Annotated in this window: 227 protein-coding genes, 3 tRNA genes, 2 pseudogenes and 1 riboswitch (2 of these 233 running past the window's edge); of the genes and pseudogenes, 156 read left to right on the top strand and 76 right to left on the bottom strand. The window is 45.5% G+C overall.

Annotation, left to right across the window (positions count from 1 at the left end; all coding sequences use genetic code 11):
• From rseP to hisE, 12 genes are all read left to right on the top strand, one after another.
• Nucleotides 1-360: the final stretch of an RIP metalloprotease RseP gene (rseP, locus tag AB1I50_RS02220; protein ID WP_407724581.1), read on the top strand. It extends 1044 nt beyond the left edge of the window; the window shows 360 of its 1404 coding nt (coding positions 1045-1404); its start codon lies beyond the left edge, outside the window; the stop codon is at nucleotides 358-360.
• A gap of 9 nt (nucleotides 361-369) precedes the next feature.
• Nucleotides 370-1413, top strand: a complete 1044-nt coding sequence (gene ispG / locus AB1I50_RS02215; protein ID WP_407724580.1) for a flavodoxin-dependent (E)-4-hydroxy-3-methylbut-2-enyl-diphosphate synthase — start codon at nucleotides 370-372, stop codon at nucleotides 1411-1413.
• A 190-nt stretch (nucleotides 1414-1603) separates the two neighbouring features.
• Complete coding sequence (locus AB1I50_RS02210) at nucleotides 1604-5959, top strand: PolC-type DNA polymerase III (protein ID WP_407724579.1); 4356 nt, start codon at nucleotides 1604-1606, stop codon at nucleotides 5957-5959.
• A 66-nt stretch (nucleotides 5960-6025) separates the two neighbouring features.
• Nucleotides 6026-7372, top strand: a complete 1347-nt coding sequence (locus AB1I50_RS02205; RefSeq protein ID WP_407724578.1) for an AI-2E family transporter — start codon at nucleotides 6026-6028, stop codon at nucleotides 7370-7372.
• A 153-nt stretch (nucleotides 7373-7525) separates the two neighbouring features.
• Entirely contained in the window at nucleotides 7526-8692 is a 1167-nt protein-coding gene (gene hisZ, locus AB1I50_RS02200; protein WP_407724577.1) for an ATP phosphoribosyltransferase regulatory subunit, read from the top strand.
• Between the two features lie 18 nt (nucleotides 8693-8710).
• Nucleotides 8711-9340 carry an ATP phosphoribosyltransferase gene (hisG, locus tag AB1I50_RS02195; RefSeq protein ID WP_407724576.1) on the top strand — a complete coding sequence of 210 codons (630 nt, stop codon included), beginning with the start codon at nucleotides 8711-8713 and terminating at the stop codon, nucleotides 9338-9340.
• The gene (hisD, locus tag AB1I50_RS02190; protein ID WP_407724575.1) at nucleotides 9337-10629 is read left to right on the top strand and encodes a histidinol dehydrogenase; all 1293 of its coding nucleotides are present in this window, start codon (nucleotides 9337-9339) and stop codon (nucleotides 10627-10629) included. Before hisG ends, hisD begins: the two co-directional genes overlap by 4 nt.
• Nucleotides 10630-10640: 11 nt before the next feature.
• The gene (locus AB1I50_RS02185) at nucleotides 10641-11696 is read left to right on the top strand and encodes a pyridoxal phosphate-dependent aminotransferase (RefSeq protein WP_407724574.1); all 1056 of its coding nucleotides are present in this window, start codon (nucleotides 10641-10643) and stop codon (nucleotides 11694-11696) included.
• A 1-nt stretch (nucleotide 11697) separates the two neighbouring features.
• Nucleotides 11698-12276, top strand: a complete 579-nt coding sequence (gene hisB, locus AB1I50_RS02180) for an imidazoleglycerol-phosphate dehydratase HisB (protein ID WP_407724573.1) — start codon at nucleotides 11698-11700, stop codon at nucleotides 12274-12276.
• Entirely contained in the window at nucleotides 12276-13001 is a 726-nt protein-coding gene (hisA, locus tag AB1I50_RS02175) for a 1-(5-phosphoribosyl)-5-[(5-phosphoribosylamino)methylideneamino]imidazole-4-carboxamide isomerase (protein WP_407724572.1), read from the top strand. Before hisB ends, hisA begins: the two co-directional genes overlap by 1 nt.
• 2 nt (nucleotides 13002-13003) lie before the next feature.
• Nucleotides 13004-13333: a phosphoribosyl-AMP cyclohydrolase gene (gene hisI / locus AB1I50_RS02170; RefSeq protein ID WP_407724571.1), complete on the top strand. Its 330-nt coding sequence runs from the start codon at nucleotides 13004-13006 to the stop codon at nucleotides 13331-13333.
• Complete coding sequence (gene hisE, locus AB1I50_RS02165) at nucleotides 13330-13662, top strand: phosphoribosyl-ATP diphosphatase (protein WP_407724570.1); 333 nt, start codon at nucleotides 13330-13332, stop codon at nucleotides 13660-13662. Before hisI ends, hisE begins: the two co-directional genes overlap by 4 nt.
• A 144-nt stretch (nucleotides 13663-13806) precedes the next feature.
• Here hisE and AB1I50_RS02160 read toward each other — a convergent pair whose 3' ends face one another.
• Nucleotides 13807-14040, bottom strand: a complete 234-nt coding sequence (locus tag AB1I50_RS02160; RefSeq protein ID WP_407724569.1) for a hypothetical protein — start codon at nucleotides 14038-14040, stop codon at nucleotides 13807-13809.
• Nucleotides 14041-14157: 117 nt separating this feature from the next.
• Between AB1I50_RS02160 and mtaB the strand changes: the two genes are divergently transcribed.
• Entirely contained in the window at nucleotides 14158-15456 is a 1299-nt protein-coding gene (gene mtaB / locus AB1I50_RS02155) for a tRNA (N(6)-L-threonylcarbamoyladenosine(37)-C(2))-methylthiotransferase MtaB (RefSeq protein WP_407724568.1), read from the top strand.
• Here the strand turns inward: mtaB and AB1I50_RS02150 are convergent.
• Nucleotides 15445-16647 carry a glycoside hydrolase family 10-like protein gene (locus tag AB1I50_RS02150; protein ID WP_407724567.1) on the bottom strand — a complete coding sequence of 401 codons (1203 nt, stop codon included), beginning with the start codon at nucleotides 16645-16647 and terminating at the stop codon, nucleotides 15445-15447. The two genes, mtaB and AB1I50_RS02150, sit on opposite strands and share 12 nt — an antisense overlap.
• A gap of 12 nt (nucleotides 16648-16659) precedes the next feature.
• On the opposite strand from AB1I50_RS02150, the gene AB1I50_RS02145 reads away from it, so the two are divergent.
• Nucleotides 16660-16932 carry a DUF1294 domain-containing protein gene (locus tag AB1I50_RS02145; protein ID WP_407724566.1) on the top strand — a complete coding sequence of 91 codons (273 nt, stop codon included), beginning with the start codon at nucleotides 16660-16662 and terminating at the stop codon, nucleotides 16930-16932.
• The gene (locus tag AB1I50_RS02140; RefSeq protein WP_407724565.1) at nucleotides 16925-17803 is read left to right on the top strand and encodes an RluA family pseudouridine synthase; all 879 of its coding nucleotides are present in this window, start codon (nucleotides 16925-16927) and stop codon (nucleotides 17801-17803) included. Before AB1I50_RS02145 ends, AB1I50_RS02140 begins: the two co-directional genes overlap by 8 nt.
• 53 nt (nucleotides 17804-17856) lie before the next feature.
• On the opposite strand, the gene AB1I50_RS02135 is transcribed toward AB1I50_RS02140, so the two are convergent.
• The 3 genes from AB1I50_RS02135 to AB1I50_RS02125 form a co-directional block, all read right to left on the bottom strand.
• Nucleotides 17857-18855: a GGGtGRT protein gene (locus AB1I50_RS02135; RefSeq protein ID WP_407724564.1), complete on the bottom strand. Its 999-nt coding sequence runs from the start codon at nucleotides 18853-18855 to the stop codon at nucleotides 17857-17859.
• A gap of 13 nt (nucleotides 18856-18868) precedes the next feature.
• The gene (locus AB1I50_RS02130; protein ID WP_407724563.1) at nucleotides 18869-19561 is read right to left on the bottom strand and encodes an iron-sulfur cluster assembly scaffold protein; all 693 of its coding nucleotides are present in this window, start codon (nucleotides 19559-19561) and stop codon (nucleotides 18869-18871) included.
• 433 nt (nucleotides 19562-19994) lie between these two features.
• Nucleotides 19995-20435, bottom strand: coding sequence for a C-GCAxxG-C-C family protein (locus AB1I50_RS02125; protein ID WP_407724562.1), 441 nt, complete (start codon nucleotides 20433-20435; stop codon nucleotides 19995-19997).
• Between the two features lie 115 nt (nucleotides 20436-20550).
• On the opposite strand from AB1I50_RS02125, the gene AB1I50_RS02120 reads away from it, so the two are divergent.
• Complete coding sequence (locus tag AB1I50_RS02120; protein WP_407724561.1) at nucleotides 20551-22014, top strand: glycosyl hydrolase 53 family protein; 1464 nt, start codon at nucleotides 20551-20553, stop codon at nucleotides 22012-22014.
• Between the two features lie 45 nt (nucleotides 22015-22059).
• Here the strand turns inward: AB1I50_RS02120 and AB1I50_RS02115 are convergent, their stop codons facing one another.
• Nucleotides 22060-22353 carry a sigma factor-like helix-turn-helix DNA-binding protein gene (locus AB1I50_RS02115; protein ID WP_407724560.1) on the bottom strand — a complete coding sequence of 98 codons (294 nt, stop codon included), beginning with the start codon at nucleotides 22351-22353 and terminating at the stop codon, nucleotides 22060-22062.
• Nucleotides 22353-22559: a hypothetical protein gene (locus AB1I50_RS02110; protein ID WP_407724559.1), complete on the bottom strand. Its 207-nt coding sequence runs from the start codon at nucleotides 22557-22559 to the stop codon at nucleotides 22353-22355. The genes AB1I50_RS02115 and AB1I50_RS02110 overlap by 1 nt, the downstream gene beginning before the upstream one ends.
• Nucleotides 22560-23296: 737 nt before the next feature.
• Between AB1I50_RS02110 and AB1I50_RS02105 the strand changes: the two genes are divergently transcribed.
• Entirely contained in the window at nucleotides 23297-24148 is an 852-nt protein-coding gene (locus AB1I50_RS02105) for a DegV family protein (RefSeq protein ID WP_407724558.1), read from the top strand.
• A 99-nt stretch (nucleotides 24149-24247) separates the two neighbouring features.
• Here the strand turns inward: AB1I50_RS02105 and AB1I50_RS02100 are convergent, their stop codons facing one another.
• Together AB1I50_RS02100 and AB1I50_RS02095 are read right to left on the bottom strand one after the other, a co-directional pair.
• Nucleotides 24248-24979 carry a YebC/PmpR family DNA-binding transcriptional regulator gene (locus tag AB1I50_RS02100; RefSeq protein WP_407724557.1) on the bottom strand — a complete coding sequence of 244 codons (732 nt, stop codon included), beginning with the start codon at nucleotides 24977-24979 and terminating at the stop codon, nucleotides 24248-24250.
• A gap of 119 nt (nucleotides 24980-25098) precedes the next feature.
• Nucleotides 25099-26211: a hypothetical protein gene (locus AB1I50_RS02095; RefSeq protein ID WP_407724556.1), complete on the bottom strand. Its 1113-nt coding sequence runs from the start codon at nucleotides 26209-26211 to the stop codon at nucleotides 25099-25101.
• 214 nt (nucleotides 26212-26425) lie between these two features.
• Between AB1I50_RS02095 and AB1I50_RS02090 the strand changes: the two genes are divergently transcribed.
• From AB1I50_RS02090 to AB1I50_RS02015, 16 genes are all read left to right on the top strand, one after another.
• Nucleotides 26426-27310, top strand: coding sequence for a YicC/YloC family endoribonuclease (locus AB1I50_RS02090; protein ID WP_407724555.1), 885 nt, complete (start codon nucleotides 26426-26428; stop codon nucleotides 27308-27310).
• A gap of 160 nt (nucleotides 27311-27470) precedes the next feature.
• A complete protein-coding gene (locus AB1I50_RS02085; protein WP_407724554.1) occupies nucleotides 27471-27722 on the top strand; it encodes a DUF370 domain-containing protein in 252 nt (83 codons plus the stop codon).
• Nucleotides 27723-27726: 4 nt separating this feature from the next.
• Nucleotides 27727-28278, top strand: a complete 552-nt coding sequence (gene gmk / locus AB1I50_RS02080; protein ID WP_407724553.1) for a guanylate kinase — start codon at nucleotides 27727-27729, stop codon at nucleotides 28276-28278.
• A 12-nt stretch (nucleotides 28279-28290) separates the two neighbouring features.
• Nucleotides 28291-28500, top strand: coding sequence for a DNA-directed RNA polymerase subunit omega (gene rpoZ / locus AB1I50_RS02075; RefSeq protein WP_407724552.1), 210 nt, complete (start codon nucleotides 28291-28293; stop codon nucleotides 28498-28500).
• Complete coding sequence (gene priA, locus AB1I50_RS02070; RefSeq protein ID WP_407724551.1) at nucleotides 28487-30949, top strand: replication restart helicase PriA; 2463 nt, start codon at nucleotides 28487-28489, stop codon at nucleotides 30947-30949. Before rpoZ ends, priA begins: the two co-directional genes overlap by 14 nt.
• Nucleotides 30950-30961: 12 nt before the next feature.
• On the top strand, nucleotides 30962-31447 hold the full coding sequence (gene def / locus AB1I50_RS02065) for a peptide deformylase (RefSeq protein WP_407724550.1): 486 nt from the start codon (nucleotides 30962-30964) through the stop codon (nucleotides 31445-31447).
• The gene (gene fmt / locus AB1I50_RS02060) at nucleotides 31444-32361 is read left to right on the top strand and encodes a methionyl-tRNA formyltransferase (protein ID WP_407724549.1); all 918 of its coding nucleotides are present in this window, start codon (nucleotides 31444-31446) and stop codon (nucleotides 32359-32361) included. Before def ends, fmt begins: the two co-directional genes overlap by 4 nt.
• A complete protein-coding gene (locus tag AB1I50_RS02055; RefSeq protein WP_407724548.1) occupies nucleotides 32358-33059 on the top strand; it encodes a zinc metallopeptidase in 702 nt (233 codons plus the stop codon). The genes fmt and AB1I50_RS02055 overlap by 4 nt, the downstream gene beginning before the upstream one ends.
• 11 nt (nucleotides 33060-33070) lie before the next feature.
• Complete coding sequence (gene rsmB, locus AB1I50_RS02050; RefSeq protein ID WP_407724547.1) at nucleotides 33071-34402, top strand: 16S rRNA (cytosine(967)-C(5))-methyltransferase RsmB; 1332 nt, start codon at nucleotides 33071-33073, stop codon at nucleotides 34400-34402.
• Nucleotide 34403: 1 nt separating this feature from the next.
• A complete protein-coding gene (gene rlmN, locus AB1I50_RS02045) occupies nucleotides 34404-35450 on the top strand; it encodes a dual-specificity RNA methyltransferase RlmN (protein ID WP_407724546.1) in 1047 nt (348 codons plus the stop codon).
• A gap of 1 nt (nucleotide 35451) precedes the next feature.
• Nucleotides 35452-36177: a Stp1/IreP family PP2C-type Ser/Thr phosphatase gene (locus tag AB1I50_RS02040; RefSeq protein ID WP_407724545.1), complete on the top strand. Its 726-nt coding sequence runs from the start codon at nucleotides 35452-35454 to the stop codon at nucleotides 36175-36177.
• An 18-nt stretch (nucleotides 36178-36195) separates the two neighbouring features.
• The gene (gene pknB, locus AB1I50_RS02035) at nucleotides 36196-38271 is read left to right on the top strand and encodes a Stk1 family PASTA domain-containing Ser/Thr kinase (RefSeq protein WP_407724544.1); all 2076 of its coding nucleotides are present in this window, start codon (nucleotides 36196-36198) and stop codon (nucleotides 38269-38271) included.
• 2 nt (nucleotides 38272-38273) lie between these two features.
• A complete protein-coding gene (gene rsgA / locus AB1I50_RS02030) occupies nucleotides 38274-39158 on the top strand; it encodes a ribosome small subunit-dependent GTPase A (protein ID WP_407724543.1) in 885 nt (294 codons plus the stop codon).
• Nucleotide 39159: 1 nt separating this feature from the next.
• Nucleotides 39160-39795: a thiamine diphosphokinase gene (locus AB1I50_RS02025; RefSeq protein ID WP_407724542.1), complete on the top strand. Its 636-nt coding sequence runs from the start codon at nucleotides 39160-39162 to the stop codon at nucleotides 39793-39795.
• A gap of 287 nt (nucleotides 39796-40082) precedes the next feature.
• A complete protein-coding gene (locus tag AB1I50_RS02020) occupies nucleotides 40083-41711 on the top strand; it encodes a PASTA domain-containing protein (protein ID WP_407724541.1) in 1629 nt (542 codons plus the stop codon).
• 542 nt (nucleotides 41712-42253) lie between these two features.
• Nucleotides 42254-42739: a CarD family transcriptional regulator gene (locus tag AB1I50_RS02015; protein ID WP_407724540.1), complete on the top strand. Its 486-nt coding sequence runs from the start codon at nucleotides 42254-42256 to the stop codon at nucleotides 42737-42739.
• A 46-nt stretch (nucleotides 42740-42785) separates the two neighbouring features.
• Here AB1I50_RS02015 and AB1I50_RS02010 read toward each other — a convergent pair whose 3' ends face one another.
• The 3 genes from AB1I50_RS02010 to AB1I50_RS02000 all read right to left on the bottom strand — a co-directional run bounded on the left by AB1I50_RS02010 (nucleotide 42786) and on the right by AB1I50_RS02000 (nucleotide 46928).
• Nucleotides 42786-44933 carry a Tex family protein gene (locus tag AB1I50_RS02010; RefSeq protein WP_407724539.1) on the bottom strand — a complete coding sequence of 716 codons (2148 nt, stop codon included), beginning with the start codon at nucleotides 44931-44933 and terminating at the stop codon, nucleotides 42786-42788.
• 15 nt (nucleotides 44934-44948) lie between these two features.
• A complete protein-coding gene (locus tag AB1I50_RS02005) occupies nucleotides 44949-46154 on the bottom strand; it encodes a glycoside hydrolase family 3 protein (protein WP_407724538.1) in 1206 nt (401 codons plus the stop codon).
• A 78-nt stretch (nucleotides 46155-46232) separates the two neighbouring features.
• Nucleotides 46233-46928 (bottom strand): peptidylprolyl isomerase, encoded by a 696-nt coding sequence (locus tag AB1I50_RS02000; RefSeq protein WP_407724537.1) that lies wholly within the window; start codon nucleotides 46926-46928, stop codon nucleotides 46233-46235.
• Between the two features lie 125 nt (nucleotides 46929-47053).
• On the opposite strand from AB1I50_RS02000, the gene AB1I50_RS01995 reads away from it, so the two are divergent.
• Nucleotides 47054-47893, top strand: a complete 840-nt coding sequence (locus AB1I50_RS01995; RefSeq protein WP_407724536.1) for an ABC transporter permease — start codon at nucleotides 47054-47056, stop codon at nucleotides 47891-47893.
• Between the two features lie 3 nt (nucleotides 47894-47896).
• Nucleotides 47897-49177, top strand: coding sequence for an ABC transporter ATP-binding protein (locus AB1I50_RS01990; RefSeq protein WP_407724535.1), 1281 nt, complete (start codon nucleotides 47897-47899; stop codon nucleotides 49175-49177).
• 40 nt (nucleotides 49178-49217) lie between these two features.
• Here AB1I50_RS01990 and AB1I50_RS01985 read toward each other — a convergent pair whose 3' ends face one another.
• Nucleotides 49218-49763 (bottom strand): Maf family protein, encoded by a 546-nt coding sequence (locus tag AB1I50_RS01985; RefSeq protein WP_407724534.1) that lies wholly within the window; start codon nucleotides 49761-49763, stop codon nucleotides 49218-49220.
• Between the two features lie 232 nt (nucleotides 49764-49995).
• Between AB1I50_RS01985 and cysK the strand changes: the two genes are divergently transcribed.
• A complete protein-coding gene (gene cysK / locus AB1I50_RS01980) occupies nucleotides 49996-50925 on the top strand; it encodes a cysteine synthase A (RefSeq protein WP_407724533.1) in 930 nt (309 codons plus the stop codon).
• Between the two features lie 60 nt (nucleotides 50926-50985).
• On the opposite strand, the gene AB1I50_RS01975 is transcribed toward cysK, so the two are convergent.
• On the bottom strand, nucleotides 50986-51348 hold the full coding sequence (locus AB1I50_RS01975) for a metal-dependent transcriptional regulator (RefSeq protein WP_407724532.1): 363 nt from the start codon (nucleotides 51346-51348) through the stop codon (nucleotides 50986-50988).
• Nucleotides 51349-51508: 160 nt separating this feature from the next.
• Here AB1I50_RS01975 and ilvA point away from each other — a divergent pair, with 160 nt between their 5' ends.
• The 19 genes from ilvA (at nucleotide 51509) to AB1I50_RS01880 (ending at nucleotide 67771) form a co-directional block, all read left to right on the top strand.
• On the top strand, nucleotides 51509-52702 hold the full coding sequence (gene ilvA, locus AB1I50_RS01970; RefSeq protein WP_407724531.1) for a threonine ammonia-lyase: 1194 nt from the start codon (nucleotides 51509-51511) through the stop codon (nucleotides 52700-52702).
• A gap of 12 nt (nucleotides 52703-52714) precedes the next feature.
• Nucleotides 52715-53086, top strand: coding sequence for a RidA family protein (locus tag AB1I50_RS01965; RefSeq protein WP_407724530.1), 372 nt, complete (start codon nucleotides 52715-52717; stop codon nucleotides 53084-53086).
• A 355-nt stretch (nucleotides 53087-53441) separates the two neighbouring features.
• Nucleotides 53442-54311, top strand: a complete 870-nt coding sequence (gene dpsA, locus AB1I50_RS01960) for a dipicolinate synthase subunit DpsA (protein WP_407724529.1) — start codon at nucleotides 53442-53444, stop codon at nucleotides 54309-54311.
• Complete coding sequence (locus AB1I50_RS01955; protein ID WP_407724528.1) at nucleotides 54308-54880, top strand: dipicolinate synthase subunit B; 573 nt, start codon at nucleotides 54308-54310, stop codon at nucleotides 54878-54880. Before dpsA ends, AB1I50_RS01955 begins: the two co-directional genes overlap by 4 nt.
• 93 nt (nucleotides 54881-54973) lie before the next feature.
• Nucleotides 54974-55492 (top strand): hypothetical protein, encoded by a 519-nt coding sequence (locus AB1I50_RS01950; RefSeq protein WP_407724527.1) that lies wholly within the window; start codon nucleotides 54974-54976, stop codon nucleotides 55490-55492.
• Nucleotides 55493-55513: 21 nt separating this feature from the next.
• Entirely contained in the window at nucleotides 55514-56785 is a 1272-nt protein-coding gene (locus AB1I50_RS01945) for an O-acetylhomoserine aminocarboxypropyltransferase/cysteine synthase family protein (RefSeq protein ID WP_407724526.1), read from the top strand.
• A 61-nt stretch (nucleotides 56786-56846) separates the two neighbouring features.
• On the top strand, nucleotides 56847-57548 hold the full coding sequence (gene ispD, locus AB1I50_RS01940) for a 2-C-methyl-D-erythritol 4-phosphate cytidylyltransferase (protein WP_407724525.1): 702 nt from the start codon (nucleotides 56847-56849) through the stop codon (nucleotides 57546-57548).
• Complete coding sequence (ispF, locus tag AB1I50_RS01935; protein WP_407724524.1) at nucleotides 57545-58012, top strand: 2-C-methyl-D-erythritol 2,4-cyclodiphosphate synthase; 468 nt, start codon at nucleotides 57545-57547, stop codon at nucleotides 58010-58012. The genes ispD and ispF overlap by 4 nt, the downstream gene beginning before the upstream one ends.
• Before the next feature lie 46 nt (nucleotides 58013-58058).
• Nucleotides 58059-59195 carry a D-alanyl-D-alanine carboxypeptidase family protein gene (locus AB1I50_RS01930; protein WP_407724523.1) on the top strand — a complete coding sequence of 379 codons (1137 nt, stop codon included), beginning with the start codon at nucleotides 58059-58061 and terminating at the stop codon, nucleotides 59193-59195.
• Nucleotides 59196-59289: 94 nt separating this feature from the next.
• Nucleotides 59290-60627, top strand: coding sequence for a glucose-6-phosphate isomerase (locus AB1I50_RS01925; protein ID WP_407724522.1), 1338 nt, complete (start codon nucleotides 59290-59292; stop codon nucleotides 60625-60627).
• A 34-nt stretch (nucleotides 60628-60661) separates the two neighbouring features.
• Nucleotides 60662-61078 carry a hypothetical protein gene (locus AB1I50_RS01920; RefSeq protein WP_407724521.1) on the top strand — a complete coding sequence of 139 codons (417 nt, stop codon included), beginning with the start codon at nucleotides 60662-60664 and terminating at the stop codon, nucleotides 61076-61078.
• Between the two features lie 799 nt (nucleotides 61079-61877).
• Nucleotides 61878-62375, top strand: a complete 498-nt coding sequence (locus tag AB1I50_RS01915) for a YceD family protein (RefSeq protein ID WP_407724520.1) — start codon at nucleotides 61878-61880, stop codon at nucleotides 62373-62375.
• Nucleotides 62376-62398: 23 nt separating this feature from the next.
• On the top strand, nucleotides 62399-62590 hold the full coding sequence (gene rpmF, locus AB1I50_RS01910; RefSeq protein ID WP_407724519.1) for a 50S ribosomal protein L32: 192 nt from the start codon (nucleotides 62399-62401) through the stop codon (nucleotides 62588-62590).
• A gap of 200 nt (nucleotides 62591-62790) precedes the next feature.
• The gene (gene der, locus AB1I50_RS01905) at nucleotides 62791-64113 is read left to right on the top strand and encodes a ribosome biogenesis GTPase Der (protein ID WP_407724518.1); all 1323 of its coding nucleotides are present in this window, start codon (nucleotides 62791-62793) and stop codon (nucleotides 64111-64113) included.
• The gene (gene plsY / locus AB1I50_RS01900; RefSeq protein ID WP_407724517.1) at nucleotides 64113-64832 is read left to right on the top strand and encodes a glycerol-3-phosphate 1-O-acyltransferase PlsY; all 720 of its coding nucleotides are present in this window, start codon (nucleotides 64113-64115) and stop codon (nucleotides 64830-64832) included. Before der ends, plsY begins: the two co-directional genes overlap by 1 nt.
• 355 nt (nucleotides 64833-65187) lie before the next feature.
• Nucleotides 65188-65529, top strand: a complete 342-nt coding sequence (locus AB1I50_RS01895) for a histidine triad nucleotide-binding protein (protein ID WP_407724516.1) — start codon at nucleotides 65188-65190, stop codon at nucleotides 65527-65529.
• A 12-nt stretch (nucleotides 65530-65541) separates the two neighbouring features.
• Nucleotides 65542-66105 (top strand): phosphoribosyltransferase family protein, encoded by a 564-nt coding sequence (locus tag AB1I50_RS01890; RefSeq protein ID WP_407724515.1) that lies wholly within the window; start codon nucleotides 65542-65544, stop codon nucleotides 66103-66105.
• 47 nt (nucleotides 66106-66152) lie between these two features.
• Nucleotides 66153-67196, top strand: coding sequence for a DNA polymerase III subunit delta (holA, locus tag AB1I50_RS01885; RefSeq protein ID WP_407724514.1), 1044 nt, complete (start codon nucleotides 66153-66155; stop codon nucleotides 67194-67196).
• Complete coding sequence (locus AB1I50_RS01880) at nucleotides 67193-67771, top strand: ribonuclease M5 (RefSeq protein ID WP_407724513.1); 579 nt, start codon at nucleotides 67193-67195, stop codon at nucleotides 67769-67771. The genes holA and AB1I50_RS01880 overlap by 4 nt, the downstream gene beginning before the upstream one ends.
• Here the strand turns inward: AB1I50_RS01880 and sigK are convergent.
• The gene (gene sigK, locus AB1I50_RS01875) at nucleotides 67761-68456 is read right to left on the bottom strand and encodes an RNA polymerase sporulation sigma factor SigK (protein ID WP_407724512.1); all 696 of its coding nucleotides are present in this window, start codon (nucleotides 68454-68456) and stop codon (nucleotides 67761-67763) included. The two genes, AB1I50_RS01880 and sigK, sit on opposite strands and share 11 nt — an antisense overlap.
• A 90-nt stretch (nucleotides 68457-68546) precedes the next feature.
• Between sigK and AB1I50_RS01870 the strand changes: the two genes are divergently transcribed.
• Entirely contained in the window at nucleotides 68547-69302 is a 756-nt protein-coding gene (locus AB1I50_RS01870; RefSeq protein ID WP_407724511.1) for an exodeoxyribonuclease III, read from the top strand.
• 40 nt (nucleotides 69303-69342) lie between these two features.
• Here the strand turns inward: AB1I50_RS01870 and AB1I50_RS01865 are convergent, their stop codons facing one another.
• A complete protein-coding gene (locus AB1I50_RS01865; RefSeq protein ID WP_407724510.1) occupies nucleotides 69343-70506 on the bottom strand; it encodes a lysylphosphatidylglycerol synthase transmembrane domain-containing protein in 1164 nt (387 codons plus the stop codon).
• A gap of 190 nt (nucleotides 70507-70696) precedes the next feature.
• On the opposite strand from AB1I50_RS01865, the gene AB1I50_RS01860 reads away from it, so the two are divergent.
• Both AB1I50_RS01860 and AB1I50_RS01855 read left to right on the top strand, forming a co-directional pair.
• Nucleotides 70697-71149 (top strand): hypothetical protein, encoded by a 453-nt coding sequence (locus tag AB1I50_RS01860; RefSeq protein ID WP_407724509.1) that lies wholly within the window; start codon nucleotides 70697-70699, stop codon nucleotides 71147-71149.
• An 8-nt stretch (nucleotides 71150-71157) separates the two neighbouring features.
• Nucleotides 71158-71571 carry a CBS domain-containing protein gene (locus AB1I50_RS01855; protein WP_407724508.1) on the top strand — a complete coding sequence of 138 codons (414 nt, stop codon included), beginning with the start codon at nucleotides 71158-71160 and terminating at the stop codon, nucleotides 71569-71571.
• 195 nt (nucleotides 71572-71766) lie between these two features.
• On the opposite strand, the gene trxA is transcribed toward AB1I50_RS01855, so the two are convergent.
• Genes trxA through fabF form a run of 4 tightly spaced genes read right to left on the bottom strand, consistent with a single transcriptional unit; the run spans nucleotide 71767 to nucleotide 75472 of the window.
• Complete coding sequence (trxA, locus tag AB1I50_RS01850; RefSeq protein WP_407724507.1) at nucleotides 71767-72078, bottom strand: thioredoxin; 312 nt, start codon at nucleotides 72076-72078, stop codon at nucleotides 71767-71769.
• Nucleotides 72079-72135: 57 nt separating this feature from the next.
• Entirely contained in the window at nucleotides 72136-72561 is a 426-nt protein-coding gene (locus AB1I50_RS01845) for an acyl-CoA thioesterase (protein ID WP_407724506.1), read from the bottom strand.
• Between the two features lies 1 nt (nucleotide 72562).
• A complete protein-coding gene (locus AB1I50_RS01840; RefSeq protein ID WP_407724505.1) occupies nucleotides 72563-74224 on the bottom strand; it encodes a class I adenylate-forming enzyme family protein in 1662 nt (553 codons plus the stop codon).
• 24 nt (nucleotides 74225-74248) lie between these two features.
• On the bottom strand, nucleotides 74249-75472 hold the full coding sequence (fabF, locus tag AB1I50_RS01835) for a beta-ketoacyl-ACP synthase II (RefSeq protein WP_407724504.1): 1224 nt from the start codon (nucleotides 75470-75472) through the stop codon (nucleotides 74249-74251).
• Nucleotides 75473-75646: 174 nt separating this feature from the next.
• On the opposite strand from fabF, the gene AB1I50_RS01830 reads away from it, so the two are divergent.
• The 6 genes from AB1I50_RS01830 to AB1I50_RS01805 all read left to right on the top strand — a co-directional run bounded on the left by AB1I50_RS01830 (nucleotide 75647) and on the right by AB1I50_RS01805 (nucleotide 81562).
• Nucleotides 75647-76558, top strand: a complete 912-nt coding sequence (locus tag AB1I50_RS01830; RefSeq protein WP_407724503.1) for a LysR family transcriptional regulator — start codon at nucleotides 75647-75649, stop codon at nucleotides 76556-76558.
• A 759-nt stretch (nucleotides 76559-77317) separates the two neighbouring features.
• On the top strand, nucleotides 77318-78778 hold the full coding sequence (locus tag AB1I50_RS01825) for a Y-family DNA polymerase (RefSeq protein WP_407724502.1): 1461 nt from the start codon (nucleotides 77318-77320) through the stop codon (nucleotides 78776-78778).
• The gene (locus tag AB1I50_RS01820; RefSeq protein WP_407724501.1) at nucleotides 78775-79197 is read left to right on the top strand and encodes a YolD-like family protein; all 423 of its coding nucleotides are present in this window, start codon (nucleotides 78775-78777) and stop codon (nucleotides 79195-79197) included. The genes AB1I50_RS01825 and AB1I50_RS01820 overlap by 4 nt, the downstream gene beginning before the upstream one ends.
• Nucleotides 79198-79224: 27 nt before the next feature.
• Nucleotides 79225-79764: a rubrerythrin gene (rbr, locus tag AB1I50_RS01815; protein WP_407724500.1), complete on the top strand. Its 540-nt coding sequence runs from the start codon at nucleotides 79225-79227 to the stop codon at nucleotides 79762-79764.
• 130 nt (nucleotides 79765-79894) lie between these two features.
• Nucleotides 79895-80623 (top strand): ABC transporter ATP-binding protein, encoded by a 729-nt coding sequence (locus AB1I50_RS01810; RefSeq protein WP_407724499.1) that lies wholly within the window; start codon nucleotides 79895-79897, stop codon nucleotides 80621-80623.
• A 45-nt stretch (nucleotides 80624-80668) separates the two neighbouring features.
• Nucleotides 80669-81562: a SufB/SufD family protein gene (locus AB1I50_RS01805; protein ID WP_407725310.1), complete on the top strand. Its 894-nt coding sequence runs from the start codon at nucleotides 80669-80671 to the stop codon at nucleotides 81560-81562.
• Between the two features lie 50 nt (nucleotides 81563-81612).
• On the opposite strand, the gene AB1I50_RS01800 is transcribed toward AB1I50_RS01805, so the two are convergent.
• A complete protein-coding gene (locus AB1I50_RS01800; RefSeq protein WP_407724498.1) occupies nucleotides 81613-82071 on the bottom strand; it encodes a TspO/MBR family protein in 459 nt (152 codons plus the stop codon).
• Nucleotides 82072-82246: 175 nt separating this feature from the next.
• On the opposite strand from AB1I50_RS01800, the gene AB1I50_RS01795 reads away from it, so the two are divergent.
• On the top strand, nucleotides 82247-83638 hold the full coding sequence (locus AB1I50_RS01795) for a sodium-dependent transporter (RefSeq protein ID WP_407724497.1): 1392 nt from the start codon (nucleotides 82247-82249) through the stop codon (nucleotides 83636-83638).
• A 55-nt stretch (nucleotides 83639-83693) separates the two neighbouring features.
• On the opposite strand, the pseudogene AB1I50_RS01790 reads toward AB1I50_RS01795, so the two are convergent.
• The 5 genes and pseudogenes from AB1I50_RS01790 to AB1I50_RS01770 form a co-directional block, all read right to left on the bottom strand.
• Nucleotides 83694-83915: pseudogene (locus AB1I50_RS01790) on the bottom strand (manganese catalase family protein); the annotation flags it as partial.
• A 45-nt stretch (nucleotides 83916-83960) separates the two neighbouring features.
• A complete protein-coding gene (locus AB1I50_RS01785) occupies nucleotides 83961-85535 on the bottom strand; it encodes a recombinase family protein (RefSeq protein ID WP_407724496.1) in 1575 nt (524 codons plus the stop codon).
• Nucleotides 85536-85728: 193 nt separating this feature from the next.
• Nucleotides 85729-86901, bottom strand: coding sequence for a replication initiation factor domain-containing protein (locus AB1I50_RS01780; protein WP_407724495.1), 1173 nt, complete (start codon nucleotides 86899-86901; stop codon nucleotides 85729-85731).
• A gap of 110 nt (nucleotides 86902-87011) precedes the next feature.
• A complete protein-coding gene (locus AB1I50_RS01775; RefSeq protein WP_407724494.1) occupies nucleotides 87012-88424 on the bottom strand; it encodes an FtsK/SpoIIIE domain-containing protein in 1413 nt (470 codons plus the stop codon).
• Nucleotides 88424-88768 (bottom strand): hypothetical protein, encoded by a 345-nt coding sequence (locus AB1I50_RS01770; protein ID WP_407724493.1) that lies wholly within the window; start codon nucleotides 88766-88768, stop codon nucleotides 88424-88426. The genes AB1I50_RS01775 and AB1I50_RS01770 overlap by 1 nt, the downstream gene beginning before the upstream one ends.
• Before the next feature lie 360 nt (nucleotides 88769-89128).
• Between AB1I50_RS01770 and AB1I50_RS01765 the strand changes: the two genes are divergently transcribed.
• From AB1I50_RS01765 to AB1I50_RS01730, 8 genes are all read left to right on the top strand, one after another.
• The gene (locus AB1I50_RS01765; RefSeq protein ID WP_407724492.1) at nucleotides 89129-91993 is read left to right on the top strand and encodes a DEAD/DEAH box helicase family protein; all 2865 of its coding nucleotides are present in this window, start codon (nucleotides 89129-89131) and stop codon (nucleotides 91991-91993) included.
• Between the two features lie 3 nt (nucleotides 91994-91996).
• A complete protein-coding gene (locus AB1I50_RS01760; RefSeq protein WP_407724491.1) occupies nucleotides 91997-92677 on the top strand; it encodes a hypothetical protein in 681 nt (226 codons plus the stop codon).
• A 1-nt stretch (nucleotide 92678) separates the two neighbouring features.
• Nucleotides 92679-93077 (top strand): DUF2513 domain-containing protein, encoded by a 399-nt coding sequence (locus AB1I50_RS01755; RefSeq protein WP_407724490.1) that lies wholly within the window; start codon nucleotides 92679-92681, stop codon nucleotides 93075-93077.
• Nucleotides 93077-94939: a DNA methyltransferase gene (locus tag AB1I50_RS01750; RefSeq protein ID WP_407724489.1), complete on the top strand. Its 1863-nt coding sequence runs from the start codon at nucleotides 93077-93079 to the stop codon at nucleotides 94937-94939. Before AB1I50_RS01755 ends, AB1I50_RS01750 begins: the two co-directional genes overlap by 1 nt.
• 552 nt (nucleotides 94940-95491) lie before the next feature.
• Nucleotides 95492-95983 (top strand): hypothetical protein, encoded by a 492-nt coding sequence (locus AB1I50_RS01745; protein ID WP_407724488.1) that lies wholly within the window; start codon nucleotides 95492-95494, stop codon nucleotides 95981-95983.
• A gap of 68 nt (nucleotides 95984-96051) precedes the next feature.
• Nucleotides 96052-96357, top strand: coding sequence for a hypothetical protein (locus AB1I50_RS01740; RefSeq protein WP_407724487.1), 306 nt, complete (start codon nucleotides 96052-96054; stop codon nucleotides 96355-96357).
• 496 nt (nucleotides 96358-96853) lie between these two features.
• Nucleotides 96854-97186 carry a DUF3846 domain-containing protein gene (locus AB1I50_RS01735; RefSeq protein ID WP_407724486.1) on the top strand — a complete coding sequence of 111 codons (333 nt, stop codon included), beginning with the start codon at nucleotides 96854-96856 and terminating at the stop codon, nucleotides 97184-97186.
• Complete coding sequence (locus AB1I50_RS01730; protein WP_407724485.1) at nucleotides 97183-97686, top strand: J domain-containing protein; 504 nt, start codon at nucleotides 97183-97185, stop codon at nucleotides 97684-97686. Before AB1I50_RS01735 ends, AB1I50_RS01730 begins: the two co-directional genes overlap by 4 nt.
• A 118-nt stretch (nucleotides 97687-97804) precedes the next feature.
• Here the strand turns inward: AB1I50_RS01730 and AB1I50_RS01725 are convergent, their stop codons facing one another.
• The 10 genes and pseudogenes from AB1I50_RS01725 to AB1I50_RS01680 form a co-directional block, all read right to left on the bottom strand.
• On the bottom strand, nucleotides 97805-98332 hold the full coding sequence (locus AB1I50_RS01725) for a hypothetical protein (RefSeq protein WP_407724484.1): 528 nt from the start codon (nucleotides 98330-98332) through the stop codon (nucleotides 97805-97807).
• Nucleotides 98333-98622: 290 nt separating this feature from the next.
• Complete coding sequence (locus tag AB1I50_RS01720) at nucleotides 98623-99723, bottom strand: hypothetical protein (RefSeq protein WP_407724483.1); 1101 nt, start codon at nucleotides 99721-99723, stop codon at nucleotides 98623-98625.
• Between the two features lie 414 nt (nucleotides 99724-100137).
• Nucleotides 100138-100548: pseudogene (locus AB1I50_RS01715) on the bottom strand (manganese catalase family protein); the annotation flags it as partial.
• Nucleotides 100548-100802 (bottom strand): spore coat protein CotJB, encoded by a 255-nt coding sequence (locus AB1I50_RS01710; RefSeq protein WP_407724482.1) that lies wholly within the window; start codon nucleotides 100800-100802, stop codon nucleotides 100548-100550. The pseudogene AB1I50_RS01715 and the gene AB1I50_RS01710, both read right to left, overlap by 1 nt.
• On the bottom strand, nucleotides 100795-100998 hold the full coding sequence (locus AB1I50_RS01705; RefSeq protein WP_407724481.1) for a spore coat associated protein CotJA: 204 nt from the start codon (nucleotides 100996-100998) through the stop codon (nucleotides 100795-100797). Before AB1I50_RS01705 ends, AB1I50_RS01710 begins: the two co-directional genes overlap by 8 nt.
• Before the next feature lie 156 nt (nucleotides 100999-101154).
• A complete protein-coding gene (locus AB1I50_RS01700) occupies nucleotides 101155-101901 on the bottom strand; it encodes an ABC transporter ATP-binding protein (RefSeq protein WP_407724480.1) in 747 nt (248 codons plus the stop codon).
• Nucleotides 101902-101903: 2 nt separating this feature from the next.
• The gene (locus AB1I50_RS01695; protein WP_407724479.1) at nucleotides 101904-102920 is read right to left on the bottom strand and encodes an ABC transporter substrate-binding protein; all 1017 of its coding nucleotides are present in this window, start codon (nucleotides 102918-102920) and stop codon (nucleotides 101904-101906) included.
• A 25-nt stretch (nucleotides 102921-102945) separates the two neighbouring features.
• A complete protein-coding gene (locus AB1I50_RS01690) occupies nucleotides 102946-103716 on the bottom strand; it encodes an ABC transporter permease (protein ID WP_407724478.1) in 771 nt (256 codons plus the stop codon).
• The gene (locus AB1I50_RS01685; RefSeq protein WP_407724477.1) at nucleotides 103685-103981 is read right to left on the bottom strand and encodes a thiamine-binding protein; all 297 of its coding nucleotides are present in this window, start codon (nucleotides 103979-103981) and stop codon (nucleotides 103685-103687) included. The genes AB1I50_RS01690 and AB1I50_RS01685 overlap by 32 nt, the downstream gene beginning before the upstream one ends.
• 56 nt (nucleotides 103982-104037) lie before the next feature.
• A riboswitch (TPP riboswitch) is annotated at nucleotides 104038-104132 on the bottom strand.
• Between the two features lie 16 nt (nucleotides 104133-104148).
• On the bottom strand, nucleotides 104149-104739 hold the full coding sequence (locus AB1I50_RS01680; RefSeq protein WP_407724476.1) for a hypothetical protein: 591 nt from the start codon (nucleotides 104737-104739) through the stop codon (nucleotides 104149-104151).
• Nucleotides 104740-104859: 120 nt separating this feature from the next.
• Between AB1I50_RS01680 and AB1I50_RS01675 the strand changes: the two genes are divergently transcribed.
• The 4 genes from AB1I50_RS01675 (at nucleotide 104860) to AB1I50_RS01660 (ending at nucleotide 109621) form a co-directional block, all read left to right on the top strand.
• On the top strand, nucleotides 104860-106359 hold the full coding sequence (locus tag AB1I50_RS01675; protein ID WP_407724475.1) for a hypothetical protein: 1500 nt from the start codon (nucleotides 104860-104862) through the stop codon (nucleotides 106357-106359).
• A gap of 323 nt (nucleotides 106360-106682) precedes the next feature.
• Nucleotides 106683-108626 carry a threonine--tRNA ligase gene (thrS, locus tag AB1I50_RS01670; protein WP_407724474.1) on the top strand — a complete coding sequence of 648 codons (1944 nt, stop codon included), beginning with the start codon at nucleotides 106683-106685 and terminating at the stop codon, nucleotides 108624-108626.
• A gap of 104 nt (nucleotides 108627-108730) precedes the next feature.
• Complete coding sequence (gene rpmE / locus AB1I50_RS01665; RefSeq protein ID WP_407724473.1) at nucleotides 108731-108934, top strand: 50S ribosomal protein L31; 204 nt, start codon at nucleotides 108731-108733, stop codon at nucleotides 108932-108934.
• A 57-nt stretch (nucleotides 108935-108991) separates the two neighbouring features.
• A complete protein-coding gene (locus AB1I50_RS01660; RefSeq protein WP_407724472.1) occupies nucleotides 108992-109621 on the top strand; it encodes a YigZ family protein in 630 nt (209 codons plus the stop codon).
• A gap of 134 nt (nucleotides 109622-109755) precedes the next feature.
• On the opposite strand, the gene AB1I50_RS01655 is transcribed toward AB1I50_RS01660, so the two are convergent.
• On the bottom strand, nucleotides 109756-110799 hold the full coding sequence (locus AB1I50_RS01655) for an IS30 family transposase (RefSeq protein ID WP_407723232.1): 1044 nt from the start codon (nucleotides 110797-110799) through the stop codon (nucleotides 109756-109758).
• Nucleotides 110800-111058: 259 nt separating this feature from the next.
• On the opposite strand from AB1I50_RS01655, the gene dnaG reads away from it, so the two are divergent.
• From dnaG to pulA (AB1I50_RS01620), 7 genes are all read left to right on the top strand, one after another.
• The gene (dnaG, locus tag AB1I50_RS01650; protein ID WP_407724471.1) at nucleotides 111059-112825 is read left to right on the top strand and encodes a DNA primase; all 1767 of its coding nucleotides are present in this window, start codon (nucleotides 111059-111061) and stop codon (nucleotides 112823-112825) included.
• A gap of 5 nt (nucleotides 112826-112830) precedes the next feature.
• Complete coding sequence (gene rpoD, locus AB1I50_RS01645; protein WP_407724470.1) at nucleotides 112831-113928, top strand: RNA polymerase sigma factor RpoD; 1098 nt, start codon at nucleotides 112831-112833, stop codon at nucleotides 113926-113928.
• 17 nt (nucleotides 113929-113945) lie between these two features.
• Nucleotides 113946-114326 carry a metallopeptidase family protein gene (locus AB1I50_RS01640; RefSeq protein ID WP_407724469.1) on the top strand — a complete coding sequence of 127 codons (381 nt, stop codon included), beginning with the start codon at nucleotides 113946-113948 and terminating at the stop codon, nucleotides 114324-114326.
• Between the two features lie 676 nt (nucleotides 114327-115002).
• Nucleotides 115003-116922 (top strand): tetracycline resistance ribosomal protection protein Tet(W), encoded by a 1920-nt coding sequence (gene tet(W) / locus AB1I50_RS01635; protein ID WP_002586627.1) that lies wholly within the window; start codon nucleotides 115003-115005, stop codon nucleotides 116920-116922.
• A gap of 70 nt (nucleotides 116923-116992) precedes the next feature.
• Nucleotides 116993-117322 (top strand): metallopeptidase family protein, encoded by a 330-nt coding sequence (locus AB1I50_RS01630; protein ID WP_407724468.1) that lies wholly within the window; start codon nucleotides 116993-116995, stop codon nucleotides 117320-117322.
• Nucleotides 117323-117513: 191 nt separating this feature from the next.
• Nucleotides 117514-120360, top strand: coding sequence for a type I pullulanase (pulA, locus tag AB1I50_RS01625; RefSeq protein ID WP_407724467.1), 2847 nt, complete (start codon nucleotides 117514-117516; stop codon nucleotides 120358-120360).
• 154 nt (nucleotides 120361-120514) lie between these two features.
• On the top strand, nucleotides 120515-123745 hold the full coding sequence (gene pulA / locus AB1I50_RS01620; protein WP_407724466.1) for a type I pullulanase: 3231 nt from the start codon (nucleotides 120515-120517) through the stop codon (nucleotides 123743-123745).
• A gap of 447 nt (nucleotides 123746-124192) precedes the next feature.
• On the opposite strand, the gene AB1I50_RS01615 is transcribed toward pulA (AB1I50_RS01620), so the two are convergent.
• Both AB1I50_RS01615 and AB1I50_RS01610 read right to left on the bottom strand, forming a co-directional pair.
• Nucleotides 124193-125476 (bottom strand): sensor histidine kinase, encoded by a 1284-nt coding sequence (locus AB1I50_RS01615; protein WP_407724465.1) that lies wholly within the window; start codon nucleotides 125474-125476, stop codon nucleotides 124193-124195.
• Complete coding sequence (locus AB1I50_RS01610; protein WP_407724464.1) at nucleotides 125473-126147, bottom strand: response regulator transcription factor; 675 nt, start codon at nucleotides 126145-126147, stop codon at nucleotides 125473-125475. Before AB1I50_RS01610 ends, AB1I50_RS01615 begins: the two co-directional genes overlap by 4 nt.
• A gap of 184 nt (nucleotides 126148-126331) precedes the next feature.
• Here AB1I50_RS01610 and AB1I50_RS01605 point away from each other — a divergent pair, with 184 nt between their 5' ends.
• Nucleotides 126332-127048 (top strand): polyphosphate polymerase domain-containing protein, encoded by a 717-nt coding sequence (locus AB1I50_RS01605; protein ID WP_407724463.1) that lies wholly within the window; start codon nucleotides 126332-126334, stop codon nucleotides 127046-127048.
• Nucleotides 127041-127718 carry a DUF4956 domain-containing protein gene (locus AB1I50_RS01600; protein ID WP_407724462.1) on the top strand — a complete coding sequence of 226 codons (678 nt, stop codon included), beginning with the start codon at nucleotides 127041-127043 and terminating at the stop codon, nucleotides 127716-127718. Before AB1I50_RS01605 ends, AB1I50_RS01600 begins: the two co-directional genes overlap by 8 nt.
• Nucleotides 127719-128009: 291 nt before the next feature.
• On the opposite strand, the gene AB1I50_RS01595 is transcribed toward AB1I50_RS01600, so the two are convergent.
• A complete protein-coding gene (locus AB1I50_RS01595; RefSeq protein ID WP_407724461.1) occupies nucleotides 128010-128678 on the bottom strand; it encodes a helix-turn-helix domain-containing protein in 669 nt (222 codons plus the stop codon).
• A 127-nt stretch (nucleotides 128679-128805) separates the two neighbouring features.
• On the opposite strand from AB1I50_RS01595, the gene AB1I50_RS01590 reads away from it, so the two are divergent.
• Genes AB1I50_RS01590 through AB1I50_RS01580 form a run of 3 tightly spaced genes read left to right on the top strand, consistent with a single transcriptional unit; the run spans nucleotide 128806 to nucleotide 131282 of the window.
• Nucleotides 128806-129438 carry a histidine phosphatase family protein gene (locus AB1I50_RS01590; protein WP_407724460.1) on the top strand — a complete coding sequence of 211 codons (633 nt, stop codon included), beginning with the start codon at nucleotides 128806-128808 and terminating at the stop codon, nucleotides 129436-129438.
• 37 nt (nucleotides 129439-129475) lie between these two features.
• The gene (leuB, locus tag AB1I50_RS01585; protein ID WP_407724459.1) at nucleotides 129476-130534 is read left to right on the top strand and encodes a 3-isopropylmalate dehydrogenase; all 1059 of its coding nucleotides are present in this window, start codon (nucleotides 129476-129478) and stop codon (nucleotides 130532-130534) included.
• Nucleotides 130535-130547: 13 nt separating this feature from the next.
• Nucleotides 130548-131282: a CpsB/CapC family capsule biosynthesis tyrosine phosphatase gene (locus AB1I50_RS01580; RefSeq protein ID WP_407724458.1), complete on the top strand. Its 735-nt coding sequence runs from the start codon at nucleotides 130548-130550 to the stop codon at nucleotides 131280-131282.
• A 205-nt stretch (nucleotides 131283-131487) separates the two neighbouring features.
• Here AB1I50_RS01580 and AB1I50_RS01575 read toward each other — a convergent pair whose 3' ends face one another.
• Both AB1I50_RS01575 and AB1I50_RS01570 read right to left on the bottom strand, forming a co-directional pair.
• Complete coding sequence (locus AB1I50_RS01575) at nucleotides 131488-132438, bottom strand: CPBP family intramembrane glutamic endopeptidase (RefSeq protein WP_407724457.1); 951 nt, start codon at nucleotides 132436-132438, stop codon at nucleotides 131488-131490.
• A 366-nt stretch (nucleotides 132439-132804) separates the two neighbouring features.
• Nucleotides 132805-132891 (bottom strand) — tRNA-Leu (locus AB1I50_RS01570).
• Nucleotides 132892-133131: 240 nt separating this feature from the next.
• On the opposite strand from AB1I50_RS01570, the gene purC reads away from it, so the two are divergent.
• The 14 genes from purC (at nucleotide 133132) to AB1I50_RS01500 (ending at nucleotide 145957) form a co-directional block, all read left to right on the top strand.
• Entirely contained in the window at nucleotides 133132-133845 is a 714-nt protein-coding gene (gene purC, locus AB1I50_RS01565; protein WP_407724456.1) for a phosphoribosylaminoimidazolesuccinocarboxamide synthase, read from the top strand.
• Nucleotides 133846-133894: 49 nt separating this feature from the next.
• Entirely contained in the window at nucleotides 133895-135379 is a 1485-nt protein-coding gene (gene purF / locus AB1I50_RS01560; protein ID WP_407725309.1) for an amidophosphoribosyltransferase, read from the top strand.
• Between the two features lie 23 nt (nucleotides 135380-135402).
• A complete protein-coding gene (gene purB / locus AB1I50_RS01555; protein ID WP_407724455.1) occupies nucleotides 135403-136839 on the top strand; it encodes an adenylosuccinate lyase in 1437 nt (478 codons plus the stop codon).
• A 27-nt stretch (nucleotides 136840-136866) separates the two neighbouring features.
• Complete coding sequence (locus tag AB1I50_RS01550; protein WP_407724454.1) at nucleotides 136867-138144, top strand: adenylosuccinate synthase; 1278 nt, start codon at nucleotides 136867-136869, stop codon at nucleotides 138142-138144.
• A gap of 67 nt (nucleotides 138145-138211) precedes the next feature.
• A complete protein-coding gene (gene guaA, locus AB1I50_RS01545) occupies nucleotides 138212-139756 on the top strand; it encodes a glutamine-hydrolyzing GMP synthase (protein ID WP_407724453.1) in 1545 nt (514 codons plus the stop codon).
• A gap of 191 nt (nucleotides 139757-139947) precedes the next feature.
• The gene (locus AB1I50_RS01540) at nucleotides 139948-140298 is read left to right on the top strand and encodes a four helix bundle protein (RefSeq protein ID WP_407724452.1); all 351 of its coding nucleotides are present in this window, start codon (nucleotides 139948-139950) and stop codon (nucleotides 140296-140298) included.
• Between the two features lie 34 nt (nucleotides 140299-140332).
• Nucleotides 140333-141667 (top strand): TrkH family potassium uptake protein, encoded by a 1335-nt coding sequence (locus AB1I50_RS01535; protein WP_407724451.1) that lies wholly within the window; start codon nucleotides 140333-140335, stop codon nucleotides 141665-141667.
• 11 nt (nucleotides 141668-141678) lie between these two features.
• Nucleotides 141679-142320, top strand: a complete 642-nt coding sequence (locus AB1I50_RS01530) for a potassium channel family protein (protein WP_407724450.1) — start codon at nucleotides 141679-141681, stop codon at nucleotides 142318-142320.
• 140 nt (nucleotides 142321-142460) lie between these two features.
• A complete protein-coding gene (locus AB1I50_RS01525; RefSeq protein WP_407724449.1) occupies nucleotides 142461-142856 on the top strand; it encodes a Fur family transcriptional regulator in 396 nt (131 codons plus the stop codon).
• Nucleotides 142857-142867: 11 nt separating this feature from the next.
• Entirely contained in the window at nucleotides 142868-143851 is a 984-nt protein-coding gene (locus AB1I50_RS01520; protein ID WP_407724448.1) for a metal ABC transporter substrate-binding protein, read from the top strand.
• Between the two features lie 4 nt (nucleotides 143852-143855).
• Complete coding sequence (locus AB1I50_RS01515; RefSeq protein WP_407724447.1) at nucleotides 143856-144551, top strand: metal ABC transporter ATP-binding protein; 696 nt, start codon at nucleotides 143856-143858, stop codon at nucleotides 144549-144551.
• Entirely contained in the window at nucleotides 144551-145399 is an 849-nt protein-coding gene (locus AB1I50_RS01510) for a metal ABC transporter permease (RefSeq protein WP_407724446.1), read from the top strand. Before AB1I50_RS01515 ends, AB1I50_RS01510 begins: the two co-directional genes overlap by 1 nt.
• Nucleotides 145396-145725: a hypothetical protein gene (locus AB1I50_RS01505; protein ID WP_407724445.1), complete on the top strand. Its 330-nt coding sequence runs from the start codon at nucleotides 145396-145398 to the stop codon at nucleotides 145723-145725. The genes AB1I50_RS01510 and AB1I50_RS01505 overlap by 4 nt, the downstream gene beginning before the upstream one ends.
• The gene (locus tag AB1I50_RS01500; RefSeq protein ID WP_407724444.1) at nucleotides 145709-145957 is read left to right on the top strand and encodes a hypothetical protein; all 249 of its coding nucleotides are present in this window, start codon (nucleotides 145709-145711) and stop codon (nucleotides 145955-145957) included. Before AB1I50_RS01505 ends, AB1I50_RS01500 begins: the two co-directional genes overlap by 17 nt.
• A gap of 3 nt (nucleotides 145958-145960) precedes the next feature.
• On the opposite strand, the gene AB1I50_RS01495 is transcribed toward AB1I50_RS01500, so the two are convergent.
• The gene (locus tag AB1I50_RS01495; RefSeq protein WP_407725308.1) at nucleotides 145961-147367 is read right to left on the bottom strand and encodes an IS5 family transposase; all 1407 of its coding nucleotides are present in this window, start codon (nucleotides 147365-147367) and stop codon (nucleotides 145961-145963) included.
• 154 nt (nucleotides 147368-147521) lie between these two features.
• Nucleotides 147522-148886, bottom strand: coding sequence for a MocR-like pyridoxine biosynthesis transcription factor PdxR (locus tag AB1I50_RS01490; RefSeq protein WP_407724443.1), 1365 nt, complete (start codon nucleotides 148884-148886; stop codon nucleotides 147522-147524).
• Nucleotides 148887-149020: 134 nt separating this feature from the next.
• Between AB1I50_RS01490 and murD the strand changes: the two genes are divergently transcribed.
• The 10 genes from murD (at nucleotide 149021) to AB1I50_RS01440 (ending at nucleotide 162203) form a co-directional block, all read left to right on the top strand.
• Nucleotides 149021-150412: a UDP-N-acetylmuramoyl-L-alanine--D-glutamate ligase gene (murD, locus tag AB1I50_RS01485; protein WP_407724442.1), complete on the top strand. Its 1392-nt coding sequence runs from the start codon at nucleotides 149021-149023 to the stop codon at nucleotides 150410-150412.
• Nucleotides 150413-150418: 6 nt separating this feature from the next.
• On the top strand, nucleotides 150419-151441 hold the full coding sequence (locus tag AB1I50_RS01480) for a M28 family peptidase (RefSeq protein ID WP_407724441.1): 1023 nt from the start codon (nucleotides 150419-150421) through the stop codon (nucleotides 151439-151441).
• Nucleotides 151434-152456 carry a M42 family metallopeptidase gene (locus AB1I50_RS01475; protein ID WP_407724440.1) on the top strand — a complete coding sequence of 341 codons (1023 nt, stop codon included), beginning with the start codon at nucleotides 151434-151436 and terminating at the stop codon, nucleotides 152454-152456. The genes AB1I50_RS01480 and AB1I50_RS01475 overlap by 8 nt, the downstream gene beginning before the upstream one ends.
• 12 nt (nucleotides 152457-152468) lie before the next feature.
• Nucleotides 152469-153245 carry a GNAT family N-acetyltransferase gene (locus tag AB1I50_RS01470; RefSeq protein ID WP_407724439.1) on the top strand — a complete coding sequence of 259 codons (777 nt, stop codon included), beginning with the start codon at nucleotides 152469-152471 and terminating at the stop codon, nucleotides 153243-153245.
• 4 nt (nucleotides 153246-153249) lie between these two features.
• Nucleotides 153250-154509 carry a methionine gamma-lyase family protein gene (locus AB1I50_RS01465; protein ID WP_407724438.1) on the top strand — a complete coding sequence of 420 codons (1260 nt, stop codon included), beginning with the start codon at nucleotides 153250-153252 and terminating at the stop codon, nucleotides 154507-154509.
• A gap of 124 nt (nucleotides 154510-154633) precedes the next feature.
• Complete coding sequence (locus tag AB1I50_RS01460; protein WP_407724437.1) at nucleotides 154634-155449, top strand: histidinol-phosphatase HisJ family protein; 816 nt, start codon at nucleotides 154634-154636, stop codon at nucleotides 155447-155449.
• A gap of 340 nt (nucleotides 155450-155789) precedes the next feature.
• Entirely contained in the window at nucleotides 155790-157277 is a 1488-nt protein-coding gene (locus AB1I50_RS01455) for an IS5 family transposase (protein ID WP_407723075.1), read from the top strand.
• Nucleotides 157278-157401: 124 nt separating this feature from the next.
• Nucleotides 157402-159588, top strand: a complete 2187-nt coding sequence (locus AB1I50_RS01450; RefSeq protein ID WP_407724436.1) for a dockerin type I repeat-containing protein — start codon at nucleotides 157402-157404, stop codon at nucleotides 159586-159588.
• A 109-nt stretch (nucleotides 159589-159697) separates the two neighbouring features.
• Nucleotides 159698-160579: a dockerin type I repeat-containing protein gene (locus AB1I50_RS01445; RefSeq protein ID WP_407724435.1), complete on the top strand. Its 882-nt coding sequence runs from the start codon at nucleotides 159698-159700 to the stop codon at nucleotides 160577-160579.
• A gap of 136 nt (nucleotides 160580-160715) precedes the next feature.
• Entirely contained in the window at nucleotides 160716-162203 is a 1488-nt protein-coding gene (locus AB1I50_RS01440; protein WP_407723075.1) for an IS5 family transposase, read from the top strand.
• 102 nt (nucleotides 162204-162305) lie between these two features.
• Here AB1I50_RS01440 and galU read toward each other — a convergent pair whose 3' ends face one another.
• Together galU and AB1I50_RS01430 are read right to left on the bottom strand one after the other, a co-directional pair.
• Nucleotides 162306-163178, bottom strand: a complete 873-nt coding sequence (gene galU, locus AB1I50_RS01435) for a UTP--glucose-1-phosphate uridylyltransferase GalU (RefSeq protein ID WP_407724434.1) — start codon at nucleotides 163176-163178, stop codon at nucleotides 162306-162308.
• Between the two features lie 37 nt (nucleotides 163179-163215).
• Nucleotides 163216-164283, bottom strand: coding sequence for an RING finger protein (locus AB1I50_RS01430; protein ID WP_407724433.1), 1068 nt, complete (start codon nucleotides 164281-164283; stop codon nucleotides 163216-163218).
• A gap of 164 nt (nucleotides 164284-164447) precedes the next feature.
• On the opposite strand from AB1I50_RS01430, the gene prfB reads away from it, so the two are divergent.
• Nucleotides 164448-165566, top strand: a complete 1119-nt coding sequence (prfB, locus tag AB1I50_RS01425) for a peptide chain release factor 2 (RefSeq protein ID WP_407724432.1) — start codon at nucleotides 164448-164450, stop codon at nucleotides 165564-165566.
• Between the two features lie 42 nt (nucleotides 165567-165608).
• Here prfB and AB1I50_RS01420 read toward each other — a convergent pair whose 3' ends face one another.
• Complete coding sequence (locus tag AB1I50_RS01420) at nucleotides 165609-166940, bottom strand: Ltp family lipoprotein (RefSeq protein ID WP_407724431.1); 1332 nt, start codon at nucleotides 166938-166940, stop codon at nucleotides 165609-165611.
• 202 nt (nucleotides 166941-167142) lie between these two features.
• Here AB1I50_RS01420 and AB1I50_RS01415 point away from each other — a divergent pair, with 202 nt between their 5' ends.
• The 4 genes from AB1I50_RS01415 to AB1I50_RS01400 all read left to right on the top strand — a co-directional run bounded on the left by AB1I50_RS01415 (nucleotide 167143) and on the right by AB1I50_RS01400 (nucleotide 169436).
• On the top strand, nucleotides 167143-168174 hold the full coding sequence (locus tag AB1I50_RS01415; RefSeq protein WP_407724430.1) for a DnaD domain protein: 1032 nt from the start codon (nucleotides 167143-167145) through the stop codon (nucleotides 168172-168174).
• A gap of 10 nt (nucleotides 168175-168184) precedes the next feature.
• The gene (locus tag AB1I50_RS01410; protein ID WP_407724429.1) at nucleotides 168185-169171 is read left to right on the top strand and encodes an ATP-binding protein; all 987 of its coding nucleotides are present in this window, start codon (nucleotides 168185-168187) and stop codon (nucleotides 169169-169171) included.
• 79 nt (nucleotides 169172-169250) lie between these two features.
• Nucleotides 169251-169324 (top strand) — tRNA-Gln (locus AB1I50_RS01405).
• 35 nt (nucleotides 169325-169359) lie between these two features.
• Nucleotides 169360-169436, top strand: a tRNA-Pro gene (locus tag AB1I50_RS01400).
• Nucleotides 169437-169490: 54 nt separating this feature from the next.
• Here AB1I50_RS01400 and AB1I50_RS01395 read toward each other — a convergent pair.
• The 12 genes from AB1I50_RS01395 to AB1I50_RS01340 form a co-directional block, all read right to left on the bottom strand.
• Nucleotides 169491-170897 (bottom strand): IS5 family transposase, encoded by a 1407-nt coding sequence (locus tag AB1I50_RS01395; RefSeq protein ID WP_407725308.1) that lies wholly within the window; start codon nucleotides 170895-170897, stop codon nucleotides 169491-169493.
• A 35-nt stretch (nucleotides 170898-170932) separates the two neighbouring features.
• A complete protein-coding gene (locus tag AB1I50_RS01390) occupies nucleotides 170933-171667 on the bottom strand; it encodes a recombinase family protein (protein ID WP_407725307.1) in 735 nt (244 codons plus the stop codon).
• Between the two features lie 233 nt (nucleotides 171668-171900).
• Nucleotides 171901-173124: a sensor histidine kinase gene (locus tag AB1I50_RS01385; RefSeq protein ID WP_407724428.1), complete on the bottom strand. Its 1224-nt coding sequence runs from the start codon at nucleotides 173122-173124 to the stop codon at nucleotides 171901-171903.
• Nucleotides 173125-173790 carry a response regulator transcription factor gene (locus AB1I50_RS01380; RefSeq protein ID WP_407724427.1) on the bottom strand — a complete coding sequence of 222 codons (666 nt, stop codon included), beginning with the start codon at nucleotides 173788-173790 and terminating at the stop codon, nucleotides 173125-173127.
• Nucleotides 173791-173812: 22 nt separating this feature from the next.
• The gene (locus tag AB1I50_RS01375) at nucleotides 173813-174568 is read right to left on the bottom strand and encodes an ABC transporter ATP-binding protein (protein ID WP_316618545.1); all 756 of its coding nucleotides are present in this window, start codon (nucleotides 174566-174568) and stop codon (nucleotides 173813-173815) included.
• A 10-nt stretch (nucleotides 174569-174578) separates the two neighbouring features.
• The gene (locus tag AB1I50_RS01370) at nucleotides 174579-176948 is read right to left on the bottom strand and encodes an ABC transporter permease (RefSeq protein ID WP_407724426.1); all 2370 of its coding nucleotides are present in this window, start codon (nucleotides 176946-176948) and stop codon (nucleotides 174579-174581) included.
• A 129-nt stretch (nucleotides 176949-177077) separates the two neighbouring features.
• Entirely contained in the window at nucleotides 177078-178451 is a 1374-nt protein-coding gene (locus tag AB1I50_RS01365) for a MobA/MobL family protein (protein WP_407725306.1), read from the bottom strand.
• Nucleotides 178361-178774, bottom strand: a complete 414-nt coding sequence (locus AB1I50_RS01360; protein ID WP_407724425.1) for a MobA/MobL family protein — start codon at nucleotides 178772-178774, stop codon at nucleotides 178361-178363. The genes AB1I50_RS01365 and AB1I50_RS01360 overlap by 91 nt, the downstream gene beginning before the upstream one ends.
• Nucleotides 178775-179196: 422 nt before the next feature.
• A complete protein-coding gene (locus AB1I50_RS01355; RefSeq protein WP_407725304.1) occupies nucleotides 179197-179394 on the bottom strand; it encodes a DUF3847 domain-containing protein in 198 nt (65 codons plus the stop codon).
• A gap of 71 nt (nucleotides 179395-179465) precedes the next feature.
• Complete coding sequence (locus AB1I50_RS01350; protein ID WP_407724424.1) at nucleotides 179466-181535, bottom strand: DUF4368 domain-containing protein; 2070 nt, start codon at nucleotides 181533-181535, stop codon at nucleotides 179466-179468.
• A gap of 1 nt (nucleotide 181536) precedes the next feature.
• Nucleotides 181537-181749, bottom strand: a complete 213-nt coding sequence (locus AB1I50_RS01345; RefSeq protein ID WP_092979358.1) for a transposon-encoded TnpW family protein — start codon at nucleotides 181747-181749, stop codon at nucleotides 181537-181539.
• Between the two features lie 148 nt (nucleotides 181750-181897).
• Nucleotides 181898-182254 carry a cysteine-rich VLP protein gene (locus AB1I50_RS01340; RefSeq protein ID WP_407724423.1) on the bottom strand — a complete coding sequence of 119 codons (357 nt, stop codon included), beginning with the start codon at nucleotides 182252-182254 and terminating at the stop codon, nucleotides 181898-181900.
• Between the two features lie 142 nt (nucleotides 182255-182396).
• Here AB1I50_RS01340 and AB1I50_RS01335 point away from each other — a divergent pair, with 142 nt between their 5' ends.
• Genes AB1I50_RS01335 through AB1I50_RS01320 form a run of 4 tightly spaced genes read left to right on the top strand, consistent with a single transcriptional unit; the run spans nucleotide 182397 to nucleotide 185397 of the window.
• Nucleotides 182397-183113 (top strand): hypothetical protein, encoded by a 717-nt coding sequence (locus tag AB1I50_RS01335; protein ID WP_407724422.1) that lies wholly within the window; start codon nucleotides 182397-182399, stop codon nucleotides 183111-183113.
• A gap of 60 nt (nucleotides 183114-183173) precedes the next feature.
• Complete coding sequence (locus tag AB1I50_RS01330; protein ID WP_316638143.1) at nucleotides 183174-183446, top strand: DUF6429 family protein; 273 nt, start codon at nucleotides 183174-183176, stop codon at nucleotides 183444-183446.
• Nucleotides 183447-183453: 7 nt separating this feature from the next.
• The gene (locus tag AB1I50_RS01325) at nucleotides 183454-184368 is read left to right on the top strand and encodes a G protein-coupled receptor family protein (RefSeq protein WP_407724421.1); all 915 of its coding nucleotides are present in this window, start codon (nucleotides 183454-183456) and stop codon (nucleotides 184366-184368) included.
• A 3-nt stretch (nucleotides 184369-184371) separates the two neighbouring features.
• On the top strand, nucleotides 184372-185397 hold the full coding sequence (locus AB1I50_RS01320; RefSeq protein WP_407724420.1) for a virulence RhuM family protein: 1026 nt from the start codon (nucleotides 184372-184374) through the stop codon (nucleotides 185395-185397).
• Nucleotides 185398-185437: 40 nt separating this feature from the next.
• Here the strand turns inward: AB1I50_RS01320 and AB1I50_RS01315 are convergent, their stop codons facing one another.
• The 8 genes from AB1I50_RS01315 to AB1I50_RS01280 form a co-directional block, all read right to left on the bottom strand.
• A complete protein-coding gene (locus tag AB1I50_RS01315; RefSeq protein WP_407724419.1) occupies nucleotides 185438-185815 on the bottom strand; it encodes a TnpV protein in 378 nt (125 codons plus the stop codon).
• A 121-nt stretch (nucleotides 185816-185936) separates the two neighbouring features.
• Nucleotides 185937-186350, bottom strand: a complete 414-nt coding sequence (locus AB1I50_RS01310; RefSeq protein WP_407724418.1) for a relaxase/mobilization nuclease domain-containing protein — start codon at nucleotides 186348-186350, stop codon at nucleotides 185937-185939.
• Nucleotides 186311-186667, bottom strand: coding sequence for a plasmid mobilization protein (locus AB1I50_RS01305; RefSeq protein WP_407724417.1), 357 nt, complete (start codon nucleotides 186665-186667; stop codon nucleotides 186311-186313). The genes AB1I50_RS01310 and AB1I50_RS01305 overlap by 40 nt, the downstream gene beginning before the upstream one ends.
• A gap of 100 nt (nucleotides 186668-186767) precedes the next feature.
• On the bottom strand, nucleotides 186768-186917 hold the full coding sequence (locus AB1I50_RS01300; RefSeq protein ID WP_407724416.1) for a hypothetical protein: 150 nt from the start codon (nucleotides 186915-186917) through the stop codon (nucleotides 186768-186770).
• Complete coding sequence (locus tag AB1I50_RS01295; RefSeq protein ID WP_407724415.1) at nucleotides 186910-187224, bottom strand: hypothetical protein; 315 nt, start codon at nucleotides 187222-187224, stop codon at nucleotides 186910-186912. Before AB1I50_RS01295 ends, AB1I50_RS01300 begins: the two co-directional genes overlap by 8 nt.
• 1 nt (nucleotide 187225) lies before the next feature.
• Nucleotides 187226-188161: a ParM/StbA family protein gene (locus AB1I50_RS01290; protein ID WP_407724414.1), complete on the bottom strand. Its 936-nt coding sequence runs from the start codon at nucleotides 188159-188161 to the stop codon at nucleotides 187226-187228.
• A 101-nt stretch (nucleotides 188162-188262) separates the two neighbouring features.
• Nucleotides 188263-188673, bottom strand: a complete 411-nt coding sequence (locus AB1I50_RS01285) for a helix-turn-helix domain-containing protein (RefSeq protein ID WP_407724413.1) — start codon at nucleotides 188671-188673, stop codon at nucleotides 188263-188265.
• Between the two features lie 74 nt (nucleotides 188674-188747).
• Nucleotides 188748-190010 carry a transposase gene (locus AB1I50_RS01280; protein ID WP_407723105.1) on the bottom strand — a complete coding sequence of 421 codons (1263 nt, stop codon included), beginning with the start codon at nucleotides 190008-190010 and terminating at the stop codon, nucleotides 188748-188750.
• A gap of 254 nt (nucleotides 190011-190264) precedes the next feature.
• On the opposite strand from AB1I50_RS01280, the gene AB1I50_RS01275 reads away from it, so the two are divergent.
• The 5 genes from AB1I50_RS01275 (at nucleotide 190265) to AB1I50_RS01255 (ending at nucleotide 194777) form a co-directional block, all read left to right on the top strand.
• Nucleotides 190265-190465, top strand: coding sequence for an AbrB/MazE/SpoVT family DNA-binding domain-containing protein (locus tag AB1I50_RS01275; RefSeq protein WP_407724412.1), 201 nt, complete (start codon nucleotides 190265-190267; stop codon nucleotides 190463-190465).
• Nucleotides 190466-190482: 17 nt separating this feature from the next.
• Nucleotides 190483-192441 (top strand): amidohydrolase family protein, encoded by a 1959-nt coding sequence (locus tag AB1I50_RS01270; protein ID WP_407724411.1) that lies wholly within the window; start codon nucleotides 190483-190485, stop codon nucleotides 192439-192441.
• A gap of 111 nt (nucleotides 192442-192552) precedes the next feature.
• Entirely contained in the window at nucleotides 192553-193899 is a 1347-nt protein-coding gene (locus tag AB1I50_RS01265; RefSeq protein WP_407724410.1) for an alpha/beta hydrolase family protein, read from the top strand.
• Nucleotide 193900: 1 nt separating this feature from the next.
• Entirely contained in the window at nucleotides 193901-194344 is a 444-nt protein-coding gene (locus tag AB1I50_RS01260) for a LytTR family DNA-binding domain-containing protein (RefSeq protein ID WP_407724409.1), read from the top strand.
• Nucleotide 194345: 1 nt separating this feature from the next.
• Complete coding sequence (locus AB1I50_RS01255; RefSeq protein ID WP_407724408.1) at nucleotides 194346-194777, top strand: hypothetical protein; 432 nt, start codon at nucleotides 194346-194348, stop codon at nucleotides 194775-194777.
• Nucleotides 194778-194893: 116 nt separating this feature from the next.
• Here the strand turns inward: AB1I50_RS01255 and AB1I50_RS01250 are convergent, their stop codons facing one another.
• The 5 genes from AB1I50_RS01250 to AB1I50_RS01230 all read right to left on the bottom strand — a co-directional run bounded on the left by AB1I50_RS01250 (nucleotide 194894) and on the right by AB1I50_RS01230 (nucleotide 196795).
• Complete coding sequence (locus AB1I50_RS01250; protein ID WP_407724407.1) at nucleotides 194894-195346, bottom strand: DUF3021 domain-containing protein; 453 nt, start codon at nucleotides 195344-195346, stop codon at nucleotides 194894-194896.
• A gap of 10 nt (nucleotides 195347-195356) precedes the next feature.
• Nucleotides 195357-195797, bottom strand: a complete 441-nt coding sequence (locus tag AB1I50_RS01245) for a LytTR family DNA-binding domain-containing protein (RefSeq protein WP_407724406.1) — start codon at nucleotides 195795-195797, stop codon at nucleotides 195357-195359.
• A gap of 153 nt (nucleotides 195798-195950) precedes the next feature.
• Nucleotides 195951-196307: a TnpV protein gene (locus AB1I50_RS01240; RefSeq protein WP_407724405.1), complete on the bottom strand. Its 357-nt coding sequence runs from the start codon at nucleotides 196305-196307 to the stop codon at nucleotides 195951-195953.
• 3 nt (nucleotides 196308-196310) lie between these two features.
• The gene (locus AB1I50_RS01235) at nucleotides 196311-196490 is read right to left on the bottom strand and encodes a hypothetical protein (protein ID WP_407724404.1); all 180 of its coding nucleotides are present in this window, start codon (nucleotides 196488-196490) and stop codon (nucleotides 196311-196313) included.
• A complete protein-coding gene (locus AB1I50_RS01230) occupies nucleotides 196487-196795 on the bottom strand; it encodes a DUF6809 family protein (RefSeq protein WP_407724403.1) in 309 nt (102 codons plus the stop codon). Before AB1I50_RS01230 ends, AB1I50_RS01235 begins: the two co-directional genes overlap by 4 nt.
• Before the next feature lie 548 nt (nucleotides 196796-197343).
• Between AB1I50_RS01230 and AB1I50_RS01225 the strand changes: the two genes are divergently transcribed.
• From AB1I50_RS01225 to AB1I50_RS01215, 3 genes are all read left to right on the top strand, one after another.
• Nucleotides 197344-199536, top strand: coding sequence for an ATP-dependent helicase (locus tag AB1I50_RS01225; RefSeq protein ID WP_407724402.1), 2193 nt, complete (start codon nucleotides 197344-197346; stop codon nucleotides 199534-199536).
• A 61-nt stretch (nucleotides 199537-199597) separates the two neighbouring features.
• A complete protein-coding gene (locus AB1I50_RS01220) occupies nucleotides 199598-200815 on the top strand; it encodes a serine hydrolase domain-containing protein (protein ID WP_407724401.1) in 1218 nt (405 codons plus the stop codon).
• Between the two features lie 79 nt (nucleotides 200816-200894).
• Complete coding sequence (locus tag AB1I50_RS01215; protein WP_407724400.1) at nucleotides 200895-201749, top strand: hypothetical protein; 855 nt, start codon at nucleotides 200895-200897, stop codon at nucleotides 201747-201749.
• Nucleotides 201750-201793: 44 nt separating this feature from the next.
• Here the strand turns inward: AB1I50_RS01215 and AB1I50_RS01210 are convergent, their stop codons facing one another.
• Entirely contained in the window at nucleotides 201794-202357 is a 564-nt protein-coding gene (locus AB1I50_RS01210) for an HAD-IB family phosphatase (protein ID WP_407724399.1), read from the bottom strand.
• Nucleotides 202358-202508: 151 nt separating this feature from the next.
• Here AB1I50_RS01210 and AB1I50_RS01205 point away from each other — a divergent pair, with 151 nt between their 5' ends.
• The 9 genes from AB1I50_RS01205 to AB1I50_RS01165 all read left to right on the top strand — a co-directional run bounded on the left by AB1I50_RS01205 (nucleotide 202509) and on the right by AB1I50_RS01165 (nucleotide 212050).
• Nucleotides 202509-203369 carry a DUF5685 family protein gene (locus AB1I50_RS01205; protein ID WP_407724398.1) on the top strand — a complete coding sequence of 287 codons (861 nt, stop codon included), beginning with the start codon at nucleotides 202509-202511 and terminating at the stop codon, nucleotides 203367-203369.
• Nucleotides 203353-203970, top strand: coding sequence for a DnaJ domain-containing protein (locus AB1I50_RS01200; protein ID WP_407724397.1), 618 nt, complete (start codon nucleotides 203353-203355; stop codon nucleotides 203968-203970). Before AB1I50_RS01205 ends, AB1I50_RS01200 begins: the two co-directional genes overlap by 17 nt.
• The gene (locus AB1I50_RS01195; protein WP_407724396.1) at nucleotides 203946-204530 is read left to right on the top strand and encodes a hypothetical protein; all 585 of its coding nucleotides are present in this window, start codon (nucleotides 203946-203948) and stop codon (nucleotides 204528-204530) included. Before AB1I50_RS01200 ends, AB1I50_RS01195 begins: the two co-directional genes overlap by 25 nt.
• Before the next feature lie 93 nt (nucleotides 204531-204623).
• Nucleotides 204624-208322, top strand: a complete 3699-nt coding sequence (locus AB1I50_RS01190) for an Ig-like domain-containing protein (RefSeq protein WP_407724395.1) — start codon at nucleotides 204624-204626, stop codon at nucleotides 208320-208322.
• A gap of 75 nt (nucleotides 208323-208397) precedes the next feature.
• Nucleotides 208398-209195, top strand: coding sequence for a pyrroline-5-carboxylate reductase (gene proC / locus AB1I50_RS01185; protein WP_407724394.1), 798 nt, complete (start codon nucleotides 208398-208400; stop codon nucleotides 209193-209195).
• Nucleotides 209196-209255: 60 nt separating this feature from the next.
• A complete protein-coding gene (locus AB1I50_RS01180; protein WP_407724393.1) occupies nucleotides 209256-209927 on the top strand; it encodes a stage II sporulation protein M in 672 nt (223 codons plus the stop codon).
• A 19-nt stretch (nucleotides 209928-209946) separates the two neighbouring features.
• Nucleotides 209947-210918 carry a DUF624 domain-containing protein gene (locus tag AB1I50_RS01175; RefSeq protein WP_407724392.1) on the top strand — a complete coding sequence of 324 codons (972 nt, stop codon included), beginning with the start codon at nucleotides 209947-209949 and terminating at the stop codon, nucleotides 210916-210918.
• A gap of 1 nt (nucleotide 210919) precedes the next feature.
• Nucleotides 210920-211534, top strand: a complete 615-nt coding sequence (locus AB1I50_RS01170) for a hypothetical protein (protein WP_407724391.1) — start codon at nucleotides 210920-210922, stop codon at nucleotides 211532-211534.
• Nucleotides 211535-211537: 3 nt separating this feature from the next.
• The gene (locus tag AB1I50_RS01165) at nucleotides 211538-212050 is read left to right on the top strand and encodes a hypothetical protein (RefSeq protein WP_407724390.1); all 513 of its coding nucleotides are present in this window, start codon (nucleotides 211538-211540) and stop codon (nucleotides 212048-212050) included.
• A gap of 57 nt (nucleotides 212051-212107) precedes the next feature.
• Here the strand turns inward: AB1I50_RS01165 and AB1I50_RS01160 are convergent, their stop codons facing one another.
• Nucleotides 212108-212347, bottom strand: coding sequence for a hypothetical protein (locus tag AB1I50_RS01160; RefSeq protein WP_407724389.1), 240 nt, complete (start codon nucleotides 212345-212347; stop codon nucleotides 212108-212110).
• A 211-nt stretch (nucleotides 212348-212558) separates the two neighbouring features.
• On the opposite strand from AB1I50_RS01160, the gene pyrE reads away from it, so the two are divergent.
• From pyrE to AB1I50_RS01125, 7 genes are all read left to right on the top strand, one after another.
• The gene (gene pyrE / locus AB1I50_RS01155; protein ID WP_407724388.1) at nucleotides 212559-213233 is read left to right on the top strand and encodes an orotate phosphoribosyltransferase; all 675 of its coding nucleotides are present in this window, start codon (nucleotides 212559-212561) and stop codon (nucleotides 213231-213233) included.
• A gap of 22 nt (nucleotides 213234-213255) precedes the next feature.
• The gene (locus tag AB1I50_RS01150) at nucleotides 213256-213936 is read left to right on the top strand and encodes a JAB domain-containing protein (protein ID WP_407724387.1); all 681 of its coding nucleotides are present in this window, start codon (nucleotides 213256-213258) and stop codon (nucleotides 213934-213936) included.
• A gap of 1 nt (nucleotide 213937) precedes the next feature.
• Nucleotides 213938-215896 (top strand): excinuclease ABC subunit UvrB, encoded by a 1959-nt coding sequence (uvrB, locus tag AB1I50_RS01145; protein WP_407724386.1) that lies wholly within the window; start codon nucleotides 213938-213940, stop codon nucleotides 215894-215896.
• A gap of 18 nt (nucleotides 215897-215914) precedes the next feature.
• Nucleotides 215915-217900 carry a DNA gyrase/topoisomerase IV subunit B gene (locus AB1I50_RS01140; protein ID WP_407724385.1) on the top strand — a complete coding sequence of 662 codons (1986 nt, stop codon included), beginning with the start codon at nucleotides 215915-215917 and terminating at the stop codon, nucleotides 217898-217900.
• 12 nt (nucleotides 217901-217912) lie between these two features.
• On the top strand, nucleotides 217913-220153 hold the full coding sequence (locus AB1I50_RS01135) for a DNA gyrase subunit A (protein ID WP_407724384.1): 2241 nt from the start codon (nucleotides 217913-217915) through the stop codon (nucleotides 220151-220153).
• Between the two features lie 118 nt (nucleotides 220154-220271).
• Nucleotides 220272-220523, top strand: coding sequence for a preprotein translocase subunit SecG (gene secG, locus AB1I50_RS01130; RefSeq protein ID WP_407724383.1), 252 nt, complete (start codon nucleotides 220272-220274; stop codon nucleotides 220521-220523).
• 80 nt (nucleotides 220524-220603) lie between these two features.
• Entirely contained in the window at nucleotides 220604-220864 is a 261-nt protein-coding gene (locus tag AB1I50_RS01125; protein ID WP_407724382.1) for a pro-sigmaK processing inhibitor BofA family protein, read from the top strand.
• A gap of 48 nt (nucleotides 220865-220912) precedes the next feature.
• On the opposite strand, the gene AB1I50_RS01120 is transcribed toward AB1I50_RS01125, so the two are convergent.
• Nucleotides 220913-221305 carry a hypothetical protein gene (locus tag AB1I50_RS01120; RefSeq protein ID WP_407724381.1) on the bottom strand — a complete coding sequence of 131 codons (393 nt, stop codon included), beginning with the start codon at nucleotides 221303-221305 and terminating at the stop codon, nucleotides 220913-220915.
• Nucleotides 221306-221318: 13 nt separating this feature from the next.
• Nucleotides 221319-221924 carry a DUF4364 family protein gene (locus tag AB1I50_RS01115; RefSeq protein ID WP_407724380.1) on the bottom strand — a complete coding sequence of 202 codons (606 nt, stop codon included), beginning with the start codon at nucleotides 221922-221924 and terminating at the stop codon, nucleotides 221319-221321.
• Between the two features lie 136 nt (nucleotides 221925-222060).
• Here AB1I50_RS01115 and AB1I50_RS01110 point away from each other — a divergent pair, with 136 nt between their 5' ends.
• From AB1I50_RS01110 to purD, 10 genes are all read left to right on the top strand, one after another.
• Complete coding sequence (locus tag AB1I50_RS01110) at nucleotides 222061-222507, top strand: NfeD family protein (protein ID WP_407724379.1); 447 nt, start codon at nucleotides 222061-222063, stop codon at nucleotides 222505-222507.
• Nucleotides 222508-222509: 2 nt separating this feature from the next.
• A complete protein-coding gene (locus AB1I50_RS01105; protein WP_407724378.1) occupies nucleotides 222510-223412 on the top strand; it encodes an SPFH domain-containing protein in 903 nt (300 codons plus the stop codon).
• Between the two features lie 15 nt (nucleotides 223413-223427).
• Nucleotides 223428-224870, top strand: coding sequence for a putative ABC transporter permease (locus tag AB1I50_RS01100; RefSeq protein ID WP_407724377.1), 1443 nt, complete (start codon nucleotides 223428-223430; stop codon nucleotides 224868-224870).
• A 133-nt stretch (nucleotides 224871-225003) separates the two neighbouring features.
• Complete coding sequence (gene purE / locus AB1I50_RS01095) at nucleotides 225004-225501, top strand: 5-(carboxyamino)imidazole ribonucleotide mutase (RefSeq protein ID WP_407724376.1); 498 nt, start codon at nucleotides 225004-225006, stop codon at nucleotides 225499-225501.
• Complete coding sequence (purF, locus tag AB1I50_RS01090; protein WP_407724375.1) at nucleotides 225501-226949, top strand: amidophosphoribosyltransferase; 1449 nt, start codon at nucleotides 225501-225503, stop codon at nucleotides 226947-226949. The genes purE and purF (AB1I50_RS01090) overlap by 1 nt, the downstream gene beginning before the upstream one ends.
• A 12-nt stretch (nucleotides 226950-226961) precedes the next feature.
• Nucleotides 226962-227996, top strand: coding sequence for a phosphoribosylformylglycinamidine cyclo-ligase (purM, locus tag AB1I50_RS01085; RefSeq protein ID WP_407724374.1), 1035 nt, complete (start codon nucleotides 226962-226964; stop codon nucleotides 227994-227996).
• Nucleotides 227996-228622 carry a phosphoribosylglycinamide formyltransferase gene (purN, locus tag AB1I50_RS01080; RefSeq protein WP_407724373.1) on the top strand — a complete coding sequence of 209 codons (627 nt, stop codon included), beginning with the start codon at nucleotides 227996-227998 and terminating at the stop codon, nucleotides 228620-228622. The genes purM and purN overlap by 1 nt, the downstream gene beginning before the upstream one ends.
• A gap of 18 nt (nucleotides 228623-228640) precedes the next feature.
• Nucleotides 228641-229357, top strand: coding sequence for an IMP cyclohydrolase (locus AB1I50_RS01075; protein ID WP_407724372.1), 717 nt, complete (start codon nucleotides 228641-228643; stop codon nucleotides 229355-229357).
• 12 nt (nucleotides 229358-229369) lie between these two features.
• Nucleotides 229370-230548 carry a phosphoribosylaminoimidazolecarboxamide formyltransferase gene (locus tag AB1I50_RS01070; protein WP_407724371.1) on the top strand — a complete coding sequence of 393 codons (1179 nt, stop codon included), beginning with the start codon at nucleotides 229370-229372 and terminating at the stop codon, nucleotides 230546-230548.
• Between the two features lie 16 nt (nucleotides 230549-230564).
• A protein-coding gene (gene purD / locus AB1I50_RS01065) for a phosphoribosylamine--glycine ligase (RefSeq protein ID WP_407724370.1) crosses the window boundary here: on the top strand, nucleotides 230565-230686 show its start. 1144 nt of this gene lie beyond the right edge of the window; the window shows 122 of its 1266 coding nt (coding positions 1-122); the start codon lies at nucleotides 230565-230567; its stop codon lies beyond the right edge, outside the window.

Below are 230686 nucleotides of genomic sequence, written 5' to 3'. Positions count from 1 at the left end.
GTTCAGGGCAGATTCAGCTTTAACGACCTTTCGGGCCCGGTCGGTATGACAAAGGCGGTTTCAATGGTAGCTTCCGAGGGCTTAAAGGTGAACTTTGCAAGTGCCGTGAACAACATCGTGTTCATAATGGCGCTCATCACCGTCAACCTCGGCGTAGTAAATATGCTTCCGTTCCCGGCGCTTGACGGCGGAAGATTTTTGTTTTTGATAATCGAGGCGATTATCCGCAGACCTCTGCCGCGAAAGTTCGAGTATATCGTCAACGGCGTCGGTCTTGCGATTTTGATAATGTTTATAATAGCGATATCTGTCAAGGACGTTTGGCAGCTAATCACGGGCACGTTCCCGACAATCAGTTAGGAGGATAATATGGGCAGCAAAATTCAGGTTAAAGCAGGAAATGTGTTAATCGGCGGCGGCGCTGAGGTCAGCGTACAGTCGATGCTCAACGTGCCGTCAACCGACGTCGAAGGCTCGGTAAAACAGGCAAAGGCGCTTGAAGAAGCCGGCTGTCAAATTATCCGCGCGGCAATCCCCGATATGGACGCGGTAAAGCTTATTCCGGCTCTTAAGGAAGCCGTAAGCGTGCCGATTGTCGCGGATATTCATTTTAACTACAAGCTCGCGCTTGAAGCGTGCGCGGCAGGCATTGATAAAATCCGCATTAACCCGGGCAATATCGGCTCTGACGACAGGGTAAAGGCGGTAGCAGACGCCTGCAGGCAGAGGGGTATCCCGATTAGGATCGGCGTAAATTCCGGCTCGCTCGAAAAGGAAATTTTAGCGAAGTACGGCCATCCGACGCCCGAGGCGCTCTGCGACAGCGCGCTTTACCACGCTTCACTGCTCGAAAAATTCGATTTTACCGACATTGTGCTTTCGATGAAAAGCTCAACCGTTTCAAATATGATTAAGGCGTATGAGATTGCCGCTCAGCGCTGCGATTATCCGCTCCACCTCGGCGTTACCGAGGCAGGCACCGAGCGTATGGGAATTATCAAATCCTCGGCAGGTATCGGCTCGCTGCTGTTAAGGGGAATAGGCGACACGATCCGTGTATCGCTGACAGCCGACCCTGTCCGCGAGGTTTACGCCGCGTATGATATTCTTAAGGCGCTCGACATCAAAAAGGACGGCGTACAGTTCGTTTCCTGCCCGACCTGCGGCAGAACGAGGATTGACCTCGTTAAAATTGCGAACGAGGTAGAGGAACGCCTGCGCGGCTGCAACAAAAACATAAAGGTCGCCGTTATGGGCTGCGTTGTAAACGGCCCGGGAGAGGCAAAGGAAGCCGATATCGGCTTGGCAGGCGGCGACGGCTGCGGAATTATTTTCAAAAAAGGCGAAGTTTTGTATAAGGTCAGCGAGGATAAGCTCGTCGACGCGCTCATTGATGAGGTTAATAAGCTTTAAATAATTCATTTTTTATACAACTTTTCCTGTATACCGTAGGGGCGGACCCGCGTGTCCGCCCGCGGATAGTCAACAAAAGTTTAATTTTTTATCGGGCGTTTGAATGTGAATAAATGTCTGCTCAGGGGCGGACACACGGGTCCGCCCCTACAATTATAAATTGTATATATAGCTGATTTGAAGGGAGTATATGAATACTTTAGGAAGTTTATTCGGCTCTGTTTGCGACTGCTCGGGAATTGCCCCGGCGCTCTTAAACGGAGAGATTTTAGATGTCAACATAAATAATAAAATACGGTTAATTACGATTAACGTTCATTTTGATACATACATTAATTTTGACGAACTTATTAAGTCGGAAAAAAAGTTTTCCAAGGCGCTTAATTCTCAGGTTTTAATCAAGCCTAAGTTCAATTCCGAGTTGTTCTCGGCAGACTGTTTTCAGTCGCTTTATGCAACCGTCAGAAGGGAAATGCCCAGCATTAACGGCACTCTCAACAACGCCGAGGTGAGTTACGAGGACAACGTACTGACAATCAAGCTCCAAAACGGCGGCAAGGCTCTGCTCGACGCAAAGGAATTTGACAAGGCGCTCGCGCGTATAATTAACGAGCAGTTTTCGCTCAATGTTGCGATTAAGTATACGGGTATTTTCGAGGTCAAGGCGGACAGCGAAGAATACCGCCAGGCGATTAAAAGCGCCGAGGAGCAGGCGAGAAGAGAGCAAATTCAGCTTTCTGCCGATTACTACGGTGAACAGCAGGCTGATGACAACGCAAGACAGAAAATGCGTGAAAAAACCGTCGAAATTGAAATCCGCGAGGGAAAATACGCCACACCTCAGCTCATTGAAACCTCTGTAAGACCGCTCTACGGCAGGAGTATCCGCGGCAAGTATGTGCCCATCAGCTCAATTGCCGACGACAGCGGAAAGGTGCTTATCTGGGGCGATGTTTTTGACATTGAAAAGCGCGTTACCCGTTCGGGCGACAAAAATATTTTCACAATCGACATAACCGACTACACAGGCTCGACCACGGTAAAGGTGTTTAACTCAATCCGCGAGTCCGCCATGCTCGATAACCTCAAAAAGGGCAGTACAATCGCCGTTATGGGCGACGTTGAGTACGATAAATACGCTTCCGAGATTGTCGTAAACGCGCGCGGAATCGGCACTGCCGAAAAGGTAAAGGTTGTCGATAAGGCGGAGCAAAAGCGCGTTGAGCTTCACTTGCATACAAATATGTCGCAGATGGACGCCATCACCTCGGCAGGCGACCTTGTAAACCGCGCCTACAGCTGGGGACACAAGGCGATTGCGATTACCGACCACGGCGTTGCTCAGGCGTTCCCCGACGCAATGAAAGCCGCCGATAAAATCAATAAAGACGGCGAAAAAATCAAAATTCTCTACGGCACAGAGGCTTATTTTGTAGACGACCTCGTGGAGTCCGTTTCGGGCGACGCGGAAATGCCGCTCGACGGCACGTTTGTCTGCTTCGATATCGAGACCACGGGACTTTCTCCGCTGAGCGATAAAATCACCGAAATCGGCGCGGTAAAGGTCGTAAACGGCGAGGTAACTGATACCTTCTCGACCTTCGCAAATCCTGAAATGCCGATTCCATCAAAAATTGTGCAGCTGACAGGAATTACCGACGATATGGTAAAGGACGCGCCTTCGCAGGCTGAAGCCGTTTCGGCTTTTCTTGAATTTGCCGAGGGCAGCGTGCTTGTAGCCCACAACGCGCCGTTCGATACCTCGTTTATCCGCAAGGCGTGCGAGAATATGGGCGTTGACTACGGCTTTACCTCCATTGACACGGTGGCTATTTCAAGGGCGATTTTGCCCGACATCAAGAATGTCAAGCTCGACACCGTGGCAAATTATTTAAAACTCGGCAAGTTCAACCACCACCGCGCGACCGACGACGCCGAGATTTTGTCGAGAATTTTCCTCAACCTCTGCCAAAGGCTTAAGGACGACTATGGTATTTTCGACGCCAAGGACATCAACACAAAAATCGCGGGCGGCGACTTCAAAAAGCTTCCGTCCTACCACCAAATTATAATTGCTAAAAATCAGGTCGGCTTAAAAAATCTCTACAAGCTGATTTCCGAAAGCCACCTTAAAACCTTCTATAAAAAACCGAGAATTCTCAAAAGCTCGCTCGTTGAGCACAGGGAAGGGCTGATAATCGGCTCGGCGTGCTGCGAGGGACAGCTCTACAAGAGTATTCTCAAAAACGCGCCGTGGGCTGAGGTAAAGCGAATTGCATCCTTCTACGATTATCTCGAAATTCAGCCCTCGGGCAATAACGCCTTTATGCTCCGCGAGGGTATCTTCAAGGATATCGACGACCTCAGGGAGATTGACCGCAAGATTATCAGGCTTGGAAAGGAGCTCGGCAAGCCCGTCTGCGCAACCTGCGACGTTCACTTTATGGATCCGCACGATTCGGACTACCGTAAAATTTTGCAGGCTTCGCAAAAGTTTGCCGACGCGGACAAGCAGCCGCCGCTGTTTTTCAGAACCACAGCCGAAATGCTAGGGGAGTTTGAGTGGCTGGGCGAGGAAAAGGCGTATGAGGTTGTCGTTACCAACCCGAATATGATTGCCGATATGTGCGACAGCATCCGCCCGATACCAAAGGGTACGTTCCCTCCGAACATCGAGGGCGCTCAGGAGCAGCTAATCGACATCACATGGAAGCGTGCCAAGGAAAGATACGGCGATCCGCTTCCCGAAATTGTAAAGGCAAGGCTCGACAAGGAGCTAAATTCAATCACAACCTACGGATTTTCCGTTTTGTATATGACAGCTCAAAAGCTCGTTGCCGACAGCGAGGCTCACGGCTACCTTGTAGGCTCGCGAGGATCGGTAGGCTCGTCGTTCGTAGCCACAATGTCGGGTATATCCGAGGTAAATCCGCTTTGTCCGCACTACGTCTGCAAAAAGTGCAAGCACAGCGAGTTTATCACCGACGGCAGCTACGGCTCGGGCTTTGATATGCCGCCCAAAAACTGCCCCGAATGCGGCACGCTGATGGATCAGGACGGCCACGAGATTCCGTTTGAAACCTTCCTCGGCTTCAAGGGCGACAAGGTTCCTGATATCGACCTTAACTTCAGCGGTGAATATCAGTCAAAATCCCACCGCTACACCGAGGAGCTGTTCGGCAAAAACAACGTGTTTAAGGCAGGCACAATCTCAACCGTAGCGGAAAAAACCGCAATCGGCTTTGTTAAAAAATATCAGGAGGAAAAGTCAATCAACTTCCACAAGGCAGAGCTTAAAAGGCTTGCCAAGGGCTGCACCGGCGTTAAGCGAACCACAGGTCAGCACCCGGGCGGAATGGTTGTTGTGCCGAGGACGAACGACGTCTACGACTTCTGTCCGGTTCAGCACCCTGCAAACGATATGACCTCCGACAACATCACAACCCACTTCGATTTCCATTCAATTCACGATACCATCACCAAGCTCGACGAGCTCGGACACGATGTTCCGACGATTTACCATTATCTCGAGATGTTCACGGGTATTCCCGTTATGGACGTCAGTATGAGCGATCCCAAGGTAATGTCGCTGTTCACCTCAACCGAGGCGCTCGGCGTTACCCCCGAGGATATCGACTCGCAAATCGGCACGTTCAGTATTCCCGAATGCGGCACAAGCTTTGTTCAGGGAATGCTCATTGAAGCCAAACCCCAGACCTTTACCGACCTTTTGCAGATTTCGGGACTTTCCCACGGTACGGACGTTTGGCTGGGCAACGCGCAGGATTTGATCCACAACGGCACGTGCACAATTTCAGACGTTATCGGAACACGTGACTCCATTATGACCTACCTAATGCACAAGGGACTTGACGACTCTATGTCGTTCAAGATTATGGAGATTGTCCGTAAGGGCAACGCGACAAAGCTTTTGACCGAGGAACACTTCAAGGCTATGCGCGAGCACAACGTGCCCGAGTGGTACATCGACTCGTGTATGAAGATTAAGTATATGTTCCCCAAGGCGCACGCCGCGGCTTATATGATTGCGGCGCTCAGGCTCGGCTGGTACAAGGTTCATAAGCCGCTGGAGTATTACGCCGCTTATTTCACCGTCCGCAGCGAAAACCTCGACGGCGCTGTTGTAATGCAGGGACACGCGGCGGTTAAGGAAAAAATGAGCCGTATCAAGCGCAAAATGAGTGTTCACGAGGCGAGTGATAAGGAGGAGAAGGAGTATTCAACCCTTCAAATCGTCAACGAGATGTTCGCAAGGAAGATTGAGGTTCTTCCCGTTGACATCTATAAATCCGACGCAAAGATGTTCGCTGTTGAGGACGGTAAAATCAGGCTTCCGTTTTCATCACTTCCCGGAGTAGGCGAGGCGGCGGCGCTCTCGCTTGCAGAATCGGGCAAGAAGGGCGAGTACCTCTCAATCGAGGATATGCAGGCAAAGACCAAGGTTACCAAGGCGGTTATCGAGACCTTAAAGGAAGTCGGCGTACTTCACGGTCTGCCCGAAAGCTCTCAGCTTTCGCTGTTTTAGTATATTTTAATTGTTTTTAACAATAATCATATTAGTCACAGTCCAAGGAACAAGGAGTGGTTCAGCTTGAAAAAATTACTGACAATGAAAAACCTGTTGATAGCGATTACCTTCACGGTATTTTTGCTGTTCATCAAGGATCACCTTGACATTGTAGGGAATATTCTCTCGGGACTTATGGGCATTTTGACGCCGTTTTTAATCGGCTTCTTAATCGCTTATATCCTGAACTTTCCGTACAAATTCTTCTGCAACAAGGTGTTCGGAAAAATGGGCACAAAGCGCAAGTTCTTTAAGCGCTTTGTAAAGCCGCTGTCGCTTATCTCGACCTTTTTGCTGGCGTTTGCAATCATCGTCGCGTTAATACTTATCGTAGTTCCGCAGATTGTAACAAACGTCTCGGGATTGGCAAAGAATATGCCCGAGTATATGCAAAAGGCGTATATCTATATTGACGGCTCGTTTAAGTGGATTAACTCAATTTTCCACACCAGCTTCAGCCTTGATAATACGCTCAACCAGTTTATGGAGGAAATTAAAAAGATTCTCAACGGTCAGAATCTTGTCACTACTGCGGACGCTACAAAGAACGTCCTCGACTTCCTCACAAACATTATTACCAACACAGCCGCAGGCGTTTACAACGTGGTAATGAGCGTTATCATCTCAATCTACTTCCTCGCGTCAAAGGAGCAGCTCTGCCGTTTGGTAAAGCGCTTGGCAGTAGCGTTTATTCCGATTAAGTTCCTGCCCAAGGTTTACGAGGTTGTAGACATCACCGATACAAAATGCGGTAGATTTTTGGTAGGCGATATCCTCGATTCGGCGCTTATCGGACTGCTTACCTTCATCACAATGTCAATCTTCCAGCTGCCCTATGCGGCGTTGATTGCCGTGCTTGTCGGTGTGTCAAACGTCGTGCCGTTCTTCGGTCCGTATATCGGCGGTATTCCCAGCGCCATTATACTCCTGCTTGTAAACCCGATGGATATGGTTTGGTTTATCATCATTATTTTCCTTATTCAGCAGCTCGACGGCAACGTGCTCAAGCCCAAGATTATCGGCAACCAGCTCGGAATTTCAAGCTTCTGGGTATTGTTCAGCGTAGTTGTAGGCGGAGCGCTGTTCGGAATTCCCGGCTTTGTACTCGGTACTCCGATTTTCGCGGTTATTTACGCGCTTATCGGCAAGAGAGTTAAGAACAACATTGAGTCAAAGGGTAAAATCGCTCAGGAAGCTCTCGACTTTGAGGTTCTCAATTACGCCAAAATTGCCGCTGAGCAAAGGGCTATCCGTGAAGCTAAGGAGCACGAGCAGAAGGAGAAGTTCAAAAGAATTATCGGACTTAATAAGGACGGTAAAAAATCCGCTGACGACGAGGAAGAATTCCCCGACGAAAACAGCGACAAATAATATATGAATAAATCCGCAAAGCCGCACAGTTGCAATGATTGTGCGGTCTTGTGCGGTAATAGAAAGAATAATATTGTTAATAACTTGACAAATATATTTTATTATGGTAGTATGTTAAAGCGCTATCATACTAAAGTGTAATGAGAGGGATATATGAAGAAGAATTTAAAGATTACCCCCGAGGGCACAAAGGACTTTCTTTTTGCCGAGTGCTCGGCGATGGACGACGTCTGCGGAAAGATTGAGCAGGTGTTCGTCGGCAGGGGATTTAAAAAGGTCATCACCCCGGGAATTGAATTTTACGACGTTTTTTCTGTTGAATGCAGCGGTATTGACCAGCAGGATATGTATAAAATGACCGACAACAAGGGCAGAATTTTGGTTGCCCGTCCCGATTCCACACTGCCGATTGCGCGTATGGTTTCGACAAGGCTCAAAAACAGCATTTTGCCTGTACGCCTTTACTACAAGCAGGCGGTGTACCGCAACAATCCCACGCTCACGGGTAAGCGCAACGAGTTTATGCAGATGGGCGTTGAGCTGCTCGGAGTTCAGGGCTTAAGGGCTGATTTAGAAGTTTTGACTACCGCTGTAAGCGCGATAAAATCCGTTGCCGATGATTTTCGGATTGAGCTCGGTCACGCCGAGGTTTTCGACGCGCTGTCCGACGAGCTCGACATCGACGAGGACTACAAGGAGAAAATCCGCGTTTCTATCGAGAGCAAGAACTACTCCGCACTGAATAATCTGCTCGATAAGTTAACTCCCTGCGCGGCGGTCAGCGCAATCCGCAACCTTCCGTCGCTGTTCGGCGGCGAGGAGGTCTTTGATAAGGCGGCAGAAATCTGCAAGGGCACAAAGGCGATGGACGCGCTCGAGTACCTGCATCAAATCTACTCAAAGCTAAGTCCGCTCGGCTTAAACGAAAAGCTGATTATCGACCTCGGACTTGTTCAGCGCAACGACTACTACACAGGCTTTGTTTTTGCAGGCTATGTCAGCGGTATCGGTGACGCGGTTGTCACAGGCGGCAGATATGACGATTTGCTGTCACGCTTCGGCGCTTCAATGGGAGCGGCAGGCTTTGCGATTGACACCGATTCGCTCACCGAGCTAAAGCTTTCCGATTCCGCCGTGAGCTACTCCGACAATCCCGACGTGCTTGTTTTCGCGAATGACGGCAAGGAGCTCGAGGCGATTGAGCACGTCGGCAAGCTCCAAGGCGAGGGAGTAAAGGCTCAGTTCAGCGTACTTCCCACGCTTGAAGAAACCGAGGAGTTTGCCCGTCAGCGCAAAATCCCCAAAGTAATTTCGATATAAACCCGAAAGGATAATATAATGAAACCGTTAAGAATTGCCCTGACCAAGGGCAGACTTGAAAAAACCACAATTGAGCTGTTAGAGAAAATCGGCTACAACTGCGATGAAGTCAAAAACAAGGGCAGACGGCTGATTTTGCCCGTAGGCGACAACGATTATGAGGTCGTTTTGGCAAAGGCGGCGGACGTTATTACATACGTAGAGCACGGCGTTTGCGATTTGGGCGTTGTCGGCAAGGACACTATCCTCGAAAACGGCTCGTCCTTTTATGAGCTGCTCGATTTAGGCTTCGGAAAATGCCGCTTTGCACTCGCCGTTAAGAAGGGAACCGACTTTTACAGCGGCTACAAAACCAAAACCATCGCTACAAAATACCCCAACGTCACACGCGCCTTTTTTGAGGACAAGGATATGGATGTTAGGATTATCAAAATCGAAGGCTCGGTCGAGCTTGCGCCCCTCGTAGGACTTTCCGACGGCATTGTTGATATCGTCGAGACAGGCTCAACACTAAAGGCGAACGGCTTGGAGGTAATCGACTGGGTAACAGACATCTCCGCAAGGCTTATCGCGAACACCGCGAGCCTGAAGCTCAGAAAAGCTGAGATTGAACAGCTACAAAAGAAACTGGAGGCAGTAACACAATGATAACTACGGTAACAGCGGACGGCAAAAAGGAATATGAGTTTATCGAGTTCCTAAAAAACAGGGCTCAAAACTCTGACAAGGACGTTATTCCTGCCGTGTCAGAGATTATAGAAAACGTTAAGAACAACGGCGACCGGGCTGTTGAGTACTACACAATCAATTTTGACGGCAAAGCGCCCGAAAAGACCGAGATTGACAGCTCTGAGATTGACAGCATTATCGCAAAGTGCTCGCCCGAATACCTCGAAACCGTCAAAAAGGCGGCGGCAAATATTGCCGACTTCCACAAAAGACAGGTTCAGCAGAGCTGGCTTACCACCAAGGAAAACGGCGTAATAATGGGGCAGAGGGTGCGCGGCTTAAAGCGCGTCGGAATTTACGTTCCCGGCGGCACGGCGGCATATCCGTCGTCGGTGCTGATGAACGCTGTTCCTGCAAAAATCGCAGGCGTTGAGGAGGTTGTAATGTGCACTCCTCCACAGAAGGACGGCACGCCTAACCCGAACATCATCGCGGCGGCAAAAATCGCAGGAGTTGACAGAATTTTCCTGATGGGCGGCGCACAGGCGGTTGCGGCTATGGCTTACGGAACTCAAAGCGTTCCTAAGGTTGACAAAATCGTCGGCCCGGGCAACATCTTTGTAGCCACCGCAAAAAAGCTCCTCTACGGAACCGTTGATATTGATATGATTGCCGGCCCGAGCGAGATTTTGATTATCGCGGACAAGTCCGCTGATCCCAAGTTCCTTGCGGCTGACCTTATGAGCCAGGCAGAGCATGACAAGCTCGCCTCGGCAATTCTGCTCACCGACTGCGCCGAGCTTGCGGAAAATACAAAAGCCGAGCTTTCAAGACAAATGGAAAAGCTCAGCAGAAAAGATATTATTCAGTCGTCAGTCGACAATTTCGGTGCGATTATCGTGTGCAGCGATATGAAGCAGGCGATAGAATTCGCCAACGAGCTCGCTCCCGAACACCTCGAGGTTTGCTGCGAAAACCCGATGGAGTACGTAGGCAAGCTCGACAACGCAGGCTCTGTATTCCTCGGCAACTACAGCCCCGAGCCTTTGGGCGACTACTTCGCAGGTCCAAACCACGTTCTCCCCACGAGCGGCACGGCGAGGTTTTTCTCTCCGCTCTCGGTTGACAGCTTCGTTAAAAAATCGAGCTTCATCTACTACACCGAGGACGCGCTCAAAAACGACGCTCAGGACGTTATCCGATTTGCGGAAACCGAGGGCTTGACCGCGCACGCAAATTCAATTAAAGTGCGCTTTAATCTTGACTAAGGATTTTATTTATGAGTTATAAACTGAACAAAAAAATTGTTGATTTGGTACCGTATGAGCCAATCAGCGGTACATATAAAATCAGGCTCGACGCCAACGAATGTCCCACGGATTTGCCCGACGACATAAAGTCCGAGCTCAAAAAAGCGGTCGATAAAGTAGCGTTTAACCGCTACCCCGACCCCTTGGCACAGGGAGTTACAGAGGCGTTCGCTAAGTTCTACGGAATAAAGCCTGAGCTTGTTACGGCAGGCAACGGCTCAGACGAGCTGATTTTCCTAATCGAATCCGCCTTCCTCGAAAAGGGCGACAAAATGCTCGTCGTTTCTCCCGATTTTTCGATGTACAACTTCTATTCGTCAATCTGCGAGGTCGAGTGCGGTACTTTCACTAAAAACGACAGCCTTGATATCGACGTTGACGCTTTAATCGCAAAGATTAACGCCGACAACATCAAGCTGTTAATCTTTTCAAATCCCTGCAACCCCACGGGCAGAGGAATAACCGCTGAACAAGCGCGCAAGCTCGTAAACAGCGTTAACGCTCTCGTTGTGCTCGACGAAGCGTATATGGACTTCTGGAACCAGAGCCTTATCGGTGAGGTTGAAAATTATTCAAACCTGATTATCTTCCGTACCGCTTCAAAGGCAATCGGCTCTGCGGCGCTCAGGCTCGGCTTTGCCGTTGCAAACACGACTATTTCCTCGGCAATAAAGGCGGTAAAATCGCCCTACAATGTCAACAGCTTTTCCCAAGCGGCAGGCGAGATTATCTATAATCACCCCGATTTCTTAAAAAACCGCCTTAAAACGATTGTTTTATCGCGCGAAAAGCTGTATAATGGTTTAGTTAAGATTTCCGCTGATAATCCGTCGTTCGCGCCCGTTGAGAGCGTCGCGAATTTCGTGTTTGTAAAAACCCCCGATTCAAAGCGGATTTGGGAGTATCTTAAGGAAAAATCAATCGTCGTGCGCCTTATGGGCGAATACCTGCGAATTACGGCAGGAACCGACGTTGAAGTCAGCGAAACCTTAGCGGCTATCAATCAGTATTTTATGGAGGCTTAAAATGAGAACTTCCGAAATTACCAGAAAAACCAAAGAGACCGACATCACATTAAAGCTCTGCCTTGACGGCGGCGAGGTTAAGATTGACACAGGCATCGGGTTTTTCGACCATATGCTGAATTCCTTCGCGACTCACGGCGGCTTTGGACTTGAAATTTCCGCCAAGGGCGACCTCGAGGTTGACGGTCACCACACAGTTGAGGACGTCGGAATCGTACTCGGTAAGGCTTTTAACGAAGCGCTGGGCGACAAAGGCTCAATCGAGCGCTTCGGAAGCTTTTACGTGCCGATGGACGAGGCACTCGCGTTTGCCTCGGTTGACGTAAGCGGCAGACCGTTTTTGGTATTTGACGCAGAATTTCCGCAGGCTGTCTGCGGAGATTACGACTGCTCGCTGACCGTTGAGTTTATGCGCGCACTGGCTTATAACGCGCAGATTACCCTGCACATCAAGTCGGTGTACGGCGACAATTCTCACCACATCACAGAGGCGGTGTTCAAGGCGGCGGCTCACGCGCTCAAAGCGGCGGTCGCTCAGAATAATTCCGGAAAACCGCTGTCTACAAAGGGAGTGCTCTGATGTATATTTTACCGGCAATTGATATAAAGGACGGCAAGGCGGTGCGCCTTTTTAAGGGCGACTACTCAACCGCCGAGCAGGTGGCTTCTTCTCCGTATGACGCGGCAAACAGCTTTGCCGAGGCAGGAGCGAAGTGGATGCATATGGTAGACCTCGACGGCGCAAAGGACGCTAAGCTTGTAAACGCCGACTTAATCGCGGACGTTGCAAGGCAGTCCGGTCTTTTGGTAGAGGTCGGCGGAGGTATCCGCGATATGAACGCTGTCGATTACTACCTTTCGCGTGGAATTAACAGGGTTATTTTGGGCTCTGCCGCGGTAAAAAACCAGCAGCTTGTAATCGACGCGGTTAAACAGTTCGGTGATAAAATCGTCGTTGGAATTGACGCCAAGGACGGAATGGTCAGGGCTGAGGGCTGGCTTGACAACTCCGAGATAAATTACATTGAGCTTGCAAAGCGTATGGAGGACGTCGGTGTTCAGACGATTGTTTTCACCGACATCGACCAGGACGGCACTCTCACAGGACCTAACCTAGCTCAGCTAAGCGAGCTTGTAAACAGCGTAAGCTGTAATATCATCGCCAGCGGCGGCGTTGCGGTGCTTAAGGATATAATCAACCTTGCCGATTTGAACGTTTACGGCGCAATCTGCGGCAAGTCAATCTACAGCGGCACGCTCGACCTTAAACAGGCGATTGAAATATCTAAAAACGCACAGGTGTGATTATGGATTTGGAAAAGTATTTTGTAAAATCAGACTTAATTCCTGCTGTCGTGCAGGAAAAGGGCACAGGCGAGGTTTTAATGCTTGCATATATGAACCGCGAAAGCCTGCAAAAGACATTTGAAACAGGTTATACATGGTTTTGGTCGCGAAGCCGTCAGGAGCTTTGGAACAAGGGCGCAACCTCAGGACATCTGCAAAAGGTGATAGAGATGTACTCCGACTGCGACAACGATACACTGCTTGTAATCGTCGAGCAGACAGGCGCCGCCTGCCACACGGGAAACCACAGTTGCTTTTATACTAAGATTTATGAGAGGGAAGATATATGAACGACAGAGAAGTTTTGGCGGCACTCTACGCCACCGTAATCAACAGACGCGACAACCCCAAGGAGGGCTCATACACCTGCTATCTGCTCGACAAGGGACTTGACAAAATCCTCAAAAAGGTAGGCGAGGAGTGCTCGGAGACCATTATTGCCGCAAAAAACGGCGATAACAGCGAGACCGTCTACGAAATTGCCGACCTTATCTATCATCTTACCGTGATGATGGTAAATCAGGGTATCGAGCTTGAGGACGTGCTCAAAGAGCTTGACAAGCGCAGTGAAAAGACAGGAAATCTCAAAACCTTCCATCAGGTAGACAAAAACACCTAAGTGCCGGTGGGCACATTCGCCCGCCTTTGAATAGCGTGAAAGTCCTGCAATGCTTCTGCAACGGCGGGATCATAACTTGGCAATTTACTAAACAACAAAAAAGCCCTATGACATTTCGTCACAGGGCTTAATTAAAACCAATATTTACGCGGCAATTGCGAACCTTGCCACAGCCTGCTTAAAGCTGTCGTCGGGCTCGTTTTCCATAATAAGCTCAATCGGCTTGCCGGTATCGAGCGAGAATACGCCGATTAACGAGTGAGCGTCCACGATGATATCTCCGCATTTAAGCAGAATATTTTGGCTGAATTTTTGCAAAGTCTCGAACAGCTCCAAAAGTACTTTTTTACTTTCTGCTAAAACGGATAATGAAAACATTTTGCTCACCTCATAAGTTATTTGCTGAATTTATTATAGCACTATTTCAAATATATTTCAATGATATAAAGCAAATATTTATAAATTTGACAAAATTAACAAAAAGGTTACAAGACTATGAAGAAGTTTAATATATATACTCTCGGTTGCAAGGTCAACCAGTACGAATCTCAGGCGATGAGGGAGGATTTGCTCCGCCATGGCTATGAACTCTCAGACGACAAAGACCACGCCGACATCTCGATTGTCAACAGCTGTACGGTAACTTCTGTCAGCGACAGCAAAAACCGCAAGCTGATTAACCGCCTCAGGCGTGAAAATCCCGACGGAATCATCGTGCTTACAGGCTGTATGCCGCAGGCTTTCCCCGAGGAAACCGCAAGCTGGAAAAACTGCGACATCATCCTCGGCAACAAGGAGCGCTCAAAGCTGATTCCCACCTTGGAGAGCTTCATAAACAGCCGTGAAAAGCTAATCGACATTCCGCCGCACCTCAACAAGGGATTTACTTACGAAAACCTCACGGTTTCGTCCTTCGGAGAGCACACGCGCGCGTTCATCAAGATTGAGGACGGCTGTAACCGCTTTTGCTCGTACTGCATTATTCCGTACGCACGCGGCAGAGTCCGTTCAAAACCGCTTGATGAGCTCAAAAAGGAGCTTATCTCCGTCGCGGATAACGGCTATAAAGAGGTAGTTTTGGTCGGAATTAACCTTTCCGCCTACGGCTTGAACGAGGACTTTGACCTCGCCGACGCGGTGGAAGCCGCCTGTGCGGTTGACAAAATCGAGCGCGTCCGTCTCGGTTCGTTCGAGCCCGAGCAGATGAGCGACGAGCTGATAAAAAGGCTCAGCTCCTTCGATAAATTCTGCCCTCAGTTCCACCTCTCGCTTCAGAGCGGCTGCGACAAAACGCTGAAGGCGATGAACAGGCACTACACCACCGCCGAGTATATGGAGATTGTAGACCGCCTTAAAGGTGCGTTTGAAAATCCGTCCTTCACCACCGACGTTATGGTCGGCTTTGCAGGCGAAAACGACGAGGATTTTGAACAGTCAATGGCGTTTGTAAAGAGCGTCGGCTTTGCGAAGGTTCACGTTTTTCCGTACTCGCGCAGAAAAGGCACTGTTGCCGATAAAGCACCAAATCAGGTCAGCCCGAATGTCAAGGACGATAGGGCAAAGAGGATGGGCGCGTTGGTTGAGCAATCGAGAAATACCTTCCTGAACTCCCAGCTCGGCAGAACCGAGGAGGTTTTGTTCGAGCGCTTACGCCACGGATATCTTGAAGGCTACACCAAAAACTACACGCCGGTGCACGTCTATTCCAAGGACGGCTCGCTCTGCGGACTTATCAAAAAGGTAAAGCTAATTTCCGCCGAGGGCGACTTTTGCGTGGGCGAGTTAGCCGAATGATTTTATAAGGTTATTCATTTCATCCGACTTACCTCTGTCGGCAAGGCTTGCGTAGCTGTACAGCATAATTCCGCTGACTTTTTTATTGCTTTTACAGACTTTGTACTCCTGCGACAAAATATCGCTTGAGCTTTGCCAAGTGCCCTCGTCGGCTTCGGAGCTTGCCTTGTAGCCTGCCAAGCCGACATAAAGCTTGACATTCTCCGCAAATTCAAGTCCGCACCATTCATTAAGGCTGTCCTCAAAGGTCAGCTTCGGATTCGTCGGGCTGAAATAAATCTGCGGACAGATGTAGTCAACATAACCGTTCACCGTGCACCAGTTCACAACGTCAGCCGACAGCTTTTCGTTGTTTTTCAGGTTGCCCTGCGGAGAAATTCCGAATTCTACGTTCTTATCCGCCTTGTGCGCTGTAAGATACGCCTCGGCAATCAGCTTGTTAACGTTATTTTTGCGCCAGTCCTCAACGCTCAGCGTACTTTGACTTTCGGCGTATTGCTCGCTGTCGAGCTCTCCAATGTTATCGGGGTAAAAATAGTCGTCAAACTGAATTCCGTCAACGTCGTAACCGCTGACAATCTCCTCAATTCCATTAAGTATCAGCTCACGCGCTTTCTCGTTTGACGGATCAAGGATAATTCCGCTGCCGGTTTCAAGGCAAAGGCTTTCATCCTTAATATACGGATTGTTGTCCGCAAGTTCGTTCGGCGTTTCGTTCAGAGTAACGCGGTAGGGGTTAATCCAAGCGTGAATTTTGAGCTTGTGACTTTTGCAGATTTCGCACATTATTTTCAGCGCGTCATAACCGGGATTTTCTCCCTGAGTACCGCTCAAAATATGTGAATAGGGAAAGTATTTCGAGCTGTATAGCGCGTCGCAAAACGGTCTGACCTGAGCGATAATTGTGTTGAATTTATGCTGTTCAGCCTTCCCGGCGATAGCTTCAAATTTTTCACGGAACGCCTTTTCACTTTTGTCGGCGGAGCCTGCCATATTAAGCTCCATATAAGTCACCCAAAGTCCGCGCATTTCTTCATTTTGCGCAGGCTTGCTCTCATTTTTAACTGTAGTTACGGCAGGTTTTTCGACTTCGGTTACTTCGGGAGTTTTGCGGTAAAGCCCCGACAGCGCAACCGCGAAAACGAGCAATACAACACAGCAAATCACAGGAAACAATCTTTTAATATTCATTTAATCATCCTTATGAATTTTTTATTTATCTACTTAATATTTATTAATATCCTCGCGCTCATATTCACCGTGAGCGACAAACGCCGCGCGATAAAGCACAAAAGGCGTATCAGCGAGTTCACCCTAATGCTTATTTCGGCACTCGGCGGAAGCGTTACAATGTTAGTTACAATGCTGGTTATCAGGCACAAAACCCGTCATATTAAATTTATGCTTGGAATTCCGCTGATAATACTCATTCAGCTTATTTGCATCTTTTTGATTTGGAGATTTGCCTATGCCTGAGCAGTTGAAATTTTCGGTCGAAGAAAAGCACGACAATATGCAGGCAAAGCGTTACCTAAAGGAGGTTCACGGTCTTTCAACGCGCCTGATAACGCGCCTTAAAAACACCCCCGAAGGAATATTGATGGACGGCAAGCTCCTGCGCGCGGTTGATTTTGTAAAGGCAGGAGCGGTAATCACCGTAAACCTCCCTGACGAGCAGTCGGAGTATATAGAGCCGATAGAGGGAAAGCTTGAAATTCTGTACGAGGACAGCTTCATCCTCGCGGTAAATAAACCGCCGTTTATGCCGGTTCACCCCGTCAAACAGCACCAAACCGACACCCTCGCGAATATCGTGGTGTATTATGCACATAAAAGGGGAGAGAGCTACGTTTTTCGCGCTCATAACCGCCTTGACCGCGACACCTCGGGAATTGTGCTGATTGCCAAGGACAAGTTTACGATTAACAAACTTAAAAACGGCGTAAAAAAGACCTACACCGCCCTTGTTCACGGCAAAATCGAGCACGGCGGTACAATCGCTAAGCCAATCGGCTTGCTCGACGATTCCAAAATGGTACGGCACGTTTTGAGTGAGGGCACGCCTGCGATTACACACTACGCACCAATAGCCTTTAACGAACAGGCTACGCTGTTAAAATTACAGCTCGAAACAGGCAAAACCCACCAAATCCGCTGTCATATGAGCAGTATGGGACACCCGCTTGTCGGTGATGATTTGTACGGCGGAAAAAGAGAATTTATAAACCGCCAGGCGCTTCACTGCGGAACGGTGGAATTCACCCACCCGGTAACAAGTGAGATTATTACAGTAACCGCGCCGCTCCCAAACGACATCGAAAACGCCGTTAAACAATATAATATTTAAAAAGAAAAGAACCGCAACCGAAAAGATTGCGGTTCAAAATTTTAATCTAAAGATTACTTAAGGCTGTTCTGAATAGCAACAGCAACGGCAACTGTAGCGCCAACCATCGGGTTGTTGCCCATGCCGAGGAAGCCCATCATCTCTACGTGAGCCGGAACAGAGGATGAACCTGCGAACTGAGCGTCGGAGTGCATTCTGCCCATTGTGTCGGTCATACCGTAGGAAGCAGGACCGGCAGCCATATTATCGGGATGCAGAGTACGTCCTGTACCGCCGCCCGAAGCAACCGAGAAGTACTTCTTGCCCTGCTCGTTGCACTCTTTCTTGTAAGTGCCGGCAACAGGATGCTGGAAGCGTGTCGGGTTAGTCGAGTTACCTGTGATAGAAACGTCTACGCCCTCGTTGTGCATAATAGCAACGCCCTCGCGAACGTCGTCAGCACCGTAGCAGCGAACGTTAGCGCGCTCACCGTCGGAGTAGGGGGTTTCTTTAACAATTGTTAACTCGCCTGTGAAGTAGTCAAACTTAGTCTGAACATAGGTAAAGCCGTTGATTCTTGAGATAATCTGAGCAGCGTCCTTGCCGAGACCGTTAAGGATAACTCTCAGGGGTTGCTCACGAACCTTGTTAGCGTTACGAACGATACCGATTGCGCCCTCAGCGGCAGCGAATGACTCGTGACCTGCGAGGAAAGCAAAGCACTTTGTCTCGTTAGAAAGAAGCATAGCAGCAAGGTTGCCGTGTCCGAGACCAACCTTGCGGTTTTCGGCAACAGAACCGTCGATGCAGAAGCTCTGCAGACCGATTCCGATGTACTTAGCAGCTTCCTCAGCGTTCTTAGCGCCTGCCTTAAGAGCGATAGCAGCGCCTACGCAGTATGCCCAGCATACGTTTTCAAAGCAGATAGGCTGAATTCCCTTAGCAATTTCATAAGGATCGAAGCCTGCAGCCTTACAGATTTCACGGCTCTCCTCAACAGAGGCAATACCGTACTCGGCCAAAACGCCGTTGATTTTATCAATTCTTCTGTCGTAATTTTCAAATAAACTCATACTGCACACCTCCTTATTCGTGACGCGGGTCAATGTACTTAGCCGCGTTGTCAAACTGGCCGTAGTGACCCTTTGCCTTTTCAAGAGCCTCGTTAGCGTCCATACCGCCCTTGATGAAGTCCATCATCTTGCCGAGGCTTACAAACTCGTAGCCGATAATCTCGTCGTCGCCGTTAAGAGCGATGCGTGTGCAGTAGCCCTCTGTCATCTCAAGATAACGCGGACCTTTCTCCTTGGTAGCGAACATTGTACCTACCTGAGAACGCAGACCTTTACCGAGGTCCTCAAGAGAAGCGCCGACCAAAAGTCCGCCCTCTGAGAACGCACTCTGTGTTCTTCCGTAAACAATCTGCAGGAAGAGCTCTCTCATAGCTGTGTTGATGGCGTCGCAAACCAGGTCGGTGTTGAGCGCCTCAAGAAGAGTTTTGCCGATAAGGATCTCGGAAGCCATAGCAGCCGAGTGAGTCATACCCGAGCAGCCGATTGTCTCAACCAGAGCTTCCTCAATAATTCCGTTCTTTACGTTAAGTGTCAGCTTGCAGGCGCCCTGCTGAGGAGCACACCAGCCGATACCGTGAGTAAAGCCCGAAATATCCTTAATTTCTTTTGCCTGAACCCATTGTCCCTCTTCGGGGATAGGAGCAGGACCGTGATATGCGCCCTTAGCTACGGGGCACATATTAGATACTTCTGCTGTGTAATACATAAGCATTTCCTCCTTAAAATTATTGGCGTTTATATACCTATATTAATTATAGACAATTTGACGGAATAAATCAAGTAGAAAAAAGAATTATTTGCTGTTTTTTATAAATATCCTTGTATCATAACCGTAGGGGCGCACCCGCGTGTGCGCCCGGGACAGGAAGTCCTACGTTTCCATGGAAGATATGGTCAAATAGGAAACGCAGCTCGGGCGGACACATGGGTGATTCCCCTATCAGGGGAAATGTCACGAAGTGACAAAAGGTAATTCCCTTTTTAAGGGAAATGTCGCGTAGCGACAAAAGGATTGCCGACGTGCTAAGGTTGCCGTTGTGCTAAGAACGCCCCTACAGCATAACCTAATAATTTGCCGTTTTTCTTTATAAAAAACGTTTTTCGACAAACTGAAAGGACGGATTTCTCCGTCCTTTTTGTTACAGTATCTCATCCAAAATCTCAGCCGCGTCGGCTACAAGCATAGGACAGGGGCGTTTTTTGTAGTAAGAATCCGTCCGTTTCTCGGGAACACCGCCAGAAGTTTTTTCAACTCCGCTCAAAAGCTCGCGGCAAACTATCGAGCCGTTCTTCTCCTTAAACTTTGCGCAAAAGTCCTGAACAAGCTTGTAATGCGCCTTTTTTGCCTCTCTGTCGTCGGGATTTGAATAACCCTTTGCAATTCCGAGTACCATCGAAGCGCCGCTCACCGCTCCGCAGACCTCTCTCATTCTGCCAAGTCCTCCGCCGAAGGACGAGGCAAGCATTGCCGCGGTCTTTTTGTCGAGCCCTGTCACGTCCTCAAACGCGAGCAGAACCGCCTGAGCGCAGTTATATCCGTCATAAAAAAGCTTTTGTGCCAATGCCTTGTGTTCACTCATTTTAATCACCGTTTTCATTATACTACACGGCAAAAATTAATTCAATAATTTCGCTGTTTTCCGTGGACAATAACGCATAGATTTGTTATTATTTTTATAGAAAAGAGGTGTCCTTATGGCAAGAAAATTTTTAAGCCTTGTTTTGGCGTTTTTGATGGCGGCTTTTGCCGTGTTTACCGTCGGCGCAGAGGATAGTTCGGGCGTAAATGTCGAGAAAATTGACTTTCAAAATCCTGACTTTATCCGCGGAATGGATGTGTCGAGCGTGATTTCGCTCGAGGAATCGGGCGTTACATTTAAGAACAGCGACGGCGTGACCGAGGATTTGCTCAAAATCCTTGCCGATAACGGCGTTAATTATATCCGCGTCCGCGTGTGGAATAACCCGTATGATAAGGACGGCAACGGCTACGGCGGCGGAAACAACGACCTTGCCAAAGCCTGCAAAATAGGCAAAAGAGCGGCAGATTACGGAATGAAGCTCCTTGTGGATTTTCACTATTCCGACTTTTGGGCTGATCCTGCAAAGCAAAAGGCTCCTAAAGCTTGGGCGGATTTTGATCTGAACCAAAAGCTTCAGGCGGTTTACGATTACACTTATAATTCTTTAACAGAAATTAAAGCCGCAGGCGCTGACATAGGAATGGTGCAAATCGGCAACGAAACCACCTCGGGAATCGCAGGGGAGAGCGATTACGTTAATATGGCTAAGATTTTCAATTCAGGCTCGTCGGCAGTCAGGGCGTTTGACAAAAACGTGCTCGTAGCGCTTCACTTTACTAATCCCGAAAAGACCGACACGATGAAGTGGATTGCCGACTACCTCAATCAGAACAAGGTCGATTACGACGTATTCGCAACCTCATACTATCCATACTGGCACGGAAGCCTTCAAAATCTGACCGAGGTGCTCGACTACGCCGCAAACACATATAATAAGTATGCGATGGTGGCAGAAACTTCCTACGCGAATACCCTGCGCGATACCGACGGTCACGCGAATACCGTCAGCGAATGGAATAACAGCACCGGCGATAATTTGCTGTGGGATTTCTCATTTCAGGGACAGGCTGACGAGGTGAGAGCCGTTATGTACGCGGTAAATAAAGTCAGAAACGGCAAGGGCTTGGGCGTTTTCTACTGGGAAGGCGCATGGATAACCGTCGGAGATACAAGGCGTATCGGCGGAGCCGATTATGACGCTGTTGTCGCAAAAAACAAGCTCCTTTGGGAACAGTACGGCTCAGGCTGGGCTTCAAGCTATTCAGCAGAGTTTGATCCCGACGACGCAGGAAAGTATTACGGCGGCTCGGCTGTTGATAACCAAGCGTTCTTTGACCCGAGCGGAAGGGCGTTGCCTTCGCTGACCGTGTTCGAAAAGGTTGCAGGTGATGAGCGGATTACAGGCGACGTTAACGGCGACGGCGTGCTCGATATATTCGACGCGGTAGATATCCAAAAATATTCCGTCGATAAGCTTAATTTCACCTATATGCAGAAAAAAACAGGTGACTATAACAACGACGGCAAGTGCGATATTCTCGACGCAATTGCGGTTCAAAAGGCTTCGGCAAAGTAAAAGAAAACTCCCGGCTGTTTTTCAGCCGGGAGTTTTGGATTTGGGTTAGTTGTAATAAGAAGCTATGATTTTGAGCTTTTCCAAAGCCCTGTTGATGTGCCTGCAAACGGTCGAAGGCGAAACGCCGAGCTCCTTTGCAATTGCGCACTGACGGCGGTTATTTATGTAATATTCCTCAACGCAAAAGCGCTGAAGCTCGGTAAGTCCGCCGTCCATCGAGCGGTGAAGAACGCGCAGAAGCTTGTCCTTATTCCTGATGGATTTATTATTACTTTGACCGTACAGGTTGGAAAGAATATTTATATTATCATCGCTTAAATGTAAAATCTCGGTTCTCATCACGCCACCTCTTTATGTCTTTGCTTTAGGTGAGCGGCAGTCTGCACGCACTCGCCGTAGCACGCACGGTACATACTGAGCTTTGCGTCAATCTCCTTCTTGTTCGCAAGGGGAGATTTTTTACGCTTTTGTTTGAGTAACGTGATGACCTTTTGTAATTTTTCAGCGGTATCTATATATTCCTGAGACCATTCAAGGTAGTTCATTTATCATCCTTCTTTCAACTTTCAAAAACTGTGAACTGTTCGATTATGGCGGAGCGGGGCAAATCCGCCGCAGCAAATGCTGTAATTCTATTATAACCGATTTTTCGAATAAAATCAAACGGATGTTCGAATTATAAAATTGAATTTAAGCATTGTGTCATTGTACGGACAATGCAGGGAAATTGAAATAAAAGTCAATGTTTAAGCGGTTTTTGAAGCTGTATATAAAAATAAAGCGATTTATTATTCTAATTCAGAATAAAAAACCACCAAAACGGGAATAATATTTTTGTATCATTTGCTATATGTTCAAAACGTTAACTTTGTAATTATAAGGTTATTTTGATTTTATCAAAAAATATTGCACAAACTTTTGATTAACTTTTTGTCTATTTTGTCTTTTTGCCTGTTCAGTTAGGACAAAATCACGATTTTACCCTTGAAAAAAAGGCGATTTAATTGTATAATATAGAAAAATGAACCGAGGAAATACGGTAATTTGACTGAATTTATTGTCGTAATTTGACATCGGTTTATTTCTGAATTTCGTAAAAATGATATGATTCATTTATTTTGAAGCATTCATTTTCATAAAACACACAATCGCGAAAGAAGCTGCCCACAGGCGGCTTCTTTTGCTTTTAAATATTTTAATTTGTTGTTGCAAATGATATACAATTATGCTACACTAATATCAAAGCAATTCCGCATAATAATATTGAATTGAGGGGATTATTATGAAAATTAAAATTACGTCAGACAGCACCTGCGACCTTTCTCCCGAGCTTATCGAAAAGTACAACATCGCCATTCTTCCGCTTTACGTTGTGATGGGCGACGATAACCTTAAGGACGGTGAAGAGGCTACTCCCGAGGATATTTATTCGTACGTTGACAAAACCGGCGTTTTGCCGAAAACCTCTGCTCCGAACCTCAGCGATTATACCGACCTTTTCCAAAAATATCTCGATGAGGGATATGACGAGGTTGTTCATTTTAATATCAGCTCAGATTTTTCAAGCGCGTACGCAACCGCGTGCCTTGCGGCGGCTGACGTGGGTAATGTAAGAGTTGTTGATACCCGTAACCTCTCAACAGGCAGCGGACTTGTTGTCCTTCACGCCTGCGAGATGGCTCAAAACGGTGCGACAGCCGAGGAAATCGCCAAGGATTGCGCCGAGCTTACAGACAGGGTAGAGGCAAGCTTTGTTGTTGACAGCATTGATTATCTGCATAAGGGCGGCAGATGTTCTTCGGTAGCCGCTCTCGGCGCAAACCTGCTGAAGCTTAAGCCTTGCATTGAGGTGTGTGATGGCAAGATGAAATCAGCAAAAAAATACCGCGGAAATATCGACCGCGTTATAATCAATTACGTCACCGACAGACTTCTTGACAGGGATGACATCGACAAGCACCGCATTTTTGTAACCCACACAAAATGCAGCGAGCAGATTGTACAGGACGTTAAGGATAAGATTAACGAGCTCAGCCCGGGCTTTGACGAGATTTTGGAAACCACCGCAGGCTGCACAATCACAAGCCATTGCGGTCCGTATACGCTCGGAATTCTGTTCATCAGAAAAAAGTAGAATAATAGGCAAAATAAAAAGAGAGGTGAAAGAAAAACTTTCATCTCTCTTGTTTTTAAGCTTGCAAAGCAAATTTAGCTGCGCGAATTGGGTGAAGCGTCACTCTTCCCAGTTGTGCCAAACGTTCTGAATATCGTCGTTGTCCTCGAACATATCGAGCATTTTCTGCATCTTTGTCGCGGTGTCCTCATCCTCGAGCTTTACGTATGTATCGGGAACCATCTCGAGCTCTGCGGAAGCAAACTCATAACCGAGCTTTTCAAGCTCCTCGCGAACTGCGCTGAAATCGTCGGGATCGGTGTAGATGGTGAAGATATCGTCGTCGGCCTCAAAGTCGGCTGCACCAACCTCGAGCGCGTCTGTCATAACAGCGTCCTCGTCCTTGTCGAGATCCTCGCGCTCAATGATGATAACGCCCTTCTGGTTGAACATAAAGCTAACGCAGCCCTGTGCGCCCATATTTCCGCCGAACTTGTCAAAGTAGTGACGAACCTCGCCGGCGGTTCTGTTGCGGTTGTCGGTAAGAGCCTCAACGATTACGGCAACGCCGCTCGGACCGTAGCCCTCGTATGTAACAGCCTCGTAGTTTGTGGAATCGCCGTCATTTGCGGCTTTCTTGATAATACGCTCAATGTTGTCGTTCGGAACGTTCGCAGCCTTAGCCTTTGCGATAGTATCCTTGAGCTTTGAGTTTACGTTAGGATCGGCGCTTCCGCCGGTCTTGATAGCAACAATCAGCTCTCTGCCGATTTTGGTAAATACCTTTGCTCTGGCAGCGTCGTTTTTACCCTTTTTCTGCTTAATGGTACTCCATTTGTTATGTCCTGACATATAATCATCCCTTTGTCATTTTTATTCTATCTTTAAAAAAGTATAGCATAATATATTTTTTCAGTCAAGAAGTAATCTAAACAAACAAAAAGCTCCCTTTTTACAGGGAGCTTAGAATTTTATTGTTGTGCTGCAACTGTCTGAGCCTGCTGGAGCTGGTCGGGAGTTGCCGCGCCTTCTCTGATAAACGGATAGTTGTTAATGTAGAGCACGTCGCCGTCAGCCTTTACGGTGATATCCTTGTCAGACTGCTCAAGGAAGTAGTAGCTGATAGTTACAGTGCTGTCCTTAACGCTGTAAATTCCGCGCATTTCGATATCAACATTGATAGGCGTGTAGGTGTAGGGGTTAATGGTCATTGCCTGCTCGGTATAAGCGGCAGTGCCGTCCTCTTTGAACTCATAAATGAGGTTAAACTCGCCTGTGCTGTATACCCACTTGCCGACAAGCTCATCATTCTTTTCAAACTCGCCTTCGCGCTTAAGCTCGGGAGCTTTGTATGAAGCGGACTCAAACTCATAATTTCTCTCGGCGTTGTCAGCCATGGTAAATTTCATCTTTTTGCCTGTGAAGATGTTACCGCTGTATTCAACAGTGTAATCGCCGTTGAGGAAGTACTGGGTAAGGGTGTCGTACATATTCATATTGATAACGTTATTGCCGTTTTCATCCTTAGACATTGTGTAAGTGCCTTTGCCTGTAACGGTGCCGATTGTCGAAGTAACCGAACCGTCCTTGTTGAATGTAAAGTAGTAGTCAACGTTTAGCTTGTTGCCGGCTTCATCGCTTGTAGCCGCTTCGCCTGAAACCTCAACCTGTCTTACAAGATGCCATGTGCCTGTTACGTCGTTGTTAAAGAAAAGTCCGATAACAACCGCGGCAACAGCGGCAAGGCAGACAATAATAAGCGAAATAACGATTGTCTTTTGAAGCATAGGCTTTTTCTTGGGAGCTTCGATTTCTGAAAGAGCCGCTTCATCAGTAACAGCTTCGGCTGTATCTTCTGCTGTTTCTGTTACTTCCTCAGCCGCTCCGTCAACTGCTTCCTCAGCGTTATCCGCTGTTTCAGCAGCAGCTTCCGCAGTTTCCTCAGCCGTCTCAGCGACAGCTTCTTCAACCTGAGCAGCTTCCTCTGTAAGCTCCTCAGCAACCTGTTCTGCGTTTTGTGTATCTTCTGTTAAAGCTTCATTCTCGGTGAGTTCTTCGGTGATTTTATCCTTATTCTCGTCCAAGACATATACCTCCTTTTAAGTACTAACCAATATAATACTACTATTTTAAAAATAAATCAAGCATAAAAACGTTGTTATAATTCCGTAGAGGAATATTCACAAAAAATTCAGCATTTTTAGATTACAGTTTTGTAACAACTCCATTGTCAAAGCAACACTACAGTGATATAATAATATGGTATGAAAACATAACGAAAGAAAGGAAGTCGTTGTTATGATAAAATCAATGACGGGCTTCGGCAGGTGCGAAACCGAGCTCAACGGCAGAGAAATCACCGTTGAAATCAAAAGCGTAAACCACCGTTACTTTGAGTTTTCGGCTCGCACTCCAAGGGGCTACAGCTTTCTTGACGACAAGCTCAAAAGCTTTGTGAATTCCTACGTTGCAAGGGGCAAGATTGACGTTTACGTAAGCGTCAGCCAGAGCGAGCAAACTCCGTCCGAGGTTACGGTCAATCACCAGCTCGTGTCGGGTTATCTCGGAGCGATGAAGGAAATTTCCGAGACCTACGGAATTGAAAACGACGTTACCGTTGTGTCAATCGCGCGTTTCCCTGAGGTGTTCACGGTTCATAAAGCCCCCGAGGACGAGGAGCAGATTACCGCCGACGTTCTCACAGCGGCAAAGCAGGCGATAGATTCCTTTATCGCGATGCGCGAGACCGAGGGCGAAAAGCTTAAGGCTGACATTCTCAGCCGCGCTGAGACTATTTTGGGCATTGTCGAAAAGATTGAGGAGCGCTCGCCGCAGACCGTAAAGGAATACGAGCAAAGACTGCTCGACAGAATCCGCCAAACCCTCGACAGCTTCAGTGTTGAAATTGACGAGCAGAGGGTACTTACCGAGGTTGCGGTGTTCTCCGATAAGGTAGCCGTAGCGGAAGAAACCGTAAGGCTCAGAAGTCATTTCGACCAGCTTAAAAAGATACTCGAGCTCGACGAGCCCGTGGGCAGAAAGATAGACTTTATTATTCAGGAAATGAACCGCGAGGCGAACACAATCGGCTCAAAGGTTCAGGACTCAACGCTCGCTCATATGGTTGTTGAAATCAAGGGCGAGATTGAAAAAATCCGCGAGCAGGTGCAGAACATAGAGTAAGAGTGAAGATTGCGCTTTCGCGCAAGTTAAGAGACTTCGTCGTGAAAAGCTATTATCTAACTTGCGAAGCAATCTTAACTTTTGCAAAGCAAAATCTTAACTTCAACGAAGTTGAATCTTAGTTTTGCGAAGCAAATCTTAACTCAAAACGAGGTTTTTTATGAAGTTATTAAATATTGGATTCGGAAATCTTGTAAGCCTAGACAAGCTTGTGGCTGTCGCGGCTCCCGATTCCGCTCCGGTAAAGCGAATTGTGCAGGAGGCAAAGGCAAACGGATTGCTTATAGATTCAACCTGCGGCAGAAAATGCAAGTCGGTTTTAATCTGCGAGAGCAACCACGTTGTTTTATCCGCCGTTTCCTGCGAGACCATTCAGAACAGAGCTGAAGAAAGTGAGGACAAAGATGAGTGAAAAAATGGGTAGACTGGTATTGTACTCGGGTTGCTCCGGCGTGGGCAAGGGCACAATATTAAAGGAGCTTATGAGACGCGACGAAAACATCAAGCTGTCCGTCTCAAACACCACAAGAGCTCCGCGTCCCGACGAGGTTGACGGAGTTGACTACAACTTTGTCAGCAAAGAGGAGTTCGAAAAGGTAATTGCCGAGGACGGTTACCTTGAGTACGCCAAGTATTGCGACAACTACTACGGAACGCCCATCAAGCAGGTTAACGATATGCTTACACAGGGCTATAACGTTGTGCTCGAAATCGAGGTTCAGGGCGGACTTCAGGTTATGGAGAACTTCCCGAATATACTGAGCATATTTATTCTTCCTCCGTCGCTCGAGGCACTTGCCGAAAGACTTCGCGGCAGAGGCACCGAGGACGAGGACACCATCAAAAAACGTCTTAAGCAGGCTGAGCACGAGATGAAGTACAAGGACCGCTACAAGCACGTTGTAGTTAACGACAAGCTTGAGGACGCTATCAATGAAATTCACAACATTATCATAAACGGTAAATAAAGGAGAATTACTATGCATAAGGTAAATGTAGACGAGCTTTTTGAGGGCAAGCAGAGCAAGTACGCTCTCGTAGTAGGCGTTTCCAAAAGAGCCAGAGAGATTACTCAGAAGTTCGAGGAAGAGGGCACCGTTACCGAGGATAAGCCCGTGCTCCTCGCGATTGATGAGATTAAAAACCACGACTTAAACATCCTTGAGCCCGACGAAGATGAGCTCGGCTGATAACAGCTCAGTTTTAATTGCAAAAATCGCGATTGAAAACACAGCCTACAGCTTTGACAGGGAGTTTTCCTATTTAATTCCCGAAGGCTTACTTCACGACTGCGCCGCAGGCAAGCGCGTGCTTGTGCCGTTCGGCAGGGGCAACCGCAAGCGTCAGGGTATTATCACCGAGGTTGTACGTGCCGAAAGTACTGAGGATATAAGCTTATACAAAAGCATTATCGCCGTGCTCGACGACGAGCCTGTTTTGAGCGAAGAACTGCTAAAAACCGCACGGTTTATGAAGGAGCACTACTTTTGCACGCTGTATGACGCGGTAAAAACAATGCTCCCTGCAGGCGTAAATTACAGGCTTACCACGGTTTACGGAGTTAAGCAGTCTGACGACGGCTTTGAACTAAGCGACGAGGAGCAAAGGCTTTATAACTACCTTCTTCAAAAAAAGAAGTCCGTAAAGCTTGAAAAAATCCTCGACGACTTCGGACTTGCCGACAGCACCTTGCCCGATAAGCTTGTTGAGATGGGCTTGCTTTATAAGTCCGACGAGGCGTTTCGCAAAATCAACGACGCGGTTATGAAGATGACCGCCGTTAACCAAAACGCCGACCCGTCCGCCTTTAAGCTCACGCCAAAGCAAAGCGAGGTTTACGAGCTGATAAAGCTTTCGGGCGGAGTATCCGTCAAGGAAATCCGCTACTTTACAGGCGTTACCTCGTCCGTAATCGACGCGCTCCAAAAAAAGGGGCTTATCTATTTTTATGACGAGGAAGTTTTCAGGATTGACAGCCGAAAGGCTGACGACTCCGCGCCTGAAATCGAGCTTTCAGCGGAACAGCAGACCGCCTGCGACAACCTTTACGGCGAATATGTTGACATAAAAGCTCATGTAAGTCTGCTCTACGGTGTAACAGGCTCGGGAAAAACGAGCGTGTTTATCAAGCTGATTGAGCGCGTAATCGACCGCGGAGAGGGCATTATAGTAATGGTGCCCGAAATTTCGCTTACTCCGCAGTTTGTATCGCTTTTTTCAAGGCGTTTCGGAGAGAAAATCGCGGTTTTCCACAGCGCGCTGTCGCTTGGTGAAAGGCTCGACGAGTACAAGCGCGTCAAAAAAGGCTTGGCGAATATTGTAATCGGCACGCGCAGTGCGGTTTTCGCGCCGTTTAACAAGGTCGGGCTGATTATTATGGACGAGGAGCAGGAGTACAGCTATAAATCCGAGAATTCTCCGCGCTATCACGCGCGCGAAATCGCGATGTTCCGTTGCGCGCAGAGCGGCGGACTGCTTGTGTTGAGCTCCGCAACTCCGAGCGTCGAGAGCTTTTATTACGCAAAATCAGGCAGATATTCGCTCAACACGCTTACAAAGCGCTACGGCACGGCGGTCCTTCCGACGGTCGTAACGGCGGATATGAACGCCGAGCTTCAAAGCGGAAACGCCACGGGTTTTTCCGACGTGCTTTTGCAAAACATTGAATATAACCTTGAGCACGGCAATCAAAGTATTCTTCTGCTAAACCGCAGGGGACACAATTCGTTTGTCACCTGCACCAAGTGCGGAGACGCTATGACCTGCCCGAACTGCTCAATTTCACTTACATACCACAGCCGTAATAACCGCCTGATGTGCCACTACTGCGGTTATTCGGTGCCGTTTACAGGCGAGTGCGCGACCTGTCACAGCCATTCATTAAGGCTCGGCGGAACAGGCACTCAAAAGGCTGAAAAGGACATAGCAGAGATTTTCCCCGAGGCGCGTATTTTGCGAATGGACACCGACGCGGCTTCGTCAAAATCAGCATATGAAAAGATGATATCAGCCTTTTCAAACGGCGAGTACGACATTTTAGTCGGCACTCAAATGGTGGCAAAGGGACTTGACTTTCCCAACGTAACGCTTGTCGGTGTGCTGAACACCGACCACGCCTTGTACGCTGACGATTACCGAAGCTACGAGCGCGCGTTTTCACTGCTTACACAGGTTGTGGGCAGAAGCGGCAGGGGAGAGCGCAAGGGTATGGCTGTAATTCAGTCCTACACCCCCGATAACTTAATAATTTCCATGGCGGCAAAGCAGGACTACGACACGTTTTTCGATACCGAAATCAAAATCCGCGAGGGTATGCTATATCCGCCGTTTGCCGACATCTGCTTAATCGGATTTGTCGGCGCTGACCAAAACAAGACCTTAAAGGCGGCAAAGGGCTTTCTAAGCGAATTTGCCGAGCTTGCAAAGCGTGAATATCCCACGCTGCCAATCCGCGTGCTCGGGCCGTCGCCGGCGCTTGTTGTTAAGGTCAGCAATAAATACAGATATAAGCTTATTATAAAGTGCAAAAATAACCGTGCGTTCAGGGAGTTTTTATCGCGAGTGCTGATAAGCTTCGGCACAAACCGCGAGTACTCCGACGTGACCGCCTATGCGGATATGAACGCGCTTGTATGTTAGGAAGATGTAAAAATGGCTATCAGAAACATTGTTAAGGACGGCGACCCGATTCTTAAAAAGAAGTGCCGCCCTGTTGAAAAATTCGACAGAAAGCTCGCTGTTTTGCTCGAGGATATGGCAGAGACAATGCGCCTCGCAAACGGCGTAGGACTTGCCGCTCCGCAGGTCGGAATGTTAAGACGTGTTGTTGTAATCGACGTCGGAGAGGGCGTAATCGAGCTCGTAAATCCCGAGATTATCGCCTACAGCGGCGAGCAATGCGGTCTTGAAGGCTGTCTGTCGTTCCCCGGTGAGTGGGGACTTGCCAAGCGCCCGAACTACGTTAAGGTTAGAGCGCAGGACAGAAACGGCGAAGTGTTTGAAATCGAGGGCAGAGAGCTCCTCGCACGCGCGTTCTGCCACGAAATCGACCACCTCAACGGCATTGTTTTCAAGGACGTTGTAGACAGAATGTTATCCGCCGCCGAGATTGAAGAAATGGAAAGTCAAAACAAATGAGAATAGTTTATATGGGTACGCCCGATTTTGCCGTGCCTGCGCTTGAAAAGCTCGTGCAAAGTCCGGATTATACCGTAGCCGCCGTCTTTACCCAGCCGGACAAGCCCAAGGGCAGAAAGATGGTTATGACTCCGCCCGACGTTAAGGTTTGCGCCGAAAAGCTCGGAATTCCTGTTTTTCAGCCAAGCTCTATGAGGTCGGAGGAAGCGTATAATTCGTTAAAAGAACTAAATCCCGATGTAATCGTCGTAGCCGCCTACGGACAAATTTTGCCCAAAGCAGTGCTCGATTTGCCGAAATTCGGCTGCGTTAACATCCATGGCTCATTACTTCCGAAGTACCGCGGAGCCGCGCCGATTCAGCAGAGCGTTCTCGACGGCGAAAAGGTCACGGGAGTTACCACAATGCTGATGGACGTCGGGCTCGACACAGGTGATATCCTGCTTAAAGCCGAGACCGAAATCGGTGAAAACGAAACCGCAGGCGAGCTGTTTGACAGGCTCGCGGTATTAGGCGGAGAGCTGATTGTCGAAACTCTCGACAAGCTCAAAAAGGGCGAAATCACTCCGCAAAAGCAGGACGACAGCCTTGCGACACACACCTCAAAAATCACAAAGGAACTTTGTCCCATAGATTTTAATAAGTCAGCTTATGAAGTGCACAATAAGGTAAGAGGACTCAACCCCTGGCCTGTCGCCGTAACAAAAATCGCCGGCAAGACCGTTAAGGTTTACTCGTCGCGTGTGTCGGATATGAGCGGCGCGGCAGGTACAATTCTCAGCCTTAAACCATTTGTAATAGCCTGCGGCGATAAATCGGTCGAGCTAATCGAAATTCAGCCCCAGGGCAAAAAACGTATGACCGCGCAGGCGTTCCTCGCAGGTCACAAACTGAACATCGGAGATAAATTATGATATTTTACGGATTTGACACCACCTATTTAGTGTTTATTTTACCATGTGTTATCCTGTCGCTTGTCTGCCAAATCGCGGTCAAGTCGACTTTTTCAAAGTATTCCGCAGTCCGCAATTCGCGCAATATGACAGGCGCTCAGGCGGCTGAGTATGTTCTCAGGCAAAACGGCGTTACAGGCGTGCGGATTGAGCACGTCTCAGGCTCGCTGACCGACCACTTTGACCCCAGAACAAACGTAATCCGCCTTTCGGACACGGTCTATAACTCCGCTTCCGTAGCGGCTGTCGGAGTAGCCGCTCACGAGGCAGGCCATGCAGTTCAGCACGCACAAAACTACTTCCCGAACAAGCTCAGGAGCGCAATTCTCCCTGCGGCGCGTTTAGGTTCGTCACTGAGCTGGATTTTCATAATCATCGGCCTTATCTTTTACGCAAAGGTCGGCACGGTTATGCTCTATATCGGAATTATCCTCTTTTCGGCTTCGGTGCTGTTCACGGTTGCAACGCTCCCCGTTGAATTCAACGCTTCAAGCCGAGCCTTAAAAACCTTTAGAGATACAAACCTTTTACCGCCCGAGGAATACGCAGGAGCAAGAAGCGTGCTCAGAGCCGCAGCAATGACCTATGTTGCCTCGGCAATCACCTCGATAATGCAGCTTTTAAGATTGCTCTTTATCGCAGGACGAAGAAGAAACTGACGGAGAATATTATGCCAAACCCGAGAAACACAGCCCTCACGGTACTTCTTAAAATTGAACAGGACAAGGCGTATTCTAACATCGCGCTCAACAACGCGGTAAAGGAGCAGGGGCTTAATTCTCAGGACAGCGCGTTTGTCTCAGCCTTAGTGTACGGAGTATTGGAGCGCAAGCTCTTGCTCGACTACATCATCAAGCAGTACTCTAAAATTCCTTTACGGAAAATTGAGATAAAAACAAAGCTGATTTTACGCTTCGGGATTTTACAGCTTTTGTTTATGGACAAAATCCCCGAGAGCGCCGCGGTTAACGAGAGCGTAAAGCTCGCAAAAAAGCATAAGCTCCAAAAATCCGCAGGCTTTATAAACGGAATTCTCCGCAGTATCACACGTGCAGAGGTAAAGTACACCCTGCCCGATAAAAGCGACAAAGTGTACTATTACAGCATTAAATACTCCGTTCCCAAGCAGCTTGTACAGCTCTGGCTTATTTCTTATGGAGAATTAAATACCGAGGAGCTTCTAAAGAGTCTCAGCGGCAGAGCAAAAATCTGCGCGAGGGTCAACACCTTAAAAACCGACGCTGATACATTAATAAATGAGCTTGCAAAGGATGGAGTAAAAGCCGAAAAATCCGGTCTTTTGGATAACGCGCTGATACTCAGCGGCACAGGCTCAATCGAACGACTTAACGCCTATAAAAACGGACTTTTCCACATTCAGGACTTGTCCTCGCAGCTCTGCGTATATTTTCTGAACCCCAAGCCGAGGGATGTTATGATTGACGTTTGCTCGGCTCCGGGCGGAAAGAGCTTCACCGCCGCGCAGTATATGAACGACAGGGGAAAGCTTTTTGCCTGCGATTTGTACGACCACAAAATCAAGCTTATAGGCAGCGGAGCAAGGCGGCTCGGCATTAACTGCATTGTCGCTTCAATCCGTGACGGTGCAAACGGCGGCAGTCTGCCGCTTGCGGATAAAATCCTCTGCGACGTTCCGTGCAGCGGCTTGGGAATTCTCTCGCGAAAGCCCGAAATTCGCTATAAAGAGGATTTAATCGACAACACCCTGCCTGAGCTCCAGTACAAAATCCTCTGCAACAGCGCAAAAAACCTCGCGGCAGGCGGCAGGCTTGTCTACTCAACCTGCACATTAAACCCTGCCGAGAATAACGAAAACACCGCAAAGTTCCTCAGAGAACACCCGGATTTTGAGGGAGTAAAGCTAAATCTCCCGAACGGCGCAGAGCGTATGACGGACGAAAAAGACTACGAAATCACGCTCTCTCCGCACAAATCGGGCACAGACGGTTTTTACATAGCCGTATTCACAAGGAAGGCATAAAATGAACTCCTCAGTCGATATAAAATCACTGACGTCCGCCGAGCTAAAGGAATTCCTCACCGAAAACGGATTTAAGGCGTTTCGCGCAAAGCAGGTCGAGGATTGGCTCAAAAAGGGCGTTACCACATTCGACGAGATGAAGAACATCCCCTCGGATTTAAAAGAATTTTTAAAAACAAGATGTTACATTTCTGTTGCATATATTGAAAAAAAGCTTAAATCAAGGTATGATAAAACAGTAAAGTACCTTTTTGCGCTTTCCGGCGGAGAATACGTCGAAAGCGTGGTTATGAGCTACAAGCACGGCTGGTCAATGTGCATTTCCACACAGGTCGGCTGTAAAATGGGCTGTACCTTCTGCGCAACCGGCAAAAGCGGTTTTTCGCGCGACTTAACAGCCTCGGAAATGCTCGCCCAGATAGAAGCCGCTCAGCGCGATTTGGATATTCGAATTTCAAATGTGGTGCTGATGGGTATGGGTGAACCGCTCGATAACTTCGACAACGTGGTAAAATTTCTAAACCTCGTCACTTCACAGCAGAGCCTCAACATCGGCGCAAGGCACATAACGCTTTCAACCTGCGGAATTGTTCCGAAAATCTACGAGCTTGCAAAGCTGAAATTGCAGATTAACCTCGCGGTTTCGCTTCACGCTCCGAACGATGAAATCCGCCGTCAGACAATGCCTGTCGCCAAGGCTTATCCTATGGATATGCTGTTAAAGGCGTGCAGGGATTACTTTGATACCACAGGCAGGCGCGTAACCTTTGAGTACGCGCTTATCAGCGGAGTAAACGACAGCGACGAAAACGCTCAGGAGCTTGCAAAAAAGCTAAAGGGGCTTAACTGCCACGTAAATTTAATTCCCGTAAACTCGGTCGAGGGCACGGGCTACAACAAAAGCGACATCAAAAGACAGCAGTCTTTTACAGATATACTTACCAAAAGCGGCACAGCGGCAACGGTAAGACGAACCCTCGGGAGCGACATCAACGCTTCCTGCGGTCAATTAAAAAGAAATCACATTAATAATAAGGAGGATAAATAACTTGGAAGTATTCAGCAAAAGCGATATCGGGCTTGTCCGTACCCAAAATCAGGACGATTTTCGCTTCGGAGTTATTTCTCCAAGCTGTGTATGGGCGGTGGTCTGCGACGGAATGGGCGGCGCAAACGGCGGCAATATTGCCAGCGCAACGGCTACCGAGTACATCAGTACCAAAATTACCGATTTATATAAGGAAGATATGACAAAGGAGCAAATCGGTGAGCTCATGGCGGAAATCGTTATGAACGCCAACTTGCAGGTTTTTGAGCTCGCGTCAAAGGATCCCGAGCTTGCCGGAATGGGCACAACCTGTGAGTTTGTCTTTGTCAAGGACACCACGGTTCACGTTGTCCACGTAGGCGACAGCCGTACATACGCAATCCGCGGCGGAAAAATCAAACAGCTAACCGAGGATCACTCGGTAGTTCAGGAGATGGTAAGGCGCGGAGAGCTCACCTACGACCAGGCGCAGAACCATCCAAATAAGAATTTCATCACCAGAGCGCTGGGCATTAAGCCCTCTGTAAGGCTCGACTACATAGAGGCGAACTTTATTTACGGAGACGTGCTTTTAATTTGCACAGACGGACTTTCAAACTGCGTTTCCACAGGCGATATGGTTAAAATTTGCCACGAAAACCGCGGCGACAGCTTAATCAACAAGCTTGTAGAGTGCGCCAAGGAAGGCGGCGGTCAGGACAACATCACCGCCACCGTAATTTACTGAGAAGGGCAGGCTTAGGTTATGGATAAATATATCGGAAAACGCCTTGACGGCCGTTATGAAATCCACGAGCTTATCGGCGTCGGCGGAATGGCTAACGTTTACCGCTGTAACGACACCGTTGACGACCGTGAAGTCGCAATAAAAATCTTAAAGGACGAGTATCTCAACAACGAGGAATTTATCCGCCGTTTTAAAAACGAGTCAAAGGCTATCGCCATGCTTTCTCACCCCAACATCGTAAAGGTGTACGACGTAAGCTTCGGTGATATGATTCAGTATATCGTAATGGAGTACATCGACGGTATCACTCTTAAGGAGTATATCGAAAGCCAGGGTATTATCGAGTGGAAGGATGTTATCCACCTCACAACCCAGGTTCTTAAGGCGCTCCAGCACGCTCATGAGAGCGGAATTGTCCACCGCGACATCAAGCCGCAGAATATTATGCTGTTGCAGGACGGCACAATCAAAGTTACCGACTTCGGCATCGCGCGCTTCTCCGACAAGGCTACACGCACTATGACCGACCAGGCAATCGGCTCGGTTCACTATATCGCGCCTGAGCAGGCGAGAGGCTCCGCTACCGACGGCAAGTCCGACATCTATTCAGTCGGCGTAATGCTCTACGAAATGCTCACGGGCAGACTGCCCTTCGACGGCGACAGCGCCGTTACCGTAGCGCTTATGCAGTTGCAGTCAACTCCCAAGCGTCCGCGCGAGGTCAACCCCGGAATTCCCATCGGTCTTGAGCAAATCACAATGCGCGCAATGCAAAAGCAGCCCGAGGACCGTTACGCTTCTGCGGCGGAAATGCTCAGCGACCTCGAGCGCTTCAGACTTAATCCGTCAATCGTATTCGATTACGGCAACTCCTTTGTCGATCACCAGCCCACCAAGCACGTGCGCTCAATAAAGGAAGCGGACGAAGGCAATAAGGTTGATAAAAAGAAGGTAACCATGCCCGAGCCCGAGTACGTCTATGAGGAAGAACCTGTTAAGGAGCACAAGCCTATTTTCCACGTGATGAAGGGCGTGCTTATCGCGTCGCTCATAATGGTTCTCGTTTTTGCCGGTATCTCAATTTTCACAGCGCTTAACTCAGGCGAGAACAAGGACGTTGAGGTTCCCGATTATGTTGGCAAAACGCTTGTCGAGGCTAAGGAAAACAACCCCGACAACTTCCAGTTTAATATCAAGAGCAAGTACGACGAGAGCAAAGAGCTCGGCGTAATTCTCGCTCAGGAGCCCGAGGCAAAGTCGATGAAGATCAAGTCCGGCTCGACAATAACACTCACCGTAAACGGCACGGATACCGAAATTGCCGTTCCGTTTGTTCAGAATACAAGCGAAAACGACTCCATCCGCGCTCTTAAGGACAAGAGCCTTATTCCGCAGGTGGTTTACGTTGAAAATTCAAAAACTCCCAAGGGATACGTTATAGATTCGTTCCCGACAGCCGGCGCAAAGGCGACAATCGGCTCGACGGTTTATCTTTACGTTGCCAACGGCGAACGCGCAGGCACTGCGCAGATTCCCGCAATTTTGGGAATGAATTCCGACGAAGCCAAGTCAAAGCTTACCGAGCTTGGTCTGACGGTAGAAACCGTAACCGACGACGAGAGCAAAGAGCCCGAGGGCACAGTAATCAGCTCGTCTCCGCTTCCTTACGGAAAGGTTGAGAAGGGCACTGTAGTTACCCTCACCGTAAGCTCAGGCAAGGGCGATAAGAAAACCGTAGACGTTGTCGTTGAGCTTCCGTCATACGTTTCGGGCTCGCTCCAGATGAACGTTATCATTGACGGCGTAACCGACGGCTCTAAGTCGCAGACCGTTTATCCGTCCGATAGCAGCTCGGTAAAGCTCAGCTTTGAGGGCTCAGGCACGCAGACGGTCGTAATCGAGCTCGACGGTCAGGTTTACCGCGAGTATACCATCGACTTCTCAACCGCATCGGTAACAAACACCGTAGTTCACGATTTTGTTGTTCAGACCGATCCGCCCACCGAGGCGCCCACCGAGCCGCAAACCGAGGCAACCCAGTATACTCCCGAGACTCAGCCGGAAACCTACGCGGTCAATAACGGATTACAATAATAATGCAAAAACTACAGGGAATTTTAATGAAATCCATCGGCGGATTTTACTACGTCCGCAGTGAGGATAAAGAATATGAATGTAAAGCAAGGGGAAGCTTCCGCAAAAAAGGGAGCTCCCCTGTTGCAGGCGACAGGGTTGAAATCTCCGTCCCCGACGAAGGTTATTGCGCCATTGAGCAAATTCTTCCGCGCAAAAACAAGCTTAAGCGCCCTGCGCTTGCAAACATCGACGCGCTCGTAATCGTCTGCTCAACGGTCGATCCTCAGCCGAACTTTACCGTAATCGACAAAATGACCGCCGCGGCGGTTAATAACGGTATGACTCCCGTGCTCGCCGTGTCGAAAAACGACATCAAAAACGGCGACGAGGTCTGCGAGATTTACCGCAAAAGCGGAATAAAAGTCTTTCAGTGCTCGCCCGATGACAAGTCCGAGACCGACGCCTTGAGGGATTACCTAAAGGGCAAGGTTTCCGCCTTTACGGGCAATAGCGGAGTCGGAAAGTCAACTCTGCTCAATATGCTTTTTCCGTCGCTGGAGCTTGCAACAGGGCAAATCAGCGAAAAGCTCGGCAGAGGCAGACACACCACGCGAGTTGTCGAGCTCTTTGAGCTTGACGGCTGTTTTGTAGCAGATACCCCGGGATTTTCCACGGTGGATTTACAGCGCTACGAAATGATTGACAAGGAACAGCTTCAGTACTGTTTCCCCGAATTTGAAAAATACCTTGGACAGTGCCGATTTACTTCCTGCGCCCACACCTGCGAGAAGGGCTGCAAAATTCTCGAAGCGGTGCAAAACGGCGAAATTGCCGAATCGCGCCACAAAAGCTATGTGCAGATGTACAACGAGGTTAAGGATATTAAGCACTGGCAGTTAAAGTGATATGAATTGTTTAATTATTGCGGGCTCTCCCGATTGTGACGTAGAGCTTATCAGGGATGAAGCCCTGAGCTGCGATTTACTGATTTGCGCCGACAGGGGATATTCCCACGCAAAGCGCGCAGGCGTTATACCCGACATCGTAATCGGTGACTTTGATTCCTGCCGTGATGAAGTAGCAGGGGATTTTGAAACCGTTAAGCTCAACACCGACAAGGACTTTACCGATACCCTCGTCTGCGCCGAAAAAGCGCTTGAATACGGCTGTAAGGAAATTACAATCCTAAGCGCGCTCGGCGGAAGGCTCGACCATACGCTCGCAAATTTTTATTTGCTTAGCTTTATTAACAGCAAAGGCGGCAGAGCAGTACTGCTCTCCGCAAAAGAGCGGATTGAGTTAATGCCAAAGGGTACATTTTGGTTTGACGATTTAAAGGGCTTAACCTTTTCGCTGTTCCCGTTCGGCTGCGAAAGCGCCGTGTTGTCCGTAAAGGGAGCGCAGTATGAGCTTGATGAGTACACGCTGAAAAGCGAAGTGCCTATCGGCGTTTCAAACGTATTCAGCTCAGAGCGCTGCGAAATCAAAGTAAGCTCAGGCGCGGTTATCATAATAATCAATCAAAATAATGATTTTTTGTAATCCGCAAAGGTAACAAAATCAATACCGTTTCAACACCACATCATCTTGTGGAAAATGCGTTTTTTTATGAATAATCATCAAAATATCACCTTTGTTTATGTAAGTGTTGACCGACAAAGGTTATCTGTCAATAACAAAACTGTAATTATAATGACACTTAATAATCTTGAAAAGAATAATAAGTGTGTGCTATAATTCTTTACAGAAATAATAGAAGTTTGAATATAGAAGTTTGAAAATTCTTTTGAAGAATAATAATTTGGAGTGAGCATAGTATGTCATTGTGTATGGGATGTATGCAGGAAAAGGGCGACCAAACCGTTTGCCCGTACTGCGGTTTTGACAATTCCGAAAAGCAACAGGCGCCGTTTTTGCCGTATGGCACAGTGTTAATGAACCGCTACATTGTAGGCACGGGAATTGACAACAACGGCGAGTGCACACGTTACCTCTGCTACGACAAACAGACAAGCGAGGTTTTGATTGTCTGCGAGTTTCTGCCTATCGGCTTAATCAGCAGGGGCGAGGGTGAAAAAAATGTAAAGGTTAATTACGAAAACCGCCTTAACTACAACAAGCTTAAGGACGATTTTGTAAATTATTATAAAATTCTTTCCGAGTTAAGAGAGCTCTCGGCTCTGCTTAACGTTCACAATATTTTTGAAGAGAACAACACAGCCTATGTTATCGAGGAGAACGAGGACTTAATTCCGTTTGAGGAATACGTTCAGCGCAGCAACGGCAGTCTTGAGTGGGATATCGCCAGACCGCTGTTTATGCCGGTTATCTCCGCGTTGGAGGCTTTACATAAAAGGGGAGTAGGCCACTACGCAATCTCTCCCAAAAATATGTTCATAACAGCTTCGGGCAAAATCAAAATCAGCGGCTTCGCTACCGAAAACGAGCGCAAACGCGGCACTCCGCTTAAGTCTCAGCTTTTCTCAGGCGCGGCGGCTCCCGAGCAGTACGAACGCAATTTTCCGCTTGACGATATCACCGATATCTACGGCTTCTGCGCAACTCTGTTCTTCGCTCTGACAGGCAATATGCCCAAGAGCGCTCCCGAAAGGCTTAAGGACAGCCGTCTTTTGATGAGCACCAATACCGTCAAGAGGCTTCCGCCTCACGTTGTATCGGCTCTCGCAAACGGCCTGCAGGTTGAGCGTGAAAATCGTATAACCGACTTTGACGAGCTCCGCTCACAGCTTTCGGTTGCCCATACAGCAAAGGCAATTCAGGACGAAATCTCGCGCACAGCGAGTATGAATATTTCAAAGAACGCCGACGGCAAGAAGAACAAAAACGGAATGTCACCGACGACAATCTTTATTATATCGGCGGTTATCACCGCGGTGCTTCTCGGCATTATCTTCTGGCTGTTGATGGTCAACGGCTGTAACCCTGCCAAGAGCCTTTTCGGCGGCGATACAAGCGCGACGGTCGAATCCACCGTGAGTACCGAGTGGACAGGCCCGACAATCCCCAGCTACCTCGGCAAAACCTATGATGATGTAATTAAGGAGACCGAAGGTCAGACGAACGTAACAATCCTTCGCAACTACACCGACGAGTACAGCGAGGAATATAAAGAGGGCACTGTAATGGCTCAGAGCCCCGAGGCAGGCTCAAGGGTAACCCAAGAGGATAACATCATCATCAGCCTAACCATCAGCAAGGGTAAAAAGATGCGCGAGCTACCGGCTGTTGAAGGACTTACCCTCGACCAGGCGGCTGCCGCAATTGGCGAGCAGGGCTTGCTTGCGACAGGCGAGTACCAGTACAGCGACAAGTACGCCGAGGGCAGAGTAATCGGCTATAAGAGCCAGCAAAAGGGCGATACCGTTGAGTACGGCACTAACGTTATATTGATTGTCAGCAAGGGAACCGAACCCCACGACAGCAGTAATAACAACTGATAAAATATAGGCAACACCGCACAATTCAAGGCGCACGGCTTGCTTGAATATTATTCCGTCAGCTTGCCCAAAAAATCTCGGCAAGGCGTCAGCCTTACCTTGATTTATTTGTACAACCTGACGAAAAATCTTGCTGCGCAATCCGCACACCTGAATTATGCGGTATTGCCTATAAAATTTTAACGGCGGATAAATTCCGCCGTTATTTTTTACGTATATTTTAGAAATGTTGCATTTGCAACTGAACTAATCGTATTATTGGTGTATAATATAGTCAAGATAAGAGATTATCTGTTAATACGCTATTCCTTCTATAACCCAATATACCCCCTAAAACAACCGAGGAATCCTCGGTTGTTTTTCTTTGTACGCCAAACGTCTGTATACATTTGCGCCAAGCTGTTAATTACTTGCAATCGGCGGAAATATAGCTGTTTATGCACATTTTTTTACTATGTATGTTTAGTGATTTTGCCTATGTCATTTTATGACGAAATATGCTATAATAATGTAGTAAAAATCTGATGTTTGGGGGATATAAAATGTTCAGCGTAGGGCAAAATGTACTGTACGGTACAAACGGTGTTTGCGTTGTAAACGACATTACCGAAAAAAAGGTCGGTAAGGTCTCTATGGAGTATTATGTACTTAAACCGCTTGATACTAATTTTTCAACTCTCTTTGTTCCGACAAAGAACGAGGCGCTTGTCAAAAAAATCCGCGGCGTTATGACTAAAGATATGATAAACGGAGTTTTGTCAAAGCTTCCCGAGCCCGGCGAGTGGAACGACAACAAGCAGGAGCGCAGTGAGCAGTTCAAGGCGGTTATCTCAAACGGCGATTTTACCGAGCTTATCAGGATGATAAGGCTTATATATAAACATTCCGATGAGCTTTCGGAGCTCGGCAGACACCTTCATATGTCTGACGAACGGCTCTTAAAGGAAGCCGAAAAAATGGTGACTGAGGAGATTGAATTTGTCCTTGACGTCGATAAACAGCAGGCTATCGAAATGATTTTGAAATAAAAAATATGCGCTGACGTTGCTTGCGTCAGCGCTTTTGCTTTATCTGTTAACCTTTCATAGTCAGCGAAATGCGGTTTTTCTTAACGTCAACCGAGAGAATTTTAACATTCACAATGTCCCCGACCTTTAGCACCTCAGACGGATGCTTGATGTACCTGTCGCAGATTTGCGAGATGTGCACAAGTCCGTCCTGATGAACGCCGATATCAACAAACGCTCCAAAGTCGATAACGTTGCGCACAGTGCCCTTAAGCTCCATACCTTCCTTGAGGTCTTTAATGTCGAGCACGTCCGAGCGGAGCATCGGCTTGGGCATTTCGTCACGCGGATCGCGCCCGGGCTTTGAAAGCTCCTTCACGATGTCGTCAAGCGTCGGCAGTCCTACGCCGAGTTTTTCTGCGAGTTTTTTTGTACCGCTCTGCTTAACGCGCTGTGCAATGTCGGTGAATTTAGCTGATTTTATTTCTTTATCAGAATAATCGACGAGCTTCAAAAGCTCCTTCGCCGTGGCGTAGCTTTCGGGGTGAACGCCTGTGTTGTCGAGCGGATTGCGGCTCTCGGGTACTCTCAAAAAGCCTGCGCACTGCTCAAACGCCTTCGGACCGAGCTTGGGAACTTTCTTTAATTCCGCACGGGAATTAAACGCTCCGTTTTCCTCGCGGTAAGCGACAATGTTTTTGCACACCGTCGAGTTAAGTCCCGACACTCTCAAAAGCAGGGCAGGGGAGGCGGTGTTCAAATCAGCGCCGACGGAGTTTACGCAGTCCTCAACAACGCCGTCGAGCGTTTCACCGAGCCGTTTTTGCGGCATATCGTGCTGGTACTGACCAACGCCGATTGCCTTCGGCTCAATCTTTACAAGCTCCGCGAGGGGATCTTGAAGCCTTCTTGCGATTGAAACAGCGCTCCTTAAGGTAAGGTCAAGCTCGGGCAGCTCGGTAGCCGCAAGCTTTGAAGCCGAGTAAACCGACGCGCCTGCCTCGCTGACTACCATATAGTAAACCGTGTGGTCTGCCTCTTTGATCGCGTCTGCGGCGAACATCTCGGTCTCCTTGCTCGCAGTGCCGTTGCCGATAGAAATTATATCAACGTTATGCTTCTTGATCAGTTCAAGGAGCTTTCTTTTTGACTGGGCAATTTTCTGCTCCGAGTGGGTGGGGTAGATAACCGCAGTGTCGAGTACCTTGCCCGTGCCGTCAACAACCGCGACCTTACAGCCGGTGCGGTAGCCCGGGTCGAGTCCGAGCACGGTTTTGCCCTTAACAGGCGGCTGCATAAGGAGCTGTTTTAGGTTCAGCGCAAACACCTTAATCGCGTTTTCGTCAGCGGTTTCGGTAAGCTCAGAGCGGATTTCGCGCTCGATTGAGGGGAAGATAAGCCTTGTGTAGGCGTCCTCGCCTGCGGCTCTGAGTATATCCGAGCACAGCGGATTTGTTCCCTTGTCAAGAGCGCGGTTGATAACGCCGAGCGGCTGTTCGCTGTCAAGGTCAATGCTTACCTTCAAAAATCCTTCTTTTTCGCCCCTGTTAAGCGCCAAAACGCGGTGGCCTGCAATCTTCTTAACAGGCTCGCTGTAGTCGTAGTAGTTGGTGTAAACGCTGTCCTGTTCCTCGTCGGCGGCAACCGACTTAACTGAACCGCTGTTCCTGAAAATCACGCGCAGGCGCTTGCGGATTTCCGCGCTGTCGGAAAGCTGCTCCGCGATAATGTCCATCGCGCCGTTAATCGCGTCCTGAGCGGTGGGAACTTCCTTTTCCTCGTCGACAAACTGCTCTGCGTATTCGGTAGGATTAAAGCCCTTTTCCTGCTTGATAATCCCAAGCGCGAGCGGTTCAAGTCCGCGCTGCTTTGCAACAGAAGCCCTGGTCTTTCTCTTGGGCTTGTACGGACGGTAAATATCCTCGAGCTCGCTTAAGGTCTGCGCCTTGTCAAGAGCCGAGTTGATGTCGTCGGTCAGCTTTTCCTGAGCTTCAATCAGTCCGCGGATTTCCTCTCTGCGCTTGTCGAGACCGCGCAGGTAGTTAAGCTTATCGCTGAATTCGCGGATGAGCTGGTCGTCCATAGAGCCGTGCATTTCCTTGCGGTAACGCGCGATAAACGGAATTGTGTTTCCGTCGTCGAGCAGGGTAATGATGTTCTGCGCGTACTCCTCTTTGATGTTAAACTGCTGTGATAATATGCTTGAATATTCCATTTTTTCTCCTTAAAATTAAAAGCCTAAAATTCCGAGGTCTTGCTTCCATTTCAGTATTCTTACAACCGACTGGTCGATTTGTTCAATAGGGATTTCGCCCTTGTTAACCGCGTCGATAACCGCTTGATAGCCGTCAATCGAGGTCGAACAGAGCATATCGTTTCCGCCCTTGACCGCGAGCACCGCAGGGCTTTGTTCGCCTGCAATATTCTTAACCGCGTCCATATTAAGGTCGTCGGTGATTATAACGCCCTTGAAGTTCAAATCCTTCCTGATTACCGTGTGAACCTTGTCGGAAAGCGAGGCAGGGTACTGCGGATCAATCGCTGTAATTACGTTGTGCGATACCATAACCGCGCCTGCTCCTGCCTTAATTCCCGCCTCAAACGGCAAAAAGTCATTTGAAGCAAGCTCCGCGTAGCTCCTGCTGTCGGTTGCCGAGCCGGTGTGGGTATCGGCATTGTCGCCGTAGCCCGGGAAGTGCTTCAGCACGCAGCCAAGCTTTTTTGAATTGTACGCTTCAACGGTTTTTGTGATGAATTCGCTGACGTCCTTTGCGTTATCGGCATAGGAACGGTCGTACATAAACGAGTCCTTATTCTTCGTTATATCGCAAACGGGAGCGAGGTTAACGTTGATTCCGAGCGATAAAAGCAAATCTGCCTTGTCGTTTTCCGCCTTAACCGCCGCGTCAACTCCGCCTTTCAGGCTGTATTCCTTCGGTGATAAAAAAGGCGAGGGGTAGAGCTTAGGGTTAGAGCTTACGCGCACAACCGTTCCGCCTTCCTCGTCGGCGCCCACGAGCATAGAGTATTTCGACTCGCTCTGAAAGCCCTGAATAACGGCTTTAAGCTCCTCTGCCGTTTTGCCGTCAACATCCTTTCCGAACAGGATATATCCGCCGAGGTTATACTGCTTTGCGGTTTCTGCCGCGTTTTCGTCGGGTAAGGCGACAAAAAACATCTGACCGACCTTTTCCTGCAAGGTCATATTCGCAACCTTTTCCTGCAAGAGCTCGTAGCTCGGCTCAGTAGGTTCGGTTTCGACAGACTCGGTATGTACAGCGGAAGTAGCGTCCTGCTTTTGCACATCGTTCATAACCGCGATGGCTTCATCCGGCGTGCTGACTTCCGCTGAACTTTCAGCGCTTTGTCCGCACGCTGTAAGCGACGCGAGCATAAACAAGGCGAGTATCAGCGATATAAATTTTGTTTTATTCATAAAATTCACTTCCGAATATATAAAGGGTTGACTCTTTTCTATACTCAGAGCCAACCCCTAAAATTCTAAAAAAGAATATTAACCGTTGATAACGATTTTTTCAATAACAGGCTGATTAGCCTTGGGAATAGTACCGTTGTTGTCGGTGGGCTTAGCGTCCTTAGCGATTTTGTCTACCACTGTCATACCCTTTGTAACAACGCCGAAGCCTGCGTACTGACCGTCGAGGAAGTTGCTGTCCTCCTGAACGATAAAGAACTGAGAGCTTGCACTGTTAAAGTCCTGCGAACGCGCCATTGAAATTACACCGCGAACGTGCTTAAGAGTGTTATTAACGCCGTTTGCCGAAAACTCGCCCTTAATCTTTTTATCATTACCGCCTGTGCCGTTGCCGAGCGGATCGCCGCCCTGAATCATAAAGCCCTCCAAAATTCTGTGGAAGGTAAGGCCGTCGTAAAACTTGTTGTTAACCAGAGTTTTGAAGTTCTCAACGGTCTCGGGAGCAACGTCGGGTAGAAGTGCAAACTCGATATCGCCGTAATCCTTAACGGTGATTGTGCCCTTTACGGCGTTGTCGGGAATTTTTACGTCGCCTGCGTAAGCGTCGCCCTTGGTCGACTTAGGTGAAGCCGAAATTGCCGACGACTTTGATGACGACGATGATGAAGAATCGGTATTTTTCTTCTGTCCGCAGCCTGTGAGCATTACCGCCGAAAAAGCGAGCAATACCGCAAGCACAAGACCTGTGGTTTTAATTGCGATAGATTTTATCATAATAACATCCTTTCTTAAATCCGCAACATCTATTTTATCATTAATTTAAAAACAAATCAACCTATTTGACACAAAATTATTAATATGATAGAATTCTTAATAGTATAAATACGGAAGTGATATGTGTGAACGACGAAATCACATATGTAAGCTCTAAACAGAAATGGTTTAGCGTAAATTTAAAAGAGATTTGGAAGTACCGCGACCTGATAATTTTGTTTGTTAAGCGCGACCTTACCACAAACTACAAGCAGACCGTGCTCGGTCCGTTGTGGATTATAATTAATCCGCTGTTGTCCACCACGGTTTTTACCGTAATTTTCGGCGTAATCGCAGGTATTCCGACCGACGGCACACCGCAGTTTTTGTTCTATATGTCGGGCAACATCCTGTGGAACTTTTTTTCGAGCTGCTTAAACCGCGCGTCGGGAACGTTTCTGGGCAACGCAAGGCTGTTCGGCAAGGTGTATTTTCCACGGCTTGTAATGCCGATTTCGGGCATACTTTATAACCTGATAAACTTTATGCTCCAAACGGCTGTCTACGTAATTCTCGTAATCGTCTACTCGCTGATCGGCGCGAATGTCCACCCGAATTTGCTGATAATTCTTGCGCCCTTTTTGGTGTTGCAAACAGCGCTTCTCGGCACGGGAATGGGACTTATAATCTCGTCAATCACAACCAAATACAGGGATTTAAACGTACTTGTAAGCTTCGGCGTGTCGCTTTTAATGTACATCACGCCTGTGGTTTATCCGATTTCAAGAGTGCCTGAAAACTTTCGCTGGCTTATGCTCCTAAATCCCGTCGCTCCGATTGTAGAAACATACCGCTGCGCGTTTTTGGGAAGCGGCAGCTTTGAAGGGCAGTTTTTGCTCATAAGCCTTGCCGTAACGCTTGCGCTGCTGTTTTGGGGAGTAATTGTGTTTAACAAGGTAGAAAAGAACTTTATTGATACGGTGTAATTTATGATAGAGCTGAAAGAAAATTGTGTTATTAAAACCGAACATCTTTCAAAGGAATACCGCCTCGGCGCAATCGGCTCGGGAACGCTCAGACGCGATTTGCAAAGCTGGTACGCCAAACGCAGAGGAAGGGAAGATCCCAATTCGATTATCGGCAGACCTGAGTATGAAAAGGGCGATACCTTTTTGGCGCTTAATGACGTCAATATCGAGGTAAAAAGGGGAGAGCGCGTCGGCATTATCGGCGTTAACGGCGCAGGAAAATCTACCCTGCTCAAGCTTTTGTCGAGGGTAACTTCCCCCAGCGACGGCGACTTTGCCTACAGGGGAAGAATCGCCAGTATGCTCGAGGTCGGCACAGGCTTCCACGCCGAGCTGACAGGCAGGGAGAACATCTACCTCAACGGCGCAATTCTCGGTATGAACAGGGCTGAGGTCAGCAAAAAGATTGACCAAATCATTGAGTTTTCCGAGTGCGAAAAATTCATTGATACCCCCGTAAAGCGCTACTCCAGCGGAATGTTCGTAAAGCTTGCGTTCTCGGTAGCCGCACACCTCGACGCCGAGATTATGATAATGGACGAGGTGCTCGCGGTAGGCGATATGCGCTTTCAGAAAAAGTGCCTTAAAAAAATGCGCCAGCTTGCCGAGGAAGAGGACAGAACCGTGCTCTATGTCTCGCACAATATGGGCACAATTCAGGAGCTTTGCAACCGCTGTATCGTGCTCGACCACGGCAAGGTTATTTTTGACGGCGAGGTTGACGAGGCTATTAAGTGCTACCTCGGCGGAGAAAACGACGAGTTTTACTCCGTTGAGTATACCGACAACAAGTTTAAGGACAACGTAAATGTCAAAACGCTTAACCTCGAAAAGGTCAAGTACAACGGCAGAACCTCAAATATATTTTATCCCGGTGAGGAAATGCTCCTTGAGCTCGATTGGAAAAATTTGTCGGATATTGATAATCTAAGCCTTAGAATTGAGGTTTACGACTACCGCCGTTACCCGATAACCGCATTTTTGGTTGACAATGTGTACAGCGGAAAGAAGGATGAAAACGGAAATATCCGCTTAAAGCTCAATATTGAGCAGCTTGCGCAGGGTGTGTATTATACGCGGTATATTTTCATGCAAAGGTTAAAGCCCGACTCCGAGCCCGAAACCGTTGAAGCCGCCGCAGGTCTTGTATTCAGAAAAACAAGGCGGACTGTCGGTGAGCAGATGTGGAAAAAGTCTTGGGGAAGCGTAATTATGGGCGAAGCAGAAGTAATAGATAATTAAAAACTTAGTAGGGTTCGGTCAAGACTGAACCCTACAATTTTTATCTGTAAAGTTTTCTTTTAAGTTCCGCAACCGGCAGGCCGACAACGTTAAAATAATCTCCTCTGATTTGCTTAATCAGCACGCCGCCCTTGCCCTGAATACCGTAGGCGCCTGCCTTGTCCATCGGCTCGCCTGTCTCAACATAATCGCGGATTTCCGTTTCGCTGAGCTTGTAAAACTCAACCTCAGTCACCTTCGAAAAGCTAATCGGTTCACCCTTGCCGTAAATCGCGCAGCCGGTAATAACCCTGTGCGTTTTGCCCGAGAGCATTTTGAGAATTTCTACAGCGGCTTTCTCGGATTTCGGCTTTCCTATCATCTGATTATCGACAAACACACCGGTGTCACAGCCGATAACAATGTCGTCGGGGTGAAGCTTATAGACCGCCTCAGCCTTTTGACGCGCTAAAAATTCGGGGATGTCGTATAAATTTACATTACCGTCAATAGTCTCGTCAATGTTGGCAGGTATAATCTTAAAGCTGTCGCAGATAAGGCTCAAAAGCTCTTTTCTGCGCGGAGAAGCGGAAGCTAAAATAATCATTTTATTACCTCATTTCTACATATATTTTACTACAGAAAGGTTTGGTTGTAAATAATTTTTTAAATTACCCTTGACAATAGCGTATAACGGTGTTATAATAAACCTACCAAACACGTAGGAATAATAAGCAATACAGAAAAGAAGGGTTTTTATGGTTATATTAGGTTTAACGCGATGTTGATTTTGCCGTATCCGTTTCAAAATCATTCTAAAATTATTTAAGGAGTATATTATGAAAGTATATAACAAAATCACAGACATCATCGGCAACACACCTCTTTTGAAGCTCAGCAACTACATTGAGGATAACAAGCTCGAGGCTGACATCTTCGCAAAGCTCGAGTACTTTAACCCGGCAGGAAGCGTAAAGGACAGAATCGCCAAGGCTATGATTGACGAGGCAGAGGCAAAGGGTATCATCAAGTCAGGCGCGGTTATCATCGAGCCGACCAGCGGCAACACAGGTATCGGACTTGCAAGCGTTGCGGCTTCTCGCGGATATAAAATTATCCTCACAATGCCCGAGACCATGAGCGTTGAGCGCAGAAATCTTTTGAAGGCATACGGCGCAGAGCTCGTGCTCACCGACGGCGCAAAGGGAATGAAGGGCGCTATTGAAAAGGCAAACGAGCTTGCAGAGCAAACTCCGAACAGCTTTATCCCCAGCCAGTTCAAAAACCCTGCAAACCCCGAAATCCACGTGCGCACAACCGGTCCCGAGATTTGGGAAGACACCGACGGAAAGGTTGATATCTTCGTAGCAGGCGTCGGCACAGGTGGTACGCTCTCAGGCGTAGGCAAGTACCTCAAGGGCAAAAACCCTAATGTCAAGGTTGTAGCCGTTGAGCCTGCAGGCTCTCCCGTGCTTTCAAAGGGTACTCCCGGACCGCATAAAATTCAGGGAATAGGCGCGGGCTTTGTGCCCGATACCCTCGATACCGAAATATATGACGAGATTATCACCGTCGAGAACGACGAAGCGTTCGCAACAGGCAGAACCCTCGCCAAAAACGAAGGCGTGCTTGTCGGAATTTCCTCAGGCGCGGCAGTTTGGGCGGCTACAGAGCTTGCAAAACGCCCCGAAAACAAGGGCAAGGTTATTGTAGCTCTGCTTCCCGATACAGGCGAGCGTTACCTTTCAACCCCGATGTTCGCGGATTAATTACAAACAAAAACGGCGGCTCAAACCAATTGGTAAGAGCCGCCGATAATTATTTAAATATTAGATGTTCATATGCTTTTTAAGCGCCGCGAAGGTCTCCGAGCTGATAACGTGCTCAATTTTGCACGCGTCGTTAACCGCGGTTTCCTCATTAACGCCTATGGAAATAAAAAACTTGCTCAGCACCTTATGGCGTTCATAGGTTCTGTCGGCAACCTCAAGTCCCAAATCGGTCAGGGTTATTCCGCCGTCCTTAGCTACGTTTATGTAACCGCCGTCGCGCAAAAGTCCCATGGCACGGCTTACGCTGGGCTTTGAATATCCCATTTCATCGCAAATATCAATCGCGCGTACAAAGTTCTTTTTCTGCGACAATACATATATAGTTTCAAGATACATCTCGCCTGATTCTTTAAGCTGCAAAGCAATCACTTCCTTTTATTTATATTATACCATAAAGCAAGTTTTTAATCAATATATTTTTGCTTTTATGTCATATCAAAAATCAATACTTGATTTATTTTGAAAATAGTAGTAAAATAATGTGGTGTAATTTATGGATAATCAAAAAGGAAGTGTACAAATGTTAACACTTGATAAAATCTACCATGCGTCCTACGTGCTTAAGGACGTAATCAGACATACCCATATCGTAAAGGCTGAGGGCATTTCCGACGACTGCGAGGTTTACCTAAAGCCCGAAAACCTGCAAATCACAGGTTCGTTTAAGGTCAGAGGCTCAGGTTATAAAATCTCACAGCTCACCCATGACGAAAAGAAAAGGGGCGTAATCGCCTGCTCGGCAGGTAACCACGCTCAAGGCGTTGCGCTTGCCGCTACAAAGTACGGCATCAAGTCGCTCATCTGTCTGCCCGACGGCGCTCCTATCTCAAAGGTCGAGGCTACAAAGGGCTACGGCGGCGAGATTTGTATGGTTCCCGGCGTTTATGACGACGCCTACAACGAGGCTTTAAGGCTCAGGGACGAGAAGAACTACACCTTTATCCATCCCTTCGACGACGAAAACGTAATCGCAGGTCAGGGTACAATCGGTATCGAAATTCTCAACGAAATGCCCTACGTTGACGCAGTTGTTGCCGCAATCGGCGGCGGCGGACTTCTCTCGGGCGTAGCCTGCGCGATTAAGAGCCTTAACCCCAAAATCAAGGTTTACGGCGTTCAGGCTGAGGGTGCTCCGTCAATGTACGAGTCAATCAAGCAGGGCAAGCCCGTTTCGCTCGACAAGGTGTCCACAATCGCCGACGGTATTCAGGTTAAGGAGCCGGGCGAGCACACCTTTGAATATGTCAAAAAGTATGTTGACGATATCGTAACCGTAAGCGACGACGAAATCGCTTCCGCTATTCTTAAGCTCATCGAAACTCAAAAGATGATTGCCGAGGGCGCAGGCGCTGCACCTTTGGCGGCTGTTATGTACAACAAGCTCCCGATTAAGGGCAAAAAGGTTGTTTGCATTGTTTCGGGCGGTAATATCGACGTTACAATCCTCAACCGTGTAATCAAGCGCGGACTGCTCATGAGCGGCAGACAGCAGACCTTGTGCATTGAGCTCCAGGATAAGCCCGGTCAGCTCGTTGCGGTGTCAAAGATTATCGCCGACCGCGGCGGAAACGTAATCTCAGTTCACCACGAGAGGGCAGGCGAGGGCTCAGACGTTAACGGCTGCTACCTCAGAATTATCATCGAGACCAGAAACTTCGACCACGTAAAGGAAATTTCAAAAGCGCTTACAGACGCAGGATTTAAACTTATTTAAGGAGTAATCAATATGGAAAAGATTTATACAAAGAACGCGCCCGACGCAATCGGACCGTATTCACAGGCGGTAAAGGCAAACGGACTTGTTTTTACCTCGGGACAAATCGCAATCAACCCTGAAACAGGCGACGTTGAGGCAACTACAATCTCAGATCAGACCGAGCAGGTTTGCAAAAACCTCAAAAACGTGCTCGAAGCCGCTGGCAGCTCTCTCGATAAGGCTGTTAAGACCGTTTGCTTCCTCGCAGATATGAACGACTTTGCGGCGTTTAACGCTGTTTACGGCGAGTACTTTTCCTCAAAGCCGGCTCGTTCATGCGTAGCGGTAAAAACCCTTCCCAAGAACGTTCTTGTTGAGGTTGAGGTTATCGCTGAGGCGTAATTAAAAATTAAACCTTATCAGGCTCCCTCAATGCTTTGGCTTTGGGGGAGTCTCCTGTTAGGGAATGTCGCCAACTTAAGAAATTATTGCATAATTTTCCTTGACATTGTAGGGGAGCACCCATGTGTGCTCCCGAGGGCGTTCAATTGAAATTTGATGTCCTATCAAGCCTTTCATCGTGAACAAACGTACGGCTCTCGCGGGCGGACACACAGGTCCGCCCCTACGAAAAACCATTAGTTGACGACATTGACCCCTACGGTGACTTCGCTTCCTTGCTATCTTCATTAAAAATTCACAAATACCACCCTGCCGAATATGATGTACTACAAAGTTATTTCGGCAGGGTGTTTTTATGACAGACAGCATTAAGACAATCGGTATTATCGGCGGCGACAAGCGCCAGCTTTATTTGGCGGATTCCTTTATTAAGGACGGCTTAAGGGTTATCCTCGGCGGCTTCGACACGCTCAAAAGCGTGGGCGACATCGCGATAACAGACGTAACTTCCGCCGTCAGCTACAGCGATATAATAATTCTTCCGCTCCCGAGTATCCGCTCTGACGGAAGTATAAACGCGCCTTTTTCGCAGGGCAATATTTATTTTACCGACGAAGAAATTGATATTTTAAACAGAAAGCCTGTTTTCGCCTCGTTCCGCGAAAAGCTGATTAAGGCTTATCCAAGGCTCAGCGGAGCGGTGTTTGACTACGCCTCGCGTGAGGATTTCGCAATTCTCAACGCCGTACCCACAGCCGAGGGCGCTGTTGAATGTGCGATGTGCGCGTATGAAGGCACAATCGCAGGCAGCAATTCGCTTGTCGCAGGCTACGGCAGAATAGGCAAGGTGCTCGCTTCAAAGCTGAAGGCTCTCGGCTCAAACGTCACCGTCAGCGCGAGAAGGTTCGAGGACTTGGCGTATATTAACGCGCTTGGCTATAAAGCCGAAAATACCGAGGAACTAAAAAAGCTCAGCGGCTACGACCTTGTGTTCAACACAATACCCGCGCTGATTTTTGATGAAGCTCTGCTTAAAAACACCGACCGCAATACCCTGATAATCGACCTCGCGTCAGCGCCCGGCGGAGTTGACTTTGAAGCGGCAAGGTCGCTTAAAATCGACGCTCAGCGCGCGTTGTCGCTCCCCGGCAAGTGCGCTCCCAAAACAGCGGCGCAGATTATTAAACAAACCGTAACATCAATAATTAAGGAGGTAAATTGGTGAAAAAGGCGACCATTGGTTTTGCAATGTGCGGTTCCTTTTGCACCTTTTCAAAGGCCTTTGAGCAAATGCAAAAGCTTGTGGATTTGGGCTACGACGTAATTCCCATTATGTCAAAAAACGCCTGCTCCACCAATACGCGCTTTGGCAGGGCGGAGGAAACGGTAAAAAAGGCAGAAAAAATAACAGGCAAAAAAGTGCTGAAAACCTCGGTTGATACCGAGCCAATCGGCCCCAAGGATATGTGCGATTTGCTGCTGATAGCTCCCTGCACGGGCAACACCCTTGCAAAGTTGTCGCTCGGCGTTACCGACACCTCGGTGACTATGGCGGCAAAATCGCACCTTCGCGTGCAAAAGCCCGTGCTTTTGTGCGTGGCAACAAACGACGCCTTAGGCGCTTCGGCTCAGAACATCGGCAGACTTCTAAACACAAAGAACATCTATTTTGTTCCGCTTAAACAGGACGACCCGGTAAAAAAGCCGAACTCGCTTGTGGCGGATTTTAATAAGATAGAAAAGGCGGTAGAGTATGCGCTTGAAAAAACGCAAATTCAGCCTGTGTTTGAATAAGTGAGATAAAAATATTAAATATATCGCGGCGGGTATTGCTCCCGCCGCTTTTTTGTGTTAAAATTATATTAATTACAGCTAAGGAGTAATTTTATGAAGTATTGTTCAAAATGCAGGCGGATGTATGACGATTCCGAGCATAACTGCACCGAGTGCAGAAAGCACTACGCTCTCGAAACGCTCGACGACCGGACCACGCCTGTTTATTTAACCTCAGCCTCAGGCTTTGAGCTTGACCGTATTCAGGCGGCGCTCGAGGACGACGGAATTCCGAGCACATCGCAGGCTCAGGAAAAGTCCCTTTCCGCAGACGCCGTAACCGGCAGCGATAAGACCGACAGGGATATTCTCGTTCCCTTCAACGCGCTTGACAAAGCAAGGGATGTCTGCATCGGCATCGGCGCTATCAAGCCCGAGGGAGAAGAAATTAAGGTCGAGGGACAGGACGTTGAGGACGCCGTTAATTCCGAAATTGACGAGTCCGAGATTATGAGCCCCGCAAAGAGAACCGCGGTAAAAATCATCTCTGCGATTTTGCTGATTATTATCGCCTGTTTTGTAATCTGGGGAACCGATTTCATCACGGGATTTATTAAAGGATTATTCAATTAAACACATAGGGGGAAATATATTATGAAAACCGAAACAAAATGCTTACATTCAGGCTACGAGCCCAAAAACGGCGAACCGCGCCAGCTTCCTATTTACCAGAGCACAACATGGAAATACGATTCCAGCGACGATATGGGCAAGCTCTTTGACCTTGAAGCAAGCGGATATTTTTATACAAGACTTCAAAACCCGACAAACGATTTTGTAGCCGCAAAGCTCGCGGCTCTTGAAGGCGGCGTTGCCGCAATGCTCACATCGAGCGGACAGGCTGCAAACTTCTTTGCACTCTTTAATATCTGCGAGACAGGCAGTCACATCATTGCCTCATCCGCAATCTACGGCGGCACATACAACCTGCTCGGCGTAACAATGAAGAAAATGGGCATTGACGTAACCTTTGTAGACCAGGATTTGCCCGAGGAGGAGCTCGCCAAGGAGTTCAGACCTAACACGCGCGCCGTATTCGGTGAGACCGTAACAAATCCCACGGTTTCAGTGCTCGATATCGAGAAGTTCGCTCACCTCGCGCACTCACACGGAGTTCCGCTTATCGTTGACAATACATTCGCTACTCCCGTAAACTGCCGTCCCATCGAATGGGGAGCAGACATAGTTACCCACTCCACCACAAAGTATATGGACGGTCACGCCATAGGCGTAGGCGGAGCGATTATCGACAGCGGCAACTTCGACTGGATGGCTCACGCCGATAAATACCCCGGTCTCACAACTCCCGACGAAAGCTACCACGGACTTGTTTACGCTGAAAAGTTCGGTAAGCTCGGTTATATCACCAAGGCGACCTCGCAGCTTATGCGCGACCTCGGCTCAATCCAGTCTCCGCAGAACGCTTTTTACCTCAATAACGGACTTGAAAGCCTTCACGTAAGAATGGACAGACACTGCTCCAACGCGCTTGCAATCGCAAAGTTCCTCAAGGCTCATGACAAGGTTGCGTGGATTGATTATCCCAACCTCGAGGGCGATAAATATTACGACCTCGCTCAAAAGTACCTGCCAAACGGCTCATGCGGCGTAATCGCGTTCGCTGTAAAGGGCGGCAGGGAAAAGGCGATTAAGTTTATGGACAGCCTTAAGCTTATGATTATCGCAACCCACGTTGCTGACGCGCGCACCTGTCTGCTTCATCCGGCAAGCCATACTCACCGCCAGCTCAGCGATCAGCAGCTTCTCGAGGCAGGCGTAGCGCCCGACCTTATCAGGCTTTCGGTAGGTCTTGAAAACGTTGACGATTTAATCGCTGACCTCACACAGGCGCTCGATAAAATTTAAGTCATACAAAAATTATCCATTATCAATTATCAATTTTCAATTAAAAGACGGGAGGGGTTTTATGTCAGCATTTGTATCAGCTATCATCGTAGCCGCCGGCGGCTCAACAAGAATGGGTTCGTCCGACAGCAAACAGTTTATCGCGCTTTCGGGCAAAACGGTAATCGAACGCACACTTACCACGTTTCAGCACTGCGGCCTTATTAAGGAGATTGTAGTTGTCTGCCGTGAGCAGGATTGCGAGCGTATCAGAGAAATTGCCGGCAAAAACGCCTTCTCCAAGGTAAGCGCAGTGGTTAAGGGCGGCGACAGCCGCGCACACAGCGTTAAAAACGGAATTTCAGCGGCAAATCCGAGGGCTGAGTACTACGCGATTCACGACGGAGCGCGTCCGCTCGTCACTGTCGAGGAGATTGAACGTGTTGTCGAAGCCGCTTTCGACACAGGCGCGGCAACCCTCGGAACTACCGTTACCGACACAATAAAAATCGTGAACGGCTATGACGTTATCGAGAGAACTCCGCTTCGCTCTCAGCTCAGAGCGGTTCAAACTCCTCAGGTGTTTGAAACCGAGCTGTATGCCTTTGCAATTGACAACGCAGGCGACAGCCTCGAAGGCTTTACCGACGACTGCTCGCTAATTGAAAAGATGGGCGGCGAAGTCAAGGTTGTAAAGGGAAGTAAAGAAAACATCAAGCTCACCACTCCGTTTGACATTTTAATCGCGGAGAGTATCATTCACGCAAGGGGAGAGGACAAATGAGAATAGGCAACGGCTATGACGTTCACCGCTTTGCGGAAAACCGCGATTTATTCCTCGGCGGAGTAAAAATTCCGTATGAACTCGGTCTGCTCGGTCATTCCGACGCGGATGTTCTGCTCCACGCCATAATGGACGCACTCCTCGGCGCGGCGGCGCTTGGGGATATCGGCAAGCTTTTTCCCGATACCGACGAACGCTTCAAGGGCGCGGACAGCTTACTGCTCTTAAAGGAAGTCTGCGTTGTGCTCGGCGCAAAGGGCTATAAGATTGTGAATATCGACTCAATCGTAATCGCCCAAAAACCAAAGCTTGCGCCGTACATCGAGCAAATGCGCAAAAATATCGCGGATGCGTGCAAAATCGACATTTCTCAGGTCAGCGTTAAGGCGACAACCGAGGAAAAACTCGGTTTCACCGGCAGGCTTGAGGGAATTTCCTCGCACGCGGTTTGCTTAATTGAATAGTATAATTATAACGCCTCGTTCATAATATTGAGCGAGGTGTTTTGTTATGTTAAATAAATTCTGTCTTATTTTATCAATATCAATTATCTTTTGCTCGATAATCCCTGCTTTTGCCGCCGAAGAAGCCAAATTGATAACCGCTCCTGCAGGCGTGCTTATGGAAGCACAGACAGGTAAAATTCTTTATGAGAATAATCCGCACGAGCAAAGACCGTGCGCGTCCGTCACAAAGGTAATGACGTTATTGCTCGTGTTTGAAGCGATAGACAGCGGAAAGCTCAGCCTTGACACCACAATAACAGCGTCCGAGCACGCCGCCTCGATGGGCGGAAGCGACATTTGGCTTGAACCCGGCGAGACGATGAGCGCCGACGATATGATTAAAGCCACGGTCGTAGCTTCGGCTAACGACGCGGCTGTCGCCCTTGCCGAACAGGTCAGCGGCAGCGAGGAGAGTTTTGTTGAGCAGATGAACAACCGCGCAAAGGAGCTCGGAATGAAGGACACCGTGTTCAAAAACTGCAACGGACTTGACGAGGACGGACACATAACCTCAGCCTATGACGTCGCAGTTATGTCGCGCGAGCTTATAAAGCACGAAAAGATTTTTGACTATACTTCAGTCTGGATTGACTATCTCCGCGGCGGTAAAACCCAGCTTGTAAATACCAATAAGCTGCTAAAAACCTACAAGGGCATAACCGGCTTAAAAACAGGCACGACCGACGACGCAGGATGTTGTATCTCAGCCACCGCAACGCGCGACGGTATGAGCCTTATCGGCGTGGTATTGGGCTGCGATAACGGCAAGCAGCGCTTTGCCGACGCCGCCGCTCTGCTCGACTACGGCTTTGCCAATTATTCTGTAAAAGAATTATCAATCCCTGAGGATATGCCTGTCAATATCGGCGTTGACAATGGTATGGAAAGCTCAGTCGGAATAAAATGTGACGTAAACTCAGGCTTTGTTACCGGAAAGGCGAGCGCCGACGAGATCACAAGCACGCTCGATTTACCCGAAAGCCTTGAAGCGCCCGTAGAGGAAGGGCAGATAATCGGCAAATTAAGCTTTGAAGCAAACGGCGAAAAGCGTGATTTTCAGATAACCGCGGCAGGAAATGTAGAGCCGATTACCTTTGGGGGTGTGTTCAAAACCGCTCTTAATTCTTTACTCGCATTATAAACCAAACGTATTTAAAAATATGCCGTAAATGCCTTGAAATTATCCTCGCTCTATAGTATAATATAACCAATATTAAATAATGGAGGATTAGCATATGGCAACAAAGCTAAATGATAAATATCTGAAGGATTTTATCGCTGAACATGAGTATGAGGGCGTGGCTGCCGAGGTAAAGGCGGCTCACAAGCTTTTGCACGACGGCACAGGTATGGGCAACGATTTCATCGGCTGGCTCAACCTTCCCACAGATTACGATAAGGACGAGTTTGCACGCATCAAGGCGGCTGCCGAGAAGATTAAAAAGGATACCGACGTATTTGTAGTTATCGGTATCGGCGGTTCTTACCTCGGCGCACGCGCTGCAATCGAGTTCCTCACATCACAGAACTACAACCTTACCTGCAAGGACACTCCGCAGATTTTCTTTACAGGTAATTCAATCAGCTCATCGGCACTTGCCGAGGTTATGGAGTTGTGCGAGGGCAAGGACGTATCAATCAATATGATTTCCAAGTCCGGCACAACCACCGAGCCCGCGATCGCGTTCCGTGTATTCCGCGAAATGCTCGAGAAAAAGTACGGCAAGGAAGGCGCTCGCGAGCGTATCTACTGCACAACCGACAAGGCGAGAGGAACTCTTAAGGCTCTTGCCGACAAGGAAGGCTACGAGACCTTCGTAGTACCCGACGACGTCGGCGGACGTTTTTCGGTTCTCACAGCCGTAGGACTTCTTCCCATCGCAGTTTCGGGCGCAGATATCGACGCTCTAATGCAGGGCGCACAGACCGCTCAGGCTGAGCTTAACAACGACGACTTGATGACAAACGACTGCTACAAGTACGCCGCGATCCGCAACATCCTTTACCGCAAGGGTAAGACAACCGAGATTATGGTTGCCTACGAGCCTGCGTACACAATGATGGCGGAGTGGTTCAAGCAGCTTTACGGCGAGAGCGAGGGCAAGGATAACAAGGGCATTTATCCCTCAAGTGTTATCTTCTCAACCGACCTTCACTCACTCGGTCAGTACATTCAGGACGGCAGACGCACAATGTTTGAGACTGTTGTTCTTTTTGATAAAGTTAAAAAAGAGGTTACCCTCGGCACAGATCCTACCAACGTAGACGGTCTCAACTTCCTTTCGGGCAAAACAATGGGATTTGTCAACCAAAAGGCGTTTGAGGGCACAGTGCTTGCCCACAACGACGGCGGCGTTCCCAACGTTGTAATCAACGTTCCCGAAATGAACGAGACAGAGCTCGGATATCTTATCTATTTCTTCGAGAAGGCTTGCGCAATCTCAGGCTATATGCTCGGCGTTAATCCGTTTAATCAGCCCGGCGTAGAAAGCTACAAGAAGAATATGTTTGCTCTGCTCGGCAAGCCCGGCTATGAGGATCAAAAGGCTGAGCTCGAGGCAAGATTGGGCTAACTTCTAACGTTAAAAATTTTTGGAGGTACTAATTATGGTTACTTTACTTATCGGCAAAAAAGGCGCCGGCAAAACAAAAAAGCTTATCGCACTGGCTAACGAGGCTGTAGCGGCTTCTTCGGGCAACGTTGTTGTTATCGAAAAAGGCGCAAAGCTCACCTACGACGTTACACATAAGGCAAGACTTATCGACACAGAGCAGTACAACATTTCAGGCTATGATATGCTCTACGGCTTCATCAGCGGTATTTGCGCAGGCAACTACGACGTTACCGACATTCTTGTTGATTCAACCTTCAAGATCGCTCCCGAGGCTATCAGCGGACTTGAAAGCTTTACAAAGAAGCTTCAGGATCTTTCCGAGACAACCTCAACAAACATCGTTGTGCTCGTATCAGCAGACGAGGCTGACATTCCCGAGTCAATCAACGCAGTTTGCCAGACAGTTTAATTATTAGTAATATAATCAATTCAGTCTCCTCCGTCGCTTGTACGGGGGAGACTTTATTTTCTATATTACATACATTCAATTCACACCGTAGGGGCGGACCCATGTGTCCGCCCGGGAAACGTGAACCGTGTTAATCGTAAAATCCGTTTTAACCGCGATAAACGGACGTTTAATTCAACACACAAAAATCATAATTAATCAAATGTTGTGCTCCTGTCCTGCGGGCGGACACATGGGTGATTCCCCTGTTAGGGGAAATGTCACGAAGTGACAAAAGGGTTGCCGTTTTCGCCAGAAAAAGGTGGCACGGCATTTATGCCGTGACGGAGGGGGCAGACGTTTTAAATAGCGCCAACATTTCAGTGAAAGACAAACATTCAATTCACACCGTAGGGGCGGACCCATGTGTCCGCCCGGGAAACGTGAACCGTGTTAATCGTAAAATCCGTTTTAACCGCGATAAACGGACGTTTAATTCAACACACAAAAATCATAATTAATCAAATGTTGTGCTCCTGTCCTGCGGGCGGACACATGGGTGATTCCCCTGTTAGGGGAAATGTCGCAAAGCGACAAAAGGGTTGCCGTTGTGCTAAGAACGCCCCTACAATGAAAAAGCTCATATAGGTTACATTTCAATTACAAGTTAATTCCTTAAAAGAATAATATCTCAATCCTACAGTTTTTATCTTAAATTTCGGCTTATTTTCTGCAATTTTTTAGTTGACAAAGCCCCAATCCTTTTGTATAATAATAAACAGCGTTTTAATATGCGTTTATGCGGTCTAAGAGGTGTAGAATGCTTTTTGATTTAAAATCAGTCTTTCTTAATGATGGCGAAACCAAGCAGCTCGACTATGAGCTTGACATCTCTGATATTTCCGTTGACGGAGCTTTTCCATTCACTTCTCCGGTGCGGATAACCGCCAAGGCTCACAACCGCGCAAGCCTTGTTACATTGTCGCTTAATTGTGTTTATAACTTTGAGCGCTTCTGCGACCGTTGCGGCGAGCAGATTACCGGCGAGCAGAGCAAAACCTTTGAGCACAGGCTTGTTCAAACTTTGGTTGACGAGACCAACGACGACTATATTGAAACACCCGATTTTACTCTCGAGCTTGACGAAGTTGTAATTTCGGACATCATCCTGAACTACCCTCAAAAGTTTTTATGCAAAGAGGATTGCAAAGGAGTATGTCAGCACTGCGGTAAAAATCTTAACGAAGGCGGCTGCGGCTGCGATAAAAAATCAATCGACCCGAGACTTGAGATACTAAAACAGCTTATGGAAGAATAAAGATATAAGGAGGTCTATGTAAAATGGCAGTACCTACAAGAAAAACATCACACGCAAGAAAGAGCTCAAGACGTTCAACAGTTTGGAAGCTCGACGCGCCCACACTTACAACTTGTCCCAACTGCGGCGAGCTTACAGCAGCGCACAAGGCTTGCACAAACTGCGGTATGTATAAGGGCAGACAAGTAGTCGAAATCGAAAAGAAGGAAGCTTAATTTCTTAAGACGATCAAACGGGCGACAGATTTTCTGTTGCCCTTTTAATCTTTATGATAGAGTTTAGAGAATAGAGTTTTGAGTTTAATTTTTCAATATAAATGAAGGGAAAAACGATACGCAACACTTTAAATCGGAGCGAAGCGACCATTATCTAAACTCTAAACACTAAACTCTTAACTCTAAAATGGAGTAAAACTATGAACAAACCCGTAATTGCTATTGTGGGCAGACCGAACGTCGGCAAGTCCACACTATTTAACAAGTTAATCGGCAAGCGAGTGTCGATCGTAGACGACACGCCCGGCGTTACGCGCGACAGAATTTACGGCGAAACCGAGTGGTGCGGCAAAAAGGCGATGGTCGTTGACACAGGCGGTATCGAGCCTAAAAGCGACGACGTTATTTTATCTCAAATGCGCCGTCAGGCTCAGCTCGCCATCGACACCGCAAGCGTTATTATTCTCGTAACCGACCTCAAAAGCGGACTTGTGGCAACAGATATGGACGTTGCGCAAATGCTTCAAAAGTCCGGCAAGCCGATAGTCCTCTGCGTTAACAAGTGCGACACCGTAGGCGAGCCGTCAATGGACTTTTACGAGTTCTATAACCTCGGTCTCGGCGAACCTTATCAGGTTTCGGCTGTTCACGGCCACGGCACAGGCGATATGCTCGACAAGGTGTTTGAGTACCTTGATTATGATAAGGCCGACGACGAGGATGAAAGCGTTATTAACGTAGCCGTAATCGGCAAGCCGAACGCAGGCAAGTCCTCGCTTATCAATAAAATAACCGATTCCGAGCGCTGTATTGTGTCGGATATCGCAGGTACAACGCGCGACACAATCGACACACTGATTGAAAACAGCTACGGCAAATTCAACTTTACCGATACCGCAGGTCTCAGGCGCAAAAGCAAGGTTTACGACGATATCGAAAAGTACAGTATTCTCCGCGCGAAAATGGCGATTGAACGCGCCGACGTCTGCGTAATAATGATTGACGCAACCGAGGGCATTACCGAGCAGGACACCAAGGTTGCAGGACTTGCGCACGAGGCAGGCAGAGCCTGTATTTTGGCGGTAAATAAGTGGGACGCTGTTGAAAAGAACGACAAAACAATGCGCGAGTTCCAAAAAAAGCTCGACGCTGACTTTGCTTTTATGTCCTACGCTCCGCAGGTGTTTATCTCGGCAAAGACAGGGCAGAGGCTCGACCGCCTTTTTGAGTCAATCGTCGCGGTCAACGAAAACGCAAGCCTGCGCATTAAGACAGGTATGCTCAACGAGCTTTTGGCACAGGCGACAACACGTGTTCAGCCGCCGTCGGATAAGGGCAGAAGATTAAAGATTTTCTATATGACGCAAACAGGTGTAAAACCGCCGACATTCGTGTTCTTCTGCAACGACGCAGAGCTGTTCCACTTTTCATACCAGCGCTACCTCGAAAACCGAATCCGCGAGGCGTTCTGCTTTGACGGCACTCCAATCCGCATTGTAATCCGTGAAAGGGGAGATAAGTAATGAATTCTTTACCTTTTTTCAATCTGGCAAACTACTGGTGGTGCTACCTGCTCACAGCGGTAATCGCCTATCTTTTGGGAAGCATTAATCCTGCTGTCATCATCACAAAAATCTGGACAAAGGGCAAGCTCGATATCCGCACCGTAGGAAGCGGCAACGCAGGCTTTACAAACGTTCTGCGCACGGTCGGCAAGGTTCCGGCTGTTATCACACTTATCTGCGACGCCCTCAAATGCGTTGCGGCGGTGCTTTTCGGCGGACTGATTTTTACATACGTCGCAAATGACGTGTCCGCAATTTGCTCCGACAACTCGGTTGAGATTATAAATATAGGAAAGTATCTCGCAGGAATTTTCTGCATTGTCGGCCACTCCTTTCCGCTTTATTTCCACTTCAAGGGCGGCAAGGGCGTTGTGTCTGCCGCGGCTCTTATGCTCACCGAGGACTGGAGAGTATTTTTAATGATACTCGCAACCTTCCTGATTATTTTTATTATCTCAAAAATAATCTCGCTCGGCAGCATAATAAGCGCTCTTATGTACGGTCCTTACACGTTTATTATGACGTTCTTTTTCGATTACAACGGCTCAAACCTGTGGTATGTTATCTTCTCCACAGCCGCCGCTTTGATTATCGGAATTTTCGTCACAATCAAGCACAAGGACAACATAAAGCGCCTTCTCCGCGGAGAGGAAAAGAAAATCACCGCAAAAAAATAAAAATCATATAAAACAGTCTAAAGGCTCCCCTGATGTGCGACAGCACCTTAGGGGAGCTGTCGATTTATCGACTGAAGGGTTGGCGCATGAATTGGCACCGGTTTTAAAATTGCGCCTATACTTGATTTTTATAAAAAATAGTAGTACAATAGCTTTGGATATTTTATAGGCAACACCGCACAATTTACGGCGCACGCCTTGCTTGATTATTGTTCCGTCATGTTGCCCAAAAAAGTCTCGGCAAGGCGTCAGCCTTACCTCGATTTTTTGTCCAACCTGACGAAAAATCTTACTTCGCAATCCGCACACCTAAATTATTCGGTATTGCCTATAAACAAAACAAGGAGAGTATTCTATGAGCGACTGCATTTTCTGCAAAATCGTTGACGGCAGTATTCCGTCAAAAAAAGTTTATGAGGATGACCAAATCCTCGCGTTTTACGACCTTGAACCGCAAGCTCCCGTGCACGTGCTTGTGATTCCGAAAATCCACATCTGCTGCGCCGACGCCGTTACCGAGGAAAACGCCGGTGTTATCGCGCATATCTTCACAAAAATCCCCGAGATTACAAAATCACTCGGACTTGAAAAAGGATACAGAATCGTCAATAACTGCGGAGAACACGGCTGTCAGAGCGTTAAGCATATGCATTTCCATATCCTCGGCGGAACACAGCTCGGCGGAAGAATGACGTAAAGGAGTAGAACAATGAGCCAAGAGTTAAAAAAGCAGTACGAAACATATAAAATCACAATCGCAGGCATCGAGCGCGATTTGGTGAAATTCCCTGTTGACGAGAAAACCGACATCGCCGCGTTTATTATGTTCGGTGACGTTGAGGTTACCGAAAAGGCGGCGGCAGAGCTCCTTAAAATCTGCCCCGAGCACGACGTTGTAGTCTCCGCCGAGGCAAAGGGTATTCCGCTTTGCTACGAGATGGCGCGTCAGGGCTGCCGTCAGTACGTTATCGCCCGTAAGAGCATTAAGGTATATATGCGCAACTGCGCTCAGGTTACCGTTAAGTCAATCACTACTGCTAAGGTTCAGACGCTTTATCTCGGTGAGGACGATGTTGAGTTCCTCAAGGGTAAAAGAGTTCTTATTGTTGACGACGTAATCTCGACCGGCGAAAGCCTCAGAGCATTAGAGGAGCTTATGAAGGAGTGCGAAGCCGAAGTAGTAGGCAAGGCTGCGGTTCTCGCTGAGGGCGCGGCAAAGAATAGGGACGATATTATCTACCTCGAGCCCTTGCCGGTTTTTGTTAAAGAATAATTATTGTAGGGGCGTAAATTCGCCCCTATATTTATAAAGGTATCAATATGTCAAAGTTATCCGAATCAGATTTAAAAAAGCAAATTAAAGATAAAAGCTTTTCCCCGATTTACGTAATCTACGGCACCGAGCAGATGTATGTTAAAAACTACACCAAAATGCTCGTTGAAGCTGTCGCGGGTAAGCACCCCAACGACTTCAATTTCCACACCTTTAAGGGAGAAATCAACCTCGACGAGCTCGGCGCGGCGGTTCAGGTTGCGCCGTTTATTAGCGAGTACAACTGCGTGCTGATTGAGGACGCTTTTTTTGATTTGATGAGTGAAGCCGAATTAAAAAGATTAAAGGAGATTTGCGCGATCCGCTGTGAGGGCAACGTTGTGATAATCTCTATGCCGTCAAATATGCCTGCTAAGCGCAAATCCGCCTTTGATTCTATCGTAAAAACGGCGGATAAAAGCGGCTCTGTCTGTGTATTTGACAAACAGCCGAATAACGTTATCGAGCGTTATATCGCAAAGTGGGCAAACGCAAACGGCAAGATGATATCGCGCGTAAACGCCGCAAAGCTGATTACATATGTCGGTGACGATTTGACAGCGCTCAAAAACGAGGTCGATAAAATTTCATCCTACGCTCAGGGCGGGGAAATTACTCTCGAAGATATTGATAAGCTTGCAACCGTTAATGTAGAGAGCAGGATTTTCGATTTGTCCGACGCGGTTATCAACGGCAACGGCGACCGCGCATACAAGGTGCTCGACACGCTTTTTTATCAAAAGGAAGAGCCGATTGTTATGCTCTACACCTTGTCCAACGCCTATATCGACGCATACCGTATGCGCGTTGCTAACGAGTGCGGAGTGAGTAAAAACGACGTCGTCAAGGACTTTGACTACAAGCGCAGAGCCTTTGCTCTTGACCGCGCCGCGCGCGCGACTTCAAGGGTGAGCACCGACGCGCTCAGAAAAAGCATTGATATCCTCACCGAGGCGGATTTGAATTTTAAGTCCGTCAGGATAAATCCGCGCTTGTATATGGAACAGTTGATCGCTCAGCTTTTGATTACAGCGCAGGAGGGCAGGCGGTGATTAAGCTTAAACAAGCCGTAATTGTCGAGGGCAGGTACGATAAAATCAAGCTGAAAAATATTATCGACGCGCCGATAATCGAAACAAACGGCTTTCGGATTTTTAACGACAAACAGCGCCAAAGCCTTATCCGCCAAATTGCCGATAAGCGCGGAATACTTATTATGACCGACAGCGACGGCGCAGGCTTTGTAATCAGAAACTTCCTCAAAGGCACTGTCGATAAAAGCAAGATTAAAAACTGCTATATTCCTCAGCTTTCGGGCAAGGAAAAGCGCAAGGTGCGCGGTAGCGCGGAGGGCTTTTTAGGCGTTGAGGGCGTGCCCGATGAAGTGATAATCGAGGCTGTCCGCAAAAGCGGTGCGGAGATTATCGGTGAGGAAACGGTAAAGCGCAAGGAAATCACCAAGGCTGATTTATATTCCCTCGGTCTGACCGGAACGGAAAACTCCGCCCAAAAGCGCAAACAACTCCTTGATAAGCTGAATTTGCCCGGTTATCTCTCAACAAACGCAATGCTCACTGCGCTCAATTGCCTTTATTCTTTAGAAGAATTAAAGAAGATTATAGATTAGAACTGCTCTCAAACCTCTTTCTCAGGGTTTTGAGGGCTTTTGTTTCTATACGGCTGACGTATGAGCGCGAGATATCAAGCATTTTCGCAATCTCCTTCTGCGTCATAGGCTTTTTGCCGTTAAGACCGTACCGCAGGATAATCACGGTCTTTTCACGGCTGTTTAATTCCTCGGTGATATACTGACCGAGCTTTTTACTGTTCAGCTTCATATCGAGCTCGTCAAGGATATTGTCGTCAACCTTCATAATGTCCATCAGCGTCAGCGGATTACCGTCCTTGTCGGTGTCGATGGTCTCGTTGAGCGACACATCACGTTCTGTCTTTTTCACCGCGCGAAGGTGCATTAAAATCTCATTTTCAATACACCTGCTCGCGTACGAGCTCAGGCGGATTTTTTTGTCGGGCTTAAAGGTGTTAATTGCCTTAATCAGCCCGATTGTGCCGATTGACACAAGGTCGTCCTGCTCGCACTTTGTACCGTAATATTTCTTTATGATGTGGGCGACAAGGCGCAAATTATGCTCAACCAGCTTGTTCCTCGCCTCGTTATCGCCCTCTTTGAGCCGTTCAAGGTAATATTCCTCTTCCTTCTTGCTCAGTGGTTTAGGGAATGAACCGCCCGAACAAACGTGAAGAATATAAAAGCATACATATTGACCGAGCAAAGCGATAAAATCTAACACATAACCACCTCAACAAAATGTATTCAAACCACTTGATAATAATTCATTAATAAACTATAATGTAAGTATAAAATGGATTGGAGAATGGTTATGAAAAAGCTGATTTCATGGAACGTAAACGGTCTGAGAGCCTGCGTAAACAAGGGCTTTCTCGACTTTTTTAAGGATATCGACGCGGATGTTTTCTGCGTTCAGGAGACTAAATTGCAGGAAGGTCAAATTGACCTCGATTTGGAAAATTATCATCAGTACTGGAACTACGCCGATAAAAAGGGCTATTCGGGCACAGCGATGTTCACCAAGGAAGAACCGCTCAGCGTAAAATACGGCATCGGAATTGACGAGCACGACCACGAGGGCAGGGTTATCACCGCGGAATTCGATACATATTACGTTGTCACCTGCTACACTCCGAACTCGCAAAACGAGCTTAAAAGGCTCGACTACAGAATGAAGTGGGAGGACGACTTTTTAAGCTACCTCAAAGAGCTTGAAAAGACAAAGCCCGTTATTCTTTGCGGAGATTTAAACGTCGCCCATACGGAAATCGACCTTAAAAACCCAAAGACAAACCGCAAAAACGCAGGCTTTACCGATGAGGAAAGGGAGAAGATGACCGTGCTACTCAGCAACGGCTTCACAGACACCTTCCGTCATTTTTACCCCGATAAAGAGGGGATTTATTCGTGGTGGTCGTACCGCTTCAAGGCTCGCGAAAAGAACGCAGGCTGGCGTATTGACTACTTCATAACCTCAAAAGCGCTTGATAACAGGTTGAAAGGCGCTGATATCCACACCGATATTTTCGGCTCAGACCACTGCCCTGTAGAGCTTACAATAGAATAAAAAAATATACGTCCAAAGCATTACGCCTTGGACGTTGTTTTTAATTTGATTTAACTTTTTCAGTCGGGACAAATTCATTATCAATGTCGTTTTCATCCTCGGGAGGATTGAGCGATTTTTTATACTCCTCGTCCTTATCCTTGCCCTTTGTTAGGAACGAGAAGGGGAAGGTAATCAAAATCGCGCCGTAGTAGGTGATAAAACGCCATAAAAGAATTGCAGGTTTAATCTTTCTGATACCGCCGATAACAAAGTAACTGCCGAAATACATTGTAAACGCAAGCTCCGCACCGCCCGAAGCACCGGGGAGAGGAACAAGGTTAGAGGTAAACAGCACAAAGCTCTGAATACAAACAAAGTCAAACGGATTGCCGACAGGCTGACCGTGAGCGGCTGCGATTTTCGGAAGTCCGAACGAAAGATATATAAAGTACGGAACGACCAAAATCAGCATTACCTGCGCAAATACAAGCGCGAAGATAAGCGCCAAACGCTTTTTGTTTTGCATAAGCCTCTTGTTTGACTTTAGAAAGTTGTCAAATTCCCTTGCAACCCTGCGGATTTTTTCGGTCGGCTTTTTAACAAACTTCAGCATTTTCATAATCTTGTAAATCAGCGCAAGCAGCTTGTGCGTAATCTTCTTTGAGAAGGAAACAATCAGGAAAAGCGCCGTAATGCCGAGCTGGGTTAAAAATCCGAGTACAATAAACGCCGACGACCAAAAGTTTGTGAACGCCTCGCTGAAATAATCAAACTTGACAATTACCGCAAATATACTGAATACCGTGGTAACAAGCTGATAGACGATAAACTTCTGCGTCATACACGACGAGCCGAAGCCTACGCTTACCTTCATTTTAGCCATCAAATAAAGCTGCATGGGCTGTCCGCCTGTGTTCGACGGAGTAACCGCGCCGAAGAAAACGCCTACGCAAGCAACCTTAACCGCGTCAATAAACCTGAACTCAGGATAATTCGACCTGATATAAATCAGTGTAACAATCGCGTCTACCAAAATATTCGAGTAAAAAGCGATTATTCCTGCGATAATCCACCACCAGTTTATGCCGTCAGGAGATTTCAGCAGGTCAATCATTCCGTCCTCGGACACAAAAAAGTAGATTATAAAATAAAGCGAAAGACCGATAACTAAAATATTAAATATCAGCTTTCCGTTAATTTTGAATTTTCTCTTTTTTTCCATTATAATCTCCGAATAGTTTTTATTCAACATTAATGATACATTTATTATCTCAAAATTGCAACAACAAACTTGTAACATTTTGGCAGTAAACAGCAAATTATATATAGTTTACAAAAACAGCTTGTAAATTTTGTGTATCTGTGTTAAAATATTATTAGAAATAATAACCAATTCAAACGTGGTGTTAGTTATGAGATTTTTTGATATCGTGAATATTTACGGCTTGATCATAGCGGTAATTATCGTCGCTCCGCATATTATTTACGTAAAAACGCATACAATTGACAGGAACAAATTTTCAAACAGAGCTATGGTTTATATCGACCGAACAGGCAGGTTTTTCAGCCTGTTTTTAATGGCGTTTAATCTCGGCGTTTTGGAGCAGGGCTTTACCGAGCCGAAGGAGCTTATGCGAAACTTTTGGATGATAACTGTTTTCGCCCTGACGCTGATTTACATTCTTCTCTGGCTTGTGTTCTTCAAAACCGAAAACAAGGGAGTAGCCCTGGCGACTATTTTGATTTCGGCATTTATATTTATTTTCAGCGGAATTTTGCAGGTTAAAACTTTGCTGATGACCGCAGGTATTGTATACTTAATCGGCGAGCTCTATATTTTTTCGCAGTATTTCAAAGACAAATGAGGTAACTAATGAACGTTTTAATGCTGTTAAAACCCAAAAAAACGGTTCAATTCGTTTACGATTACAATACGCTCCGCCAAGGGCTTGAACGTATGAGGGCTCACAGCTACACGGCACTGCCTGTAATAACCTCAGACGGAAAGTACGCAGGTACGGTGAGCGAGGGAGACTTCCTATATTATATCCTCGACCGTCACGAGGGCGGTATGCGCTCGCAGGAAAAGCACAACATCCGAGATATTCTCCGTACCGGCTTCAACCCTGCGGTAAAAATCGACGTCACTATGGATGAGCTTTTGGACAGGGCTCAAAACCAGAACTTTGTGCCTGTCACCGACGACTTGGGTACGTTTATCGGTATTGTAACCCGTCAAGACATAATAAAGGCAATGCTACACCATTCAGGTGCACGCCTTGCTTGAATATTATTCCGCCAGACTGCCCAAAAAATCTCGGCAAGGCGTCAGCCTTACCTCAATTTATTTGAGCACTCTGACGAAAAATCTTACAGCGCAATCCGCACACCCGAATGGTGTAGTATTGCCTTAAACATTTTGTAGAAGATTATAAAAAACAGGGACGGCAATAACCGTCCCTGAATTTGCGTTTAGATTAAATTATTTGTTTCTTTCAACAAATTCTCTCATTGCGTCGGGAGAAGCGAAACCTACGTTTCTGTCGGCAACCTCGCCGTTCTTAAAAATGCAGACATTCGGGATTGAGAAAACCTCAAACTGCTCTGCGAGCTCCTGGTTCTCGTCAATGTTAACCTTAATAAACTCAAAGTCGTCAAACTCGCCTTCGAGCTCATCGAGGACAGGGGAGAGCATTTTGCAAGGTCCGCACCAGTCCGCGTAAAAGTCTACAACTACGGGGTGCTCTGCTTTAAGAACTCTTTGCTCAAATTCTTCCTGATATATTTTTTCCATAGTAACACTCCTTCTATAACTTTATTATTCATATAATACTTTATATTATACGAATTATTATTCCGATAAAGAAATATTACTCTTTAGTTTTTCAAAATATTCAGGATATTTTCTTTTCAGGCTCATCGGCTTGAAATTACTATTTACAAAGCAGTGCTCGGTGTGACCGACAGAGGCGGTAACCTTGCTGTCCTTAAACCTTGCGGTGTAGTCAAAGCCCATAACCGCTCCGGTAAATTTTACAAGCTTAACCTCAATCTCAACCTCGTCATCGAACCTAATCGGTGAGTGGTACTTGGCGTAAGCGTCAACGTTCGGAATAATAATTCCCTTTTCTTCCATCTCGGCAACGTCACAGCCGATGTTCTTCATAAAGAAAATCCGCGCTTCCTCAAAGTACCTGATGTGGTTTGAGTGATGAACAATCCCCATTTTGTCTGTTTCGTAGTAGTTCGCCCTGCGAAAATATATATTTTTCTCCATATTATTTCCTTAACAGCAAGCCGTTCTGCAAGTCCTCTTTGGCTTGTTTTTTAATTTTAAAGTGTTGTTTTTTGCCTGTCGCAGTGGTCGGAAGCTCCTTAACAAAGCGGTAGTACCTCGGAACTTGATATTTTGACAGATTTTCTGAGCTGTTGCAGAATTCAATCAGCTCAGCTACAGTCAGACTTTCGTCCTCTTTAATAACATAAGCCGCAAGCGTTTCGCCTCTGGTGCTGTCGGGCACGCCTGTGACAATGCACTCGGCAACCTTGGGATTTGTGTTGATAACTTCCTCTATACGGGCGGGGTAGATGTTCTCGCCCTTGCTGATGATCATATCGTCTTTTCTGCCTGCGATTGTGATAAACTGCTTTTTATCCCAGGTCGCAATGTCGCCTGTGTACATCCAGCCCTTGTAGAACTTTTCCTTAGTAGCCTGCTCATTGCCTGCGTAGCAGTAGGTTGACTTGCCCGGGCACATAATGATTACTTCGCCTTCCTCAACATTGTCCTGAGCAACAAGGTCGTCTGGCTCGGCTTTTCTGTCCTCGTAAATCTTGACAACCCTCACGTCGTCATCGGTGCAGGAACGTCCTGCGGTACCCGACATCTCGGGCAAATCAAACGGACGCAAAAACGTATTCCAAAAGCTCTCGGTAGTTCCGTAGCCGTTAAAGATGTTCGGCGTAAGAACCTTCTGAAAGCGCATACAAGCCTCTTTTTCAAGCGGACTGCCCATAGTAATAATGCCCTTAAGGGTAGAGATATTCTTCGGCTTTTTCTCCTGACGTGAAACAAGCAGAGTGAGGATAGACGGCACGCCCGTGATGAACGAAATTCCGAAGCGCTCAACATATTCAAGCGTAACCTTTGGGTTAAAGGTTCTCATAATAACCAAAGCTCCGCCGATGTAAAGGGTGGGAGTGGGACCGCCCGAGTGCAGACCTCCGCGGTGGAACCAAGGAGTCATATTCATAGTAATGTCGGTTGGGTTCAGCGGAAAATGCATAATAACATCGTGCGCAGAGAGCACCTCGTTTATATTGTTGAGCGGTACGCCCTTGGGAGTTCCTGTGGTACCCGAGGTCTGAAGCCTTGCAACCTCGTCATAAATATGCGGTTCAAAGTCAACAGGCGGGTCAAGCTCGCTCTGATTTTTAACATATTCATCGTAAAGGATATGTCCTTCGGGCACTGTAAATTCTTTTTTAGAATTATTAACGGCAATTACAATCTCGGGCTTGTGGCTGCAAAGCTCTATCGCCTTAACAGCGGTGTTGACAACCTCGGAGTCATAAATATAAACCTTCGGCTTGTTGTGCGCCATAATCTCGGCGGTCTCGCCGGGAGAAAGGTTGAAGTTTACGGGGTTAAATATCGCGCCTACCTTTTGAGCGCCGATGTATCCGAACAAAAACTGCGGACAGTTAAAAAGCTGAACCATCACAATATCGCTCTTTTTAACGCCGTCGTTCTTCAAGGCGTTCGCAAGGCGGTTGCAGTCCGTATTGAACTCGGTATAGCTCCACTGCTTTTTAGCCGCAGGGTCAATAACCGCGGTTCTGTGACCGAAACGGCGCACATTGCGCATAAAGCCGTTAAGGTATGTAAATTCGCTTTCAAAGGTTTCTCTGAACATTGTGCTGTCATAAGTTGAAGTCATAGCAGCCTCCTGAAAAATTTAAAATTATTTATATCTGCCAACAATAATGCTGGAGTTTTGACCACCGAAGCCGAACGCGTTTGACATAGCGTAATCAATTTCGGCAGTTTTGGCGGTGTTTGGAACAAAGTCAATGCCCTCGCACTCGGGGTCAACCTCGTTAAGGTTAATGGTCGGGGGAATAGTGCCTGTTTCAATCGCCTTTAGGCAGGTGATAATCTCGGTAATTCCGCCTGCGCCCATCATATGACCTGTAGCGCCCTTGGTAGAGCTTACAAACGGAAGCTTGCCCTCAAACAAGGTCTTGATTGAGTTTGTCTCAACCGCGTCACCCTTGTGGGTAGCAGTGCCGTGAGCGTTGATATAGCCGATGTCCTCTGGCTTTAACTGAGCGTCGGCAAGCGCAAGCTTCATACAAGCGATAGCGCCTCTGCCCTCGGGATGGGGAGCGGTAACGTGATGAGCGTCACAGGTGTTTCCGCAGCCCATAAGCTCGCCGTAAATCTTAGCACCTCTTGCCTTTGCGTGCTCCTCGGTTTCAAGCACGAGCGCTCCGCCGCCCTCTCCGATAACAAAGCCGTCGCGCGTTACGTCAAACGGTCTGCTTGAGGTTTTGGGGTCGTCGTTTCTGCGTGAAAGCGCCTTGGCGTTGGCAAGTGAGTAAATTACCAGCGGACAAAGCACGCTCTCAGCGCCTACAGCAAGCATAACGTCAGCCTTGCCGCTCTGCATACACATAACGGCGGTGTTTACGGCGTCTCCGCCCGATGAACAGGCTGTGCTTACGGTAAAGCTCGGTCCCTGAATGTTGTAGTCAATCGCGATGTTAGCCGCCGCGATATTGCCCAAAATCTTGGGGATAAATCTCGGACCTACCTTTTTGTGAGAAGCCCCTGTCAGCGCTTCCTGAGTAAAGGCGGTTGTGGCAACACCGCTCATGGCAGTGCCCATAATAATGCCGGTTCTCTCGGGCTCAATCTCAATACCGCTCTGCTTGATCGCTTCCTCAGCGGCAATGTAAGCGAACTGCATAAAGGGGTCTGTCTTTCTTATTAAATCCTTCGCAAGGTAGTCCGAGGGGTTAAAGTTCTTGACCTCGCCTGCAATCTGAACCGCAAGCTCGGACGGGTCAAAGGTCTTGATTGTGTCAATGCCCGACTCGCCTGCGGTGATGTTTTTCCAATACTCGTCAACGCCGATACCTACGGGTGTAACGGCGCCCATACCCGTAATTACAATTCTTTTCATTTTGTGCACTCCTAAAAAATTTTAAATAGCTATTTACTTTTTGCATATTGTTATGCTATATTTAGATTATAACAAGAGTAACCACTTTTTTCAATATGCCCGATAATGCAAATATTAACTTTATTTGGCAGTTGATTTCACTTTCTGCATAACATAATTCGTGAGGTAATATTTATGGACATTAATCAGCTTAATTGCTTTATTTCGGTAGCGCAAACGCTCAACTTCTCTGAGGCGGCACGAAGGAACTACGTCTCGCAGTCAAGTGTCAGCCGCTACATAGGCGACCTCGAACAGGAGTTCGGAGTTCAGCTTTTTACGCGCTCGCACCGCGATGTAATCATCACCAACGAGGGCAAAATCCTCTTGCCCTACGCGCTTGAAATTGTAAATACCTTAAGCAAAGCAAAAACCGTCGTAAAGCAAATCCGCGACGGCTCAACAGGCAGGCTGACCGTAGGCTGTGACATAACCTCAATGAGCTTTCCGTCGAAGTGTCTCGAGGACTTCTCTGCAAAATACCCGGGAATAGAGGTGGAGCTAAAGCCCTTTGACGCCGCCGACCGCAGTCAGGCTATCACCGGCGGAGAATTTGATTTTTGCTTTATGCCGCGCGATATGGTGCCCGAAAACTCGGGAATTGAAACCCTGATTACCCACACCGAGCCGCTTGTGTTTGTCGCTTCAAAGCAGAATATGAAGGGGAAGAACAGCAAAATGAGCTTTTCCAAGCTGAGCAGCCGTCGGCTGTTAATCCTCTCGGAATCGGTAGCGCCGATTTTGTTTATGGAGATTATGGATTTGCTCCGTACCTTCCATATCTCGCCCGAAGCTCAAACGTCTTTTGATGATTTGTCGTCGCTGTATCTCGCGCTCTCGGCAGGAATGGGCGTAACAATCCTGCCCAAGTCGCTCGCAGGCTTTGCGTCCGAGGAACGCACGGTCTGCTGTCCGATAGAGGACGTTGATACGGCTATGTCGTACGTAATGGCGTGGTCAAAGTCAAACTCAAACCCCGTAGCGGAGCGCTTCATCGACACCGTGCAAAAATACGCCCTCGGGGACGATAATATTTATGGACTTTAATTAGAGTTAAGAGTTGAGAGTTTAGAGTTTAATTAATTTAGAGGAAACGTTTGATTACAGTTTAAAGGCTCCCCCGTCGCGTTAAGCTACGGGGGAGGGGCGGACCCGTGTGTCCGCCCGGGAAACGTGAACCGCATTAATTACACAATCCGATTTTATCGCGATAAACGAACGTTTAATTCAGCACACAAAAACACGTACGATATGTAATGTTTTGTTCCTGTACCGCGGGCGGACACACGGGTGATTCCCCTGTTAGGGGAAATGTCGCAAAGCGACAAAAGGTTTGCCGTTGTGCTAAGAACGCCCCTACAATTTTCACCATAAAATTCATTTTTATAGATACGCTGAGTTAAATGGAAACGATGGTGCAAACCCGCATAAACACTGGGTTTTTACATAAAGTTCATTTTAAGCCTTAAATGGATATGATGACGCGGATAATTAAATAAGCATATAATAATTTGAGATTTTTTCTTTCAGCGTACATAAAGTTCATTTAAGAATTACATTTGGATATGATGTAGAAACCGCATAAACACCGGCTTTTTACCATCGTGTTCATTTAAGAACCAAAGGTGGATATGATGTAAAAACCGCATAAACACTGGCTTTTTACCATCGTGTTCATTTAAGAAACGTGTCCCTCGGGAAATTCAAAATATTGAAATACTGAGAAAATATTATCTCAAATCCCGCTTGATTATTTCGAACATATGTGTTATAATATAACCACCATATCAAAGGCGGTGACAAGCGGTGAAAAAGCAGTATGCGGCAATAGACTTAAAATCCTTCTATGCTTCTGTAGAGTGCGTTGACCGCGGACTTAATCCGCTCGACACCTTCCTTGTTGTCGCGGACGAAAGCCGCACCGAAAAGACTATCTGCCTTGCGGTTTCGCCGCCGCTCAAGGACTACGGAATTCCCGGCAGGGCAAGGCTTTTTGAGGTGGTAGAGGGAGTAAAAAAGGCTAACGCCAAGCGCAAAAACAGGCTCAAAAACAAAAACTTTTGCGGTGCAAGCCACTTTGCCTACTACGTTGACCGCAATCCCGAGATGAAGATTGACTATATCGTTGCGCCGCCGCGAATGAAGCGTTATATGGAGATGAGCTCGCAGATTTACAAGATTTACCTTGAGTTTGTCGCTCCCGAGGACATTCACGTTTACTCGGTTGACGAGGTTTTTATCGACCTGACCGACTATCTCCGCGCAAACAAAATGACCGCCGCCCAAATGTGCGAAAAAATGGTGCGAACCGTCTTTGAGCGCACAGGCATAACCGCCACGGCAGGAATCGGCACAAATATGTACCTCGCCAAAATCGCGATGGACATTGAGGCAAAGCATATCAAGGCAGGTATGGACGACGTGCGTATTGCCGAGCTTGACGAGCAGAGCTACCGCCGCAACCTGTGGAACCACCGCCCGATTACCGACTTTTGGCGCATAGGCAGGGGATATTCCGAAAAACTCGCCCAAAACGGTATGTTCACTATGGGCGACGTCGCGCGGTGCTCGGTCTATAACGAGGACTTGCTCTACAAGCTTTTCGGTAAAAACGCCGAGCTTTTAATCGACCATGCATGGGGGGTAGAGCCCTGCACAATCGCTGATATAAAGTCCTACCGCCCCGACAACACCTCAATCAGCCGCGGTCAGGTGCTCTCTACGCCGTATGAGTACGACAAGGCGCTTTTGATTATCCGCGAAATGGCTGAGCTTTTGGCGCTCGACTTGGTTAAAAAGGGACTTTGCACCGACCAAATTGTGCTTACGGTCGGCTATGATATAAATAATATTTCTAATAAAGAAAAATTCCGAGGTAAAACCGAGATTGATTTTTACGGCAGAGTTGCCCCCAAACGCGCTCACGGCTCGCAGAATATCGGCACCTTCACCTCGTCGTCGGTGTTGGTAGTTAAGGCGGCTACAGAGCTTTTCGCACGGATTGTCGATAAAAAGCTGTCAGTCCGCAGAATGTACGTCGTCGCAAATCACACTCAGGACGAAAAGGAGTACAAGGCTAAGCCCAAGCAACTGAGCTTGTTTGCCGAGCCCGAACAGGAGACGGCAACCGATGAAAAGACTATCCAAAACACCGTGCTCGAGCTTCAGAGCAGGTTCGGCAAAAACGCAGTTATAAAGGGTATGAACCTCTTTGAAGGCGCGACGACCGTTGAGCGCAACAAGACGATAGGAGGTCACAGGGAGTGACGGACAGGTACAACGGCGAATATGACGACATTATTAATATGGAAAAGCCCGTGTCGGTCAAGCGCGTTAAAATGCCGATGATTGACCGTGCCGCTCAGTTCGCGCCGTTCGCGGCTCTTACCGGCTTTGACTCGCAAATCAGCGAGACGGCAAGGCTCACCGAGCAAAAGCCTGTTTTAAGCGATTATGAGCTTGAAGAACTCAACGAAAAAATCACCCATATCCTCGATAACATCAAGTCGCGCCCCGAGCTCGAGGTGATTTATTTTGTAAAGGACAGCAAAAAAAGCGGCGGAGCGATTGAGCATTACATCGGGAATTTAAGAAAATTTGACTTTTATAAACGGATTTTTATTTTTGAGGATTGCAAAAACATCCCTGCTGATGATATAATTGACATAAAATCGGAAATAATATAAACGATAAATTTTAACGGAGGTATTGTTATGGCAAACAAATATTCAGGTACACAGACAGAAAAGAACTTAATTGCGGCTTTCGCAGGCGAATCTCAGGCGCGCAACAAGTACACCTATTTCGCTTCAAAGGCTAAGAAGGAAGGCTACGAGCAGATTGCGGCACTGTTCTTAAAGACAGCGGATAACGAGAAGGAACACGCAAAAATCTGGTTCAAGGAGCTTGAAGGAATCGGCACAACCGCCGAAAACCTCGCCGCTGCCGCTGACGGAGAGAATTACGAGTGGACAGATATGTACGAGGGCTTCGCAAAGACAGCCGAGGAGGAGGGCTTTAACGAGCTTGCTCAAAAGTTCAGACTTGTAGCCGAGATCGAAAAGCACCACGAGGAACGCTACCGCGCTCTGCTCAATAACGTAGAAACCGCAAAGGTTTTCGAAAAGAGCGAGGTAAAGGTTTGGGAGTGCCGCAACTGCGGTCATATCGTAGTCGGCACAAAGGCTCCCGAGGTTTGTCCTGCCTGCGCTCATCCGCAGAGCTTCTTCGAGGTTCACGCCGAAAATTATTAATTTAATTTCAGATTAAAAGGGGCGGGTTTTTCCCGCCTCATTTATTTTATTAACACTGCAACAAATCACTTGCAAAATCTACCATATTGATATATAATGGTTGGAGATTACATCAAAGGACTGAAAAAATATGCTTGAATTAAAAAATATTACCTTTACGGTTGACGATAACGGCGAGCAAAAGACGATTATCAAGGATTTGAGCCTGACTATCGAAAACGGCAGGTTTGTCGTAATCACAGGCCCTAACGGAAGCGGAAAGTCAACTCTCGCGCGTATCATTATGGGAATTGAAAGCCCCACGTCCGGCAAAATCTACTTTGACGGCAAGGATATTACTGATTTAGGCATAACCGAGCGCGCAAGGCTGGGTATCAGCTTCGCGTTCCAGCAGCCCGTACGCTTTAAGGGAATTAAGGTTCACGATTTGCTCAGAATTTCCTCGGGCAAGGAACTGAGCGTTGCCGAGGCTTGCTCCTATCTTTCAGAGGTAGGTCTTTGCGCACGTGACTACGTTAACCGCGAGATCAACTCCTCGCTTTCGGGCGGAGAGCTAAAGCGTATTGAAATCGCCACTCTTTTAGCCAGAAGCACCAAGCTCAGCGTATTCGACGAGCCCGAGGCAGGAATTGACCTTTGGAGCTTCCAGAACCTTATCCGCATTTTTGAGAATATGCGCAGCGACATCAAGGACAGCTCAATCGTAATTATCTCCCACCAGGAGAGAATTTTAAGAATTGCCGACCAAATCGTTCTCCTAACAAACGGAGAAATCAAAAAGACAGGTACAGCCGACGACGTTCTGCCTGAGCTTATCGGCACAACCGCGGCGGTCAACGCCTGCGAAAAATTAAAGTAAGGGGGCAGGAGCGTGCTTAATTTAGACGAAATTCAAAAGAGCTTAATGGCGGAGGTTGCCGACATCACCGACGTTCCCGCCGGAGCGTATAACTTCAGAGTAAACAGCGAGCTTGCCGGCAGAAGCACTACCGACAACATAAATATCGTTACCAAAGAGGGTATGCCCGGCATTGATATTTTCATCAAGCCCAACACAAAAAACGAGAGCGTGCATATCCCCGTAGTAGTCAGCGAATCGGGAATTAAAGAGACGGTTTACAACGACTTTTTCATTGGTGATAATTGCGACGTTGTAATCGTAGCAGGCTGCGGAATTGACAACTGCGGCACTCACGACTCACAGCACGACGGTATTCACCGCTTTTACGTCGGCAAGAATTCAAAGATAAAATATGTAGAAAAGCACTACGGCTCGGGTAACGGCGAGGGTAAGCGAATCCTCAACCCCGTTACCGAGGTATATATGGAAGAAAACAGCGTGATGGAGATGGAGATGGAGCAGATCAAGGGCGTAGACTCCACCGAACGCAACACCATTGCAGAGCTTAAGGCAAACGCAAAGCTCATCGTCAAGGAGCGCCTTATGACTCACGGCAGTCAAACGGCCGTAAGCGGCTATAAGGTATCGCTCAACGGCGAGGGCTCAAACGCCGACGTTGTGTCGCGTTCCGTAGCAAGGGACAATTCCTCGCAGACCTTTAACGCCTGCATTGCAGGCAACGCGCCCTGCAGCGGTCACACCGAGTGCGACTCAATCATTATGGACAACGGCAAAATCCTCGCTATTCCGTCGCTTGAAGCAAACGACGTAGACGCAATGCTTGTCCACGAGGCGGCAATCGGCAAAATCGCAGGCGACCAGCTTGTTAAGCTTATGACTCTCGGTCTTACCGAGGCAGAGGCGGAGGAGCAGATTATTAACGGCTTCCTCGGCTGATATATTTAAAAGTATTGCAACCGCTGCTTTTACGGCAACGGTTGCTTTTTTTATCTGTTTAAGATATATACGCCTAAGTTGAGGTAGCTTGCGAACAGTACCCACGCAAGGTACGGAATTTGCAGATATCCTGCGGTTTTGTACCGCCTGTAAAACTTGACAATCATAGCGATTACGAGCACGTCAAGCAAAATTATCCAGAAGAACGCGAACAGTCTCCACTGCAAAATAAAGAACGCGATTGGCCAAAGCAGGTTAACGCCGAGCTGAACAAAGTAAATCAGGTTTACTTCATTGTCCGCAAGCGCCCTTGTCTTTAACATTCCGTACGACACGCCCATTAAGATATATAAAATTGACCAGACGATGGGGAAGAGTATCCCGGGGGGAGAAAGCGGCGGCTGATTGAGCTGATCGTAATTCATACTGCCCGATATCAAGAACCCGACAAGTCCGCCCAACGCGACAGGGATAAGGATTGAGATAATGTAGGTTTTAACTTTTGACATTGTTTTTCACCCGTTTAATAGTATTTTCAAGCTTAATATATGTACTTTGAAATAAAAATATGCATATTTTGTTGCATTTGATATTGAAAACACATCTGCTTTGTGATAAAATTAATCTGTTTATACAATGCGCGCGGTAAAGCGCGGCATACAAAAATAATAATGAGGGGATTTAATGGAACAGAAAAGAAATTCATTTTCGGGTTCAATTGGATTCGTGCTCGCGGCGGCGGGCTCGGCGGTCGGACTCGGTAATATCTGGAGGTTTCCGTACTTAGCCGCAAAGGACGGCGGCGGATTGTTCTTGGTAGTGTACCTTGTACTGGCACTCACCTTCGGCTTTACACTGCTCGTTTCCGAGGTTTCTATCGGTCGTAAAACAAAGCAGAGCTGTCTTACAGCTTACGGAAAGCTAAAGCCGCAGTGGGGCTTTTTGGGAACAATAGCGAGTATAGTGCCGTTTTTGATTATGCCGTACTACTGCATTATCGGCGGCTGGGTGCTCAAATACTGCGTAACCTTTATCACCGGTCAGGGCTTGGCAGCCGCAGGCGACGGCTATTTTACAGGCTTTATTTCAAGCCCCGTAGAGCCGATTATTTACGATGTTATCTTCCTTTTGCTCACCTGTATCGTCGTATTCCGCGGAGTTAACAAGGGAATTGAAAGCCTTTCAAAAATCCTTATGCCGGTGCTTTTAATACTTGTAATCGGTATTTCTATCTATTCTCTGACAATCAACGGCGGCGAAGAAAACGCAAACCGTACCGGTATGCAGGGCTTTATGATGTACGTTATTCCGAACATTGACGGAATGGGCGTTAAGGACATAATGGTTGTCGTTATGGACGCCATGGGACAGCTTTTCTACAGCATAAGCGTCGCGATGGGTATTATGATAACCTACGGCTCGTACTTCAAGGACAAGGACAACCTGATGAAGTCCGTTAACCAGATTGAAATTTTCGACACCGTAGTAGCCTTCCTTGCAGGCGTAATGATTATCCCTGCCGTATTCGTATTCCTCGGACCCGAAGGAATGGACGCAGGCCCCGGACTTATGTTCGTTGCAATGCCGAAAATCTTCTCACAAATGGGTATTGCCGGCACAATCTTAGGTATCGTGTTCTTTGTAATGGTGCTCTTTGCGGCGCTCACAAGCTCGGTATCAATCCTCGAAGCCGTTGTTTCGGGCTTGATTGACAAAACCGGAGTTTCGCGTAAAAAGGCAACCGTTATGGAGGGCGTTATCGCACTCGCAATCGGCGTTGTAATCTGTCTCGGCTACAACCTGCTTTACTTCGAGTTTAAGCTCCCGAACGGCGCGACCGCGCAGATTCTCGATATTGTAGACTACGTAAGTAACAATATCCTGATGCCTGTAGTCGCAATCGGAACGTGTATCTTAATCGGCTGGGTATGCAAGCCTAAGACGGTTATTGAAGAAGCCACCAAGAACGGCGAGAAGTTCTACCGAAAGGGACTTTATATAGCGATGGTTAAGTACATCGCCCCGGTTCTCCTGTTCGTTCTCCTTTTAGGCTCGCTCGGAGTATTTAATTTTTAATCAATATAAAAAATTACCGCTGTGGTTTCAAATCGAAGCCGCAGCGGTTTTTGTTTTATCTTTTGGTTTTCCTCTTGTTAAAGCACTTTTTGTCAAATGACGGGTTGAACGCATAGAAGTTCTTTTCGTCGAGCTTGTCGGTGAGAAGTCTTAAATTCTCACCGAAGCGCTGGTAGTGCACAACCTCGCGTTCGCGCAAAAAGCGGATAGCGTCCTTAACGTCGTAATCGTCGCAGAACCGCAGGATATTGTCGTAGGTTGTACGCGCTTTTTGCTCCCATAAGGCTATCAATGCACTACATAGAATACACGCTCATTGTTTTTATAAATTCCAATGAATGTTGATGATACGGCGGTTTTTACTGCCGCCGACTTCTATGTAGTCAATCAATGTGTTGACCGTCAGGCTGTCCAATTCTTGTATATCCTTGAATTGCCGTATTACATCAAACTGATTGTCTGTGCTATCAATTTGTGCGGTGATATAATCTAACTCCTTTTGATAGTCTGCTATATCCTGCTCCAACGCTCGTTTGCTTGTTTTGCAATCCTCGGATAATAGTAAGAATTCTTCTTTTGAGATTACCTCATCGAGCTTATCAAGATAGAGATTTTTATACCGCTTGTTCAGCTTTTCTATTGACTGTTCCGCGGCTTTTATCCTCGATTTCAGCATTTCTGTCTTTTCTACATATCCGTTTTCGATATTCAGATTTTCGGATATATACGCTTCATCAACATACTGCTGATACAATAGCCGAATCTGTTTGAGAACTTCCCTTTGCAGCACCTTTTCGGAGACGAATGTTCCCGAACATCTATCACTTGCAAAATAGTGGGTACTGCAACGGTAATAGCGTTCGTGATGTGTATAGTAGATACGCATGGAGCTACCGCAGTTTAAGCATTTGACCTTTCCTGCAAAAATGTTTGGTTCACCCATATTACAGGCTTTCGGCTTGCTTGCCCTCAACCGCTGAACTTTATCCCAAGTGCGTTGGTCAATGATGGGTTCATGTGTACCCTCGACAATATCCCATTCTTCTTTTGGCTTTTGCCGTTTTTTAGTCGATTTATAGGATATGTTTTCCGACATTCCTTGAACGACACAGCCGCGATACACTAAGTTAGACAACATTCTTCCAATAGAATAGGTGTGCCAAATATCGGAACATTCCTTGTGCGCGTTCTGAAACGGCTGACCGTGCTGTTGCTTGTAGGTCGCAGGATTTGGTATTCCTTGCTCATTGAGCTTTCGTGCAATAGGAGTAATTCCGTAACCCTGCAAATACAAATCAAAGATATATTTAACAACCTCGGCAGCTTCTTCATCAACGATCAAATGATTCTTGTTATCGGGATCTTTGATATAGCCATATGGAGCAAAAGCCCCAACCCACAAGCCTTGTTTGCGTTTGGAAGCTAACGTAGCCTTGACGTTCTCGGACAAGTCCTCTAAATACCATTGATCTACAAGCGAGGTGATTTGACGTTGCTTGCGGTTGTATTTATTGGTTGAATCCGCGTTATCGACAACGCCGACAAAGCGAATACCCCAAATCTGGAATAAACCGTTGACGTACTTTTCAACAAGCTCCATATCACGCGCAAATCTCGATTGTGTTTTACAAAGCACCATATTGAACTTCCGGCTTTCAGCGTCTTGTATCATACGGTTGAACGCAGGACGTTCACGGTCTGAACCGCTGTAATCTTCATCGTTATAGATGTTGTAAATCTCTATTTGATTATCCTTGCAATAGTTAATCAGCATATTTTGCTGATTAATGATACTTTCCGAATCATCTTCCTTTCTGATTTTATCTCTGTCCTCCCTCGAAAGTCGAACATATAAAGCCGCTTTCAAAGGAGAAAGGTTGTTATTCTGTTGTAACATATAAACCGTACCCTTTCCTAAGAAAGCGTGTAATCTATATGCTATATAAACCACTGTTATTATAACATATAGATTACTTTACTTCAATGATTTACTTGGTTTTCAGCTGTATTATCTGTATGAGCGCTTCATTCACTTTCTGCTTGATTTGTTGCTGATTCTCTGACTGGAATTGATTGTTTACCTCTACCATTCAATCACACCTTGCTATATCATCTAATTCAGGCTTAACTTCATCTTCAAAGAAGTCATTGAAACTTCTATAATTATCTTTATATTCTTTACCGTTATTTTTTAAAAACTCTATGCAATCCCTGTTAGGGTTATATTCATTTTTCATATAATTTATTACCGATTTAATACTTTCGTTAAGTCCGTTTTTACCCCAAATAGCTAATATCTTATATAACACTGTTATAACACCTGATGATTTTAATAAATATAAAAAACTCCTTGATAATTCTGTGTTTCTTGTATTAACGCTCTTAAACAATACAATAGATTTGTCATTCTTCATATCAATTATTTTCTGCATAAATAGAGCCGGTACATATTCGTCGTTTTCAACTGTAACAAAATAAAACTTCTGAATAAAAAATCCTAAAATTAATTCTTTGAATTCTGTTTGACAATTAGTGTTTAATAATGCTTTTGTTAAATCATGCGCGTAATCTTTTTTTATTTCTAATTCAAATCTAATCCAGTTATCGTATTCTTCGGCTTCGGAACGTCGAGAGCCTTTTTTGCTGTTAATCTGCTCAACTTTTTTGTCATAAATTCGCATATACAAAGGGTTTTCACGATTACCGAGATATATTGTTTGAAATTCAGAGCCTTCAGTTATTCCGTGAATCGAATGGCTCTTCGCAATCTGTTCAATTTTTCCATTGCGCTCTCTCATAACCAGAATTTTCAATCTTTTCTCAGAATACTGCTTATGAATATCTGTAATGTTGATTCCTTCATTTATAAAATCCAACGCAATATCAATGCGAGAACATCGAACTTGATATAGTTGCGATTGCATTTTCTGCAAGACTTCATAAACATAAAGATTAGTCTGCCCTTGATAATACGCAAGTGATTGGGCAGAAAATTTAACAAGAACGCCCATTCTTGCGTACTGAGGGTGATAAAAAATCGCAAAAGAAAAATCATGATAACCGTAGGAATAACCTATTGAATATCCGGAAATAGCTTTTTTTATCAAGCCTCTTTCACCTAAAATGTCGATTAGATTTAGTCTTTCTTCCAACTCAAATATAATTTCAGTTGCGATGTCATTCCACCGACGATTTTTGTTATTCAAAATATCGTCGTGAGCTAACAAAACGATTGTTAACTGGTCAATTCCTGCTTCTACCACATATTTTCACCTCCAAATTTCTACATATGTTATTTAAGTATACCCCGTATTTACCAACCGGGGCATGCTTAAAGACGCTCTTGGTTGTATTCGGCTGAAAAAAGAATGCCTTATCGTGGGCGAGCGCCGTCTTGCGGTGACCCGCCGTCGGCGCTTTCGCCATAGTAATTTTTTAACAGATTACCCAGTTCCTTATATACCGGAAAATCCATAATCGGAAAATGTGCGTATGAAACATCGTCATGTTCTCCGTCTGTTGATGAAAACCAACAATCTCCGGCGTTGTAGACACGCTCAGGAAAACTCCCGAGCTTGCTCGAATCCCACATCAAACGCCCTTCATCAATAGTTGGTTTGAACAAGATTTTAGTAGTCATAGCACTTTTTAACATATTCGGCAATCCAGCTGACTCAACTGAAGCCTCAGCGATTGATATAATTACAAAACTGCCTGCACTGGCTCCCATGGTCACAATTCTGCGCAAGATATCATCGAAGTTCTGCAAAAAGTAGTCGAAACCTTTATCTGCTTTTGCTTTTTTCGGAAACATCGAACGGCAAGCTACATATTCGTCGATGAACAGGAAAGATGGATGCATACCGCACTCCCACCAATGAACCGCGTCGCCGACCTCAAGCGACTTTTGGTTGAGATATGCCTGCCTTGTTCTTATCGTCGCTTCATAATCTTTTAGCGCTTGTAAAATTGACCTTGCTTCTCCATCCTCGTCAACTGAAACAACGTGAGGTAACATCGACAACTCCGCGCACTTGGGATCAATGATAGTAACGTTAGAACCGTAGCCGTCACGCCCCCACATCAAAGCCTGAATCAGAATCGCGATAGTAGCTGTAGTTTTACCAGATCGTGTTTTGCCACAGACAAGCATTGACCCACTCGTCGTTAAGTCGATATTCGTCCCACGCTGAATTTTAATTTTCGTTGGGTGTGGCGGTTTCATTTCGTTAACGTTTTTGAAGGTAAACGATTTGTCCACTGTCACGTTCTCAATATAGAATTGAACACAGTTGTATGCTATGTCAGTATTTACTATTGTAACGGCATATTGCGCTTGTTTACCATTCAGAGTTGAGCTAATAATTGACGGCATTTTTTGTAGATTATCTGCTGAGACAGACGAACAATCAACGGTTAATAAGTACACATCATTTTCAAGTTGTTTTACCTTGATTTTCGGGAGATATTCACCGTCTTTTAAATGCAATGGGTTTCCATAGCCGTGATAATATAGCCCAACTTTAATTTTATGTTCTAATTGACATCTTTTGTAGTCAAAAAGCAAAATCATTATTCCAAATACAAATGCAATCAGAATAACAATCGTCAAAACAAGGCACAAAACCAATTTGAACATATAGAGATTTGGAAGAATCCCATTGCCGCTGTCCAATGAATTTACAACAAGAATATTTATAATAAACAATCCTGCTGCCAACATTAAAAGTTTGGTATACAGCGTGGCGAATTCAATTCGCCACGCCGTTGAATTGTACCTACGCATTACTTTTTCTCCTTGTCGTTGATAATGCGTATGTCATCACATGTCACGGACAACATGTTACGGTAGTCGCCGTAAACGGTAGCTTCAACCTCACCAGTAGGCATAATCAAGCTGTTTACAGACGGATTTACCTGCTTGCGCACCTTGATCTTAAACTTCTCGTACATATTATTGCCCTGCTTACCGTATTCAGTATTATCTTCGATAATCACCACGGTTACCGCACTGCCTAATACTTCCTTCGTCTTGAAATCCTGCCACGGTGATACCTCGGTTACCATGAACTTCTTGTCCTTGGCAAACTCCGTGAACTTAAACATGATAAATTGACCTAAATTTTTCATTTTAAATTCCTTCTTTCAAAATTATAATATTTTGTAGTTTTTTACTTCCCTCAACAAGGACGAACAATAAAGAGATAACTCAGCCCATATGCATCAACGCCTTTCTAAATACGTTGCACTAATTATAAATCAAAACCTTACCGATTTTCTACGGGTATTTCTTTCGTGTTTTTAGGTGTAAATCCAGTGATAATCAGCGAAAAATTAAAAATTCGCATAATAAAGCCAAAATAATAGCGAAAGATTATTTCGCGTTATTAAAAAATTTTTTAATAACTATTAATCAACTACAATATATTGATTTTAAGATTGTCTCGTGATACAATATAAAGGAATATAAATCATAAACAGGTGAAGCTTATGTTCTACAAAATGATAGAAAAAAAGAGTCAGGAATGGTATGGTTCAAATGACTGTACTGTAAAAGACTTGATTCAATATATAATTAACACAGGAGAAATGCGCGACGCGCAGATTGAAGCGATCAAGATATATTTGTATTTAAAAATAGTCCATAACTGTAAGCCGTTGAATACACTGTTTGTTAATGGAGCGTTTAATTCTCTTAATCTTAATGAATTAGCCTTATCTGTATCAACAAGAGAATATTTTGAAAACAATCCAGCGGCAGCGGCTTTATATGAATACTCTATACTCACAAATGATAACGGTGAACAAATTTCGACTAAGATAGAAAAACAAATCGTCAAAGAACCATCATCTATTGATTATGTTGAATTCTTCGATAAAGTATTTTATAACGTTAGTTACGCTGATTATCTGTTTAGCTTGCCGATGGGTGCAGGCAAAACTTATTTAATGGCAGCATTTATTTACCTTGATTTATACTTTGCAATGAATGAGCCTGACAATAAAGCGTTTGCCCATAACTTTATTATATTTGCACCGTCAGGATTAAAAAGCTCGGTTGTGCCAAGTTTAAAAACAATTCAAAAGTTTAATCCTGCATGGATAATTCCCGAACCTGCGGCAAGCGAGATAAAACGGTTAATCTCTTTTGAGGTATTAGACCAAAATAAAACGGCAAAGAAATCAACAAAGACAAACAATCCAAACGTACAGAAGATAGCAAATCATCAACCGTTATCTGAATTGTTCGGCTTAGTTGCCGTAACAAATGCTGAAAAAGTCATTCTCGACAGAATCAAAGAGAAGAACGGTATGGTAAGTCTGTTTGAGGAAAGCGACGATGACAAAGATCGTCAAGCCAATGAGCTTCGCAATTTGATTGGAAAGCTCCCTTCTTTGTCGATTTTCATCGACGAGGTTCATCACGCCGTAAGTGACGATATAAAACTACGCGCGGTCGTTACAAAGTGGGCGAACAACTATACAATAAACTCGGTTATAGGTTTTTCAGGTACGCCGTATTTGGCAAAAGCTGAAAGGGTTGAAGTTGCGCCAAAGCTCAAAATAGCCAATACTGAAATATCTAATATTGTTTACTACTATCCATTGATTGACGGAATCGGAAACTTTCTAAAGTGTCCTGTAGTAAAGATTGTTGAGAACGCCACAAGCGCCGAAATCATCAACAAGGGAATCAGATCATTCCTTGATGAATACAAAGATACCGTTTATGCGGATGGTACTGTTGCAAAGCTCGGTATTTACTGCGGCACAATAGAAAAATTGGAAGAAGTTGTATATCCGTTAGCTTCTGAGATTGTCACAGAATACGGAATCAGCACAAGTGCTATTCTGAAGTTTCATAAGGGCAACAAGCAGTATACTATGCCTGCGGACAGTCAGCTTCAATTTGATACTCTCGATAGTTCCATATCAAACATTCGCATTGTCCTTCTTGTACAGATAGGAAAAGAAGGCTGGGATTGCCGCAGTCTTACAGGAATTATCCTTTCACAAGAAGGGGATTGTCCTACCAATATGGTATTACAGACATCTTGCCGTTGTTTACGACAGGTTTCTAAAGGTGCGCCCGAAACAGCGTTGATATATCTGAATGCAGACAATGCTGAAAAACTAAATATGCAGTTAGAACAACAGCACCACATCACTATTCAAGAATTTCAAGGCGCAAACAATGATAAAACAAAACTTAATCGCTATGACCGAACCGGTTATCTTAAACTTCCGAAAATAGACTTCTACCAATTGAAAATAAATTATGATACTCTCGTTATAGAAGAACCAAACCCTGCTGTGTCAATCCCTGTTTCTGTCAGTGGAACGGAGAATAAGAACGCTACTGAAAAGACAACAGATTTTGAAATGGATGATTTGAGGGCAACCGTGACTGTAGATGATGAAGAACACGGTTGTGAATATATAACCTTTAATTCGTGGGTTTACGATATTATGAGGCAAGGGTTCGGTTCACCTACTATCGCGGAATTGAAACAATATGAAGATTTGCTTCGCGCAGTATTTGATACCATCACATATGAAATGGACGGCAGTCGTTATTTCAGCTCAAAATATCAGCACGCGGAAGTTGAAGCTAATATACGCAAAACATTTTATGCAAAGCGTGATTTCAGCACGGTTGAAGAAGTTATCCCTGAAAAAGCCTCGCTGTTGAATATTGCGAATTTCAAATCTGAAATATTTACTGATGATACATCAAATTATTATCCTTCTCAAAATGTAGTTGAAAACATAGTGCTTGACGATAAAGGTAAGTTCAAGGGTAATGCCAAAGTTCAGCAGACTATTACTACGCTTGAAGAAATAGGTCAGCACGAAATGGCTGAAAAACTACGCCGGGAGAATTCTTCTCATCCTAAAAAAGACCGCTCTTTCCATTATCTGCCGTATAAAACAGATAGTAATTTTGAGCAAGAATTCCTTGAAGAAGTGTTGATGAAAGACGAGATTGAAAATCTCGGTTTAGAGGTCTACTATAACGGCGATAAGGCACTGACTGAATTCAAAATCAAGTGCTATAAGAAATCAGGCGGTAAATGGAGCTACATAGGCAAATATACGCCTGACTTCCTGATAATCAAACGCCAAGATGGCACTATTCATAAAGCCATTATCGTAGAAACAAAGGGACAGATTTATGCTAATGACCCGACTTTTAAGGACAAGCGCAGTTTTATGGAAACCGAGTTTGTGAAGCAAAACAATACTGCATTTGGTTATGAGCGTTTCGATTATCTGTACTTAGAAGATTCGACATCTGAAACGGACAGAATCATGATAACTCACGATAAGATAAAAGAGTTTTTTGGAGAATGATTCATGAAAGCAAATAAACTGGCAATTATTTTCACTTCTATCTTTTCTACTCTATCTCTTGTAATTGCAGCTATATTGAATTCTATATCAAACGAACAAAATGTTTTCATCGTCAATGTGTTAATCGGTATTTTTGCAAGCGGCTTAGTAGCGTTGATAATTGCGATAATTAATTATGCTACTGAGCGAAGAAAGGTTCTTGAACAATTTTCTGTTCAAATCAATAAAGTTATAAATAACTACTTTCAGTTTCATAATGATGGAGATTTTGATAAGTCGCTTCATTCTGTAATAGATATGGCAGAGTTTGACTATACAGAATTAGACAACTTATATGGAGAAATAGATTTTCTTTTTCACAACAAAAAGAGCAGGCATTATATTTTTTGTAGCCTTTATGAGCCTACTAAAGATATGAGAAAACAAATTTCTCTATATGCTAAACATTTTCAATTATATTATGATTCCCCTCCCGGCAACAAAGTTGCTATGCAAGATTTTTTGAACAAATTGGATAAACAGATGCTTGAACGAAAACCAGATATAAAAATCATATTGGAAAACGGAGATATAACAACCATCGGTGTTCCTCCGCAATTCAAAGTATGCGAAAAAATGTTAAATGAACTTAATGGAGAATATCGTAGAATAATGTATCCTTTTGAAAAAGATAAGGAGAAATAAGATGAAACGTGATATGGATTTGATTAGATTGATTCTTTTGAAAATCGAAGAAGATTATGTGTCGACCGCGTTATATAATATCGAAATAGACGGATATGATAAAGAAATAATAGCTTATCATTGTAAAATACTGCATGAAGCAGGGTTTATTTCTGAATATGGGTCTCAATATGCTGATAATGCGCTTCAAAGATTTGGTGTAGGTTCTTTGACTTGGGAAGGAAATGAATTCTTAGACAAAATCAGAGATAACTCTTTTTGGCATAAAACAAAAGAGGTAATCACCAAAAAGGGATTACCTATGATAGTAGACACAATTAAATCTGTTGCAACAGCACTTATCACATCAGCTACCGAAGGTGCTGTAACTGCGATAATCAAGAACGGAGGACAACCATAATGCCTATTAAATATGTACCTTTTGTACCCGAGCCGATTGAAGGACAGGCTGTTTTGAATTTTAACCGAGTATTAAAATACAAAGGTATTGATGATACATCAATGACCTTGCAGCGTGGTATGCCTTTATATGAAGTCGAAAAGATAGAATCGGTTGGTGAGAATACAGATAATAATATGGTGTTTCGAGGTGAGTGTATCACTACCTGTGCCTATTTGAAAGAACATAACATTCAGGTTGATCTTGTTTACATTGATCCGCCGTTTGCCAGTGGCGCAGACTACGCAAAAAAGATATACATCCGCCGCAACCCGAAAGTTGCCGAAGCTATCGCTCAGGCAGAACAGGAGATTGATTCCGAAGAACTCCGTGCGTTTGAAGAAAAGATGTATGGTGATGTATGGGATAAGGAAAAGTATCTTAACTGGATGTATGAGAATCTCGTAGCAATTAAATCCGTTATGAGTGAGACAGCGTCTATTTATGTCCATCTTGATTGGCATATGGTCCATTACATAAAGGTATTGTTGGATGAAATACTTGGGGAAGATAATTTCCAGAGAGAGATTATTTGGGATATTTCGGTGTTATCTGGATTTAAAACACTGGCACCTAACTGGGTGAGAGGTCACGATACAATTTTATATTATTCAAAAAGCTCAGAACGAATTTTCAACAAATTACGTCAACCACATACAAAAGAATACTTGGATTCCTTTAATCGAATAGATGAAAATGGTAGGTATTATATGGTTGCCCACGGTTCAACTCGATACCGAGATGAGGTTGAGAAAAAAGGTAAACCATATGGTGATGTTTGGAATGACATTATGTCGTTTCAACAACAACCAACATCTGATGAAAAGGTTGATTATTCAACACAAAAACCCACCTCTTTGTTAGAAAGGATAATTAAAGCATCTTCAAATGAAAATATGATTGTTGCTGATTTCTTTGGCGGCAGTGGTGTAACTGCGGCTGTGGCAAACAAGCTCAACAGACGTTTTATCACCTGCGATATTGGACTTAATGCTATTCAGACTATGCGCGACAGACTATCGGCTGATGGCGCTGCATTTGATGTATATGAAATCAAAGACGGCGTACAGCTTTATAGAAACCCCGTACAAACGATGGATAAAATAAAAACTCTCATTCCGGGATTGAAGAACGAGGACGCGCTTGATTCCTTCTGGGAGGGTACAATAACTGATACAAAAAGCGGTACTATACCTGTTTATGTTCCTAACTTAATGGATAGCACGTCAAAGCTGCTTGATAAAGTGACTATGCAGCGAATCATTCACGAGGCTATTCCCGACCTTCCTGCAAGCACAAAGAAAGTTATTGTCTATTACGTTGACATTACCAGCGAGGAGGAGATCAAACAATTCATCGAGGAAGATGACAGCACCGTTGTTGAGATTGAGCTGAGAGATTTGAAAACTATTCTTGACGATGTTGTTATTGAAGATTATGCTGAATTCACTGTTGCCGAGACAGAAGGTGAATTGATAGACAGGTATGTTGTTTCGATTGACCGTTTTATGAGCGATAGAGTAATCGCAAAGATTCTTGAATTCAACAACAAATGCTTGCTGAATGACAAAAAGAAAACCTTTAAGCCGATTCAGATCAGCGAAGAAGGTCTTGAAATGATTGAATATCTCAGCCTTGACTGTGAAAGCAACGAGGGCGAATGGCATTCTTCTTCTGAGATAAAGATTGATAAAAACAGCTTTGTTATTCTCAATGGCGAAAAAACAAAAACATTCTGGGACGGAACAATCAAATCCGAGAAAAAACCGCTTCGCCTGAAAATCCGTAATATATGCGGAGACGAAACGGTGTGGAACTGCTAAATATATAATCAAAAAACGTGCAAATAGGTTTTGCTCCTGTTTGCACGTTTTTCTTTTTTGGCTAATATATTTTATCTCGCAAAATTGAATCGTTCGAGCTTTTTCAATTCATTATTCCCTGCTTGAATCATTAAAACAGTAGAAATATTTAAAATAACAGGTCAGAAAAAAATTTTTTTAAAAATTTTTTTCTGTATTTTTTTGCGAAAAGCGGTAAGCAAAGTGCAGAAAATGTCTGTTATCTGCACTAATGAAAACAATGATTTTTCGACTTTGCAATTAAACAAGAAAATACAAGTGCAGAAAATATCAATTATTTGCACTTACCGTCAATATTATATTGCGTTTTATTGCACCTCGAATTATCCCATACCTTATGGAATCTGTGTTGACTTTAAATTTCTTAAGTGTTAGTATATTGCCAGAAGGCTAAGCTTGTGTCTGGACACAAAAAATCATCAGAACGCAAAAGATACGATTTTTTAAAAACAGAATTTAAAAGACGTCATTTATTATGTTTTTAAAATCAGCTAAAAATTGGAGGATAATAATATGAAAATTCTTAACAGAATTATACAGAAAATGAATAATTCTAATCAAAAAAACAAAAAGCTTGAGACTGTTTTTAACGATGAAAACAATGACTATTACGGCGACTTGTTGACTGCCATTGTCAAAGCACAGCGGTTGAAGCTTAACGATGTCGCTTTGGATGCAAAAATGGATCCGCGTGTTTTTCAAAACGTGCGCTCAAAAACCGCTAAAGACCGCAGAACTATTACTCGGTTTGAGGCTTTGCGCGTTGCGGTGGTGTTAAATTTACCACCGCGTTATACCAAGCTTTTGCTGGAACGTATGAACGTCGCGCTTCCTTTATACACCAATAGCGATATGGCTTTGGCTGCTGTAATTTACACTAATCACAACACGTCTGAGGAATTTGAGATTCGTTTGAAGTGCCTTGAGATTATCGAAAAAAACGCGCTCGATTTCTCTTGTGATTTTGAGAATGAATTTAAGAAAATTAATTTGGAGGATAAATAAATTGAGTTTATTTAGACCAATTTCATTTGTTTGCAATAAATGAAAAATCTACGAAAGGAGAAAAAACGATGATCAATCCTGCGTCAAATGACCTATTCAATTTTTGTCATTCCAATTATACAGATTGGAACATCGAAGACCTGACAGGGTATGTACCTTGCTCATCTTTGTTCTTAGATTTCAGCAAGGCTGAAGATCGTGACAAAGACGGTATTGTAAGTCTGTTTGTTGAGACATTGAAAAAAGCAAAACATAACAGTCGCTTGATGGTCGAGTTGGTTTTAGTCCTCATTTTCAAAATGATGGAACACTATTCTAGCTCTTTAAGTGATGTTTATTCGGATTTAGTTAAGATTATTACAGTATATCTATAATTTAATCAGAATCAAATCAAAAAAATTGTCGGAACTTACTCTTAATAATAGAGCGAAGTTCCGGCAGTTTTTTATGAAATATATAAATTATATAAAATGCAATAGAAAAAAAACAATTAGATAAATGTTTTTACGCTGCGGAATAATCGCAGCGTTATTTTTTTGCCCGATATTTTAACCGTTGTATGCTCACTTTGTCTGTTTCTGTTGACCGGATATTCAAAATCACCGTCATAGGCTTTAGGTGCATATTATGCTCCGTGAATGTCGCCTGTAAAGAATTGCCCTACGGCGTATCACGTTGTTTGCTTCTTGACATTTCGCCATTCTCTCCGCTTTTTATATGACCGTAAAGCCCATACGACGACGATTTATACGAATATCCGAAAAAAAGAAAGGAAAGGTGATAACTGCATAAAACTGAATATCGGGTTTTTGAAAGCCCACCAACTCAGAATTACCGAATAGAATTTTTCAAGAAAAGGAGCTAAACAAAATGAAAGTAATTATTGTTAAACCATTTACACAGCCGTACACAACAGAAATCAAAGGAGATTTGGAAAGTATGCAAGCCATTGTCGGCGGTTATATTCAGGCGATTTATCCCTTTGATGATGAAGTTGCTTTAGTTTGCAACGAAGAAGGAAAAATCAACGGACTTATGCCGAACCGCTTTTTGCTGAACCGTAACAACGGAATATGTGATTATATCTGCGGTGACTTTTTCCTCTGCTATGCGCCTTGCGAAAGTGAAAACTTTGAAAGTTTGCCCGACAATCTCATTGATAAATATATAGCTAAATTCAGCGCAAAGGGAGCGAGAATATGAAATACTTTAAGAATTGCAAAACTGCCGAAGAACTCAAAAAGGCATACCGCAAGCTCGCTATGAAGTTGCACCCCGATATTGTCGGGGGCGACGGCGAGGAATTTAAAGCTATGCAAGCCGAATTTGAAAAGCTATGGGAACGCCTGAAAGACGTACATAAGACCGCCGAGGGAAAGACCTACACAGCAAAGCAGGAGACCGCCGAAACGCCGCAGGAGTTTATACATATCATTAATGTGCTGATTACGCTTGTCGGCGTAGAGGTTGAAATTTGCGGTAAATGGATTTGGGTATCAGGCGACACAAAGCCCCACAGGGAAACGCTGAAACAATTAAAATTCAAGTGGGCGCATAAAAAACAGGCTTGGTATTATCACGCCGAGCCGTACAAAAAGAAAAGCCACGTTGATTTTACACTTGATGAAATCCGTGATATGTTCGGCTCACAGCGTTACGACCAAAAACAAGAGGAAGAAAAGAAGTTGAAAGCTGTTGTATAAGGTTAGGGGAGCGAAAGCTCCCTTGATCTGTATTCCCACCGTCCCACCCTGTTACATAAAGAAAGCCGACGGTACACCTTTTAATGTACTGTCGGCTTTAAATGTGCCTATGCTGTTGTTATGCTAATCTAAAACTGTTCAAAATCGAAATGACTTCCTGCTGCTCTTGTACTGTAAAATCACCGTCCTTATCTCTGCCGATGAACGATACAAAGGCGTTATACCAAAATGCGAATTCGCCCTCATAATGTCCAGAAAGCTCCGTCTTTGTTCCGATCTCGGATTTTGGTATGACAGCGTATTCCGTTTCGCCGTCAATATCTCTGTAATTGGAATCGCCGTTAGTGATATACATTACGCCTGTTTGATGTAGTTTTGCAACCATAAATTCGCCGAGATCTGAATGATCTGTACCCTGTACGGTTGACGGAACGAATTGCGAGCCGTCAGCTTCCGTTACTTCAACTCTGCCGAAAACAGAAGCTCCATAACTGAAATTGAAGTCCTTTCCGTAAAAATAGGTCGAGAATGTTACCTCTGCGCCCTCGGTGTTGGAAAGTGTGACAATCTCTCTGTCGGAAGTAACTTCTTCTTTTGTAACCGTCCAGTTATCGGGATAGTCAAAAGTGAACTTTGGATAAGTCACACTGTTTACGTCTTGAAATTTTGTGGTATAGGATTGTGTTAAATCAACTGCTTTTTCTTCATCTGTAGGAGCTTGCGTTGGCTCTATCGTAGTCGGTTCTTGCGTTGCTTCTGTTGTTGGCTCTTGTGTTTCAATTTGTGTCGTTATTTCTGTTGCAATCGTAGAGTTTTCGCTTGAATTGGTCGGCTCAGAATCTGTTTTGCCACAGGCTGAAAGTATTGATAAAACAATTATAGAAATGATAATAACTGCAATAGGTTTTCTTAACATCATATATTTTTACTCCTTATTTAATCATCTTCGCTAAGCTGATGAGTATTCCAAGATTTTCCTTGGTTATCCCAAGCTTCCCCTGTACTATCATTAAAATAACTAATTCTTCCATCGCCATCTTTATACCAACGATTATATCCGCCTGATCCGCCGCCAGAACCGGAGCCGGAATTACCGGAAGAACCGGAATTATTAGAACTTCCTGAACCGCTGTTATTAGAGCCAGAATCGCCGGAACTATAATCGTAAGAATCAGAGTTGTTTCCCGAATAATTATTACTTTCGTATGATTGATTGTCCGAATTATCAGCGCTTGTGTTGTTATTCTCGGTGCTATAGGAAGCCTCTTTTTTTGCTTCCGCTTCTTTTTCTATTGCGGTAATTCTTGATTTGTATTTTGAAATCAATCCGTCGATTGTGCCGACGATATTATTATAAGCTTTTTCATCATTACCGTAAACGGCAGATTTTTCAGCTTCAACAGTTTTCTTTAGCTTGGTAAGACTTGTTATTGCGTTATTTAGCTTATCTTTATCATCAATCTTTTCCGGGCTGTCAAATGTATTAGCTTTTATAACAGCACTATAATCATCAGTAAAAATCTTTCTGTATTTCTTTATCAGTCCGTTTATTGTGTCTGATATATTTTTGTAACCACCGTTATCCGATTTGAATACAATCGCTTTTTCATCTTCTACTGTAGTGTTCAGTTTGGATAGGTTTTCAATAGCGGAAATCAGTTTTTCTCTATCGCTTTTTATATCTATATCTGAAAATGTATTTTTCTTAATAACGGAATTATAATCGTCTGTAAAATACGCTTTCATTTTCCCAAGCGTTTCTGTATAATCAGGCTCGACCGCTTCTACAACTTCAAGAGAAATCTCGTCTGCTGTTGACGGTTTATCTTCTATGAACTGTGAAAGTATTTTTAGCTTTTCCGATCTGTCACTCGTTGCTTCAAAATCTGCATAAGCGCTCTCAATATCCTTTTGGCGTGTTTCAATTTGCTGTTGTGTTATGTAGTTGTTGTAGGCTTTCACACCAAAAAACACACCTACACCAACGGCAACCACCACTAAAGCAATTATAATAATCCTAACCTTTTTCTTGCTCACAATAAACACTTCCTTATAAAATAATAAATTATAGCTGAGCTCGCCTACGCAGTAAAACGGCTTTTTCAAGCCGCGTTTGATTTGTGATATAAAATCAAAATGCGCAACTCCAAAAGAGCTGCGCAAAAAACGTCATGGCTCATTTGCTGCTACACAAAACTTTCATTACATCTCTGCATATGAAAACAGAGCCAGCGTTTTACGAAGAAAAACACTCGCACGAGATGTATATATATTTAGTTTTGTGTAGCACTTTTATTCTACCACAACGCATAGTTTTTTTCAATACGATTTTTGTTTTAAAGCAAGAAAAACAGTTTTCTAAATTAAAGTAAGAAATAACGGCACAGGGAAATCAATCTCTGTGCCGTTAAGTTTAGGTTTATACAACATTACGTAGTGCTTTCATAGCCCCTGCTCAGCCGCTAAGTTTTCATGCAGGTCGGTAATCGGGTCGCCCTTGCTCTGAATATACGCCGCGGTAAACGGCGCTCCCGAAGCGGACTGAGGATAAATTCCGGTTGTATGGTCAACAAAGTAATCCTCAAAGCCGCCCTCTTTAATCTGCTGAACCGTCAGATTCTTTGTAAGCTGATAAACAATCGCGCCGATCATCTCAAGGTGTCCGAGCTCCTCGGTACCGATGTCGGTTAAGGTTCCCTTTAGCTCGGGCAAAGGCATTGTAAATCTCTGAGAAAGATACCTAAGCGAAGCTCCGAGCTCGCCGTCGGGACCGCCGTACTGCGAAATAATGATTTTCGCAAGCTTCGGATTTGTTGTTTTTATATTAACAGGATACTGTAATCTTTTTTCATACACAAACATCAGCAGTCATCCTCGCTTTCCCACGGCCACGGAGCCTTTATCCAGCTCCAGTTATTCATTTCGGTCTCGCTTTTGGTGAGAGGGCCGTACTTTCTCTCGTACTTTTCAACAAGCGGAGCCGCCTTTTCCTTAAACATATTCATTTTGTTAATGGTGTCCTCGTCGTCGGGGTGAGTGTCGAGGTAAAGCTGTAAATCAAGAGCCGCAAACTTGTAGGTCGAGATTTTCTTAAGCAGCATTTCTCTGTCAGTCATCCTTATCACCGCACATTCCGACATAAAACGGCTTGTTCAGAGCAGGGTACATCGTGCCCTGGGAATACCCTTGGTCAGCCGAATAAACCTCGGATTTTTCCTGCTGAAAGGGCACGTAAGCCATAGCGTAAACGGTGTCCTCCGGCAGTTTTGAAAGACCGTAGGTTTCGTCAATTAAATCTGATAATTTTTTCAATCCTATTCTCCTTTCACATATGTGAGCAATGCTCGTTACATAATATGACGGAGAAGGTAAAGAGTGAAATTTCAAAAAAATTAAAAAATATGCGCCAAAAAATATGCTTTATAAAAACGCCCGAAGTTAAGTTTCAAGCTTAGCTTCGGGCTTTCTTTATTTATTATTCAGTTCGTTAATTATCCTTCGTTTATACTCTAAAAACTTTTCGCTCAGCGCAAAATCAGAGTTTCTCGGCTTCGGCTCGTCAATTACAATCTCGTTTGTAATTCTTCCGGGCTTGCCCGACAGCAGGTAAATCCTGTCGGAAAGCAAAACCGCCTCGTCGATATCGTGAGTGATAAACAGGGTAGAGAGCTTGATTTTCTCCATAACGTCGAGATACCAGCGGTGGATGTCGCTCTTTGTCAGGGCGTCAAGCGCGCTGAACGGCTCATCTAAAAGCGCAACTCCGTTAGAGAACATATATGTCCTCAGCAGTGCCGCGCGCTGCCGCATACCGCCGGAAAGCTCTCCGGGGTATTTCTTTTCTGTTCCCTCAAGACCGAACTCAGCAAAGTGTTTGCCGACCTTCTGCCGTGCCGTCTTTTTCTTTTCACCCTTGATAATCAGCGGCAAAGCCACATTGTCCTCAATGGTACGGTAGGGGAGCAGCAGGTCTTTTTGAAGCATATAGCTGATTTTACCCGGTTTGCCTGTAATATCCTCGCCGTCGAGTATAACCTGTCCGCCGTTCGGTTTGTTAAGTCCTGAGATTACGTTAAACAGCGTGGTTTTTCCGCAGCCGCTCACGCCCAGCAGACAGACAAGCTCGTTTTCGTTCAGCTTTATGTTGATATCTTCGATAACATTTTCGTTTCCGTCATAGGAAAAGCAGACGTTTTTAACTTCAAGCGACGCCATAATTACTCCAGATAATCGTTTGTAAATCCAAAGTTCTCAGGGATTGTAGCTGTAGAGAGCTTGTTTTCGTTAATCCAGTTGTAAAAAGCGTTCCATCTCTTTGCGTCAATATATCCCCACTTCGGAGCGTCGGAGATATACTCGTGGCTAAGGTAGCTCTGGCTCTTCTTTACAAGCTTTTCGTCGAGCTCGGGAGCTGCCTTAAGAAGAATATCCGCCGCGGCGTCGGGGTTGTCAATAGAGTACTGATAACCTCTCTTGAGCGCCGAGAGGAATTTCTTTGTCGCGTCGGGGTTAGCCTTCATCCAGTCTGTATTACCGAGTACAACGGGGGTGTAGTAGTCAAATACAGGGTCAATGTCCTTAAAAGCAAAGTAGTCGGTCTGTAGGTTTGCAACCTCAGCGGCAACGCCTGCCCAGCCGTAGAAAACCCAAATAGCGTCAACGCTCTTTGTCTTAAGCGCCGAAACCTCGTCGGTAACTGTGCTGGGGATAAGCTGAACCTTGTCAAAATCTCCGCCGTCGTTCTTCATAACCTGCTTAAGCGTAGCCTTTTCAATCGGCAAATCCCATGTAGCGTATTTTTTGCCTTCAAGTCCCTTGGGCTTGTCCATACCCTCGCCCTTGCGCGAGATGATACCAGAGGTGTTGTGCTGAATCAAAGCAGCAACGGCTTGCAGCGGCATAGCGCTGTCTCCGACAATCGCGGGGATCATACTGTCCTGAAAGCTTACGCAGAACTGTGCCTTGCCTGAGCCTACAAGTGCCTCAGCACCGTCCTCGGGAGGCTGAACGATCTCAACCTCAAGACCTTCATTCTCAAAATAACCGTTTGTCTGAGCTACATAAAGTCCAGTGTGATTGGTGTTCGGCGTCCAGTCGAGCACAAAGGTGATTTTTGTCTTTTCCTTAGCTTCACTGCTCTGAGCTTCGCTCTTTTTCTCTCCGCCGTTGCAGCCTGCTGCAACAAGGCAAATCATAGCAAGCGCCAGAACAAACGACAGAATTCTCTTTTTCATAAAATGATTACTCCTTTTTACTTCTTTATTTTTTACTTTTATCCCACGGCATACTCTTTTTCTGAATAACACTGACAAGCCTCATCAATATAAGACTGAGAATGGAAATCAAAAAGATAACCGCGAACATTTTGTCATATGAATAAGCCTTTTTAACCCTCGTCATATACACACCGAGACCGTTAAAACCGCCGAGCCATTCGGAAATTACCGCGGATACAACCGCGTACGATACCGAAATTTTCAGGCTCGAAAAAAAGCTGCCAAGCGCTCCGGGAAATTTAACGTAACGGTAAATCTGAAGCTTGTTCGCTCCCATCGACCGCATAAGGTTAATTGTGTCCTTGTCCGCCGACATAAAGCCGTCGAGCAGACTGACCGCGATGGGGAAGAACACTACGATTACAACCAAAATGATTTTAGGCAGCGCCTCATAGCCGAACCACAGTACCAAAAGCGGCGCAATTGCAACCGTCGGAACTGTCTGAGTCAGCACAATCAGCGGATACAGCGAACGCCTGACAAGCTCAAACCTGTCCATAAGCAAAGCCGTAAAAAAGCCGGTGATTATTCCGATTAAAAGTCCGACAACCGTCTCAAACATTGTCGAAAGCGAGTGTTGTAACAGCAGCGGAAAATCGCTTATAAACGCCTTTACAACGTCAACAGGCGAAGGCAGCATAAAGTTCGGAACAAGTCCGGTCATACTTACAACCTGCCAAATTATAAGCAGAATAAAAATCGCGGCTACGGGGAAAAGGTACTTATACGTGGTGCTTTGTAACTTTTTTCTCAATGGTCAGCACATCTCCCTCAGGTCTGTAGTCAACCTTAATATACGCCAAAACGGACGGTGCGCCTGCTCTGATGGCAATATGCTGGCACTCCTTGACGATATCCATAAGCTCGTCGTAATCGCCCTCAATGGCGGTCTCAAACGGGCCAACATAGCACTTAAGTCCTGTGCTCTTGATGTAGGCGATAACCTCGTCTACAATTCTGATAAGCTCATCATCATTTTTTGCCTCGGGCAAGGTCTGAATAGCTACGCTTGCGTTCATAAAATTACTTCCTTTCGTAAATAATAAAAGCACCACGCCTGGGCGTAGTGCTAAATAAACATGATAAACAAGCTTCCTACGTCGGCATTATCCGAATCAGGTAATAGGGTATAATCTCAGCCTGCAATTGCAAGCACCCCTGTGTTATTTCTGTATTAAGATTACAACTAATTTATCCGTTTGTCAACAATTTTTAACTTGGGAAGATAATATTCGAGTGAATTTTCGGCGGAATACCCTTTTTCGCAAAGGTAATTCACTCCGTATATACTCACGCCTTCGCACTTATTATCAATAGAATATGAAGTGCAATCAATATCCCAAGGCGAAGCGACCGAAGACAGATATTCGTATTTATCGCTTTTTACCGTTTTTCCGTTTGAGCAAGGGGAGCAGGGAATATAGACTGCCTTTTCGTTGTATGTAAAATATATTTCGTTATTAGAATTATAAATCCGTTCAACCCGATTATATAATTCTTTATCAGAACTATTATCGTTTGTTTTCATTTTCGTTCCCGACAAGTAATTACTCTCCGCGATTATCAAAGCCGCTTTAAGAGCTTCGTCGCAAAAATCTTTTCCGCACAAGCTAACGGCTGTGTTTATCACTGTTTGGCTTTTATCATCGCTTTTCACTGCCGTATCGGGAGTAGAGGACGTCATTTTTACATTGTTTCCGCTCATTCCGACAACCGCCGCAGGAATAAGCGCCATCAGTATAAGCAGGCAAATAATTGCCGCAATTCTGCTTTTCACTTAAAAAATTAATTCTCCTATAAACTTATTCTTGACATTACAAGTAGTTTGTCTTAAAATAGTATATGTACGTAAATATGATAAAATAACCTGTGTAAGCTTTAAGAACGGAGATTATATATGAAGGTTAAATTTTCAATTATACCATTTATTCCTGCCGTAATCGCAATGCTCATTTTAAGAGTAATGAGCGTAATCGGTGTGGATGAGAGCGGAAATTTTCTCGGAATGGACAGAATGGCGCTGTCTTATACCACAATCGGTATCGCGCTGGCGCTGTTTATAGTATGTATTATTATCAACATTTTCGACAGAAAAACCGCTCCCGTATACCCGGTGAAGAAAAACTTTGCCGCAGGTGTTTTTGCGATTTTGTCAGGCTTGGCGGTAATCGCTTCGTCCTGTATGTCGCTCGTTGAAATCACCACCGAATCCGAGTACTTTATGATGGGCGTTATCAGCGCGATTTTTTCAGTACCTGCAGGACTTGCGTTCCTGATTATGTCAAAGGTACATTTCACAGGAAAATCCACTGTTTCGGGCGTTTCTATTCTATATGTATTTCCGGCTCTTTGGGGATGTACCGAGCTCGTGTTTGAGTTTCTCAACGCCACAAAGGTTTCAATTTCCGCAACAGACCTCACAGGACTGTTCTGCTACATCTTTATCACTCTGTACTACTTCTCACATTCGATGGTAGTGTCGAGAATCAAGGGCAGAAACCCCGTAAAGGCTTGCTTTATCTACGGTCTGCCTGCAGCAGCACTTACACTTTCGCACGGTGTGTATATGATTATCACCACCATGCACGAGGGTATCAGCAACATTCCGTTTATCACAGCGGCTATGTATATCGTTCTCGGTCTGTACGCTCTCAGCTTCATTATCGAGATGTTTGTAAATTCCTACACCAAGGACGAGCTCGAGGTTGTAGAATCGCTCCCCGAGCCCGACAACACCGAGGAAGAGGAAAAGTATATCGACACCGAGGGATATGACGACCTCGTATTTTCAAACAGTTCTTCATCAACCGAGCCCAACGTTGATCCTTCCGACGACTATTATTCATCGGCAATGGGTATGGATGATTTTATCATCGGCTTTAATCCCGAGCAGAAGCCTGCCGAGAAAACTGAGGTTGAAGCTGAGCCCGAAAAGCCCAAGAAGAAAAAGAAAGGCTTTTTCTCCAAAAAGCAGGATGAAGCTCCTGCCGGGGAAGCTGCTCAGCCCGAAGTAAAAGAGGATGCCGAAGAGGTTAAGGAAGAGGTCGTTGAAGAAGCAAAGACCGAAACCGAGCCCGTTGTTACCGAGCCTGAGTTTGAAGAGCCTGTTGTAACCGAGCCTGAAATTTCCAAACCCGTAACAGCAAAGCACTTTGCTCCCGAGCCCAAGCCCGAACCCAAAGCAAAGGCTGAAAAGCCTTCTCAGACCTCGGAGCTTGAAGAAGAGCTCAGAAGACTTTCCGAAAAGAAAATCGAAGATACTGCCGATATCGAGATTCCCGAAACCCCTGTCGAGAGAGTAAAAACCACTGAGGACGCCGAGCAGGAAGCTAAAGAAAAGGCGAGACTCAGCGAGATTGACAAGCTTTTGCAGGAGCTCGACAACAAGTCGGAGTAAGAAAATTTTACTTTAAATTTTAACTTGACATTCGCATTTTGCGGTGTTATATTATTAAATAATAAAGAACGTTGATAAGGACACGGATTACAATCAACCGTCTGCAGAGAGCGGTGCAAATGCTGAAAGCGCCGTATTCGGTCTTGTACTCTACCACCTTTGAGTCCGTGCAGGAAATGGCACGGCGTTCGCCGCGTTAAGGCTTAATTAAGAGTGTTTTACACTGAATTTGGGTGGAACCACGATTTATTCGTCCCAATGCTCGCAAGGGCATTGGGGCTTTTTGTTTTTATAATCAATTATTTTATATAAGGAGAATGTATATGATTAACGTTGAACTCAAAGGCGGAGTCGTTAAGGAATTCGAAAACGGAATTTCTCCCGCCGAAATCGCAAAATCAATAGGAATGGGACTTTACAAGTCCGTATGCGCCGCAAGCGTAGACGGCGTAGTGTGCGACCTCCGCACTCCGCTTGAAAAGGATTGTAAGGTTGAGCTTTTGACCTTTGACGATTCAGACGGCAAGCACGCATTTTGGCATTCCGCTTCACACGTGCTCGCACAGGCGGTTAAAAGACTTTATCCCAACGCAAAGTGCGCGATCGGTCCCGCAATCGACAACGGCTTTTACTATGATTTTGACGTTGAAAAGCCCTTTTCAGCCGAAGATTTGCAGAAGATTAAGGCTGAGATGAAGAAGATTGTAAAATCAGGTTTTGAAATAGAGCGTTTCGAGCTTGCTCCCGACGAAGCTATTAAGCTTTTGGAGGATATGGGCGAGCCCTATAAGGTTGAGCTTGCCAAGGAGCATACAGACAAGGGCGAGAACATCAGCTTTTACAAGCAGGGCGACTTCACAGACCTCTGCGCAGGCCCTCACCTTATGAGCGTATCCGCAATCAAGGCGGTTGAGCTTACAAACTGCACAGGCGCTTACTGGCGCGGCGACGCAAGTAAAGCTCAGCTCTGCCGTGTTTACGGTACGGCGTTCCCCAAGGCTTCAATGCTCGAGGAACATTTAAAACAGCTTGAAGAGGCAAAAAAGCGCGACCACAACAAAATCGGCAGAGAGCTTGGCTTCTTCACAACCGTTGATTATATCGGCCAGGGACTTCCGATTTTGCTCCCCAAGGGCGCAAGAGTAATTCAGCTTTTACAGCGTTTTGTAGAGGACGAGGAGCAAAAGCGCGGCTGGCTGCTGACAAAAACTCCGTTTATGGCTAAGAGCGACCTTTACAAAATCAGCGGTCACTGGGATCACTACAAGGAGGGAATGTTTATTCTCGGCGATCCCGACAATGACGACGATGTTTACGCGCTCAGACCTATGACATGCCCGTTCCAGTATCAGGCTTACCTCAATCAGCAGCGTTCATACCGCGATTTACCGCTCAGATATAACGAAACTTCAACACTTTTCCGCAACGAGGCTTCCGGTGAAATGCACGGACTTATCCGCGTTCGCCAGTTTACAATCTCAGAGGGACACCTTATGTGTACTCCCGAACAGCTCGAGGACGAGTTCAAGCAGTGCGTAGAGCTTGCAACCTTTATGCTTAAGACAGTCGGTCTTTACGAGGATGTAAGCTACCGCTTCTCGCAGTGGGATCCTAACGACTGTGAAAAGTACATCGGCACTCAGGAAGAGTGGGATGAAGTTCAGGGTATGATGGGCAAAATCCTCGACCACCTCGGAATTGATTACAAGGTTGGTATCGGTGAGGCTGCCTTCTACGGTCCTAAGCTCGATATCCAGATTAAGAACGTATTCGGCAAAGAGGATACTCTCATCACAATTCAGATTGACCCGATGATTGCCGAGAAGTTCGGTATGGAGTACGTTGATAAGGATGGTGTTAAAAAGCATCCGTTCATCATTCACCGCACATCAATCGGCTGTTACGAGAGGACCCTGGCACTTCTTATCGAAAAGTACGCCGGAGCGTTCCCGCTCTGGCTCGCACCTACTCAGGTTAAGCTTCTCGCGGTTGCCGACAGACACCTCGACTATGTTTACGAGGTCAAAAAGGCGCTCGAAGCAAAGGGTATGCGCGTTGAGGTCGACGGCAGAAACGAGAAAATCGGCTACAAAATCCGTGAAGCCCAGCTTGAAAAAGTACCTTATATGTTCATTGTGGGCGATAAGGACGTTGAGGCAGGCACAGTATCTGTCCGTCACCGCAAAGAGGGCGACCTCGGCGCTATGAAGCTTGAAGAATTCATCGCCATGGCAGAGGAAGAAATCAACACAAAGGCGATTAAATAAGTAAATTCAGGCAAAATATTAAAAAAATTAAAAAAATACTTGCATTTTACAATTAAATGTAGTATAATCTATCTGTTATTTGTGTAAAGAAGTAGGTGAAAAGAATGAAAGAAGGAATCCATCCTAAGTATGAGCAGACCACAATCACTTGTGCTTGCGGTAATGTTATTGAGACAGGTTCAACCAGAAAAGACATCCGTGTTGAAATTTGCTCTAAGTGTCATCCTTTCTACACAGGAAAGCAGAAGCTTGTTGATACAGGCGGACGTGTTGACAGATTCAAAAGACGTTTCAATATTGAGAAATAATGACTTTTACACAGGCGGCACGAACGTGTCGCCTTGTTTTCATTTATCGGGGTAACTATGAACACAGACTACAAAACAGTCAAAATAGAATCAAGCGATGAATTCACCGAGAAACGCTCGCGGTTTATCGGCTATGTTAAGCCCGTTAAGACCGAGGCAGAGGCTACGGAATTTATAAATTCTATCCGTTCAAAGCACTGGGACGCGCGGCATAATGTTTACGCTTATTCGCTCAGAGAGGGCAATATAAAGCGTTACAGCGACGACGGAGAGCCCTCGGGTACGGCAGGAATGCCGGTGCTCGACGTTATCACAAAGAACGAGGTTTACGACGTATGCGTTGTGGTAACGCGCTACTTTGGCGGTGTTTTGCTCGGCACGGGCGGATTGGTACGCGCTTATTCCCAGGGCTCAAAAATCGCGCTTGAAGCAGGTCAGGTAGTCTTAATGCAAAACTGCCTTGTCTGTTCGCTTACCTGCACGTATAACCAGTACGGCAAAATCTCCTCGTTAATCCCCGATAACGGCGGAGTAATCGACGATTCCGTGTTCGAAACCGACGTAAAGCTCAAATTCCACATAAAACCAGACGGTTTGCCTGCCTTAAACAAAAAGCTTGCCGACTTAACCTCCGGCGTGGTACAGGCAGTTTCTGACAGCGAGCAGTATTTTATGACGGAAATTTAAATAAAATTAAGAATAAAAAAAGTTCGCAAATTGCAATAGCAAGTTGAAACAAATTTAACGTTTGTAGTAGAATGTCGTGAGTTTATTGAGGGAGGAGCGTAGCGACGAGTGAGAGAAACTCACGACGGCGCGGCTCAAGCTGCCCTGTATATCCTGTCGAGTTCCTGCTCAAAGAGTTCCTCCGGAGTATGATACCCGAGTATCTTTCTGGGCAGATTGTTGATTTTGTCAGCAAAAAAGAGGATATCATCAGCACTGTAGTCATCTATGCTCTTCCCTTTTGGAATAAATCTGCGAAGCATTTTGTTGTGACATTCATTTGTTCCTTTCTCATAGGAAGAATACGGATGAGTAAAGTACACTGAAATCCCTTTTGATTCAACCTGAGAAAGATTGGCAAACTCAGATCCGTTATCTCCGGTTATGCTCTTGAACACTTCGTTATATTTATCTCCGAATTGCTCAATTAACCCGGATAGAGCTTCGTCTATAGCTTCAGCAGAATGATCTCTTATTTTCAGCCATATTGATTCACGATGCTTACGCTCAACTATTGTCATTACCTGAGATTCACCCTCTGTTTTTCTGCCGATAACGCTGTCAATCTCCCAATGACCGAATTCTTCACGAGTATCAACATCATCAGGTCGCATTTCAATACTGTTGCCGAGATTTCGCTTGTTTTCTCGGATTCGGTTTCCTTTGGTGTTACGCTTTAGCTTTTCAGGTAAATCTATATTTTTGATATTTAGCAAACCTAAATCAACGTAGTTGTACAGCGTTTTCGTGCAAACCATTTGTTTATCAGTATACAGATGATTTGCTTTGGCGTAACCTACGCAAGCATCAAGCGACCAGCCTTCTTCACGGAATTTCTTTTCAACATACTGAAGAAAACCGACCACTTCAAGACAATTGATATTTCTGCGGCTGTTTTTGCGACGTTCAAGGTAAACTTCCTTACCCTTATCTGCTTTATATCTCGCAACCTTACCGTTATACAAATATACAGTACCTCGTTCAACTTCATTTCTGATGGTATTGTATGGTCTGCCAAGGTGTTTGGCGATAGCATAAATTGACCAACCGTCTTTAAGTCGAACCTCTATTTCGTGTCGTTCTTCTGATGTTATGTGTTGAAATTTCTTGTGCTCCGTGTTACAATTGGAATTGTCCATAGTGATGATTCCTTTCGAATTGGTGTGTGGTAACTCAATTCTACTACAGAATCGTCGCTGTGGACTCTTTTATTTTATTGTTTCAACTTCATTTTACAACGCGCGAATAAAAAAAGTTTTAAATAAATAGAGGAATAAAATATTATTTTTCGTAAAAAGATATCGGAGAACAAAAAATGCGTGTAATCGTATTTAAGTTCTCAATAGCGAATTTAGCTTGCCAAAGGCAAATTTAGCTTTATTGGAAGGAGGGTTTTTCTTGGCTATTCCCGAAAGCTTTATTCAGGAGCTTAAGCTGCGCAACGACATTACAGAAGTAATTTCGACCTACGTAAGCCTAAAAAAGCGCGGCAGAAATATGGTCGGACTTTGTCCGTTCCACGGCGAGAAAACCCCGTCCTTTAATATTTATACCGAGACCGATTCCTTTTACTGCTTCGGCTGCGGAGCTTCGGGCGACGTAATCTCTTTTATAATGAAGATTGAAAATCTCGACTACGTCGAAGCCGTAAAGTACCTTGCCCAGCGCGCAGGATTGGATATGCCTGAGGACGGCTATGACGACAGTCTAAGCCGCCTGAGGAAAAGAGTATATGAGGCCAACCGCGAGGCGGCGAGGTTTTATTATAAAACTCTTATTTCCGAAAACGGCAGGGCAGGTCTTGACTATTTTCGCTCGCGAATGTTAGCGGACAGCACAATCCGCCATTTCGGGCTCGGCTTTGCTGATGATAACTGGTCATCGCTCTGCAAGCACCTTAAGTCCAAGGGATTTAAGGACAGCGAGCTTGTAGCCGCCAACCTCGCGGTACAGAGGAGAAACGGCAAGGGCATTTACGACCGATTTACTAACCGCGTGATGTTCCCGATAATCGACCTTCGCGGCAACGTAATCGCCTTTGGCGGTCGAATAATGACCGACCAAAAGCCGAAATACCTCAATACCTCGGACACGCCTGTGTTTAAGAAAAGCGAAAATTTGTTTTCGCTCAACAACGCAAAAAATTCAGGCTCACGTACCCTGATACTCTGCGAGGGCTATATGGACGTCATCGCGGTTAATCAGGCAGGCTTCCAAAACGCCGTGGCAACCCTCGGAACTGCGCTCACAACCGAGCAGGCTGTGCTTATGAAGCGCTACGCCGATGAAGTAATAATCTGCTACGACGCAGACGAGGCAGGTCAAAAAGCTACCGCAAGGGCAATTCCTCTGCTCAGGAACGCAGGGCTTAACATAAGAGTTCTCAATATTCCGAACGGCAAGGATCCCGACGAGTTCATCAAGTCAAAGGGCGTTGATGGTCCTGCGGCTTTCCGTGATATAATCGAAAAAAGCGGAAACGACGTTGAATACCGCCTGCAAAAGCTCAAAGGCGAGTACAACACCGAAACAAGCGAGGGTATGGTCGGCTTCCTAAACGCCGCGACAAGGCTGATTGCCACAATAAGCGGCGAGGTTGAGCGCGACGTCTACACCTCAAAAATCTGCAAGGAATTCGGCGTTGACAAAGAAGCCTTCAAACGACAGGTGAACTCCAACATTCGCCGCAAAAACCGTGATAATTCCAAAAAAGAGTTCCGCGAAATCCGCGATAATATGGCGGGCAGGGGAGATAAGTTTAACACCGAGCATCAAAAAAAGCCGCGTTCATCCTCTGCAGAAGAAAAATTAATTGTCTATTTGGTAAAGCATCAGGATTCCGCAGGTTATATATCAAAAAGGCTAAAGCCTGAGGATTTTCAAAATTCGCTTATGCGCCGATACTATGAATATTTTACCGAACGCATAAATAACGGCTACGAGCCTGCCAACAATATAACGGCGGACTTTACCGAGGACGAGCGAAATTATTATTATAAAATGGTAAATGGGCGCGTTTCTGTTCCTGAAACAAAAAATGCGCTTGACGAGTACATAGATTTAATTTTAGATGAGAGCCAAAAGGCAAAAATCGGAAATTCTTCCGATATGTCGAATGACGATATGCTCAACAGGCTCAACAAGTTAAGGGAAAAGAAAGGATGATTTAAATGGCTCAGCAGGATAAAAAATCAATCTTAAAGGAGCTTATCGACCTCGGAAAACAGAAGGGCTCCATTACAAACCAAGATATTCTCGACGCTATCGGCGAACTCGACTTCGAACCCGAAAAGCTCGAAAAGCTCTATGACGCAATCGAAGCTCAGGGTATCGAGATTGTCGAGGATATGGGCGAGATTAAAATTGACGATATCGAGCTTTCATATGAAGAATCCAAGGAGGAAAACGGCGGCGGTTCGTCCACCGAGCAGAACATCACGATCGACGACCCTGTAAAGGTTTATCTTAAAGAAATCGGACGTGTTCCGCTCCTTACTTCCGAGGAGGAGGTTGAGCTTGCAATCCGCATTTCCGACGGCGACGTTCAGGCAAAACAGCGCCTCAGCGAAGCAAACCTACGACTTGTTGTAAGTATTGCAAAGCGCTACCTCGGCAGAGGAATGCAGTTCCTCGACCTTATCCAGGAGGGTAACCTCGGTCTTATCAAGGCGGTTGAAAAGTTCGACTATACCAAGGGCTTCAAGTTCTCAACCTACGCCACATGGTGGATTCGCCAGGCGATTACAAGGGCAATTGCCGACCAGGCGCGTACAATCAGAATTCCCGTTCATATGGTAGAAACCATCAACAAGGTTAAAAAGGTTCAGTCCCAGCTCCTTCACCAGAACGGTCACGAGCCTTCTCCCGACGAAATTGCCGAGGAAATAGATATGCCCGTTGACAAGGTGCGCGAAATTATGCGTGTAGCTCAGGAGCCTGTTTCTCTTGAAACTCCTATCGGTGAGGAGGAGGACAGCCATCTCGGTGACTTTATTCCCGATAACGACGCTCCTGCTCCGGCAGACGCGGCTTCGCACACTATGCTCAGAGAACAGCTCTCAGACGTTCTCTCAACACTCACTCCGCGTGAGGAAAAGGTGCTCAGACTACGCTTCGGTCTTGAGGACGGCAGAAGCCGTACCCTTGAAGAAGTAGGCAAGGAATTCAACGTAACCCGTGAGCGTATCCGCCAGATTGAGGCAAAGGCTCTGCGCAAGCTCCGCCATCCCTCACGCAGCCGCAAGCTTAAGGACTACCTCGATTATTAATATTCCTTTTTAGAATTATGATTAATTTTGAAGAATGTGCCGAACTGCTCGACGAAATTGCGGATTCTATGCCTTATGAGCTTTACCGCGAGCTCAACTGCGGAATATCGCTTTTACCTCAGTTAAAGGTTCATCCCGCAGCACTGCACAATGACTTGTTTATTATGGCGGAGTACATACGCAATTCGCTCGGAAACGCGATTGTCTTTTACTACGGCTCTATCGCCAGAGTATACGGTAACGCCGACAAAGAGCGGCTTCGAAAAGAACTCGACCGTATTCTGCGCCATGAATTAAGGCATCATAACGAGCACCTCGCAGGCTGCGATGACCTCGGAATTATGGACGACGAGCAAATTTTGGACTACTTAAAAAGAAACGGCGTTCAGCCTAAGTGAGAATTTAACCCTTGTGATAATGCTCATGTACGGTAAGGAAGCAAGCAACCGAAAACAAGAGATAGACCGCCAGCACTACACTATTCCGAACCAAAGACCAAAAGATAAGCATTGTGGGAAAATCTAAACTTTTGGATTTTCCTACAATGCCAACTACGGCGGAATCCCTCCCACTCCTTATATCTTTCTGTATACATTGAATTTGTATTTAGTAAAATGCAGACAACACCACGGATCGGCTTTTGGTTGGACAATTCCAACCAAACACCACAGCAGACAGCAGAAAACATTCTGAACGCTAGGAAGCCGGTATGATTGTTACATATAAGGGGAAGAAAAATTTCTTTTAGGTACTTGCTTTCCTAAAACTGATGTGATACAATGATTTAATCCAGAAAAGGAGTAAAAAATATGCGGCAAGGTATTCTTAAATAAAACTATAATCAAATAGTGGGAACAAAGGATTATGATAGCTCCTTTTGTAGGGGCTTAGTTTTTTGTACCCAATTTAAGAATACTTTTGCCTTATCAATTTTGACATATCCCCAAAAACAGCAATCACAAACAGGTGTATGCTGTATATGTGTATGTCCGCAACTTATAATCCCCAGTGGTAAAAGTATTTTACTGCTGGGGATTTTTATGCCCTTTGGGGCTGTAAAGGGAGGACAATCACATGAAAATAATCAATATTGGAATTCTTGCCCATGTAGACGCTGGAAAGACGACCTTGACGGAGAGCCTGCTATATGCCAGCGGAGCCATTTCAGAACCGGGGAGCGTCGAAAAAGGGACAACGAGGACGGACACCATGTTTTTGGAGCGGCAGCGTGGGATTACCATTCAAGCGGCAGTCACTTCCTTCCAGTGGCACAGATGTAAAGTTAACATTGTGGATACGCCCGGCCACATGGATTTTTTGGCGGAGGTGTACCGCTCTTTGGCTGTTTTAGATGGGGCCATCTTGGTGATCTCCGCTAAAGATGGCGTGCAGGCCCAGACCCGTATTCTGTTCCATGCCCTGCGGAAAATGAACATTCCCACCGTTATCTTTATCAACAAGATCGACCAGGCTGGCGTTGATTTGCAGAGCGTGGTTCAGTCTGTTCGGGATAAGCTCTCCGCCGATATTATCATCAAGCAGACGGTGTCGCTGTCCCCGGAAATAGTCCTGGAGGAAAATACCGACATAGAAGCATGGGATGCGGTCATCGAAAATAACGATGAATTATTGGAAAAGTATATCGCAGGAGAACCAATCAGCCGGGAAAAACTTGCGCGGGAGGAACAGCAGCGGGTTCAAGACGCCTCCCTGTTCCCAGTCTATCATGGCAGCGCCAAAAATGGCCTTGGCATTCAACCGTTGATGGATGCGGTGACAGGGCTGTTCCAACCGATTGGGGAACAGGGGGGCGCCGCCCTATGCGGCAGCGTTTTCAAGGTTGAGTACACCGATTGCGGCCAGCGGCGTGTCTATCTACGGTTATACAGCGGAACGCTGCGCCTGCGGGATACGGTGGCCCTGGCCGGGAGAGAAAAGCTGAAAATCACAGAGATGCGTATTCCATCCAAAGGGGAAATTGTTCGGACAGACACCGCTTATCAGGGTGAAATTGTTATCCTTCCCAGCGACAGCGTGAGGTTAAACGATGTATTAGGGGACCAAACCCGGCTCCCTCGTAAAAGGTGGCGCGAGGACCCCCTCCCCATGCTGCGGACGACGATTGCGCCGAAAACGGCAGCGCAAAGAGAACGGCTGCTGGACGCTCTTACGCAACTTGCGGATACTGACCCGCTTTTGCGTTGCGAAGTGGATTCCATCACCCATGAGATCATTCTTTCTTTTTTGGGCCGGGTGCAGTTGGAGGTTGTTTCCGCTTTGCTGTCGGAAAAATACAAGCTTGAAACAGTGGTAAAGGAACCCTCCGTCATTTATATGGAGCGGCCGCTCAAAGCAGCCAGCCACACCATCCATATCGAGGTGCCGCCCAACCCGTTTTGGGCATCCATAGGACTGTCTGTTACACCACTCTCGCTTGGCTCCGGTGTACAATACGAGAGCCGGGTTTCGCTGGGATACTTGAACCAGAGTTTTCAAAACGCTGTCAGGGATGGTATCCGTTACGGGCTGGAGCAGGGCTTGTTCGGCTGGAACGTAACGGACTGTAAGATTTGCTTTGAATACGGGCTTTATTACAGTCCGGTCAGCACGCCGGCGGACTTCCGCTCATTGGCCCCGATTGTATTGGAACAGGCATTGAAGGAATCGGGGACGCAGCTGCTGGAACCTTATCTCTCCTTCATCCTCTATGCGCCCCAGGAATACCTTTCCAGGGCTTATCATGATGCACCGAAATACTGTGCCACCATCGAAACGGCCCAGGTAAAAAAGGATGAAGTTGTCTTTACTGGCGAGATTCCCGCCCGCTGTATACAGGCATACCGTACTGATCTGGCCTTTTACACCAACGGGCGGAGCGTATGCCTTACAGAGCTGAAAGGATATCAGGCCGCTGTCGGTCAGCCGGTCATCCAGCCCCGCCGTCCAAACAGCCGCCTGGACAAGGTGCGCCATATGTTTCAGAAGGTAATGTAAAGATACATAATCGTCAAGACGGCAACAATCAGAAGAATGTGCCGAACTGCTCGACGAAATTGCGGATTCTATGCCTTATGAGCTCTACCGCGAGCTCAACTGCGGAATATCGCTTTTACCTCAGTTAAAGGTTCATCCCGCAGCACTGCACAATGACTTGTTTATTATGGCGGAGTACATACGCAATTCGCTCGGAAACGCGATTGTCTTTTACTACGGCTCTATCGCCAGAGTATACGGTAACGCCGACAAAGAGCGGCTTCGAAAAGAACTCGACCGTATTCTGCGCCATGAATTAAGGCATCATAACGAGCACCTCGCAGGCTGCGATGACCTCGGAATTATGGACGATGAGCAGATTTTGGACTACTTAAAAAGAAACGGCGTTCAGCCTAAGTGAGAATTTAACCCTTGTGATTATTCACAGGGGTTATTTTTGCTTTGTTGTTGTGCAAATTACACATAAATCACAACAAAACTTTTATGGTCTAAACGGATTGAATAAAGAGTTATATTCTCTTTTAGAATTAAAATCAACTAACAAATGTGATAAAATAAGTTGAATAAGTGCACCTGCAAGGAGGCATTATTTTGAATTTCAAAAGAATTTTGACAGGAGTTTTGGTGTTTATTATGATTACCGGTATGAGTGCAGCTTCCGTTTCGGCGGACGGCAAAATCACAGATTTTCACCTGTACGCCGCACAGCTCGACAAATGGGCTTATAACGGCAACGACTTAGGCGCAAATTACACCTCCAATTCAACAACCTTCAAGGTTTGGGCTCCCACAGCCGACGAGGTTACCCTTGACCTTTACGACAAGGGCAGCGAGGCAGAGGGAAGCAAGTCTATCAAGACAAAGGATATGACCTTGGACGAAAAAACCGGAGTTTGGTCGGCTTCAATCAGCGGCGACCTCTCGGGAAAATACTATACTTATTCAGTAACCTACGGCGACGAAACCAAGGTTACAGGAGACGTTTACGCCAAGGGCTGCGGAGTTAACGGACTACGCAGTATGGTAGTGAACCCTGCAGCTGTAAATCCGCCCAACTGGGAGAATGACAATCACGTTTATGTTGCTCAGCAGACAAATGCGTCCGTTTGGGAAATTTCCGTTGCCGACTTCTCATCGTCCGAGACAAGCGGCGTGAGCGAAGCAAACCGCGGAAAATTCCTCGCGTTTACCGAGAGCGGAACGACAATTGACGGTATTCAGGGCGGTACTCCGACCTGCGTTGATTACCTTAAAAAGCTCGGTGTTAAGTACGTGCAGATTATGCCAATGTACGATTTCGGCTCGGTTGACGAGAGCAAGGACATTATGAAGCAGTACAACTGGGGCTACGACCCTGTTAACTACAACTGTCCCGAGGGCTCATACTCTACAAATCCCTACGACGGCAACACCAGAATTAAAGAGTGCAAGCAGATGATTCAGGCGCTCCATAACGCGGGGATCGGCGTTGTAATGGATGTGGTTTATAACCACACCTTCTCGACCGACTCTTGGTTCCAGTACACCGTGCCTAACTACTACTACCGTATTAATCCCGACGGCAGCTTTTCTAACGGCTCGGGCTGCAGCAACGACACCGCTTCCGAGCACCTTATGTTCAGAAAATATATGGTTGATTCTGTAACCTACTGGGCAAAGGAATACCACATCGACGGCTTCCGCTTTGACCTTATGGGACTTCACGACGTCACCACAATGAACGCAATCCGCGAGGCTCTCGATAAGCTCTACGAGGACGGCAGCGGTCAGAAGATTTTGATGTACGGCGAGGCGTGGAATATGGACACCTTTGCCGCGCCGAACACCGTAATGGCAAATCAAAATAACCTAAAGCAGCTCAACGCGCGTATCGGTGCGTTTGACGATACCCTGCGCGACGGTATCAAGGGCAGCACCTTCGGCGGCGGAGTTGGCTTTGTTCAGAACGGTTCAAGCCGTTCGAGTATCAAGACAGGCTTCCTCGGACAGTCCGATTCAAGCACAGGCTGGGCGAGCGCTCCTACCCAGTGCGTAAGCTACGCTTCCTGCCACGACAATCTCGCGCTATACGATAAGCTCGTAGATTCCGTCTATAACAACGGCAAATACCGCGACCGTGACGAAAACTTAGTCGCTATGAATAAGCTTTCGGCGGCTATCGTTATGACCTCTCAGGGAATTCCGTTCTTCCTCGGCGGCGAAGAATTCGCGCGCAGTAAGGACGGCGATGAAAATTCCTACGCTTCATCGCGAGAGGAAAATATGCTTGACTGGAAGAGTATCGAAAAGTACAGCGACCTAATCGAGTATTATCGCGGACTTCTCAGAATTCGCGAAAACTTTGCGGCATTATCCGACTGCACGGCTATGACCGCTAATAATATCGAATCGCTCGAAAATATGCCGTCAGGCGTTTGCGCATACAAAATCCACAACACCGAGTCAGGCAAGTGGAAGCTGATGACGGTGATTTTCAACGGCGGCTCCGACGCTCAGAATATTAATCTTGAGGACGAGTGGATTCAGATTGCGAATGAGGAAACCGCAGGTCTGCGCGACTTGGGAACGGTATCGGGCAATATCAACGTAAAGCCCCATTCAGCCGCGATTCTTATTGACAAAACAAGCTATGAAAATTCCTCGATTGAGGAGTACGAGGGCTTGCTTGTCGTTAATTACTACGACAATAAGACCAAGGAAAAAATCAGAACTCAAATGGTTTCCGACGAGGTGGGCAAGACCTACAACGTTGCGGATATCGCTTCTTCGCTCAACTACGACATCAAGTCGTCCTCTGGCGATACAAGCGGCGAATTTACAAAGCAAATCAGACGTGCAGATGTTTATGTTGAGGAGTTCGAGGGTAAGCTGTCAACTATTACCATAAAGTATGTTGACGATATCAACGGCTCTGAGCTTGCGGATTCATATGTTATCCGCAACCGTCAGGGACAGCCGTATTTCACCCCGAAGCTTCCCGATATCGAAAACTACACGCTTGTGCTCGACCAGCTTCCTAACAACGGCGCAGGCATATCACCCGGCGGCGATGTAACTGTAGAATATAAGTACACGCGAATCACCGACGATACCGACAAATCAATCTGCAAGGTCAACATCGTCTATATGGCTGACACCGGCAAAATCCTCGATACAAACACATTAGAGGGCAAGGAAGGGGAGCACTACAGAGCTAACGACAATGAGTATGAGGATATGAATCTCATCGAGCTTCCCGATAACTGCGACGGCGTGTTCAAAAAGGGCGAGATAAACGTGCTCTACCGCTACACCTCGCGTCCGAATCCGTATGCAGGAATGTTAGTCGGCGTCGGAATTACCGCAGGAGTGATCTTCGCATTGTGCATAGCTTCATTTATCTATTCAAGCTATAAGCGCAAACAAAAGCTAATGGCGCGAATGGACATTGTTGAGTGAGTTTTTACAGTTAAGAGTTTAGAGTTTAATAAATTTAGAGGAAACGTTTCCTCTAAATTTAAAGCGGTGGAGCCTTTAAAAACTTTCAACTTTAAATGTGGTAGTTATTTCCGTTTACGGAATTAAATTAAAAATAATAAGGAGGAATATTCTTATGAGAACTACAAAGAAAATTGTAGCTTCTGTGCTTGCTGTATGTATGCTCGCTTCAACAAGCCTTGTTACCGCTTTTGCGGCTAACTCAGGCGACGAGCAGGTCGGTGCCAACAATTACAACCTTGCAAATCAGGCTGTTGACACCGAATACACCTACAACGGCGGCGACCTCGGCGCAAATTACTCACCTGAGAAAACCGTGTTTAAGGTTTGGGCGCCAAGGTCTACAGAGGTTACTCTTAACCGCTACGCTACCGGTTCGGATTCCGAGCCCGGAGCTGCAAACCTCGGCACAGTGCCGATGGAAAAGCTTATGGACGACGACAAATGGACAGGCGTGTGGACAGCTACCGTAGAGGGTGACATCGTAAACACCTACTACACCTACACAATCACATCAACCCTTTTCGACAAGGCAGGCAAGGCTATTGCCGAGCCTCAGGTTGCCGAGACTCAGGACGTTTACTCGGTTGCAACCGGCGTTAACGGCAGACGTTCAATGGTCTGCGACCTCGACAGCACCGACCCCGAGGGCTGGAATAACGACGTTCATATCGTTCCCAATCAGCAGACCGACTCTCAGGTTTGGGAAGTTCACGTTAAGGACTTTTCGTGGGACAAGACCTCGGGCGTAAGTGAACAAAACCGCGGTAAGTACCTCGGCTTTACCGAGACCGGCACAACCATCAACAATGAGGGAAAAGTTGCCACCTGTATTGATTACCTCAAGCAGCTCGGCGTTACCACCGTTCAGATTAACCCGTTCTATGACTTCCAGTCAATTAACGAGGCAGGCTCTGACGACCAGTTTAACTGGGGCTATGATCCTCAGAACTACAACGTTCCCGAGGGCTCTTATTCTTCAAACCCCTACGACGGTAATGTTAGAATTAACGAGTGTAAGCAGATGATTAAGGCTCTGCACGACGCAGGTATTTCGGTTGTAATGGACGTTGTTTACAACCACACCTTCTCCTGCTCGGCGGCTGACTCCTGCTTCCAGGCTACTGTTCCTTACTACTATCACAGAATGAGAAGCACAGGCGTGTTCTCGGACGGCTCAGGCTGCGGCAACGAGGTTGCTACAGAGTTCGCAATGACAAGACAGTACATTGTTGATTCCTGCAAATACTGGGTTAACGAGTATCACGTTGACGGTTTCCGCTTTGACCTTATGGGACTTATGGACGTTGAGTGTATGAACCAGATTCGTGCAGAGCTCGACGAGATTAACCCCAAGCTCACAACATGGGGCGAGGGCTGGACAGGCGGAACCTCATACCACGACACAAAGACCTACACCGGCGAGAAGTTCTATGCCGCTACTCAGGCAAACGCCTCTAAGGTAAGCGACAGAGTTGCTTTCTTTAACGACCAGGTTCGTAACGGCATTAAGGGTACTGTTTTTGATATTAACGAAAAGGGCTTTATCGCAGGCAACACCTCTTATGCTAAGGCTATCCGCTACGGTGCACGTGCAAATACCGTTAAGCCGCCTAACGCTACCGACTTCGGCTGGACTTCATCAGCTCCTTCACAGACGGTAACATATGCAGCCTGCCACGATAACGCTACGCTTTACGATCAGATTACCGCGTCTACAGGCAAAAAGTGGGGACTCCGCGACGGCGACAGCGTTAAGATGAGCAAGTTAGCCTCGGCTATTCTCAACACTACACAGGGCGTTACCTTCTACCTTGCAGGCGACGAGATGGCGCGTACAAAGTTCGGTGATACAAACAGCTATAAATCATCACCCGAGATTAACAAAATCGACTGGTCAAACATCGTAAACTATGCCGATTTGGTTGGTTACTACAGCGGTATGATGAAGATTAAAAAGGCGTTTTCACCTCTCAGAGCGATGGATAAGACCTATGAGGACGCGTTTAAGTTCTTCAATACTCCGCCCAGCCTTGACGTAAACTCAAACAACGTAAGCTTTGAGATTACAAACGACACCGAGGGCGAGTGGAACAAAATGCTCGTTATCTACAATGCGGCTGCTACTGAACAAACACTTAATATCAGCGCTGCAAGCGCAGACGAGTGGGTAATCGTTGCCAACGACCGGCTCGCAGGTACAGACAGCCTCGGTGAGGTTGAGGGCAAGACCTTTACAGTTCCGGCGTATTCCGCTATGGTAGCTGTTGATAAGGAAAGCTTTACAGCTAACCCGATTGACTCCTCGGTAGGCAGAGTTAACGTGCAGTATAAGTACGGCGACGAGAACGGCGCTGATGTTGCTCCTTCCGTAACACTTCAGGGCGAGCTCGGCACAGGCTATCAGGTAGCTCCTTCAACAGGAATCGACCCGAAGTTTGAGTACTCTTACACCGTAGGCGACGCTACAGGCGTTTACTCGGACGATACCAAGACAGTTACCTTCGTATATTCCGACTATATCCCCGAGCCTCTCAAAACTAACGGAGACCTCAACGGCGACGGCGAGATTTCGGTTCTTGATGTAGCCCATCTGCAAAAGATTCTTGTGGAAAAAGCTCCTATGCCCAACAAGAATCTCGACTTTAACTGCGACGGAAACGTTGATATTTTCGACGCTATTATGATGCAAAAGCACCTTGCAGATTACAGTGTTGCCACAGGCGAGGTAGAGATTAACTATTACTACACCGACGACAAGGGCAAGGTTGACAAGTTCAAGGATTCGACAATTACAATCAACGGCAGAGTAGGCGAGAGCTTTAAGTCCGACCCTTATGTTGTAATGGGCTACGCCCTTGACGAGACCAAGCTTCCTCAAAAGACCGAGGGTCAGATTCAGTACGGTCCCAAGCTTGTAATTAACTATTACTATGTACCCGGCAACCGCGAGGTAGCTTTACACCTCAAGCACAGCGGTTCGCTGACCTTTGATCCGTACCTCTGGATTTGGGCTTCCGACCTCAGCGGAAACCACCTTGCCGACCAGAACTTTACAGGCGGTACATGGGCAGGAAAGCCCGCGCTTGACGAGGACAGCGACGGCTGGTACGACTACAACTTCACCTACGAGAACGTGAAGGACGGCAGTCTGCTGGCAGGTACTTACAACCTCATCGTTTCGGGCGGCTCAAACGGTGCTAACCAGACAAAGGACTACGAGGGCTTCAACCAGAATGAGATGTGGATTGTTATTAACGATTCCAAATACGGTGCTTCAAACGAATACCTCTCATTCTATACAGAGAATCCCGACGAAAACCCCGAAGCAGAACCATTTAGATAATTTAATCTAAAATAAACAGAACCGGCTCATTGATTTGAGCCGGTTCGTTTTTTTGAATTGATAATTGATATTTGATAATGGATAATTGAGGGTCGCTCCGCTCCGATTTAAAATATTTAAAGCCTCCACCGCTTGCGGGAAATTCCCCTGTTAGGGGAAATGTCACGAAGTGACAAAAGGGTTGCCGTTTTCGCCAGAAAAAGGTGGCATTTTCGCTTGCGAAAATGACGGAGGGGGCAGACGTTTTTGATATTGCCAACCCTTCCGTTACATTGTAGGGGCGTGCATTGCACGCCCGCGGAAACGATATGCGTAATTACCGAACAATCCGATTTTATCGCGATAAACGAACGCATAATTCGGCACACAAAACGTTTATATATATATCAAATGATTTGTTCCTGTCCTGCGGGCGGACACACAGGTCCGCCCCTACGGTGTTAATTATTACTTCCTATATATCGCGGTAAATGTCGTGCCGTCCTTTTCGTTGCTCTGCACGGTCAGTTTTCCGTTAGTGCTCTCAACAATCTTTTTGGCGATAGAAAGTCCCAAGCCGTAGCCCTTAGTTGTTCTGGACTTTTCGGCGCGGTAGAAACGGTCGAAGATATGCTCCAAATCATCCTCGCTGATAACGCTTCCGAAGTTGTTTACCGAAAACTCAACGCCGTCGCTGTGTTTTTTCAGCTTTATAGTGACGGTGCTGTTTTCCTCGGAATACTTAACCGCGTTGTCAATAAGGATATGAGATAGTTGGTTGAGCTGAGTGGCGTTGCCTATCAGAGTAACTTCGCTGTCTATCTGCGGATCAATCATAACGCCTTTTTCAAACGCCACAGGTTCAAAGTTTAATGATGTACCCTCGACAATTTCGCTGAAATCCACCTCGGACATCTCGACATTTGTTTCGCCTGCGTCGGATTTCGCGAGGAACAGCATTTGGTCAATCAGGCTCTTCATATGCTGAGCTTCTTCCTCGGTGCTTTCAAGCCACTGCTTTTCATCCTTAACGGTCGAATTTGTATGCGACATCATAATGTTGTTGTTAGCCAAAATAACTGTGAGCGGAGTTTTCAGCTCGTGCGACGCATCTGCGACAAACTGCTTTTGCTGTTCCCAAGCCGACTTAACAGGCTTAACAGCAAAGCTCGAAAGTAAAAAGCTAATTAAAAATATAATGCCCATACTGCCGATAAACAGCCCGAAATTCAGCAACAGGGTGTTCCTTAGATTAGTGTTAATTCCGCTCGAGTCCGCAAGTGCGATTGTATATCCATCCATACCGTCGAGCTTAACAAACATCAGGTTATAACTGCTAATCTGACCTGACATTTCCTTGCTCTCAATTGCGGTTTTAACACATTCCTTCAGGTCGGAATCCTCCATTGTGATGTTGCTTTCCTGAGTGTCGGTGATGTTTCCGTCCTTGTCGGTTGTCACGATTATGTACGAGCTAATCTGCACCGGGCGTTCAATATTGTCTCCGCCGCGCTTGCCAATCATATTGTTCTGAGGATTTTCGGCGTTGTTTTGTATCTGCACAGGCGCGTTTTCGCCAAACTGATTGCCCTTAAATACTTCCTTTTCGGCTACCATAGTAAGTCCGCGTTCAAGCTCGTGAACAGAGTTTGAGTAGCTGTTCACGCATACAACGGTAAAAATCAAAAGAATAACAATTCCGACAAGCAGCATATTTACAAGGATAATCCGCCGTCTTAGTTTCTTAATCATCCTTTATTCTCCAATCTGTAGCCGACCTTTTTAATCGCCTTTATTTCTGTAGAAGAATTAACAAAGTTCAGCTTACGTCTTAAAAATGAAATATAAGCCTCAACATTGTTTGAGCCTGCGTCGGAGTCGTATCCCCAAACCTTAGTGATAATATCCTCTTTTGAGAGTATGATATCGCGGTTTGCAATTAAAAGCTTCAAAATTTCGGCTTCCTTAAAGTTCAGGTGAACCGACTTTGAGCCTTTTGTGAGCGTGCTGGTAGAGGCGTTAAAGTTAAAATCACCGAAGTCAGCCTCGTCAATAATTACCTCGCCTCTGCGCCTTGTAAGCGCCTTTACCCTCGCCAAAAGCTCCTCCGGAGCAAACGGCTTGGTCATATAGTCGTCAGCTCCGCGGTTAAGTCCTGTTACCTTGTCGGACACTGCGTCCTTAGCCGTCAGCATAAGAATCGGAGTTTCAATTTTATTCTTCCTAAGCTCATACGCTACCTCGTAGCCGTCGCGGTAGGGAATCATAATATCTAATATAATAAGGTCGTAAATTCCGCTTAAGCCGTAATCAAGCGCGTCGTTGCCGTCGTAGACAACATCCGCCATATATTTTTGCTCGAGCAAAATCTGCTTTAGGGCGTTCGCCAGTCTTTTTTCATCTTCAACTATAAGTATGTTCATAATAAACCCCGCTTTCTATAATATCTATAGTATTAATTTTACTATAATTAAATATAGATAACAAGCCTTAAATAATCCTTAAGAAAAGTTTTTAAAATTAATAATTTATTTCTTAAAAGTTTTTAAGCGTTTTTTAAGTTTTAACCTTTATGATTAACTCAGCAAAGACAAGGGAGGCATCAATATGGGAATTCAGACAATTTTTGAGAGAACCGAAAAAAAGTACATCATCACAGTAAAACAGCGCAGACAGCTGTTAGAAAAAATCAGAGAGTATATCAAGGCGGATGAGTACGGCGAGAGCACGGTTTGTAGCCTCTACTTTGACACAGATGATTACAGGCTTATCCGAAACTCAATCGAAAAGCCTATCTATAAAGAGAAGCTCAGACTCAGAAGCTACTTTACACCAAAGCAGACAAGTAACGTGTTCCTCGAGCTTAAGAAAAAGTACAACGGCGTTGTTTATAAAAGACGTCAAACTCTTGAATACTCAACCGCTATGGATTACGTTAACGACGGTATAATGCCGAACGATTCGCAGATTATGAGAGAAATCGACTGGGCAATGCACTTCTACAACGGCTTAAAGCCTCAGATGTTCATAGCCTACGACAGAACAGCTTTTTACAGCAAAACCGATTTTAACCTCAGAATCACATTCGACAAAAACGTAAGATTCAGAACAGATAACCTCGAGCTTTCAAAGGGAAGCTTCGGAGAGAGAATTTTATCACCCGACATGTGCATTATGGAGATTAAGGCGCTCAAGGCAATGCCGATGTGGCTTACAAACGCGCTCAATGAGCTCAAAATCTTCCCCGGCTCGTTCTCAAAATACGGAACAGCCTACGCAACTGTAACTCAGAGAAATATGAACGGAGGTCGTTACTGTGCTTAACAATTTATTTTCTGCTATCTATACCGACACATTCACAATTCAAACTTATTTAATCTGCACGGCGGTGTCGCTGGTGCTTGGTGGATTAATCGCCTTCACCGCAAACTTCCGCGCAAAACAGAGCAAAAGCTTTTTACTGGCGCTGTTTTTGATACCGGCAATCGTTCAGACGGTAATAATGCTCGTTAACGGAAGCGTCGGCACAGGTGTAGCCGTAATGGGAGCGTTCTCGCTGGTACGTTTCAGAAGCGTTGCAGGCTCGGCAAAAGAGATTGTCAGCATTTTCCTTGCAATGGCAACAGGTCTTGCGACAGCTATGGGCTATATCGGACTCGCAATTGTGATTGTTTCAATCCTCTGCATTGCAATGATTATAGCTTCCTTCATCAGGCTCAAAGAGAAGGACGACCTTGTAAGAGAGCTTAAAATCACAGTTCCCGAGGATTTGAATTACGCTCATTCCTTTGACGATGTTTTCGAAAAGTACACAAAGACGTATAAGCTTCAGAACGTAAAGACAACAAATATGGGAAGTCTTTATAAGCTCAGCTACAATATTGAGCTCAAAAGCGAGGACGATATTCAGGACTTCATCAATGATTTAAGATGCCGTAACGGCAACCTCGAAATCTCAGTGATGATTCCGGCAGTCCCCGAAGTAACATTATAATTGATATCATCTAATTTTTTTAATAAATAATCTCCGCAGGCAGTCTGTCAGAAATGACATGCTGTCTGGCTTTTAAATAGAGTTTAGTGTTTAGAGTTTAATAAATAGTATTTCGATGCTTGCGTATGAATCAGCGCAAGTTTTCTTTAACAATCGTAGGGGCGCACTATAATGTGCGCCCTTGAAAGAGAACCGCGTTTATCTTACAATCAGTTTTAATCGTGATATACCAATTTTTCCTTTAATATAATTAAACTCTAAACTCTTAACTCTTAACTCTTAACTCTATCCTCAGCTTCTCTGCGCAAAACCCTTGATGTTCCTCTCCGAGAACTGTATCAGGTTAAACAGCGATGACGCGCCCTTGTCAAAGTAGCTCGAAATAATATCGGGCGAGAGGGCGAGCGACAGCTCGTTTTTCTCAATCAGCGTGTCGATAATTTCTAAATCAATTATCATCGAGGCAGAGGTCAGGTTTTGATATCTTCCTCTGTCAATCGAGAACATTGTCTGGGTATTTGTCTTGTCGGCGCAGTAAATCGTCCTGAAAATCTGGTACTCCGCGCACATAAGGTAGTTGCTGACCGCGTTGGTCAGCTTTTTTTCACCGATTTGCGCAAGCAGGTCAAAGATGACCGTAGTCGTGTTCATTATCAGCTTGCGGTTTACCTGATTAATCATATTACCCTGCAAGTGCTTGATTTCATCGCTTTCGGGGATGTCATCCGCGCTTACGGAAGCAGGCTTACGCTGAACCGTCCTGCCCAAAAGATAATCGGTCGATACCTCAAAGTAATCCGCCGCCTTTACCAGAAAATCAAGTCCGCACTCGCGGATCCCCTTTTCGTAATGCGACAAAAGCGCCTGCGAAATACCCAAATCCTGCGATACCTGCTTTTGGCTGAGTCCGCGTTCCTTGCGTAAAAATGTAATAATTCTCGGAAAATCACTGTTCAACACTTGACACCTCATTTTGAAACATAGTATAATATAGTTTGGTGATTGACAATCAATTGCCAAATACCATCTATTCTACAAATAGTATAATTGATTTTTTACTGTTTGTAAACAGAATTTTGGAGCTTTTATGAAAAGTTACGTTATTCATTTTATCCGCCACGGCGCGATTGACGAAACCTTATCGGGCAAGTACATCGGCACAACTGACGCGGAGCTTTCCGACAAGGGCAAAGCCGCCCTGCGTAAGCTCGACTACGAGTGCAAATACCCATACACAAAGGTTGTTTTTTCAAGCCCGTTAAAGCGCTGTACGCAGACCTGCAAAATTTTATATCCCGACATAAATCCTCTTGTAATCGCAAATTTAAGCGAGTGCAATTTCGGTGAGTGGGAGGGGAAAACCGCCGACGAGCTAAAGGACGATCCTGACTTTCAAAAGTGGCTTGCCGGAGATAACACCGTTAAACCGCCGAGGGGAGAGAGCAACGCGGATTTTGTCCGCAGAATTTGCAGAATGTTCGAGAGCATTGTCGAAGGCCTTATGAAAACCGGCACGACCGAGAGCGTAATCGTCACCCACGGCGGTGTAATAATGACCTTACTCGCGGTTTACGGACTTCCCCAGGCAAAGCCCTTTGAATGGACGATGGACAGCGGCTGCGGTTATTCGGTTAGGATAACGCCTATGCTCTGGCAAAGGGATAAAGTAACCGAGGTATATCAGCAAATCCCCGTACCTAAAGAGGACGAGGATGATTAATCAGTATAAAATATTTATTATATAAGGAGTAATTAAAATGGCAGACTACAAAATCACGCTCTTAAAGGGCGACGGTATCGGCCCTGAGATTGTAAATCAGGCTGTTAAGGTGCTTGACAAGGCGGCTGAAAAGTTTAATTTCACCGTAGAATACGACGAGGCTCTCCTCGGCGGCTGCGCGATTGACGCAACAGGCGTTCCGCTTCCCGATGAGACAGTTGCAAAGTGTAAGGCGAGCGACAGCGTAATTTTAGGCGCTGTAGGCGGTCCCAAGTGGGATAACCAGCCCGGCAATAACCGTCCCGAGGCAGGACTTTTAGGAATCCGCGGCGCACTCGGACTTTTCGCAAATCTCCGTCCGTCGGTTATCTTCGGACCTCTCAAAAGCGCGTCTCCGATTAAGGACGAGATTATCGGCGACAATATGGACATTATGATTGTTCGTGAGCTCACAGGCGGTATTTACTTCGGTGAACGCGGCAGGGGAGACGACTTTGCGTGGGATACCGAGAAATACTCTGTAGCTGAGGTTGAGCGTATCGCTCGCGTAGCCTTTGACCTTGCTATGAAGAGAAACAAAAAGCTCACAAGCGTTGACAAGGCAAACGTTCTCGAGTCCTCACGCCTTTGGAGAGAAACCGTAATTAAAGTAAGCAAGGATTATCCCGAGGTTGAGCTTAACCATATGTACGTTGACAACTGCGCAATGCAGCTTGTACGCAACCCCAAGCAGTTTGACGTTATCGTAACCTCAAACATCTTCGGAGATATCCTCTCGGACGAGGCGTCAATGATTGCCGGCTCAATCGGTATGCTCGCTTCAGCAAGCCTTTCAGGCGGTAAGCTCGGACTTTACGAGCCTATCCACGGCTCTGCTCCGGATATCGCAGGCAAGGGTATTGCAAATCCTCTCGCGACCATACTTTCAGTCGCTATGATGCTCAGATATTCCCTTAATCAGCCCGAGGCTGCAGAGGCAATCGAAGCGGCTGTGTCTAAGGTTCTTCTTAACAACCGCACACCCGATATTTACGAAGACGGAATGAACAAGGTAAGCTGCGAGCAGATGGGCGACCTTGTTTGCGCAGAGCTTTAACCGGTGATATTCTATGCAGTTTTATGATATGCACTCTCACATTCTGCCGGCATTTGACGACGGCGCAAAGACGGTTGAGGACAGCATAAGCCTGATTGAAAGCCTAAAAAGCCAGGGCGTTACAAATATCTGCCTTACGCCGCACTTCTACACAAACGAGCGCAGCCTTGAACGTTTTTTGGAAAAGCGCGCAAGGGCGTTTGAGAAGTTTAAGCCGTATATTCCCGACGATGTGAACCTTGTGCTCGGAACAGAGGTTTATGTTACGAGCTATCTGTTTAACAACGATGATTTATCGCAGATAACCTACGGCAAATCAAATTATATTCTGACGGAATTTCCGTATAGTATGCAGTTTAACGAGAAGGATATGCAGTGGATTTATATCCTCATGCAGAATCACAGGCTAATCCCTGTTATTCCGCACGTTGAGCGTTACGAATACCTGATGAGCCACAACGACATTATCCGCGATTTAAAGGATTTGGGAGTTGTTATCCAGACGAATATCAGCAACTACACCGACAAAGCGTCGTTCTTCAAAAAGCGCAAGCTGCTTAAGATGATTGACGGCGGTTTGATTGATATTCTCGGCTCGGACACCCATTCCTTTACTCACAGTACCCCCGAGGTTTTCTCTCAGGCGTGTAAAACTATCGAAGCAAAGTGCGGCAGGCATACGCTCAGAAATATGATGCGCAATTCCAAAAAGATTTTCAACGCCGCAACAGGCTATGAAGAAGTATAATAAACACAAAATAAAGGAGCCGAATTTTGGCTCCTTTTTACGTTATTTAATACTATTCTCTGATAGAAATTAGACAACTTTCTATCAGAGAATAGTATCAGAAGGCGTTTAGGTTACAATTTTTTTTGAAAAAAATATAAAAATTTTTCTGAATAAAAGAAAAGGAGCCGATTTCTCAGCTCCTTTAGTGTGTATTTAATATCAATTATTTTGCCTTCGCCTGCCTGCGCGCTTCAATTTTAGCGTTGAACTCTGCAACGTCGTCCTTTTTAACCTTGCTGAACCAACCCAGCTTTTTGCTTGCGAAAATCATAAAAGCGAGGTAAATCAATGCGCAAACGGCAGTAAGAATTGTAGATGCTATTTCCACATCTTTTGAAATACCGCCGATTCCGAATCCGGTTAAGTAAAACGCAACCATATTGTTCACAATATGCAGTGCAGAGCTTGCCTCAAGACCTTTAGTGAAATAAGCGCAAAAACCGAGTATCAAACCGAAAATCGCTACAGATATTACACCGACAATGTTGTACGGGTGCATTATCGCAAAGCAAATTGTCTGCAAAATAACCGGAATAACCGGGAGCTTAATCCACGAGCCGAACATCTGCATTAAGTGACCGCGGAAAACATATTCCTCGGCAACGCACTGCAACGGTCCTAAAATTGTGCAGATGATAAATCCGAATACCGTAAATTTATTTACACCTGTTTTTTCATCGTATATTAACGAAGCAATAATTATCGGAAGTCCCAAAACGATGAGAGCGACAACCATACATTTGAAAAATTCAACAAAGTTAAATCCGCCTCTCGATGACGAATATGATGAGAACGGACGGCTGTTTACAATCCTGTTACTGAGTAAAAGCGCAGGAATAAAGCATGTAATCGAGCCGAGCGACATAATAGCCCCGACAGGTGAGTAAGCGTCAAAGCCGTCATATCCGCCTGTAAGCGAAGCCATAAATGATTGCGGACTGTAACCCTGAGATACCGCGAGAACAAACCCTATTATGCTTAGCACAACGGTGAATACAAAAAAGAATGCACCGCCCAAAAGTGTTACAAGAAGCGGCTTGTACCACTTGTACAGCAAAAATTGCTTTGGATAGCTCAGATAATCGCGTACATTTGAATTGTTTTTTGAACCCATATATAAACCTCTTTCAATTTGGTGATTTAATTATATAATAATGCAATCTTAATGTCAAATTACAAAATAGTAAAAATCAAGTGAACTTTAATTCTTTTCGCTCGCCTTCGAGTCCGGTCGCCTTCTTGCTTGTAAAAACAACAAGACACCCTAAGAGGTGTCTTGTTTTGTTGGTGCCGGTGACCTGTGCACCATAAAACTAATGTATCTGCTCGTTTTATGCGGTGTGTATTAATCTATAAGTAAGCGTAGCTCTCTCGCGGAAAACAGTCCACGGGACTGTTTTCTTTTCGCTCGCCTTCGAGTCCGGTCACCTAATTGCTGGTAAAATAAAAGCCAGACACCCTTTTGGGTATCTGGTTTTTATGGTGCCGGTGACCGGACTCGAACCGGTACGGTATCGCTACCGGCGGATTTTGAGTCCGCTACGTCTGCCAATTCCATCACACCGGCAAATTTACCGAGATTTATTATACTATATGTTTCGAAAAAAATCAAGTGATATTTTTTATATTGATAGATTATATCAATAAAGTAAAAAATATCCAATAATTCAGCCTATATTAAGCATATTTTATATCATTCATAAAAATTTATTTTTAATTCTAATTCAGCTAAAAAAATCTGCGGAGTTATACTATAATATACCTTGTATTGTTATTTTAAATTTCATATTTATATGGAGGAATCATAATGGATAAGAAAGAGCTTATGTACGAAGGCAAGGCAAAAAAGGTATATTCTACCGAGGATCCCGCATACTGCATCGTTTCCTACAAGGACGACGCTACCGCTTTTAACGGCGAGAAAAAGGGAACAATCGTAGGCAAGGGCGTTGTTAACAACCGTATGAGCAACTTTATGTTCAAGCTGCTCGAGAAAAACGGAATTCCCACAGACTTTGTTGAGGAGCTTAACGACCGTGACGCGGTTCTTAAAAGAGTAGAAATCGTACCTCTCGAGGTAATTGTCCGCAACAAGGCGGCAGGTTCGTTCTCAAAGCGCTTCGGCGTTCCCGAGGGAACAGCATTTAAAAATCCTACACTCGAATATTGCCTTAAGGACGACGATCTCGGTGATCCTATGATTAACGACAGCCAGATTATCGCAATCGGCGCGGCTACTAAGGACGAGCTCGACACAATCGCCAAGTACACTCTTAAAATCAACGAGGTTATGCTTGACTTCTTCAAGCAGTGCAAGGTTGACCTTATCGACTTTAAGATTGAGTTCGGCAGACTTCCCGACGGCACAATCATTCTCGCTGACGAAATCTCACCCGACACCTGCCGTTTCTGGGATGTTGAGACAGGCGAAAAGCTCGACAAAGACCGTTTCCGCAGAGATATGGGCGGTGTAGAAGAGGCTTATGCCGAGATGATGAAGCGCGTAGGACTCGGTGAATAATCTATAATTAAGATAGAAATTACGGGTATAAAAATAATCGGATGGTGAAATCTTGAATTATTCTTTCGATAATTACGCAAAGGAAGGCCTGCACGAGGAGTGCGGAGTCTTCGGAATATTCAGCGACGGTACAATTCCGCCTGCAAACGCTTGTTATAACGGACTTCTTGCGCTTCAGCACAGAGGTCAGGAGAGCTGCGGAATTGCCGTTACCGACGACGGTGTAATTGATTATCATAAAAATATGGGTCTGGTTACCGAGGTATTCAACAACAGTATTCTTGATTCGCTCCCGGGCCAGATGGGTATTTCTCACGTTCGTTATTCAACAGCAGGCGGCTCTGTGCTTGAAAATGCGCAGCCGCTTGTTATGCGTTATGTAAAGGGTACCTTGGCGGTTGCCCATAACGGAAATCTCACCAACGCGGTCGAAATCCGCCGTGAGCTTGAGCAGACAGGTGCGATTTTCCAGACGACAATCGACTCCGAGGTTATCTGTTACGTAATCGCACGCGAGCGTTTGAAGTGCCACAGCGTTGAGGAAGCCGTTGCGGCGGCTATGCAGAAGATTAAAGGCGCGTATTCTCTGCTTGTAATGAGCCCGAGAAAGCTTATAGCTGCACGCGATCCTCACGGTTTCAGACCGCTCTGCATCGGAAAATACAACAATTCCTATGTTTTCGCGAGCGAGAGCGCGGCGCTTGACGCCTGCGGAGCAGAGTTTGTTCGCGACGTTGAACCCGGTGAGATTGTTGTGGCAGACGGCGACGGAATTCGCAGCATCAAGCCGGATTTCGGAGAAAAGAAAAAATCACTCTGTATATTTGAATATATTTATTTTGCACGCAGCGATTCATTCATCGACGGCGTAAGCGTATATGAAAGCCGCAAGCAGGCAGGACGAATTCTTGCAAGGGAATTTCCTGTCGAGGCGGATATGGTCATCGGCGTTCCCGAGTCGGGAATTGACGCGGCTATCGGTTATTCCGAGGAATCGGGAATTCCGTACGAAAAGGCGATTGTCAAGAACGGCTACATCGGCAGAACCTTTATCAAGCCCACTCAGAGCGACCGTATGAAGAGCGTCCGCATTAAGCTCAACCCAATCGCCGATATGGTAAGGGGCAAGCGCGTCGTTATGATTGACGACAGTATTGTCCGCGGAACTACCATCGACCGCATTGTTACAATGCTGCGCGAGGCAGGCGCAAAAGAGGTTCATATGCGCATAAGCTCGCCGCCGTTTATGTGGCCGTGCTACTACGGAACGGATATTCCGTCAAGGGGCGAATTGATTGCCTGCAACCACAGTATCGAGGAGATTACAAAGCTCAGCGGAGCGGATTCCCTTGGTTATCTCCCTGTTGAGTGCCTTTCTGAAATGCTAAACTACAAGAATGTTGATTTCTGCGACGGCTGTTTTACAGGCAAATATCCTGCCGACATTACCCACGAAACCTTCAAGGGTAAGGAACGTGGCGGAATGAATTTTGATAAGGATAAAAAAGAGAATTGTCAGGGCAGCGATAAATAATACGCTGTCGGAAAGGATATAAAATGATTAAGGATACCTACGAATCACCCTTGTCCGCAAGGTACGCGAGCAAGGAAATGAAGTATATTTTTTCTCCCGACAAGAAGTTCAGAACCTGGAGAAGGCTCTGGATTGCGCTTGCCGAGGCTGAAAAGGAGCTCGGTTTGCCCGTTACTCAGGAGCAGATTAACGAGCTTAAAGCTCACGCCGATGACATTAACTATGAGGTGGCGCAGGAGAGAGAAAAGCTTGTCCGCCACGATGTAATGTCGCACGTTTACGCTTACGGTGTGCAGTGCCCGAACGCAAAGGGTATTATCCACCTCGGAGCGACTTCCTGCTATGTAGGCGACAACACTGACATCATCATTATGACCGAGGGCTTAAAGCTTATCCGCAACAAGCTTGTTACGGTTATCCGCAACCTCTCAAAGTTTGCGGACGAGTACAAGGCACTGCCTACTCTCGGCTTTACTCACTTTCAGCCTGCACAGCCCACAACAGTAGGCAAGAGGGCTACACTTTGGATTCAGGAATTCTTAATGGACTTGGAGGACGTGGAGTATCAGCTCTCAAAGGCTAAGCTCCTCGGCTCAAAGGGTACAACAGGTACTCAGGCAAGCTTTTTGGAGCTTTTTGACGGCGACCACAGCAAATGCCGTGAGCTCGACAAGAAGATTGCCGAGAAAATGGGCTTTAATGCCTGCTTCCCGGTATCGGGACAGACCTATTCGCGCAAGCTCGATTCCCAGTTCTTGAATGTTCTCGCAGGAATCGCGCAGTCTGCCGCTAAGTTCTCCAACGACATCAGACTTTTACAGCACCTTAAAGAGGTTGAGGAGCCGTTCGAAAAGAACCAAATCGGCTCATCTGCGATGGCTTATAAGCGCAATCCGATGCGTTCGGAGCGTATCGGCTCGCTTTCAAGATATGTAATGGTTGACGTGCTCAACGGCTACTTTACAACCGCTACACAGTGGTTTGAGCGCACGTTGGACGACTCGGCAAACAAGCGTTTAAGCGTTCCCGAGGCGTTCCTTGCTATCGACGGCGTGCTTGCGCTTTGCGCGAACGTTGCCGACGGTCTTGTGGTTTATCCCAAGGTTATCGAGCAAAGGCTCAGAAAAGAGCTTCCGTTCATGGCGACCGAGAACATTATGATGGACGCGGTTAAAAAGAGAGGCGCCGACCGTCAGCAGCTTCACGAGAGAATCCGCGTTCACTCAATGGCGGCTTCAAAGGTTATCAAGGAAGAGGGCGGCGAAAATGACCTTCTCCAAAGAATCGCGGCTGACGAAGCGTTCGGCGTAACGCTCGAGGAGCTTGAAAACATCCTCCAGCCCGAAAAATACACAGGCAGAGCAAAGGAGCAGACAGAGGATTTCTTAAACGAATACGTCTATCCTGCGCTTGAAAAATACAGCGACATTGAGTCCGACAAACCCGAAATTAACGTATAATTCCGCATTTACAGAAGGAGTAAAACTATGGTAAAAGCAATAGTAGGCGCTAACTGGGGCGACGAGGGTAAGGGTAAAATCACCGACGTTCTTGCCGACAAAAGCGACATCGTAATCCGCTTTCAGGGCGGCGCAAATGCAGGTCACACCATCATCAATGACTTTGGAAAGTTTGCGCTTCATCAGCTTCCGTCAGGCGTTTTCCACCAGAACATTGTCAATATAATCGGCAACGGCGTTGCGTTCAGCGTAGAGAATTTTGTCAAAGAGATGAAGGAGCTTGAGGACAGAGGAGTTCCCAAGCCGAACATCATAATTTCAGACCGCGCACAGATTGTAATGCCTTATCACGTGGCGTTTGACTGCTACGAGGAGGAGCGCCTCGGCAAAAATTCCTTTGGTTCGACAAAGAGCGGTATTGCGCCGTTTTATTCCGATAAATACTCAAAAATCGGCTTCCAGATTAACGAGCTTTACGACGACCCCGACTCATTAAAGGACAAAATCCGTCACGCTCTCGAGATTAAAAACGCGACCTTGCAGAACCTCTACAACAAGCCTGCCATCACCGAGCAGGAGGTTTACGACAAGCTGATGGAGTACAAGGATCAGCTTGCCGAGTATGTAGGCGACGCGTTTATGTTCATTCACAACGCGCTCAAAGAGGGTAAGAATATCCTTCTCGAAGGTCAGCTTGGTTCGCTTAAGGACACCGACTTCGGCATTTACCCGATGGTAACTTCTTCCAATACAATCGCAGGCTACGGCGCAGTAGGCGCAGGTATTCCGCCTTACGAGATTAAGGAGATTATCACCGTTGTAAAGGCGTATTCAAGCGCAGTAGGCGCAGGCGAGTTTGTTTCCGAAATCTTCGGTGATGAGGCTGACGAATTAAGGCGCAGAGGCGGCGACGGCGGCGAGTTCGGCGCAACAACAGGCAGACCGCGCCGTATGGGCTGGCTCGATTTGGTAGCAACACGTTACGGCTGTATGGTTCAGGGTGCAACTCAAATTGCCTTTACCGTACTCGATGTTCTCGGATATCTTGATGAAATTCCCGTATGCGTAGGTTACGAGCTCGACGGCGAGGTTATCGACTATTTCCCGTCAACAACAAAGCTCAAAAGATGCAAGCCCGTTCTTAAAAAGCTAAAGGGCTGGAAGTGCTCAATTTCCGGCATTACCGAGTATGACAAGCTTCCCAAGGAGTGCCGCGAATACATAGAGTTTGCTGAAAAGTATATCGGCGTACCTATCACTATGGTTTCAAACGGCCCTTCCAGAAGCGATATTATCTATAAATAATCAATAATCATTACTATATTATGGAGCTGTCTTTTCAGGCAGTTCCGTATTATTTGGGGGAATTGGTATGAACAAAGAAACGGTAATCGTGCTTGACTTCGGCGGTCAGTACAACCAGCTAATCGCAAGGCGCGTCCGTGAAAATAACGTGTACTGCGAGATTTTGCCCTACACCGTTGATATAGAAAAAATCAAGGAGATTAATCCAAAGGGTATTATATTCACAGGCGGACCTAACAGCGTTTATGACGAGAGCTCTCCGCATTATTCGCCTGAGATTTTTAAGCTCGGTATCCCTGTTTTGGGTATCTGCTACGGCTGTCAGCTTATGGCATATTCGCTCGGCGGTAATGTTGTATCGGCGGCGGATGACTCGGTAAGTGAATACGGCAAGACCGTAACTAATTATAATAAAGATTGTGTTTTGTTTAACGCCTTGCCCGAAAGCGGAATTTCATGGATGAGCCACCGTGACTACATCAGCGAACCGCCAAAGGGCTTTGAGATTACCGCTCATACCGATAACTGCCCCGTAGCCGCAATGGCTGACAAGGAGCGTAAGCTCTACGGTGTTCAGTTCCATCCCGAGGTTAATCACACCGAAAACGGCAGTAAGATGATTAAGTCGTTCCTCTACGATGTCTGCGGTTGTAAGGGCGAGTGGAAGATGGACAGCTTTATCGACACCACCGTTGCTCAAATCAAGGAGCAGGTGGGGGATAAGGGCGTTGTCCTCGGACTTTCGGGCGGCGTAGATTCCTCGGTTGCCGCCGCGCTTATCAGCAAGGCAATCGGCAAACAGCTTACCTGCGTTTTTGTAGACCAGGGCTTAATGCGCAAGGACGAGGGCGATTTTGTAGAGCAGACCTTTACCAAGCTGTTTGATATGAACTTTGTCCGCATTAACTGCGGCGAGGAGTTTCTCGCGAAGTTAAAGGGGATTTTCGACCCCGAGGAAAAGCGAAACATCATCGGCACTGAGTTTTATAATGTATTCTGGGATAAAATCCGCGACAGCTACGGCTCGGGCTTTTTTGCTCAGGGCACAATTTACCCCGACCGTATCGAGAGTGGCAAGGGCGACGCGGCAAAAATAAAAACCCACCACAACCAGGTAGGCGTTCCCAATGATATAAAATTTGAGGATATTATTGAGCCCCTTAAGGATTTGTTCAAGGACGAGGTTAGGGAAGTCGGCGAAATGCTCGGACTACCGCACGACCTTGTTTGGAGACAGCCGTTCCCCGGTCCCGGTCTCGGTGTAAGGGTAATAGGCGAGGTAACGGCAGAGAGAGTTAAAATCCTGCAGGAAGCCGACGCAATCTTACGCGACGAAATGGATAAATGCGGCTACGCCAAGGAGATGAGCCAGTTCTTTGCGGTTCTTCCGGGCGTTAAAACCGTAGGAGTAATGGGCGATTCGCGCACATACAGCGAGCTTGTCGCAATCCGTGCCGTTACAACCGACGACTTTATGACAGCCGACTGGGCAAAAATCCCTTACGATATTCTCGGCAGAGTTTCAAACAGAATTATCAACGAGGTTAATCAGGTTAACCGCGTAGTTTACGACATAACTAGTAAGCCCCCGGGCACGGTGGAGTGGGAATGAGCCGCAAAGCGGCTCAACTATGAACGCGAAAGCTTTCATATTATAACTTACGCGTAGCGTAATCATAACTCTCAACTGATAACTATAGGTTTTTTCGCGTGTTACCAGTTATGATTGTCTATGCCAAGTTATGAGATGCTTCGCATCGTTTTTTACAGTAACACAACCAAAGACTAATGATGAGGTTTACTATGAAAGACAGCATTCTGCGAACTAAATCTAAAGAATTTGCTAAACAAGTTGTATTTATTTGTAGAAAACTAAAAACTAATCACGTTGAACATGTTCTGGTCAATCAACTTTTGCGAAGCGGTACATCTGTTGGAGCAAACATCCATGAAGCGCAGTATGCTCAAGGAAGCAAAGATTTTATTTCTAAATTCGAAATAAGTTTAAAAGAGTGTAATGAAAGTGATTACTGGATTGAACTGCTATATGAAACTAATTGTTTGTCTAAAGAAGATTTCGATAATCTCAAAAGTAGTATTATTGAAATTCGTCGAATGCTTGTTTCTTCAGTAACTACATTAAAGAATAAATAAAATACAAAAGATAATATTTTTTAGGTGCAGTCTTATGAACTCAACAGCTAAAAAAAGACGGCTGACGTCATTTCAAATTATAATATTAGGATTTTTAGGAGTTATTTTCGCAGGAGCGTTAATTTTAATGCTTCCGATTTCCTCGCGAAGCGGAATTGTTACGCCGTTTAATCAAACCCTTTTCACCGCGACCTCGGCGGTATGTGTAACCGGACTTGTTGTTCAGGACACCGCCACATACTGGACAGAATTCGGACAGGCGGTTATTCTTGTTCTTATACAAATCGGCGGTCTCGGAGTAATGACAATGGTTGCAACCGTCGCGATGCTCTCGGGAAGGAAAATTTCCTTTGGTCAGAGGAGCACAATGCAAAACGCAATCTCCGCTCCAAGCGTAGGCGGAATTGTAAGAATGACGCGGTTTGTTTTAAAGGGCACTTTGATTATTGAATTTGCAGGAGCATTGGCGATGAGCCCTGTGTTTATCAGCGATTATGGCTTGAGAGGGATTTGGATGTCGATTTTCCATTCAATTTCCGCATTCTGCAACGCAGGCTTTGACCTTATGGGAAAACCCGACAGTAAGTTTTCCTCTGTCACAGCGTATTCGGCAAATCCGCTTATTAATATAGTATTAATGCTGTTAATCATTGTCGGCGGTATCGGTTTTCTAACGTGGAAGGATGTTGTCGAGCACAAGTTCCGTTTAAGACGGTACAGACTGCAAAGTAAAATTGTTTTAGTTACATCAGGTGTATTAATTTTAATTCCTGCGGTACTTTTTTTCCTTAACGATTTCGCTGACCATCCGATGGGCGAAAGGGTTTTAGGCTCACTGTTCCAGTCGGTAACGACCAGAACCGCAGGCTTTAACTCGCTCGACCTCGGTTCAATGACGGTAATTGGTCAGGCAGTGTTCATCGGATTGATGCTCGTCGGCGGTTCGCCCGGTTCAACGGCAGGCGGTATGAAAACCACCACAATCGCAGTGCTGTTTTTCAACGCTATATCGATCTTTAGGCGCAAGGAAGACCCCGAGTGCTTCGGCAGAAGGCTTGAATCCTCGGCGGTAAAAACCGCGACAACAGTTTTTTCTCTGTATATAACACTGTGCTTTATCAGCGCGGCGGCAATCTGTATGATAGAGGGACTGCCTTTCGGCGTTTGCTTGTTTGAGACCGCTTCGGCTGTCGGCACGGTAGGCTGCACACTTGGAATTACACCGTATATCGGTATAGCTTCGCAGATTATTCTCGTAGTTCTTATGTTCCTCGGCAGAGTTGGCGGACTTACAGTCATCTACGCCGCTTTGTCATCACCTAACAAAAAGCTTTCTAAATTACCTCAGGAAAAAATCATTGTAGGATAAAGGAGAAATATATGAAATCTATATTACTTATAGGTCTCGGCAGATTTGGTAAGCATATCGCTGAGCAGCTCAACAAGCTCGGTCATGAGGTTCTCGGTATTGATATTGACGAGCAAAGGGTAAACGACGCGATTGATATCGTCACCGACGCTCAAATCGGAGACAGCACAAACGAGGCTTTTCTCCGCTCGTTAGGCGTAGATAATTTTGACGTTTGCTTTGTAACAATCAGCAACGATTTTCAGAGCTCTCTCGAGACGACATACCTTTTAAAAGAACTCGGCGCAAGCTTGGTAGTAGCTCGTGCGGAACGCGACGGACAGGAGCGTTTTCTCCTCAGAAACGGCGCGGATAAGGTGGTTTATCCCGAAAAGCAGGTTGCAAACTGGGCGGCAATCCGCTACAGCAGTGACCATATACTCGATTATGTTGCGCTTGACGACAAGTATTCCATCTATGAGGTTTCCGTTCCCGAGAGCTGGGTTGGAAAGACCATTTTGCAGCTCGATGTAAGAAAAAAGCACAATCTTACAATCATCGGAATCAAAACCACAGAGAACTTGGACTTTGTTGTTCAGCCCGACACCGTGCTAACCTCTGATAACACGCTGCTTGTGCTCGGCGATTACAAGTCAATCCAAAGGTGTTTTTAATATCACAAAAATAATGCGTTGCAGCTTTTGCAGCGCATTTTTTATCAATGTGAATTTGCGAATTATTCGCAAATCTATTGACTTTTCTATTTTTGTTTGATATAATTATTTGCGAATAATTCGCAAATTGGAGTGTAATTATGCCAAAATATATGACAAAGCAACGCAAAAACCTTCTTGCTTTTCTTGAACAGCACGCCGACGAGGAACTCTCTGCAAAGATAATCGAATCCGAGCTCGGCGGTATGGGCGTGAGCATTAGCGCGGTTTACCGCAATCTTTCCGACCTTGAAAAGGAAGGCAAGGTAAGACGAGTTAGCAAAAGCGGCACGCGCGAGGTGTATTATCTTTATACCGACGCTCATAAGTGCAGAGAATGTCTGCATTTGTCCTGCAAAAAGTGCGGAAAAACCTACCATATGAACGCAGAATGTGCCGATATGCTGATTAACACCCTCGCACAGAGCGACGATTTTACAATAGATAAATCCGAAACCGTGCTTTACGGCGTTTGTAAGGATTGTAAAAATAATTGATTGGAGTAATTATGAAAAGATTTTTAGCGTTAATATTAGCCGTAATTATGGCTGCAACAATATTTGGAGGCTGTTCTTCAGCGCCTGCAAAGGACGAAGGAAAGCTGAATATTGTCACCACGATTTTCCCCGAGTACGATTGGGTGAGCAATATCACCTCAGGCGCTGAGGATGTAAACATCACATTACTGCTCGAAAACGGTGCGGATTTGCACAGCTATCAGCCCACAGCGGAGGATATTGTAAAAATATCAAGCTGCGACGTCTTTATTTATGTCGGTGGAGAATCCGACAAATGGGTTGACGACGCGCTAAAAGGCGCTACTAATAAGGAAATGACCGTAATTAACCTGCTCGATATCCTCGGCACTAAGGCAAAAGAGGAAGAAACCGTTGAGGGTATGCAGGCGGAACATGAAGAAAAAGACGGCAAAGAGGAAGCTGAGGAAGAAGTTGAGCTTGATGAGCACGTTTGGCTTTCGCTCAAAAACGCCTCAATGGTCTGTGGAAAAATTTCAGATAAGCTCAGCGAAAAAGACGCAAAGAATAAGGAGCTTTACAGCAAGAACACAGAGAATTATCTTAAAAAGCTTAACGAGCTTGACGCTCGGTATAAGGCTGTCAGAGACAGTGCAAAGTATGATACTCTGATTTTTGCCGACCGTTTTCCGTTTAGATATTTGATTGACGATTATAATTTGAAGTATTACGCGGCGTTTTCAGGCTGTTCCGCGGAATCCGAGGCGAGCTTTGAAACCGTAGCATTCCTCGCGAAAAAGCTCGATGAATTAAAGCTTCCTGCGCTTATGAAGATTGACGGCTCGGACGGCAAAATCGCAAACACCGTTTTGCAGACTTCAAATCAAAAGAACGCCCAAATTTTGGAGCTCAATTCAATGCAGTCCGTTAACAAAAAGGACATTGAGGACGGAAAGACCTATTTGAGTATAATGGAGAGCAATCTCGCTGTATTTACGCAGGCGGTAAAGGGGTAATTTAATGGCACAGTTAAGCTGTCAAAACCTAACCCTCGGTTATGAGGGCAAGGAAATTTTAAGCAATCTAAGCTTCGAGGTAAACTCAGGCGATTATCTTTGCATAGTCGGTGAGAACGGCTCGGGCAAATCAACGCTGATGAAAACCGTTCTGGGACTTAAAAAGCCCATGAGCGGCAAGGTTATAACAGGCGAGGGACTTTTACAGACCGAAATCGGTTATCTTCCTCAGCAGACCGTTGTTCAAAAGGATTTTCCGGCTTCCGTCCGTGAAATTGTAATTTCGGGCAATCAGGGAAGATGCAGACTTCGACCTTTCTACACAAAGCAGGAAAAACAGCGAGCGGCTGAAAACATCAGACGTATGGGAATTGAAGATTTACAAAACCGCTGTTACCGCGAGCTTTCGGGCGGTCAGCAGCAAAGGGTTCTTTTGGCTCGTGCACTCTGCGCAACTCAAAAAATGCTCCTGCTCGACGAGCCTGTTGCAGGGCTCGATCCAAAGGTCACGGCTGATATGTACACCCTGATTGAAGGACTGAATAAAAAGGATAAAATCACAATAATAATGATTTCACACGATATTGAAGCGGCGCTTAAATATTCTACGCATATCCTTCATATCGGCAACGAAACCTTCTTCGGAACCCGTCAGCAGTACCTCGACAGCCGTTTCGGCGCTGAAAGGGGGCTGTTCTGATGATAAATCAGTTAATTGCTTATATGCAGTATCCTTTCGTGAGATACGCGCTTATTGTCGGAATTTTAATCGCGCTCTGCTCGTCGCTTTTAGGCGTAACCCTCGTACTAAAGCGTTTTTCGTTCATTGGCGACGGACTTTCACATGTAGCGTTCGGAGCAATGGCAGTTGCGGCTGTTGCAGGAATTACCAACGATATGCTGATTATAATGCCTGTCACGATTATCAGCGCGATTTTACTTTTAAGAACAGGAAGCAACGCGAGAATAAAAGGCGACGCGGCTGTGGCGATGATTTCGGTAGGAGCGCTCGCGATCGGTTATCTATTGATGAACGTGTTCAGCACATCGTCAAATGTTTCGGGCGATGTCTGCACAACGCTGTTCGGCTCAACCTCAATCCTCACTTTAAGCGAGCTTGAAGTTTGGGTATGTATTATCCTATCGGTAATCGTAGTGTTCGCGTTCATATTCTTCTATAACAAGATTTTCTCCGTCACCTTTGACGAGAATTTTGCCAGAGCAACAGGCACAAAGGTAAGCGTATATAACCTTATTATCGCGGTGATCATAGCGGTAATCATCGTCCTTGCGATGAACCTTGTAGGCTCGTTGCTTATTTCGGCACTGGTTATTTTCCCTGCGCTTTCGGCAATGCGCGTGTTCAAGAGCTTTAAGTCGGTGACAATCTGCTCGGCTTGTCTTTCGGTAATCTGCGCGGCACTCGGCATTATAATTTCTATCATCACGCCAAAGGGTACGCCTGTCGGCTCAACAATCGTAGCCGTTGATATTGTAGTATTCTTTGTTTTTTGGTTAATTGGGTTTATTAGGGAGAAAGTAAGATGAAAAAACTGATTTGTTTGCTTTTTGCAGTGATTATCGCAATCGGAGCAGCGGGATGTTCAGGTAATTCGGCAGAAAACAAAACTTCAAAATCAAACGGGCAGGGAGTAGCTGATATTCTTTCAAGCGCTGCTGAAACCCAGCCGACAACCGTTGGTTCGGTGACTGTACCTCAAACCACCGCAGCTGCGGCAAATATCAAATATCCCGAGCTTGATTATGAAGCTGAGGTTGACCTCACCGCACTCAATAGCAATATGGTATATTCTGAGGTTGCGGCTCCCCGAAAAGTACATCGGAAAGACCGTCAAAATGCAGGGTACTTTTGACGTTTATACCGACATCAATACAGGCACATATTACTACGCCTGCATTATCCAGGACGCGACAGCCTGCTGTTCAAGCGGAATTGAGTTCAGCTGGAAGGGCGAGCACAAATTTCCCGACGATTATCCGTCGGTAGGCACACCCGTAACCGTCGGCGGTGTTTTTGAAACTTACCCCGAGGGTGACAAAAACTATTGCAGACTTAAGGAAGCGGACGTAGTTTTCGGTACATAATATCTACTGAACAAACCCCAATTTCAAACTGCGGAAAAGCAACGCTAATATCTCCGCCCTCAACTTCTCGATCCTCCTCAGATTGAGAAGCAGAACGGACATAGCAATGCTGTGGCAAGTTGTCTCTTTCAGCCTTGTCACTATCATGTCCATGCCGCATTTGCGCTTGGCGAGGCTGAATTTGCGCTCAACCTCGACGCGCTCACACTCATCGATGTAATTCTGTTTTTTGTCGATCTCAGCGTCCTTTTTCGGTCTGCCGAGAGCCGGTCCCGAAAGCCTGATTTTGTGTTGCTTGCAGTATTTCAGGTTCTCGCGCGTGCGATAGATTTTATCGACAAGCACACGCTCGGGATAATGTCCCGTTCGTTCTTTGTACCGCTCAATCATATCTTTCAAGCCCGTGGATTCATTGTAAGCGTCAAAGCTGTGCCTTTCAAGACGCGTCCAGCCATTGCAAACGCTGATGTCGAGCTTCACACCGAACTCCGTCTTTGCCTTGACTTTTCCGCGCACAATAGGGCGGATCCACGGCTGGCTCAGACTGACAATCCTGTCCTTGACGCTTTGGGTGCGGTTGACGTACATTTCTTTCTGCTGCGCGTAGATTGTTTGGATTGTGGAAAACTTTTGCTCAAATTTAGCAGGTAATGCTTTCCCGCCGACAAGCATTTTCTCAATATGACCGATGTTCCTGTTGAGATAGCCAAGCTGCTTTTTGATTGCCTTACGACGTTGCTTTGCCTTTGGCTTACGGATGCGGGCGTAAGAAGTGTAGTCTTTATGCGCTTTCTTACGGTATGTACGGGGCTTTTGCTCGCCTTTGACATGCAGCTCATCAATGATTTTCTCGCTGCACTCGCGGGCTTTGTTGAGTAAGGATACATCCTGCGGATATGAGATCTGCGACGGAGCACAGGTCGCGTCAACGATCATGGTTCCGCTGTTCTTATCATCGTCATCGGATTCGTCTTTGCTCGATTTCTCCTTCTCCTTTTCAAGCTTTGCCTGCTCTGCGGAGATTATCATTTCGTTGATTTCTCCGATGATCTCAGGCGTCAGGCGTTTGCGGAAGTAGACCATCATCGACGGATCAAACGGGGGCTTGCTGTCATCAAAGGCTTTATAGCCGCAAAAGTATTGGAGATACGGATTCTCTTGGATTTGAAGCGGGGTCTCGGCGTCGGAGTAGCCGTACTCGGCTTGGATGATCCTCGCGCCGAGACCAAGGCGCAGTGACTTTGCCACATTGCCCTTCTTGTTAGAGAAAAGCTTCGCGTATTTTTTCTCGATCTCAAGCCACGGAATCGTCTGCGCACGCTTAACCCAACGGTTGCTGTTTTTCAGATTCATGCCTATCGGCTGTCCGAAATCTTCTAAACTTATCTGTCCGTTGTCGAATTTATACATCCCATCATCTCCAAATGCAAGCTTTTTGCGGCTTTTCAGCCGTTTTCCTTGCATTTATTATACCATATTTCGATGATTTTTGCACTGTTTATCGGATGATCGGGATTGTTCAGTTTACATTACATAACACAAAAAGCGCCGGCATCGTATGATGTCAGCGCTTATTTTTGTTTATAATCTCGCTTATCAGGCGAATTCCCTCGTCAATTTTGTCGTTTGGAATTCCCGAAAAGCTCAAACCGAGCTCACCCTTTTTCGTCGGCATTACGCAAATCGAATTATCGGCAAAATCCTTTTCGACTTTCTCGCGGTCAATGTCAAAATTCAGCTTGATTTTAACATAAAGCGAAGTTTCGTTAAATACAAATTCACAGCCCTTAAAGTGCTTTTCAACGCTCTTTATAACTGTTTTGCTCTTTTCAAGATAAACGCGGCGCGCTTTTCTTAGGTGAACGTCAATTTTGCCTGTGTTGATATACCCTGCAAGTGCAAGCTGTTCGGTTTTCGAAGCTGTCTGGTTGGTGAGAGATTTAATCTCTCTGTATTTTTTCATCAGCCTGTCGGGAAGAACCATATAACTTATTCTGACCGACGGCAAAAGCACCTTAGAAAACGAGCCGATATATACTGTATTTTCGGTGTCGTAGTTTTGCACGCACGGCATAGGGTGAGTACTGTATCTCAACTCTCCGTTGAAATCGTCCTCAATAATAAGCGCGCCCTTAGCTTTTACGCCGTTAATAATTTCAAGCCTTCTTGTAACGGGCATATTAGCGCCGTCGGGCTCGGTAAAGTTCGGATTAATCAGGAGAATATCGGGGTTGATTTTTTCGAGAGAATTAATTGTCGCTCCGTATTTGTCACATTCAAAGTAATTTATATCGTAGTCAAAGCTCTTAAATACAAATTCCGACTGAACAAAGCTGTCCTTGGCGACGGCGATTTTTTTGTTACAGCCTAAAATTGAGCATAAAATATATAAAATTGCCTGAGTTCCTGCGGCAACTACAATATTATCCGCTCGCGAGTTAACGCTCCTTGTACCGAGCGCGTACCTTTGAAGTGCCAGCCTGAGCGCTTCCTCGCCCTGAACATCACCGTAAGAGGTGAGAAGATAGTTGCGGTTAATTACGTCCTTAATATTCTTTTTCCATTCGGTGAGGTTGATTATGCTCTCGTCAATGCTTTTGGAAGAAAAATCATACTTGTAGATTTTATTTTTTAATTCAGAATTATAATCTGCTTCGTCGGGCAGCTTAGGCATATCCTTAAATTCAGCCGCGACAAAATAACCGCTCTGAGGCTTGGTTTTAATATATCCCTCGGCGCAAAGCTGGTCGTATGCCGATAAAACCGTAGTTTTGGAAACATTAAGCTCAGCGCTTAACTTCCTGACCGACGGCAGCTTAGTTTCCTTTTTTAGATTGCCGTTTTCAATCGCGTTTCTGACAGAAATATAAATCTGCCTGTACATCGGCATTTTTGAATTTTTGTCAGCCAAAATAAAATCATAAAGCATAATATCACCGTACATATTTTAACATTAAATAAAAAATATTTCAATATTATTGCAATATCACGTTTAAGGTTGAAATTTTATCTATAAGAATGTATAATATTATGATGTGAATAAATAGTAAACGAGGGATATCTATGAGCACTCAAACAGATAGATTTTTTAACAGCGTTAAGGGCAAAAAGGTAGCTTTTATCGGCATCGGCACAAGCAACCTGCCCTTAATCAAGCTTTTTTCGGATAAAGGAGCAGAGGTTATCGCCTGCGACCGTCAGCCGCTTGAAAAATTAGGAGAGAACGGCGAAAAGGCAAAGCAGTACGGCGCAAAGCTGCTCTTGGGCGACGATTACTTAAAGAATATCGACGCTGATATCATCTTCCGCAGCCCCGGAACACAGCCCGACAAGCCTGAGCTTTTAGCGCTTAAGGAAAACGGCAAGGTCTTGACCTCTGAAATGGAAGTTTTCTTCGACCTTTGTCCGTGCAAGATTATCGCCGTAACCGGCTCAGACGGTAAGACGACGACAACAACGATTATCTCGGAACTCTTAAAAGCAGAGGGCAAAACCGTCCACCTCGGCGGAAATATCGGCAAGCCGCTTTTGCCCGAGATTGAGAGCGTAAACGATGACGATTACGCAGTTGTTGAGCTTTCGAGCTTTCAGCTCATCACAATGCGCAAAAGCCCCGATATTGCGGTAGTCACCAACCTCGCGCCTAATCATCTCGACTGGCACAAGGATATGGACGAATACATTGAGTCGAAGAAGAATTTGATTTTACATCAAAACGCATTCGGCAAGGCGGTAGTTAACCTCGACAACGAAATCGCCAATAGCTTTTCTAAGGATGTCCGCGGTCAGCTTGCAAAGTTCAGCGTAAAAGAGGAGCTTTTCAACGGCGCATACCTCGACGGAACAACTATTGTCTACAGCGATTACGGTAACAAAACCGAGATTATGGATATCTCCGATATCAAAATTCCCGGTATGCACAATGTAGAGAATTACCTTGCGGCAATCTCGGCAGTTTGGGGACTTGTCAGCGCGGAGACTATCAAGAGTGTTGCAAAGACCTTCGGCGGAGTTGCCCACAGAGCGGAGTTTGTCCGTGAGCTTGACGGAGTTAAGTACTACAACGATTCCATCGCTTCAAGCCCCACAAGAACCGCTCTCGGTACGCTCTCGCTATATGATGAGAAAATTATTATCATCGCAGGCGGCTACGACAAGCACATTCCTTATGAGCCGCTCGGCCCTGTAATTAACAATAAAGTCAAGGTTCTCGTGTTGCTCGGTGACACCGCTCCGAAGATTGAAGCGGCTGTTAAAAATGCCGATAACTACGACGAAAATGCAATCAAGATTATAACCGTTACAAATATGGAAGAGGCTGTTGCCGAGGCAAAGAAATATGCTGTCAAGGGTGATATTGTTTCGCTTTCTCCGGCGAGCGCAAGCTTCGGTCTTTACAAGAATTTTGAAGAAAGAGGTAACCACTTTAAGTCAATTGTTAACGGCTTAAAGTAAGACTTTATGGATATTAAGCAACTGATTTTTGATTTGTGCTCGGCTTACGGTGTATCGGGCAGCGAGGAATCCGCGTTTGATGTAGCCGGAAAATATTTAAGTGATATTGCAGAGGTAACGACCGACCACAACGGCAATCTATACGCCGTGACAGGCAATTTGCGTGGGTATAAAACAATCCTGCTCGACGCTCATCTCGACCGTATCGGACTTATTGTCACCGATATTACTGACGACGGCTTTGCAAAGGTCGATAAATGCGGCGGAATTGACGTAAGAGTATTGCAGGACACCGTGCTTGTTGCCGAGGACGGAACGCGCGGTACGGTCTGCTGTATGCCGCCTCACCTGATAAACGGCAGTGAGGACAAGGCAACGCCGATTTTCAAAACATGGGTAGACTTCGCTATGCCCGGCGACGAGCTGAAAAAGCATATTAATATAGGCGATAAGCTGACCTTTGTTTCAGAGCCAAAGGAACTCTTGGACGATAAAATCACTTCACCTGCGCTCGACAACAGGTGCGGAGCGGCTGCGCTCATTTACCTTGCGGATTTGCTTAAGGATAAAGCCTGCGATTATAAGGTAGTGATTTTGCTCAGCGCTCAGGAGGAAACCTTCGGCAGCGGCGCTGTTACAGGCGCGTATAATACCGAAGCGGATGAAGCGGTTATTGTAGACGTTAGCTTTGCAAATCAGCCCGATATCTCAGGTCAGTACGCTTCTGCTGAGCTGCAAAAAGGTGCTATGATCGGCATTTCTCCCGTACTCAATAAAGCGATGACAAACAAGCTTATAACCCTTGCGAAGGATAAAAATATCCCGTACCAGCTTGAACCGCTCTCAGGTTCAACAGACACAAATGCCGACCATATCTCGGTCAGCAAAAGCGGAGTTAAAACCGCTCTCGTTTCAATCCCCGAGCGTTATATGCATACTCAGTCTGAGGTTATCAGCCTGTCTGACGTCAAGGCGACAGCCGAGTTGATTTACGAGTATATCATGAGCGGAGGTGCTTTTGATGATTGATTATGAACTTCTAAAAAAGCTATGCTCAGCGCGTTCGGTTTCGGGTGATGAAAACAGCGTCAGGGATATAATTTTGATTGAAATAAAAGACTATGTTGACAAAATTAAAATCGACAACCTCGGTAATCTTATAGCTTTCAAAAAAGGCAAAAAAACTGCACCGAAAAAGCTTATGCTCTCTGCTCATATGGACGAGGTAGGCTTGATGGTGACGGATATAACCTCCGACGGCTTTGTCAAATTTGACGAGGTCGGCGGACTTGACCGCAGAATTTTACCTGGCAAGCGCGTGAATATAGGCAAAAAAGCCTTATCGGGAGTAATCGGTATTAAGCCGGTTCATCTCACGAAGGGTGACGAGCGCGAATCCATCCCGGAGATAAGCGATATGTACATTGACATCGGCGCAGACAGCAGAGAAGAAGCCGAGAAATATGTAAATTACGGCGACAGCATAACCTTTGACTCAAAGTTTACCGAGAACGATTATACGATTACCTCAAAGGCGATTGACGACCGTTTCGGCTGTCTTGTGCTGATTGAGCTTATTAAAAGCGAGCTCGATTACGACGCTTACTTTACATTTGTGGTTCAGGAGGAAGTCGGACTGCGCGGCGCAAAGGTAGCCGCGTATACCGTAAACCCCGATTACGCGATTGTTGTTGAGACCACAACTGCCGCCGATATTCCCGAGGTAGACAGCTCAAAACAGGTTTGTAATCTCGGAAAAGGCGCTGTTATCTCATTTATGGACAGGCGCACAATCTACGATAAAGAGCTTGTGAAGCTCGCATTCGAACGCGCCGAAAAGCTCGGCGTAAACGCTCAGTACAAGCGTGCGGTCGCAGGCGGAAACGACTCGGGAGAAATCCACAAGAGCAGGGGAGGAGTACGCACCTTGGCGGTATCACTCGCATGCAGATACCTTCACGCTCCAAATTGTACCGCAAACAAAGCTGACTGCGAGAGCATTTTGACCTTGGTGCGAGACCTTTGCACGCAAATTTTTGAATAACAGGTGTATTAAATGGTTATTTCAGCCTTAGAAGCTGACAATTTTATAAATATAGTAAACGGTATTTCACCGACAGATCCGTTTGCCTGCCGTATAATTTCGCTTTACAACAGCTACAGCCCCGACCTTGTATTTGTCGATTACTGGCTGTTGCAAAATGATGACGAAGAATACACAGGCGCAATCGCACGCAACGGTTCAAATTTTATTTTATTTTTGACAGAGCAAAGCGATATTGACGAGGTATCGTCATTTATGCGTGTAGCAGGGGCTTCGGCGGTTATTTGCGACGGAAAATATCAGCTCGAATTAAACGGCTGTAGGACGATTTCGGGTACTGTCCTCGTCAGAACGACCTCGTTTGAAGATGAAGAAAACGAACTCATCTTTTCAGAGCCCGACATCAAAGCTGTCTATGATATGATAGTAAAATCCGCGGATGAAAATTTCACTCCTCCGCCGTTTGACGATTTTTATGTTGACGTAAATCACAAGCTCCGACACAACACCGCACGACTTGTCGGCATTGAGGAGGACGGAATTTGCGTCGCTTCGGCTATGACGGTTGCCGAAAGCGGTACAGGCGCGGTTTTAGGCGCTGTTTCGTGCGATCCCGATTACCGCAGAAGGGGCTTTGGTTCGGCGCTGATTAAATATATAACAAATTTGCTTGTTGCCGAAAATAAAGCCGTTTATCTTCACAGAGCGCAAAACGCCAATGTTGATTTTTATAAGAACCTCGGATTTGAGGAATACGGCGTATGGCGCGAATACTATTTTGTAAGGTGAGAATTTGAAATTTTTTGATATAGACGAAAAAATCCTTCAGGCGTCCGAAAAAGCGATGGAGCTTTGCGCGGATAAGCTAAAGGAAATTGACGAAATCCAGGAATATAATCAGATTAAAATGATAAAGGCGTTTCAAAACGCAGGCGTGAGGGAGAGCTATTTTAATTCCTCAACCGGCTACGGCTATGACGATTTCGGACGTGACGCGCTCGACAGGGTGTACGCTTACGCTTTTGACGCCGAGGACGCGCTTGTCCGTCATAATTTTGTCAGCGGTACTCACGCGCTGACAGTCGCGCTTTTCGGTATTCTCAGACCGGACGATACCGCGCTTTGCGTGACAGGTATGCCGTACGATACAATCCGCTCTGCTATCGGAATTGAGGGCCATTATCCCGGTTCGCTTAAGGACTTTAATATTAATTTTGAAATTACTGACCTTCTGCCCGACGGAACGGTTGACTATGTGGCTGTTAAAAGGTACATCGCTGAAAAACAGCCTAAGATGGTTTATATCCAGCGTTCAAGGGGTTACAGCCTACGTCCTACGCTGACTTGGAGAGAAATAAAGAAGATTTGCGATATATCAAAAAGCGTGTCGCCCAAGTCAATTATTATGCTCGATAACTGCTACGGCGAGTTTATCGAAAGGGTTGAACCGCTTTCTATCGGCGTTGACGTAATGGCAGGCTCGCTTATCAAGAACCCCGGCGGTGGAATATCTCCGACAGGCGGCTATATAGCCGGCAAGAAAGAGCTTGTCGAGATGTGCGCCTACCGCCTGACAACTCCGGGAACAGGTAAGGAAATCGGCGCTACGCTCGGCGTTAACCGCGAGCTTTTCCTCGGCGCTTACAACGCTCCCCATGCCGCAGGCGAGGCGCTTAAAACCGCAGTATTTGCCTCAGCATTGTTTGAAATTCTCGGTTTTGAGACTACACCGAAATACAACGACGACAGGGGAGACATCATTCAGCTTATTATGCTTGGGAACGAGCAAAAGCTAATCAGTTTTTGCGGCGGAATTCAGAGCGGCTCTGCTGTTGACAGCTTTGTTCAGCCCGTACCGTCCGATATGCCCGGTTACGAAAGTCAGGTTATTATGGCGGCAGGAGCGTTTACCCTCGGCTCCTCAATCGAGCTTTCCGCCGACGCGCCCTTGCGCGAGCCTTACGCGGTATGGATGCAGGGAGGACTTAACTTTCATTCCGGCAAGCTGGGCGTTATGCTTGCCGCAGATAAGGTGTTAAAAGATTTGAAATAGTAATAATTCAAGCTCCTTTGTAATTTCAAAGGAGTTTTTTCAATTTGTCAACATATAAAAGCAATATTAAATGTTGAAAAACTTTGTACACTATGCTATAATACATTTTGGAGGTTTATGAGTTATGTTATGTGATTTACATATTCATTCTGATAATTCGTTCGACGCCGAGAGTACGGTTGAGCAGATTTGCGATTCAGCCCTTAATATGGGGCTTGATATAATCGCAATCACCGACCACTGCGAGGCTGAGTTTATAAATATGGGCGAAAACTGCGAGTTTGGCAGCTTTGACAGGCAGATACCAAAGTCAATTTCCGACACTGCAAAAGCAATCGAAAAATACTCCGGCAGGCTTAAAATCCTCCGCGGATTAGAGCTCGGTGAACCAATGCACGATATCAGCCAGACTAAAAAAGCGCTTGCATACGGCGATTTTGACTTTATTCTCGCTTCTGTTCACAACCTTCGCGGCAGAGATGATTTTTACTATATGGACTTTGACAAGGTTGATATTAATACAGTCTTGGATGAATATTTTGATGAATTAATCGAAACCGCCGCGTTTGAGCACTTTGACAGCCTTGCGCATTTAACCTATCCTTTAAGGTATATTTTTGAACGTAAAAATTATTTTCCGGATTTAAGGATTTTTCAAGGTAAGATTGATAAGATATTTTCAATCCTTATTTCAAATAATAAAGCCCTTGAAATCAACGTATCGGGATTGTTCAAGCCGATGGGAGTTACACTTCCTGACTTACCGCTTGTAAAAAGGTTTTTTGAACTCGGCGGAAGGTATATAACCGTCGGTTCCGACGCCCACACGGCGGATATGGTCGGTAAAGGAATTAAAGAAGGTCTTGAAATCGCAAAGCAGGCAGGCTTTAATCATTTTACAATTTTTGAAAATCACAAACCTGTATTATTTGAAATTTAAGGAGTGTATTTAATGAAAACAAGGATTTCTAAGCGGATATTGTCGCTTTTATTAACCCTTTGTTTGCTGTTGTGCTCTTTTGCACCGTCAGTTTTGACGGTTAACGCAGCAACAGCAGTTAAAGTTGAATATATGGGCGACTACGTGTGCGCGGATTTTTCCAACAGCAGATTATTCGCCTTAAAGGGAACAAAGCTGTACTTAAATAGTCACTGCCTTCAAAACAAGCAATCAGTAAAATTCTCGATAAACAGTGCATTTTTCATCGAAATGTGCTATAATAAGTGCAAGAAAATAATCAAGAGCAATAAAAAAGCTTGCACTTAAGTTAGAGGACAGTATGTATAAGTTCCATAGAAATCAACAAATGAGTTTTACAGATTTCAATCAGCCCGCAGGGATGCAGATGGATCCTGAGAACCGCTGGGTAAAGAAGGCTGCGAGTATACCGTGGTACGACATCGAGATAAAATATGCCGCGCTGTTTCCGAGCGAGACCGGTATGCCGGCAAAACCTTTACAAACAGCTCTCGGGTCGCTGATGATCCAGAAGAAATATGATTATTCCGACCGTGAGCTTGTCGAGCAAATCAAGGAGAATGCCTACTACCAATACTTTATCGGACTTCCGGGATATTCTTATGAAGCGCCTTTTGCGCCGTCACTTTTGGTAGAGTTTCGCAAACGTCTGACAGATGACATCCTTGAAGACATCAACGAAATGATGATCCAATTCAATCTGCCTGAAAACAATGAAGACGATGATTCGGATAACAACAGTCACTCCGATGGCGGCGAGGATGCTGAAAGCAAAGAGAATGAGAAATCCGAAGCAGACAACAAAGGCACATTGATTCTTGACGCTACCTGTGCTCCTCAGAACATCTCTTACCCGCAGGACATCAATCTGCTGAACGAGGCAAGAGAAAATCTTGAATCCATCATAGACGATATCTGCTATACCTACAATTTTTACAAGCCAAGGATGTATCGCAAAAACGCGAGAAAAGATTATCTGAATTTGGCGAAATGCAAAAAGCGTACCAAGAAAAAGATCCGCAAGGCGATCAAGCAGCAGCTTCAGTATATTCGTCGAGACCTCGGCTATATCGATATGTTTGTATTAGCCAACGGAGTAGTTCTTACCGAAAAGCAAGCCAAGCGGTTAACGGTCATCAAAGAGCTGTATGAACAGCAAAAGTACATGTATGACAACAATGTTCACAGCGTCAAAGACCGCATCGTCAGTATTTCTCAGCCGTATATCCGACCCATCGTGCGCGGCAAAGCAAAAGCTCCGGTAGAATTCGGTGCAAAGCTGGATATGAGCATTGATGAAAACGGATTCGCACGGTTAGAGAGATTATCCTTTGACGCTTACAATGAAGCGGATGTGCTCATCTCGGCAATAGAGAGATACCGCAAGCGAACCGGACGCTATCCCGAAAGGGTGCTGGTCGATCAGATATACCGCAATCGGAACAACAGAGCTTTCTGCAAGAGCAAGGGTATCCGTATATCCGGTCCGGCTTTGGGGCGTCCAAAAAAAGAACCGACGCCGGAGGAACGCAAAACTGCATACAGTGATAACACGGATCGTATCGAAGTCGAGCGAGGCTTCAGCCTCGCAAAGAGATGCTGCGGCTTGGGACTCATCAGAACGAAGCTCGATACAACGACCCGTTGTTCCATTGCGCTTTCCCTACTGGTATTGAACCTCGAAAAATTAGCAAGAGGTTCTTTGCGCCGATTTTTGGGATTCCTGTACGACGTAATATCAATGCTGCTGAAGCTGAAAAATAACCTCATATCCGTTTCGTGCGGTTAATGAGCAGAGACTAAATAATACCGATTATTCCGGCGGATACGAGCTGTACGACTACGCGCAGGTTGCGCCTGATTCTACGCTTACATTTCTTGACGCTATGATTGTCGGTGAAAAAATATATTCTTTGTATAAGGACAGCGAAAAATGCTACCTTAATATGCTCAATACCTCCTCCTTGCAAAACTTTACAAATACGCTTAATTTTGACTGCGATAAGCTTTTTGCCTTTGAAAACGGAGATATATTGGTGAGCCTTGTAAACGAGGGCGGTGATTATGTCTTTTACCTTCAGAGCAACGGAAATTATAAGTTCTTCAAGCTGTCCGAAAAAATCTACGATTTCTACGGTGCAACAGGCAATAAGGTGTATTATAGAACCGCCAATGGTTTAAAATATGCCGAGCTTTCCGAGTCCGCGTTCACTCAAAATACTAAAATAATAAACAACGTAAATAATTCGGCATACAACCGGGTTAACCCTTTAGAATTTTCAGATAGTAATCTTGCGGCTGTAAATACCGGAGATGTTTATTCTGTTTCAGACGACAGCACCTTTACTAAAGAGCTCTCGTTTAACCGAAACGCTTATACACAGAGCTCGGGCTCGTTAACCGCGTTCGTGAGCAATTCAAATCTTGTTATTGGTGCTGACGGTTCTGATAAATTATCGGCTTACGATTCAAGCACCTTTGAGTATGTATCTTCCGTAAATACCGCTTATTTGCCGTATATGCTTTGTACAAACGGCTCAAGCGTTCTTTGTGTAGAAAAAAACGGAAATGATTATTACTTGGAAATTTTTGAAGTTTCCGATTTTATTAAGATAGAGGCAGAAGTAATTAATCTAAATAATGAAGCTGTCTACAGAGGACGCACCAAAACCGAAATGGCTGTTAGGTACAGTAACGTGCTTAACAACGCGGATTTAAATGAGTATTCTCTTTTCGATGAAGGCTCGTTAAATCCTCCCTTTGAGGAAACGCTGATTAAAAGCGATGTTCAGTCAAATCTAATTGACTTTTCCAATTATCTCAGATATCTATGCGGTCTAAGCGAATATACCTACGGCGGAGATTCCACCGCTGTTACCGCCGGAAAGGGCGCCGTGCTTTTAAATACCGTTTGGACAAGGCATAATATAACCGGACACACACCTCCGCGTCCGACCGATATGGACGAAGATTTTTATAACGATGCGTATTCCGTATGCGGAGGAAATATCTCCTATGGCTACAGCTCAACTCTTAGAGAGCAAATCAAAGCAATACGCGGACTTAACAACGACCTTAATAACGCATCGAATTACGAAATAAACAGCGGCGGTTACCATCAGGGCTACAACACCCCCGGTCACAGAAACACCTTTTTACAGCGCGGCGGCGATAAGCTTACATACGGTTACGCAGACAGAGTATTGCTCCAGTATTACGAGTACGCTCAGTCAAATCCCAACGCGACCGGCACAATTATCGAGGTTGACAATAACGAAGCCGCTTACGCATGGCCTGCTCCGGGCGAATTTCCGCTCGAAGAAATTGATCCCAAGGCTATGTGGTCGGTTTACTTTAACACCGATAAGCTCGATTTAGGCAATAAAAACCCGGTGGTTTCGATTACCGATTTAACTACGGGAGAAGTTTTTGTCAGAAACACCGAAATGCACGATGTTGACGGTCAGCGCGAGGGTTACGCTACAAGCAACTTCTGGGGTAAAAGCATTTGCTTTACTCCGCCTCAGACAAACTCATATGCAGGTAAAAGCTATAAGGTTACAATAGAAAACCTTGTAAATAATCAAAAGCTTCCCGCAAAGCTTGAATACACAATCAACTTCTTTGATTATAAGGGCAAGTACATAATTGACGGCGCTGAATATGAAATGGATGAATACGGAAAGCTTACGTTAATTTCTCTTCCTACAGAGCCTTCAACACAAGCTCCCTCAACAGAGGAAATAACCACCGCAGAACCTGTTACTACTGAGCCGACAGAAGCGCCCACAACCGTTGAAATTACAACCGCACCGCCTGCAACCGCGGAAATCACCTCAGAGCCGTTTGAAACAACAGTTCCGGATACAACCGCCGCTCCTACGCCTCAATATCTTATCGGTGATGTTAACGGCGACGGCTCAATTGATACGCTCGACGCAATCATAGTACAGAAATACTCTGCCGATAAAACAAAATTAAACGACCGTCAGATTTATGTCGGTGATGTCAACGACGACGGTTATGTAGACGTTCTTGATGCGGCTATGATACAAAAATTCTCTGTAGAAAAGCTCAAAGAATTCAAGAAAAAACACTAATAAAATTAACTTATAATAAAATCAGTTGATTTTAATGTATAGTTGTGATAAAATAGTACCAATATGAAGCGGTGGGTATTCCGTTTCAAATATATAGGAGGAATTCCAAATGAAAAATTCAAAAAAATTTGTTAGCATTCTTCTTGCAGTTATTCTTACTGTCAGCTCAATCGCTTGTGTTGCTTCATTCTCGGCTTCTGCCGCAGACAGCAAGCTGTCGGTAACAGCGTCCTCGAACTTCTTCCCCGAGAGAACAGAAACCTTCAACGCTGACACTGACACTCTTACAGTAAGCTTTTACATCAAGAGCGATCAGATGATGCTTAACAGCCAGTGGAATCTTTACTTTGATCCCGAAGTTCTCGCATATGATGATACTGACGGCGTAAACCAGACAGGTATCTATTTTGACGGCGAGCTCCTCGGCTACGATCTTAACATTTCACCTGTTGCTATCGAGGACGGTTACATCATCAATACCGGCAAGGTAGATATCGGTGAAATCCATGGTAACAACTCCAACGCGTATCCTGTTTATGAGCTTAAGAGAGAGGATAACTCCAAAATCGGCTTTGTTACTGTAACCTTTAAGGTTCTTAACCCCAACGCTGATACCACTGTATATCTTGAGCTTGTTGAGCTCCTTACCAACAAGGGACAGATTTATAAGTTCAGCTCACAGGAGGCTGACGATTCGCTGATGACCTTCGAAACCCAGTCATCAATTTACTCCGGAACTTACGATCCCGACTATGAGAACAAGGACGAGCCAGAGCCTCAGTATCTTATCGGTGACTTAAATGACGACGGATTTATTGATGTTTCTGACGCTGTAATTGTTCAGAAATGCGCGTCAGGCCGTATTACACTTGACGAGCGTCAGACATACGTTGGTGATGTAAATGACGACGGCAACATTGATGTTCTCGACGCGGCTGATATTCAAAAGTTTGCTGCGGAAAGGATTTCTGAATTTAAGAAGAAGGCTTAATTTAGTCACTGCCTTCAAAACAAGCAATCAGTAAAATTCTCGATAAACAGTGCATTTTTCATCGAAATGTGCTATAATAAGTGCAAGAAAATAATCAAGAGCAATAAAAAAGCTTGCACTTAAGTTAGAGGACAGTATGTATAAGTTCCATAGAAATCAACAAATGAGTTTTACAGATTTCAATCAGCCCGCAGGGATGCAGATGGATCCTGAGAACCGCTGGGTAAAGAAGGCTGCGAGTATACCGTGGTACGACATCGAGATAAAATATGCCGCGCTGTTTCCGAGCGAGACCGGTATGCCGGCAAAACCTTTACAAACAGCTCTCGGGTCGCTGATGATCCAGAAGAAATATGATTATTCCGACCGTGAGCTTGTCGAGCAAATCAAGGAGAATGCCTACTACCAATACTTTATCGGACTTCCGGGATATTCTTATGAAGCGCCTTTTGCGCCGTCACTTTTGGTAGAGTTTCGCAAACGTCTGACAGATGACATCCTTGAAGACATCAACGAAATGATGATCCAATTCAATCTGCCTGAAAACAATGAAGACGATGATTCGGATAACAACAGTCACTCCGATGGCGGCGAGGATGCTGAAAGCAAAGAGAATGAGAAATCCGAAGCAGACAACAAAGGCACATTGATTCTTGACGCTACCTGTGCTCCTCAGAACATCTCTTACCCGCAGGACATCAATCTGCTGAACGAGGCAAGAGAAAATCTTGAATCCATCATAGACGATATCTGCTATACCTACAATTTTTACAAGCCAAGGATGTATCGCAAAAACGCGAGAAAAGATTATCTGAATTTGGCGAAATGCAAAAAGCGTACCAAGAAAAAGATCCGCAAGGCGATCAAGCAGCAGCTTCAGTATATTCGTCGAGACCTCGGCTATATCGATATGTTTGTATTAGCCAACGGAGTAGTTCTTACCGAAAAGCAAGCCAAGCGGTTAACGGTCATCAAAGAGCTGTATGAACAGCAAAAGTACATGTATGACAACAATGTTCACAGCGTCAAAGACCGCATCGTCAGTATTTCTCAGCCGTATATCCGACCCATCGTGCGCGGCAAAGCAAAAGCTCCGGTAGAATTCGGTGCAAAGCTGGATATGAGCATTGATGAAAACGGATTCGCACGGTTAGAGAGATTATCCTTTGACGCTTACAATGAAGCGGATGTGCTCATCTCGGCAATAGAGAGATACCGCAAGCGAACCGGACGCTATCCCGAAAGGGTGCTGGTCGATCAGATATACCGCAATCGGAACAACAGAGCTTTCTGCAAGAGCAAGGGTATCCGTATATCCGGTCCGGCTTTGGGGCGTCCAAAAAAAGAACCGACGCCGGAGGAACGCAAAACTGCATACAGTGATAACACGGATCGTATCGAAGTCGAGCGAGGCTTCAGCCTCGCAAAGAGATGCTGCGGCTTGGGACTCATCAGAACGAAGCTCGATACAACGACCCGTTGTTCCATTGCGCTTTCCCTACTGGTATTGAACCTCGAAAAATTAGCAAGAGGTTCTTTGCGCCGATTTTTGGGATTCCTGTACGACGTAATATCAATGCTGCTGAAGCTGAAAAATAACCTCATATCCGTTTCGTGCGGTTAATGAGCAGAGACTAATTTAATAACTAATTCAGGCGGTGGTTTTCCACCGCCTTTTTACTGCATAAAAAAGAGGCTTGCGTTCTGCAAGCCTCAATAATTTCGATTAAAGTTTTTCAGCTAAGTCCTTAATGTAGCTTCTTAGCTGGTCTTTTGTTTCAGGGTGTTCAAGTCCAACCTCAATCTGAGCCTGAAGAATACCGAACTTGTTGCCCATATCATAACGTGTTCCTTCAAACTCAACCGCAGTCATACCCTTGGTAATTGCAATCTCACGCATAGCGTCGGTCAGCTGAATTTCTCCGCCTGCTCCGGGCTGTGTGCGTTCAAGAATTTCAAAAATCTCGGCAGGGAGCACGCATCTGTCTATGATTGAGTACAGCGAAAGAACTTCCTCTTTAGTCTTGGGCTTTTCCTTCATATCGGTGCACTTAAACACATTGTCGTGAATATTTTCAACTTTAAGCGAGCCGTACTTGTGAATATCCTCTTCGCTCACCTTTTTAACGCCTACAACGCCTTCACCGAATTCGCCGTAGCAGTCGATAAGCTGTTTAATCGCAGGTTGCTTGCTGATAATAACTCCGTCACCGAACAATACTGCAAACGGTTCGTTTCCGACAAACTGCTTTGCCTTTAGCACTGCATGGCCGAGACCTTTCATCTCTTTCTGGCGGATAAAGCTGATGTTTGCAAGCTCAGAAATCTCCTGAACGCATTTGAGAAAATCAAGCTTTCCGCTTTTTTCCAAAATATGTTCAAGCTCGGGCGAGCGGTCAAAGTGATCCTCAATCAAGCCTTTTCCGCGGTTTGTAATAATTAGGATATCCGTGATACCGGCAGCGACAGCCTCCTCAACGATATACTGAATTGTGGGCTTGTCAACGATAGGGAACATTTCCTTTGGAAAGTTCTTTGTTGCCGGAAGAACTCTTGTGCCGAACCCTGCTGCGGGGATTACTGCCTTTGTAATTTTCATTTTTCCTCCTGGATTTTGCAATAGAATTTAATAACTTCTAAATAACGGTGAGCTGAAAATACTCACAAATAAATATAATCACAACAATCGCTATACCAAAACTCAACGCGAGAGGCAGGTTAACTCCGCCCTTAGCAGTGAGCTTATCGTTTATATTTTCACCTTGGTTTTGCGCCTTAACCTTTTTAATGCCCTTAACGCAGTGTCCCAAATATATTCTGTTAGCCAAAAATCCGCTGAACAGCATAATTCCGTATCTTACCCAAGTCAAAAGCTCGGGAGCATAGATGATCCAAATTTTATTCGTTATCATCAATGCGTCATACGAACTCATCGCGGAGCGGTTGTTTATATATGAAATAACCTCATTTGACGCGGAGATATATTCAGGAGTTAATCTGATATAAGTCGCCAAGACATTTGTTGCAATAATTAAAAGCGAGAAAATAATACCGGGTAAGTACATTTTTCTGTATAAGAAATATACTCCCGAAAACAAAAACGCACCGAAGTTAAATTTTGACCTGCCGAACTGCTTAACTCGGTTAAAAACCATCAAAAAGTAGTTTGTGTTTTTGCCGACAAACTTTGCCATTTCACCGACAGAGATATCATCGGCAATCGTTTCCTCGCTGTTCATTCCGGCAAGCGGGTCAAAGTTCGGAACTCCTGCAGCTCCAAAGCCGAACGGCGGAGGAGTTTGAGTGTTGTTTCGGTTAAACTGACCGTTTTGATATGTGTAGCTGTTCTGAGTGTTCTGCGTATTTTGATTAAACTGCTGATTTTGGTTGTTATCGTCAGTATTATGATTTTGCTGTTTGTCGTGAAGCGGACAACCGCATCTTTCGCAGAACATCACGCCCGGTTTATTGTTAAACCTGCAAACGGGGCAAGTGTTGTCGTTTTCGTCAGAATTGTCGCTGTTAACAGCGTTGTAATTTTCAAAGGAAAAATCCTGAGAATGCTTGTCCTCAAAAAAACAGCTTCCGTGCTCCTCGTAGCATTCGCGGTGGTGAGGTGCTCCGCACTCGGGGCAGACAACAATATCATCACCCGACTCAAACTGCTTGTTGCAAACAGGACATTTATATTGATTAAAATCCATATTTTCCTCCGATTAACTATATGTTATATTATTATACCAAATTTTTCCTAATATTGCAATAATATTTGCAATAATAAAATTGTAATATGAAGTTTACAATCGAAGGAAAATTTGGTATAATATAAAATTAGAGTATAAGTGAAACGACTGAAAGAAGGTACATTATGGTACAGTTTGAAGAATTATTGCTTGAATTACAGGCGTTAAAGCCTGATATAGACGATTTGTCCGACGCTCTCGGTTTAAAGAGCGTGCGCTCTGAGATTGAACAGCTCGAGCTAAAGGCTACCGAGCCGGGATTTTGGGATGATGTAGAAAAATCACAGCAGGTTTTGCAGAAAACAGGCGCGTTAAAGGGTAAGGTTGAAGCGTACGAAAACCTTGTTTCCAAATACGAGGATACCCACGCTTTGATTGAGCTTGCGAATGAGGAAGAGGATTTATCTCTCCTTGAAGAAGCGCAGACCGAGTATGAGGCTGTTAAGGCAGAGCTTGAAAAACAGCGCCTTCAAACCCTGCTCACAGGTGAATATGATAAAAATAACGCAATTCTTACCTTCCACGCAGGCTCGGGCGGAACAGAGGCTCAGGACTGGGCGGAAATGCTCTATAGAATGTACACGCGCTGGGCAGAGGCTCATAACTTTAAGATTAAAGAGGTTGACTATCTCGACGGCGACGAAGCAGGCTTAAAGAGCGCTGTTTTGCTCGTTGAAGGAGAGAACGCCTACGGTTACTTAAAGAGCGAGGCAGGCGTTCACCGTCTTGTCCGCGTATCTCCGTTTGACTCCGCAGGCAGACGTCATACAAGCTTTTCATCACTCGAGGTTATGCCTGAAATCGACGACAGTATTCAGGTTGACATCAAGCCCGAGGATATAAAAATGGACGTTTACCGCGCAAGCGGCGCAGGTGGTCAGAAGGTAAACAAAACCTCGTCCGCCGTTCGTCTTACTCATATACCGACAGGTATCGTCGTTGCCAGCCAGGTTGAGCGAAGCCAGTACCAGAACCGCGACGTAGCTATGAAAATGCTTGTTTCAAAGCTCGTAGAAATAAAGGAGCGCGAGCACCTCGACAAAATCGAGGATATCAAGGGCGTTCAAAAGGAAATTACATGGGGCTCGCAAATCCGCAGCTACGTGTTTATGCCCTACACAATGGTTAAGGACCACCGCACCTCTTACGAGACAGGCAACGTAAACGCTGTAATGGACGGCGACCTCGACGGCTTCATAAACGCATATCTCAAATGCGCAAGCCAGGGTACACTTCAAAAATAACCAAACAAATGGCAGCCACGTAATTTGACTGCCATTTTATATTTATTCTAAATTATCTATTGCGTATTGAGCTTCTTCTTCTGTAAATTTTCCTCCATGTTTTGAGATTAATTGGTCATATATAGCGTTTTTTGATAGATTTAGATTTTTTTGATATGATTGAGCACTTTTTAAAGCGTTATCTTTATAGTTAACATTTAGATTATCTATTGCATATTGCGCTTCTTCTTCTGTGAATTTACCTCCGTGTTTTGAGATTAACTGGTCATATATTCCTTGCTTTGAAAGATTGAGCGTTTTACTATATGATTCAGCTGATTTCAAAGCGTTTTCTTTCCAGTTAACTGTAACATTATCTATTGCATATTGAGCGGAATCAGAATCAAATTTCCCACCATATTCAGAGGTTAATTGATCATATATCGCTTGTTTCGATAAGTTAAGTGTTTTGCTATATGTTTCGGCTTGCTTAAGTGCGTTTCTATACTCTAGAGGTATAGTATCAGCTTTCGTTTCATTTTCAACTTGTTTTTCTTTTGTTGTTTCTATAACAGTCTCTTTTTCTGTTTCTTCAGGTTTTGCTGATATTATAGATAATGTATTTTTTATACTGTTTAACAAATCTGAACATTCATTCTTATAACTAAAATCAGCATATGTATATATATCATACACACAGTTATTACATAATACTAAAAGGTGTTCTTCATAACGGTTATTTTTATTATCAGTTTTGTCAATTATTTGTTTTGAATATTGTTTGCAATTAATATCATCAATTTTTAAATTTTCTATTTGACCTGTTTGACAATCTTTTTCATCTTTTGTATGTATTTTTATTAAATCATCTTCTGATAAAATTTTATTATCATATTCTTCTTTAAAAATACTTAAATTAACAGGGTGATTTAGATTGAAAGTAAAAATATTAGAAGATATAGAATTGTTTTCTTTCCATCTGCTATCTATTTTAAATTTTATATCATCAATTATAAAATCTTTTTCTAAAGAATATTCAAGCGAAATATGTGATTCGCTTAATGATTTTTCGTTATGCTTTGTGCTATTACAATTTGTAGAAACCACTAATATAATTATTAAAGTTAACAAAGCTACTATTATAGAAATAATTAATATTACTTTTTTAGTTTTCTTTTTATCATTAATCTTTTTCGTTAAAAGTGGTACATTAGTTAAATCTGATTGACATTTCGAGCAAAACATCATATTCGAATCATTAATTGTAAAACATTTTGGACATTGCTTTTTATTTAATTCCAGTTTATCAGGTTTTGATTCCACAATTTTATTTTGACATACATAACAGTAATTTGAACCATCTTTTATGTCTGCTCCACAATTTGGACATTTCATAATATAACCTCCTAAAGTTATTATGTTATTATAATAACATAATAACTTTATTTTAACAATATTTTGCAATAAAAAAATATATACAAATATAATTGAATTGCACATATAAAAAATTTTTGTTTATAGTTAAATTTCTTTTTTGCTATTTATTTTAAAAACTTTTGTGATATACTATTATTTACCTCAAAAGGAAGTAGATATAATGTCAATTAATATAAATTTAGGTGCGTGGAGCTCGGTGTTTGCCGTTCCGTCAAAAATTGTTGACGAGGGATTGAAATTTTCCGACGGCGTAAAGCTCAAAGTATTGCTCTATGTGCTCAGAAATGCAGGTAAAAACTTAACAGATTCCGATATTTCAGCCGCTACGGGCGTTAACGTTACCGATATCCCCGAAGCGCTCGATTATTGGGTAAATATGGGTGTGCTCTTCAAATCAAACGGTGAGTTCACCCCGGTTCAGCAGGAAGAAAGCCAATCTGCTAATGATAATTCTGTAAAAGAAATTAAATCAGAGCCTAAACAATCGGTTGAAGAAATTGCAAAGGACGTAGGGGAGACTAAGCAAAAGTTCGTAGTAACCAAGCCCCAAAAGCCCGATTATGTCTTTACCGCTCAGCGTTTGGCGGTAGACGAGGATTTGAAAATTCTCGTTGGCGAGGCTCAGTCGGCTCTCGGCAAGGTACTCTCAAATTCCGATATTGCAACGCTTTTAATGCTCAAAGACACCTGCGGACTTCCGCTTGACGTTATTATGATGCTCATTCAGTACTGTATCAGCATTGGAAAATCAAATATGCGCTCGGTTGAGAATATCGGCATCAAGTGGGCTGACGACGGAGTTTTCTCGGTTGAAGCGGCTGACGCAAAAATCAGACAGGCAAATATCTCAAATCAAAACTACAGCATTGTTAAAACTGCCTTCGGACTGAATAACCCCGGTTCTCCCACTGCAAAACAGCTTGAATTCTGCAACCGCTGGATTACCGAGTGGAAATTTTCTTCCGAAATGCTGCGCGAAGCATACGAGCGCTGCGTTGATACAAAGGGCGTTATGCGTTTCAGCTACATCGACGGAATTTTGAAGCGCTGGCATAACGCAGGCGTGATGAACCTTAACGATTTGGCAGAGCTTGACTCGGATAAAAAGAAAAAGTCAGGCACTCAGAAGCGCAAAACCTCATACAACATCGACGAGATTAAAAAGATAGACACCCTTGATTTTATAGACTGAGGAACAGATTATGGGATTTAACAGTACAATCTACAAGGCGGCTGCCGATTTGATGTATGAAAGAAGATTGAACGCAGAAAAATCAGCAGACAGAAGAAGAGAAGAGATTTATGCTAAGTTTCCGCGCACAAAGGAGCTCGAACAGCAAATTGCCGATACAGGTATCCGCGCTGTCAGAACCGTAATCGGCGGAGGAAACGCCGCCGAGCAAATGAAAATGCTCAAGGAAGTAAACCTCAGTCTGCAAAATGAGCTTGTAGAGCTTTTGACCTCAAACGGCTATCCTGCGGATGTTTTCGAACCGAAATATCTTTGCAAAAGCTGCAACGACACAGGTTATTATGAATCTGACGGCAAAACGCTTATGTGCCCATGTATGAAAAATGCGCTTGTACAGTGCGCCGTTGCGGAGCTTAACAAGACTGCTCCGCTGTCTCTTTCAACCTTCGGTACGTTTGATTTGAGCTATTACTCAAAGGAGTTCGATAAATCAATCGGAGTAGTTCCGTACAATCATATGGAAAAGGTCAAAAAGTACTGCATGGGGTATGCTGACAATTTTCATCCCAAGGCAAACAGCATTTTGATGTACGGTAACACAGGACTTGGTAAAACACATCTTTCACTCGCAATTGCTAACGAGGTTATTCAAAAAGGCTTCGGCGTAATTTACGTGTCAGCTCCGTCGCTCGCTCAGCAGCTTGAAAAGGAGCATTTTTCGCGCGATAACAGTAATTCTGTCTCAAATATGCTCCTCGACTGCGATTTGCTGATTATCGACGATTTGGGAACAGAGTTTCAGACAAAATTCTCTACCTCGGAGCTTTATAACATATTTAACTCGCGGCTTTTGCTCTCAAAGCCAGTTATAATCAACACGAACTACGACTTTGATAAGCTCGAGGAGATTTATTTCGACAGATTTGTATCGAGAATAATCGGCAACGCTCAGAAGCTTGCGTTTTTAGGAACGGATATCAGGATTAGAAAAAAATAAAAATTTTCGAAAATCTATTGACATTTACGGCCATTTAGATTATAATATCTACTGTTGCACAGCGAGTTGCAATAAACCTTGCGGAATAGTGTAACGGTAGCACGACAGACTCTGACTCTGTTTGTTGGGGTTCGAATCCCTATTCCGCAGCCATCAGCCTCGAGTTGCTCGAGGCTGTTTTATTAAAACGAGGTGTAGCGCAGTTTGGTAGCGCACATCGTTCGGGACGATGGGGCCGCAGGTTCAAGTCCTGTCACCTCGACCAGTATGAGTGTTCATAACGGATTTATGTTATGGACACTCGTTTTTTATTTAATATCTACTGAACAAACCCCAATTTCAAACTGCGGAAAAGCAACGCTAATATCTCCGCCCTCAACTTCTCGATCCTCCTCAGATTGAGAAGCAGAACGGACATAGCAATGCTGTGGCAAGTTGTCTCTTTCAGCCTTGTCACTATCATGTCCATGCCGCATTTGCGCTTGGCGAGGCTGAATTTGCGCTCAACCTCGACGCGCTCACACTCATCGATGTAATTCTGTTTTTTGTCGATTTCAGCGTCCTTTTTCGGTCTGCCGAGAGCCGGTCCCGAAAGCCTGATTTTGTGTTGCTTGCAGTATTTCAGGTTCTCGCGCGTGCGATAGATTTTATCGACAAGCACACGCTCGGGATAATGTCCCGTTCGTTCTTTGTACCGCTCAATCATATCTTTCAAGCCCGTGGATTCATTGTAAGCGTCAAAGCTGTGCCTTTCAAGACGCGTCCAGCCATTGCAAACGCTGATGTCGAGCTTCACACCGAACTCCGTCTTTGCCTTGACTTTTCCGCGCACAATAGGGCGGATCCACGGCTGGCTCAGACTGACAATCCTGTCCTTGACGCTTTGGGTGCGGTTGACGTACATTTCTTTCTGCTGCGCGTAGATTGTTTGGATTGTGGAAAACTTTTGCTCAAATTTAGCAGGTAATGCTTTCCCGCCGACAAGCATTTTCTCAATATGACCGATGTTCCTGTTGAGATAGCCAAGCTGCTTTTTGATTGCCTTACGACGTTGCTTTGCCTTTGGCTTACGGATGCGGGCGTAAGAAGTGTAGTCTTTATGCGCTTTCTTACGGTATGTACGGGGCTTTTGCTCGCCTTTGACATGCAGCTCATCAATGATTTTCTCGCTGCACTCGCGGGCTTTGTTGAGTAAGGATACATCCTGCGGATATGAGATCTGCGACGGAGCACAGGTCGCGTCAACGATCATGGTTCCGCTGTTCTTATCATCGTCATCGGATTCGTCTTTGCTCGATTTCTCCTTCTCCTTTTCAAGCTTTGCCTGCTCTGCGGAGATTATCATTTCGTTGATTTCTCCGATGATCTCAGGCGTCAGGCGTTTGCGGAAGTAGACCATCATCGACGGATCAAACGGGGGCTTGCTGTCATCAAAGGCTTTATAGCCGCAAAAGTATTGGAGATACGGATTCTCTTGGATTTGAAGCGGGGTCTCGGCGTCGGAGTAGCCGTACTCGGCTTGGATGATCCTCGCGCCGAGACCAAGGCGCAGTGACTTTGCCACATTGCCCTTCTTGTTAGAGAAAAGCTTCGCGTATTTTTTCTCGATCTCAAGCCACGGAATCGTCTGCGCACGCTTAACCCAACGGTTGCTGTTTTTCAGATTCATGCCTATCGGCTGTCCGAAATCTTCTAAACTTATCTGTCCGTTGTCGAATTTATACATCCCATCATCTCCAAATGCAAGCTTTTTGCGGCTTTTCAGCCGTTTTCCTTGCATTTATTATACCATATTTCGATGATTTTTGCACTGTTTATCGGATGATTGGGATTGTTCAGTTTACATTTTGTAACGGTAGTTTTGCACCATTTATATTTGTTAGGCTGTGTGACCTTACCGCCTTTACGAATACCCTTTTCTTGCCAATACGCCATAGGAATCAGTACCTTGCGCTCCTGCAATATACGGGCAATCGTTTCGTTGCTCTTACCTTCAAGCGCCATTTTGAAGATGTCACGAACGATCTGTGCCGCTTCGGGATCAATAACCCACTTCTTAGGATTATCGGGAGATTTGATATATCCATAGGGCGGCGGAGCTAAAGGCTCGCCTGTACTACCCCTGATATGATAGGATGATCGGCATTTCTTGCTGATGTCCCTTGCGTAAAACTCGTTCAATACATTCTTGAACGGAGCAATTTCACTTTCACCCTCGTCGCTGTCTATATTGTCATTAACGGCGATGAAGCGGATATCTCTATCGGGAAAATAAGTGTCCATATAATATCCGACCATATCGTACCGCCGTCCGAGACGGGACAGATCTTTGACTATTACCGTTGAAATATATCCGAGGTCAATGTCCTCAATCATCTTCTGAAAACCGGGACGCTCGAAATTTGTACCGGTATAGCCATCGTCAACATAATAGCGGGTATTGGTCAGTCCATTTTCCTTTGCAAAGCGTTTTAGTAACTTCTTTTGAGATGAGATTTGTCAAGGGTATTTTCTGCCAAAGTTGTAATTTTCTTTCGTTCAAAAAAAACAAAACCGCCGAAAAAGCTGTAGATTTGCTCTGTCAGCGATCATATGTTTTTTCGACTGTCATTTAGTATAACTCAACCCATTTATGTACTGTCACATTAACAATGCCAGTCCTCGTAAAACACATTTAGCAATATAACTTTAATATAAAAATATAACAGAAAATGCTGCCAGACCGGAGCTTAAGTTATTGAAAAAACGGTTGTGACAATCATATAGCTGTCTTGAATCTCTGCAAAAATATCACCGTTCATTTTGCGCATCAGGGTGCGGCAGATGTACAGTCCCAAGCCGCTGCCGCTGTTACTACCCGTATTGGAGCCGCGCCAAAAGCTGTCGAAGATGTGCGGCAGCTCGTTTTTGCTGAGTGTGCAGCCGCTGTTGCGGATATGGATCAGCTGACAATCATCCTCCCTTGAAAACGCAATGCTTATTTTCCTGCCATCGCCGTACTTGACGGCATTTTCGATGATGTTTTGCAGCACTTCAATGCTTCTCTCCAAATCGCCGGAGAGAATATGGTCGGAAAAAGCGTCTACAGCGAAGTCGATTTTCAGCAGGCTGAGCTTATCGGTGTAAAACGCCTTGATTTTGTCGATTAGCGCCGACAGATAAAACTCGCCGTTGTTTACCTCTAAATTCAAAAAATCCTCGCTTGAAGTTTTTACAATGCCGTCTACATAGCCGCGGATATCCTCACATTTTTCCGTAATGCCCACGGCAACCTCTTTCTTCTTTTGTTCGTCCTTGTACAAGCCCTTTTCAAGTGCTTTTGCGTACAACTCGATTACACCGAGAGGCGTTTTGATATCGTGCGAGAGCGAGAGCACCATCGTTTTGTTCTGCTTTTGCAGGGCAAGCTCGGCGGATCTTTGACTATCCAGCTTCTCACGCAGCAGATCAAGTCCCCATAGGAATTTGCCGAAATATTTACTTTTGCTGTCCTTTAGCGGCGCTGTCAGATTTCCCTTTGCAAGCTCCGTAGGATAAGCGCTGATTTTCTCAAACGGACGGATGATTCTTATGAACAGAAACAAAAGCAGCAGCAGGACAAATGCCGCAGTCACGCTAAAGCAGATGTTAAAGGACGTTATCGCCGAGGTATTGTCGGCTTGGTAGGAATAATCAAAGCGGTAGAGCTTTCCGCCGATCTCCTTGACAAGATAGTCGCTGTCGCCGCCTTGAAAGCCATTTTCCTGAATCTCCACGTTTTTGATATAACTGTAATCGTTGAGAGAGTATGGCTCTCTGTTTTCGATTCTTGCGGCGATCCTTTCCGCTTCAACACGATAAGGGCGACCGGCGTCGCCCTTATTCTCGTTATGTAAAATGATATTTGCGCCCGTAAAAATCACTGCAAGGACAGCGATGACCGCAACTGCCAACTTGATAAAGCTTTTCATCATTTACCTCTCGTAGCGGTAGCCCACGCCCCAGACCGTCACAATATGCTTCGGCTTTTTGGGGTCGGATTCGATTTTCTGACGTAGCCATTTGATGTGTACCGTCAGCGTTTGCGGCTCTGAAAAGCTGTCAAAGCCCCAGATCTGATTGAACAGATATTCCTTGCTAAGTGTCTTTCCGCTGTTTTCCGCTAAGAGCAGCAGCAAATCAAACTCCTTTTGCGTCAGGTCGAGGGGTATGTTTTCTTTGAACGCTGTCCGCTTGCTCTTGTCGATTTTCAAAAAGCCGTCGGAGATTATATCGCTTTGATAACGCCGCGTGAATATTCCTTTGATTTTGGCAAGCAGAATGTCGATATCGTAGGGCTTTTCGATGTAATCATCCGCGCCGAGGATCAAGCCGTTGAGCTTGTCGTCCTTCTCGGTTTTGGCGCTGACAATGATGATCGGCGTATTGGCGGTCTCGCGTATTTTTCGGCACACGCCGAAGCCGTCAAGCCCCGGAAGCATGATATCAAGAATGACAAGTCTTGCGCCGTCTTTATCAAAGGCACACAAGGCGCTTTCTCCGTCTGCGCAGTGCTTTGCGGAATAGCCCTCCGCTTTTAGAAAATCGCATAAAAGCGTTGCCATTTCAAGATTATCCTCAACTACAAGAATGTCGATCATTATTTCTCACTCCAAAACCAGACTACCATCCCTGCTCCATAAGCCAGTTGTTCAGGGCTCGTTCTCTTGTTCTTTCGTCTTTTCCGATTAAATTATACTCTCCCTGAATGTTTCCGTCAACTATATAAAGCACTCTTGAGCATTTTGCTGCTACCTTAGCGTCGTGGGTGACAAGCATGATCGTCGTGCCGCCCGCGTTTATCTTGCAAAGCTCCTCCATTACCTCGTTGGAGCTTTGACGGTTGAGCGCGCCTGTCGGTTCGTCGGCAAAAATCATCTTTGGCTCGTTGATCATACTGCGACAGATACACGCCCTTTGCAGCTGACCGCCCGATACCTCGTTGATGTCGTTGTCGGCGATTTCAATGATGCCCAGCCTGCGCATCAACTCCTTGCCGCGTTCAAGCTTTTCCTTTGCGGAAAGCGTGTTTGCCTTTGACTGTCGTGCAGGGAGAATGATATTATCGAGAACGCTCAGGTTTTTGAGCATATACATCTGCTGGAAGATAAAGCCCATCTCGTCGAGCCGCAGCGCAGCAAGCTCGTTTGGCTTCAGTTTGGAAATATCCTTTCCGTTAAACAAAACCTTGCCTGCCGTCATTCTGTCCATTCCCGAAACGGTGTAGAGCAGCGTGGATTTGCCGGAGCCGGACGGTCCCATTACCGCTACCATATCGCCCTCGTCAACCGAAAAGTTGACATTGCGGAGCACATTGTTTTGTCTTTTGTTGGTGATATATGTTTTACAAAGGTCGGTTACTTCTAAAATTTTAGCCATGATGATGCTCCTATTCTACAGAATTGATTTCATTTGAATTGACCTTGCGAACCGAAAGCGCGGTCAAAAACACGCTGAACACAGTAGTCGCAAGTACGATCGCCGGATAGATAACGAAGGTTTTTAATATATCCATATCAAAGATAATGTTTTTAGCGCCCATCATTTTGAATACGCCGCCTGTCGTCAGCTTGCCGATCGGATCGGCAAGCGCTATCGAGAGCAGAACGGCGGCAATCATTACAATTGCGATCCTCAAGGTCTGCCAAAGGATGATCGAACGGTTTTTGAAACCGATCGCTTTCAGCATGGCGATCTCGCCGCGCTCCTTGGTGAGGAAGGATTTTTCCATCAGCACCGCGACTAAAATATCGATCAGAATGATGACAGGCAGCAGCAGCCCTGTTACTCCGTCCATCATACCGCCGACTCCGCCGACGCAGTAATCAACATAATCGCCCGCGTTCATCACCTTGTCGTCGGGGTACATCTCCTTTATCGCTTCTATTCTTTTCTCGATTTCTCCGGTGCTCGGATCGTCATTAAAACGAATCTGTAAATCGTTTAAACCGACAAGGTTTTGAAAGCTGTAGGTCTGACCCGGATACATACGTATGTTATTGCCCAAGGACATCATCGTTTGGTAAACAGCCGTGATCATACATTCTGTTTCGCCATCAGGCGTTTTGACTGTGACGGTATCGCCGATTTGTGCGCCCAATTTATCGGCGACAATGTAGGACATAGCTATCTCGTTTTTGTTCTGCGGCGCGGTTCCTTCCAGATACATATACTCGTCGGGGGTCATATTGATTCCCTCTGTGCCGTTAGTTTTCAACTTTGTATCACCTTTGGTGACGATAACGGTTGAGATCACTTCCACAAAGCAATCCGCTTCCCAACCCTTTTCCGAAAGGTCGGATTCTATCTCAGATATTTTTTGGTTCAACTTTTCTCTGCCGTCCGCAACCATGTATTTTTCAATCGAGCCCGATTCCACAAGTGCCGCGTCACACTGAGCCATATTTATCCAGTTGAGCATCTTGCTGCTCGTCATCGTTGAGGAAATATTCAGACCGACCATCAGCATAGAGATTCCGACGAAGAAAGTGAACAGCATTATCAAGAACCGCTTGGGACTGCTGAGGATATCATTGACCGCCATAAAGAACACAGGGCGCACAGGCTTTTTGCCCAATTTGATAACGCCCTTTTTCTTGTACCGCTCGCCTGTTGTGCCGCTGCGAACAGCGTCAACAGGCGTGAATTTTTTCACTTTGCGCGTGCTGAGATAACAAAACAGCACGATAATACACACGACCGCCGCCGCGCAAATAATTCCCAGCAAAAGGCTGTTGCCGTTCTCCATCACGATGTTCTGCGATACCATTTTGAGCAGCTTACTGCCGAACGGGAATGACAGTGTCAAACCGATGATTGCGCCTAAAACGGAAATTGCCAGATATTTCACCAGATACAACGAGCGGATCTTTCCGTCGGGAATACCGATCGCCTTCATGATGCCGATTTGACGGTATTCCTCGCTGAGTGTAAAGCTGATGGTAAAGCGCAGGATCACGACCGCGATAATGATCAACGCAATGCTGACCACGAGAAGGATACCGGCGATGACCATTTCCAATATATAAGTAAACTGTAGCGTGGATCGGTCTAAACTGAACGCTATCGCGTCACAATTGTTCAATGCTTTTTCAAGCGCGGGAATGTCGTTGGTATCAATGAAGCTGAGATAAAACAGATACGGCTCGAGAGGTTCGGCTTTTTCAAACGCCTTGTACTCGTTTTCGGAAATCAAAAACCTTGCATTTCCCATCATTCTTGATCCGAGCACCGCGTCCTTGAGCGTGTCCTTGACCGTAAAGGTGCGCGTGACATCCGCTACGGTAAGCTCGACCTTGTCGCCGACCTTGGCATTGCTGTTGTCAAGAAGAGACTGACGGACATACACCTCGCCGTCGGCAACCTCGGTGATCTCATTATCGCTGCCGTCAAAGTACCTTTGTATTTGATGAGACAGACAGCACACCATACTGGTGTTAGCGTTCTGGCTGTCCTTTTCCTTTGCGCGTCCGACGAACTTGTGTCCCGAGAGAAAAATACATTCCTCCTGCTTAAAGTCCGTCACGCCCTCGGCGTTCTTGACCGCGTCGGCAGCCTTTACGGTCCCTCCGCTTCGCTCAAAAACAGCATAATCGCCTACTCCTGCCTTATCAAAAAAGCTGTCAAGCGAGCCTGTCATCGACGTCAGGTTCATAACGCTTGACGAAATGAACATCACCGACAGAATCACAAACAACAGTATGATCACGTTCATTGTTTTTTTACGTTTCAGGTCGCGCTTCAAAATATCAAAAAACATACGCCTTCTCCTTTTCTGCCTATTATTGTATCACAAAATCCGCTTTTGTGAAGCTTGCAGATCAAGTATAGCGGAGAAAATATTAAATAATCCTTAAATCAAATTATTTCTCTTGACAATAGTGCGAATTTATCGTTCCTGTTCGTGAGATTTTCTGTTTTTCTGCTGTTGATGTGCTTGTTTGCGCTGTTGATAAACACATTCACGGACGGCGGGCATATTGATTTCGTCATCGAGCTTGCCGTCGATCTCGCTCCTGCTGCTGAAAAATGTGCTGCGAGAAAAGTGTTCGCCGTATGCGTCAGAAATTTGGCTAAGAGCGTTGTGCTCTTTGTCGGATCGGATATCCAAACGAGCCTTTCCAAATTCACCCTCGTTAAATTCTTTGGCTTGCTCCTTGTACTCGTCATACTGCCGTAAAACTTCGTTCAGCTCGGCGGTGTATCGCTTCTCTCGCTCGTCCAACTCAGCTAAAGCAGATTCCAGTCTGTCGAAGCTGTCGTTTATCGTTGCAACATCCTTATCATCGGTACGCTCCATAGTTTTTAACAAGCGAGCTTTTTCAAATTTGAGTTCTTCTATTTCCTCGGTCAGCTCGGCAAAACGGCGGTCAAAGTTACGGTGTGTTATCACCTTAAGAACGGGAGTGGACTTCTTTTGCTTTTGAAGTTCCTTACGTTCTTTTTTCTTTGTCGAGATTTGCTTGACAATACCCTTGTAGCTTTCGTAAGCTGCTTTCAATCCCTTAAGAAAATCGGAAACAATTCGCTTGCCGATCTGGGTATGCCGGATATGATAGTTGATGATGATCGCTTTCTCCCGCAAAGATTCCATCGCTTCGGCGAGAGTGGGGACGGTATTCTTGACTGCCTGCGAGATTTTGGTAAACGCCGCTTTCAGTTCAAGGAGCACAGCGTTATCTGCTTTGATTTGACGGTTAAGCTCACAGCGGTCGGCAATCAAGCCGCGGCGTTCCATCGCCTGTGCAACATAACCTTCATGGATCGTCGGCTGCTCGTCGATACCTCTGGCGGCGTTATTGCGGTGGTCGATGTGAGCGTCGGAGCGATTGGCTTCATCAAGATGTTTGTTCGTGATTTGCGCCCAATTCTCACGCCAAACGACAAGCTGCTCGTCGCTGTTCCAACGGGCGGTAATCGGATTCTGCCGTCCGAATTTCGTGCTTTTTGGATATTTGTTGGCTCGCTCGTAGCCGTGTCGCTCCGCTTCTGACGGTGGCATATACACCTTCTTTTTGCCGACATAATATTGATATTGCTTCTCCCAGCCCTGTGATTTAGCCTGCAAAAACTCGGCGGCTGTGAAGCCCTTTTCTTCTCCGTTGCGTTTGCAAAGATATTCCTTTTCGGTTTTGTATTGCCACTTGCCTTTGTCGTCCAACGGTCTGACGGTCAGCATAATATGAGCGTGAGGATTGTGTCCGTCAGTGTCGTGGATGGCAACGTCGGCGCACATTCCTTCTGCAACGAAGCTGCTTTGTATATAATCTGCCAGCAGATTGATCCATTGTTCTTTGTTGAGTTCAACAGGCAGAGCTCCACTAACTCACGGGCAAGTCGGCTGTCCTTTGTCTTTTCGGTACGTTCAACGGCGTTCCATAATTCACTTCGATCCTGCCACTCCTGCGGAGCATTTTCGGGTAAAAAGATATGCTCCCACACAAGCCCTCGCTTGCGGGTGAAGTCGTGGAGAACACCGTCATAGTCGTTCAAAATCTTGGAGCAGCTCATATAAGCGGACGCAGCGACAGCGCTCCTGCCTGTACTGCGCCCGATTACTTTTGCTTCTAAATGATAGATTGCCATAGCAGAAAATCAATCCTTTCTATAAGATTTTTGTTTCTTTTGCAACGTGACATTGCATCCAATCCGCCTTTGAAAAACTGAGATGGAAAGATCAAGTCTCTGCAACGGCGGGTCAAAAAAGTATTGCGAAAACGGTTGAGTAATACAGGGTGTCGCCGCAGCGATACCCACGCTGTCAAGGCTGTGGTACAGCGTTGACAATGCGGTTGTCGGACTGGCAACCGCACGGAAGTTGGCGGCTCTGCGGCAGCTTCCGCATGGCTCCAACGGAGCCGCAACCCTCGGAGAGCGCACGGTTTCAACGAATGTTGAAATACCACCGCTGACCAAAACTCTGCGAGTTTTGGCAGTGGTGAGTAAGTGCGCCCTTCGGGATAAAAGAAGAAACGCTCCGATTACTCGAAGCGTCCCGTTGATAATGATTATTTGAGCAGACTGCATAGATAGCCCTCCAATTGTTCCAACGACATTTGCCGAACTTGCGGCATAGCTTTCTCTAAAATGGCTCCCTCTTGGATAAGCCGATGTGTTCGTGCCGCTCGCTCCTTCACACGGTTACGAGCCTGCGCTTCTTCCAGTCTGTGCTTTGCTTGTATAAAATCTTTCTCAGTAAAACTCATCATATTATTTTCCTCCAATCAAAAAGGCGGCTTGTGAAATTGCTCTCACAAGCCGCCGAAGCGTTAATTGATTATGCTGTTTTCTTTTCTTCGCTGAACACCGTTTCGGAAGTGTTTTGATTCAACTTTTGTTGTTTCTTCATCTCGTAGCGTTCTTTTCGCATGATACGATTTGCTTCTTCTTTGCATTCCTTGCAGCAATACTTGACATCACTTCTTGTAGCAACGAATGTTTTACCGCAGTAATTGCAAACTATTTCACGCTTCCGCTTTTCCGATTCTTGCCGACGATAATATTTCGCTCGACATTTTGGAGAGCAGAATAGCGTATTAGACATCTTGGATTCAAATGAATTGCCACAACATTTACATTTGAGGGTAAAAGGCTGTCCTACTTTATGCTTGCCCGCTTTCATCAACTGATAGCGTTCACGGCTCAAGATACGGTGACGCTTCAACTGTTCCTGACGCTTGATTTCCTCCGCTGTCAATTCAGGCTCCGGCAAATCAAACTTGCCAATGAAATTAAGATAAATCTCTACCTCCTGCACACGGTCGCCATCAGCCTTTTCGGGAGCGTGTACAATGATTTTATCGACAAACTCGTTAATCATCGGTGTAGTCAACTCAGAAAAGTCTGTATATTTTTTCGCCAAAGCAAGAAACTGTTCAGCACGGGCAGAATCTTCTTCATAGTCTGATAACTGTTGCTCGGCTTCTGATACAAAAGCGGTCAACTCTTTTTGCTCCGCTTCATATTCCGCAAGCAGGCTGTCAAAGCGCTCTTCGGTGATTTTTCCAATAGCGTAGGATTCGTACAGCTTCTTGATGATACCGTCAAGCTCGTTGATTCTCCTGCGGCTTTTGTTCAGCTTGCGTTTCGATTCCTTAACCGCTTCTTTTTGACGAAGCTGAGATTCAGAACGCAGCTTGTTAAAAAACTCATCTTTATCGGCAATGACCGATTCACACGCCGCCTTGATTGTTTCAAGCACCAGCGTTCGCAATACCGCCGACCTTATATAGTGGCTTTTGCATTCTTTGACGTACCTTTGATGTCCCAAGGTGTATGCAGAGCAGTCAAAGAAATCAGCCGGATAGTTCCCTTTCTCCTTGTTGCCTCTGGAGCGGTGATTAAACATCTTCGCTCCGCAGTCGGCACAATAAACAAGACCAGTAAACGGATTCGCAACACCAAAAGTATCAATACGTTTCGGCGTTTTCCGCAGCTTCTGCGCAAGCTCCCACGTTTCACGGTCAACGATTGCTTCGTGGGTGTCCTTGAAAATCAGCCAATCCTCTTTTGGATTCTTGACAGGGCTTTTGTCTTTGTAGGATTCCTTATGAGAACGGAAGTTGACGGTATCGCCGCAATATTCCTGCTTGGCTATAATATTTCCGACGATATAACCGCTCCAACTATATGGGTGCGTAAATTCCTCTTTACTTTTCCATATACCGATTCCTCTTTTGGCAAAATAAACGGCGGGCGTTTCAACCTTGTCGTCAAAAAGAATACGAGCGATCTCATACGGTCCGTGTCCGTCAATCGTCAACCGAAAGATACGGCGGACAACCTCGGCGGCTTCCTCGTCAATCAGCCAATGGTATTTATCGTTAGGGTCTTTCCTGTAACCGTAAATTGCGCTGTTGGATGTCGGCTTGCCCGATTCACCTTTCACACGGATTGCCGTTTTCTGCTTACGGCTTAGATCGCGCAGATACCACTCGTTCATCACATTGAGGAACGGCGCAAACTCATTGCTGTTCTGATCATCGCTGTCTACGCTGTTGGCGATAGCGACAAAATGGACGTGGTATTGACGGAACAGTACCTCGGTGTAATAGCCGGTCTGCAAATAATCTCTGCCGATTCGGGACATATCTTTGACAAGAACGTGCGCAACCTTGCCTGATTCAATATCCGCAATCAGCCGTTTCCAAGCAGGACGGTCAAAGTTACCGCCCGAATAACCGTCGTCGGTATAGTGGACGAAGTTTTCATAGCCTCTTTGCCTTGCGCTGCTTTCGAGGTATGATTTTTGATTGATGATGGAGTTGCTGTCCCCGGCGAGTTCATCGTCACGGGACAGTCTCTCATACAGTGCCGTTATTTTTCCTTCAGTCTGTTTTGCTGCCATATCAGGCGCTCCTTTCAGACTGTCGGCTCATTTGTGGTAAATTGATTATACCACAAGCCTCGTCATTTTTAAAGGTTTCATTGCGAACAATTCGCAAAATTTTATCTTCCATTGTTTCGCCGTTCTCTTTGAAATACACTTTAACCTTATAGGTTGTAGAGCCGATACGGCGAATCATCGTTGTATAGTTGTTGGTCAATATATTACCTCCCATTGAATTTTGTAATTGATTTGTGTATAATAAAGGTCAGTCAGTTCCTTAATCTGTAACCCCTAAACTGAAACATTGATAAAAGCACCTTACCTACGCAAAAATGCTCCCCAAAAGCCGCTTAAACAGTGGCTTTCAGAGAGCAAAAGCGTTACATTTCAGCTTTATTCGCTCGGTGCTTTCTCACACGTTCTGCCGTTTGATGACGGCGAGCTTCTGTGGCACATTGCTCTGAACAATACGCCTTTCGTCCAACAGAAGCAAAGAGCTTGCCGCATTGCCGACACTTCTTTGTGGGTACGCCTTTGAATAGGGCGAACAACTCGGCGTCGGTAGGTAATACAGCTTGCTCGTAATACTTGCACAATTTGCTGTTGGTAAAGCCTACGCTGAACATATAGCACTCTGTTTCAAGCGGTAAGCGGCCATATTCTTTACTGTAGTTGGCACAACAGTTGGTAACGTGTTTTTTGATTCGTTTCTTCTCGCTGTTTGATAATTCTGCCATAGCGTTTCCTCCTTTTTTATTGATAGAAGTAATCTGAAATAAAGAAAACAGATTACCCCTCCATATATAGGAGAAATTCGGTACGGTTTGCGGAACTGTTTTTAGAAAAATTTTAAATAAATTTTGCGGGAGGTGATTTGTGGTGGATGATTACGAGGATATTTTGTCGGAACAGGAAGAAGAACAGTTCGCCGAGGCGTTAGCCGACGAACATCAAGCTGAATTGGAAGTACAGCTTGAACGTGACGAAGAACCGCCGCAGATCAACGAGCCACCCGAAACGAAAAGACTGAAACGGGAATTGGAGCGTGAAGCGCTCTCACGAATAGAGAATGCCGCAAGAACAGCCGATGACTTCAAAAATGTAATCGTTTGGTGGAACAGGCTTGACAGTAACCGTGAGCGCAGGGAGCGTTATCACGAAATAAGGCGAAGCGGTTTAGATATTCCTCTCGATTACGGTGCTGCGCTTGACGGCGAGGTTATTCCTTACGATGTAAACGATGTCCTGATAAAGCAAATTCGCAAGGGCGATTACATCGACGTCATCTTTCATTGTCCGTTTGAACTGAACGAATTGGTGACGGATGGTGATTTGTCAAAGATATTATACAAGTTATCCGACGATCATAAGGAGATCATCTTTAATACCATAGTGAGAAATATGAGCACAAAGGCTCTCAGCGAAATTAGAGAACAATCCGACAGAAATATCCGCAAGGTCAGAGCAACCGCCTTGAAGAAGATACATAATGCATTACTAAAAGTGTTATTGAACCGCAAAGAAAAAGGTTATCCTCTCACGATGGAAGAAAAGCAGTTAATAGAAAAAGCCCTTGACGATAGCAAGAGCAGTTAGTATAATGGTAATATATTATTGTATTTTTAGATTACATAGCATAATGACGAGGTGAATATAATGGATAAGATTATAGCTGAAAAAGCACAGAATGAATTAACGATGATATTATTGTACCTTTCACGTTTTACGGAGGGCAGCAGATTTTCCGACGGCAAAGATTTTTACGCTTGGAAAGGTTACGATTTCGATATTCTTAACAGCTTAGACGATAAAGATTATATCCGTCAGGGAGAACGCCCTTCCCGAAGAAAATCTGTTTATTTGACAGAAACAGGAATCGACTATGCCAAAGAGCTTTTAGAAAAATACGGGATAAAAGATTGGGACTGATATTATTATGAAAATGTTTAACCATTCCAATTCAACTTGGGTAAGGTACAGCGAATATGAGTGGAAACAAGACGAGAACGGCAAGCTGTATTTGACAGCCTGTGCTGACGCTCAGCCCGCAATATATGATCCGCTGAAAGAATATCAGCAGTTAGTTTTGGACGCTCTGTATATCGGACGCTTGGGTATGAAACAGGAGCAGGACGATACAGAAATACAATCCGAAATAAAAGACTTTGCGGAAAAGTATGGGCTGTTCGGATTGATGACAGCGTTGCCGACCACACCTTCTTTTATGGACTATGAAGCGGTGTATTTGCCGAAAAACCGTTTTATCAAAAAGGAAACGATGTCAACCGAGGAATACCTTGCTTTATTTTTCCCATTTGACAAACTTGATGTAGTAAAACGCAGCGTGGAATCCTTATGGAATATCGAAGGCGACAATATGATGATGGCGCTCGCTATGACAATGAGTGACAGACCTATGGCGGTCAATATGAGCTTTCAGCGTCAGTATGCCGAGAGCTATGAGTGGATGAAGCAGGTGTTTACCGATTGGGCATTTAACGCTACGACGGTGTTCCTTTATTACAACGACTATGATAAACTGGACGATGACTACAAACAGCTTATGCGGCAGAGTATCCGTGCATTTGATGGCAACGCTCCGAGCTATCACATTGAGCTGCTTGAACAACCGACGCTCGTATGGGATTTCCATTCGCTCCTGCTCGGTATTCAAATGATGTTATCCTTTATGCTGACCGACAAAAACAATCCCATAAGGGTATGCAAGAAATGTTCCAAATTCTTTGTGGCAAGCCGACCAAGCGCTGTGTTTTGCAGCCCACGATGCAAGAATCAGTATAACGTGTATAAGAATAGGGCGAAAAACAAAACAGATGAAACTGAGGAATAAGATATGAAGCAAAATGATAAGAAGATACAAATCCGTAATAGCACAGTTGACTTTCTCGTATTCACAAAAGACGCTCACGAGGAAGGAATCGAAGTCCGTGTGCAAAACGGTACTGTTTGGCTGACACAAAAGGCGATTTCTGAATTGTTTGATATTGATAGAAGCGTTGTAAATAAGCATTTAAAGAACATTTATGAAAGCGGGGAATTAGACGAAAATTCAACTTATGCAAAATTTGCACAAGTTGCCGACAACGGTAAAACCTATCAATATAAGTTTTACTCTTTACCGGCAATCATCGCCGTTGGGTATCGCACCAATTCCGAACGGGCAACTCAGTTCCGTCAATGGGCGACAAAAATACTTGATACCTTCACCAGACAGGGATATGTTCTTGATAAAGACAGGTTAATCAACGGACAGATATTTGACGAGGATTACTTTGACCACCTGATTTCTGAAATTCAGGAGATCAGAGCAAGCGAAAGACGGTTTTATCAAAAAATCACCGATATTTACGCTACTGCTGTTGATTACTCCTTAGACAGTCAGATTACAAAGGATTTCTTTGCAACGGTGCAGAACAAAATGCACTATGCTGTTCACGGTAATACTGCGGCGGAGGTAATCGTTGGCAGAGCCGATCACACAAAGAAGCATATGGGATTGACCACTTGGAAGAACGCTCCCAAAGGAAAAATCGTCAAGGCGGATGTATCGATTGCGAAGAATTATTTATCGCACGATGAAATGCAGGAGCTTAATGAAATCGTCACAATGTATCTTGACTACGCTACCCGACAGGCTCGCAGACACATTCCGATGACGATGGAGGATTGGGCTTCAAAGCTGGATGCTTTTCTGCAATTCAACGACGCTGAGATTTTAGAGGACAAAGGTAAAGTTACCGCCGCTATTGCCAAAGCTTTTGCAGAAAGTGAATTTGAGAAATACCGTGTTATACAAGACCGTTTATATCAAAGTGATTTTGACAGATTGATGTCAGAAACAGAAAATAGCGACCAATGAGAAACCCGCTGTCAGCGATTATGCTGATAGCGGGCTTTCCTTATACATATACAATTTCATTCAATACGATTTCTTTGGCACGGTTGCGGATATTATTCATACGCCGTACCCACGCCATTTGATCGGCAGCTTTGAGTGCTTCGGTAACTCCTTCCTGATTAGCCATAGCTTTTACAAGGCTTTCCATTCGCTCGTTACATTCTTCATCAATTTCCGCTAAATGTTCGGACAGCTTGCAAGATGTAAGCAAGTTGGTATAGAGAATTGGACGATGCTTTTTGAGATAACGCCTGCGGCGCTGTCCCCATACACCGATGTTATACTCCGGCTGTTTCGGCATTTTCAGATTTGGGAGCAAGTAGTCTCCCTTTTGGATGTAAGTACCGCCAAGCTGTTCAAAAATAGTTTTCTGTTTCATAATAGGCTCCTTTCGTAGCGATGTTTTTTACAGTTCGGATGACAGATTATTCTCCTTTCCTATAACTGCTTTTCAATTTACCACAAATGAGCCGCAGTCATATGTACTAAGGTAGTAGAAACTACCCTTTACATAATAGCTCTTGTAGATTTGCCGTATTCAGATGCGTTGTGACGACTATCTCATAATCATCGCCCCACATACGCTTGGCGGTTTCAATGCCAATACGGTGCGCTTCTTCGGGTGTGACTTCTCCAGCCTGAAAGCTTTGATAACCGTGATACGCAACATTACCGCCGAGCTTACCGTAACGTCGCTTGGTGGTCATCATCTGCTCATAGGCTCGCTTCTTCGGACAGTTGATTCCGCTGACATACATCTTTTGATCTGTCTTATCGCTGTTCTCAACGTAATTGAGAGTGGCGGCTAAGTCATCATCAAGATATTTGCGCTCGATAGTTTTATCGGGATTTTCAGCGTAATTGATAACATCCTTTAGCCGTCCCTTGACGGGCCAGAAGCCTGTTGTTGCCACGTCGTTACCTCCTTACAGATTTGCTTGGCGGTAGATTTTTCGGGCAACAAAAGCTGCCGTTGGATTTCATCAACTGCTTCAAGCAAGCTACGCTCGGTATCCGGTGATACCTTATCGGCAACCTCGTCACACAAGCGGCATAGCGTTTGGTAGAATTGAAAAAAGACATCAGGCAGCACCGTTCTCGGCGCATAACCCAATGTCCTTTGTCTGACATATTCGGATTGTGATAAACCACAGCTCTCGGCGAGCCGGGCTATCTTCTTTTTCTCGGACTGCGTAACACGCAGCTCGATTCTTGCATTCTTATCGTTCAATAATATACCTTCTTTCTTCGGGTGTTAGGGCGTCCCTAAAGATTTACAACAGCTTTGAGGGCTGTTGTATCTGGAATTTGCCGTACAAATTCCCTGCTTGCTACAGTATAAGACACAGCCACGGAGTATTAATTCCAACCGTTCTGCTGTGCCTTATGCTGTTGATTGTAATACTGTCTTGATATGACGGCATTTTGCCGTCAATTTTAATATCGGTCTTGAAATTTGCCGTCATCGTGCCGTCAATCAAACAGTTTAAGGTCGTCCAGAATATCCTGTTCGGCTTCTTCCTGTTGTTCTGCGGTCAGTGCCGAAGTGTTTGCCATAGGCTGCGGGGCAAAGTTTGCTTCGGCAAAGCAAGCCCGCATTTCCTCACGAATGATACTTCGGATATCATCCTCGTGCTGTTCACGGGTGATTGATTGTAAATCTACATAATCTGCGATCGCATCTAACACAAACTGATTGCGGGATTGATACTTCTTTACGTCAAGCGTCTGCATATATTCTGCGAGAGCACGCTCTCGAGCGTCGGTCAAATCAAAACGCACTGTCATTTTATACACGTCCTTCATTCTTCGCCTCGGCTCTCAAATAAACGTCTGCGAGATATTCATAACCTTTGGCGGCGGCGCAGATATCATCGATGAATTTTACACGGTCAAAATTACCGTGATAGAAATTCTTGATCAAGCAGCCGCCACCGCCGCAGACGTATAGCTTCATCGTGCTTTCATCATAGCCGTGTTCACGCAGGCGGCGGAAAATCTCGGCGACATATTCCTCCGCAATTGCGGAAATGATCTCCAAGTCGGAAGCGGGAATATCTGCCGTGCCTGTCTGCAACACCTCGTCGATAAGATAATCGTTCAGCTCTCTGCGTGTCTTACGCATAAAGCCTTCACGAATAGCGAGGGTGCATTGATAAGTGCCGAACTTCTCGGTGAACATTTTACCGCTTTGCGGTTTGCCGTTGACAAGATAAAGTGTGTTCATCGTTCCGTTGCCGATATCCGCTACCATACTCAATCCTTTGAGCGTAGACTTGATAGGCACGACCGCAGAATACCCCTGCGGATAGATTTTCACATCACAGATTCGGATATGATAATCTACATTCCGAAAAGCAAACGCTACCTCTTTGTTTTTTGACAGATATGCGGCAAAATCCGCTTTCTGTCCGCTTGTCCAAGTCAGCGGAAGTCCTGCGGCGATGATCACGTCAGCTTCGTTCAGGTTAGAATCTGAAAGCTCGGTTGCAATAGCCGCAAGGGTGAGAACGTAGTAATCCTCGTCAGTCTGCTTTTCGGGCAGAAACTCCTTGTGTCCTTCGCCGATCAGATAATACTTGCCGTTATAGACAAGCATATCCTTTGTGAACAGCGGCTCGCTGTCGTGGGCTGTGATGCCTGTCGGGAAACAATGGTTAGCGGTCTTAATGTTTCCGTAACCGTGATCAATACCAATAATAACTTTGTCTTTAAAACTTTTCATAATAAAATACCTCCTGAAAGAATGTAACTGCCCTGAAAAGTGGGGGGCAGTTATCAAATAATAAAAACGGGTACAAAAAAGCACCCGCTTTTCAGCAGGTGCTAATCGTAGCCTATGTCGGTATCAGCGTGTTTCTGGAACGCCGTACCGATTTTTTTGATTCGCTTTTGAACAGCGCTGGGGGTCTTGTAACCGAGCTCCTTTGCAATCTCCTCGTAGGTGCGTCCCTCCATACGGAGTTCAAGGATTCGCTTGTCGGTATCATCAAGCGTCGCCGTGAACTCGTTTATGGTTTCTTTGGATACTACCTGTTCCTCAACGTCAGAAGCATTGAAAATATCATTCTTTTCACTGTATTCTTCCAGTGAGATTTGAGGGTGTTTTGTTTGCTCGTGTCGCCATTGCGTTTCAAAAGCGAGCTTTTGTTTGCTGTCAACCTTTTCTTCAAAGTCCTCAAAGCAGCGGTGCTTTTTGACATAATCCATTATTTCTAACAGATTATGCTTTTCCATAACAATCGGTAAGGTCTGAATATATCCGAACTGATAGACTGCCCACGGCGTGTAGGGTAAATCGTAGTCGATTTTTAAGTTTCCCCAAAACCTGCGAGCAAAAGCTGAGGTGAAGGCGTGGGAATAGCGAGCAGGCGCTTCAGCCCCGACTTGACGTACTTCAAGGTTTCATAGATACCGTCTGCGATGGCGTAATAGACGAAATCAGGCGCTCCGAACAGACGCTTTGAAACCTCGATGATCTCAAAGCGCATACGGGTAAAGAACGGCTTGTCGGACAGCATGGAAATATAACCGATGGCAAGCGTCAGAAGCAAATCGAGAGTACGGATAGATTGCAGAGAACGCACCCTCAGATTCTCGTAATCGAATTTTTGCTTTTTGAATTTGAAGTATTCCTCGATTCTCCAGCGCATCAAATACGCCTTGCAAACCGAAATCCCGATTCGTTTATCGTCCGATGACAGATTGGTGATCAACAGCATTGGTCCCTCGCCGAAACCGTATACAACCACTAATTGTAATTCAACATTTTTGTATTTAGGCAGTTGAATCGAAATAATACTGATTTTGACGTCTACTTGTTTGCCGCTTTTGTTCTTGAATCTCAGGCTGTATTTACCCTTGAAGCGATTGGCGACAGACATGATGTTTTCGGTTTTTCCATTATAGATAACATTACGGTTCTTTTTGGCTCTGATAATGAACTTTTCGTTGTTTCTGATAAAGTAACGGTAGTATTTGTTGTTGTCAAAGCCTCTGTCCATCGTCCTGACATTGTCTTTGGAAAAGTGTCTGCTGATATATTCAAAGCAATCAAGATATTCCTCGATTTCGCTGACAAAGTCTTCATCCTTGGTTGAGTAGATACGGCTGTATATACCGAAGGGCAGCTTGTTTTCGCTTGAGAGAACCGCTGCGCCGATAGTATGGTAACCGATCCCGATCTCACCTGTGCTGCCGTCGCGTACCTCGCAGAGCTTTTCAAGGTGTTTGCTGGCGGGCTTGGTGATGTCGGAACCATCGACAATTATCAAGCTGTCATCATTATACCGGCGTTTGATTGCTTTGAGATAGTTTTCACGCACGGTTTCGGCGTCTGCTGCTTCAAAATCCGCAAGATTTCTCGACAATCTGTTGACTGTTTTGATCAGCTTGATGTTTTCATGCAGGCTGCGGCTGATTTCAGACAGCATACAGCTTCCCGAGGCAAGCGTTCCGTACAACATATCTGTTACGAATTTCTTATCAGGACGGTTCAAGCCTTTTGAAATTTTTTGAGAATAATTCAAAATACCCCTTTTCAAATTACCGTTGAGTGTGTTATAATTCAACATAGTGCAATACGCTCCTTTGGTATGGTTTTGTTCCAATTTAATTATACCATTTTTCGAGCGCTATTGCACTTCTTTTTTTACCAGATTTTCATTTTTTTATTGCCGAGTTTTCCCTTAACCACGCCATTTTTTCAACATTCACGATTGCGTTTTGGGGAAACTTAAATCTTAAGAGCCCTTGACAAATAAAGATTTCTCTGTTATCATAAGTATGTTAAGTTTAACAAAACATACTTTTCAAAAGGAGTGGTATTGTGACTAAGCCCGAGGGCAAGTACGCGTGGACGGTTACCGTCGGCACAAAAGGACAGATTGTTCTTCCAAAGGAAGCGAGAGATGTTTTTGACATCAAACCCGGTGATACCTTGATTATTTTAGGTGACAAGGATCAGGGAATGGCGATACCGCCCAAAAATCAATTCTCCGATTTCTTCGGAAAAATTTTCGGCAAATAAATAAGGAGTGAAATGTCATGCCAAGTATATTAGGTATTCCGCTTATCGGATTTATTCAAATGGTTCTCGGAACCGGTATTATCGTTTTTTTATTGATCAAATTCCTAACCCGTCCCAAAAAGAACAAAAAGGACGAGTATATCATCAATGACGTTCACGTCATCGTCGGCGACGGTACAGAGCAGGAGCATCAGAACGTCTACATAAAAAACGGCTTGATTGCTGAAATATCCGCACAGCCTATTCAAAAGAAGAACGTGCAAATGATTGACGGCGCGGGCAAAACGCTCATGCCCGGTCTGATTGACAGCCATATTCATATTCAAGGCGGCTTTTCCTGTCACAATGAAGAGGAAAGCGACGTTTTTCTGGGCGAAAAAATGCCGCAGATTTTCAATGAGAATGTGCTGCCGTATGGCATTACAACTATCAAGGATTTAGACGCGCCGAAGCATTTTATCTATAAGCTCCGTGATAAAATCAGATCGGGAGAAATTCAGGGTCCCGAACTGCTGATAGTCGGTCCGAACTTTACGGCTCCCGACGGGCATCCTGCCAATACTCTCGGCTCCAACAGCGAATGGGCAAGGTCTGAGATGGCGATTGAGGTCAATACTCCCGAACAGGTTTCCGCGGGAATTAAAGAGCTCAAAGAAGCGGGTGTTGATTTTTTGAAATTCACCTATCAGGGCGGCGACTACTGGTATTTTGATAATAAGCTGACCATTCAGAAGATAGACAAGGAGCTGATGAAGCAGATTATCCGCGAGGGTAAGGAAAATGGACTGAACTCTACCGCTCACGTTTTTTATTATGACGACGTAAAGGAACTGCTTGAAGCGGGCATATACGGCATAGAACACGGCATTCTTGACAGAGATATTGAACCCGATGACCCAATCATCACTCTTTGGAAAAAAACAGGCACGCACTTTGTTCCGACCGTCAACGCCATGACATACGAAAAAGACCCGACGAGAATGGAACACAGCATACACAATCTCAAGGTGCTGTACAACGCGGGTATTCCGATTGCAATGGGTACAGATAATATGTTTGAGCAGATGACAGGCGAGGTTGAGCACAAGGAGCTTGCTTACTATGTCGAAGCGGGGCTGACGCCTATGCAGGCTATCGTGCTTGCCACCAAAAATGGCGCAGAGCATTTGGGCATCGCCGACAGAAAAGGACAGATAAAGGTAGGTATAGAAGCGGATTTAATTCTGCTTGACAAGAACCCTGCCGAGAACATATCTAACATTCAGTTTATCGACAGAGTGTTCTTAAAAGGTAAGGTAGCTTATTCTCAGAAGCCAATCCAGTCCTTTGATATACCCGACTATACCTACCCCGAGGGCTTGGTTTCCGCCGAGTATGTCAGCACGGACGGCAAGCAGCGCCGTGTAATCAATTATGACCGTTACGAAAGCGAGCAGGTCATCACTCAGACCATCTATAAGAACGGTGAAAAGTGGGCGGAGGAGGAATTTACCCTTGAGCGCAGCCTTTCCGCGACAAAATGGGCATACAGCCGTCCGTCCGACAACACCGAGATAAACGCGGTCAAGGAAAACGGCGTGATAAATATGAAGGGCAGCTTTAAGGGCAAGCCGCAGGACAAGAGCTTCCAGATCGGCGATGGTCTGTGGTATCAAATGATGGATATGTGCTTACCTGCTTTTGCTCATTCGAAGCTTGACGAGATCCTATTCTATCCGATTGGCACAGGCGATAACCGCGGTGCAATGTCGCTCGGTGAATTCGCAGCCAAGAAAATCGGTACTGATGAAGTTAGTATTGATGACAAAACCTATTCCTGCATCAAAATCAGCATGGTGCTCACAATGTTCTCTTGGGCTTGGACGGGGCTATTCTGGGTTGATACTGCAACCGGGCAGTTAGTTCAAAGCGGTGTTAAAAAAGGAAATAAAGAAAAACCGGAATGGCAGTTAAAGGAATTGACCTATAAACAATAATACCGTTCTGCATCTTACCGCCGATTTTTGCAACTTACCGCAAAATCTATTTTCAAAAATATAATAATAAACTATAATATGCCCATAACAAAACCGAAAGGAAGATTGATTATGGGCATTTTCTTTTTCATCTTATTCACACTGGCAGAAATCGGACTGGTCGTTTTGACCTTTACAAAATTCAGAGAAAAAGCCTCGTGGCGGAAAAACCGCGCTATCATCAGAGCTGCCGAGGTGGTTTTACTGCTCGGAATGGTTTTGGTTCCGACTACCAATTTAAAGTGGCGTTTTTTCGGAGCACTGATCGTCTTAGCTGTTCGCCTGCTGATCGCGGGTATCGTTTGGCTGGTCATGAGGAAGAAATCCAACGGACTGAGAAAAAAGCCTGTAACGGTTATTAGCTGCGTGTTATCTGTGGTTCTGATCGCCTTCTCGCTCGTTCCAGCGTTCATCTTCACCAACTACAACGGTCTCCCGACCACAGGCGAGTATCAGGTGAATGAGACAAGCGCCATCCTTGTGGATGAAAGCAGAGTCGACGAATTCGAAAGCGACGGCTCGTTCAGAGAGGTTCCCGCGCACTTCTACTACCCCGAAAACGCCGAGGGCGAATATCCGCTCGTCATCTTTTCGCACGGCGCGTTTGGCTACTATCAGAGTAACTTCTCCACCTATGAGGAGCTTGCAAGCAACGGCTATATTGTTGTCGCGCTCGATCATCCGCACCACTCCTTTTTCACGAAGGATACCGACGGGAAAATGGTCACCGTTGACGAGGAGTTTATCTATGAGGTCACAAGAGATGACGATGCTGTCAGCAAAGAGGAACTGATGACGGATTCCCAGGCTTGGCTGAAGGTCAGAGTCGACGATGAGAACTTTGTGCTGGATACCATTAAAGAGGCAAATAACAGCGGCACACTCTCAACCGCATGGCATACCTCTGACGCAGATACTGTTCTCAGCGTTATCAACAGGATCGATATCGATAAAATCGGCTTGACAGGACATTCCCTCGGCGGCGCGTCGGCAGTGGCTCTCGGTAGAGAGAGAACGGATATCGACGCCGTGATCGATATCGACGGCACGATGATGGGTGAGATCACCGGCGTTATGAACGGAGAATACACATATAATTCCGAGTCCTATCCTGTTCCCGTGCTTGCTTTATTCACCGAAAACAATTATAATATGATAGAATCAGATGAAAGCGGATTCTATCATGTCAATGAGAATATGATCAACAACGCGAAGGTCGGCAGAATTGTGACCTTCGAAAACGCAGAGCATATGGACTTTACTGACCTTCCGCTGTTTTCTCCCTTCCTCGGCAATATGCTCGGAAGCGGAGAACGCGACAACGAGGAAATGATGAATACGCTGAACAGCGTTGTCCTCAACTGGTTCGATTATTATTTGAAAGGCAACGGCGCATTGAATATTCAGCCGCAATACTGATATGCAAACAAGGATCACAAAGATCGGCAAAGACCAACCCGAATATATAGAAATACACTGCTACAGAATCAGCGACGAGGTGCGCGAGATAATAGCCTTTGTCAAGTCAAGACAGGGGCAGCTGACGGGTACCGCCGACGAAAGGCAGTATGAAATTGCCGTATCTGATGTTTTTTTTATTGAGTCGGTGGATAACAAAACCTTTATCTACACAAAAAACAAGGTGTACGAAACAAGACATAAGCTGTATGAGCTGGAGGAAATACTTAAAGAAAAGCGCTTCCTCCGAGTTTCAAAATCCACCTTGCTCAATCTGATGAAGGTCAGCGCGATTAAACCCGCACTGAACAGTCGATTCACAGCCGAGCTGTTTTCGGGCGAGCAGGTTATTATTACCCGAAAATATGTACCGGAGCTCAAAAAGGCATTGAAAGGAGATAAATGAAATGACAATTAAAGAGTTTATCATCTCACGTGTTCAGATTTTTTTCACGCTGGTAACGCTGATTCTGACAGCGACGGTTATTCTCGGCGCGATATATCAGCCCGATAAGGAACTGCGCTATTATCATTTGCTCAGTCCCGTTATTCTCGCCGCGTGCTGTGTGCTGCCGACCTGTGTAACGTACTTTAAAAAAGAGCCGACTGCCGGACAGTATATTATACGCCAAATCATAGAATTAGCATTGATTGAAGCGGTAGTAATGTTTCTAATATCAGCGCCCGAAGGAATAGCGAAGCCGTTGTTTTATGTTGTACTTGGCGCGGTAATTGCTGTCATATATGTTCTAACTATGGTGATGATGTGGCTGCAAAAGGTTCAGCAATCCAAAAAGCTCACCGAACAGCTTCATAATCTTCAGAACCTCAATACATAATAAGCGCGTTAATTAAATAAGGAATTATTGAGACAATTTGCCATTATATAAATATTAGTTTAGAAATAAAAACGCCGCCAAGCAGGAGCTAATCCCGTTTGACGGCTGTTTTTTAATTAGTCTGCTTTTACTTTCTCGTTTAACTCCTGAATTCTTTTCTTCATAGCGAAATACTGGCTGAACCAGATGAAGAAATAAATGAAGAAGAAAATTGCGATATAACCCGCGATACCCCAAAAGCTATGCGGCATCCAGTACATACAGTAAGCAATCGGCAGCATTGATACGGAGATAACAATGCAGTGAATAACTGTCTGCTTCAGAAGGCTCCAGTTTTCAATTTCCCAGATAACCGATGCTCCTCCGAACGCGGCTCCGTAAATTAATGAGCATATCGTCTGAATTACGACGGCGTTCAGTTCATTGCCGCAAAGAGCAGTCAGCTGCGGTACAACGGGATAATACTCACCCTTGTTAATGATAACCGAAATGATAAGTGTGATGATAAAGCTGATACTTAAACCGATGGGCGCACCAATCAGGCTGCGCAAAATAACTTTCTTTTTCATAATTTACCTCCTATAAACCTAAAACCTGTTTGATTTTTGACACATAGCGTCTTGAAACATATGTTGCCGTACCGTCAGACAGTGTAACGCAAATCGTACCTGATAAGCTCAGATCGAAGTTGCGTACCTTTTTCAGATTGATGATTTCCGAGTTGGAAATACGCACAAAGTTGTGCTTGGTCAACTGTTCCTCAAGCTCGAATAATCTCTGCCTGAGGATGTATTCTTTTTTGTTGACTGAAGCAAAGGTCTTGCCGCCCGCCGCGTAGATACGGATAATGTCCTCGGGTGATAAGATTTCCGCCAAATCATTGTAAAAGCCCGTGATTACCTCAGGCGTTTTGGACGAAAGCGTATTGAGTATGTCGTTGATTTCATCATTTACCTTATCGGTAATGATAATCACTCTCGGCTCAATACAGCTGTCATCGATTTTGATTTCTACCTGCATTGTTTTTCCTCCTTTGTTGACAACAGTATATCACACTTGGAGAATCAAATCCAACGTTTTACGATAAGTGGTCGGTTTTGGGAGGTAAGTGGTTATTATTCAAAATAATATAACCGCCAAGCAGGATAATATCCTACTTGGCAGCTGTGCTTATCAGGTGTAAATTAGCTCTGCATTTACAATCTCCGTCGCACGGTTGCGAATATTATTCATTCTCGCAACCCACAACATTTGATTGTCCGATTTGAGCTGTTCAGTTATACCTTCTTTTTCGGCAAGTTGTTTTACCAACCGAAAGAATAGTTCTTCTGCCTGCTCATCTATGTCGGCGAGATAAGCAGTGAGCTTACAGCTCGTCAGCAGATTGGTGTATCTGATGGGGTGATGCTGCTTAATATAGTGCAAATGTCGCTTACCCCAAATGCCGATTTCAACCTTTGGCTGTTTAGGTAACTTCAAATCGGGAAGTAAATAATCTCCCTGTTGTGTATATGTAATCTTTATATCCATAACTCAAACCTCCTTGACCTTGATTCTTTTGACTTTGGCATTCGTGAATTTGACAAGCAGTTCATCAATCATATCTGTGTATCTGCCCTCCGAAATAAGACGATTTCTTAATTCAATAAGGCTGCCTAAAATCATTCTGCGTTCATTTTGTTTCAAATAAAGATGATATTTTGGATTTCTCACTCAAACTCCTCCTTCAGAAAGTCACAGTACGGCGAGCTGTTGTCCACAAAGGTATCATAAGCAAATCTCGCTCCAAGCCTGAACCCGACAAGAAAACTGTCAAGCTCCGATTCTCCTAAAACAATGTTTGAGGCATTGACGAAAGCTAAAAACGCTTTCTTTTCATCGCCTGTCAGCTTGTCGGTTAGCAGAGCTTCATTTTTAGAAATGATAGTCATTTGCTTTTGTAGATAACTGCCCTTTTGAAATCCGCGAGCCTGCGGATCAATGTTGCCGTAATATAACTCCTTGATAATGTTTTTCATTTGTAATTCCTCCGATTACGTCATTATTGTACGAAGAAATTGAAAAAATCACAAATGTACGAGTGAGAAAAGTGTGTAACTGCCGATAAAACCTATATTTTTATAAATCCGTTATGAACACTCGTACCAAAATAAAAAGGCTCGGAAGAGCCTTTTTTTATTTTGGCGGAGTGACAGGACTTGAAGGCGACTGTGCCGACCAAATTGAGGCAAAAACGTCACAGTGTGACGTATCTAAGGAGAGAGCCACGCAATTTATAGCTATGCTCACGCCGCAACAAACGAGCAGGAACATTTCACATTATAAAAACAACTGTCACCTCGACCAAAGATAAAGGTGAAAGGACGTGATAACAACCCTTTAACCTTTCAAAACTAATTAATATACCAGTTACAATCTTATAATAAATATTGACTTTACAACACAAAGTATTATAATAATAAAGAGTTTAGAGGATTCGGGCGGAGCAGTTCGCCCGATTTTCTTATAGAATAGACAGCAAGGACAGATTATGAATCAAGACAATATAAAAAGCAACTTTTCTTTTATGAATAATATGCAGCAGCAGGCTGTGTTTACAACCGAAGGCCCTCTACTGATTTTAGCAGGAGCAGGCTCGGGTAAAACCACCGTACTCGTCAACAGAATAGCGTATATTTTGCAGTCGGGATTATGCAATCCGTGGAATATCCTCGCTATCACCTTTACAAACAAGGCGGCAGGCGAGCTTAAGGACAGAATTTGCGTGGCAGTTCCCGAGGGCGGAGCAGATATTTGGGCGGCAACGTTTCACTCTACCTGCGCGAGAATTCTCCGCCGCTACGGCGACAGAATAGGCTATTCAAGCCATTTTACCGTTTACGGCACCGACGACCAAAAGCGCCTTATCAAGGACATCTCGAAACAGCTCGGAATTGACGACAAGCGCACTCCGGCAAAGGCGGTTATCTCTGAAATCTCCAAAGCTAAGGACAAAATGCAGTCGCCGCAGGATATGCTGAAGCAGGCTGAGTTCGATTCCCGAAAGGTCGAAATCGCCAAGATTTACGAGATTTATCAGGCAAGGCTCAAAACCTCAGACGCGATGGATTTTGACGATTTGCTTTGCAACGCCGTCGAGCTTTTCGAGCAGTGCCCTGATATTTTGGAATTTTACCAAAGACAATTCAAATACATTATGGTCGACGAGTATCAGGATACCAACAAGGTTCAGTACAAGTTTGTTTCAATGCTCGCTCAAAAGCACGGCAACATCTGCGTTGTAGGTGATGACGACCAGAGTATTTATAAGTTTAGAGGCGCTACAATCGAGAATATATTATCCTTTGAAAACACCTTTAAGGGCGCAAAGGTAATCAGATTGGAGCAAAACTACCGCAGTACATCGACAATTCTCGATGCGGCAAACGGCGTAATTTCAAACAACACAATCCGTAAGGGCAAAACCTTGTGGACGGAAAACCCCAAGGGAGATAAAATCGAGCTTCACACCTGTGACAGCGAGCGTGACGAGGCTATGTTTGTTGCCAAGACGATTATGGACGGAGTGGCAGACGGCAGAAAATACAGCGATTATGCCGTACTGTACCGAACCAATGCCCAGTCAAACGCCATTGAGCAGGCACTCTCACGAAGCGGAATTCCTCATAGAATTATCGGCGGCCACCGCTTTTATGAGAGAGAAGAAATCCGCGATATGGTCGCATATTTGCAGGTTGTAAACAATCCTCACGATGATGTGCGCCTTTCGCGAATTATAAATGTTCCAAAGCGAGGAATCGGCGCGAGAACCGTGCAGGTTGCCGCGGAAATCGCCGCAGGTCTCGGTGAGAGTATTTACTCTGTAATCAAAGAGGCTGATTCTTATCCTCAACTTTCACGCGCGGCTTCAAAGCTAAAAGGCTTTGTCAGCTTAGTCGACGGCTTTTTAGAGGCTGAGGAAAGCGGAGATTACACACTTGCTGAGCTCTATAATTTGATTATCGAGCATACAAATTACGAAAATTACTTAAAACTCGAGAAGGAAAATCCCGAGGTCAGGATTGAAAATATCGAGGAACTTTCTTCGAATATTATCAAGTTCGAGGAAGATTACGGCGACGAAGCCGACCTTTCGAATTTCTTGGAGGAAATTTCGCTGTTGTCTGATATCGACAACTACGACTCCGAGTCCGATTCCTGCGTTATGATGACTCTCCACAGTGCAAAGGGCTTGGAATTTCCTGTCGTTTTCATCACCGGTATGGAGGAGGGATTGTTCCCGTCCATCGCCTCAATGATGAACCCCGAGGAAATTAACGAGGAACGCCGTTTGGCTTACGTTGGAATTACACGTGCCAAGCAAAAGCTTTATTTGACAAAAACCAAGTCGAGAATGTTGTTCGGTTCAACAACGTTCAATAAGGAATCAAGGTTTGTTACCGAAATCCCGGACGAGCTCCTTGAAAAAACAGGGGAGAGCCGAATGTTCCAAACTCCTGCCGGAAGTGCGGCATCAATCGGAATCGGCTCAAAGCAGAAGTCAGGCTACAGCCCTGCAAAGCCTGCGTTTTATCAAAAGCCTGCAATCAAATCGGGCACAACCTACTCGGTGGGCGATTCTGTTTTACACAAGGTTTTCGGCAAAGGTATGATTGTTTCTGCCGAAAAAATGGGAAACGATACATTGCTTGAAATTGCCTTTGAAAAATCAGGCACTAAAAAGCTTATGGCAAATTTCTGCAAGATGGAAAAAATATAGGCAACACTGAGTAATTCTCGGTGCACGCCTTATTCCGGTAACCGTACAGAGGTGATTTGTTTTGTTAAAACCTATAAGTATATTGTTATGTCTGCTGATTACCGGTTCAGCGCTGTTGTGCGGATGTAACTCGGGTGAAGAATCTGAAACAGAGCCTGCAACTCAGGCAACGACCGCTCCTGCAACCGTCGCACCGACCACAGCAGCTCCGGCAACAAAGGACTCCGCAGACGGTCAAGGCTATAACTATGTTGCGATTAAGAAAAAGTCGGGCGAGATTATCTCGCAGTTTGACAAAATCGTTGAGGCGAAAAACTTTAACGGCACAATTTATATGAAGCTCGGCAACGACTTTGAGTATCTCAGCTCAAAGGGCGCAGCTAACAGCAACAAGCATATCGACAATTCAATCAATACACGTTTCTACATCGGAGGTATTACAAAGCAGTTTACCGCAGCCGCGGTGCTTATGCTTTCCGAGAAAAAGAAGCTCAGCCTTGACGATACCCTCGACAAATATTTCCCCGATTACGAAGCAGGCGGAAAGGTAACCGTCAAACAGCTTTTGAATATGACGTCGGGTATAAACACCTACGTTTTGCATAACGATATCACTACGCCGTCAAACTATCTCATAGGAGACCTCGACGAAAAAGTAAAAGAAGATAATTTCGCAAAAGAAAATAAAAAGCTTATCCTCGACTGGATTTTTTCTCAAAAGCTGATTTTTGCACCCGGTACAAAGTTTGACGAATCCGAGAGCAACTACTTCCTTTTGGGAGAGATAATCGAGCAGGCAAGCGGAATGTCATACGCCGACTACCTGAAAATCGCGATATTTGCGCCGCTCGGCATGGGAAGCTCAAGCTTTGAGCCCGACGAAAAAACGGCTTTAGCATATGATAAAGCCGCCAATACAAAGAGCCTTAACTATAAAGGCGTGGGTTACTCGGCTTTCGGGATGATTTCCAATGTTTCCGACTTGCTCAAATGGACTGACGGATTGCTTAATAATCAGGTGTTGACACCTGCGTCATTTAAATTAATGTTCTCAAATCAGGTTTCAGGGATTAAGGACAACAAAATCTCCTACGGCTTCGGAGTTAAGATGAACGGCAAAACAGCCTTTATTAACGGCAAGTACGACGCCTTCGGTTCAATACTTTCGTATAACACCGATAAATCTGAGATTTTTGTTTCCTTAACAAACTATACCGCCTCTGATAACAAGGCAGTACGCGATAACTTCAAAAAAGTTCTTCAAAAATACTCTGCATAATCACCAAAACACAACACCTCCATAAAATGTATTGTACAGTGTTGCAAAGCCTGTAAATACTTATTATGGAGGTATTTTTATGTCGGAAGTATCTGAAGCTATGGAGACACAGCAAACAGATTATAAAAACGATTTGGACAGCGCTCCGGAGTTCGAGCCGGTTTGCGTAGATGTTGACAGAATTTATGACAGCTGCGGAGCAAAGGATTGCATCAGGGATTTAACAGTGTTCTTTACCGATGAGGATCAGCAGCTTGTAGAAACCGCGACAGCCGCAAGAGTAACAAGGGCAAGCGTGCTTACTTCAACCGTGAATGTTGACAGCGTTGCATTTCACAGGGGTTATTTTTCGGTTGACGTCGCGTTTTATTTCGCGGTATTCGTTGAGCTTTACACAGCCGCAGGAAGCGCGCCTACAAGTGTAACAGGTCTCGCCGTTTATTCAAAGAGAGCAGTTCTTTACGGAAGCGACGCGAACGTAAAGAGCTTTTCAAGCGACGATATCGCTGCGGCAATCGATTCCGCGGAGTTCAACTGCTGCACAGCGGAGAGCGGAACACTGCCGAGAGCCGAGGTTCAGGTATCTTATCCCATGGTACTCGCTTCGAGCTTGTCTCCGGTAACTACACCGGTTATTCTGCCGTTTGTTCCCGAAAACGTAACCGAATTCTTCGGCGGAGACCTCGTTGCCCCAACATCTCAGCAGGTATTGACCACTCTCGGTGTATTTTCAATCATCCAGCTCAGCAGGAGCGTACAGCTTACAATCCCGACCTACGATTTCTGCGTTCCGCGTAAGGAGTGCACCGACCAGAGCGACGACCCGTGCGAAGCGTTCAGCAAGATTGATTTTCCCGGTGATTCTTTTTATCCCCCCGCAACCGCCGAGGAAGAATTCGGCAATTCTCCAAAATTCAACTGTGGCTGTAACTAAATCAAATCCTTAAAACAAAAGCTCCTCGTTTGAGGAGCTGATTTTTATTTAAATACCCATTTAGTCACTTTTTCGCCGTCAACCATAAACGCCTTGTCCGCAATTTCCGCAAGGGGAGAGTCGCTGTAGCTGTCGGAGTAAAACTCGTCAATCTTTCCGTCGGGGAAAACCTCGTAAAACCTGCGAACCTTTTCTTTTCCGTGGCAGTTTATTCCGTCATAAAATCCCGTATGCCTGTCAACGCGCGAAGCCATAAGAGTGCCGATACCGAGCTTTTTGATGATTGGTTCAAGCAAAAATTCGGGCGAGGCTGAGATTATAACATCATCATCGCGCTTTTGTTTAAGATAGTATTTCTTGATTTTGCTTTGGTTAATCTCCCAAAAATCCGCAATATCCTTGTCAATATCGCAGTAACGCAAAAACCTGTACATAACCTGCTTAAAGTCAGTCTTTGTGCCTTTTTTGAACACATAAAACTTAATCACCGAGCCCAAAAGCGAAGGGGCAAGGGTGATTATTTTTTTGTGCCTTTTCAGCGAAAAAAGGTAAAAATCCGCGGTAGAATCGCCGCTGTAAATAGTTTTATCAAAGTCGTAGACGTTCATAATGACCACCGTTTTGTTTTTTTATATGTTATCACAGATAAATCTTGTTTATTTTCCAATAAAGAAAAATCCGACTAATCCTGTCAAACTATTGAAAAATTTGCATTAATATTGTATAATATTTAAATTAAGGCAAAAAAGGAGCAGGCTGGTGTTCGGTTATCTTCAAATCCACAAGGATGAGCTAAAGGTTAAGGAATACGAGGCGTATAAGTCGGCATACTGCGGTCTTTGCAAGCAACTCGGCAGGGACTACGGCTTTTTGACACGGCTTATTCTAAGCTACGACTGTACGTTTTACGCAATCCTGCTTATGTCGCTAAAGCGCTCCTGTACCGGTTTTTCTGACGGACGGTGCAAGTTCAATCCGCTTAAAAAGTGCAAGTTTGCCGATTGCAAGGACAACGCCTACAGCAAGGCTTCCGCGCTTTCGGTAATTTCCGCTTACTATAAGGTCGTTGACGATATCGACGACAGCGGATTTTTCAAGCGAATTGCCTTAAAAATAGTCAAGCCGTTTTTCGGCAGACGGCAAAAGAAAGCCGCAAGGCGTTTCCCTGAGATTGAAATTATCGTCAGTGAAATGATGAAAAATCAAAAAGCCGCCGAAAACGATGAGCTTGTGACGATTGACAAAGCCGCAAATCCAACGGCAAAAATGATTTCAGATTTAGCCGCTCTCGAAGGCGGAAACGATTTGCAAAAGAGAGTTTTAAGTGAATTCGGTTATCAAATCGGCAGGTGGGTATACCTTATCGACGCTGCAGATGATTACGAAAAAGACAAAAAGTCGGGCAACTTTAATCCGTTCATCAAGGCGGATATCAACGATAAAGACTATATAAACTCCGTATTAAGTCAATCGCTCGCACGTGCGTACGACGCTTACAATTTGCTCGATATTATAGATTTTAAGCCGATTATTGACAATATGATGTTATACGGCTTTCCGAACAAACAAAACGCCGTGCTGAACAATCGGCAGGAGGTTAAAAATGAACAATCCGTATGAGGTGCTCGGAGTATCTCCAAGCGCGACAGATGAAGAAATTAAAAAGGCATACAGAGAGCTTGCCAAAAAGTACCATCCCGATAACTACACCGACAGTCCTCTTGCGGACGTTGCTGAGCAGAAAATGAAGGAAGTTAACGAGGCGTATGACGAAATTAATAAAATGCGTCAAAAGGGAAAGGGAACAGGCTCGCAGAGTGCAGGCGGCTACAATTCTTATAATTCTTATAACGCCCAAAATTCTAAATATTACAGCGTAAGAATTTATATTCAGCGCAATATGATTAACGAGGCTGAAAGAATTCTAAACGAAGCGCCAATAAGCGAGCGCGACGCCGAGTGGAACTTCCTGATGGGAATGTGCGCGTACCGCAGGGGCTTTAACGAGCAGGCTAACACCTACTTTAACACTGCTTGCAATATGGATCCGAACAATGCTGAATACCGTACCGCGGTTAACAATATGAACAACCAGCGTGCTTACAATTACGGCGGATACACGACAAACCCGAACGTAAACTCGACCGCTTGTTCAGTTTGTGATATTTGTTCGGCAATTATGTGTGCAGACTGTTTGTGCAGCTGCTGCAGGTCCTGCTGATTATGAAGAAAACTTCCGTTAACAAAAAGACCTTCAAAATCGCCTATTGCGCCCTTATAGCGTCAATTTCGACGGTTTTGATGCTGCTTACGTCGTTTATTCCGATAGGAACATACGCTCTGCCGATTTTCGCAGGCGCGTTGCTTGTGTCGATTGTGATTGAATACAACTGCAAATGGGCGCTCGGAGTTTATGCTGTCGTATCAATTCTTTCGTCGTTCCTTGCAGGGGATAAAGAGGCAGTTGTATTTTTTATAGCACTGTTCGGCTATTATCCGATACTTAAAAATATTTTTGAAAGCAAGATAAAAAATAAAGTACTGGTTTGGGTATTAAAGTTCGCGGTATTCAATGCGGCGGCGGTAGCGGCGTTCTTCTTTACAACCTTTGTACTCGGAATTCCGGCAGAGGAATACACCGTTTTCGGCATATATATGCCGTATTTGTTCTTAATACTCGGAAACGTTTTATTCCTGTTTTATGACAAATCGCTCACGACATTGGTAATGTTTTACGTCAAGGTTATTTCTCCCAAGATTTTCCGTAACGGCAAAATGTAATAATTTCCCGGGTGATAATAATTGCAAAAAAATCAATTTTGTGTTATAATATAATTTGTTCTAAATTACATATTTTTGATTGAAGGTGTAAAAATGAAAACAAAAACCATGAAAAAGTCATTGTGCGTTTTTCTGTCAATCATTGTTATGTTGTCAGTATTTACGGCGGCTTTCCCCGTAATTGCAAGCGCCGCAGACCCCACGCCCACAGCAGGCGGCAGTGGCTACATATCTGACGACTATGTGAACCTGCGTGCAGGCGCAGGCACAAACTACGCGATAGTAACGCAGATGAGAATTAACACAAAGGTCACTTTTACCGACGGTAAGCTTTACAATACCGATTGGTATCAGATTAAAGAGCTGACTACAAACAAAACCGGATACGTAAGGCGCGACTTTGTTAAAGCCACCGCACCTGCTCCCACCCCTGTAGCTACTCTTAAGCTTTCAAACACAAACAATACTATCTATAACGGCACTCAGCTTGCTATCACGGCTTACGACGTGAACGACGTTACGTGGTCAAGCTCAAATAATGCCGTTGCGGTTGTAGACAGCCGCGGTGTTGTAACAGGCGTAGGAGCCGGTTATACTTTGATTACCGCAAAGTCGGGCAGTCTTGTGGGCACTTGTAAGGTGTACGTTAAAAACGGTACGCCCGTTAACCTCTCAAAGACAACACAGCTCGCTTACAGAGGAAATTCTTTCACCCTTGCATCAACAACAGCAGGCGTAAAGTGGTACAGCTGTAACCCTGCGGTTGCAACGGTAGAAAACGGCGTTGTAAAGACCGTAGCCAACGGCTTTGTTACAATCTCCGCGTACACAAGCACAGGCTCAAACACCTGTCTTGTTCAGGTAATCGATCCGCCGACTCCTCCCGAACCCGCTGAGAATGAGATTAAGCTCTCAAACACCAACAACACCATCTACAACGGCACACAGCTCGCTATCACGGCTTATGACGTACCGAGCGTTACATGGTCGTCGTCAAATACCGATGTAGCCACAGTAGATGATAACGGTGTTGTTACTGCTGTAGGCGCAGGCTACACGGCGATTACCGCAAAATCAGGCAGCAAAACAGGCTTGTGCAAGGTATATGTAAAGAACGGCACGGCAGTACATCTTTCAAAAACCTCACAGCTTGCGTATAAGGGCAATTCGTTTACGCTCACCTCAACAACCCCGGGCGTTAAGTGGTACACCTCTAACCCCAAGGTTGTAACCGTGACAAACGGCGTAGTAAAGGCGATTGATAACGGCTACGCCACCATTTCGTGCTACACTGGCTCAGGCTCGTCAACCTGCCTTGTTCATGTAATCGATCCGCCCGACGAATCAAAGATTATAAAGCTTTCAAATACAAATAATACAATCTACAAGGGCACTCAGCTCGCGATTACCGCCTACAACGTTAACTCGGTAACTTGGACAAGCTCCAACACTAACGTTGCTACCGTTGACTACAGAGGCGTTGTTACAGCAGTAGGCGCAGGTAACGCGGTTATCTACGCAAAGTCTGAGGACAAAACAGGCGCTTGTAAGGTTTATGTAAAGAACGGCACGGCTGTTAACCTTTCAAAATCCTACCAGCTTGCGTATTTGGGCAACTCCTTTACGCTTACATCAACAACCGCCGGAGTTAAATGGTACACCAGCAACCCCAACGTTATCACCGTAACAAACGGCGTTGTAAAGACTGTTGCCAAGGGCTACGCTACAATTTCGGCGTATACAAACTCAGGCTCGTCAACCTGCCTTGTTCAGGTAACGGATCCGCCTGCAAATCAGATTACACTTTCAAATACAAACAATACTATCTACAAGGGCACTCAGCTTGCAATCACAGCCTATGACGTTACGAACGTAAGCTGGTCAAGCTCCAACACAAATATCGCAACCGTTGACTCAAACGGTATTGTCACCGCAAAGGCGGCAGGTAATGTTGTAATTACCGCAAAGTCCGGCGATAAAACGGGCACTTGTAAGGTGTATGTAAAGGACGGCACAGCCGTAAATATCTCAAAGACCTCACAGCTTGCATATAAGGGAAATTCGTTCACCCTTACATCCTCAACAGCAGGCGTTAAGTGGTACAGCTGTAACCCGAAGATTGCAACCGTTACAAACGGCGTTGTAAAGACAGTCGGATACGGCTACGTAACGATTTCTGCTTATACAAACACCGGTTCGGCTACCTGTCTTGTTCACGTAACAGATCCGCCGTCGGCTTCCGTAAAGCTTTCCAACACGAGCAATACAATCTACACAGGCTATCAGCTCGCAATTACAGCGACAAGCTCATCGCCTGTAACCTGGACAAGCTCAAACAATTCCGTAGCAACTGTTGATTCAAACGGCGTTGTAACCGCAAAGGCTGTCGGAAACGCTGTAATTACCGCTTCAACAGGCGGAAGCTCTGCAAGCTGTAACATCTATGTAAAGCAAAATTCAAATAATGTAAATATTTCAATCAGAAGCGTTGGCAGTATTCCCTGCGGAAAGTCAATTCTTCTTAAATCCACCACAAGCGGAGTGAGCTGGTACTCCTCAAATCCGAGCATCGCGACCGTTACAAACGGCGTTGTAGATACAAAGGGCACGGGACGCGTTACGATCGCGGCGTATACTTCAAGCGGCGCCAACACCTGCGTAATCAACGTAGCGGCTAAGGAAAACGTCCGCTTTGCTTACGCAACTCCGAACTCCGCTCCAAAGAACTCTAACGTGGTATTCAAGGCGATTACCGACCTTGACAAAACCGACCTTTACTTTATGGTATCCAACGGCTCAACCTCATACAAGGTTCCTGCCACAAGTAAGCTCCAGGTTGGTAATACTATGGTATGGGCAGGCGGACATGTGCTCAATATTTCGGGTAAGTGGTCGATTAAGGCTTACTCAAGAACCGCCGCAAGCTCAACATATGCCACAACTAAGACGAGCGGCGAGGGAGAGGTATTTGTTACCAACTCAGCCGATACCACAACCACCGTTCTCGGTGAACGCAGAGCAAGCGATCAGATTATAAACCTTATCTCTAACTATGAGGGCTTCCTTACCTCGGTAACTGCCGACTCAATCACATCAGATCCCACAGTCGGCTACGGCAAGGTAGTTACATCTAACGAGATGTTCTACAACAACCTCAACCTTTACGAGGCTTACGCTTATCTTGTACAGACCGTTAACACCGGCGGCTATACAACCAGAACAAATGCTTTCCTTACAAGCAACAGCATCAAGTTCAATCAGCGCCAGTTTGACGCGCTCGTATGCTTTACATATAACGTAGGTTCTTACGCTATTTACAACGACTCATCGCTGCAGTCGGTACTTCTAAACACCGGCTCGTCAGGTACAATTACCTCAGGCGGAAAGGGCTTTGTAAACGCAGGCGGAGTTAACCTCAGAAGCGGCGCAGGTACAAACTACTCGATTGTTACAACGATGTCCCAGAACACGATATTTACTTTCGTTGACGGAATTTTGTATAACTCAAACTGGTATAAAATCAAGCTGTCAAACGGTACTCAGGGCTATATCTATTCTGATTACGCCTCGGCTTCCGGCGGTACAAGAGATTTGAACAACGTTAACGTTCAGAACTTTGTTAACCAGTTCTTCCAGTACCACCACGCTTCGGGCTCATGCTACTGGGGACTTCTGTACAGAAGAATCGACGAAGGCGAAATCTTCTTCTACGGCGACTATGTACGCGACGGCGAGAACAACAAGAAAGGCTTCAAGTTCACCTGCCGCGTTAACAGCGGATTCTCAATCTAATAATACTATAAGGCGATATTTGGAATAGCGTTAAACCGCTATTCCATTATTGCCGTTAGGCAGAAAGGCAATTTTATGAAGAAAATCGGATTTATCGGCGCAGGCAATATGGCAACAGCCATAATCAAGGGCTTAATCGCTCAAAACGGCGACGGCTCATTCATTAATGTCTATGATTTGAGCGAAGAAAAGCTTGCCGAAATTTCAAAGCTCGGCGTTAATACTCTCAGCTCATCACAAAGCATTGTAAAAGACAGCGATATAATTGTTCTTGCTGTAAAGCCTCAAAACTATGCCGAGGTTCTCGACGAACTCAAAGAGGTTGTCAGCACCGACAAAACCTTTGTTTCAATCGCCGCAGGAATTTCAATAGCTTATGTTCAAAACGCGCTCGGCTGTAACTGTCCTGTTGTCAGGGTAATGCCCAACACACCGTTGCTCCTCAAAAAGGGCGCTTCCGCACTTTGTCCGTCGGACAACATCAGCGAGGACGACAAGCAGATTGTCTACGATATGTTTGCCGGAAGCGGTGTTTGCGAGTACATCACAGAGGAGCATATGAACGAGATTATTGCCGTTAACGGCAGCAGTCCTGCTTATATTTATATGTTCGCACAGGCTATGGCTGATTACGCCGTAAGCGTAGGTATTGACTACGATAAGGCTCTTAATCTCATTTGCGCAACCCTGGAAGGCTCAGCCGCTATGCTCAGAGAAAGCGGCGACACTCCTGATGTTCTCATTCAAAAGGTAAGCTCCAAGGGCGGCACGACAATCGAAGCTCTTAATGTTCTAAGAGAACAGGGATTTTCGGCTTCTGTAAAGGACGCGATGAAAGCCTGCACAAAGAGGGCAGAGGAGCTCGGAAAGTAATAATCGTAAAGACGTTTGCATATTCTTTAACGGACAAACTGTTAAAGAGAGGAACGTTTTATGAAAGGAATTGTATTATCATTTAGCAGACCTAAGAGGTTCACGGGGCTTAACCGCAAAATTTCCGTGCCCGATTTCAGGTACATAATCAAACGCTACGGCGTAAAACTGCTCTTTACCCTTATGATTTTGCTCGGAATGATTTTAGGAGCGCTTTATGCGCGTTCGGCTCAGAGCGAAGCCCTCAATTTGCTCGATTTTCTGTTTACTACGAACCTCAAGGCAAGGCTCTCGCAAAGTGCAATCGGCACCTTCTGCGCCTGCTTTGCGTCGGACTTTATATTTTTAATCAGCATTTATCTGTTCGGTACAGCGCCGTGGGGCTTGCCGTTTCAGTTTGCGGCGGTAATGTTCAAGGGCTTCGGCACGGGAATTACCGCGGCGTACCTTTTTATAACCCACGGCTTAAGCGGAGCCGGATTTTATCTGCTCGTGCTGTTACCGGGAACTTTTTTGTTCTGTATCGCACTTGCAGCCTTTTCCTCTTATGCGTTTGAATTTTCCAAGCGGATGTTTTTATTAACAGTTGGAAAGAGCGCTCCGCTGTCATCCTTAAGGGAAGGATTTTTGCACCTAAGCTCAAAGCTGCTCACGGCAATGATATTTACATTTGCTTCGGCACTTTTAGACACGCTTTTGTGGTCGCTTTTTGCAGGTGCGTTTAAGTTTTAAATGAAGGATTGAGGACGATATGGCGTCAAAAAGCTCTACATTTCCGCTAACGATTGTGTTTACCAATCTGTTTAAGGGATTTCCCAAGCTGTTGCTGACCAATGTAATATTTGCGGTACCGTTTGCGGTGTTTTTCGGTATATTTTATGCGATAAACACTCTTTCGGGATTAAACTCAAATTTCATACTGCTCTTAACCATAATACCGCTGTTTCCGTTTTACTCGGGAGTGGTACAGGTCAGCGCACATATTTCCCAAGGCAGACTTGACGTCAGCGTTTTCCAAAATTTTGTTGCCGCGGTAAAGGATAATTTTCTCAGGTTTTTCATTCACGGAATTGTCGCTTATCTGGCTGTGTTTTTCAGCTACTGGTCAATTTCTCTTTACGCAAGGCTCGGCGGACAAAACTGGATATTCTTTGTACTTTTGGCAATAAGTATTATTATAGCGGTATTTTTCCTGTTTATGTTCTTCTATATTCCGTCGATGACGGTTACGTTTGACATCTCAATGAAGAACATTTACAAAAACAGCTTTTTAATGAGCTTCGGTGAGTTAAAGCATAATATAATCGCTGTTTTCGGACTTGTACTTCTCTTTGCGATTTGCACAACGGTTGTAATCTGCTGTTCGGCTTCCGCGGTTGCGATTATGATAGCCACAATTTTCTTGGCACTCTTCATAATTCCCTCGGTTGCGGCGTTTATTATCAACTCTGCCGTATATAAGAGAATGTACGTTATGATTGTCGATAACTCCGCTCAGAGCAGAAACGTTGACAAAAAGATGAGCGAAAAGCGCAGCGAGCTTGCCGACAGAAAGAATAAAAACAAGCCTGTTACTCCGGACATTGAGGAGCTTAAAAAGCTCGAAATCGACGAGTCTGCCGATATGGAGGAGTACATCTACTTTAACGGAAGAATGATGAAGCGCAAAACCGTTCTTAAGCTTAAGCAGGAAGCGCTTGAAAATGATAAGGAGAAAAAGTAAAATGGCAGTAAAACACAGTAAAAATGAAAAAAAGTCAAAAGCTCCGGTAATTATTATAATTGTTGTCGCTCTTATCGCGGTAATCGCCGCGGTATTTGCAGTGCTGTACTTCAACGGCGCTTTTGGTTCTAAGGATAATAAATCTCAGGAAAATACAACTCCCACCGCAAGCGCTGTTCCGTATACTACCGCGCAGGCTATGCACGGTCAGGATCAGACCTCCGCTCAAAGCTCAGAGCAGAGTTCCGCGCAGGAGCAGACGAATGTTGTGGTTGTTCCGACCGAAGCAGAGGGTGATGTCACTCACTTTAACGCGACATTTATCCCCAACGGCAAGGTTATTGATACCGTATCGGGCAACAAAACCTCTCTTAAAGAGGTTTTCGGCACAGGTTACAATACCGCGGGTGTACTCACCTTTAACAACGACGGCACATTCTCGGATACTGTTTCTTCCAACGAGCCTGCAACCGGCGGCTATGCTGTTCAAAATCAAAAAATCTCCGCAACCTACTCAAACGACAAAAATATGGATATCACCGTAACAGAGTGGGACGGCAATACTCCTGTAAGCTTCTACGTTGTTTACGCGGATTATCAGGTTTATTTCGGTTAAGCTATGAGTAAAAAAGGTAAAAAAATAACTCCCGACCAAATGGCCGAGAGACAAAAAATCAAAAGTAAAAAGAGAAAAGTCAGGACAATCGTTGTTCTTGTTATCGTTGCAGCGGTTATCGCCTGCACAGTCACTGCCGTTATTCTGATAAATCAGCATAACAAGGCTGCAAACCAGCTTTACGACACAAGGTGGGTACCTGTCTCCGCAAAAAACGCCAGTGAGGATGAGGTTGAGCTTGCAGAGGTTTACAACGTAAAATACACCAACTACCAGGGACACCTGACCTTTGACAAGGAAGGAACCTTCCAGCTTTGGATGAGCCCCGGCTTGCCCGAGGATGGCACTCACTCCGGTACGTTCGAGCTTGACGGCGACACAATCAAAGCGACCTTTGACGAGGGAACTAAGACTGAGTTTTATATTCAGCGCGAGGATGGCTTGATTAAGACAATCAAGCTCGGCTACGATGAATACACCGTTTACTTCGGCGCAAGCGCCAATAACAATCAATAAATTATGCCCTTCGGTTTTCCGGAGGGTTTTTATTTAGCAGGACAGGGGTGCCAAACGTCAGCCAGCCTGCTCAACCTTTACATACCAGCGCCGTTCGTCATAATATAGATACCTGATTTTGCCTAAAATCACGCAGGTGAATTTAATTTCTCTTGTACGATTATCGAGCAGTTTTTTGTACCTTATGTCAATAACCTTGCTGATAGGGTAGATGTGCTCCGCGTCCCAAGTGATAAACTCGGGTACGATATTTCCGCCTTCCTCAAATGTCGCTCGTACGCTTACAAACCTTTTCATAATACACCTCAAAACATCACAAACAAACGTTTGATTATATTATAGAACAACCGTTCTAATTTGTCAACTGCCAATATTTTGTTATTTACAGTATAAAACACTGTATATTGATTACATCTATGTAATTCTCATTTACAAAATCAATATCTTGTGGTAGAATTGAAAATGTAAAATTATGCAAACAAATATTTGAAATTTACGGAGGCTCACTATGGAAGCATACAAAAAGGAATTTATTGAATTTATGGTGGACTGTCAGGTCCTCAAGTTTGGCGATTTTGTAACCAAGAGCGGCAGAAACACACCGTTCTTTGTAAACACAGGCTTTTACAGAACAGGCGCTCAGCTCCGCAGACTCGGCGCGTATTATGCCGAGGCGATTAAAAACAGCTTTGGGCTCGATTTTGACGTGTTGTTCGGACCTGCATACAAGGGAATTCCGCTTTCGGTTGCCGCAACAATCGCAATCAGCGAAAAGTACGATACCGACATCCGCTACTGCTCAAATCGCAAAGAGGTTAAGGATCACGGCGACAAGGGCATTTTGCTCGGAAGCCCGATAAACGACGGCGACAAGGTTGTTATCATCGAGGACGTTACCACAGCAGGCACATCAATCGAGGAAACCCTGCCGATTATCAAGGCTCAGGGCAATGTTAACCCCGTAGGACTTGTCGTTTCAGTTGACAGAATGGAGCGCGGTCAGGGTGAAAAGAGCGCTCTTGCCGAGATTGAGGAAAAGTACGGTCTTAAAACAACCGCGATTGTAACAATGGAAGAGGTTGTTGAGCACCTGTATAATAAGGAATATAACGGCAAGGTTATTATTGACGACAAGCTTAAAGAGGCAATCGACGCATACTACGAAAAATACGGAGTAAAATAAACCGCGGTTTTGGAGGTTTGTTATGTCATCGGATTCATCAGTCCATAAAGGGCACAGAAAAACGCTTAAGAAAAAGTTTATAGAAAACGGACTTGATGTATTTGAGCCCCACGAGGCGCTCGAGCTTTACTTGTACTACGCAATTCCGCGAAAAGATACCAATCCGCTTGCCCACAGACTTCTCGACAGATTCGTCACATTGGCAGGCGTTTGCGACGCGCCTATCGACGAGCTGACAGAGGAATTCGGCTTAACGGAAAACACAGCGGTTCTTTTGAAGCTTTTGCCCGAGATGGCAAGGCTCTATAATGAATCTAAACTATCAAACGACAATGTAATCGACCTTGACACAATAGGCGACTTAATAAAGTCAAAATTCATCGGCAGAACCGAGGAGGTTGTTGTCCTGCTGTTGGGCGACGCCAAGGGAAAGATTATTTTCTTTGACGTCGTAGCCAAAGGCTCGGTAAACTCCTCGGATATGCCTATAAGAAAGATTGTTGACCTTTCAATAAGGCACAACGCACGGCTTGCGTTTATCGCTCATAACCACCCGAGCGGAAACGCCCTGCCGTCAAAGAATGATTTGGCTACAACCGACGCGCTCAAAGCAACTCTTAACACCGTCGGAGTGCGACTTTTTGACCACTTTATTGTAACTGACGACGACTATGTATCATTAAGGGAAAGTGAATTGATTTAATATGGAATTCAAAATTCACTCAAAATACAAGCCTACCGGCGACCAGCCGGAAACAATACAAAAGCTGACCGACAGCATTTTATCGGGCAACAGAGAACAAACCCTGCTCGGCGTTACAGGCTCCGGTAAAACCTTTACAATGGCGAACATCATCGAGCGTGTTCAAAGACCTACGCTTGTTTTGGCTCACAACAAAACCCTCGCGGCACAGCTATGCAGTGAGTTCAAGGAGTTCTTTCCCGAAAACGCTGTCGAGTATTTTGTGTCGTATTACGACTACTACCAGCCCGAGGCTTATGTAGCTCAGACCGACACTTACATCGAAAAAGACAGCTCAATAAACGATGAGATTGACAAGCTGCGCCACAGCGCTACGCTTGCGCTTTCCGAGCGCAGAGATGTAATCATCGTCGCCTCGGTTTCGTGTATTTACAGCTTGGGCAACCCTATAGATTACCGCAATATGGTAATTTCACTCCGCCCGGGAATGGAAAAATCCCGTGACGACTTAATTAAAAAGCTTGTTGAGCTTCAGTACGAGCGCAACGACGTCAACTTTATCCGCAACAAGTTCAGGGTAAGGGGAGACGTGGTTGAAATTTTCCCTGCCGCTTCAAACGATTCAATAATCCGTGTAGAATTCTTCGGTGACGAGGTTGACAGAATTTCCGAGATTAATCCGCTGACAGGCGAGTTAAAGGCGGTACTGCGCCACGCGGCAATTTATCCTGCTTCGCATTATATCGTTTCACGCGATAAAATGCAGACCGCGCTTGATGAGATCGAGCGAGAGCTCGAGGAACGCCTTGAATATTTTAGAGAAAACGGCAAGCTCCTTGAAGCCCAGCGAATTGAACAGCGCACGCGCTACGATATGGAAATGCTCAGCGAAATCGGCTTTTGCACAGGCATCGAGAATTACTCACGTATTTTATCGGGCAGAGCTCCCGGTTCGTCGCCGTACACACTGCTCGACTATTTCCCTAAAGATTTTCTGCTTTTTGTCGACGAATCCCACGTTACGCTTCCGCAGGTCAGGGGAATGTTCGCAGGCGACTACGCGCGCAAAAAGAGCCTTATCGACTACGGCTTCCGTCTGCCCTCGGCGCTTGATAATAGACCGCTCAACTTCGACGAATTCTACGAAAGAATTAATCAGGCGGTTTTCGTCAGCGCGACTCCGGGCGACTTTGAAACCGAAAAAAGCCAGCTAATCGCAGAGCAGATTATCAGACCTACAGGTTTGCTTGATCCTGAAATTTCAGTTAGACCGACTGAAGGTCAGCTTGACGACCTCGTGTCTGAGATAAATATAAGAACAGAGAAAAAACAGCGCACACTTGTCACAACCCTCACCAAGAAAATGGCGGAGGATTTGACCGCATACCTCGAAACTATGGGAATAAAAGTGCGCTATATGCACCACGATATCGACACCGTAGAGCGTATGGAGATTGTGCGCGATTTACGCCTGGGAGAATTCGACGTCCTCGTCGGAATAAACCTGCTCAGAGAAGGTCTCGATATCCCTGAGGTGTCGCTTGTTGCGGTGCTTGACGCCGACAAAGAGGGCTTTCTGCGCAGTACGCGCTCGCTTATTCAGATTACGGGACGCGCCGCGCGCAACAGTGACGGTATGGTTATTATGTACGCCGACAGCGTTACCGAGTCAATGCGCGTGTGTATTGAGGAAACCAACCGCAGGCGCGAGATTCAGCAAAAATATAACGAGGAACACGGTATTGTTCCGAAAACAATCGTTAAAAAGGTCAGCGAAATCCTTGAAATTTCCACTCACGACGACAGCGAGTTTAAGAATACAAAACGTCTCTCCAAGGCTCAGCGCCAGCAGCTTATTGACAGCCTGACCAAGGATATGAAGGCCGCCGCCAGACTGCTCGAATTTGAGCACGCGGCATACCTGCGCGATAAAATTAAGAAATTACGTGCTGAAAAGTAATTATAGGAAGGTATATGAATGGCTAGGAAAAAGACCATGGAATACGGAAACGACAGTATTACCACGCTAAAGGGTGCGGACAGAGTCCGCAAACGCCCTGCGGTAATTTTCGGTTCTGACGGAATCGACGGCTGTCAACATTCCGTATTCGAAATTCTTTCAAACTCAATTGACGAAGCGCGCGAAGGCTACGGTAAAAAAATCACCGTCACCAAGTTTTCCGACGGCTCGATTGAGGTTGAAGACCACGGACGCGGAATCCCTGTTGACTATAACGAAAAGGAAGAGCGCTTCAACTGGGAGCTCGTTTTCTGCGAGATGTACGCAGGCGGCAAGTACAACAATAACGAGGGCGAGAGCTATGAATTTTCGCTCGGTATGAACGGTTTAGGTCTGTGCTCAACCCAGTACAGCTCCGAGTATATGGATGTTGACATCCGCCGCGACGGCTACCGCTACACTCTGCATTTTGAAAAGGGCGAGAACGTCGGCGGATTAAAGAAAGAGCCGTACAGCAAAAAGGACACAGGCACAAAGATTACTTGGAAACCCGATTTAGAGGTATTTACCGACATAGCGATTCAGCCCGATTACTTCATCGACATTATGAAGCGTCAGGCAATCGTTAACGCAGGCGTTGAGTTTATATTCCGCAATCAAAACGGCAGAAGCTATGACACCACCTCTTTTTTGTACGCGAACGGCGTTGTCGACCACGTTGCCGAGGTGATAGGCGATGGAGGACTTACCTCTGTTCAGCACTGGCAGACCGAGGTTAAAACCCGTGACCGCGACGATAAGCCCGAGTATAAGTGCAAAATGGATATTGCCGTTGCGTTTTCAAATAAGGTTAACCTCACGGAATATTACCACAATTCAAGCTGGCTCGAGCACGGCGGAGCTCCAGATAAGGCGGTGAGGAACGCCTTTGTCTACCAGATTGACAACTACCTTAAAACAAACAATAAATACAACAAAACCGAAAGCAAGATTAAGTACGACGACGTCGAGGACTGCCTTGTTTGCGTAATTTCGTCCTTTTCAAGCGTTTCTTCTTACGAGAATCAGACTAAAAAGGCGGTTACAAACAAGGGTATTCAGGACGCTATGACGGCATTTTTGCGCCAGAGCCTTGAAATATATTTTATTGAAAATCCCATTGAGGCTGAAAAAATAGCGGAGCAGGTGCTTGTAAACAAGCGCAGCCGCGAAAATGCCGAGAAAACAAGGCTTAATATTAAAAAGAAACTCTCGGGTAATCTTGATATTACCAACAGAGTAGCAAAGTTTGTTGACTGCCGCAGCAAGGATATTGAACAGCGCGAGCTGTTTATCGTGGAGGGTGACTCGGCTCTCGGCGCTTGTAAACAGGCTCGTGATCCTGATTTTCAGGCGATTATGCCAATCCGCGGTAAAATTCTCAACTGCCTTAAGGCTGACTACGACAAGATTTTCAAGAGCGAGATTATCACCGACTTGTTAAAGGTACTCGGCTGCGGAGTTGAGGTTAAATCAAAGGCTAACAAAAACCTTGCAACCTTTGATTTGGACGCGCTGCGTTGGAACAAGGTCATTCTCTGTACCGATGCCGACGTCGACGGCTTCCAAATTCGCACGCTTCTGCTCACCATGCTTTACCGCCTTACACCGACCTTGATTGAGGAAGGCAAGGTGTTTATTGCCGAGTCTCCGCTTTACGAAATCACATCTAAAAACGACGTTTATTTTGCGTATGACGAGTCCGAAAAGGACAAGTTTATTGAGCAAATCGGCAAGGAAAAGTTCACGGTTCAGCGAAGTAAAGGTCTCGGTGAAAACGAACCGGATATGATGAATCTAACCACAATGAATCCTTCAACCCGCAGGCTTATCAAGGTTATGCCCGATGACGCGGAGCAGACCGCTCAGATTTTTGATATTCTGCTTGGCGATAATTTGCAGGGACGTAAGGATTACATTGTTGAGCACGGCAACGAATACATCGACAACCTCGATGTAAGCTAAGGAGGTGGAACAATGGCTCCGAGAAAGAAAAGCACAAAAAAATCACAGCCTGCAAAAACTCACGGCGTAATCAACGGCGCGGGTGATATTGTCGAGCAGCCGATAGTTTCCACCATCCGTGAAAACTATATGCCCTACGCCATGAGCGTAATTTTATCGCGAGCAATCCCCGAGATTGACGGCTTTAAGCCCTCTCACCGCAAGCTGCTATACACAATGTATAAGATGGGGCTGCTCACAGGCTCGCGCACAAAGTCGGCAAATATCGTCGGCGCGACAATGAAGCTCAACCCTCACGGCGACTCCGCAATTTACGATACAATGGTAAGACTTTCGCGCGGATATGAGGCGTTGCTTCATCCGTATGTCGATTCAAAGGGTAACTTCGGTAAGTTTTACAGTCGTGATATGGCTTGGGCTGCTTCGCGTTATACCGAAGCAAAGTTAGCGCCTATCTGCAACGAGCTGTTCAGGGATATCGACAAGGACACAGTTGATTTTGTAGATAACTACGACAACACAATGAAAGAACCGTCGCTTTTGCCGACAGTTTTTCCGTCGGTGCTTGTTAACGCGAATACAGGTATCGCGGTAGGTATGGCTTCAAACATCTGCTCATTTAACCTTAAAGAGATTTGCGAAACAACCGCCGCGCTTATCCGCGACCCGAACCACGATATTAAATCGACTCTGCCTGCGCCTGATTTTATCGGCGGCTGTCAAATAATATACGATGAAAAAGTAATAAATCAGGTGTACGAAACAGGCAGGGGAAGCATTAAGCTCCGCGCAAAGTACGCCTATGATAAATCCGCAAACTGCATTGATGTGCTGTCAATACCAAGCACCACAACCTGCGAGGTAATTATTGAAAAAATTATCGACCTCGTCAAGCAGGGCAAGGTCAAGGAAATCTCCGATATCCGCGACGAAACCGGTATTGACGGTCTTAAAATAACAATAGACCTCAAACGCGGAACCGATCCCGACAAGCTTATGGCAAAGCTGTTTAAGTTCACCACACTCGAGGATTCCTTCGCCTGCAACTTTAACGTTCTCATCGGCGGAGTTCCGATGGTACTCGGAGTAAAAGAGCTGCTCGAAGAATGGATTGCGTTCAGAATTGAGTGCGTTAAGCGCAGAACCTTCTACGACCGCACCAAAAAAGCTGACAAGCTACACCTCTTAAAAGGTCTTGAAAAAATCCTGCTCGATATTGACAAGGCGATTAAGATTATCCGCGAGACCGACGAGGAAATTGAGGTTGTACCAAACCTTATGATTGGCTTTGGTATTGACAAAACCCAGGCTGAATACGTCGCTGAAATCAAGCTCAGACACCTCAACCGCGAATACATCTTAAAGCGTACTCAGGATATTGAAAATCTCGAAAAAGAAATCGCAGAGCTCGACGATATTCTAAAGAGCAAGGCGAGAGTAAAGACGATTATTGTCAAGGAGCTCAAAGCAATTGCCGATAAATACGGTCAGCCGCGCCGCAGCCTGATTATCTACGAGGATACAGCGGTTTACGTTGAGGAAAAGGAAACCGTTGACGACTTTGCGTGCACGTTCTTCTTCACAAAAGAGGGCTATTTTAAGAAGATTAAGCCCTTGTCGCTTAGAATGGGAAGTAATCAAAAGCTGAAGGACGGCGACGAAATTATCCAGACCATTGAGCTTTCAAACGACTGTGACTTGCTGTTCTTCAGTGATAAAGCTCAGGTTTATAAGGCGAAGGCTAACGACTTTAGTGATACCAAGGCAAGCGCTTTGGGCGATTACGTAGCCGCCAAGCTTGGAATGGACGAGGGAGAAAACGCAGTTTATATGGTTGCTACAAAGGACTACAAAGGCATTATGCTCTTCGGCTTTGAAAACGGCAAGCTTGCAAAAATTCCGCTTGAATCCTATGCAACTAAAACAAACCGCAAAAAGCTGACAAACGCTTATTCCGACAAATCAAGACTTGCCACAGCAATGTTTATTGATGAGGATAAGGATATTCTGTTAAAGGCTTCATCGGGAAGAATGTTGCTTGTTCACACAGGAGCTCTCGCTCTTAAAACCACAAGGTCAACTCAGGGCGTAGCTGTTATGAAGCTCAAAAAAGGCCATACACTCTTTGAAATTACAGAATACAAAGAGGGAATGTTCAAAAAGCCTCAGCGCTACCGCACACGTTCACTGCCTGCGCTCGGAGCAATGCCGTCAAGCGACGACAGTATGGACGAACAGCTTTCTCTTATATAAAATATAATTTATTTGTAAAAATTTAAAAAATCCCTTGAAAAATGGATTATATTATGTTAATATGTATAAGTTGAATGATAATTTTTAGCGGTATTCGCAAAATGAAAGGAAGATAAATATGAATGCTTTGGGTATCGTACTCGGTATTGTACTCGCTTTAGTTTCAATCGCAATTATTGTTGTTATTATTTTACAGGAAGGTAACCAGCAGGGCATCGGCGTTGTTACAGGTGCCGCAGATTCATACTTCTCCAAGAACAAGGCTCGCTCAATCGACGCGTTCCTCTCACGTTGGACAAAGGTATTTGCTGCTGTATTTGTTCTTTTTGTAATTGCCCTCAACGTGCTTTCTTACTACAATCTTCTGTAATATAACATAACAAAAACATCTAACGCATATAATAGACTGTCGGTATCGGCAGCCTATTTTTATTTTGCGGAGATGTTTATATGCCTTGGTGGGGAGTTGTATTTATTTTATCGGGATGTCTTATCCTTTTCGGAGCGCTTCACTTTTTCTCGGGGAAAAAGCATCCTTTCAAAAGAGCGCTTCTGTCGATGGTAATAGGAGCGTTAACGCTGATAGCCGTTAACCTCAGCTCAGGCTTTACAAATGTTTACATACCGGTCAGCCTTTTATCCGTACTTGTTTCGGTAATCGGCGGCGTGCCCGGAGTAACGCTAATGCTTGTGCTTAATATTTTCTTTTAAAAAGAAAACTGTCACCCCACCGGATGACAGTTTTTGTATTATAAATCATTAAACTCCGTGGTCGAGATTTTCCCAACCGCTGTTTTCGTAACGCACAAGGATATAATCTTCTTTTTTCTCAGTGCTATCCTTATCCGTATAACTCACGTCAAATTGCACTATGTCCTTAATGCTTCCTGCTCTGTCGGGATCTAAATACCTAAAAAGATTATTCTCGCGTTCCTTTTCGTTAGCGTCATCATTATAGCTGATATAGTTAAGCGTACAGCCGTCATAATTCATCATAAAATAAGTCTTGGTTATGTTTGCGGCGGTGGTAAGCTCCTTTTCGCTATACCTTTGCGAGGGCGTCAGCATAATATTTGCTTTGGTAACATTTCCGCAGCCGCAAATGGTTATCATAATTATAACGGCAAAAATAAACGCGATTAGTTTTTTCATAAAATATCCTTTATCAGTCAATCTGTCCGTAAACCTCTTCGAGCGCCTCGCCGACGCTCTCTCTGTCCTTTGTCATTAGCGCGAGCATTGACTTATACACGGTGGATGGGTAGCTTAAAAAGCTCTTTTTAATAATCTCCGCCTGATCAATATCAGGCGCGTACAGCGTAAAGCTGAGCAAATCAACGTCACCGCCTGAAACAGTACACTTTACATTAAAGCCGTTTTCGGTCTTTTCAATATCGACAAAATTCTCCCTTGCGGTCTTTTTATCGGCAAGCAGCTTAATCGCACATTTTAGTGCTTTGTCCTTTACCGAATAAGCAACGGTAGAGTCAAGCTGCATGGCAATCATCCTGCCGTTTTCGCTGAGAGTATAGGTCTGCTCACCGTCAACGCTGTCCGCTTCAACCAAGCTCTTATCCGAAACAAGCTCGTCAAAAGCCGCGCTTACCTCAAAAAAGTTCGCAAGCTCGTCCTCTCTTATAGCTTCAATCACCAAATCTCTGCTCATATTTTCTTTTACAGAATAATAGAGATAACAAATCAAGGTTTTTATCTCATATTTACTTCTTAGTCCGCCGGGAGCAATTCCCTCGTCAAAGGTATTAAACAACATATAAATCACCTTCAAGCTTAAATATATAAGCTATTATAGCACATAATATTACAAAAGTGTAGTATAAACCGAAAATTATTTGACTGTTTATTTGCAATATGGTATTATTATGATAAATAAGGAAAGGAGCTGTGGTATGGAAAAGTATATGCCTTTTATTTGGATAGGATTTGCAATTGTAATGGCAATTTGCGAGGCTGCGACAACTCAGCTTGTATCCATTTGGTTTGTTGTCGGGGCGGTAGCGGCTGCGGTAACTACAATTTTCACTCCGAACATCTTTATTCAGCTCATTGTATTTTTGGCTTTTTCAGCCGTCGCCTTGTTAATAACAAGGCCGATTGCTAAAAGACTGAAAAACAAGACGAACACTGTCGGAACAAATGCCGACAGATTAATCGGAAAAACAGGCGTTGTAATTTCGGAGATTAAATCGAATTTGGACGTCGGACAGGTCAAGGTGATGGGGCAGAAGTGGAGCGCAAAATCCGACTACGCGCCTATTGCCGAGAACACAAAGGTAACAGTGCTTGCAATCGAGGGAGTAAAGCTGATTGTAAAGCCCGAAATTAAGGAGGATTAATTATGCCGATTGTTGGAATTATTATTTTTAGTATTATTGCTCTGATAATTTTAATCTTAATTGTCAGAAACATCAAGATTGTGCCCCAGGCTCACGCGTTTGTAATCGAGCGCCTCGGAGCATACCATACAACATGGGAGACAGGACTTCACCTTAAAGTTCCGTTTATCGACAGAATTTCAAGGAAGGTTTCTCTTAAAGAGCAGGTTGTGGATTTTCCTCCGCAGCCGGTTATCACACGCGATAACGTAACAATGCAGATTGATACCGTAGTTTACTTTGAAATTACCGATCCTAAGCTCTACACCTACGGCGTTGAACGTCCGCTCAGCGCGATTGAGAACCTCACCGCTACAACTCTGAGAAATATCATCGGTGATTTGGAGCTTGATAACACACTTACATCGCGCGATACAATCAACGACAAAATCAGAATTATTCTTGACGAAGCCACTGACGCTTGGGGAATAAGAGTAATCCGCGTTGAGCTCAAAAACATCCTTCCTCCGCGTGAAATTCAAGACGCAATGGAAAAGCAAATGAAGGCAGAGCGTGAGAGACGTGCTCGTATTCTTGACGCCGAGGGTGAAAAGCGCAGTCAAATCCTCGTTGCCGAGGGCTTGAAGGAATCTGCTATTCTCAAGGCAGACGCCGTTAAGGAGCAGAAAATCCGCGAGGCGCAGGGTGAAGCCGAAGCGATTATGACTGTACAAAAGGCTAATGCCGACGCGCTTAAGATGCTCAACGAAGCCGCGCCTACCGATAAAATCATTCAGCTCAAAAGCCTTGAGGCGTTTGCAAAGGCTGCCGACGGACAGGCGACAAAGATTATCATTCCGTCCGACATTCAGGGACTTGCCGGCTCGGTTACTGCGATTAAAGAGATTTGGCAGGATAAAAAATAAATTTTAGGTGATTTTTTGTACTGGATACATTTACTCTGGTATTTCATTATAATTTCATTTCTCGGCTGGCTTTTCAGCAGTCTTTATCACTTTTTCAGCGAGAAAAAGTTTTACGATAATGGATTTTTAACACTCCCGTTCTGTCCTGCATACGGAGCGGGAGCGGTGATTTGCTATGTTGTTTTTAAGCCGTTAACGGATAATTTTTTGATTATCTTTATCGGCTCAGCTTTGCTGTTGTCATTTTTCACGGTTATCGCAGGCTTTATCGGTAAAAAAATTCTCGGCTGTAAGCCTTGGGATTACTCCAATTTGAAATTCAATATCGGCAGTTACCTGACATTTCCATTTGTTGTTATTATGGGACTCGGCGGCGTGTTCTGCGTAAAAATTCTCATTCCCATGCTCAGATTGGGAATTGTCAAAATCCCCGATATAGTCAGCCTGGTTGTGTCTTTGTCAATTGCTCTGCTTATGCTTATTGACTATGTTTTATCTTTTGTCACCATTCACAGGCTCAAAAAGCGCCTTAAAATCGCAAAATACGACGCTGAGTTTTTGGACGACAAGGAAAGCGCCGAACAGCTTAAGGAGCTTGAACACAACTATAATAAAATTTTCACCAACACCATTCTCCGCAAAAGAATGGTGCACGCATTTCCTGAACTTAAGCATACTGCGTATATTAAAAAAATCACGGATAAGCTTGACGAAATCAAAGAGGATAACAAAAAAGAATTCGACCAGTTCTATGAGAATAAAAAGGACAAGCCGTTTGCATCCGGCTTTTGCTTTGAAAAGCTGTTTATTTTGTTCTTAGTCGGTTCTTTTGTGGGAACCTGTATCGAAACAATCTTCGCGCTTATTGTCGAAGGTCACTTTGAATTAAGAGTAGGCGTGGTATACGGCCCGTTTATTCCTGTATACGGCGGCGGAGCTGTGCTTTTAACCACTGTGCTTTACAGACTTTACAAGCTCAGCGATACCCTTATTTTCATTATCAGCGCGGCACTCGGAGCATTTTTTGAATACATATGCTCCTGGGGACAAGAGACATTCTTGGGAACCGTGTCATGGGATTACAGCGATATGCCGCTTAATATCGGCGGAAGAACCTGCCTTTTGTATTCGCTTTTCTGGGGATTTTTAGGCTTGGTATGGATACGCTACATCTATCCTTTTGCGTCGAAGCTTATCGAGAAAATCCCCAAAAAACAGGGCTCGGTTATAGTTGTGGTTGTATTCATCTTTATGCTGTACAACGCTTTTGTTTCGGTATCGTCGATTTACCGTTGGAATCAGCGTGCGGTCGGCAATCCGCCTGCAAATTCTTTTGAAAGATACATCGACCATCATTTTGACGATAAAAAGATGAAAACGCTGTTTCCGCATATGCGCGACGGCGATACCTTGGAAGAACTGCAAAAGAATAAACCTGAAAACGCAAAAACAAAATGAATACTTAGGGCAGAGCAATCTGCCCTTTTTTGATTATAATTCTTTTACGCTATTGAAATTTGACATTATTTTTTATATAATAAATAAGTTAAAATATACGTAATAATTCAGATTAATTTTAAGGAGTAATGATATGAAAAAGGTAGCAATCATAATGGGTTCGGACAGCGATTTTCCCGTTGTTCAAAAGGCGGTAAAAAAGCTTAAGGAGTTTGATGTTCCGTATGAGGTTCACGTAATGAGCGCTCACAGAACACCCGACAAGGCGATTGAATTCTCCGCAAACGCAAAGAAAAACGGCTTCGGCGTAATTATCGCGGCGGCAGGAATGGCGGCGCACCTTGCAGGCGTTTTAGCGGCAAAGACCACACTGCCTGTAATCGGAATTCCCTGCAAATCCGCTCAGCTCGACGGTATGGACGCGCTTTTGGCAACTGTTATGATGCCCACAGGTATTCCCGTAGCGACAGTTGCGGTTGACGGCGCGGCAAACGCTGCAATCCTCGCGGTAGAAATGCTCGCTCTTTCAGACGATACTCTCGCTCAGAAGTTAGAGGATATGAAGCTTGAAATGGAAAAAGGCGTTGCTGAAAAAGATTTGGCAATGCAGACTAAGGTGGCTGAGCTATAATGACAAAATACGTTAACATAGACGAGCGCCTTGACAAGGCGAACGATGAGTGCGGAGTTTTCGGTATATATAATAACGACGACCTCGACACCATCGCTATTACTCACGACGCGCTTTACGGACTGCAGCACCGCGGTCAGGTAAGCGCAGGTATCACCGTAAATAAAGACGGCAATTTTTCTACAATCAAAGAGCTCGGAATGGTTTCCGAGGTATTCACCGACAAGGTTTTGCAAAAGCTTCAAAGCGGCAAAATCACCGTCGGTCACGTTCGTTACACTCTGAGCCAAAGCCTTGACCGCGCGGCTAATCAACCGCTTGTGTTAAGGTACAAGGAAGGCTCAATCGCGATTTCGAACAACGGTTCAATCACGAACTTTCCCGAGATAAGAAAGGATTTGGAACGCGGAGGCGCTATTTTCCAGTCCAACTCTAACGCCGAGCTGATGGCGTACGTAATCGCCACCGAGCGCTGTTCTACGGATGACCTCGAGCAGGCAGTGCTCAACGCCATGAAAAAGCTCGAAGGCGCGTATTCAACTGTAATCTGCGCTCCCACAAGGCTTATCGCGTTCAGGGATAAATTTGGTTTCAGACCGCTTTGTATGGGCAAGCTCAAAAACAGCTATGTCTTTTCATCCGAAAGCTGCGTTTTCGACAGCATCGGCGCTGAATTCGTAAGGGACTTTAAGCCCGGCGAAATGCTCGTGGTTGACGAGGACGGACTTCACAGCTATATGATGGAGACTGAGCCTGTCAAAACCTCGCTTTGCCTGTTCGAATATGTTTATCTCGCAAGACCTGACAGCGTAATCGACGGCGTAAGCGTTCACAGTGCGCGGTTAAAGGCAGGCGAGCTGCTCTTTAAGGAATACCCGATTGAAGCCGATATAGTCTGCGGCGTTCCCGATTCGGGAATAATAGCAGCCGAGGGTTACGCAAAGGCTTCAAATATTCCGTACGGTATGGGCTTTATGAAAAACAAGTTCATCGGTCGTAAGGTCGGCACGGGTATGGATAAAAAGAAACGTCTTATGCAGACCAAGCTCACGGCGTTAAAGTCAAGCGTAGCGGGCAAGAGGATAATTGTTATCGACGACTCGATTATCAGGGGAGAGACCTCGCAGCACATTGTCAATCTTCTAAGAGACGCAGGCGCAAAAGAGGTTCATATGCTTGTAAGCTCTCCGCCGTTTGTATTTCCGTGCTACTTCGGCATCGACATAAACGACAAAGAAAACCTTATCGCGAACAGAATGACCAAGGAGCAGATTTGCGCTGAAATCGGCGCGGATTCGCTCGGATATCTAAGCGTTGAGAGCGTTCGCGAAATCGCAAAGGATGCAGACATAGATTTGTGCGACGGCTGCTTTACCAAGAATTTCAGCGCTAAAGTGCCGACCACATTCTTTGTAGATAAATACGCAAACAAAATCAGTAAAAAGTAACGGAGGAATTTTATGGAAAGCTTTTCAGAGAGTTACAAGGCGGCAGGCGTTGACATTACCGCAGGCTACAAATCGGTTGAGCTTATGAAAAAGCACGTTGCACGCACAAATATCCCCGGCGTTGTATCGGGAATCGGCGGCTTCGGAGGTCTTTTCGCACCCGACTTTAAGGGAATGGAAGAGCCTGTGCTTATCAGCGGAACCGACGGAGTCGGCACAAAAATCAAGCTCGCGTTTTTGCTTGACAAGCACAACACAATCGGTATTGACTCCGTTGCTATGTGCGTTAACGATGTAATCTGCTGCGGAGCAAAGCCGCTGTTTTTCCTTGATTATATCGCAATCGGAAAGAACATTCCCGAAAAGGTAGCCTCAATCGTCGAGGGTATCGCTGAGGGCTGCGTTCAGTCGGGCTGTGCGCTTATCGGCGGAGAAACCGCCGAGCATCCCGGTCTTATGCCCGAGGATGAGTACGACGTTGCAGGCTTCTGCGTAGGTATCGCGGATAAACCCAAGATGATTGACGGCTCAAAGCTTACACCCGGCGACATATTAATCGGTCTGCGTTCCTCGGGCGTCCACTCAAACGGCTTCTCGCTCGTCAGAAAAATCTTCGGAATTGACGAGAACACAATAAATAATACATATCCCGAGCTTGACAAGCCTTTGGGAGAAACACTTTTAACTCCTACCAAAATCTACGTTAAGCCGATTTTAGCGCTTATGGAGCAGGTAGATGTTAAGGCTGTTTCCCACATCACAGGCGGCGGATTTTACGAGAATATTCCGCGTATGCTCACCGATGGACTTGCGGCGAAGATTAAAAAGGACGATATTCCCGTTCTTCCTATCTTTAAGCTAATGCAGAGAGTCGGCAACATCAGCGAGCACGATATGTACAACACCTTTAATATGGGCGTTGGTATGGTAGTCACCGTATCTAAGAGTGATGCCGACAAGGCGCTTGAGGTTCTCAAAGCAAACGGCGAGGACGCCGTAATTCTCGGCGAAGTAATCGAGGGCGAAAAAGGAGTTGTTTTCGCGTAATGAAAAACATTGTTGTGCTTGTTTCCGGAGGCGGAACAAACCTGCAGGCGCTTATTGACGCGCAGGGAAGGGGAGAGCTTAAAAACGGCAAAATCACCTGCGTTATCTCCTCAAACCCAAACGCCTACGCGCTTGAAAGGGCAAAAAACAACGGCATTGACACCGAGGTTATCAGGAGTAAGGATTTTGCGGAGTTTAACGATTACGATACCGCGCTCACTGAGCTTTTGCAGAGCAAAAATGCCGACGTAGTCGTGCTCGCAGGCTTTATGACAATCCTCGGCAAAAAGGTAATAGGCGCGTTTGAAAACAGAATAATCAACATTCATCCCGCATTAATTCCATCCTTCTGCGGAGAAGGCTATTACGGACTTAAAGTCCACGAGGAAGCGCTCAAAAAGGGCGTTAAGGTAACAGGCGCTACCGCGCACTTTGTTAATGAAGTATGCGACGGCGGCCCGATTATCATTCAAAAGGCAGTCGAGGTAAAAACAGGAGATACGCCTGAAATCCTTCAAAAAAGAGTTATGGAGCAGGCGGAGTGGAAAATTCTCCCCAAGGCTGTATCCCTCTTTTGCGAGGATAAAATAAAGGTTATTGGTAATAAAACCGAGATTTCGGAATAATTTTACGGAGGAATAATAATGAAAGCTGTATCTTTAGAAAAGGAAATTGGTTCTACCAGCTATCCCGGCAGAGGAATTGTTCTCGGCAGAACAGCAGACGGTGCAAAGGCGGTTATCGCTTACTTCATTATGGGCAGAAGCGAGAACAGCCGAAACAGAATTTTTGCTCAGACAGAGGACGGCATCAAGACCGAGGCGTTCGACCCCTCAAAGCTTGTCGATCCCTCGCTGATTATCTATTCACCCGTCAGAGTTCTTGACGACAAAACAATCGTAACCAACGGAGACCAGACAGACACAATTTACAATCTTATGAGCCAGCAGCTCACCTTTGAGCAAGCGCTCCGTACTCGCGGTTTTGAACCCGACGAGCCCAACTACACCCCCCGTATTTCGGGTATCGTAAAGTGCGCGGAGGGTAAGATGAACTACGCTCTGTCAATTCTTAAGAGCGCCGACGGCAACCCCGATTGCTGCGAGCGTTACACATACGCATACGACGCTCCGCTTGCTGGACTGGGCAGATTTATTCACACCTATATGGGCGACGGCAATCCGCTCCCGAGCTTCGAAGGCGAGCCTACTCTTGTAGAGATAGAAAACGATACAATTGACGTTTTTGCCGATAAAATCTGGAACGCTCTCGACAGCGACAACAAGGTTTCTCTTTTTGTAAGATACATCGACATCGCGACAGGCGAGTACGAGTCAAAGATTATCAATAAAAATAAGTAAGGGGATATAAAAATGAACGAATTAATGCTTAAATACGGCTGTAACCCTAACCAAAAGCCGTCAAAAATCTTTATGCAGGACGGCAAGGAGCTTCCTGTTGAGGTTCTCAACGGCAAGCCCGGTTACATCAATTTTCTTGACGCTTTCAACTCTTGGCAGCTCGTAAAAGAGCTTAAGGCTGCAACAGGACTTCCCGCGGCGGCTTCATTCAAGCACGTAAGCCCTGCCGGTGCGGCTGTTGCCACAGAGCTTTCCGACACACTTAAAAAGATTTATTTTGTAGATGATTTGGAGCTTTCTCCCATAGCTTCTGCTTACGCTATGGCGAGAGGCGCAGACAGAATGTCATCCTACGGCGACTGGGTAGCGCTTTCCGATACCTGCGATGTTCAGACTGCAAAGCTCCTTGCGCGTGAGGTTTCCGACGGTATCATCGCACCCGGCTATACCGACGAAGCCCTCGAGGTTCTTAAGACCAAGAGAAAGGGCAACTACAACGTAATTAAAATCGACACAGATTATGTTCCTGCTCCGCTTGAGCACAAGGACGTATACGGCGTAACCTTTGAGCAGGGCAGAAACGAGCTCAAAATCGACGAAGCTATGCTTATGCAGAACATCGTTACCGAGAACAAGGAACTCACAGAGGATGCAAAGCGCGACCTTCTCATCGCCCTTATCACACTTAAATATACACAGTCAAACTCTGTCTGCTACGCAAAGGGCGGTCAGGCAATCGGCGTAGGTGCAGGTCAGCAGTCGAGAATTCACTGTACAAGACTTGCCGGCAATAAGGCTGACATCTGGTATCTCAGACAGCATCCGAAGGTAATGAACCTTCCGTTTGTAGATAACATCCGCCGTCCCGACAGAGATAACACAATCGACGTTTATATTTCCGACGATTACGAGGACGTACTCGCAGACGGAGTTTGGGAACAGTTCTTCAAAACTAAGCCCGAGCCCCTTACAAGAGAAGAAAAGAAGGAGTGGCTTGCAACTCAGAGCGGAGTTTCCCTCGGTTCAGACGCATTTTTCCCGTTCGGAGACAATATTGAGAGAGCGAAGCGATCAGGCGTTGAGTTTGTTGCTCAGCCCGGCGGCTCAATCCGTGACGACAATGTAATCGACACCTGCAACAAGTACAATATGACAATGTCGTTTACCGGCATTAGACTTTTCCATCACTGATATATCGAGGTAGATTATGAAGATTTTAATGATTGGTTCAGGCGGCAGAGAGCACGCGCTTATCAAAAAGCTGCTTGAAAGTCCCAAGTGCACAAAGCTTTACTGCGCTCCCGGCAACGGCGGAATTTCACGCGACGC

The organism is Ruminococcus sp. NATIVEDY161, from assembly GCF_045819895.1.
Lineage (GTDB): Bacteria > Bacillota > Clostridia > Oscillospirales > Acutalibacteraceae > Ruminococcoides.
Note: the sequence above shows the minus strand (reverse complement) of the source record. Positions and strands in the feature narration are given on the sequence as shown.

What these genes read in the sequence shown, in the direction of transcription:
- AB1I50_RS01270 (WP_407724411.1), top strand. Translation starts at nt 190,483, where the DNA reads ATGCCAAGTATATTAGGTATTCCGCTTATCGGATTTATTCAAATGGTT.
- AB1I50_RS01700 (WP_407724480.1), bottom strand. Translation starts at nt 101,901, where the DNA reads ATGGCGTCGCTTGAAGTTAAAAACGTCTGCTTTTCCTATGACGGAAAC.
- AB1I50_RS02125 (WP_407724562.1), bottom strand. Translation starts at nt 20,435, where the DNA reads ATGAGTGAACACAAGGCATTGGCACAAAAGCTTTTTTATGACGGATAT.
- AB1I50_RS01375 (WP_316618545.1), bottom strand. Translation starts at nt 174,568, where the DNA reads ATGGCTAAAATTTTAGAAGTAACCGACCTTTGTAAAACATATATCACC.
- AB1I50_RS01685 (WP_407724477.1), bottom strand. Translation starts at nt 103,981, where the DNA reads ATGAACGCAAGCGTAGCTATTCAGACCTTGCCCGAGGCAAAAAATGAT.
- proC (WP_407724394.1), top strand. Translation starts at nt 208,398, where the DNA reads ATGAAGAAAATCGGATTTATCGGCGCAGGCAATATGGCAACAGCCATA.
- hisG (WP_407724576.1), top strand. Translation starts at nt 8,711, where the DNA reads ATGAAACCGTTAAGAATTGCCCTGACCAAGGGCAGACTTGAAAAAACC.
- AB1I50_RS02145 (WP_407724566.1), top strand. Translation starts at nt 16,660, where the DNA reads ATGAATTTTTTATTTATCTACTTAATATTTATTAATATCCTCGCGCTC.
- AB1I50_RS02055 (WP_407724548.1), top strand. Translation starts at nt 32,358, where the DNA reads ATGATATTTTACGGATTTGACACCACCTATTTAGTGTTTATTTTACCA.
- hisB (WP_407724573.1), top strand. Translation starts at nt 11,698, where the DNA reads ATGAGAACTTCCGAAATTACCAGAAAAACCAAAGAGACCGACATCACA.
- AB1I50_RS01785 (WP_407724496.1), bottom strand. Translation starts at nt 85,535, where the DNA reads ATGTTACAACAGAATAACAACCTTTCTCCTTTGAAAGCGGCTTTATAT.
- AB1I50_RS01870 (WP_407724511.1), top strand. Translation starts at nt 68,547, where the DNA reads ATGAAAAAGCTGATTTCATGGAACGTAAACGGTCTGAGAGCCTGCGTA.
- AB1I50_RS01325 (WP_407724421.1), top strand. Translation starts at nt 183,454, where the DNA reads ATGAAAATGTTTAACCATTCCAATTCAACTTGGGTAAGGTACAGCGAA.
- AB1I50_RS01990 (WP_407724535.1), top strand. Translation starts at nt 47,897, where the DNA reads ATGATAGAGCTGAAAGAAAATTGTGTTATTAAAACCGAACATCTTTCA.
- AB1I50_RS01950 (WP_407724527.1), top strand. Translation starts at nt 54,974, where the DNA reads ATGAAGTATTGTTCAAAATGCAGGCGGATGTATGACGATTCCGAGCAT.
- rlmN (WP_407724546.1), top strand. Translation starts at nt 34,404, where the DNA reads ATGAACTCCTCAGTCGATATAAAATCACTGACGTCCGCCGAGCTAAAG.
- AB1I50_RS01240 (WP_407724405.1), bottom strand. Translation starts at nt 196,307, where the DNA reads ATGGATATAAAGATTACATATACACAACAGGGAGATTATTTACTTCCC.
- AB1I50_RS01575 (WP_407724457.1), bottom strand. Translation starts at nt 132,438, where the DNA reads ATGGGTTCAAAAAACAATTCAAATGTACGCGATTATCTGAGCTATCCA.
- AB1I50_RS01380 (WP_407724427.1), bottom strand. Translation starts at nt 173,790, where the DNA reads ATGATCGACATTCTTGTAGTTGAGGATAATCTTGAAATGGCAACGCTT.
- rpmF (WP_407724519.1), top strand. Translation starts at nt 62,399, where the DNA reads ATGGCAGTACCTACAAGAAAAACATCACACGCAAGAAAGAGCTCAAGA.
- plsY (WP_407724517.1), top strand. Translation starts at nt 64,113, where the DNA reads ATGAATTCTTTACCTTTTTTCAATCTGGCAAACTACTGGTGGTGCTAC.
- AB1I50_RS01215 (WP_407724400.1), top strand. Translation starts at nt 200,895, where the DNA reads ATGTCGGAAGTATCTGAAGCTATGGAGACACAGCAAACAGATTATAAA.
- AB1I50_RS01605 (WP_407724463.1), top strand. Translation starts at nt 126,332, where the DNA reads ATGGGAATTCAGACAATTTTTGAGAGAACCGAAAAAAAGTACATCATC.
- guaA (WP_407724453.1), top strand. Translation starts at nt 138,212, where the DNA reads ATGAACAAAGAAACGGTAATCGTGCTTGACTTCGGCGGTCAGTACAAC.
- AB1I50_RS01535 (WP_407724451.1), top strand. Translation starts at nt 140,333, where the DNA reads ATGAACTCAACAGCTAAAAAAAGACGGCTGACGTCATTTCAAATTATA.
- AB1I50_RS02110 (WP_407724559.1), bottom strand. Translation starts at nt 22,559, where the DNA reads ATGAACTACCTTGAATGGTCTCAGGAATATATAGATACCGCTGAAAAA.
- AB1I50_RS01500 (WP_407724444.1), top strand. Translation starts at nt 145,709, where the DNA reads ATGCAGGGTACTTTTGACGTTTATACCGACATCAATACAGGCACATAT.
- AB1I50_RS02135 (WP_407724564.1), bottom strand. Translation starts at nt 18,855, where the DNA reads ATGAGTTTATTTGAAAATTACGACAGAAGAATTGATAAAATCAACGGC.
- AB1I50_RS01810 (WP_407724499.1), top strand. Translation starts at nt 79,895, where the DNA reads ATGCTTGAATTAAAAAATATTACCTTTACGGTTGACGATAACGGCGAG.
- AB1I50_RS01260 (WP_407724409.1), top strand. Translation starts at nt 193,901, where the DNA reads ATGCAAACAAGGATCACAAAGATCGGCAAAGACCAACCCGAATATATA.
- AB1I50_RS01280 (WP_407723105.1), bottom strand. Translation starts at nt 190,010, where the DNA reads ATGTTGAATTATAACACACTCAACGGTAATTTGAAAAGGGGTATTTTG.
- priA (WP_407724551.1), top strand. Translation starts at nt 28,487, where the DNA reads ATGAGCTCGGCTGATAACAGCTCAGTTTTAATTGCAAAAATCGCGATT.
- AB1I50_RS01135 (WP_407724384.1), top strand. Translation starts at nt 217,913, where the DNA reads ATGGCTCCGAGAAAGAAAAGCACAAAAAAATCACAGCCTGCAAAAACT.
- AB1I50_RS02160 (WP_407724569.1), bottom strand. Translation starts at nt 14,040, where the DNA reads ATGTTTTCATTATCCGTTTTAGCAGAAAGTAAAAAAGTACTTTTGGAG.
- secG (WP_407724383.1), top strand. Translation starts at nt 220,272, where the DNA reads ATGAATGCTTTGGGTATCGTACTCGGTATTGTACTCGCTTTAGTTTCA.
- AB1I50_RS01245 (WP_407724406.1), bottom strand. Translation starts at nt 195,797, where the DNA reads ATGCAGGTAGAAATCAAAATCGATGACAGCTGTATTGAGCCGAGAGTG.
- AB1I50_RS01515 (WP_407724447.1), top strand. Translation starts at nt 143,856, where the DNA reads ATGGCACAGTTAAGCTGTCAAAACCTAACCCTCGGTTATGAGGGCAAG.
- AB1I50_RS01180 (WP_407724393.1), top strand. Translation starts at nt 209,256, where the DNA reads ATGAAAGGAATTGTATTATCATTTAGCAGACCTAAGAGGTTCACGGGG.
- AB1I50_RS01770 (WP_407724493.1), bottom strand. Translation starts at nt 88,768, where the DNA reads ATGAAAAATTTAGGTCAATTTATCATGTTTAAGTTCACGGAGTTTGCC.
- AB1I50_RS01410 (WP_407724429.1), top strand. Translation starts at nt 168,185, where the DNA reads ATGGGATTTAACAGTACAATCTACAAGGCGGCTGCCGATTTGATGTAT.
- holA (WP_407724514.1), top strand. Translation starts at nt 66,153, where the DNA reads ATGTCAAAGTTATCCGAATCAGATTTAAAAAAGCAAATTAAAGATAAA.
- AB1I50_RS01765 (WP_407724492.1), top strand. Translation starts at nt 89,129, where the DNA reads ATGTTCTACAAAATGATAGAAAAAAAGAGTCAGGAATGGTATGGTTCA.
- purF (WP_407724375.1), top strand. Translation starts at nt 225,501, where the DNA reads ATGACAAAATACGTTAACATAGACGAGCGCCTTGACAAGGCGAACGAT.
- AB1I50_RS01735 (WP_407724486.1), top strand. Translation starts at nt 96,854, where the DNA reads ATGAAAGTAATTATTGTTAAACCATTTACACAGCCGTACACAACAGAA.
- AB1I50_RS01610 (WP_407724464.1), bottom strand. Translation starts at nt 126,147, where the DNA reads ATGAACATACTTATAGTTGAAGATGAAAAAAGACTGGCGAACGCCCTA.
- AB1I50_RS01190 (WP_407724395.1), top strand. Translation starts at nt 204,624, where the DNA reads ATGAAAACAAAAACCATGAAAAAGTCATTGTGCGTTTTTCTGTCAATC.
- prfB (WP_407724432.1), top strand. Translation starts at nt 164,448, where the DNA reads ATGGTACAGTTTGAAGAATTATTGCTTGAATTACAGGCGTTAAAGCCT.
- rpmE (WP_407724473.1), top strand. Translation starts at nt 108,731, where the DNA reads ATGAAAGAAGGAATCCATCCTAAGTATGAGCAGACCACAATCACTTGT.
- AB1I50_RS01350 (WP_407724424.1), bottom strand. Translation starts at nt 181,535, where the DNA reads ATGGCAGCAAAACAGACTGAAGGAAAAATAACGGCACTGTATGAGAGA.
- AB1I50_RS01930 (WP_407724523.1), top strand. Translation starts at nt 58,059, where the DNA reads ATGTTAAATAAATTCTGTCTTATTTTATCAATATCAATTATCTTTTGC.
- rbr (WP_407724500.1), top strand. Translation starts at nt 79,225, where the DNA reads ATGGCAAACAAATATTCAGGTACACAGACAGAAAAGAACTTAATTGCG.
- cysK (WP_407724533.1), top strand. Translation starts at nt 49,996, where the DNA reads ATGAAAGTATATAACAAAATCACAGACATCATCGGCAACACACCTCTT.
- purM (WP_407724374.1), top strand. Translation starts at nt 226,962, where the DNA reads ATGGAAAGCTTTTCAGAGAGTTACAAGGCGGCAGGCGTTGACATTACC.
- trxA (WP_407724507.1), bottom strand. Translation starts at nt 72,078, where the DNA reads ATGGAAAAAATATATCAGGAAGAATTTGAGCAAAGAGTTCTTAAAGCA.
- AB1I50_RS01890 (WP_407724515.1), top strand. Translation starts at nt 65,542, where the DNA reads ATGAGCCAAGAGTTAAAAAAGCAGTACGAAACATATAAAATCACAATC.
- AB1I50_RS01915 (WP_407724520.1), top strand. Translation starts at nt 61,878, where the DNA reads ATGCTTTTTGATTTAAAATCAGTCTTTCTTAATGATGGCGAAACCAAG.
- ispG (WP_407724580.1), top strand. Translation starts at nt 370, where the DNA reads ATGGGCAGCAAAATTCAGGTTAAAGCAGGAAATGTGTTAATCGGCGGC.
- AB1I50_RS02100 (WP_407724557.1), bottom strand. Translation starts at nt 24,979, where the DNA reads ATGTCAGGACATAACAAATGGAGTACCATTAAGCAGAAAAAGGGTAAA.
- AB1I50_RS01660 (WP_407724472.1), top strand. Translation starts at nt 108,992, where the DNA reads ATGAACACAGACTACAAAACAGTCAAAATAGAATCAAGCGATGAATTC.
- AB1I50_RS01855 (WP_407724508.1), top strand. Translation starts at nt 71,158, where the DNA reads ATGAACGTTTTAATGCTGTTAAAACCCAAAAAAACGGTTCAATTCGTT.
- AB1I50_RS01075 (WP_407724372.1), top strand. Translation starts at nt 228,641, where the DNA reads ATGAAAGCTGTATCTTTAGAAAAGGAAATTGGTTCTACCAGCTATCCC.
- AB1I50_RS01200 (WP_407724397.1), top strand. Translation starts at nt 203,353, where the DNA reads ATGAACAATCCGTATGAGGTGCTCGGAGTATCTCCAAGCGCGACAGAT.
- hisD (WP_407724575.1), top strand. Translation starts at nt 9,337, where the DNA reads ATGATAACTACGGTAACAGCGGACGGCAAAAAGGAATATGAGTTTATC.
- AB1I50_RS01225 (WP_407724402.1), top strand. Translation starts at nt 197,344, where the DNA reads ATGAATAATATGCAGCAGCAGGCTGTGTTTACAACCGAAGGCCCTCTA.
- dpsA (WP_407724529.1), top strand. Translation starts at nt 53,442, where the DNA reads ATGACAGACAGCATTAAGACAATCGGTATTATCGGCGGCGACAAGCGC.
- AB1I50_RS01255 (WP_407724408.1), top strand. Translation starts at nt 194,346, where the DNA reads ATGACAATTAAAGAGTTTATCATCTCACGTGTTCAGATTTTTTTCACG.
- gmk (WP_407724553.1), top strand. Translation starts at nt 27,727, where the DNA reads ATGGGTAGACTGGTATTGTACTCGGGTTGCTCCGGCGTGGGCAAGGGC.
- fabF (WP_407724504.1), bottom strand. Translation starts at nt 75,472, where the DNA reads ATGAAAAGAATTGTAATTACGGGTATGGGCGCCGTTACACCCGTAGGT.
- AB1I50_RS01845 (WP_407724506.1), bottom strand. Translation starts at nt 72,561, where the DNA reads ATGGAGAAAAATATATATTTTCGCAGGGCGAACTACTACGAAACAGAC.
- AB1I50_RS01655 (WP_407723232.1), bottom strand. Translation starts at nt 110,799, where the DNA reads ATGGACAATTCCAATTGTAACACGGAGCACAAGAAATTTCAACACATA.
- AB1I50_RS01505 (WP_407724445.1), top strand. Translation starts at nt 145,396, where the DNA reads ATGAAAAAACTGATTTGTTTGCTTTTTGCAGTGATTATCGCAATCGGA.
- AB1I50_RS01750 (WP_407724489.1), top strand. Translation starts at nt 93,077, where the DNA reads ATGCCTATTAAATATGTACCTTTTGTACCCGAGCCGATTGAAGGACAG.
- AB1I50_RS01755 (WP_407724490.1), top strand. Translation starts at nt 92,679, where the DNA reads ATGAAACGTGATATGGATTTGATTAGATTGATTCTTTTGAAAATCGAA.
- AB1I50_RS01920 (WP_407724521.1), top strand. Translation starts at nt 60,662, where the DNA reads ATGGTTACTTTACTTATCGGCAAAAAAGGCGCCGGCAAAACAAAAAAG.
- leuB (WP_407724459.1), top strand. Translation starts at nt 129,476, where the DNA reads ATGGCAGACTACAAAATCACGCTCTTAAAGGGCGACGGTATCGGCCCT.
- mtaB (WP_407724568.1), top strand. Translation starts at nt 14,158, where the DNA reads ATGAAGAAGTTTAATATATATACTCTCGGTTGCAAGGTCAACCAGTAC.
- rpoD (WP_407724470.1), top strand. Translation starts at nt 112,831, where the DNA reads ATGGCTCAGCAGGATAAAAAATCAATCTTAAAGGAGCTTATCGACCTC.
- rsmB (WP_407724547.1), top strand. Translation starts at nt 33,071, where the DNA reads ATGCCAAACCCGAGAAACACAGCCCTCACGGTACTTCTTAAAATTGAA.
- AB1I50_RS01440 (WP_407723075.1), top strand. Translation starts at nt 160,716, where the DNA reads ATGTATAAGTTCCATAGAAATCAACAAATGAGTTTTACAGATTTCAAT.
- thrS (WP_407724474.1), top strand. Translation starts at nt 106,683, where the DNA reads ATGATTAACGTTGAACTCAAAGGCGGAGTCGTTAAGGAATTCGAAAAC.
- AB1I50_RS01945 (WP_407724526.1), top strand. Translation starts at nt 55,514, where the DNA reads ATGAAAACCGAAACAAAATGCTTACATTCAGGCTACGAGCCCAAAAAC.
- AB1I50_RS01175 (WP_407724392.1), top strand. Translation starts at nt 209,947, where the DNA reads ATGGCGTCAAAAAGCTCTACATTTCCGCTAACGATTGTGTTTACCAAT.
- AB1I50_RS01165 (WP_407724390.1), top strand. Translation starts at nt 211,538, where the DNA reads ATGAGTAAAAAAGGTAAAAAAATAACTCCCGACCAAATGGCCGAGAGA.
- AB1I50_RS01495 (WP_407725308.1), bottom strand. Translation starts at nt 147,367, where the DNA reads ATGTATAAATTCGACAACGGACAGATAAGTTTAGAAGATTTCGGACAG.
- ilvA (WP_407724531.1), top strand. Translation starts at nt 51,509, where the DNA reads ATGTTAACACTTGATAAAATCTACCATGCGTCCTACGTGCTTAAGGAC.
- AB1I50_RS01475 (WP_407724440.1), top strand. Translation starts at nt 151,434, where the DNA reads ATGATTGATTATGAACTTCTAAAAAAGCTATGCTCAGCGCGTTCGGTT.
- AB1I50_RS01230 (WP_407724403.1), bottom strand. Translation starts at nt 196,795, where the DNA reads ATGAAAAACATTATCAAGGAGTTATATTACGGCAACATTGATCCGCAG.
- AB1I50_RS01345 (WP_092979358.1), bottom strand. Translation starts at nt 181,749, where the DNA reads ATGGGAGGTAATATATTGACCAACAACTATACAACGATGATTCGCCGT.
- AB1I50_RS01150 (WP_407724387.1), top strand. Translation starts at nt 213,256, where the DNA reads ATGTCATCGGATTCATCAGTCCATAAAGGGCACAGAAAAACGCTTAAG.
- AB1I50_RS01070 (WP_407724371.1), top strand. Translation starts at nt 229,370, where the DNA reads ATGAACGAATTAATGCTTAAATACGGCTGTAACCCTAACCAAAAGCCG.
- AB1I50_RS01360 (WP_407724425.1), bottom strand. Translation starts at nt 178,774, where the DNA reads ATGGCAATCTATCATTTAGAAGCAAAAGTAATCGGGCGCAGTACAGGC.
- AB1I50_RS01640 (WP_407724469.1), top strand. Translation starts at nt 113,946, where the DNA reads ATGATTAATTTTGAAGAATGTGCCGAACTGCTCGACGAAATTGCGGAT.
- AB1I50_RS02005 (WP_407724538.1), bottom strand. Translation starts at nt 46,154, where the DNA reads ATGAATAAAACAAAATTTATATCGCTGATACTCGCCTTGTTTATGCTC.
- AB1I50_RS01985 (WP_407724534.1), bottom strand. Translation starts at nt 49,763, where the DNA reads ATGATTATTTTAGCTTCCGCTTCTCCGCGCAGAAAAGAGCTTTTGAGC.
- AB1I50_RS01125 (WP_407724382.1), top strand. Translation starts at nt 220,604, where the DNA reads ATGCCTTGGTGGGGAGTTGTATTTATTTTATCGGGATGTCTTATCCTT.
- AB1I50_RS02020 (WP_407724541.1), top strand. Translation starts at nt 40,083, where the DNA reads ATGGGATGTATGCAGGAAAAGGGCGACCAAACCGTTTGCCCGTACTGC.
- AB1I50_RS01630 (WP_407724468.1), top strand. Translation starts at nt 116,993, where the DNA reads ATGCCTTATGAGCTCTACCGCGAGCTCAACTGCGGAATATCGCTTTTA.
- AB1I50_RS02105 (WP_407724558.1), top strand. Translation starts at nt 23,297, where the DNA reads ATGAAAATTAAAATTACGTCAGACAGCACCTGCGACCTTTCTCCCGAG.
- AB1I50_RS01285 (WP_407724413.1), bottom strand. Translation starts at nt 188,673, where the DNA reads ATGGAAAAGCATAATCTGTTAGAAATAATGGATTATGTCAAAAAGCAC.
- AB1I50_RS01740 (WP_407724487.1), top strand. Translation starts at nt 96,052, where the DNA reads ATGATCAATCCTGCGTCAAATGACCTATTCAATTTTTGTCATTCCAAT.
- def (WP_407724550.1), top strand. Translation starts at nt 30,962, where the DNA reads ATGGCTATCAGAAACATTGTTAAGGACGGCGACCCGATTCTTAAAAAG.
- AB1I50_RS01775 (WP_407724494.1), bottom strand. Translation starts at nt 88,424, where the DNA reads ATGCGTAGGTACAATTCAACGGCGTGGCGAATTGAATTCGCCACGCTG.
- AB1I50_RS01415 (WP_407724430.1), top strand. Translation starts at nt 167,143, where the DNA reads ATGTCAATTAATATAAATTTAGGTGCGTGGAGCTCGGTGTTTGCCGTT.
- AB1I50_RS01895 (WP_407724516.1), top strand. Translation starts at nt 65,188, where the DNA reads ATGAGCGACTGCATTTTCTGCAAAATCGTTGACGGCAGTATTCCGTCA.
- AB1I50_RS02085 (WP_407724554.1), top strand. Translation starts at nt 27,471, where the DNA reads ATGAAGTTATTAAATATTGGATTCGGAAATCTTGTAAGCCTAGACAAG.
- AB1I50_RS01470 (WP_407724439.1), top strand. Translation starts at nt 152,469, where the DNA reads ATGGTTATTTCAGCCTTAGAAGCTGACAATTTTATAAATATAGTAAAC.
- AB1I50_RS01120 (WP_407724381.1), bottom strand. Translation starts at nt 221,305, where the DNA reads ATGAAAAAACTAATCGCGTTTATTTTTGCCGTTATAATTATGATAACC.
- AB1I50_RS02015 (WP_407724540.1), top strand. Translation starts at nt 42,254, where the DNA reads ATGTTCAGCGTAGGGCAAAATGTACTGTACGGTACAAACGGTGTTTGC.
- AB1I50_RS01110 (WP_407724379.1), top strand. Translation starts at nt 222,061, where the DNA reads ATGGAAAAGTATATGCCTTTTATTTGGATAGGATTTGCAATTGTAATG.
- AB1I50_RS01430 (WP_407724433.1), bottom strand. Translation starts at nt 164,283, where the DNA reads ATGGATTTTAATCAATATAAATGTCCTGTTTGCAACAAGCAGTTTGAG.
- AB1I50_RS01525 (WP_407724449.1), top strand. Translation starts at nt 142,461, where the DNA reads ATGCCAAAATATATGACAAAGCAACGCAAAAACCTTCTTGCTTTTCTT.
- AB1I50_RS01320 (WP_407724420.1), top strand. Translation starts at nt 184,372, where the DNA reads ATGAAGCAAAATGATAAGAAGATACAAATCCGTAATAGCACAGTTGAC.
- AB1I50_RS01795 (WP_407724497.1), top strand. Translation starts at nt 82,247, where the DNA reads ATGGAACAGAAAAGAAATTCATTTTCGGGTTCAATTGGATTCGTGCTC.
- AB1I50_RS01490 (WP_407724443.1), bottom strand. Translation starts at nt 148,886, where the DNA reads ATGCTTTATGATTTTATTTTGGCTGACAAAAATTCAAAAATGCCGATG.
- AB1I50_RS01315 (WP_407724419.1), bottom strand. Translation starts at nt 185,815, where the DNA reads ATGAAACAGAAAACTATTTTTGAACAGCTTGGCGGTACTTACATCCAA.
- AB1I50_RS01460 (WP_407724437.1), top strand. Translation starts at nt 154,634, where the DNA reads ATGTTATGTGATTTACATATTCATTCTGATAATTCGTTCGACGCCGAG.
- murD (WP_407724442.1), top strand. Translation starts at nt 149,021, where the DNA reads ATGAGCACTCAAACAGATAGATTTTTTAACAGCGTTAAGGGCAAAAAG.
- AB1I50_RS01115 (WP_407724380.1), bottom strand. Translation starts at nt 221,924, where the DNA reads ATGTTGTTTAATACCTTTGACGAGGGAATTGCTCCCGGCGGACTAAGA.
- AB1I50_RS01805 (WP_407725310.1), top strand. Translation starts at nt 80,669, where the DNA reads ATGGCGGAGGTTGCCGACATCACCGACGTTCCCGCCGGAGCGTATAAC.
- pyrE (WP_407724388.1), top strand. Translation starts at nt 212,559, where the DNA reads ATGGAAGCATACAAAAAGGAATTTATTGAATTTATGGTGGACTGTCAG.
- AB1I50_RS02130 (WP_407724563.1), bottom strand. Translation starts at nt 19,561, where the DNA reads ATGTATTACACAGCAGAAGTATCTAATATGTGCCCCGTAGCTAAGGGC.
- AB1I50_RS02010 (WP_407724539.1), bottom strand. Translation starts at nt 44,933, where the DNA reads ATGGAATATTCAAGCATATTATCACAGCAGTTTAACATCAAAGAGGAG.
- AB1I50_RS02115 (WP_407724560.1), bottom strand. Translation starts at nt 22,353, where the DNA reads ATGAGAACCGAGATTTTACATTTAAGCGATGATAATATAAATATTCTT.
- AB1I50_RS01745 (WP_407724488.1), top strand. Translation starts at nt 95,492, where the DNA reads ATGAAAATTCTTAACAGAATTATACAGAAAATGAATAATTCTAATCAA.
- AB1I50_RS02210 (WP_407724579.1), top strand. Translation starts at nt 1,604, where the DNA reads ATGAATACTTTAGGAAGTTTATTCGGCTCTGTTTGCGACTGCTCGGGA.
- AB1I50_RS01355 (WP_407725304.1), bottom strand. Translation starts at nt 179,394, where the DNA reads ATGAGTTTTACTGAGAAAGATTTTATACAAGCAAAGCACAGACTGGAA.
- AB1I50_RS01580 (WP_407724458.1), top strand. Translation starts at nt 130,548, where the DNA reads ATGCAGTTTTATGATATGCACTCTCACATTCTGCCGGCATTTGACGAC.
- hisI (WP_407724571.1), top strand. Translation starts at nt 13,004, where the DNA reads ATGGATTTGGAAAAGTATTTTGTAAAATCAGACTTAATTCCTGCTGTC.
- purC (WP_407724456.1), top strand. Translation starts at nt 133,132, where the DNA reads ATGGATAAGAAAGAGCTTATGTACGAAGGCAAGGCAAAAAAGGTATAT.
- AB1I50_RS02140 (WP_407724565.1), top strand. Translation starts at nt 16,925, where the DNA reads ATGCCTGAGCAGTTGAAATTTTCGGTCGAAGAAAAGCACGACAATATG.
- AB1I50_RS01860 (WP_407724509.1), top strand. Translation starts at nt 70,697, where the DNA reads ATGAGATTTTTTGATATCGTGAATATTTACGGCTTGATCATAGCGGTA.
- hisE (WP_407724570.1), top strand. Translation starts at nt 13,330, where the DNA reads ATGAACGACAGAGAAGTTTTGGCGGCACTCTACGCCACCGTAATCAAC.
- AB1I50_RS02025 (WP_407724542.1), top strand. Translation starts at nt 39,160, where the DNA reads ATGAATTGTTTAATTATTGCGGGCTCTCCCGATTGTGACGTAGAGCTT.
- ispD (WP_407724525.1), top strand. Translation starts at nt 56,847, where the DNA reads ATGTCAGCATTTGTATCAGCTATCATCGTAGCCGCCGGCGGCTCAACA.
- AB1I50_RS02185 (WP_407724574.1), top strand. Translation starts at nt 10,641, where the DNA reads ATGAGTTATAAACTGAACAAAAAAATTGTTGATTTGGTACCGTATGAG.
- fmt (WP_407724549.1), top strand. Translation starts at nt 31,444, where the DNA reads ATGAGAATAGTTTATATGGGTACGCCCGATTTTGCCGTGCCTGCGCTT.
- AB1I50_RS01865 (WP_407724510.1), bottom strand. Translation starts at nt 70,506, where the DNA reads ATGGAAAAAAAGAGAAAATTCAAAATTAACGGAAAGCTGATATTTAAT.
- AB1I50_RS02150 (WP_407724567.1), bottom strand. Translation starts at nt 16,647, where the DNA reads ATGAATATTAAAAGATTGTTTCCTGTGATTTGCTGTGTTGTATTGCTC.
- AB1I50_RS01445 (WP_407724435.1), top strand. Translation starts at nt 159,698, where the DNA reads ATGAAAAATTCAAAAAAATTTGTTAGCATTCTTCTTGCAGTTATTCTT.
- AB1I50_RS01840 (WP_407724505.1), bottom strand. Translation starts at nt 74,224, where the DNA reads ATGACTTCAACTTATGACAGCACAATGTTCAGAGAAACCTTTGAAAGC.
- AB1I50_RS01530 (WP_407724450.1), top strand. Translation starts at nt 141,679, where the DNA reads ATGAAATCTATATTACTTATAGGTCTCGGCAGATTTGGTAAGCATATC.
- AB1I50_RS01170 (WP_407724391.1), top strand. Translation starts at nt 210,920, where the DNA reads ATGGCAGTAAAACACAGTAAAAATGAAAAAAAGTCAAAAGCTCCGGTA.
- AB1I50_RS01455 (WP_407723075.1), top strand. Translation starts at nt 155,790, where the DNA reads ATGTATAAGTTCCATAGAAATCAACAAATGAGTTTTACAGATTTCAAT.
- AB1I50_RS01800 (WP_407724498.1), bottom strand. Translation starts at nt 82,071, where the DNA reads ATGTCAAAAGTTAAAACCTACATTATCTCAATCCTTATCCCTGTCGCG.
- AB1I50_RS01385 (WP_407724428.1), bottom strand. Translation starts at nt 173,124, where the DNA reads ATGATGAAAAGCTTTATCAAGTTGGCAGTTGCGGTCATCGCTGTCCTT.
- galU (WP_407724434.1), bottom strand. Translation starts at nt 163,178, where the DNA reads ATGAAAATTACAAAGGCAGTAATCCCCGCAGCAGGGTTCGGCACAAGA.
- AB1I50_RS01395 (WP_407725308.1), bottom strand. Translation starts at nt 170,897, where the DNA reads ATGTATAAATTCGACAACGGACAGATAAGTTTAGAAGATTTCGGACAG.
- AB1I50_RS01590 (WP_407724460.1), top strand. Translation starts at nt 128,806, where the DNA reads ATGAAAAGTTACGTTATTCATTTTATCCGCCACGGCGCGATTGACGAA.
- AB1I50_RS01925 (WP_407724522.1), top strand. Translation starts at nt 59,290, where the DNA reads ATGGCAACAAAGCTAAATGATAAATATCTGAAGGATTTTATCGCTGAA.
- rsgA (WP_407724543.1), top strand. Translation starts at nt 38,274, where the DNA reads ATGCAAAAACTACAGGGAATTTTAATGAAATCCATCGGCGGATTTTAC.
- pulA (WP_407724466.1), top strand. Translation starts at nt 120,515, where the DNA reads ATGAGAACTACAAAGAAAATTGTAGCTTCTGTGCTTGCTGTATGTATG.
- purB (WP_407724455.1), top strand. Translation starts at nt 135,403, where the DNA reads ATGATTAAGGATACCTACGAATCACCCTTGTCCGCAAGGTACGCGAGC.
- AB1I50_RS01330 (WP_316638143.1), top strand. Translation starts at nt 183,174, where the DNA reads ATGGATAAGATTATAGCTGAAAAAGCACAGAATGAATTAACGATGATA.
- AB1I50_RS01675 (WP_407724475.1), top strand. Translation starts at nt 104,860, where the DNA reads ATGAAGGTTAAATTTTCAATTATACCATTTATTCCTGCCGTAATCGCA.
- hisZ (WP_407724577.1), top strand. Translation starts at nt 7,526, where the DNA reads ATGAAGAAGAATTTAAAGATTACCCCCGAGGGCACAAAGGACTTTCTT.
- hisA (WP_407724572.1), top strand. Translation starts at nt 12,276, where the DNA reads ATGTATATTTTACCGGCAATTGATATAAAGGACGGCAAGGCGGTGCGC.
- AB1I50_RS01370 (WP_407724426.1), bottom strand. Translation starts at nt 176,948, where the DNA reads ATGTTTTTTGATATTTTGAAGCGCGACCTGAAACGTAAAAAAACAATG.
- uvrB (WP_407724386.1), top strand. Translation starts at nt 213,938, where the DNA reads ATGGAATTCAAAATTCACTCAAAATACAAGCCTACCGGCGACCAGCCG.
- AB1I50_RS01340 (WP_407724423.1), bottom strand. Translation starts at nt 182,254, where the DNA reads ATGGCAGAATTATCAAACAGCGAGAAGAAACGAATCAAAAAACACGTT.
- AB1I50_RS01540 (WP_407724452.1), top strand. Translation starts at nt 139,948, where the DNA reads ATGAAAGACAGCATTCTGCGAACTAAATCTAAAGAATTTGCTAAACAA.
- AB1I50_RS01160 (WP_407724389.1), bottom strand. Translation starts at nt 212,347, where the DNA reads ATGAAAAGGTTTGTAAGCGTACGAGCGACATTTGAGGAAGGCGGAAAT.
- AB1I50_RS01615 (WP_407724465.1), bottom strand. Translation starts at nt 125,476, where the DNA reads ATGATTAAGAAACTAAGACGGCGGATTATCCTTGTAAATATGCTGCTT.
- AB1I50_RS01510 (WP_407724446.1), top strand. Translation starts at nt 144,551, where the DNA reads ATGATAAATCAGTTAATTGCTTATATGCAGTATCCTTTCGTGAGATAC.
- AB1I50_RS01520 (WP_407724448.1), top strand. Translation starts at nt 142,868, where the DNA reads ATGAAAAGATTTTTAGCGTTAATATTAGCCGTAATTATGGCTGCAACA.
- AB1I50_RS01760 (WP_407724491.1), top strand. Translation starts at nt 91,997, where the DNA reads ATGAAAGCAAATAAACTGGCAATTATTTTCACTTCTATCTTTTCTACT.
- AB1I50_RS01550 (WP_407724454.1), top strand. Translation starts at nt 136,867, where the DNA reads ATGGTAAAAGCAATAGTAGGCGCTAACTGGGGCGACGAGGGTAAGGGT.
- purE (WP_407724376.1), top strand. Translation starts at nt 225,004, where the DNA reads ATGAAAAAGGTAGCAATCATAATGGGTTCGGACAGCGATTTTCCCGTT.
- AB1I50_RS01210 (WP_407724399.1), bottom strand. Translation starts at nt 202,357, where the DNA reads ATGAACGTCTACGACTTTGATAAAACTATTTACAGCGGCGATTCTACC.
- AB1I50_RS01420 (WP_407724431.1), bottom strand. Translation starts at nt 166,940, where the DNA reads ATGAAATGTCCAAATTGTGGAGCAGACATAAAAGATGGTTCAAATTAC.
- AB1I50_RS01295 (WP_407724415.1), bottom strand. Translation starts at nt 187,224, where the DNA reads ATGACAGTGCGTTTTGATTTGACCGACGCTCGAGAGCGTGCTCTCGCA.
- rpoZ (WP_407724552.1), top strand. Translation starts at nt 28,291, where the DNA reads ATGCATAAGGTAAATGTAGACGAGCTTTTTGAGGGCAAGCAGAGCAAG.
- AB1I50_RS02090 (WP_407724555.1), top strand. Translation starts at nt 26,426, where the DNA reads ATGATAAAATCAATGACGGGCTTCGGCAGGTGCGAAACCGAGCTCAAC.
- AB1I50_RS01265 (WP_407724410.1), top strand. Translation starts at nt 192,553, where the DNA reads ATGGGCATTTTCTTTTTCATCTTATTCACACTGGCAGAAATCGGACTG.
- AB1I50_RS01710 (WP_407724482.1), bottom strand. Translation starts at nt 100,802, where the DNA reads ATGACTGACAGAGAAATGCTGCTTAAGAAAATCTCGACCTACAAGTTT.
- der (WP_407724518.1), top strand. Translation starts at nt 62,791, where the DNA reads ATGAACAAACCCGTAATTGCTATTGTGGGCAGACCGAACGTCGGCAAG.
- AB1I50_RS01730 (WP_407724485.1), top strand. Translation starts at nt 97,183, where the DNA reads ATGAAATACTTTAAGAATTGCAAAACTGCCGAAGAACTCAAAAAGGCA.
- AB1I50_RS01830 (WP_407724503.1), top strand. Translation starts at nt 75,647, where the DNA reads ATGGACATTAATCAGCTTAATTGCTTTATTTCGGTAGCGCAAACGCTC.
- AB1I50_RS01105 (WP_407724378.1), top strand. Translation starts at nt 222,510, where the DNA reads ATGCCGATTGTTGGAATTATTATTTTTAGTATTATTGCTCTGATAATT.
- AB1I50_RS02120 (WP_407724561.1), top strand. Translation starts at nt 20,551, where the DNA reads ATGGCAAGAAAATTTTTAAGCCTTGTTTTGGCGTTTTTGATGGCGGCT.
- AB1I50_RS01140 (WP_407724385.1), top strand. Translation starts at nt 215,915, where the DNA reads ATGGCTAGGAAAAAGACCATGGAATACGGAAACGACAGTATTACCACG.
- AB1I50_RS01480 (WP_407724441.1), top strand. Translation starts at nt 150,419, where the DNA reads ATGGATATTAAGCAACTGATTTTTGATTTGTGCTCGGCTTACGGTGTA.
- AB1I50_RS01695 (WP_407724479.1), bottom strand. Translation starts at nt 102,920, where the DNA reads ATGAAAAAGAGAATTCTGTCGTTTGTTCTGGCGCTTGCTATGATTTGC.
- AB1I50_RS01965 (WP_407724530.1), top strand. Translation starts at nt 52,715, where the DNA reads ATGGAAAAGATTTATACAAAGAACGCGCCCGACGCAATCGGACCGTAT.
- pknB (WP_407724544.1), top strand. Translation starts at nt 36,196, where the DNA reads ATGGATAAATATATCGGAAAACGCCTTGACGGCCGTTATGAAATCCAC.
- AB1I50_RS01250 (WP_407724407.1), bottom strand. Translation starts at nt 195,346, where the DNA reads ATGAAAAAGAAAGTTATTTTGCGCAGCCTGATTGGTGCGCCCATCGGT.
- AB1I50_RS02000 (WP_407724537.1), bottom strand. Translation starts at nt 46,928, where the DNA reads ATGATAAAATCTATCGCAATTAAAACCACAGGTCTTGTGCTTGCGGTA.
- purN (WP_407724373.1), top strand. Translation starts at nt 227,996, where the DNA reads ATGAAAAACATTGTTGTGCTTGTTTCCGGAGGCGGAACAAACCTGCAG.
- ispF (WP_407724524.1), top strand. Translation starts at nt 57,545, where the DNA reads ATGAGAATAGGCAACGGCTATGACGTTCACCGCTTTGCGGAAAACCGC.
- AB1I50_RS01290 (WP_407724414.1), bottom strand. Translation starts at nt 188,161, where the DNA reads ATGAAAAGTTTTAAAGACAAAGTTATTATTGGTATTGATCACGGTTAC.